The 230686-nt window shown below is 72.0% G+C and carries 201 protein-coding genes, 2 tRNA genes and 3 pseudogenes (2 of these 206 only partly in view); 108 read left to right on the plus strand and 98 right to left on the minus strand.

Annotation, left to right across the window (positions count from 1 at the left end; genetic code table 11):
- On the minus strand, positions 1-488 hold the 5' portion of the coding sequence (locus F5972_RS39420; RefSeq protein ID WP_404803066.1) for an ATP-binding protein. Its footprint begins 580 nt before the window's first position; only the first 488 of its 1068 coding nucleotides appear in the window; it begins with the start codon at positions 486-488; its stop codon lies beyond the left edge, outside the window.
- Here F5972_RS39420 and F5972_RS39425 point away from each other — a divergent pair.
- On the plus strand, positions 432-650 hold the full coding sequence (locus F5972_RS39425) for a hypothetical protein (RefSeq protein ID WP_225311681.1): 219 nt from the start codon (positions 432-434) through the stop codon (positions 648-650). The genes F5972_RS39420 and F5972_RS39425 overlap by 57 nt on opposite strands.
- A gap of 24 nt (positions 651-674) precedes the next feature.
- Here the strand turns inward: F5972_RS39425 and F5972_RS38240 are convergent, their stop codons facing one another.
- The 5 genes from F5972_RS38240 to F5972_RS20350 all read right to left on the minus strand — a co-directional run bounded on the left by F5972_RS38240 (position 675) and on the right by F5972_RS20350 (position 6650).
- Positions 675-866, minus strand: a complete 192-nt coding sequence (locus tag F5972_RS38240; protein WP_225311682.1) for a hypothetical protein — start codon at positions 864-866, stop codon at positions 675-677.
- Between the two features lie 267 nt (positions 867-1133).
- Positions 1134-1646 (minus strand): DUF6461 domain-containing protein, encoded by a 513-nt coding sequence (locus F5972_RS20335; RefSeq protein WP_150935179.1) that lies wholly within the window; start codon positions 1644-1646, stop codon positions 1134-1136.
- Between the two features lie 177 nt (positions 1647-1823).
- Positions 1824-3245, minus strand: coding sequence for an ATP-binding protein (locus F5972_RS20340; protein ID WP_150935180.1), 1422 nt, complete (start codon positions 3243-3245; stop codon positions 1824-1826).
- Positions 3246-4091: 846 nt separating this feature from the next.
- The gene (locus F5972_RS20345; RefSeq protein WP_150935181.1) at positions 4092-4673 is read right to left on the minus strand and encodes a hypothetical protein; all 582 of its coding nucleotides are present in this window, start codon (positions 4671-4673) and stop codon (positions 4092-4094) included.
- A gap of 90 nt (positions 4674-4763) precedes the next feature.
- The gene (locus tag F5972_RS20350; RefSeq protein WP_150935182.1) at positions 4764-6650 is read right to left on the minus strand and encodes a hypothetical protein; all 1887 of its coding nucleotides are present in this window, start codon (positions 6648-6650) and stop codon (positions 4764-4766) included.
- A 169-nt stretch (positions 6651-6819) separates the two neighbouring features.
- Between F5972_RS20350 and F5972_RS20355 the strand changes: the two genes are divergently transcribed.
- Positions 6820-8355: a hypothetical protein gene (locus tag F5972_RS20355; RefSeq protein WP_150935183.1), complete on the plus strand. Its 1536-nt coding sequence runs from the start codon at positions 6820-6822 to the stop codon at positions 8353-8355.
- On the opposite strand, the gene F5972_RS20360 is transcribed toward F5972_RS20355, so the two are convergent.
- The 4 genes from F5972_RS20360 to F5972_RS20375 all read right to left on the minus strand — a co-directional run bounded on the left by F5972_RS20360 (position 8305) and on the right by F5972_RS20375 (position 12223).
- Entirely contained in the window at positions 8305-9759 is a 1455-nt protein-coding gene (locus F5972_RS20360; RefSeq protein ID WP_150935184.1) for a hypothetical protein, read from the minus strand. The genes F5972_RS20355 and F5972_RS20360 overlap by 51 nt on opposite strands.
- A gap of 3 nt (positions 9760-9762) precedes the next feature.
- A complete protein-coding gene (locus F5972_RS20365) occupies positions 9763-10266 on the minus strand; it encodes a hypothetical protein (RefSeq protein WP_150935185.1) in 504 nt (167 codons plus the stop codon).
- An 11-nt stretch (positions 10267-10277) separates the two neighbouring features.
- Entirely contained in the window at positions 10278-11501 is a 1224-nt protein-coding gene (locus F5972_RS20370) for a CHAT domain-containing protein (RefSeq protein WP_150935186.1), read from the minus strand.
- Between the two features lie 170 nt (positions 11502-11671).
- A complete protein-coding gene (locus F5972_RS20375; protein WP_150935187.1) occupies positions 11672-12223 on the minus strand; it encodes a TetR/AcrR family transcriptional regulator in 552 nt (183 codons plus the stop codon).
- Positions 12224-12466: 243 nt separating this feature from the next.
- On the opposite strand from F5972_RS20375, the gene F5972_RS20380 reads away from it, so the two are divergent.
- Positions 12467-13399 (plus strand): oxidoreductase, encoded by a 933-nt coding sequence (locus F5972_RS20380; protein ID WP_150935188.1) that lies wholly within the window; start codon positions 12467-12469, stop codon positions 13397-13399.
- Here F5972_RS20380 and F5972_RS20385 read toward each other — a convergent pair.
- A complete protein-coding gene (locus tag F5972_RS20385) occupies positions 13335-13787 on the minus strand; it encodes a cupin domain-containing protein (protein ID WP_150935189.1) in 453 nt (150 codons plus the stop codon). The two genes, F5972_RS20380 and F5972_RS20385, sit on opposite strands and share 65 nt — an antisense overlap.
- Here F5972_RS20385 and F5972_RS20390 point away from each other — a divergent pair.
- Complete coding sequence (locus F5972_RS20390; protein ID WP_150935190.1) at positions 13780-14076, plus strand: hypothetical protein; 297 nt, start codon at positions 13780-13782, stop codon at positions 14074-14076. The two genes, F5972_RS20385 and F5972_RS20390, sit on opposite strands and share 8 nt — an antisense overlap.
- Before the next feature lie 40 nt (positions 14077-14116).
- Here F5972_RS20390 and F5972_RS20395 read toward each other — a convergent pair whose 3' ends face one another.
- Complete coding sequence (locus F5972_RS20395) at positions 14117-14935, minus strand: sugar nucleotide-binding protein (RefSeq protein WP_150935191.1); 819 nt, start codon at positions 14933-14935, stop codon at positions 14117-14119.
- A 146-nt stretch (positions 14936-15081) separates the two neighbouring features.
- Here F5972_RS20395 and F5972_RS20400 point away from each other — a divergent pair, with 146 nt between their 5' ends.
- The 4 genes from F5972_RS20400 to F5972_RS20415 are packed head-to-tail and all read left to right on the plus strand — an operon-like array spanning position 15082 to position 18662.
- Complete coding sequence (locus tag F5972_RS20400) at positions 15082-16047, plus strand: ABC transporter ATP-binding protein (RefSeq protein ID WP_150935192.1); 966 nt, start codon at positions 15082-15084, stop codon at positions 16045-16047.
- Positions 16044-16841, plus strand: a complete 798-nt coding sequence (locus F5972_RS20405) for an ABC transporter permease (RefSeq protein ID WP_150935193.1) — start codon at positions 16044-16046, stop codon at positions 16839-16841. The genes F5972_RS20400 and F5972_RS20405 overlap by 4 nt, the downstream gene beginning before the upstream one ends.
- A gap of 16 nt (positions 16842-16857) precedes the next feature.
- Positions 16858-18060 (plus strand): sensor histidine kinase, encoded by a 1203-nt coding sequence (locus F5972_RS20410; protein WP_150935194.1) that lies wholly within the window; start codon positions 16858-16860, stop codon positions 18058-18060.
- Between the two features lie 8 nt (positions 18061-18068).
- Positions 18069-18662 carry a response regulator transcription factor gene (locus F5972_RS20415; RefSeq protein ID WP_150935195.1) on the plus strand — a complete coding sequence of 198 codons (594 nt, stop codon included), beginning with the start codon at positions 18069-18071 and terminating at the stop codon, positions 18660-18662.
- Here F5972_RS20415 and F5972_RS20420 read toward each other — a convergent pair.
- The 12 genes from F5972_RS20420 to F5972_RS20475 form a co-directional block, all read right to left on the minus strand.
- Positions 18622-19581 (minus strand): DNA-3-methyladenine glycosylase family protein, encoded by a 960-nt coding sequence (locus F5972_RS20420; RefSeq protein ID WP_191910233.1) that lies wholly within the window; start codon positions 19579-19581, stop codon positions 18622-18624. The two genes, F5972_RS20415 and F5972_RS20420, sit on opposite strands and share 41 nt — an antisense overlap.
- A 111-nt stretch (positions 19582-19692) precedes the next feature.
- A complete protein-coding gene (locus tag F5972_RS20425) occupies positions 19693-21138 on the minus strand; it encodes an endo-1,4-beta-xylanase (protein WP_150935196.1) in 1446 nt (481 codons plus the stop codon).
- A 356-nt stretch (positions 21139-21494) separates the two neighbouring features.
- Positions 21495-22349, minus strand: coding sequence for a sulfotransferase family protein (locus F5972_RS20430; RefSeq protein WP_150935197.1), 855 nt, complete (start codon positions 22347-22349; stop codon positions 21495-21497).
- A gap of 171 nt (positions 22350-22520) precedes the next feature.
- On the minus strand, positions 22521-23057 hold the full coding sequence (locus tag F5972_RS20435; protein WP_150935198.1) for a hypothetical protein: 537 nt from the start codon (positions 23055-23057) through the stop codon (positions 22521-22523).
- Positions 23058-23182: 125 nt separating this feature from the next.
- On the minus strand, positions 23183-24064 hold the full coding sequence (locus tag F5972_RS20440) for an IclR family transcriptional regulator (RefSeq protein WP_191910234.1): 882 nt from the start codon (positions 24062-24064) through the stop codon (positions 23183-23185).
- Positions 24065-24188: 124 nt separating this feature from the next.
- Complete coding sequence (locus F5972_RS20445; RefSeq protein WP_150935200.1) at positions 24189-25541, minus strand: family 2B encapsulin nanocompartment shell protein; 1353 nt, start codon at positions 25539-25541, stop codon at positions 24189-24191.
- Positions 25538-27760, minus strand: coding sequence for a terpene synthase family protein (locus F5972_RS20450; RefSeq protein WP_225311683.1), 2223 nt, complete (start codon positions 27758-27760; stop codon positions 25538-25540). Before F5972_RS20450 ends, F5972_RS20445 begins: the two co-directional genes overlap by 4 nt.
- Entirely contained in the window at positions 27760-29160 is a 1401-nt protein-coding gene (locus tag F5972_RS20455) for a family 2B encapsulin nanocompartment shell protein (RefSeq protein ID WP_225311684.1), read from the minus strand. Before F5972_RS20455 ends, F5972_RS20450 begins: the two co-directional genes overlap by 1 nt.
- Positions 29161-29343: 183 nt before the next feature.
- Entirely contained in the window at positions 29344-30420 is a 1077-nt protein-coding gene (locus F5972_RS20460; protein ID WP_150935201.1) for a polyprenyl synthetase family protein, read from the minus strand.
- A gap of 195 nt (positions 30421-30615) precedes the next feature.
- Positions 30616-31617 (minus strand): pirin family protein, encoded by a 1002-nt coding sequence (locus F5972_RS20465; protein ID WP_225311685.1) that lies wholly within the window; start codon positions 31615-31617, stop codon positions 30616-30618.
- On the minus strand, positions 31614-31949 hold the full coding sequence (locus tag F5972_RS20470; RefSeq protein WP_150935202.1) for a GNAT family N-acetyltransferase: 336 nt from the start codon (positions 31947-31949) through the stop codon (positions 31614-31616). Before F5972_RS20470 ends, F5972_RS20465 begins: the two co-directional genes overlap by 4 nt.
- Positions 31950-31973: 24 nt before the next feature.
- Entirely contained in the window at positions 31974-32744 is a 771-nt protein-coding gene (locus F5972_RS20475; protein ID WP_150935203.1) for a pirin family protein, read from the minus strand.
- A gap of 96 nt (positions 32745-32840) precedes the next feature.
- Between F5972_RS20475 and F5972_RS20480 the strand changes: the two genes are divergently transcribed.
- A complete protein-coding gene (locus F5972_RS20480; RefSeq protein ID WP_150935204.1) occupies positions 32841-33344 on the plus strand; it encodes a MarR family winged helix-turn-helix transcriptional regulator in 504 nt (167 codons plus the stop codon).
- Here F5972_RS20480 and F5972_RS20485 read toward each other — a convergent pair.
- From F5972_RS20485 to F5972_RS20495, 3 genes are all read right to left on the minus strand, one after another.
- Positions 33337-33942: a CBS domain-containing protein gene (locus F5972_RS20485; RefSeq protein ID WP_191910235.1), complete on the minus strand. Its 606-nt coding sequence runs from the start codon at positions 33940-33942 to the stop codon at positions 33337-33339. The genes F5972_RS20480 and F5972_RS20485 overlap by 8 nt on opposite strands.
- 12 nt (positions 33943-33954) lie before the next feature.
- Positions 33955-35079: a CapA family protein gene (locus F5972_RS20490; protein WP_150935206.1), complete on the minus strand. Its 1125-nt coding sequence runs from the start codon at positions 35077-35079 to the stop codon at positions 33955-33957.
- Positions 35080-35197: 118 nt separating this feature from the next.
- Positions 35198-36010 carry a class I SAM-dependent methyltransferase gene (locus tag F5972_RS20495; protein ID WP_150935207.1) on the minus strand — a complete coding sequence of 271 codons (813 nt, stop codon included), beginning with the start codon at positions 36008-36010 and terminating at the stop codon, positions 35198-35200.
- Between the two features lie 117 nt (positions 36011-36127).
- On the opposite strand from F5972_RS20495, the gene F5972_RS20500 reads away from it, so the two are divergent.
- The 3 genes from F5972_RS20500 to F5972_RS20510 all read left to right on the plus strand — a co-directional run bounded on the left by F5972_RS20500 (position 36128) and on the right by F5972_RS20510 (position 39456).
- Positions 36128-37075 carry a DNA polymerase domain-containing protein gene (locus F5972_RS20500; protein ID WP_150935208.1) on the plus strand — a complete coding sequence of 316 codons (948 nt, stop codon included), beginning with the start codon at positions 36128-36130 and terminating at the stop codon, positions 37073-37075.
- 97 nt (positions 37076-37172) lie between these two features.
- Entirely contained in the window at positions 37173-38798 is a 1626-nt protein-coding gene (locus tag F5972_RS20505; protein WP_150935209.1) for an MFS transporter, read from the plus strand.
- Between the two features lie 16 nt (positions 38799-38814).
- Entirely contained in the window at positions 38815-39456 is a 642-nt protein-coding gene (locus tag F5972_RS20510; protein WP_150935210.1) for a TetR/AcrR family transcriptional regulator, read from the plus strand.
- 34 nt (positions 39457-39490) lie between these two features.
- Here the strand turns inward: F5972_RS20510 and F5972_RS20515 are convergent, their stop codons facing one another.
- Entirely contained in the window at positions 39491-40321 is an 831-nt protein-coding gene (locus tag F5972_RS20515; RefSeq protein ID WP_150935211.1) for an SAM-dependent methyltransferase, read from the minus strand.
- Between the two features lie 152 nt (positions 40322-40473).
- Here F5972_RS20515 and F5972_RS20520 point away from each other — a divergent pair, with 152 nt between their 5' ends.
- Positions 40474-40869, plus strand: coding sequence for a VOC family protein (locus F5972_RS20520; protein WP_150935212.1), 396 nt, complete (start codon positions 40474-40476; stop codon positions 40867-40869).
- Between the two features lie 100 nt (positions 40870-40969).
- Entirely contained in the window at positions 40970-41809 is an 840-nt protein-coding gene (locus F5972_RS20525; RefSeq protein WP_150935213.1) for an ACT domain-containing protein, read from the plus strand.
- 116 nt (positions 41810-41925) lie between these two features.
- Here F5972_RS20525 and F5972_RS20530 read toward each other — a convergent pair whose 3' ends face one another.
- Positions 41926-42789 (minus strand): aldo/keto reductase, encoded by an 864-nt coding sequence (locus F5972_RS20530; RefSeq protein ID WP_150935214.1) that lies wholly within the window; start codon positions 42787-42789, stop codon positions 41926-41928.
- 181 nt (positions 42790-42970) lie between these two features.
- Between F5972_RS20530 and F5972_RS37375 the strand changes: the two genes are divergently transcribed.
- Positions 42971-43111, plus strand: coding sequence for a hypothetical protein (locus tag F5972_RS37375; RefSeq protein ID WP_191910236.1), 141 nt, complete (start codon positions 42971-42973; stop codon positions 43109-43111).
- 19 nt (positions 43112-43130) lie between these two features.
- On the opposite strand, the gene F5972_RS20535 is transcribed toward F5972_RS37375, so the two are convergent.
- Together F5972_RS20535 and F5972_RS20540 are read right to left on the minus strand one after the other, a co-directional pair.
- Positions 43131-43772 (minus strand): protein-L-isoaspartate(D-aspartate) O-methyltransferase, encoded by a 642-nt coding sequence (locus F5972_RS20535; RefSeq protein WP_150935215.1) that lies wholly within the window; start codon positions 43770-43772, stop codon positions 43131-43133.
- Between the two features lie 165 nt (positions 43773-43937).
- Positions 43938-44498, minus strand: a complete 561-nt coding sequence (locus F5972_RS20540) for a cysteine hydrolase family protein (protein ID WP_150935216.1) — start codon at positions 44496-44498, stop codon at positions 43938-43940.
- Between the two features lie 134 nt (positions 44499-44632).
- Between F5972_RS20540 and F5972_RS20545 the strand changes: the two genes are divergently transcribed.
- Together F5972_RS20545 and F5972_RS20550 are read left to right on the plus strand one after the other, a co-directional pair.
- Positions 44633-45061, plus strand: coding sequence for an RrF2 family transcriptional regulator (locus F5972_RS20545; protein WP_150935217.1), 429 nt, complete (start codon positions 44633-44635; stop codon positions 45059-45061).
- A 74-nt stretch (positions 45062-45135) separates the two neighbouring features.
- The gene (locus F5972_RS20550; RefSeq protein ID WP_150935218.1) at positions 45136-46320 is read left to right on the plus strand and encodes a globin domain-containing protein; all 1185 of its coding nucleotides are present in this window, start codon (positions 45136-45138) and stop codon (positions 46318-46320) included.
- A 25-nt stretch (positions 46321-46345) separates the two neighbouring features.
- On the opposite strand, the gene F5972_RS20555 is transcribed toward F5972_RS20550, so the two are convergent.
- Together F5972_RS20555 and F5972_RS20560 are read right to left on the minus strand one after the other, a co-directional pair.
- A complete protein-coding gene (locus tag F5972_RS20555; RefSeq protein ID WP_150935219.1) occupies positions 46346-47152 on the minus strand; it encodes an SAM-dependent methyltransferase in 807 nt (268 codons plus the stop codon).
- 162 nt (positions 47153-47314) lie between these two features.
- Entirely contained in the window at positions 47315-48958 is a 1644-nt protein-coding gene (locus F5972_RS20560; RefSeq protein WP_150935220.1) for a GH1 family beta-glucosidase, read from the minus strand.
- A gap of 398 nt (positions 48959-49356) precedes the next feature.
- On the opposite strand from F5972_RS20560, the gene F5972_RS20565 reads away from it, so the two are divergent.
- Positions 49357-50370, plus strand: a complete 1014-nt coding sequence (locus F5972_RS20565) for a LacI family DNA-binding transcriptional regulator (RefSeq protein WP_204284566.1) — start codon at positions 49357-49359, stop codon at positions 50368-50370.
- A gap of 97 nt (positions 50371-50467) precedes the next feature.
- Entirely contained in the window at positions 50468-50773 is a 306-nt protein-coding gene (locus F5972_RS20570; RefSeq protein WP_111700919.1) for a DUF6401 family natural product biosynthesis protein, read from the plus strand.
- A 79-nt stretch (positions 50774-50852) separates the two neighbouring features.
- Here F5972_RS20570 and F5972_RS37380 read toward each other — a convergent pair whose 3' ends face one another.
- Positions 50853-51956, minus strand: a complete 1104-nt coding sequence (locus tag F5972_RS37380; protein WP_191910237.1) for a mechanosensitive ion channel family protein — start codon at positions 51954-51956, stop codon at positions 50853-50855.
- Positions 51957-52337: 381 nt separating this feature from the next.
- Between F5972_RS37380 and F5972_RS20580 the strand changes: the two genes are divergently transcribed.
- The 3 genes from F5972_RS20580 to F5972_RS20590 all read left to right on the plus strand — a co-directional run bounded on the left by F5972_RS20580 (position 52338) and on the right by F5972_RS20590 (position 57231).
- On the plus strand, positions 52338-55274 hold the full coding sequence (locus F5972_RS20580; RefSeq protein ID WP_150935222.1) for a beta-galactosidase: 2937 nt from the start codon (positions 52338-52340) through the stop codon (positions 55272-55274).
- 160 nt (positions 55275-55434) lie between these two features.
- Positions 55435-55899: a MarR family winged helix-turn-helix transcriptional regulator gene (locus F5972_RS20585; protein ID WP_191910238.1), complete on the plus strand. Its 465-nt coding sequence runs from the start codon at positions 55435-55437 to the stop codon at positions 55897-55899.
- 39 nt (positions 55900-55938) lie between these two features.
- On the plus strand, positions 55939-57231 hold the full coding sequence (locus F5972_RS20590) for an MFS transporter (RefSeq protein ID WP_225311686.1): 1293 nt from the start codon (positions 55939-55941) through the stop codon (positions 57229-57231).
- Positions 57232-57267: 36 nt separating this feature from the next.
- Here F5972_RS20590 and F5972_RS20595 read toward each other — a convergent pair whose 3' ends face one another.
- Positions 57268-58425, minus strand: coding sequence for a lactate 2-monooxygenase (locus tag F5972_RS20595; protein WP_318527612.1), 1158 nt, complete (start codon positions 58423-58425; stop codon positions 57268-57270).
- A 198-nt stretch (positions 58426-58623) separates the two neighbouring features.
- Between F5972_RS20595 and F5972_RS20600 the strand changes: the two genes are divergently transcribed.
- From F5972_RS20600 to F5972_RS20620, 5 genes are all read left to right on the plus strand, one after another.
- Entirely contained in the window at positions 58624-62688 is a 4065-nt protein-coding gene (locus F5972_RS20600; RefSeq protein ID WP_150935547.1) for a Pls/PosA family non-ribosomal peptide synthetase, read from the plus strand.
- A 39-nt stretch (positions 62689-62727) separates the two neighbouring features.
- A complete protein-coding gene (locus F5972_RS20605; RefSeq protein WP_150935224.1) occupies positions 62728-63459 on the plus strand; it encodes a BPL-N domain-containing protein in 732 nt (243 codons plus the stop codon).
- 71 nt (positions 63460-63530) lie between these two features.
- Positions 63531-64940 carry a M1 family metallopeptidase gene (locus tag F5972_RS20610; RefSeq protein ID WP_150935225.1) on the plus strand — a complete coding sequence of 470 codons (1410 nt, stop codon included), beginning with the start codon at positions 63531-63533 and terminating at the stop codon, positions 64938-64940.
- 55 nt (positions 64941-64995) lie between these two features.
- A complete protein-coding gene (locus F5972_RS20615) occupies positions 64996-65418 on the plus strand; it encodes a DUF6098 family protein (protein WP_225311687.1) in 423 nt (140 codons plus the stop codon).
- A gap of 145 nt (positions 65419-65563) precedes the next feature.
- Positions 65564-70246, plus strand: a complete 4683-nt coding sequence (locus F5972_RS20620; protein ID WP_191910239.1) for a HAMP domain-containing protein — start codon at positions 65564-65566, stop codon at positions 70244-70246.
- On the opposite strand, the gene F5972_RS20625 is transcribed toward F5972_RS20620, so the two are convergent.
- Positions 70237-71541: an NAD(P)/FAD-dependent oxidoreductase gene (locus F5972_RS20625; protein WP_150935227.1), complete on the minus strand. Its 1305-nt coding sequence runs from the start codon at positions 71539-71541 to the stop codon at positions 70237-70239. The genes F5972_RS20620 and F5972_RS20625 overlap by 10 nt on opposite strands.
- 453 nt (positions 71542-71994) lie before the next feature.
- On the opposite strand from F5972_RS20625, the gene F5972_RS20630 reads away from it, so the two are divergent.
- Positions 71995-74301, plus strand: coding sequence for a rhamnogalacturonan lyase family protein (locus F5972_RS20630; protein WP_150935228.1), 2307 nt, complete (start codon positions 71995-71997; stop codon positions 74299-74301).
- Positions 74302-74382: 81 nt separating this feature from the next.
- Here the strand turns inward: F5972_RS20630 and F5972_RS20635 are convergent, their stop codons facing one another.
- Entirely contained in the window at positions 74383-75855 is a 1473-nt protein-coding gene (locus F5972_RS20635; RefSeq protein WP_191910240.1) for an extracellular solute-binding protein, read from the minus strand.
- 332 nt (positions 75856-76187) lie between these two features.
- Between F5972_RS20635 and F5972_RS20640 the strand changes: the two genes are divergently transcribed.
- Together F5972_RS20640 and F5972_RS20645 are read left to right on the plus strand one after the other, a co-directional pair.
- On the plus strand, positions 76188-77462 hold the full coding sequence (locus tag F5972_RS20640) for a site-2 protease family protein (protein WP_150935230.1): 1275 nt from the start codon (positions 76188-76190) through the stop codon (positions 77460-77462).
- 182 nt (positions 77463-77644) lie between these two features.
- Positions 77645-78241, plus strand: a complete 597-nt coding sequence (locus tag F5972_RS20645; RefSeq protein WP_150935231.1) for a sigma-70 family RNA polymerase sigma factor — start codon at positions 77645-77647, stop codon at positions 78239-78241.
- Here the strand turns inward: F5972_RS20645 and F5972_RS20650 are convergent.
- Both F5972_RS20650 and F5972_RS20655 read right to left on the minus strand, forming a co-directional pair.
- A complete protein-coding gene (locus tag F5972_RS20650) occupies positions 78238-78633 on the minus strand; it encodes a hypothetical protein (RefSeq protein WP_150935232.1) in 396 nt (131 codons plus the stop codon). The two genes, F5972_RS20645 and F5972_RS20650, sit on opposite strands and share 4 nt — an antisense overlap.
- Positions 78634-78668: 35 nt before the next feature.
- Positions 78669-79673, minus strand: coding sequence for a DNA polymerase ligase N-terminal domain-containing protein (locus F5972_RS20655; RefSeq protein ID WP_150935233.1), 1005 nt, complete (start codon positions 79671-79673; stop codon positions 78669-78671).
- 121 nt (positions 79674-79794) lie between these two features.
- Between F5972_RS20655 and F5972_RS20660 the strand changes: the two genes are divergently transcribed.
- The 6 genes from F5972_RS20660 (at position 79795) to F5972_RS20685 (ending at position 87817) form a co-directional block, all read left to right on the plus strand.
- The gene (locus tag F5972_RS20660; RefSeq protein ID WP_150935234.1) at positions 79795-81558 is read left to right on the plus strand and encodes a bifunctional metallophosphatase/5'-nucleotidase; all 1764 of its coding nucleotides are present in this window, start codon (positions 79795-79797) and stop codon (positions 81556-81558) included.
- Positions 81559-81710: 152 nt separating this feature from the next.
- Complete coding sequence (locus F5972_RS20665; RefSeq protein WP_150935235.1) at positions 81711-82031, plus strand: hypothetical protein; 321 nt, start codon at positions 81711-81713, stop codon at positions 82029-82031.
- On the plus strand, positions 82007-82432 hold the full coding sequence (locus F5972_RS20670) for a hypothetical protein (protein ID WP_150935236.1): 426 nt from the start codon (positions 82007-82009) through the stop codon (positions 82430-82432). The genes F5972_RS20665 and F5972_RS20670 overlap by 25 nt, the downstream gene beginning before the upstream one ends.
- Positions 82433-82552: 120 nt before the next feature.
- Positions 82553-83647, plus strand: a complete 1095-nt coding sequence (locus F5972_RS20675) for a DUF559 domain-containing protein (protein ID WP_150935237.1) — start codon at positions 82553-82555, stop codon at positions 83645-83647.
- A gap of 43 nt (positions 83648-83690) precedes the next feature.
- Positions 83691-84350, plus strand: a complete 660-nt coding sequence (locus F5972_RS20680; RefSeq protein ID WP_225311688.1) for a hypothetical protein — start codon at positions 83691-83693, stop codon at positions 84348-84350.
- On the plus strand, positions 84347-87817 hold the full coding sequence (locus F5972_RS20685; protein ID WP_225311689.1) for a helicase HerA domain-containing protein: 3471 nt from the start codon (positions 84347-84349) through the stop codon (positions 87815-87817). Before F5972_RS20680 ends, F5972_RS20685 begins: the two co-directional genes overlap by 4 nt.
- Before the next feature lie 68 nt (positions 87818-87885).
- Here the strand turns inward: F5972_RS20685 and F5972_RS20690 are convergent, their stop codons facing one another.
- Positions 87886-88557, minus strand: a complete 672-nt coding sequence (locus F5972_RS20690) for a TetR/AcrR family transcriptional regulator (RefSeq protein WP_150935239.1) — start codon at positions 88555-88557, stop codon at positions 87886-87888.
- A gap of 74 nt (positions 88558-88631) precedes the next feature.
- Positions 88632-89279 carry a TetR/AcrR family transcriptional regulator gene (locus F5972_RS20695; RefSeq protein WP_150935240.1) on the minus strand — a complete coding sequence of 216 codons (648 nt, stop codon included), beginning with the start codon at positions 89277-89279 and terminating at the stop codon, positions 88632-88634.
- Positions 89280-89368: 89 nt separating this feature from the next.
- Between F5972_RS20695 and F5972_RS20700 the strand changes: the two genes are divergently transcribed.
- Complete coding sequence (locus tag F5972_RS20700; protein ID WP_150935241.1) at positions 89369-90844, plus strand: MDR family MFS transporter; 1476 nt, start codon at positions 89369-89371, stop codon at positions 90842-90844.
- A gap of 172 nt (positions 90845-91016) precedes the next feature.
- Positions 91017-92048 carry an aldo/keto reductase gene (locus F5972_RS20705; RefSeq protein WP_150935242.1) on the plus strand — a complete coding sequence of 344 codons (1032 nt, stop codon included), beginning with the start codon at positions 91017-91019 and terminating at the stop codon, positions 92046-92048.
- Positions 92049-92058: 10 nt separating this feature from the next.
- Here the strand turns inward: F5972_RS20705 and F5972_RS37385 are convergent, their stop codons facing one another.
- Both F5972_RS37385 and F5972_RS20720 read right to left on the minus strand, forming a co-directional pair.
- Complete coding sequence (locus tag F5972_RS37385; protein ID WP_191910241.1) at positions 92059-92778, minus strand: hypothetical protein; 720 nt, start codon at positions 92776-92778, stop codon at positions 92059-92061.
- Position 92779: 1 nt separating this feature from the next.
- Complete coding sequence (locus F5972_RS20720; RefSeq protein ID WP_150935245.1) at positions 92780-93547, minus strand: bestrophin-like domain; 768 nt, start codon at positions 93545-93547, stop codon at positions 92780-92782.
- A 291-nt stretch (positions 93548-93838) separates the two neighbouring features.
- On the opposite strand from F5972_RS20720, the gene F5972_RS20725 reads away from it, so the two are divergent.
- From F5972_RS20725 to F5972_RS20735, 3 genes are all read left to right on the plus strand, one after another.
- Positions 93839-96286 (plus strand): M14 family metallopeptidase, encoded by a 2448-nt coding sequence (locus tag F5972_RS20725; RefSeq protein WP_150935246.1) that lies wholly within the window; start codon positions 93839-93841, stop codon positions 96284-96286.
- Positions 96287-96497: 211 nt separating this feature from the next.
- A complete protein-coding gene (locus F5972_RS20730; RefSeq protein ID WP_111697282.1) occupies positions 96498-96842 on the plus strand; it encodes an SPW repeat domain-containing protein in 345 nt (114 codons plus the stop codon).
- Positions 96843-96960: 118 nt separating this feature from the next.
- Positions 96961-97671 (plus strand): Mut7-C RNAse domain-containing protein, encoded by a 711-nt coding sequence (locus F5972_RS20735; RefSeq protein WP_150935247.1) that lies wholly within the window; start codon positions 96961-96963, stop codon positions 97669-97671.
- Between the two features lie 32 nt (positions 97672-97703).
- On the opposite strand, the gene F5972_RS20740 is transcribed toward F5972_RS20735, so the two are convergent.
- The 11 genes from F5972_RS20740 to F5972_RS20790 all read right to left on the minus strand — a co-directional run bounded on the left by F5972_RS20740 (position 97704) and on the right by F5972_RS20790 (position 108910).
- Positions 97704-98357, minus strand: coding sequence for an HNH endonuclease family protein (locus tag F5972_RS20740; RefSeq protein WP_150935248.1), 654 nt, complete (start codon positions 98355-98357; stop codon positions 97704-97706).
- A 101-nt stretch (positions 98358-98458) separates the two neighbouring features.
- Positions 98459-99070, minus strand: a complete 612-nt coding sequence (locus F5972_RS20745) for a hypothetical protein (protein ID WP_150935249.1) — start codon at positions 99068-99070, stop codon at positions 98459-98461.
- 268 nt (positions 99071-99338) lie between these two features.
- Positions 99339-100301, minus strand: a complete 963-nt coding sequence (locus tag F5972_RS20750; RefSeq protein ID WP_150935250.1) for a UDP-glucuronic acid decarboxylase family protein — start codon at positions 100299-100301, stop codon at positions 99339-99341.
- Positions 100298-101245: a glycosyltransferase family 9 protein gene (locus tag F5972_RS20755; protein ID WP_150935251.1), complete on the minus strand. Its 948-nt coding sequence runs from the start codon at positions 101243-101245 to the stop codon at positions 100298-100300. The genes F5972_RS20750 and F5972_RS20755 overlap by 4 nt, the downstream gene beginning before the upstream one ends.
- A complete protein-coding gene (locus tag F5972_RS20760) occupies positions 101236-101928 on the minus strand; it encodes an SDR family oxidoreductase (protein ID WP_150935252.1) in 693 nt (230 codons plus the stop codon). The genes F5972_RS20755 and F5972_RS20760 overlap by 10 nt, the downstream gene beginning before the upstream one ends.
- A 44-nt stretch (positions 101929-101972) precedes the next feature.
- Positions 101973-103370: a D-glycero-beta-D-manno-heptose 1-phosphate adenylyltransferase gene (gene rfaE2 / locus F5972_RS20765; protein WP_150935253.1), complete on the minus strand. Its 1398-nt coding sequence runs from the start codon at positions 103368-103370 to the stop codon at positions 101973-101975.
- Positions 103367-103918 carry a D-sedoheptulose-7-phosphate isomerase gene (locus F5972_RS20770; protein WP_150935254.1) on the minus strand — a complete coding sequence of 184 codons (552 nt, stop codon included), beginning with the start codon at positions 103916-103918 and terminating at the stop codon, positions 103367-103369. Before F5972_RS20770 ends, rfaE2 begins: the two co-directional genes overlap by 4 nt.
- 3 nt (positions 103919-103921) lie before the next feature.
- Positions 103922-105115 carry a glycosyltransferase gene (locus F5972_RS20775; RefSeq protein ID WP_150935255.1) on the minus strand — a complete coding sequence of 398 codons (1194 nt, stop codon included), beginning with the start codon at positions 105113-105115 and terminating at the stop codon, positions 103922-103924.
- A complete protein-coding gene (locus tag F5972_RS20780) occupies positions 105112-106182 on the minus strand; it encodes a glycosyltransferase family 9 protein (RefSeq protein WP_150935256.1) in 1071 nt (356 codons plus the stop codon). The genes F5972_RS20775 and F5972_RS20780 overlap by 4 nt, the downstream gene beginning before the upstream one ends.
- Positions 106179-107273, minus strand: a complete 1095-nt coding sequence (locus F5972_RS20785) for a glycosyltransferase family 2 protein (RefSeq protein WP_150935257.1) — start codon at positions 107271-107273, stop codon at positions 106179-106181. The genes F5972_RS20780 and F5972_RS20785 overlap by 4 nt, the downstream gene beginning before the upstream one ends.
- Positions 107270-108910: a carbamoyltransferase family protein gene (locus F5972_RS20790; protein WP_150935258.1), complete on the minus strand. Its 1641-nt coding sequence runs from the start codon at positions 108908-108910 to the stop codon at positions 107270-107272. Before F5972_RS20790 ends, F5972_RS20785 begins: the two co-directional genes overlap by 4 nt.
- A gap of 292 nt (positions 108911-109202) precedes the next feature.
- On the opposite strand from F5972_RS20790, the gene F5972_RS20795 reads away from it, so the two are divergent.
- From F5972_RS20795 to F5972_RS20810, 4 genes are all read left to right on the plus strand, one after another.
- Positions 109203-109724, plus strand: coding sequence for a D-glycero-alpha-D-manno-heptose-1,7-bisphosphate 7-phosphatase (locus F5972_RS20795; RefSeq protein WP_150935259.1), 522 nt, complete (start codon positions 109203-109205; stop codon positions 109722-109724).
- Positions 109725-109825: 101 nt separating this feature from the next.
- Entirely contained in the window at positions 109826-110779 is a 954-nt protein-coding gene (locus tag F5972_RS20800) for a glycosyltransferase (protein ID WP_150935260.1), read from the plus strand.
- Positions 110780-110863: 84 nt separating this feature from the next.
- A complete protein-coding gene (locus tag F5972_RS20805; RefSeq protein ID WP_150935261.1) occupies positions 110864-111394 on the plus strand; it encodes a DUF1440 domain-containing protein in 531 nt (176 codons plus the stop codon).
- 104 nt (positions 111395-111498) lie between these two features.
- A complete protein-coding gene (locus tag F5972_RS20810; protein WP_150935262.1) occupies positions 111499-111897 on the plus strand; it encodes a PPOX class F420-dependent oxidoreductase in 399 nt (132 codons plus the stop codon).
- Positions 111898-111904: 7 nt separating this feature from the next.
- Here the strand turns inward: F5972_RS20810 and F5972_RS20815 are convergent, their stop codons facing one another.
- Both F5972_RS20815 and F5972_RS20820 read right to left on the minus strand, forming a co-directional pair.
- Positions 111905-112561 carry a response regulator gene (locus tag F5972_RS20815; RefSeq protein ID WP_191910242.1) on the minus strand — a complete coding sequence of 219 codons (657 nt, stop codon included), beginning with the start codon at positions 112559-112561 and terminating at the stop codon, positions 111905-111907.
- A 4-nt stretch (positions 112562-112565) separates the two neighbouring features.
- Positions 112566-113780: a sensor histidine kinase gene (locus F5972_RS20820; RefSeq protein ID WP_225311690.1), complete on the minus strand. Its 1215-nt coding sequence runs from the start codon at positions 113778-113780 to the stop codon at positions 112566-112568.
- A gap of 110 nt (positions 113781-113890) precedes the next feature.
- Here F5972_RS20820 and F5972_RS20825 point away from each other — a divergent pair, with 110 nt between their 5' ends.
- The 3 genes from F5972_RS20825 (at position 113891) to F5972_RS20835 (ending at position 117953) form a co-directional block, all read left to right on the plus strand.
- Positions 113891-114664, plus strand: a complete 774-nt coding sequence (locus tag F5972_RS20825; RefSeq protein ID WP_150935263.1) for an ABC transporter ATP-binding protein — start codon at positions 113891-113893, stop codon at positions 114662-114664.
- Positions 114658-116442: an ABC transporter permease gene (locus tag F5972_RS20830; RefSeq protein ID WP_225311691.1), complete on the plus strand. Its 1785-nt coding sequence runs from the start codon at positions 114658-114660 to the stop codon at positions 116440-116442. The genes F5972_RS20825 and F5972_RS20830 overlap by 7 nt, the downstream gene beginning before the upstream one ends.
- Positions 116443-116609: 167 nt before the next feature.
- Positions 116610-117953: a sensor histidine kinase gene (locus F5972_RS20835; RefSeq protein ID WP_191910243.1), complete on the plus strand. Its 1344-nt coding sequence runs from the start codon at positions 116610-116612 to the stop codon at positions 117951-117953.
- Here F5972_RS20835 and egtD read toward each other — a convergent pair.
- The 5 genes from egtD to F5972_RS20860 form a co-directional block, all read right to left on the minus strand.
- The gene (egtD, locus tag F5972_RS20840) at positions 117943-118911 is read right to left on the minus strand and encodes an L-histidine N(alpha)-methyltransferase (RefSeq protein ID WP_150935553.1); all 969 of its coding nucleotides are present in this window, start codon (positions 118909-118911) and stop codon (positions 117943-117945) included. The two genes, F5972_RS20835 and egtD, sit on opposite strands and share 11 nt — an antisense overlap.
- A gap of 46 nt (positions 118912-118957) precedes the next feature.
- Entirely contained in the window at positions 118958-119674 is a 717-nt protein-coding gene (egtC, locus tag F5972_RS20845) for an ergothioneine biosynthesis protein EgtC (RefSeq protein WP_150935265.1), read from the minus strand.
- 3 nt (positions 119675-119677) lie between these two features.
- Positions 119678-120955 (minus strand): ergothioneine biosynthesis protein EgtB, encoded by a 1278-nt coding sequence (egtB, locus tag F5972_RS20850; RefSeq protein ID WP_150935554.1) that lies wholly within the window; start codon positions 120953-120955, stop codon positions 119678-119680.
- 17 nt (positions 120956-120972) lie between these two features.
- Positions 120973-122109, minus strand: a complete 1137-nt coding sequence (gene egtA / locus F5972_RS20855; protein ID WP_150935266.1) for an ergothioneine biosynthesis glutamate--cysteine ligase EgtA — start codon at positions 122107-122109, stop codon at positions 120973-120975.
- Between the two features lie 114 nt (positions 122110-122223).
- A complete protein-coding gene (locus F5972_RS20860; RefSeq protein WP_150935267.1) occupies positions 122224-122880 on the minus strand; it encodes a hypothetical protein in 657 nt (218 codons plus the stop codon).
- A gap of 132 nt (positions 122881-123012) precedes the next feature.
- Here F5972_RS20860 and F5972_RS20865 point away from each other — a divergent pair, with 132 nt between their 5' ends.
- On the plus strand, positions 123013-124146 hold the full coding sequence (locus tag F5972_RS20865) for a sensor histidine kinase (RefSeq protein WP_150935268.1): 1134 nt from the start codon (positions 123013-123015) through the stop codon (positions 124144-124146).
- On the plus strand, positions 124143-124811 hold the full coding sequence (locus tag F5972_RS20870) for a response regulator (protein ID WP_225311693.1): 669 nt from the start codon (positions 124143-124145) through the stop codon (positions 124809-124811). Before F5972_RS20865 ends, F5972_RS20870 begins: the two co-directional genes overlap by 4 nt.
- Before the next feature lie 98 nt (positions 124812-124909).
- On the opposite strand, the pseudogene F5972_RS20875 reads toward F5972_RS20870, so the two are convergent.
- Positions 124910-125877: pseudogene (locus F5972_RS20875) on the minus strand (RNA-guided endonuclease InsQ/TnpB family protein).
- A 214-nt stretch (positions 125878-126091) separates the two neighbouring features.
- On the opposite strand from F5972_RS20875, the gene dapD reads away from it, so the two are divergent.
- Together dapD and F5972_RS37390 are read left to right on the plus strand one after the other, a co-directional pair.
- Positions 126092-127057: a 2,3,4,5-tetrahydropyridine-2,6-dicarboxylate N-succinyltransferase gene (gene dapD / locus F5972_RS20880; RefSeq protein ID WP_150935269.1), complete on the plus strand. Its 966-nt coding sequence runs from the start codon at positions 126092-126094 to the stop codon at positions 127055-127057.
- A gap of 113 nt (positions 127058-127170) precedes the next feature.
- Entirely contained in the window at positions 127171-127347 is a 177-nt protein-coding gene (locus F5972_RS37390) for a hypothetical protein (protein WP_191910244.1), read from the plus strand.
- A gap of 111 nt (positions 127348-127458) precedes the next feature.
- Here the strand turns inward: F5972_RS37390 and F5972_RS20885 are convergent, their stop codons facing one another.
- Entirely contained in the window at positions 127459-129330 is a 1872-nt protein-coding gene (locus F5972_RS20885; protein ID WP_150935270.1) for a glycoside hydrolase family 6 protein, read from the minus strand.
- Between the two features lie 366 nt (positions 129331-129696).
- Between F5972_RS20885 and F5972_RS20890 the strand changes: the two genes are divergently transcribed.
- The 3 genes from F5972_RS20890 (at position 129697) to F5972_RS20900 (ending at position 133275) form a co-directional block, all read left to right on the plus strand.
- Positions 129697-130674, plus strand: a complete 978-nt coding sequence (locus F5972_RS20890; RefSeq protein WP_150935271.1) for a malate dehydrogenase — start codon at positions 129697-129699, stop codon at positions 130672-130674.
- A 122-nt stretch (positions 130675-130796) separates the two neighbouring features.
- Positions 130797-132185 carry a dihydrolipoyl dehydrogenase family protein gene (locus F5972_RS20895; RefSeq protein WP_150935272.1) on the plus strand — a complete coding sequence of 463 codons (1389 nt, stop codon included), beginning with the start codon at positions 130797-130799 and terminating at the stop codon, positions 132183-132185.
- Positions 132186-132243: 58 nt separating this feature from the next.
- Positions 132244-133275: a hypothetical protein gene (locus F5972_RS20900; RefSeq protein WP_150935273.1), complete on the plus strand. Its 1032-nt coding sequence runs from the start codon at positions 132244-132246 to the stop codon at positions 133273-133275.
- A 78-nt stretch (positions 133276-133353) separates the two neighbouring features.
- On the opposite strand, the pseudogene F5972_RS39430 reads toward F5972_RS20900, so the two are convergent.
- The 5 genes and pseudogenes from F5972_RS39430 to F5972_RS20925 form a co-directional block, all read right to left on the minus strand.
- Positions 133354-133839 (minus strand): annotated as a pseudogene (locus F5972_RS39430) (DUF998 domain-containing protein); the annotation flags it as partial.
- A gap of 72 nt (positions 133840-133911) precedes the next feature.
- Positions 133912-135597, minus strand: coding sequence for an alpha-amylase family protein (locus F5972_RS20910; RefSeq protein ID WP_150935274.1), 1686 nt, complete (start codon positions 135595-135597; stop codon positions 133912-133914).
- Positions 135598-135721: 124 nt separating this feature from the next.
- Positions 135722-135925 carry a cold-shock protein gene (locus F5972_RS20915; protein WP_204284695.1) on the minus strand — a complete coding sequence of 68 codons (204 nt, stop codon included), beginning with the start codon at positions 135923-135925 and terminating at the stop codon, positions 135722-135724.
- A 212-nt stretch (positions 135926-136137) separates the two neighbouring features.
- Complete coding sequence (locus F5972_RS20920; RefSeq protein WP_225311694.1) at positions 136138-137121, minus strand: phosphotransferase enzyme family protein; 984 nt, start codon at positions 137119-137121, stop codon at positions 136138-136140.
- Positions 137122-137143: 22 nt separating this feature from the next.
- Positions 137144-138607, minus strand: coding sequence for an XRE family transcriptional regulator (locus tag F5972_RS20925; RefSeq protein ID WP_150935275.1), 1464 nt, complete (start codon positions 138605-138607; stop codon positions 137144-137146).
- Positions 138608-138845: 238 nt separating this feature from the next.
- On the opposite strand from F5972_RS20925, the gene F5972_RS20930 reads away from it, so the two are divergent.
- From F5972_RS20930 to F5972_RS20950, 5 genes are all read left to right on the plus strand, one after another.
- On the plus strand, positions 138846-139133 hold the full coding sequence (locus F5972_RS20930) for a hypothetical protein (protein ID WP_150935276.1): 288 nt from the start codon (positions 138846-138848) through the stop codon (positions 139131-139133).
- Positions 139134-139400: 267 nt separating this feature from the next.
- Positions 139401-139604 (plus strand): helix-turn-helix domain-containing protein, encoded by a 204-nt coding sequence (locus tag F5972_RS20935; RefSeq protein WP_150935277.1) that lies wholly within the window; start codon positions 139401-139403, stop codon positions 139602-139604.
- Positions 139605-139611: 7 nt separating this feature from the next.
- Positions 139612-140079, plus strand: a complete 468-nt coding sequence (locus tag F5972_RS20940; protein WP_150935278.1) for a Clp protease N-terminal domain-containing protein — start codon at positions 139612-139614, stop codon at positions 140077-140079.
- Positions 140080-140111: 32 nt separating this feature from the next.
- Positions 140112-140363 carry a type II toxin-antitoxin system Phd/YefM family antitoxin gene (locus F5972_RS20945; RefSeq protein WP_150935279.1) on the plus strand — a complete coding sequence of 84 codons (252 nt, stop codon included), beginning with the start codon at positions 140112-140114 and terminating at the stop codon, positions 140361-140363.
- On the plus strand, positions 140363-140785 hold the full coding sequence (locus tag F5972_RS20950; RefSeq protein WP_150935280.1) for a type II toxin-antitoxin system VapC family toxin: 423 nt from the start codon (positions 140363-140365) through the stop codon (positions 140783-140785). The genes F5972_RS20945 and F5972_RS20950 overlap by 1 nt, the downstream gene beginning before the upstream one ends.
- A gap of 26 nt (positions 140786-140811) precedes the next feature.
- Here the strand turns inward: F5972_RS20950 and F5972_RS20955 are convergent, their stop codons facing one another.
- Positions 140812-141504, minus strand: a complete 693-nt coding sequence (locus tag F5972_RS20955) for a DUF427 domain-containing protein (RefSeq protein WP_225311695.1) — start codon at positions 141502-141504, stop codon at positions 140812-140814.
- A 188-nt stretch (positions 141505-141692) separates the two neighbouring features.
- Between F5972_RS20955 and cysS the strand changes: the two genes are divergently transcribed.
- The 4 genes from cysS (at position 141693) to F5972_RS20975 (ending at position 146991) form a co-directional block, all read left to right on the plus strand.
- Positions 141693-143069 (plus strand): cysteine--tRNA ligase, encoded by a 1377-nt coding sequence (cysS, locus tag F5972_RS20960; protein ID WP_150935282.1) that lies wholly within the window; start codon positions 141693-141695, stop codon positions 143067-143069.
- Positions 143070-143265: 196 nt separating this feature from the next.
- Positions 143266-144873, plus strand: a complete 1608-nt coding sequence (locus F5972_RS20965) for an amino acid adenylation domain-containing protein (RefSeq protein WP_150935283.1) — start codon at positions 143266-143268, stop codon at positions 144871-144873.
- Entirely contained in the window at positions 144870-146204 is a 1335-nt protein-coding gene (locus tag F5972_RS20970; RefSeq protein ID WP_150935284.1) for a ferredoxin reductase domain-containing protein, read from the plus strand. The genes F5972_RS20965 and F5972_RS20970 overlap by 4 nt, the downstream gene beginning before the upstream one ends.
- Before the next feature lie 10 nt (positions 146205-146214).
- On the plus strand, positions 146215-146991 hold the full coding sequence (locus F5972_RS20975) for an enoyl-CoA hydratase-related protein (protein ID WP_150935285.1): 777 nt from the start codon (positions 146215-146217) through the stop codon (positions 146989-146991).
- A 245-nt stretch (positions 146992-147236) separates the two neighbouring features.
- Here F5972_RS20975 and F5972_RS20980 read toward each other — a convergent pair whose 3' ends face one another.
- Positions 147237-148337 carry a glycosyltransferase family 4 protein gene (locus tag F5972_RS20980; protein ID WP_150935286.1) on the minus strand — a complete coding sequence of 367 codons (1101 nt, stop codon included), beginning with the start codon at positions 148335-148337 and terminating at the stop codon, positions 147237-147239.
- A gap of 144 nt (positions 148338-148481) precedes the next feature.
- On the opposite strand from F5972_RS20980, the gene F5972_RS20985 reads away from it, so the two are divergent.
- From F5972_RS20985 to F5972_RS21005, 5 genes are all read left to right on the plus strand, one after another.
- The gene (locus F5972_RS20985) at positions 148482-149279 is read left to right on the plus strand and encodes a PIG-L deacetylase family protein (protein ID WP_150935287.1); all 798 of its coding nucleotides are present in this window, start codon (positions 148482-148484) and stop codon (positions 149277-149279) included.
- Positions 149280-149368: 89 nt separating this feature from the next.
- Positions 149369-150493, plus strand: coding sequence for a lysylphosphatidylglycerol synthase domain-containing protein (locus F5972_RS20990; protein WP_150935288.1), 1125 nt, complete (start codon positions 149369-149371; stop codon positions 150491-150493).
- Between the two features lie 261 nt (positions 150494-150754).
- A complete protein-coding gene (locus tag F5972_RS20995) occupies positions 150755-154114 on the plus strand; it encodes a BTAD domain-containing putative transcriptional regulator (protein WP_150935289.1) in 3360 nt (1119 codons plus the stop codon).
- Between the two features lie 205 nt (positions 154115-154319).
- On the plus strand, positions 154320-154844 hold the full coding sequence (locus tag F5972_RS21000) for a DedA family protein (protein WP_150935290.1): 525 nt from the start codon (positions 154320-154322) through the stop codon (positions 154842-154844).
- On the plus strand, positions 154837-155706 hold the full coding sequence (locus F5972_RS21005) for a D-alanyl-D-alanine carboxypeptidase family protein (RefSeq protein ID WP_150935291.1): 870 nt from the start codon (positions 154837-154839) through the stop codon (positions 155704-155706). The genes F5972_RS21000 and F5972_RS21005 overlap by 8 nt, the downstream gene beginning before the upstream one ends.
- Before the next feature lies 1 nt (position 155707).
- On the opposite strand, the gene F5972_RS21010 is transcribed toward F5972_RS21005, so the two are convergent.
- Positions 155708-156499 (minus strand): TrmH family RNA methyltransferase, encoded by a 792-nt coding sequence (locus tag F5972_RS21010; protein WP_150935558.1) that lies wholly within the window; start codon positions 156497-156499, stop codon positions 155708-155710.
- A gap of 185 nt (positions 156500-156684) precedes the next feature.
- On the opposite strand from F5972_RS21010, the gene F5972_RS21015 reads away from it, so the two are divergent.
- From F5972_RS21015 to F5972_RS21025, 3 genes are all read left to right on the plus strand, one after another.
- Positions 156685-158529 carry a substrate-binding domain-containing protein gene (locus F5972_RS21015; RefSeq protein ID WP_150935292.1) on the plus strand — a complete coding sequence of 615 codons (1845 nt, stop codon included), beginning with the start codon at positions 156685-156687 and terminating at the stop codon, positions 158527-158529.
- A 178-nt stretch (positions 158530-158707) separates the two neighbouring features.
- Positions 158708-160381: a sigma factor-like helix-turn-helix DNA-binding protein gene (locus F5972_RS21020; RefSeq protein ID WP_150935293.1), complete on the plus strand. Its 1674-nt coding sequence runs from the start codon at positions 158708-158710 to the stop codon at positions 160379-160381.
- A gap of 157 nt (positions 160382-160538) precedes the next feature.
- Positions 160539-161078 (plus strand): hypothetical protein, encoded by a 540-nt coding sequence (locus F5972_RS21025; protein WP_150935294.1) that lies wholly within the window; start codon positions 160539-160541, stop codon positions 161076-161078.
- Here the strand turns inward: F5972_RS21025 and pdxR are convergent.
- Positions 161056-162456 carry a MocR-like pyridoxine biosynthesis transcription factor PdxR gene (gene pdxR, locus F5972_RS21030; protein ID WP_225311697.1) on the minus strand — a complete coding sequence of 467 codons (1401 nt, stop codon included), beginning with the start codon at positions 162454-162456 and terminating at the stop codon, positions 161056-161058. The two genes, F5972_RS21025 and pdxR, sit on opposite strands and share 23 nt — an antisense overlap.
- A gap of 102 nt (positions 162457-162558) precedes the next feature.
- On the opposite strand from pdxR, the gene F5972_RS21035 reads away from it, so the two are divergent.
- The 12 genes from F5972_RS21035 (at position 162559) to F5972_RS39195 (ending at position 176888) form a co-directional block, all read left to right on the plus strand.
- Complete coding sequence (locus F5972_RS21035) at positions 162559-163197, plus strand: pyridoxamine 5'-phosphate oxidase family protein (protein WP_150935295.1); 639 nt, start codon at positions 162559-162561, stop codon at positions 163195-163197.
- 59 nt (positions 163198-163256) lie between these two features.
- Positions 163257-165500 carry a serine/threonine-protein kinase gene (locus tag F5972_RS21040; RefSeq protein ID WP_150935296.1) on the plus strand — a complete coding sequence of 748 codons (2244 nt, stop codon included), beginning with the start codon at positions 163257-163259 and terminating at the stop codon, positions 165498-165500.
- A gap of 120 nt (positions 165501-165620) precedes the next feature.
- Entirely contained in the window at positions 165621-167117 is a 1497-nt protein-coding gene (locus F5972_RS21045) for a serine/threonine-protein kinase (protein ID WP_150935297.1), read from the plus strand.
- A gap of 67 nt (positions 167118-167184) precedes the next feature.
- Complete coding sequence (locus F5972_RS21050) at positions 167185-168600, plus strand: protein kinase family protein (protein ID WP_150935298.1); 1416 nt, start codon at positions 167185-167187, stop codon at positions 168598-168600.
- Between the two features lie 19 nt (positions 168601-168619).
- Positions 168620-169822, plus strand: a complete 1203-nt coding sequence (locus F5972_RS39190; protein WP_150935299.1) for a DUF2510 domain-containing protein — start codon at positions 168620-168622, stop codon at positions 169820-169822.
- Positions 169823-169843: 21 nt separating this feature from the next.
- The gene (orn, locus tag F5972_RS21060; RefSeq protein ID WP_150935300.1) at positions 169844-170440 is read left to right on the plus strand and encodes an oligoribonuclease; all 597 of its coding nucleotides are present in this window, start codon (positions 169844-169846) and stop codon (positions 170438-170440) included.
- 76 nt (positions 170441-170516) lie between these two features.
- Positions 170517-170592, plus strand: a tRNA-His gene (locus F5972_RS21065).
- 91 nt (positions 170593-170683) lie between these two features.
- A complete protein-coding gene (locus tag F5972_RS21070; RefSeq protein ID WP_150935301.1) occupies positions 170684-171208 on the plus strand; it encodes a PadR family transcriptional regulator in 525 nt (174 codons plus the stop codon).
- Complete coding sequence (locus F5972_RS21075) at positions 171205-171885, plus strand: ABC transporter ATP-binding protein (protein ID WP_225311698.1); 681 nt, start codon at positions 171205-171207, stop codon at positions 171883-171885. The genes F5972_RS21070 and F5972_RS21075 overlap by 4 nt, the downstream gene beginning before the upstream one ends.
- Positions 171882-174113, plus strand: coding sequence for an FtsX-like permease family protein (locus F5972_RS21080; protein ID WP_150935302.1), 2232 nt, complete (start codon positions 171882-171884; stop codon positions 174111-174113). Before F5972_RS21075 ends, F5972_RS21080 begins: the two co-directional genes overlap by 4 nt.
- Before the next feature lie 7 nt (positions 174114-174120).
- Positions 174121-176451, plus strand: coding sequence for a penicillin acylase family protein (locus F5972_RS21085; RefSeq protein ID WP_150935303.1), 2331 nt, complete (start codon positions 174121-174123; stop codon positions 176449-176451).
- A 110-nt stretch (positions 176452-176561) separates the two neighbouring features.
- Positions 176562-176888 carry a helix-turn-helix domain-containing protein gene (locus F5972_RS39195; protein WP_150935304.1) on the plus strand — a complete coding sequence of 109 codons (327 nt, stop codon included), beginning with the start codon at positions 176562-176564 and terminating at the stop codon, positions 176886-176888.
- Here F5972_RS39195 and lat read toward each other — a convergent pair.
- Positions 176808-178082, minus strand: coding sequence for an L-lysine 6-transaminase (gene lat, locus F5972_RS21095; protein ID WP_150935305.1), 1275 nt, complete (start codon positions 178080-178082; stop codon positions 176808-176810). The two genes, F5972_RS39195 and lat, sit on opposite strands and share 81 nt — an antisense overlap.
- 210 nt (positions 178083-178292) lie before the next feature.
- Between lat and F5972_RS21100 the strand changes: the two genes are divergently transcribed.
- Both F5972_RS21100 and F5972_RS21105 read left to right on the plus strand, forming a co-directional pair.
- On the plus strand, positions 178293-179648 hold the full coding sequence (locus F5972_RS21100; protein WP_150935306.1) for a transaminase: 1356 nt from the start codon (positions 178293-178295) through the stop codon (positions 179646-179648).
- A complete protein-coding gene (locus tag F5972_RS21105; RefSeq protein WP_150935307.1) occupies positions 179645-180091 on the plus strand; it encodes an Lrp/AsnC family transcriptional regulator in 447 nt (148 codons plus the stop codon). The genes F5972_RS21100 and F5972_RS21105 overlap by 4 nt, the downstream gene beginning before the upstream one ends.
- 14 nt (positions 180092-180105) lie before the next feature.
- Here the strand turns inward: F5972_RS21105 and F5972_RS21110 are convergent, their stop codons facing one another.
- Complete coding sequence (locus F5972_RS21110; protein WP_150935308.1) at positions 180106-181740, minus strand: penicillin-binding transpeptidase domain-containing protein; 1635 nt, start codon at positions 181738-181740, stop codon at positions 180106-180108.
- 32 nt (positions 181741-181772) lie between these two features.
- On the opposite strand from F5972_RS21110, the gene F5972_RS21115 reads away from it, so the two are divergent.
- The gene (locus F5972_RS21115) at positions 181773-182615 is read left to right on the plus strand and encodes a spermidine synthase (protein ID WP_225311699.1); all 843 of its coding nucleotides are present in this window, start codon (positions 181773-181775) and stop codon (positions 182613-182615) included.
- Positions 182616-182656: 41 nt separating this feature from the next.
- Here the strand turns inward: F5972_RS21115 and F5972_RS21120 are convergent, their stop codons facing one another.
- The 4 genes from F5972_RS21120 to F5972_RS21135 form a co-directional block, all read right to left on the minus strand.
- The gene (locus F5972_RS21120; RefSeq protein WP_150935309.1) at positions 182657-185152 is read right to left on the minus strand and encodes an HNH endonuclease signature motif containing protein; all 2496 of its coding nucleotides are present in this window, start codon (positions 185150-185152) and stop codon (positions 182657-182659) included.
- Between the two features lie 346 nt (positions 185153-185498).
- Positions 185499-186248 carry a DUF6069 family protein gene (locus F5972_RS38260; RefSeq protein ID WP_150935310.1) on the minus strand — a complete coding sequence of 250 codons (750 nt, stop codon included), beginning with the start codon at positions 186246-186248 and terminating at the stop codon, positions 185499-185501.
- A gap of 5 nt (positions 186249-186253) precedes the next feature.
- The gene (locus F5972_RS21130) at positions 186254-187282 is read right to left on the minus strand and encodes an RNA polymerase subunit sigma-70 (protein WP_150935311.1); all 1029 of its coding nucleotides are present in this window, start codon (positions 187280-187282) and stop codon (positions 186254-186256) included.
- A 124-nt stretch (positions 187283-187406) separates the two neighbouring features.
- Entirely contained in the window at positions 187407-187679 is a 273-nt protein-coding gene (locus F5972_RS21135; protein WP_150935312.1) for a 4a-hydroxytetrahydrobiopterin dehydratase, read from the minus strand.
- A gap of 47 nt (positions 187680-187726) precedes the next feature.
- Here F5972_RS21135 and F5972_RS21140 point away from each other — a divergent pair, with 47 nt between their 5' ends.
- Positions 187727-188368: a class II aldolase/adducin family protein gene (locus F5972_RS21140; RefSeq protein WP_225311700.1), complete on the plus strand. Its 642-nt coding sequence runs from the start codon at positions 187727-187729 to the stop codon at positions 188366-188368.
- Positions 188369-188400: 32 nt separating this feature from the next.
- Here the strand turns inward: F5972_RS21140 and F5972_RS21145 are convergent, their stop codons facing one another.
- Entirely contained in the window at positions 188401-189975 is a 1575-nt protein-coding gene (locus F5972_RS21145) for a DUF885 domain-containing protein (protein ID WP_150935313.1), read from the minus strand.
- Positions 189976-190031: 56 nt separating this feature from the next.
- On the opposite strand from F5972_RS21145, the gene F5972_RS21150 reads away from it, so the two are divergent.
- Entirely contained in the window at positions 190032-191258 is a 1227-nt protein-coding gene (locus F5972_RS21150) for a DUF4032 domain-containing protein (RefSeq protein ID WP_191910245.1), read from the plus strand.
- On the opposite strand, the gene F5972_RS21155 is transcribed toward F5972_RS21150, so the two are convergent.
- On the minus strand, positions 191233-191742 hold the full coding sequence (locus F5972_RS21155) for a DUF523 domain-containing protein (RefSeq protein ID WP_150935314.1): 510 nt from the start codon (positions 191740-191742) through the stop codon (positions 191233-191235). The genes F5972_RS21150 and F5972_RS21155 overlap by 26 nt on opposite strands.
- Before the next feature lie 233 nt (positions 191743-191975).
- Between F5972_RS21155 and F5972_RS21160 the strand changes: the two genes are divergently transcribed.
- From F5972_RS21160 to F5972_RS21180, 5 genes are all read left to right on the plus strand, one after another.
- Complete coding sequence (locus tag F5972_RS21160; RefSeq protein WP_150935315.1) at positions 191976-192347, plus strand: roadblock/LC7 domain-containing protein; 372 nt, start codon at positions 191976-191978, stop codon at positions 192345-192347.
- A 14-nt stretch (positions 192348-192361) separates the two neighbouring features.
- Complete coding sequence (locus tag F5972_RS21165; RefSeq protein WP_150935316.1) at positions 192362-193201, plus strand: transcriptional regulator; 840 nt, start codon at positions 192362-192364, stop codon at positions 193199-193201.
- A 38-nt stretch (positions 193202-193239) separates the two neighbouring features.
- Positions 193240-193611, plus strand: coding sequence for a roadblock/LC7 domain-containing protein (locus tag F5972_RS21170; RefSeq protein WP_150935317.1), 372 nt, complete (start codon positions 193240-193242; stop codon positions 193609-193611).
- A gap of 46 nt (positions 193612-193657) precedes the next feature.
- Positions 193658-194029, plus strand: coding sequence for a hypothetical protein (locus F5972_RS21175; protein WP_150935318.1), 372 nt, complete (start codon positions 193658-193660; stop codon positions 194027-194029).
- Positions 194030-194140: 111 nt separating this feature from the next.
- Positions 194141-195556, plus strand: coding sequence for an MFS transporter (locus F5972_RS21180; protein ID WP_191910246.1), 1416 nt, complete (start codon positions 194141-194143; stop codon positions 195554-195556).
- Between the two features lie 9 nt (positions 195557-195565).
- Here F5972_RS21180 and F5972_RS21185 read toward each other — a convergent pair whose 3' ends face one another.
- The gene (locus tag F5972_RS21185; protein WP_191910247.1) at positions 195566-195976 is read right to left on the minus strand and encodes a hypothetical protein; all 411 of its coding nucleotides are present in this window, start codon (positions 195974-195976) and stop codon (positions 195566-195568) included.
- A gap of 127 nt (positions 195977-196103) precedes the next feature.
- Between F5972_RS21185 and F5972_RS21190 the strand changes: the two genes are divergently transcribed.
- The 3 genes from F5972_RS21190 (at position 196104) to F5972_RS21200 (ending at position 198399) form a co-directional block, all read left to right on the plus strand.
- Positions 196104-196688: a Dps family protein gene (locus tag F5972_RS21190; protein WP_150935319.1), complete on the plus strand. Its 585-nt coding sequence runs from the start codon at positions 196104-196106 to the stop codon at positions 196686-196688.
- Positions 196689-196771: 83 nt separating this feature from the next.
- Positions 196772-197947 (plus strand): winged helix DNA-binding domain-containing protein, encoded by a 1176-nt coding sequence (locus tag F5972_RS21195; RefSeq protein ID WP_225311701.1) that lies wholly within the window; start codon positions 196772-196774, stop codon positions 197945-197947.
- 8 nt (positions 197948-197955) lie between these two features.
- Positions 197956-198399 (plus strand): SRPBCC family protein, encoded by a 444-nt coding sequence (locus tag F5972_RS21200; RefSeq protein ID WP_150935320.1) that lies wholly within the window; start codon positions 197956-197958, stop codon positions 198397-198399.
- A 26-nt stretch (positions 198400-198425) separates the two neighbouring features.
- Here F5972_RS21200 and F5972_RS21205 read toward each other — a convergent pair whose 3' ends face one another.
- Complete coding sequence (locus F5972_RS21205; protein ID WP_150935321.1) at positions 198426-199064, minus strand: TenA family protein; 639 nt, start codon at positions 199062-199064, stop codon at positions 198426-198428.
- A gap of 238 nt (positions 199065-199302) precedes the next feature.
- Between F5972_RS21205 and F5972_RS38905 the strand changes: the two genes are divergently transcribed.
- The 3 genes from F5972_RS38905 (at position 199303) to F5972_RS21220 (ending at position 203362) form a co-directional block, all read left to right on the plus strand.
- A complete protein-coding gene (locus F5972_RS38905; RefSeq protein ID WP_263641846.1) occupies positions 199303-200829 on the plus strand; it encodes a pectate lyase family protein in 1527 nt (508 codons plus the stop codon).
- A 110-nt stretch (positions 200830-200939) separates the two neighbouring features.
- Positions 200940-202205, plus strand: coding sequence for a serine hydrolase domain-containing protein (locus tag F5972_RS21215; RefSeq protein WP_150935323.1), 1266 nt, complete (start codon positions 200940-200942; stop codon positions 202203-202205).
- 2 nt (positions 202206-202207) lie between these two features.
- Positions 202208-203362 (plus strand): NAD(P)/FAD-dependent oxidoreductase, encoded by a 1155-nt coding sequence (locus F5972_RS21220; protein ID WP_225311703.1) that lies wholly within the window; start codon positions 202208-202210, stop codon positions 203360-203362.
- A 10-nt stretch (positions 203363-203372) separates the two neighbouring features.
- On the opposite strand, the pseudogene F5972_RS21225 reads toward F5972_RS21220, so the two are convergent.
- The 4 genes and pseudogenes from F5972_RS21225 to F5972_RS21240 all read right to left on the minus strand — a co-directional run.
- Positions 203373-203732: pseudogene (locus F5972_RS21225) on the minus strand (SDR family oxidoreductase); the annotation flags it as partial.
- Positions 203733-203835: 103 nt separating this feature from the next.
- Entirely contained in the window at positions 203836-205110 is a 1275-nt protein-coding gene (locus F5972_RS21230; RefSeq protein WP_150935325.1) for a glycosyltransferase, read from the minus strand.
- Positions 205111-205115: 5 nt separating this feature from the next.
- On the minus strand, positions 205116-207254 hold the full coding sequence (locus F5972_RS21235) for an HAD-IIIC family phosphatase (protein ID WP_150935326.1): 2139 nt from the start codon (positions 207252-207254) through the stop codon (positions 205116-205118).
- An 89-nt stretch (positions 207255-207343) separates the two neighbouring features.
- Complete coding sequence (locus F5972_RS21240; protein ID WP_150935327.1) at positions 207344-208267, minus strand: TauD/TfdA family dioxygenase; 924 nt, start codon at positions 208265-208267, stop codon at positions 207344-207346.
- A gap of 500 nt (positions 208268-208767) precedes the next feature.
- Between F5972_RS21240 and F5972_RS21245 the strand changes: the two genes are divergently transcribed.
- Positions 208768-214302 (plus strand): non-ribosomal peptide synthetase/MFS transporter, encoded by a 5535-nt coding sequence (locus F5972_RS21245; protein ID WP_150935328.1) that lies wholly within the window; start codon positions 208768-208770, stop codon positions 214300-214302.
- A gap of 72 nt (positions 214303-214374) precedes the next feature.
- Here the strand turns inward: F5972_RS21245 and F5972_RS21250 are convergent, their stop codons facing one another.
- On the minus strand, positions 214375-215115 hold the full coding sequence (locus F5972_RS21250; protein WP_150935329.1) for a class I SAM-dependent methyltransferase: 741 nt from the start codon (positions 215113-215115) through the stop codon (positions 214375-214377).
- 31 nt (positions 215116-215146) lie between these two features.
- Positions 215147-216130 (minus strand): DUF2332 domain-containing protein, encoded by a 984-nt coding sequence (locus F5972_RS21255; protein WP_150935330.1) that lies wholly within the window; start codon positions 216128-216130, stop codon positions 215147-215149.
- A 100-nt stretch (positions 216131-216230) separates the two neighbouring features.
- Between F5972_RS21255 and F5972_RS21260 the strand changes: the two genes are divergently transcribed.
- The gene (locus F5972_RS21260) at positions 216231-217184 is read left to right on the plus strand and encodes an SMI1/KNR4 family protein (protein WP_150935331.1); all 954 of its coding nucleotides are present in this window, start codon (positions 216231-216233) and stop codon (positions 217182-217184) included.
- A 22-nt stretch (positions 217185-217206) separates the two neighbouring features.
- On the opposite strand, the gene F5972_RS21265 is transcribed toward F5972_RS21260, so the two are convergent.
- Together F5972_RS21265 and F5972_RS21270 are read right to left on the minus strand one after the other, a co-directional pair.
- Entirely contained in the window at positions 217207-218325 is a 1119-nt protein-coding gene (locus F5972_RS21265; RefSeq protein ID WP_191910248.1) for a LacI family DNA-binding transcriptional regulator, read from the minus strand.
- Positions 218326-218373: 48 nt separating this feature from the next.
- Positions 218374-219402 carry an SIS domain-containing protein gene (locus F5972_RS21270; RefSeq protein ID WP_150935333.1) on the minus strand — a complete coding sequence of 343 codons (1029 nt, stop codon included), beginning with the start codon at positions 219400-219402 and terminating at the stop codon, positions 218374-218376.
- A gap of 156 nt (positions 219403-219558) precedes the next feature.
- On the opposite strand from F5972_RS21270, the gene F5972_RS21275 reads away from it, so the two are divergent.
- The 3 genes from F5972_RS21275 (at position 219559) to F5972_RS37400 (ending at position 221648) form a co-directional block, all read left to right on the plus strand.
- On the plus strand, positions 219559-220809 hold the full coding sequence (locus tag F5972_RS21275; RefSeq protein ID WP_150935334.1) for an endonuclease Q family protein: 1251 nt from the start codon (positions 219559-219561) through the stop codon (positions 220807-220809).
- Between the two features lie 282 nt (positions 220810-221091).
- Entirely contained in the window at positions 221092-221499 is a 408-nt protein-coding gene (locus F5972_RS21280; RefSeq protein WP_150935335.1) for a hypothetical protein, read from the plus strand.
- Positions 221500-221507: 8 nt separating this feature from the next.
- Positions 221508-221648, plus strand: a complete 141-nt coding sequence (locus F5972_RS37400; protein WP_191910249.1) for a hypothetical protein — start codon at positions 221508-221510, stop codon at positions 221646-221648.
- A gap of 141 nt (positions 221649-221789) precedes the next feature.
- On the opposite strand, the gene F5972_RS21285 is transcribed toward F5972_RS37400, so the two are convergent.
- Genes F5972_RS21285 through F5972_RS21295 form a run of 3 tightly spaced genes read right to left on the minus strand, consistent with a single transcriptional unit; the run spans position 221790 to position 223387 of the window.
- A complete protein-coding gene (locus tag F5972_RS21285; RefSeq protein ID WP_150935336.1) occupies positions 221790-222098 on the minus strand; it encodes a helix-turn-helix domain-containing protein in 309 nt (102 codons plus the stop codon).
- On the minus strand, positions 222098-222457 hold the full coding sequence (locus F5972_RS21290) for a type II toxin-antitoxin system RelE/ParE family toxin (protein WP_225311739.1): 360 nt from the start codon (positions 222455-222457) through the stop codon (positions 222098-222100). Before F5972_RS21290 ends, F5972_RS21285 begins: the two co-directional genes overlap by 1 nt.
- A 9-nt stretch (positions 222458-222466) precedes the next feature.
- Entirely contained in the window at positions 222467-223387 is a 921-nt protein-coding gene (locus F5972_RS21295) for an oxidoreductase (protein WP_150935337.1), read from the minus strand.
- 101 nt (positions 223388-223488) lie between these two features.
- Here F5972_RS21295 and F5972_RS21300 point away from each other — a divergent pair, with 101 nt between their 5' ends.
- Together F5972_RS21300 and F5972_RS21305 are read left to right on the plus strand one after the other, a co-directional pair.
- The gene (locus F5972_RS21300; protein WP_150935338.1) at positions 223489-224418 is read left to right on the plus strand and encodes a helix-turn-helix transcriptional regulator; all 930 of its coding nucleotides are present in this window, start codon (positions 223489-223491) and stop codon (positions 224416-224418) included.
- A 431-nt stretch (positions 224419-224849) separates the two neighbouring features.
- Positions 224850-226115 (plus strand): RNA-guided endonuclease InsQ/TnpB family protein, encoded by a 1266-nt coding sequence (locus F5972_RS21305; RefSeq protein WP_225311704.1) that lies wholly within the window; start codon positions 224850-224852, stop codon positions 226113-226115.
- 45 nt (positions 226116-226160) lie between these two features.
- On the opposite strand, the gene F5972_RS21310 is transcribed toward F5972_RS21305, so the two are convergent.
- The 3 genes from F5972_RS21310 to F5972_RS21320 all read right to left on the minus strand — a co-directional run bounded on the left by F5972_RS21310 (position 226161) and on the right by F5972_RS21320 (position 228563).
- On the minus strand, positions 226161-227393 hold the full coding sequence (locus tag F5972_RS21310) for an alpha/beta hydrolase family protein (RefSeq protein ID WP_225311705.1): 1233 nt from the start codon (positions 227391-227393) through the stop codon (positions 226161-226163).
- Positions 227394-227660: 267 nt separating this feature from the next.
- A tRNA-Lys gene (locus tag F5972_RS21315) sits at positions 227661-227734 on the minus strand.
- A gap of 82 nt (positions 227735-227816) precedes the next feature.
- The gene (locus F5972_RS21320) at positions 227817-228563 is read right to left on the minus strand and encodes a nuclease-related domain-containing protein (RefSeq protein ID WP_225311706.1); all 747 of its coding nucleotides are present in this window, start codon (positions 228561-228563) and stop codon (positions 227817-227819) included.
- A 206-nt stretch (positions 228564-228769) separates the two neighbouring features.
- Between F5972_RS21320 and F5972_RS21325 the strand changes: the two genes are divergently transcribed.
- On the plus strand, positions 228770-229393 hold the full coding sequence (locus tag F5972_RS21325) for a TetR/AcrR family transcriptional regulator (protein ID WP_150935567.1): 624 nt from the start codon (positions 228770-228772) through the stop codon (positions 229391-229393).
- 13 nt (positions 229394-229406) lie between these two features.
- On the opposite strand, the gene F5972_RS21330 is transcribed toward F5972_RS21325, so the two are convergent.
- Both F5972_RS21330 and F5972_RS21335 read right to left on the minus strand, forming a co-directional pair.
- Positions 229407-230603: an acyl-CoA dehydrogenase family protein gene (locus tag F5972_RS21330; RefSeq protein ID WP_150935341.1), complete on the minus strand. Its 1197-nt coding sequence runs from the start codon at positions 230601-230603 to the stop codon at positions 229407-229409.
- Positions 230600-230686, minus strand: partial view of an acyl-CoA dehydrogenase family protein gene (locus F5972_RS21335; protein WP_150935342.1) — the final stretch only. Its footprint extends 1086 nt past the window's final position; 87 of the gene's 1173 nt are visible here — the last part of the coding sequence; the start codon falls outside the window, past its right edge; its stop codon occupies positions 230600-230602. Before F5972_RS21335 ends, F5972_RS21330 begins: the two co-directional genes overlap by 4 nt.

Genomic DNA, 230686 nt, shown 5'->3' on the forward strand with positions numbered 1-230686 from the left:
CGGGCGGCTGGTGTACCGCCTTGACGAGGAATACCGCAGGCGCACTCTTCCCGAGCCTCGTCCTTACCGACTGCTTCCCTGGCAGTTCGCCGCATGGTGGCACCAGCGCATGGCGGGTGACTGATTAGTGCAGGACAGGCCGAAGTGTCAACGGCCGGGTGCGCGTCACCGCTGGTGGCCAGGTTGAGGTCCCGGCGCCGTCGCGGTCGACCACGCTGACGGCGGTGCTGTGCTCGGGCAGGAAGCGGGCCCCACTGGTCGAAGGGCCAGTGCGAGCCGATGCCCAGCGCGCGGCGTTCGTAGGCGGCGGCGAACCGGAAAACCAGTGGGGCGCCGGTGTCGTCGAGCGAGGCGAAGCCTAGTTCGTCGATGATGACCAGGTCGTTGCGGAGCAGGTCGATGACGCGGCGGATCCCGGCCGAGCTGCGCCTGTGGGTGCGCAGAGACCAGGTGCGCGCCACCGAGCGGGCGCTGAAGGCGATCGACATCCTGCCAAGACGGCCGGGAGTACCTCCCTCAGCCGGGGCGACCCGATCGAGCGGGCCTGGCGGGACGCCCACGTGGGACGCGTCCACTGGCCAATGACGTCGATCGGGCCCTCGCGATGTACGGCAAGGGCGAGTTCGGCCTGGCCGTCGAGGACAACCTGATCCGACGCCGTGGCCGGTCGGTGGTCAGCGGCCGACGTTCCAGGTCTTATCCCGGCACAGGGGAGGGCCGTACGCGTAGGTCGTGCCGCTTTCCGTACGTGCGACCATCGCGTCGTCCGGACGCGGCCGATCGCACTGCTCGTCCAGCGGGTCGAAGCTCGTGACCGCGTTCGGAGTCAGCGTGGCGAATGGGCGCGGGTGTCCTTGCAGGGACACCGTGATCACCTCGCCCGTTCCGTTCACCACCTGGATGAATTCGCTGTCGCGGGGTGTGCACGAGCAGAGAAGGATCAGGGCCGGCCCCGCGAGACGGAGGGCCGCGCGGGAGGCCGCCATGCGTCGAGTGCCATGTTCTCTCATAACGGCCTCCCAGGGGGTGTCTGACAGATTCTGCCGGTCGCGAGCGGGGATCCAGGGGGACGCATCGCAAGGCCGAGGAGGAACCCACAGCCGGAGCTATGGGCGTAACAGAGCGGAAGTGGCTCAGTACTCGAAAACGCCGTGGGCGGCCACGAGGTCACTTGAAGCGTTCGGCCGCACCTTGGTGATGCGCTCGGCCAACAGCAGGGCAGCGGCGAGCCCGCCCTCCGAATTGTCGCCAACGAGCCCGAGCTCGACGCGGTCGGCCAGGTAGTCCTCCGAAATGCCATCCTCGTTGCCGGGAAACAGCGGATCGAAGGACAGGACCCTGCGGCCGTCGACGTAATGGACGAAGGACGCGACCATGTTCACATTGACGAAGACACTCGCCGTGACCGTCCCATTCGACAAGGGTCGCAGCACCTCGTCCAGGGTGCCGGCGAAGCCGTTCCACTCGCTCAGAATCGCCCCGCCCTCGGCCGATCGAGCAGAGATGAGGCCCTCATCGATCTCGCCTTCCTCGTCATCACCATCGAATACATCAATGCCAAGGCGGGCCAGCGCCTCGTGTGGAGTGAGGCCGCGGACTAAGGTCGCGCAGAACGCATCGTCATCGAGCCAGTCGTAGCCGCTCATGGGGATCCTGTTCTCTTCAGGGACAGATCGCGGAGATTCTGGCATGCGAGTCCGACAAGGTTTGAGGTCTGCGAGCCAGCAGGTGGACATGCTGCCGTTTCTCCCCCTCGCCGGGCTCCTAAGGAGCCGGGCGGTGACGATCAGTCCGGCCCCGGCGAGCAGTTCGGTGATGTCGGCTCACGCCCTACGCCATGCGCTGAGCAGTTCCTCGGGGCCGTATGCCGCCTGGAGCCCAGAACAGCTGGTCCCGTTCCGGGAGACCGCAACGAGCGGTACCGGCTCGTCGGTGATCGCCGCCCGGTGCTTCTGCAGCGCGGCCAGGTCGTGGTTGTCGAACGCGGAATTCTCCAGCCACTTGATCGAGCCGAGGAAGAGCAACTGCTTGGCCACCGGTTGCCTGTCGACACCCACCAAGTCGATTTCGACGTCATTGCTACGGGTCCAGTACCCGCCGATCGCCGGGGTGGCGGGCAGGAGCCCGTCCGGCAGGAGTCGGGCGAGGGATTCCCGGACGAGAGGCTCTATCGCGCGGCCGCGCCAGCTCGTCCACTGCTCCTTGATCCGGCTCAGCGTGAGATCTCCGCGCATCCGCTCGATCTCCGCCATGTGCGGATCCAGAAACGCGAGCCAGAACCGCAGGTAAGGATCGGCCACTCGGTAGCGGCGTTCCTTCGACGGCCTCAGCGAGAACGGCAGCTCGGCCGCCACCACCCGTTTCTCGGTCAGGACATCCGTAGCTCGAGTGAGAGTGGTGTGGGCGATGCCGCCGGCGGCGCGCGCGATGTTGGTAAAGGTGCGTTCCCCGGCTCCAATGGCCCGGAGGACTTCCCTGCTCATCGCCTGCGGTGGAAACTCCGCGGCCAGCGAGCGCTCGGCGGAGACCAGCAGCGCCGAGATGGGGTTGTCCAGCGAGGCGCGGAGGAATTCCCAGACATCCGCTCCAGCCTGCCACTCCGCGCAGATCAGCGGGAGACCTCCCGTGATCAGGGCGGCGTCGAAGGCGGCAGCCGGCGGAAGGCCGAGCATCTCGCCGATGTCAGCGGGGTTCAGCGGCCCCACGATCATTTCCCGGCCCCGTTGGTGGAAGGGGCGGTCGTAGCTGTTCAGCGCCTCCATCATCGACAGGTCGGATCCGACCAGGAGGAGAAGTACCGGCTTGCGGCTCAACGAGCGGTCCCATGCGCGCTGGAGCATGCCCTCGAAGGCGTCGACGCGGTCCATGAGGTACGGGACCTCATCGATGACGACCACGCTCGGTTTGTCAGTGGGCAGGATCTCTGCAAGCAGCCTGAATGCCGCATTCCACTGCCCCGGGGTCTCCTCTGCGAACACTTCTCGTTCCGGCAGCGTGGATCTCGCGACGGCGTCGAGCAACTCCGCCAGTTCGTTTTCCGCCGTGCCACCCGCCGCGGTGAAGAAGAGATTCGGCGTCTCTGTGCGCCGGAGGAACTCCTCGACGAGGCTCGACTTGCCGACCCGCCGCCTCCCCCGGATGAGGATGCATTGACCTGGCCTGGCCGACCCGGCGGCATCGCGAACTGCCTGAAAGGCGTTACGGAGCACGTTCAGCTCCCGGTCCCGCCCGATGAAACGGCGCATGGCACACCCTCAAGCGATGGTATCGATAGAGATACTATCGCTATCGATACCGACTTGCGCCTGAGCGTGCGTGACACTGCGGGGACGGGATCTCCCGACGCGCGATCCCGCTCTCCAGGTAGGCCGCGTACCGGCTTGATCGCTGAGGCTGTTTCAGGAACTCCCACGCGCCGCGCAGCCTGGTCGTGAGATGCCGCTGAGTGTGGCGGCAGTCCAACCGGACGTCGATCGGCCCCGTCTGATCATGTGATGCCAAGGAACGCGAGGTGCCGGGTGGCGTCTCGGCCGAGTCGGCGGAGGGCCTGGGCGATGTTGGTTTCGCCGGCCAGTCGTAGAGCGCTGATGGCCAGATAGCGCAGGGTGGCCATGGCCCGGGGTGCGTAGTGCGGGTCTGGGAGTGGTCCTCGCCGTAGGCGACATCACGGACGTAATGGATCTTGTTGTCGATGGTCCAGTGGCCGCGGATCCAGGCGGCCAGGTCGGCGGGACGGGCTTGGTGGGACGGAAGGCTGGTGATCGCATAGACGGTTACGGCACCGCCATTTCGCGCCCGCGCTGATACCGCGGACCTGGCGTTTGATCTCAGGGCCTGCACGGCGTAGGGGAACAGCAGTCCGGCGGCGACGCTGACCACCTTGACGGTGCGGCGTTCCTCGCGGCCGTGATCGCGGTCTTTGCTGCGGTGGCCGATCTCGACCGACGAGGACTTCGGCGTGGTCGCGCTGGGTATGTAAGGCGTCCGCGGTGACGGTCGCCGACACAAGGACGACCAGCCCTGAGAGACAGGGGAACGAGGGAACGAGGGAACGAGGGAACGACCACGGTCTCTCGTGACCGTCCCGACGCTCAGGTCAGCGCCTCTAACGGCCGTGATCCATGGCATCTCCAAGCTGACAGCGCGGACTCGCTTGCCGTCCGAATCAGATGGAGATGGGCAAGACCCACGCGACCTGCTCCGACATTACCGGGGGCAGGCGTTCTGCGGGGGGACCGTGTACTTCGGGGGGCGTCCATGTTCCTGCCGTACCCCTGACCCGTCCAGTAGACCCCTATTACAGCCTTCGGCGCGCCTGCCGACAGGACGATCGGGAAATCCGAAACGTACTTCTGACCATCGAGTGTTCTCCCCTGGACCACCAGCTGCCACGTCTCTTCATACGTGCCGGTGGCGGGTAGATGCACCGCGTTCTTCACGATGGGCTTGTCTCCGGGCAGGAGGCACTGCCCCAGGGCTATCTTCAGAAGAGCCTCACATGTCGCGATGCTGCGAGCGAACTTGGCGCAGAAATCGGCGACGCCGTTCTTGCCGACCCCGGCGACGACTTCCGCAAGGACTGACTCCGCCATCTCCGGCGTGAACGCGACCGCAGAAGGTGGTTTTGGTTGCTCCGGCTCAATTGTGCAGCCGGCTGCCAGCAGTGTGACCACTACCGTTACCGCGATTCAACGCACGATCGGGAGCATATGAGTCCTTCGACATTCCGTATGGGTCTGGTCGTACACCACTGGCCTCTTTCACTAACCGGCCTCAGCGAGGAGGGCGCGGAGTGCCGGGTACGTGATGGGCCGGGTCGGGCGGGTGCCCAGTTGGTCGAGGAGGACGCGGGAGCGGGAGAGCTCGGCCAGGTCGAAGATGGTGAGTGCCGCTGGGGCGGGGGCGGGAAGGGTGCGGAGCAGGAGGTCGGTCAGCGTTCGGGCGAGCTGTTCGGTGGTGCCGCCGGTGGCGAGGCGGAGGCCGGCGTCGGCCAGGCCCGCGCGCAGGCGCTGCTGGAGGTGAAGGGCCCGGGTGAGGGTCGCGTAGGCGGCGGCGGGGTCGGTGACGCGCTGGGCGGTGCCGAGTTCGAAGAGCACGGTGAACGCCTCCGCGTTGAAGCCGTCACGTCGCAGCAGGTCGGCGGCCTCGCTCAACAGGGCGGCGGCCTCGGTGGCCCGGCCGACCAACCACAGCCGCATCCCCGCCTCGGCTTGGGCACCCGCACGTCCACCGGGCAGGTTGGCCAGGATGATCCTCGGCGGGCGGGTGCCCTCGTCCACCGTGGGGCTGTGCCCTCGGGTACGGGCGTCCAGCATCTCCAGGCTGGCGAGGGTCATGCGGTACTGGCGGGCGGGGAAGGCGGGCATGCCGGCGGCACGCTGCTCACGGTTGAGAACGCGGAAGTCCGTCCGGCCGATGACGTACTGGTGCCGGAGGGTCCGCATCGACCCGGCGCTCTCGAAGTCGCCGGTCAGGGTGGCGTACTCGGCGGCCAGCAGGAGCAGTGAGCAGCGCACGTACGGCACCAGCCCCGGCCGGTCGAGATGCCGGCGCAGCTCGGCCAGGGCGTGTTCCGCCACCACCGGCCGGGTTCCCTCGGCGCGGGCGCCGATGAGCTCCACGCACAGGTTGTTGGCGCTGAGGTTGTGCAGTTCGTGCTTGGTCCACAGCTCACGGACCCTGCGATGGCTCGCCAGCGCCCGTTCCCGCTGACCGAGGCTTCCTTCGAGGTGGGCGCGGAACCTGATGAGGTGGGCCTCGGCGAGGTCCAGCTCACGCCGCTGGGCGGGCGTGGGGTCGGGGAGCGCGCGCCTCGCCTGCGCCAGCAGCTCCGACGCCGCATCCAACCAGGCCTTGGCCGCCTGCCCCGGCCGCTTCTCGGCTTTCAGGAAGCGGGCCATCTCGGGATGCGGATCCTTGTCCTGGGCCGCGACCATGGCCTCGTCGATGAGCGTGTGCACGAGGCCGAGACCGGGACACGTCTTCCCGCGCACATCCTCCTCGATCCACAGATCCGCCACCCTGCGCCGGTAGGCGGGCGTGCCGCCGAAATAGTGGTGCGCCTCGATCCTGCGGAAGCGCCAGAGTGGCGGGTGCTTGCTGACGAACAGGTGATGGAGCTGAGCGAGGAATTCGAAGAACACCAGCCAGGCGGCGAACTCCGCGATCCCGCGGTCCGCGGAGACGATCCCGACGAGAAACGCCGCCCACCCTTTGCGTACGACGAACCATTCGAAGACAGCATAGATCGGCCCCAGTATCGGGATTCGGGTGGCGGCGGCGACGGCGGGCAGGTAGCCGTGCCCGGCCAGGAACAGCGCCAATGGAATCTCATACCTGCCGAGCATTGAGTGCCGGTGCCAGAAGTCGACGACCAACGGCAGGAAACCGGCCGCGTAGACGTACCACACGAAGACGAGGGCGTAGACGATGCCCGTGCCGTCGCTCAGCAGTTTGCGGGCCCGTTCCCGCGGACTCAGCACATGCGCCGACCAGACGTCGAGCCGGATCATCAACCCGATCAGCAGCGCCGGGCCTATCAGGATCACGGTGGGGACGGCCGAGCCGCTTTCAGCCGCAAGGAACCCCAGGAGTACGGCAAGCCAGGCGAACCAGGGGTAGATCACGAGCGGCAGGCGTAAGAGACCCATGCGGGACATCATTGAGGAATGCCGGGCGAAATGAAGGAAAATTGGTCAATATGCTGTGGCTGTTTGCCTACTCGGCCAAACTGTGAGGGTGCTGTTGTCGCCGGGCCAATTGAGCCTCGGAATCGCCGTGCTCGGATTCACCTGCTTCCGGGTGGAGCGGCGCATCCGGATGCGTAGACGCGGAGGCTGGCGGGCGGTCTTCGAGGAGATCGCCGAGGTCCCCGGCGGCCTTGACGCGCGGTGGGCCCTCCTGTCCCTGCTGCACGCCCTCGCCGGGGCCGTGCTCGCGGTACTCGACCTGCCCGGCCCCACCCTGGCCGTCTTCGGTCTGGCCATGGGGCTGGCGGGCTGGCCGGAGGCGGCGTGCGGCGCGGCCGTCGCGGTCGTGCTCCTGAGGCTTGGGCACGAGCCGCTGGTCTCGGCCGCCCTGCCCATCCTGGCGGGGTACGGGACACGCCTGGCGCACTTCCTGCCGGAGCGGTGGCGGTCTCCGGAGAGGCGGCTCGCCCAGATCTCGCGGTTCGGCCCGTTCATCCGGCCGCCCCTGCCGATCGACCGGTTCTGGTCCATTGCCATGATGCTCACGACCGTGGCGCCGATGGTGGCGTCCACCGTTCAGACCTGGTGGGGCTGGGCGCTGCCGGCGTGCGCGTCGGCGCTCGCCGTGCAGATGATCCTGCTCGACAGGGCGGTACGGCACGAGCACCGCGTGAGCATCCGTGTCCACCGGTTCGTCATGGCGTCCGGCAACGCGGTGGCGATGCTGGTGGCGGCGGGACCGGTGGGCGGCTGGTTCGCCGCGCGGTGGTCGGAAGCCGGGTTCCTCACCGGCTGGCTCGGCGGCGCGTTGATCTGCGCGGTCGTGTTCGCGATCAGGTTCGTCTGGCCGGGGCGGCTGCGGGTGATGACCGCGCACTGGCTGTTCCCGTTCTGGACGGTCGCGGTGTTCCACCCCACGCCCGGCGCGGTGGCCGCGCTGGCGCCGCTGTTGCTCGCCGAGACGTGCGCCGCGGCCCTCGCCGACCGCCCGATGGCCGCGAGGCTGACCGACCGTTACGCGGCTTTCATGATCCAGCTGAAGCCGGAGAACCGGATGAATGTGCTCGGCCCGTGGCTGTACGACGGGTTCCTGCGCGAGCCCGGCACCGCCGACTTCGGGCTGGTCCGGCGATACCTGGGCATGGCCGTACACGCCTCGCGCGGCGGGTTCGTCACGGGTCAGAGCACGATCGTGAACAAGGATCCCGAGCTCAAGGAGCCGTTGGACGGCCTGCGCTGGATCGCGCTGGCCACGCAGGCGCTCTGGCTGGTGGACGAGGAGGTCACCCCGCGCGTCCCGGTGGACCTGCGGGAACCGCTGACCCGCGCCCGGTCGGAGATCGAGGCCGAACTGGTCCTCACGAAGGCCCTTGTGCTGACCTTCGACCTGACCTGGAACGACGCGTTGCGCGAGTGGCGTGAGGCCGCCGTCCGGTTCCGCTCGCTCGGCCTCCGCGCCGAGGAGGCCGCCTGCCGAGCCGGTACGGCCGACGTGCTGGACTGCCTGGGACGTGCCGAGGACGCCCGGCGGGAGCGGGCGCGCATCCCCTCCGACGCCCCGGAGCCCTGCTGGGACCTGCTGGACGAGAGGGTCCGCGACGGCCTCCCCGCGCTGTCAGCCGACCGGCAGGACCAGGCGGACCGGCCCCGCGTCGAGGCCGCGTGACAACGCGTCGAGACCGGCGGCGGGCACCGCGACGACGAGCCTGTCCCTGTCCGGGACGTCCAGCACGAGCAGGCCGCCGAACACCCCCTTCGCCGTACGAAGACTCACCGCCTGGCCACGCTGCACCCGTACGGCGTCGACCGGCACGGTCATCGCGACCCTTCCCGTCAGGGCCACGCCGAGCGGGGGGCCGAGGTCGGCCGGCGGCGCGCCCTTCGCCACCGGCCTCAGGGTGTAGCGCCCGCTGAGCCGGTCCGCCCCCTCGCCTTCCACGTCGGACGGCACCAGGACGTGGAACGCCGGCAGGTCGCGCGTCGCGCGGACCTCCCCGTCAGGTCCCAGCGCCGGTGCCGTGACGGCCGCGCCCACTCCGGCGAGCACGACCACGCCCGCGAGCGACGACCGAACCGGAAACGCCCGTCCCGTACGCACCGGGGCGGACGCGACGGGAACGGCCTTGACGGGCAGCAGGTCACCCGAGGTCACCAGCCTGGGCCTGGCCGGTTCGAGGGAAGGCGCGACGGACGCCGGGTAGCCGAGGGCCGGGATCCGGTCGTAGTCGGGAGCGCCCCGATACCAGAGCTTGCCGAGTTGCTCCCATTGAGAGCGTTCCTGGGCGGGGCTTTCCGGGAGGCGCAGCCGCATCGCCTCAAGCAGCAGGAACCGGTGCACGTCGAACGCCGAGCGGATCAGCTGCGCGTACGGGCGGGCGGCCCGGACCGCCCCGCGGTAGCCGAGGATCGCGACGAGAGCCCCGCCCCAGACGCAGCACACGGCCCCGGCGCCCGGCAGGACCAGCACGGCGAGTGTCCCGCCCACGACGGCGAACGCCCCACCCAGGAAGCTGATCATCACCGCCGTCTCCATGGCCGCGGCGGCCTGGGCGAACGACGCGAGGAACGGGTCCGGCAGGACGGTGTAGAGCCGGGGCCAGACGGTCGTCGCGTCCATCCCGTACCGGTCGCCGTGTTCCTCGGCGGCGCGCAGCACGTTGCCGAGCCGCGTCGGCAGGGTCCGCCGTGCCGTACGCGGATAGCCGAGGAAGAGGTCGGCGTCGGCCGCGCACCGCACACTCTGCGCGGCCAGATGCCGGGCCAGCAGCGCCCTCCGCAGCGGACGGAGCAGGCGCGGGTCCGGCCAGTGGCCCTCATACCAGCGGACCAGGCCCGGGCGGGCGACCGCGAGAAGTTGCCCGGCGAGCACGGTGGCCAGCACCGCTCCCAGCACGAGCAGGATCCGGGTCTCCCCGGCGAGGCCGTTCCACCAGGTCAGCGCCTTCCCCCAGCCCGTCCCCGACGCGGCCACCGTGACCAGCGCCGCGAGGAACGCCGTCAGCGGCATCCAGACCGAGGTGAGCTGCCGCCGGTCGAGGAAGGCGACGGCGCCGTCGAACAGCCCGCTCACCCGTCATTCCGTCCCGGAGTCGACGAGCCGATGCCCCTGGCCGCCGGGGCACGGAATCTCGGCTATCGGATACTCGTCCACTTCCGCCACGGTTCCGCAGACCTGGCACCTGACCCTGACCAGCCCTATCCGCGCCTCGGGCGCGCCGTACAGCTCCCAGTCGCCGTCCAGGACGGTGCCGATGGCGTCCCCGTCCTCCTCCAGGGCCCTGCGCAGTTCCGTCCTGATCAGCGCGGCGTCCAGCAGCCCGATCAGGCGGCCGTCCTCGACGACGAGCACGGCCGGCAGACCGTTGTTGATGAGTTCGAGTACGCCGGGCAGCGCCGAGAGCCCGCTGACCGGCGCGTCCGGACCGATCTCCACCGCGAGCCCGCGTCCGTCCGGGCCCACCACCCAACGGGGCCGTCCCGTGTCGTCGAGCACGACGATCGTGCCGTCGGCATGATCGGGCGCCTCCTCCACCGTGGTCGTGTAGCCGGTGGCCATGAGCTCAGCCGCCGTCCGCATGCCGCTCCTTCCTAGTACCAGTCGCCGATGAGCACGAAAGCCGCCCAATAGTACGGATGCGCGTAGACGGCGCGGCCCGGATTCGGTGGCTCCGAGCCCGCGTGCAGCAACGCCCGCTGCCTGATCGTCTGAGCACTTCTCCGTACAGCGGACTCACCGACCGTTTCGAGAGCCGCGTCGCAGGCCGCGACCGCCCTGCCGAAGTCGGCGGCCATCAGCCGGATCCGGGCCTCGGCGATCAGGAGCCGGGCCGCGGCCGGAGCCGGCAGCAGCGGCGCGACCGATTCGAGATAGGCCAGCACGTCACCCGCGGTCGTCACACGCAGCCGTTCCTGGGCAGCACGGAGCGCGTCGACAGCGCGCTCGCCCGCGACCAGCCGCTCGTAGAAATGCCGGAAGAGCATCGTGGTCGCCAGCTCGTCGACGATCCACAGGCTGACCAGCACGGCGGGCGCGCCCGCGTGCAGCACCGAGCGAACCAGGCCGAGCAGTTCGTCGCCAGGCCGGGCCGCGGCGACGCCGGTCCGGCACGCTGCCAGCACAACCAGCGTCCTGGACAGTTTGAGCTTGAGAAACCGCTCGGCGGTGAACAGGCCGTCGGCGAGTATGACGCCCGAACGCATCGGAGCCGCCGCGTCGAACACACCGTGCGCGCACACATGCAGGATGTCGGCCCCACCGACCCTACGAACCAGCTCGCCACTGACCGCGCCCTCGCCGGCAAGGGTCTCGGTCTTGAACAGGCCGGTGAGCAGTTCCGCCTGGGCAGGCCCCAACATCAGCTCGGCCCCTCCCGGCGAGTCGGCGACGACGAGGGCCCGCTGCCGGCGGCCACCCCTGTTGCCCCGGCAGTACCGCAACACCGACGCGCTCGGCGCGTAGGCGACGGAATGCCCTGCCAGCTCAGAGCCGACGGCGTGCAGCGGAACCCGGTGCAGCGCGTCATGCGGAATCAGCCACACCCGGTCACCCGGCCCCAGCCGGTTGGCGACCGGTTCGACCAGATCGGTGAGGAGCGGATCCGACAGCAGCTCGGTCACCCGGCCCAGTGCCTCCGGCCGCCGGGGCGCCGACTCCAGCGTCCCTGTCAACTGGGCCACATGCGCCCGTACGTCGCGCAGCGTGTGCGGCACCGCCACCAGCTCGGGCTCCGGGTCGTCCGGATTGGCGATCATGATGACCGCCTGGCTCTCGGTCAGGAAGTACTCCGCCAGAAGCATCCGGCCCTCGGTCACGCGCGTTCTCCCGGCTTGACGGAACGTACATCCTCATCTGCGGAGCCTTTCCATCATTCCGGCCCGTGGTCCGCGATGAAGGCGTTTCCACCACTCCGATACTGGTACGCGGGGGATGCCGGGGATATGCGGGGGGTGGGCGCCATCGCAATCAGCACCACCGCGCAGGGTCAGCGCGCCTGCGGGGTGCCGACGCCTCGCAGCAGCGTGTCGACCACGACGTCGGCGGCCTGCGCGGCGCTCAACTCGGACAGTTCCTCGGCGGCCTGTTCCAGCAGCGGCGGCAGGACCGCGGCCACCCAGCCGGGCGGCAGGCCGGAGCGCAGCAGACCCTCGTCGGCGGCGCGGCGCAGGAAGGCGTCGACCTCGTCGATCAGGCGGCGGCGACGCTCGCGAATCGTCACGTCGCGGAGCATGCGGCTCGTTTCCACGGGCCATTTGCGGTTGGCGGCGATGATGCCCTCGGCGTAGAGATGCAGTGCGACCGCGACCGGGGCCTCGCGTAGCCTGGCGGCCTCGATGGCCTTCTCGACCGCGTCGTAGCGTGCCCCGTAGACGGCGGCCATGAGGTCCTCACGGGAGGCGAAGCGGCGGTAGACGGTACGGCGGTCCACTCCTGCCGCGGCAGCGATGGCGGCGATGGTCGCCGACGGGTCGTCGGCGAGCATGCGGGCGCCCGTGCTCAGGACCCGTTCCAGGTTACGTGTCGCGTCTGCTCTCACCTGCCTAAGTGTTACATCTATGAGGCACTTAGAGTGCCGGACCGATGCCGCGTTCCTGATCGGCCGTACCCGAAGGGGAACCGTCCGCAGCTGTGCCGCAGGTCCTCTTCACCGACCCCGAGGCCACCGGTGCCGCCTGTGTCTCTGTAGCGCATGAAGAGGTTCATGTCTCATCAACGCGAACATTACTCCCATAAGTGCTACATTGTTGAGACACTTTGATCGACCGCGGAGGAGACACCCATGGCCAGGACATGGCTCATCACCGGCGCGTCACGCGGCCTCGGACGTCGCCTCACCGAGGCCGTCCTCGAAGCAGGCGACCAGGTCATCGCCACCGCACGCAGCCCCGAGCAACTCGACGACCTGGTGGCCCGCCACGGCGGCCGGATACGAGCGGTCGCACTCGACGTCACCGACGCCGCCGCGGCCTACCGGGCGGTCAAGGAAGCCACCGACACCTTCGGCAGCCTCGACGTGGTCGTCAACAACGCCGGCTACGGCAACAGCGCGCCGATCGAAGAGATGGCCGAAAACGACTTCCGCGCCCAGATCGAGACCAACCTTTTCGGCGTCGTGAACGTCACACGTGCCGCCCTGCCCGTCCTGCGCACCCAGCGATCAGGAGTCTTCGTACAGTTCTCCTCCATCGGAGGACGTGTCGGCGGCACCCCCGGAATGGGCGCCTACCAGACCGCGAAGTTCGCCGTCGAAGGCTTCTCCGAAGTCCTCGCCAGCGAAGTCGCACCCTTCGGCGTCAAGGTCATCATCGTCGAGCCGGGTGCGTTCCGCACCGACTGGCAAGGTTCCTCCATGGAGATCCGCCCCGTCGGGCCCGAGTACGAGCAGACCGTGGGTGCCATCCACCGCTACCGGCGTGACACCGACGGCACCCAGCCCGGCGACCCGGCTCGCGCCGCCAGGATCATCGCCGATGTCGTCCGCGACGACGACCCACCCCGACGGCTCCTCCTCGGCAGCGACGCCGTCGCCTCCGCCCGAAAAGCCGCCGAGATCCGCGCCGCGGAGACCGAGAAATGGGCCGACGTGAGCCGCTCGGCCGACTACCCCGCCGACGAACGTCAGCCATCACGCGCAGCCCCGATGGACATCAAGGCCTCGACCGGGTCCGCGGCGCGCGACGGTCTCGCCGCGCCTCCAGCTCTTCCGGGCTGACCACGGTCAGCATCGGCTGCCCGGGCGCGCAGAACATGGTCACCACGAACGCCGACTCCTCGTCCGCGAGATGGTTGCCGTCCTGGTAGTGGATCACGTCCCCACCGGGCTCCCAGAACGCCTCACCGGCCCTGACGACCCGTACAGGCTCTCCTTCAAGCTCGAAGTTGACGGCCCCCTTGACCACGTACCCGAACGCGGGCCCGGAGTGCCGGTGGGGTGGCGCACCGGGGCTGTTCGGCGGCAACGTGACCAGGATCGTCATCGCCTCGGCCCCCTCCGGCGCGGGCGGTGCCCCCGGCACGGTGGCGACCACGTCGAGCTTCGGCGGCGGCCCGCTCTTGTCGGGGTTCTCGAGGTGGTGAGCGTGAGCGTGATCGGTGCTCATCAGGCTTCCTTCGAACGGTGGCCGGCTCGATCCGGCCGAGTACCAGCTCAGACCGGGCAGCACCCGGATGCGTGACAACGTCCGGGACAGTTCGCCTGCCAGAGACCTGTTCACCGGCATGTGGGCTAGTCGCGGGCATCCGCCGGCTCTTTTGCACGCCGAACACCTGGAAGGCGTTGCCGCCAAGACGGTCGATGCCCTCCTCACCGTGCCCGGCGTCGAATGGCTGCTCGTCTCCGTCGCCGGCGACGAGCCTGCGCCCTGGCCGGAGCAGGAACGATTCCCGTGATTCTCGCTCTGTAGGCGCAGCCCACCGTTCGTTCGTACGGCTATTTCAGGAACTCCCGCGCGCCGCGCAGCCTGGTCGTGAGATACCGCTGAGTGTGGCGGCAGTCCAACCGGACGTCGATCGGCCCGGGCACGCCGGTGCCGGCGCGGCGGCCGGATGGGAGCCGATCCGGATCGAGTCCGTCCCGCCGTGCGATCAGGCGCCCGAGCTCGTATCGACTCATCGCGTCGGCCCCTGCCGCGTGATGTACTCCCACGCGATCAGATTTCGCGAGATCAAGAAGGGCCGCCGCCAGATCACTGACATGCACTGGGCAGCGCACATCGTCGGTGAACAAGACTCCTTCCGTGTCACCCGCGGCAAGCGCATGCACCCTGCTTTCGTGTACGGAGCCCCCGTCACCGATTATCAGAGAGGTTCGTACGATCACTGCTGTGGGATCGATCGCCTGCACGGCCACCTCCGCGGCGGCCTTGGCCGCTCCGTACGGGGTGACCGGATCGGGGACACTGTCTTCCGTGTAGGTGATCGCCTGTCCGGAAAACACGGCGTCGCTGGACACGTGCACCAAGCGCCCGCCTTTCCCGGAAGCCGCCACGGCCACGTGAGCGGCGCCCACGGCGGTCGTCTTCCAGTCCGGCTGGCGAAAGGCCGCGTTGACGACGACGTCGGGCTCAATCACGCCGATCAAGCCGAACACGGCCGAACGGTCCCGGACGTCGAGCGGCCGCCATTCGACTCCTGTCGCCGTGCCCGGCCGCGTCAGGTAGGTGGCGGCCACGGCATGCCCATCCGTCGTGGCCTGCCGTACGACTTCGCCACCGAGAAGGCCGCTGCCGCCCACGATGAGGATTCGCACGGCTGCGACGGTAGTGGACGATCAGATGGAGGACGCTCCGCCAGGCATCCTTTGACATTTGTCATCGAGGCGATCCGCGAGGTCCATGTCGATCTGGTGGCATCGGCGACTACGGCGGGAAGCGGCGGAGAACCCACCCTTGAGCCATGACGACGGACGTACGGGAAACGGCGGTCGGTCTGGACGTGGCGATCGCGGCGACCGAGCTCAGGCAGAGGTACGGCGAGTTTGAAGCCGTCAGGGGCGTCTCGCTGACCGTCCGCAGGGGTGAGCTGGTCGCCCTGCTCGGCACCAACGGCGCCGGGAAGACCACGACGGTGGAGGTCCTGGAGGGCTATCGCCCCGCGACCTCCGGCACCGTGGAGGTGCTGGGGATGGATCCGTACCGCAGGCGCCGGGCGCTCAGCCCGCGGGTCGGGATCATGCTGCAGGAGAACGGCCTCCTCTCCGACCTGACGGTGGCCGAGACCATCGGGCTGTGGCGTGACCTCCACGCGAACCCTCGATCACTGGACGAGTCGCTGGAGCTGGCCGGGCTGGCCGGCAAGGCGCGGGTCAGGGTACGGCAGTTGTCCGGCGGCCAGAAGCGCAGGCTCGACCTCGTGCTGTCGGTCATCGGCCGTCCCGAGGTGCTGTTCCTGGACGAGCCCACGACCGGGATGGACCCGGAGGCGCGCCGTACGACCTGGGGCCTGATCCGCGACCTGGTGACGGAGGGCACGACCATCCTGCTCACCACGCACTACCTGGAGGAGGCCGAGCACCTCGCGAGCCGGCTCGCCGTCATGCACGAGGGCGAGATCCGGGTCGAGGGGACGCTGGAAGAGGTCGTAGGCGGACACGGCGACCGCGTCTCCTTCCGGCTGCCGCCGGAGCTCCCCCTGGACACCCTTCCGCTGATCGGCGGCCACGCCCCCGGCGTCAGCCTGGCGGGCGGAACGCCCGTGGTCACCTACATCATCGCCGGTGGCGACCAGGCCACGCGGGCCCATGCGGCGCTGGTGCCGCTGTTCGCCTGGGCCGCGGAGCGCGGCGTCACGCTCGAACGGCTCGCCGTCCGGACCGCCTCGCTCGAGGACGTCTTCCACTCCGTGGTGAAGGAGAGCCGATGAACGACGTGGCACAGGCGGTGCGGCTGGCCCGCGTCGACCTCACCCTCGTCTTCCGCAACCGTACGGCCTTCGTGAACGCCGTCCTGCTGCCGCTGCTGATCGCAGGGGCACTGGCGTCCAACGGCGTCGGCGGGGGGACCGGCGGCATCCCGGCGACGCAGTACGTGATGACCGGGATGATGGCCTTCATCCTGATCTTCGCGACGTTCATGAACCTCGCCGGCTTCTACACCTCCCGTCGCGAGGAGATGGTGCTGAAGCGCCTGCTCGGCGGGCCGGCCACCAGGACGGCCATCCTCGGTGGCAGCGCCCTCGGCGCGACCGCCGTGTATCTCGGCCAGGTGCTGATCCTCTGCGCGCTCATGTCCGCCGTGATGGGCACCGGGGCCCCGGCGGACGTCCCGCTGTTGCTGCTCGCCGCGCTTCTCGGCGCCGCCTTCTTCTCCCTGCTCGCCATGGCCGTCTCCGGCCTGTCCTCCACGGGGGAGATGGCGCAGATCGCGACGCTGCCGGTCGTGCTGCTCCTGGTCGGCGGCTCGCCGGTGATGCTGCCGCCGGAGATGCTGCCCCAGGCGCTGCGTACGGTGATCGAGTTCCTGCCGATGACACCCATCGTGGAGATCATGCGGACCGCCTACCTCGGGCTGGACTACATCGGCGCCGGTCACGAGCCGCTCGGCGCCCTGGAGCGCTGGAGCGCCGCACTGCCCTCCCTGGGCCTTCTCGCCGTGTGGATCGCGGTCGCCGCCCTGATGGCCAGGGCGTTCTTCCGCTGGGATCCGCGCCGGGGCTGATAGATAAGGTTGGGTCATGAACGCCGGGATCAAGCGGGCGCGTCACATCACCTTCTGGACCTTGGCCCTCGAATTGGTGTTCGCGTGGCTCGGCCCGGTGATCCAGATCGTGGTGGAGATCAGGACGGAGGGCGGGGTCGGCTGGAGCCGTCTCGTCCTCGTGGCCGTCGGTCTCCCGGTCTTCAGCTGGCTGTTCCTCCGCGTCGTCCGCGCCGCCGTCGACGGCCGGCCCGCCGTACGCGAGGTCGTCGTCTCCGGCGCGCTCGCCCTGACGATGATGGTCCTCGGGGCGGTCCTCGTGGCGGATGTGCCCGGGGTCGCTTCCGCGATGTTGCCCTTCTCCTGGAGCACGCTGACCACGACGTGGACCGCGGTGGCGGTGCTCGGGGTGAGCGCGCGGACCGCCGTCGCGCTGACGGCGGGCGCCGCGGGTGTCTACGTCGCGCTCGACTTCCTGTTGCTTCCCGGCGTCGGCGATCAGCGCACCGACCTCTTCTTCTATCTGCCGATGCTGGCGCTGCTCCCCTACAGCAACCGGCTCTGGCTGTGGATCTACCGCATGATCATCCAGGTCGACGAGGGCAGGAAGGCGCAGGCCGAGCTCGCCGTGACCGAGGAACGCCTCCGGTTCGCCCGGGACCTGCACGATCTGGTCGGCCACAGCCTCTCCGCCATCGCGGTCAAGAGCGAGCTCGCGGTCAAGCTCGCCCGCGCCGCCCCCGACCAGGCGACCGAGGAGATGACGGCGGTGCGCGGGCTGGCCAAGGACGCCTTGAAGGAGATCCGGGAGGCCGTGCGGGGCTACCGCGCCATCGATCTTTCCGCCGAGCTGGGCAGCGTGCGGGCCGTGCTGGAGGCGGCGAACATCCGGTGCACTCTCGACCTGCCGGAGCGGACACCGCCGGGCGAGGCGGCCACGCTGCTCGCGTGGGTGGTCAGGGAGGGCGCCACCAACACGCTGCGGCACAGCGCCGCGACCCGGTCCCGCGTCACGCTGAGGCTGACCGGCGGGACGGCGGTGCTGGAGATGGTGAACGACGGGGTCGGCGAACAGAGCGCCGCCGACGGCGGCACCGGTCTCATCGGCCTGAGCGAGCGGCTCGCCGCGGCCGGCGGCAGCCTGACCGCCCGGCCGACCGGTTCGGGCGAGTTCGTCCTTCGGGCCGTCGTACCGGCGACCGACCGCGCGCACGTCCTCACCGAGGCGGTGGCCCGATGAGCGACCCGATGATCCGTATCCTCCTCGCCGACGACGAACATCTGATCCGCGGCGCGATCGCCACCCTGCTCGGGCTGGAGCCCGACCTGGAGGTCGTCGCCCAGGTGAGCCGGGGCGACGAGGTGGCCCCGGCCGTACGGGAGCACCGGCCCGACGTCGTGGTGCTGGACATCGAGATGCCCGGGATGGACGGTCTCACCGCCGCCGAGGGGCTCCCGGGCCAAGCGATGATCATCTTGAGCAGCTTCGGGCGGCCGGGATATCTGCGGCGGGCGCTGGCCGCCGGGGTGCGCGGCTTCATCCCCAAGGACGCCTCGGCCGACGAACTGGCCACGGCCATCCGCAAGGTGCACGCCGGAGGGCGCTACCTCGACCCGGAGATGGCGGCATCGGCGATGATGGCGGGCGACAACCCGCTGACCGACCGCGAGCGCGGCGCGCTGGCGCTGGCGGCCGAGGGCGCGTCGGTGCGGCAGATCGCCACGGCGCTGCACCTGACCGAGGGCACGGTGCGCAACTACCTGTCCAGCGCCATCGCCAAGCTCGGCGCGACCAACCGGATCACCGCGATCCGCGCCGCCCAGGAGAAAGGCTGGCTCTGACGTCCTTTCCCGCCTGGGCGGCCGCGGCACCCGCCCGCTGGTCTTCCCTGACTCCGTACGCCGACGACCGGAACAGGAACGAGGCCCACGAGCGGTAGGGCCGCCAGGCGTCGGCGACCTTCCGGTACGCGCTCGCCGGGGCGTCCGGCGGCAGTTCGTACGCCTCGCGGAGGATCGCGAACAGGCGCGGTTCGTCGCCCGGGAACGCGTCGGGCGCGCCCGCGCCCCTGATCAGGATCAGACCCGCGGAGAACGGCCCCACGCCGGGCAGGGCGCGAAGCTCGGCCAGCGCCTCAGGCGGGTCGAGCGCGCGCAGGTGCTCGGTGGTCAGCACGCCGTCGAGCGCCGCGCGGGCCAGGCCGCGCAGCCACTCCTCCTTCTGCTCGGGCAGGCCGAGCCCGTCGGCGTTCAGCAGCGACACGGGCGGCGGGAAGGCGGCGTACGCCCGGCCGTCCAGATCGACCGTGGCGCCGTACCGCTCCGCGATGCGCTGTTTGAGCCGGGAGGCGACGAGCATCGACGAGCGCTGCACGATCACCGCCCAGCAGGCGGCCTCCCACGGGCTCCAGAAGCACAGCGGCCGCAGGCCGGGACTGCGGCGCTGCAACTCACCGAGCACCGGGTCGGACTCGCCGATCTCGGCGAAGCCCGAGCCGTCCACGTCGAGGGACAGGATGCGGGCCACCTCACCCCGGACATCCGGCCCCGCGGCCCTGGTCGTCCGTACGGCGACCCCGCCCGGCGCGGCGGTGACCGTCACGCCGATCGGCAGCCAGTCGGCCTCGGCGCAGTAGGCGAAGCGCAGCGTCCGGCCGTCGGAGGGCAGCCCGCTGGTGGCCGGCCAGTCCTCGACGAAGCGGAGCGTCGCGCCGAAGTCGAACGGGCCGGTGGCGGTGAGCGTGAATTCATGCCCGGTCATGCGGGACATCGTACGGACGCTTACCGACAGTTCCGCACGCCGTACGCCGCCGTCTCGGCCATGTGCCGGGCCGGGGGTGCCGGCCCGGCACAGGTCTGTCCCGTGACAGGGTCAGGGGCTGGTGCAGGTGGCGGTGGGGGTGGCCGCGGCGCCGTTGGCGGTGAAGCCGAACGTCGTGGACGCGCCCGCCGCGACCGAGCCGTTGTAGGACTCGTTGCGGACGGTCACCGACGAGCCGGAACCGCTGGACACGCCGTTCCACAGGCTGCTGATGGACTGGCCGCCGGGCCAGGCCCACTTCACGGTCCAGCCGTTGACCGCCGAGCTGCCCGCCCGCACCGTCACCTCGGACTGGAACCCGCCGCCCCAGCTGTTGATCGTCTTGATCGTCGCTGAGCACGCCCCCGGAACCGGAGACGACGGCGAGGACGACGGGGAGGACAAGGGCGACTGTGACGGCGACTGCGAAGGCGACTGCGAAGGCGACGAGGTGCCGCTGTTGAGCGCGCTCAGGGCCGCCTGGTAGGCGGGCTTGGGCTGATAGCTGGAGTCCCACATCATGGGAGCGCCGTAGCCGGGGAACGTCCCGGGAATCCAGGTGTGGCCGTCGTCCACGCCCCACTGCGACACGCCCACGCAGCGGGGAACCGCCAGGCAGGCGTTCACGACCCTGCCGTAGTCGGTGCCCTGCTGCTGCAGCTCGGAACTGTCCGCCGGCATCTGGATGCGGTCGTCGAGCTCGGTGATGGCGACGTCCAGGCCCAGGGCGGCGAACCGCTCCATGTTCGCCTGCAGGGACGACGGCACCTGGCCGACGATGAAGTGGCTCTCCAACCCGATGCCGTGCAAGGGGACGCCCTGGGCCAGCAGCGACTGCGCGAGCGAGTAGAGCCCGTTGCTCTTGGCGTTGATGCCCTCGATGTTGTAGTCGTTGATGTACAGCTTGGCGTTCGGGTCGGCGGCGTGCGCGGCCCGCAGCGCGGCGGCGATGTAGCCGGAGCCCATCGCCTTGTAGAACACGTCCTGGCGCAGCGTGCCGTCCTCGTTGTACGGCTCGTTGACGACGTCCCAGGCGTAGACCTTTCCCCTGTAGTGGGTGGCCTCGGTGGTGATGTGGTTCTCCATCACACCCTGGACCTGGTTGAGCGGCACGCCGCCGACCCACGCGGGCAGCTGGGCGTGCCACACCAGGTTGTGCCCGCGCACCCGCATGCCGTGCGACTGGGCGAAGGAGACGATCTGGTCACCCGACCCGAAGTTGAACGAGCCCTTGGACGGCTCGGTGGCGTCCCACTTCATCTCGTTGCCGGGGGTCACCATGTCGAACTGGGCCGCGGCGAGGTTGACCTCGGCGCTGATACCGAGGTCTCCCCGTGTCAGCGCGGTGCCGAAGTACCTCCCCCTGGCCTCCGCCGCGGCCTTCAACGTCGAGGCCGCCTGAGCGGGGATCGCGAGGTTGAGCGCGACGGCGGTGGCGGCGGCGATGGCGGCCAGGGCCGTGGCCGGTCCCCGCGCGCGGGTCCGATGCCGTTCCGTCCCGGTATTGGGCGGTTTCATGTCAGCCCTCCAGAGAGATCCGATCCCGAACTGCGAACGTGCGCACGCGCCGGTCCAGCACAGAGCGTGGGGTTGTGAGCGTTAACAGCCTCGGGTCTCTCCGCTCCTGGGCCGATGGTGGTGCAGCAGCGGAGCCAATACGACGCGAAGCGGCGCGTCAAGGACGCGGCCGGGCCGCTCCCCGGATAGGTACGCCGCGAACGAGCCGTTTCACCACCTCATCCGGCATCGCACCCCATGCCGCGGGCGGAGCACCTCTTGCTGAAACATTCACTCCTGCTGACGCTCCCGGTCAGATCGGGTGCGCTCACGCTCCGGAGGCGTGAGGGGAGCCGCGCCATGCGTCCCGGTCCAGGTCAGAGGTAGCCCCAGGCCGCCGCGATCTCCCGCAGCGGCTCGGCCACCTCTTCGGGAGGGGGCAGCGGACGGCCGCGCTGCACCCGCCCGCTGCGAATCTTGTCGCGCCAGTCGCCGATGCCCTTCACGAACTCGCCGTGGTCCTTGTCGCCGTAGCGGATCATCTCGGGCTCGTACTCGACACCGAGCCAGGCGCAGACCCGGCGCAACTCGCCTTCCGTGTCGTCGACCAGGCTCTCGTACCGGACGACCAGCCCCTCGTGCCTGCGCCTCGACTCCTCCAGATAGCGCATGTACTGCAGCGTGTGCCGTACGGCCTCCTCGACGGGCCGCGCCTGCGGATCGGCTTCGTGCCAGGACCGGACGATCGAGGCGGGATGGCGCAGCAGGTAGACGAACCGGGCGTCCGGCCAGCACGTCGTGATGCGGCGGTGGGCGAACACGTTGCTGGGTGTCTTGTCGACGACGATCTCCTTGCCGCTTCTGACCAGCTCCCGGTGCAGCAGACGGTCCCACAGGATGTGCTCGATGTCGCTCGTACTGTGCCCGGCCGCCTCCATGGCCTGCCGTACGGGCTCGGTGGTGAGGGTCACGGCGATCCGCCGGACGTGCAGTTCGTGTGGCGCGTGGATTCTGGAATGGCTGTTCAGCAGCACCCGGAAGAGCGTGGAGCCGGACCTGACCGGGGAGAGCACGAACACCGGCGCGCGGAGGAGACGGTCGATCTCCGGGTCGGCGGGTGGTCTGGGCTCGTCCCGCGGCGGCTGGACCTGTGCGGGACGCGGGCGGGCCCGGGTGATGACGTAACCGGTCATCCCTTCGACGGCGGCGTTGACCTTGCTCTTCCATGGCATGGCCACGACCGTAAGGAGGCGGGGTGGCCTGCTGGTTAACGGAGGCTGGGGGTTTCCAAAGCCGCGCCGCCCTCCCTGGCACGGCTCTCCGGGCACGGGCAGGGCCGGGTGGGGGCCGTCGCGTGACCGCCCTCCGTGGCTGGCTCGGCGGCCGGCCCGGCGGAGGGCCCGCTAGGACGGCGAGATCGCCAGGACCGCCTCGTCGGGCCGCACGCTCGTCAGCCGGAGGTGGATGTCGCCGATGCGGGCGGGCCGGTCCATGGTCAGCGTCAGCGCTCCCCTGGTCCGGCAGCGGCCGTTGACGCAGTCCTGGCTGACCCCGACGTTCATGCCCTCGACCCGGTAGCCGCCGGAGGAGCCCTCGAAGCGCAGGCGCACCACGCCCTGGTCTAGGGCGGCCACCGTGAGCGCGTCCAGGCCGGTGGCGGCGTCGAGCCGCAGCCGGTCTCCCTGGCGGACCTCCACCTCGCAGTCGGCGTTCCGGCACGCCTCCGGATCGGCGGCGGCCGGAAGGGCCGCCGGGGCGGGGGTGGCCGACGGCACCGGGACCGTGGTGGACATGGTGGTGGACACGGCGGCGGGCGTGGCCTCGGGCCGTGAACGCGTCCCCGGCTCCGATGCTCCGCACGCCGTCGACAGCACGATCGCCGGCACGGCGACGAGGCCGATCCTCCCGGCGAGGACGAACGCCCCCGATGCACCCCGCATGACACCCGCTCCCTGTCGCGCCCCGAATGCGCCGGCGGCCGCGCCTCACGACTGTCTCCGCAGGTCACACCGGCATCGAAGACTCTCCCCCGGCACCGGTAAACGCAACCGGCCGCGTTCGCCGTCTACTGCCGTACGGCCGTCCTGCGGGCGTTCCCGGTGGGAGCCGGCACACGGCCGAACACGGGCCCGGTGCGCTCAGGTCCGGGCGCCAGGATCGTGCCCAGGACTTCGGTGATCTGGTGGGCGGTCCTGCGCACGGCCGGGCCCAGCCGCGGCAGCGCCGCGGCGCCCGCCGGGGCCGCGACGGAGACGGCCATGCACACCCGTCCGTCCGGCCCGAAGACGGGCGCGGCGGCGCAGCAGATCCCCTCGGCGAACTCCTCCCGCGCGTAGCTCACGCCCTCGACCCGTACGGCCGCGAGTTCGCGTTCCAGCGCGGCCGGGCCGGTCACCGTACGGCCCGTCATCCGCCGGGGTGCGGGACCGGCGTAGAAGGCCTTCCGCAGTGCGGCGTCATGCGCGAGCAACGCCTTGCCCGCGGCCGTGCAGTGGAGCGGGGCGCGGTCGAGGCCGTCCGAGGGTGACGTGACGCGGTTGTGCCCGTACAGCCGTTCGACGTACGCGACCTCGCCGCGGTCGGGCACGGCGAGATTGACCGTCTGGCGGGTGGCCTCGTACAGCTGGAGCAGGTATGGCAGGACCGCCCGGCGGCAGTCCGGCACCCGGCGGCCCTGCACGGGCCAGCCACGCGGCGTCAGCAGTTCGGCGAAGCGGCCGTCGACCGTGTAGTCGCCGCCCCTGCGGGTGACGAGGCCGCGTCCCTGCAGGACGCCGAGCAGGCGATGCGTGGTCGTCTTCGAGAACCCGGTCGAACGGTGCACCTGGGTGAGGTTCATCGGTCTCATGCCGACGGCCAGGCAGAAGAGAATCGCGATCCCGCGCTCCAGGCTGCCCAGAGCCGACGCCGTCTCCGCCCTGCCGGACCGTTCCATCAGCACGATCACAGACCTCCGCCGTCGCATTCAGAAGAGCAGTTCTTGATCGGCCAGCGGCCACCCTAGCCGGAGCGCCGCGCACGTGCGGCGGTTTCCGGCGAGGGCGGACGGCGGCCGTGGAGGGCGGCGGCGTTCAGCCGACCTCCACGCTTTCCAGGACGCCGAGAGCGTCGGGCACCAGCACGGCCGCGGAGTGATAGGTGGTCACGAGGTAGGAGATGACCGCCTTGTCGTCGATGCCGGTGAAGCGCACCGACAGCCCGGGCTCGTACTCGTCCGGCAGCCCGGTGCGGCGCAGCCCGACGACCCCCTGTTTCTCGGTTCCGGTGCGCATCACCAGGATCGAGGTGAGCCCGCGGTCGGTGACGGGGATCTTGTCGCAGGGCAGGATCGGAACCCCCCGCCACGCCATGACCTTCGCACCGCCGGCCTCGGTGACGTCCGGATACAGGCTCCGGGCGGTGCACTGGCGGCCGAAGGCGGCGATGGCACGGGGATGGGCCAGGAAGTAGTGCGAGCTGCGCCGGCGGGACAGCAGTTCGTCGAGGTCGTCGGGGGTGGGCGGGCCCGACCGGGTGTGGATGCGCTGCTTGAGATCGGCGTTGTGCAACAACCCGAAATCGCGGTTGTTGACCAGCTCGTGCTCCTGCCGCTCCCGCAACGCCTCGATCGTCAGCCGCAACTGCTGCTCGGTCTGGTTCATCGGCTCGTTGTACAGATCCGCCACCCGCGAATGCACCCGCAGAATCGTCTGCGCCACACTCAGCTCATACTCACGCGGCCCCAGCTCGTAGTCCACGAACGTCCCCGGCAGCGTCGCCTCACCCACATGCCCCGCCGCCAGCGCGATCTCCGCCTCCCCGTACCGGTTCACCGGGCGGCCGGCCGCGGGACGGTTCAGCTGCTCCCGCAGGCTGCCGGAGCGCTCGGTCAGCTCTTCGACCACCGGCCGTTCGAGCACGAGCACGATGCACCGGGTGAGCGCCTTCGCGGGGGCCGCCGCCGGGCCGGTGAGATCGCCGAGGTGATCCCCGTCGGCGACGACCCGGAGCAGCGTCTCACCGCCGTACTCGCCGACGCCGACACAGGCGATCTTGCCGTGGGCGACCAGGACCACCTGACCGGCGGGCACCGGTTCGTCCGGTTCCAGTTCGTGCTGCACGAACCGGTCCGCCAGGGCGGCCAGCACGTCCGCGTCGGCGTACCCGTGCAAAGACGGCAGTTCGCACAGCTCGGCCGGGATCACCCGCACCTCGGCCCCGGTCGAGACGAACGTCACCCGCCCGTCTCCCGGGGTGTAGGTCAGCCGCCGGTTGACCCGGTAGACCCCGCCCTGGACGTCGATCCACGGGAGCACCCGCAGCAGGTGGCGGGGGGTGATCTCGCGCATCTGCGGCGGGGTCTTGGTGGTGGTCGCCAGGGTGCGCGCGGCCCTGGTGCTCAGGGCCAGCCGCGACGCGCCATCGGGCCCGAGCGGCGCGCTCACGACGCACCCGCCGTGAGGTGGAGCACGGGCGCGGGCGCGACGCCGTCCCCGGCGGGCCCGCCGTACGCGGACGCGAGGGAGCCGATCCTCGCGGTGGCGGTGCCGAGGCCGGTCGGGCCCTGGGTCCACCGGGCCACCGGACCCGCGCGCAGTTCCTCGTCGAGATAGCGCCGGGACCGTTGGTGCCAGCGCAGGATGGCGGCCATCCAGTTGCGCAGATCGGTCACGTACGCCGCGACCGACTCCCGTACGGCCTCGCCCGCGTCGATCCGGTCGAGCAGCGCGGGCAGGTCGACGGTGGTGATGTGCTCGAACTGCCTCATCCGGCTCGTCATGAGCCCGTCCACCACCGTCACGCCCTCCTGCGGCGGGCAGTCCAGGAATGTGGACATCACCAGGACCGCGTTGTGCAGCTCGCCCTCGTACCGGATCTCCTTGCGGTAGGAGAACAGGTCGTTGAGCAGGCACGCGTAGTCCTGCGCGGCGTCGGTCATGCCGAGGAACTCCCGGGTCAGGATGATCTCCTCCGGGATGACCCGGCCCGGCGCGAGCCTGGCGAGACTCATCGTCATCCCCGAGCCGAAGGTCGCGCGCCGCATCTCCAGGTAGTCGACGGGGTCGGGCACCCGGTGCTGGGCCTCGTTGGCCAGCTCCCACACCCAGCTGTCGATCATCTCCTCCACCGACGTGCGGAAGATCTCGCGGGAGCCGGGCGGCAGTGGCCCGGCGGTGCGCGGCCACAGGTCGGCGAGCCCGCGTTCCAGCCCGGTCAGCGGGGTCAGCCGCGGGACGAGGTCCAGCGGCATGAGCTCCTTGAGCCGCCGGTTCAGGAGCTTCGCGCCGACCAGGTCACGCGCCGCGCCGAAGACCCGGGGATAGTAGTCGTCGCCGTACGTCCCCCAGGCCAGCCAGTTGGTGGCCAGGACGAGCTCGTCGGCGGTGGCGTCCGGGGTGATGCCGGACGCGCACAGGGCCAGGTCGAATCCGGCGAGCCGCCGTTCGTCCCACACGGCGGTCGCCGGGATGCCCGGAACCCCGTCGAAGAAGCCCATCGCCGCACACCACTCCAGGTCGGCCGCGCGCGCCGCGTCCAGGTGCGGGTTGTCGCGCACCTCGAACGGCATGTACGGCTCGGGCAGCCGCACGTCGGCCTCCGCGAAGGGCCGGTGGGTGTGGTTGCGCAGGCCGCCCGCACCCGTGACATGGGCGCGGGAGACGTTCATCCCGAAGATCCCCGCCTGTCCGCCGTTCTTGGTGTAGCGACTGGAGGCCGAGTGCCAGGCGTGGCCGCCCGCCTGCCAGTCCTGCAGCCCCTTGGCGTACCGGAGGACGAGCCCCTGCTCGGGCGGCGAGACCGCCTCGTCGGCGAAGAGCGCCGGCAGTTCGGTCAGGGCGGTGTGCTCGAACTGGTGCAGCCGCGACGTGAGCAGGTCGTTGGTGATCTCCACGGCCCGTTCGGTGTCGCAGCCGAAGAAGCGCTCGCAGACCAGCACGCAGTTGGACAGCTCACCCTCCTCCCGCACCTCCCGCTCGTAGGAGAACAGGTCGTTGCGCAGGTGCACGGAGTCGGCGAACGACTGCGTCAGCACCCGGATCGGCCGGGATCCGGCCAGCCGGGCCGGAAGCTCCGCGCCCGCCGCGTGCTCGACCAGCGCCGCCGACCACGGGGCGCCGCCGACCTTCCGGCGTTCCTCGATGTACTCGATGGGGTTGGAGACGGCGTCCCGCTCGATGTGGAACAACTCCCACATCGACTCCTGGAGCAGATCCCGGGTGACCCGGACGAACCGCCGCCGCCACGCCGCCGACATGGCGGGCACGGTCCGGGGCCACAGGTCGGCCAGCCCCCGCTCCACCGGGTTGGCCGCCTCGGGCGGGTCGTCCGACATGAACGCGTCGAGCCGGTCGAGGTACTCCTGGGCACCGCCGAGATCCCTGCCGCGCTTGAAGGTCTCCAGGAAGTGGTCGTCGAAGAAGAAGACCCAGACGTACCAGTCAGTGACCAGATCCAGCTCGGGGGCGGAGCAGTCGGGGTGGGTGTAGGCGCACATCAGGCCGTAGTCCATCGCGTCGAGCGACTCCTCGGTCCAGATGTCCGGGTCGTCCAGCATCCCCATCTGCCCCGCCCAGCCGCGGGTGTGCGTGCGGGCGGTCTCGACGTGCGGGTTCAGCCTCGGCGGATACGGGAGGTAGAAGTCCGGCAGCCGGTAGGAGGACATCACAGGACCTCGACGCTCTCCAGGATGCCGAGGGCGTCGGGGACCAGCACGGCCGCCGAGTAGTAGGTGGTGACGAGGTAGGAGATGATCGCCTTGTCGTCGATGCCCATGAAGCGCACCGACAGCCCGGGCTCGTACTCGTCCACGAGGCCCGTGCGGCGCAGCCCGACGACGCCCTGGTCCTTCTCCCCCAGGCGCATGACCATGATCGAGCTGACGCCCTGGCCGTTGACGGGGATCTTGTTGCACGGCAGCAGCGGGACCCCGCGCCAGGCGGGCGCCTTCTGGCCGTTGAACTCCACGGTCTGCGGATAGATGCCCCGGCTGTTGCACTGCCGGGCGAAGGCCGCGATCGCCTTGGGATGGGCGAACATGACGGTCGGGTTCTTCCAGACCGTGGTCAGCAGTTCGTCGAGGTCGTCGGGGGTGGGCGGGCCCGACCGGGTGTGGATGCGCTGCTTGAGATCGGCGTTGTGCAACAACCCGAAATCGCGGTTGTTGACCAGCTCGTGCTCCTGCCGCTCCCGCAACGCCTCGATCGTCAGCCGCAACTGCTGCTCGGTCTGGTTCATCGGCTCGTTGTACAGATCCGCCACCCGCGAATGCACCCGCAGAATCGTCTGCGCCACACTCAGCTCATACTCACGCGGCCCCAGCTCGTAGTCCACGAACGTCCCCGGCAGCGTCGCCTCACCCACATGCCCCGCCGCCAGCGCGATCTCCGCCTCCCCGTACCGGTTCACCGGGCCGTCCGGGTCCTCCCGGTACGCCGACACGTGCTCGCGCAGGCTCTCCGACAACGCCAGCAGGCGCTCGAAGGCGTCCCTGGTGAGGGCGAGCACCGTGCAGGGCGTCACCGTCCGCACCGTCCACTCCCACCGCGCGTCGGGATGCACCAGCATCTGCTCGCCGACGTACTCCCCGTCGGCCAGCACTCCCAGCAGAGTCTCGTTGCCGTACGCCCCCTCACCGATCTTGTCGACCTTGCCGTGCGCCAGCAGCACGACCTCCTCCATCGGAGCCCCCGCCGCCGCGATGACCTGCCCCGCCTCGTACTCCCGCTGCGTGAACAGGTCGCCCAGCGACGCCAGCACGTCGGCGTCGCCGAACCCCCGCAGTGCCGGCAGCTCGCACAGCTCGGCGGAGATGACCCGCACCTCCGCGCCGGTCGAGACGAACGTCACGCGCCCGTCGGCCACCTGGTAGGTCAGCCGGCGGTTGACCCGGTAGACGCCGCCTATGGCCTCGATCCAGGGCAGCACGCGCAGCAGGTGCCGGGAGGTGATCTCCTGCATCTGCGGCGGGGTCTTGGTCGTCGTGGCCAGGTTGCGTGCGGCCCTGGTGCTCAGGCTGAGCCTGCTGTCGTTCGGCGCGCTGGTCTGCGGGGTCGTTTCGGTCACAGCACATCACCCATCTTCTGATCGGCCGGCGGCCGGTTGTCCGCTAACAGGTCGTGCTCGTCGCCGAGCGGTGGAGGGGAAGGCGTCGGAAGGGCGCCCCCGGTGGGCCGCGAGCCGCCGGACCGGCCCCGGTGCGGGATGTGCGGGAAGCCGCTGACGACGCGGGTGTGCCGTTCGCGCGCCTCACCGGACGCGACGCGTGAGCCGCTCGGTGAGCACCGCGAGCGCCTCGGCCGCCTCCGGCGTGATCGGGCAGTCGCGCAGCGCCGCCAGCGCCTGGCCGGTCCGCTGGGTGATCAGCTCCTCGACCCGGTCGAGCGCGCCGGTGTCCACGATGATCCGCCGCAGCTCCGCCGCGCGCGCCTCGTCCAGGGCGGGATCGCCGTGCCAGGTGCGCAGCAGGTCCCGTTCCGGCCCGCGGGCCCGCGCGGAGGCGTACGCCATGAGCACGGTCCGTTTTCCCTCGCGCAGGTCGTCGAGGACGGGCTTGCCGGTGACCGAGGGGTCGCCGAAGACGCCGAGGACGTCGTCGCGCAGCTGGAACGCCTCCCCCAGCGGCAGGCCGAACCGGGAGTAGGCGTCCAGCAGGCTCGGCGGGGCCCCGGCGAGCGCCGCGCCGATCTGCAGCGGCCGCTCCACGGTGTAACGCGCCGTCTTGTACCGGATCACCGTGAGCGCCTGCTCGACCCCGTCGTCGCCCCGCGCGTGCGCCAGCAGGTCGAGGTACTGACCGGTGACGACCTCGGTGCGCATGCGGTTGAAGAGGTCGCGGGCCGCGCGGGCCCGCACGTCGGCGGGACCGGCGTCCGCGAGCAGTTCCTCGGCCCAGGCCTGGGCGAGCACGCCCAGGAGGATCGCCGCGGACTGGCCGAACTGCTCGGCCGCCCCGAACCGCCCCGGCCGCGCGAGCCCCCGGTGGATGGTCGGACGCCCCCGGCGCAGCTCGCTGCCGTCCATGAGGTCGTCGTGGATGAGGAGACCGGCGTGGTAGAGCTCCAGCGCCGCGCCGGTGGCAACAACCGCCGCCTCGCGAAGCTCTTCACCGCCGGCGCCCCGCCAGCCCCAGTAACACAGCAGAGGCCGGACCCGTTTGCCGCCCTTGACCACGAACTCACGCAGCAGGCGGTATCCCTCGGCCACGTCATGGTCGCCGACCGGAGGGCGCCGCGCGTCGAGGAAGTCGGACAGCAGTTCGTCGACACGTCTCCGGACCCGGCCGGTGATGCCGGTGATGGACGTGTCCACGATCTCCGCCGTCATGGTCGGCCTCCTCGTCGGCGCGCCGGTCTCCCCTGCGGAAAGTTACTTAATGAGCACGCAAAGTAGAACCATGCGTTCCGATAGTCGGAACTTCTCACCGGCCCGCGCCGTGATCCGTCACATCACGCGAAAAACCGGCTCCGCGAAGCGGCGCCGGTCCTCGCGGCCGATCCACCGGCCGGGTTGCGGGAGGGGTCAGGGCAGGCGGTGGCCGTGGCGGTCGCGGGCCTTCAGCCGTACGGTGGGCATCTCGGGCGCGGGCAGCGGCTCCTGGCCGCCCGGGACGACGCCGAAGCGGGCGCCGCGCGCCCAGTCGTCACGGGCCGCCGCGATCTCCTCGTGCGTACGGCCGACGAAGTTCCACCACATGACCAGGGGTTCCTCGAACGGCGTCCCGCCGAGGACGAACAGCCGCGCGGGCCCGGTGGTCTCCAGCGGCACGTCCGCACGGCCCTGCCCGAGGTAGAGCAGCGATCCGGGCGACAGCGCCGCCCCGGCCACCTCCGCCGTGCCGGACATGGCCAGCACCGCCGTCTCGAAGGCCGGGTCGACCGGCAGGCGGTGCCGGCCGGGGCCGCCGAACAGCACCTCGGCCCCGAGCAGCGGGGTGTGCGCCCGCGCGGGCGACCGGGCCGCTCCCACCTCTCCCACCACGACGGTGACCGTGACGTTCCCGTCGCGCAGCACGGGCAGCGCGGCATGGTGCTCGAACCGCGCCTCGCCGTGCCGGGCGTCCTCCGGCAGCGCGACCCACAGTTGCAGCCCGTGCATCTCCGGCGGGTGGTCCGGCGGCGACTGTTCGGAGTGGGCGATCCCGTGGGCCGCGGTCATCAGGTTGAGCTGCCCCGGCACGATCGGCTGGGTGTTGCCGAGGCTGTCGCGGTGCAGGATCTCGCCCTCGGCGAGCCAGGTGACCGTCTGCAGTCCGGTGTGCGGATGCGGCGGCACCCGCATGCCCGGCCGGCCGCGCACGTCGTCCGGGCCGAAGTGGTCCACGAAGCACCACGCCCCGACCATCCGGCGCGGGCGCTGCGGGAGCAGCCGGCGCACCGTCGTGTACCGGCCGAGCGGCACGTCGTGGCCGGGCAGGAGCACGCTCTCCGGCATCGCCTCGGCGGCGCCCGTGCTGCAATTGAGAACCGTACCGCCGTAGAGCGCGGGCTCCCCCTCCCCCCGGCTCAGCGGGCCGGCGGTCACCCGGCCGCCTCGTCGCCGTCCAGCGAGAACCGGGCCCGCCGGTCGGCCGGCACCAGATCGACGTACTCCCGGTGCCGCGCGATGTACCGCCGTACGAACGGGCAGTACGGCAGGACCGACAGCCCGGCGTCGCGCGCGGCGTCGAGCGCGGCGCGGACCAGCGTCGAGCCGAGGCCGCGGCCCTCGAACGCGGAGTCGATCTCGGTGTGGGTGAAGGAGATCGTCTGCCCGTCGAGCCCGTAGGCGGCGAAGCCGGCGAGGACGCCGTCAACGGTGATCTCGAAGCGGCGCGCCTCGGGGTTGTCGGCGACCTTCGGGTCTGTCTGCTCCATCAGGTGTCTGTCCTTCCCAGATAGTCACGCGGCGATGGTCGCGTGCATCTCCCACACGAGGATCTCGGCGGGCTCGGTCGCGGTGACCTTCTGCCCGCCGGTGGCGGTGAACCGTACGGCGTCGCCGGTCTCCAGCATGCCCGCACCCTCCAGGGCGACGGCGCCCCGGGGCACGAACAGGTGCAGGAACGGCGCCTCGGGCAGCTCCACCGACTGGCCGGTCTCCAGGCGGGCGGCGTACAGCGCGGCGTACCGGTTCTTGATCCGGATGGCCGCGGCGCCGTCGTGCTTGTCCATGCCGGAGGCCACCGGCACCAGGCCGCCGGCCAGCAGGTCGCCCTCGATCTCCAGCTGCTCGTACCCGGGGGTGATGCCAGGCTCGTCGGGGACCACCCACATCTGGACGAAGTGGACGGGCTCGTCATGGGCGCCGCCGCCGGTCAGCCGCCAGGAGTCGTTCTTCTCCGAGTGCAGGATGCCGGTGCCCGCGCTCATGCGCTGGGCGAGCCCCGGGTAGATGACCCCGGAGTGGCCCTCGGAGTCCTGGTGGACCAGGGAGCCCCGGAGCACCCAGGTGACGATCTCCATGTCCCGGTGCGGGTGCGTCTCGAACCCGGTGCCCGGGTGGACGGTGTCGTCGTTGTTCACCAGCAGCAGGCCGTGGTGGGTGTTGCCGGGGTCGTGGTGGCCGCCGAACGAGAACGAGTGCCTGGAATCCAGCCAGGAGATGCGGGTGGAGAAGCGCTCGGCCGCCCTGCGGACGTCCACACGGGGGGTCAGCCTGGTCGTGGTCATCGGAACCCTTTCCTCGTCGCCTTGTAGATGATGCATCATCTACTGGTGCCCCACAACATAGATGACGAGTCATTGATTCCGGCTAGCCTGGACGGCATGAACAGCCCACGCTGGCTCGACCCGGACGAACAGCGCGCCTGGCGGGCCTACCTGCGCATGCAGGGTCGTCTCACGGCCCGGCTCAACCGGGAGCTGCAGGCCGGTTCCGGCCTTTCCCTGGCCGACTACGAGGTCCTCGTGCACCTCACCGACCGCGCCGACGGGCGGTTGCGGCCGTTCGAGCTGGAGCGCGGCCTCCAGTGGGAGCAGAGCCGCCTGTCCCACCACCTGACCCGCATGCAGCGCCGGGGCCTCGTCCGCCGCGAGGAGTGCGCGGAGGACGGCCGGGGCGCGTTCGTCGTGATCAGCGAGCAGGGCCGCCGCGCCATCGCCGCCGCCGCCCCGGGGCACGTGGAGACCGTACGCCGCCTGTTCTTCGACGGGCTCACCCGCGAACAGGTCGCCGCGCTCGAAGGGCTGTCCGCCGACGTGCTCGCCCGCCTCGACGACGACAACACCGACGGCCACCCGGGCGACGACACTGACGACAGCCTCAGCTGACCAGTCCCTCGGGGAAGACGACGCCGGCGACGCCGGGGACGGTCCTGACGACCATCTCGGCGATGCGGGCCGCCCGCTCGTCGCCCGGGCCGTACAACTCGACGACGCCGCTCCGCACGGCCGCGCCGAAGGCCGCCGTGTCTGCGCAGTCGCGCAGCGCCGCGAGCACGTCGTCGCGGATCCGCTCGTCCCCCTGGACCAGCAGCCCCATCAGGTCGCGCCGGCTGACGATGCCGACGAGGTCGTCGTCGCGCACCACCGGGACGCTCTTCACCCCGGTGGTGATCATCAGGTCGAGGAGGTCCATGACGTCGGCCGCGTCGCCCACGGTGGCGACGCGCGGCGTCATGACCTCCTCGACGAGCGCGGGCGGCCTGCCGGTGGGCAGGGCCTCGGGGCGCAGGAAGGCCCGGGGATCGGTCTCGAACTCGCCGCGCAGCAGATCCATCTCGCTGACGATGCCGACCATCCGTCCCGGCCGTTCGACCACCGGCGCGGCCGTGATTTCCTGTTCGTACAGCAGGCGGACGGCCTGCCTGATCGTCGCCGTGCGGCGCACCGTCACCACCGGCGCCGTCATGATCTCGTGGACCAGCATCGTGATCACCTCCTACCCGGCCGGCGCGAGGACGAGTGTCCCGCCCGGCGCCGGTCCGGTCCGCGCGCCGAACCTCCGGCCGATCCGGTCGAGGGTCCCGCGCAGCCACTCGCGGTCCTCGTCGCCGGCGTGCCGCAGCCGCATGCGTACGGCCCGCATCGGCGCCATCCGCAGTTCGCGCAGCCGCCCCGACGCGGCCTCCACCGTCGCGAAATACAGCAGCCGCAGGTCGTCGCGGTACTCCTCATAGCCGGTGATGCCCTCGTAGTCGTCGATGAAGTCGCCGCAGCCGTAGAGGATCAGCCGGTCGCGGTACACCTCCGCCGGGCGGGGGTGGTGCGAGGAGTGGCCGTGGACGAGGTCGACGCCGCCGTCGACGAGCGCGTGCGCGAACCCGGCCTGGTCGTCGCCGACCTCGTAGCCCCAGTTCGACCCCCAGTGGACGGAGACGACCACGACGTCCCCCGGGCGCCTGGCCCGCCGTACGTGGTGGACGGTCTCGGCCGCGCAGCCGGGGGACGGCGCCGGGAGGAAGGCCACCCCGGGCCGGTCCCGGCGGGCCGCCCACCCGCCCGGGACGCCGCTGGACGGCATCGCGACCGCGAACACCAGCACGCGGCCGCCGCCGGGGAGCGGCACGACCGCGGGCCGCCACGCCTCGTCCTCGTCGCGGCCCGCCCCGGCCCGGCCGAGCCCCGCCTCCGCCAGGACGTCGAGCGTCTCGGCGAGCCCGCGTACGCCGAAGTCGAGCACGTGGTTGTTGGCCAGCACGCACACGTCCGGCCGGGCCACGGTCAGCGCGGGAAGGTTGGCTGGGTTCATCCGGTAGTGCACGGCCTTGTCCGGCGCGAAGTCGGCGGACCTGGTGACGCTCGTCTCCAGGTTGAGCACGCGGACGTCGGGAGCGGCCTCGTCCAGCACCTCCAGCGCGTCGCCCCAGGGCCAGGAGCAGGCGGCCGGGCGCGGGATCGGGCCGTTCGCCGCCTCCGCCAGATCGACGTACGCCCCGGCGTCCCGGACGTGCGGCTCCCGCAGGGCGGGATCGCCCGGGTGCGGGAGGATCTGGTCGACGCCGCGCCCGAGCATGACGTCCCCGCACAGGAACAGGGTGACCGGATCCCCCGCCGCCGACCGCATGCCAACCCCCCGATGGCCCCCTCACGACCCCCTGATGACCGGGCGGGCCCCGTCCTCCGCGGGTCACACCCCGATCCTTCCCCGTGACCGGCCACGCCACCACAGCGGGGAGGGGTGGTCAGCCCACCCGGCAGAGGATCTCGCCGTGCACGACGCTGAACCAGCCGTCCGCGCTCGCGCCCCACTCCCGCCAGCCGTCGGAGATCCGCCGCAGGTCGTCCTGGGTGGCGTGGCCGCCCTCGATCACCCGGCTCGCGTAGGAGGACTGGAGGGTGCGGTCGGCCCACAGGCCGCTCCACCACGCCCGGTCCTCCGGAGTGGCGAAACACCAGGTGGACGACGACGAGGTGATCTCGGCGAAGCCGGCCTCCCCGGCCCAGGAGCGCAGGCGCCGCCCGGCGTCGGGCTCGCCGCCGTTGGCCCGGGCGACCCGGTGATAGAGGTCCAGCCAGTCGTCCAGCGCGGGGACCAGCGGATACCAGATCATGCCGGCGTAGTCGGAGTCGCGTGCCGCGACGATGCCGCCCGGCTTCGTCACGCGCCGCATCTCGCGCAGCGCGCCCACCGGATCGCCGACGTGCTGGAGCACCTGGTGGGCGTGCACGACGCAGAAGGAGGCGTCGGGAGAGCCGAGCGCGTGCACGTCGCCGGTCGTGAAGCTCACGTTGCCGACGCCGCGCCGCGCCGCCTCCTCCCGGGCCTGCTCCACCACGGCGGGCGCGTTGTCGAGGCCGACCACCTCGCCCTCCGGCACGTACGCGGCCAGGTCGGCGGTGATCGTGCCGGGGCCGCAGCCGACGTCCAGGACGCGCATGTGGGGCTTCAGCGCGCCGAGCAGGTACGCCGCGGAGTTGGCGGCGGTGCGCCAGCGGTGGGAGCGCAGGACGGACTCGTGATGACCGTGTGTGTAGACGGCCGATTCGTGTGCCATGCCGCCACTATTCCACTCGTCTCGTTATTTGAGCAATTATGTCTCACATTGAGAGACGATGCCGAGAGGTGCCCGGCCGCGTTGATTTCCGCCGCCGGTCGCGGGCATGGTGATCGGATGACCAGCGATGAGGTTCGCGACGGAGTCACGCTGACCAACCTCGACCAGCCGTTGTTCGACGGCGCGGGCGCGGCCAAGCGCGACCTGGTCGACTACCTGGACGCCGTACGCGACCGGATCGTCCCGGTGCTGCGCGACCGGCCGCTGTCCGTCGTGCGGGTCCGGCAGGGCCAGGCGCCGTTCATGCAGAAGAACGTGCCGTCGTACGCCCCGGACTGGGTGCGGACGGTGACGGTGTGGGCCGAGTCCTCCCAGCGGCGGGTGTCGTACGCGTTGTGCGACGACCGGCGGACCCTGCTGTGGCTCGCCAACCAGCGGGCGGTGGAGTATCACCCCGCCCTCGTCCACGCGGGCCATTGGGACCGGCCCACCCACCTCGTGCTCGACATCGACCCGCCGTCCGCCGAGGCGTTCCCCCGGGCCGTCGGCGCCGCCCGCCTGGTCGCCCGGGCGCTCGCCGACGCCGGGCTGTCGGGCGCGGTGAAGACCAGCGGCGCGAAGGGCCTGCACGTGTTCGTGCCGCTGGAGGGCGAGACCACGGAGGACGTGGCCGCCGCCACCCGCGCGCTCGGCGTCCGGGCCGAACGCCTCGATCCCGCCCTCGCCACGACGGCGTTCATCCGGGAGGACCGGGGAGACAAGGTGTTCGTCGACTCGACCCGGTCCGGCGGGGCGACCGTCGTCGCGGCCTACAGCCCGCGCGTACGGCCCGGCGTCCCGGTCTCCTTCCCGGTCGCCTGGGACGACCTGGACCGGATCACGCCCGGCGACTTCACCGTGCGCACGGCGGCGCGCCTGCTGCGCGACGGCGATCCCTGGGCCGACCTGATGCCGGGGCCCCAGCGCCTTCCCCGCGACCTGGTCGAGGAGGGCCACACGATCCCGGTCGCCCGCGTGCAGGCCATGCACGAGGGCAAACGCCGCGCCCGCGCCCGCCGCGGATAGCCGTCCCGGAGGTTCACCGCCGGTCCGCCACCGGTCCCCGCCCGGCTTCCGGGCGGGGTTGACAGGTTGCCGACAGGGCGTTGCTATAGTTCGCGACATGACGTCGCCAACATCGGGCCCGACACGCCAAAGCTGGGTCCCTCTCATCGTGCTCGCCACGGGCGTGTCGATGGTCGTCATCGACGCCACGATCGTGAACGTGGCGGTGCCCGCGATCATCGCCGACCTGGGCCTCGGCGCCACGGACGTGGAGTGGGTCAACTCGATCTACTCGCTGATGTTCGCGGCACTGCTCATCCCGTTCGGCCAGGCCGGCGACCGGTACGGCAGGCGCCGCCTGTTCGCCCTCGGCGTCGCGGTCTTCCTGGTGGCGAGCGTGCTGGCGGCGATGTCGGGAAGCGGGCCTGTGCTCATCGGCGTGCGGGCCGTGCAGGGCGTGGGGGCGGCGATGGCCGTCCCGATGACCCTCGCGATCATCAACCGCGTGTACGTGGGCCGTCAGCGGGTGATCGCCTTCGCCGTGTGGGGCTCCATCATCGGCGGCATGGCCGCCGCCGGCCCGCTGGCGGGGGGCTGGCTGGTCACCGAGTACGGCTGGCGCGCCGCGTTCTGGGTCAACCTGCCCATCGGCGCGCTGCTCCTGCTCGGCTCGCTGCGGGTGCCCGAGTCCCGGGACGGCCACGCGACGGGCGGCGACCTGGCCGGGCTCGTCCTCGCCGTGCTCGGCACGACCGGCGTCGTCTTCGCGCTGATCGAGGGCCAGAAATACGGCTGGTTCGAGCCGCGGCGGACCGCGGACCTGTTCGGCCTGCGGTTCGAGAGCGTCTCCCCCGTGCCGTTCGCCTTCGGCGTCGGCGTCCTCGCGCTGGTCGCCCTGATCGTGCGCGAACGGCGGCGCGAGCGCGCCGGCCTGCCCGTGCTCGTCGACCTGACGCTGTTCGAGCTGCCGAGTTTCCGCTACGGCTCGATGACGGCGGTGATCGTGGCGCTCGGCGAGTTCGGCATGATCCTCGTGCTGCCGCTCTTCCTGCAGTCCGCGCTCGGCTACACCGCCTTCCGGGCCGGTCTCGTCATCGCCGCGCTGGCCCTCGGCACCTTCCTCGCGGGCGGGCTGGTCCCCCCGCTGTCGAAGACCTTGTCCCCGCGGTCCATCGTGCGGATCGGCCTGGCCCTGGAGGCGGCCGGCGCGGCCGGCATCGGCCTGTCCCTCGCGCCGGACATGGGCGCCTGGCGGCCGGTGCCGTGGCTGCTCCTCTACGGCGCGGGCATCGGCTTCGCCACGGCGCAGCTCACCGGCGTCCTCATGGCCGACGTGCCGGCGCGTCTGTCCGGCGGCGCGTCCGCGCTCCAGAGCACGGTCCGCCAACTCGGCGCGGCGCTGGGAGTCGCCATCCTCGGCGGGGTGCTGGTGTCCGGACTCGGCTCGGCCGTCGAGCGCGGGCTCTCCGACCGGCCCCAGCAGGTGCGCACGGGCGTGGCGCGCGCGGTCGAGGAGAGTGCCGGCGCCGCCATCCCCGCACTCCGGGACCCGGCGATCCACGCGGCGGCGGTCGTGGCCGCCGCCGAGGCGACCCGCAGGGTCACCTTCATCACGGCACTGGCGCTGCTCGCCGGGGTCGGCATCACCCTCCTGCTCCCCCGTACGCCGGTCGTGCGGGACGAGTCTCCGGAGCAGGTCGCTGCCGGAGGGCCGGATACTGGAGGTCGCGAGCCGGACATGTGACAGCCCTGGAGGGGAGATGCCGAGAATCAGCGCGGCGACCGTCGCGGACCACCGGGCCAACCAGCACGCCGCCCTGCTCGACGCGGCGCGGGAGATCCTGGCCGCCGAGGGCGTGCAGGCGCTCACTCCGGCGGCTGTCGGCGCCCGGATCGGCCTGGCCCGCTCCAGCGTCTACCGCTACTTCGCCTCCACCGCCGACATCCTCGCCCAGCTCGTGGAGGACGCCTTTCCCCGCTGGTCCGCGCGCCTGCGCGCCGCCGTCGCGCCCGCGGGCGGCCCGCTGCCGGACCGGATCCGCGCGTACGGCAGGGCGGCGCTCGACTTCGTCGGCAGCCCCGACTACGCGCTGATCCCGGCGCTGCAGACGATCGGGCTGCCGCCCGAGTGCCGGGCCAGGGTGGAGGAACTGCACGGCGAGCTGACCGCGCCGCTCGCGGACGCGCTGCGCGAGGCCGGGATGGACCACCCCGCGCTGCGGGCCGACCTGGCCTGGGGCGTGGTCCGCGCGGGGGCCCGCCATCTGGCGCCGGACATCGCCGGGCGCGAGACGGCGCCCCCCGAAGATCCCGCGGGAGATCCCGCCGAAGACCCTGGCGCGGAGTCTCCGGAAAGGATCGTCGAACTCACCCTCGACATGCTCACCCGGGCGCTGTGCTGACCCGCGGCCGCTGAACCCCGCGGCCGCTGCCCGGTCAGGGCATGCGGCCGACCGCCCCGAAGATGCCGGTCCTGTCCATGTCGACCGGCACGTCCCAGGGGACGTCAGGCCGCCACGCCTGCACGGGCACGAGGCCGGGCTCCAGGATCTCCAGGCCGTCGAAGAACGACTCGATCCGCTTGAACGGCCTGCCCACGAGCCCGCCGGAGGAGGTGGCGGCGTACACCTTCTTGCTCTCCACGACGGCCTCCTCGGCCACCTCGTCGTTCGTCCGGATGTGCGACAGCACCAGGTGGCACCCCGACACCACCATCCGCTCGCGGATCCGGGCCGTGATCCGGTCGGCGTCCTCGTCGTCGGTCACGAAGTGCAGCACCGAGACCAGCAGCACCGCGAACGGCCGGGTGAAGTCGATGTGGGCGCGCACCCCGGGGTCGTCGAAGACGGCGTCCGGGTCCCGCAGGTCCCCGGCCACCACGATCGTCTCGGGGTTGTCGGCCAGCAGCGCTCGCGCGTGCGTGAGGACCACCGGGTCGTTGTCGACGTAGACCACCCGCGCTCCGGGGGCGTGCCGCCGCGCGACCTGGTGGACGTTCTCCTGCGTCGGCAGGCCCGCGCCGATGTCGACGAACTGTGTGATCCCCGACTCGGCCAGGAGCCGCACCGCACGCCGCAGGAAGCCGCGGTTCTCCCTGGCGACCTCCCGGCCGTCGTTGCCCATCTGCCGCCCGATGGCGAGCATCTTCTCGGCGGCCTCCCGGTCGGCGGCGAAGTTGTCCTTGCCGCCCAGGTAGTAGTCGTACATCCGGGCGATGTTCGGGATGGTGGGATCGACGCCCTCCGGCGCCCGCCTCGAGTCGTCCAAGCGTCTGCCCCTCGCCTATGGAACCGCTTTCATCGCATTGTAGGCGAGGAGGCGGTCGAAGATCATCACCCTGGGGTCATCACTCCGCGATTGGAGAACGGTGCGGAGGGCAGCGGCACGACGACGATCCCGGGACGACCTCCGGAGGACGCATGACGCCACGACTCACCCTGTCGGCGACGGTGCTCGACGCACCGGACGCCCGGGAACTCGCGGCCTTCTACCAGCGGCTGCTGGGCTGGACGATCGACTCCGACGAGCCCGGCTGGGTGACGATGCACCCGCCCGGAGGCGGCGCCGGGTTGTCGTTCCAGACCGAGAAGGACTACATGCCGCCGGTCTGGCCCGCCGGGCCGGGGGACCAGCGGATGATGCTGCACCTGGACATCGAGGTGGACGACCTGGAGACGGCCGTGGCGCACGCGACCGGCGCCGGGGCGACGCTCGCCGGCCACCAGCCCCAGGACGACGTGCGGGTCCTGCTCGACCCCGCGGGCCATCCGTTCTGCCTTTGGATCAGGACGGACGGCTCCATACCGGAGCCGTGATGATCCGTTGATGCGCGCGGCGGCCCGGTGAGAGCGGATTAATGCGGACGACACCCCACGGACGGTGACCGCGTAACGGCGCCGGGTCAGACTTCCGGACATGAGCGAACCGAGAAACGACCATCCGGCTCCCGGCCCGCTTCACCGGCATCACGGCGCCCGGTCCTGGCGGCGGGAGATCGCGGAACTGGCCGCGCTCTTCCTCGCCGTCGGGCTCGCCCACGTGCTCGCCACCCTGCTCGGCCACCGCGACCCCGGCCCGGTGGTGCTCGTGGCCATCGGAATGGCCCTGATCGTCGGCTCGGCCGTGCACAAGAGGCTGTCGGTCCCGGGGGCCGTGCGCGGGCGCGTCCGCCCGGGGACCGGTCACGCGACCAGCCTGTGGCGGGTGCGGGCCAGGGTCGCCGAGCGTCCCGGCCGCCTCGCCGCGCTCGCCGGGGCCTTCGCCCGGCTGGACTGCAACATCCTCTCCCTGCAGATCGCCCCGGCCGGCAGTGCGGCGATGACGCGGGGAGGCTGCGACGCCCTGGACGAGTTCGTCGTCGAGGCCCCGGCCTCGCTCACCCCGCAGGACCTGTGGCGCGCCGTCGACCGGGCCGGCGGCGCGGACGCCGTCGTCGTCCCCGCCCAGGTCAAGGACCTCATCGACCCCGGCATCCAGGCGCTGCTGCTGGGTCAGCGCGTACGGGACGATCCGGGCGAGCTGCTCCCGGCCATGACGGAACTGCTGCGTACGGCGGACGTCCGGTGGCGGGAGCCCGGTGAGCCGGCCGCGGACAGGACGCCGGGCACCGTGATGACGGTTCCGGTGCATCCCGGCGCCGTCCTCGTGGTGACGAGACGGGACCTGCCGTTCACGCCGACGGAGGCGGCGCGGGCCGCCGCGCTCGCGGCGGCGGCCCGGCACCGTCAGTGGGCCGACGACTGGCCCACCGAATAAGACCCGCGAGCGAGACCCGATGAGCGGGCCAGGTGACCAGGTCGGTCGGCGGATGACATCCCGGCGAAATCTCGGGCGGAATCCCCCGGCAAGCCGGCTGGTGAGCGGGACGGCGCTCAGCCGGCGGCGTCGAGACGGCCCAGTTCCTCGGGAGTGAGCTCCAGGTCCACCGCCTTGACCGAGTCGAGAATCGTCTCCGGCCGCGACGATCCGGGGATCGGGATCACCACCGGCGCCTTGGCCAGCATCCAGGCCAGGCACACCTGCTGCGGGCTCACCTCGTGGTCCTTCGCGACCTCCGCGAACGGGGCGAAGCGCGACCCCAGCTCGCCGGCCTTGGAGATGCCGCCCAGTGGGCTCCAGGGCAGGAACGCGATGCCTATCCGCGCGCAGAGTTCGAGCTCGGCCTCGCTGGAGCGGAACGCGGGCGAGAACTGGTTCTGCACGCTCACCAGCCGGTCGCCGAGGATGTCGCCGGCCTGGCGGATCTGCTCGGAGTTCGCGTTCGAGACGCCGGCGTAGCGGATCTTGCCCGCGTCGAGCAGGTCGCGCAGGGCCCCGATCGACTCCTCGTACGGCACCTCCGGGTCGGGCCGGTGGAACTGGTAGAGGCCGATCGCCTCGACGCCCAGCCGCTTGAGGGAGGCGTCGCACGCCTCCTTAAGGTGCTCGGGCGAGCCGTCCTGGGTCCAGGAGCCGTCGCCCGGGCGCAGGTGGCCGCCCTTGGTGGCGACCAGCACGTCCGAGGTGTCGCCGTCGTAGCCGGCCAGGGCGCGGGCGATCAGCGATTCGTTGTGGCCGACCTCGTCCGCGTGCAGGTGGTAGGCGTCGGCCGTGTCGATCAGCGTCACCCCGGCGTCCAGTGCCGCGTGGATGGTCGCGATGGAGCGCTGCTCGTCGGGCCGCCCCTCGATCGACATCGGCATGCCGCCGAGACCGATCGCGCCGACCCCGAGTTCGCCGATGCGGCGGGTTCGCATAGAAGATCCTCCTTGCGAAAGGGACAGAGACGTATCTCCTATCCGGCCGGTCCCGTATCAAGCCCCTTGCCCGAAGACTCCTTAGCGTGATGATTCACCAATAAATCACCCTATATTGGGATAAAGCACCCAAGGGGTCTCGGGTTCGTTGCCGGGGATCGCCGACAGCAAGGGCAACACCATGAGCGTGCATGTTCACGTCCGTCTCGACGACGGCCTCGCCGTGACCGAGGACGGCCGGTTACTGGAGCTGACCCGCTGCCACTGCGGCGCCTCCTGGACCAAGGCCTACCACGCGCACGAGGGCGAACCGGAGGCCTGACGGCCCGCCTCCGCACCCCTCAGGAGGGGTAGCCGAAACGGCCGTGGAGGCGGACGAAGCTGGCCAGCGTGAGGACCTGCCGGGGTTCCAGGCCGATGACGGTGCGCTCGAAGAGCACGACCTCCTCCCGGCCGCCGGTGCCGATGGGCTGCACCAGCCGCCCGCCGGGCCGCAACTGCTCGACCAGCGGCGCGGGAACCGTGGGAAACGCCGCCGAGACGATCACGGCGTCGTAGGGAGCGTGCTCACGCACGCCCTGGCCGCCGTCGCCGACCCTGACCTCCGCGTTGCGGATGCCCTGCCGGGCGAGGTTGCGCCGCGCCGCCCGCACGAGGTCGGGCCACAGGTCGACGCCGACCACGTCGCGGGCCGTGCGGGCGAGCAGCGCGGTCTGGTATCCGAGGCCGGAGCCGACCTCCAGCACGTGTTCCACGCCGGTGAGCCGCAGTCCCTCGATCATCGTCGCCGACAGGGACGGCTGCGTCGTCACCTGCCCGTGCGCGATGGGGATCGGCACGTCCTCGTACGCGTGCGCGACGTGCGCGGCCGGGACGAAACCCGCCCGCGGAGTCGCGCGCACCGCGCGGAGCACGCGCTCGTCACGGACCCCCGCCGCCCGGACGGCCCGGACGAGGTCTTCGGGACTGGCGGCTGCGGTCACGTCCCCCACGCTCACGTTCGACAGCTCACGTTCGACAGCTCACGTTCGACGCCGAGCGCGCCTCCGCTCCGGCGGCCCGCTCTCCCCCCGTGATGCCCCCTGAGCGGCCATGGAACCCCAGCCCTGGAACACCGGCCCGGGAGCCCCGGCGACCGCCGCGCCGGCTCAGGCCGTGCCGAAGTCCACCTCCGCCGTGGGAACGGTCGCCGCACCGCGGCCGGGGGCGGTCTGGTACTGCCAGTAGAGGTTCGTGTGCGCGATCACCTGCTCGGGGGCCGGCGCGCCGTAGGCGGTGAGGTCCTCCGTGGTGTGCGCGTCGCCGACCAGCGTCACGTCGTATCCCCGGACGAAGGCCCCGTGGAGGGTCGAGCGGATGCACGCGTCGGTCTGGGCGCCCGTGACGACGAGCCGGCCCACCCCGCGCTCGGCGAGCCGCGCCTCCAGGTCGGTGTCCTCGAACGAGTCGCCGTAGATCTTGTGGACGAGCGGCTCGTCGTCGCGCCGCACCAGCTCCGGCACGTACTGCCAGGCCTCGCTGTCCCGCTGCAACTCGTGCCCGTCGGAGTGCTGCACCCAGATCACCGGAATGTCCTGCGCGCGGGCCTTGCCGATCAGGGTGTCGATGTTCGCGATCACGGCGTCACGGTCGTGCGCACCCGCCACCACCCCCTTCTGGACGTCGATGACGAGCAGCGCGGTGTTCGGGCGGTCGGCCAGGGTCGTCATGGATGTTCCCCGTCTCTCTTCGCGGATCCTGTCGCCGCCTCACCCTAGGTCCGGCCACCGACATTTTCGCCGGACCGGAACCTCCGGCCCACCCAAATTGGAGTGCGAAATACCGATTTGCTAGTGTTCAAGACGTGCGGTTGACGAAGTTCACGGACCTGGCCCTGCGGGTGACCATGCGCCTGGCGGTCCTTGATCCGGGGGCGTCGCTCACCACCCGCCAGGTGGCCGAGGCGATGGCGATCCCCTACAACCACACCGCCAAGGCCATCGCCCGGCTGCAGCACCTCGGCGTCGTGGAGGCGCGCCGGGGACGCGGGGGCGGCCTGGAGCTGACCGGGTTCGGCCGTACGGCGTCGATCGGCTGGCTGGTCCGCGAGCTGGAGGGAGAGGAGGAGGTCGTCACCTGCGAGGGGGAGATCCCCTGTCCGTTGCGGGCCGCCTGCCGCCTGCGCGGCGCGCTGCGCGCGGCACAGCAGGCCTTCTACGCCTCCCTCGATCCGATCACCGTCGACCAGCTGGTCTCCGCGCCCTCGGGACCGGTGCTGCTCGGTCTCTCCTGACCCGCACGCCCAGGAAGAACCCGGCAGATCCACGGCGTTAAATTTGCCTATCAGATACCAATTTGGAGGTTGCCATGCTCTCTCCGGAGTCGGCCACGACCGTCCGCGCCACCCTGCCCGTGATCGCGGGCGCGATCCAGGACATCACCGCCCGCTTCTACGACACGTTGTTCGCCGACAACCCCGAGCTGCTGCGCGACCTGTTCAACCGGGGCAACCAGGCCAACGGCGAGCAGCGGGTGGCGCTGGCGGGCTCGATCGCCGCGTTCGCGACCGCGCTGGTGGACCACCCGGGCGGGCTTCCCGGCACGATGCTGTCCAGGATCGCCAACAAGCACGCCTCCCTCGGTGTCACCGAGGAGCAGTACGCCGTGGTGCACAAGTATCTGTTCGGCGCCATCGGCGAGGTGCTGGGCGACGCCGTCACGCCCGAGGTCGCCCAGGCGTGGGACGAGGTCTACTGGCTCATGGCCGAGACGCTGATCGGCCTGGAGCGCGACCTCTACCGCGAGGCGGGCCGGGGCTGGACGCGGGCCACGGTGACCGAGCGGCGCGACGAGACGGCCGACGCCGCCTCCTTCCTCCTGCGCCCGGACGTCCCGCAGTCGTTCCTGCCGGGTCAGTACGTCAGCGTCCGGGTCACGCTGCCCGACGGCGCGCGGCAGATCCGGCAGTACAGCCTGTCGAACGCCCCGGGGCGCGGCGACTGGCGGATCACGGTGAAGCGGGTGCGCGGCGAGAGCGCGCCCGAGGGCGAGGTCTCCACCTGGCTCCACGAGCACGTCCGGGCCGGCGACGTGCTCGACGTCTCCGCGCCGTTCGGCGATCTGACCCTGCCGGAGGGCGACGGCCCGCTGCTGCTCGCCTCGGCGGGGATCGGGGTGACCCCCGTGCTGTCGATGCTCGACCATCTCGCCGTCACCGGGTCGGGCCGGCGGGTGGTGGTCGTCCACGCCGACCGCTCCCCCGGCGACCACGTCCACCGCGAGGAGCTGACGGATCTGGTCGCGGCCCTGCCCGGCGCCACCCTGCACCGGTGGTACGAGGACCTGCCGGCACAGGAGCTGAGCGGCCCGGCTCCGGCCGCCGGGCGGGCCGACCTGTCGGCGGTCGACCTGCCCGGGGACGTCACGGCCTGCCTGTGCGGGCCGCTGCCGTTCATGCGGGCCGTACGCGCGCAGTTGACGGCGCGCGGCGTGGCCGCCTCCGACATCCGCTACGAGGTGTTCGGCCCCGACCTGTGGATCGCCGGGGACTGATCGAGGTTCAGCGGAGGATCGGGGTTCAGCGGAGGAGGCCGACGCCCGCGTAGCCGTCCACGCCGGGAATCCTCGGCAGCCGGGGCTCGTCGGGCTCCGGACGCCAGTCCTCGGTCACCACCAGGCCCGGCTCCACCAGGTCGAACCCGTCGAAGAACCGCAGGAGCTCGGCGTGGGTGCGCGGGGTGACGCCGGCGGCGGAGGTGTTCTTGTACAGCTCGCGCCCCTCGCGGATCTTCTCCTCGTCGAGGTCGCCGTACGACAGGTGGCTGATGGCCATCGCGCTGCCGGGCGCGAGCCGGTCGCGCAGCGCGGCCACGACGCGCCCGGCGTCGGCGCCGGGGATGAAGTGCAGCACCGCGACCATGAGCAGCCCCACGGGCCGGCTCAAGTCGAGATGCTCGTTGATCCGGGGGTCGCCGAGGATGCTCTCGGGGTCACGCAGGTCGCCGTCCACCACGATCGTCGTGGTGTTGTCGGCGAGCAGGGCCCGGCCGTGGGTCAGCACGATCGGGTCGTTGTCGACGTACACCACCCGCGCGCCGGGCGCGGCACGCAGCGCGACCTGGTGGACGTTCTCCTGCGTCGGCAGCCCGGCGCCGATGTCGAGGAACTGGCGGATGCCCTGGCCGGCCATGAGGGTCACGGCGCGGCGGATGAAGCGCCGGTTGCTCTGCACCCCCTCACGGGCGTTCGGAGTCAGCTCGATCAGCTTCTCGGCCGCCGCCCGGTCGACGGCGAAGTTGTCCTTGCCGCCGAGGAGGTAGTCGTAGATCCGGGCGACGCTGGGGACCGTGACGTCGATCCCCGGCGGCCCCTGCTCCAAGTTCATCGTGCTGCCCCTGATGGCCGTGCCGTACGTTGATCACCAAGGTAGCCGACAAACCGGGATTCGGCGCACCAAAATGGGAATTGACCGACATGCTTGACCCATGTCGGGCGACATGACGCCCTCGATCCCGCCCTCGATCCCGCCCTTGATCCCGCCGCGGCCTCAGCCCAGCTCGCCTCGCGAGCGGTCGCCCCGGGGAGTGCCCGCGACCAGGACGTCGACGGGCGCACCGGCGACGACGGGATCGGCGACGTCGAAGTCGTCCAGGCCGTACGCACCCGTGTAGTCACCCGTGCCGTAGTGGGCCCTCCCGTAGCCGCCCGTGCCGTAGGCGACGACGCCGGGGTCGCCGATGACGGGCCCGGCGATCACCGGGTCGGTCATCACGGGATCGATGAACAGCTCCTCGCCGGCCGGCGGCTCGGCGAGCACCGGGTCGGCGATGAACTCGCGCATCCAGCGGTAGCTGGACTTCGGCGTGCGCTCCTGGGTCTCGTAGTCCACGTGCACGAGCCCGAACCTCGCGGAGTAGCCCCGGGCCCACTCGAAGTTGTCCATCAGCGACCAGGCGAAGTAGCCCCGCACGTCGGCGCCCGCCGTCATCGCGTCGTGGGTCGCGGCCAGGTGGTCGCGCAGGTAGTCGACGCGCCCGGTGTCCTCCAGCGCGCCGTCGTCGCCGTAGCCGTTCTCGGTGATGTAGACGGGCGGCAGGTCCGGATAGCGGGTGGTCAGGCCGACCAGCGTCTCGTACAGCCCTTCGGGCTCCACCACCCAGCCCAGCCCGCTGGTGCGCGCGTCCTCCGGCGTGACGGTGCGCACGCCGAGGTCGAACGCCGTACGGCGGCCGGGGTCGGCCTCCTCGTACGGCGCGGCCTCCACGTGCAGCCGGTAGTAGTAGTTCACCCCGAGGAAGTCCACCGGCGTCCCGATGGTCTCCAGGTCGCCGTCCCGCCGGAACGAGAAGTCGGTGATCCGGCCGAACGTCTCGGCCATGTCGGGCGCGTAGGAGCCGCCGAAGAGCGGGTCGGTGAACTGCCGGTTGACCAGCAGGTCCATCCGCCGCGCGGCCGCGGCGTCCTCCGGCGAGGTGGTCGCCGGCACCGTGGGCGACATGTTGAGCGTCACCCCGACGCGCTGGCCGGGCCGGGCCAGCGCGCGCAGGCGCGTGACGGCGAGGCCGTGACCGAGCAGCAGGTGGTGGGCGGCGGCCAGCGCGCCGTGCCCCTCGGTGGCGCCCGGTGCGTGCCGGCCCTCGCCGTACCCCACGATCGACGAGCAGTACGGCTCGTTCAGCGTGATCCAGTTCGACACCGAGTCGCCGAGCGCGTCGTACATCACCTCCGCGTAGTCGGCGAAACGTTCAGCCGTCTCGCGGACCCGCCAGCCCCCGCGGTCCTCGATCGCCTGGGGCAGATCCCAGTGGTACAGCGTGACGTACGGCTCGATGCCGCCCTCGCGCAGGGCGTCGACGAGGCGTCGGTAGAAGTCGAGGCCGCGCCGATTCACCGGCCCGCGCCCGTCCGGCAGGACGCGCGGCCAGGCCACGGAGAATCGGTAGGCGGCCGCCCCCAGCTCCTTCATGAGATCGACATCCTCTTGCCAGCGGTGATAGTGGTCGCAGGCGATCTCACCTGACTCGCCCCGCGCGACGGCGCCGGGCATCCTGCAGAAGGTGTCCCAAATCGAGCGCCCCCGGCCGTCGACGTCGACGGCCCCCTCGATCTGGTACGCCGCGGTGGCAGTGCCCCAGACGAAGCCGGCGGGGAAGACCCGCGGCCCGGAGGGGCGGTGTTCGATCGCCGTCATCCTGTGATCGCTCCAGACTCGGCGCCCGCGCACGAGTAATCGGCCCACCCGCCGAAACCGGCCGTGCGGGCGATGGATCCGTTCCTCCGTAAGCCGCGGGTATCGCCGTACGGGACGGCGACCGGACGCGCGGGCAGGCGGAGTTTCGCAGCGGACACCTGGACTCCTTCACAGGAGAAGGGATGCGGCTGCGAGATGGCGACAGCGGCCGAGCCCGTGGCAACGAAGCAGCGTCGGCCGATGCCCGACATCACACATAAGAAGAAGGGGACGTGTCAAGTCACAGAAACGTAACTGTGGGAAATTTCGATTACGGGTTGCGAGTTCCCCTGGAAGTACGTACTTTGTGAGAACGGTCCATGAAACCGGTTACAGCGAGATGCGATAGCGTTTGGTCCGTGGCAACGATCAGAGAGCTGGCGCGCCTGTGCGGCGTGTCCCCGGCGACCGTCTCCCGAGTGTTCAACAATCCCGAGGTAGTCAACGCGAAAACCAGGGAGCAGGTCCTGCGGACGGCCCGCCAGATCGGCTACCTGCCCAACGAGTCGGCGCGCACGCTGGCCACCAAGAAGTCCTTCATGGTCGGCCTGCTGTGGGACACCGACCACCGCCGCCCCGGCTGGCGCCACCCGTTCTTCCAGGAGATCCTGATCGGCCTGAAGACGGCGCTCAGCGGGCGCGGATACCACCTGCTCATGCTCGCCACCAGCGGTGAGCACACCGACGACGCGTACGTGCGGGCCGCCCGCAGGCACAACCTCGACGGCGTGGTGATGATCGACAGCGGCACCTCCGACCCGTCGCTGCGGCACCTCGCCGAGTCGGGGGTGCCCTGTGTCAGCCTCGACCGTCCCGTACAGGGTCCCCGGGCAACGTACGTGACCTCCGACAACGTGGGCGGCGCCCGCCAGGCCGTACGGCACCTGCACGAGCAGGGGCGGCAGGCCATCGCCACGATCACCGGGCCCGCGCACACCCGGCCGGGCGCGGAGCGCCTGCAGGGCTACCAGGAGGAGCTGGCCCTGCTGCGCCTGCCCTACCGGCCGGAGCACGTCGCCGAGGGCGACTTCTACGTCACCGGCGGGGAGGCCGCGATGCGGCGGCTGCTGGAGACGGACGAACGGCCCGACGCGGTGTTCGTCGCGGGCGACGAGATGGCCGTCGGCGCGCTGCGCGCGATCGCCGAGGCCGGCCTGAAGGTGCCCGAGGACATCGCGGTCGTCGGGTTCGACGACATAGAGGTCGCCGCGCTCGTGCCGCCCGGCCTGACGACCATCGCCCAGGACAAGGACGGTTTCGGCGCGGCCGCCGCGGAGGCCCTGGTCTCCATGATCAACGGCGCCGACGCCCCGCCGGCCCGGATCCTGCCGACCACACTCGTCGTGCGGGGCTCCAGCACGCCCTCGATCTGACACGGCTCCCCGGCGAAATGAGCAGTTTCGGGCGGCTTCCCCGCCGGAGCCGCTTATCGTGATGGGGCATCCATCTGCCTCACCCCCGGAGACACACGTGTCCGAGCACTCCTGGCCTGTCCGCATCCGCGCCGAGTTCGCGCAGCGTGTGCTGGACCTGCGGCACCAGCACCCGGGCGTCCTCGCCTCGCTGGACCAGCACATGGCCGCCGTACGGCAGGCCATCTCGGGCCTCGGTGAGCGGGTCGGGCCGTCCTCGCTGCTCGCCTATCTGATCGGTTTCTGGGACGGGGCCCAGGAGAAGGGCTGGCGGACGCCCGGGCCGGACCAGCCGCTCGACTTCGCCGTGTTGCGCATGACCGCGGTCTGCCTGCTGCTCGACACCGCCGCCGAACCCGCCTGACAACGCCCCACCCGGTACATACGGGTGCGGGGCGCCCCTGGACGGGACGCCCCGCGAAACACCGCGGAGGAGACGACGGTCAGCGGACCGGCGGCGGAGGCTCCTCCGGCGGCGTGGGCCACGAGGGGTCGGGACCCGGCTCACCGCGACCCACCTGACCGGGCGCCGGCTGTCCGGCCGGGCCGGCCGGACCGTCCGCGCGCCGCGCGTCCGGGGCCGCCGGGCTGATCGGGGTGGTCGCCGCGCCCGGAGTGGCCGGCGCGCCCTCCTGCGGGTACGCCGCGCCCTGCGGGTATCCCGTGGTCCCTGCCGGACCCTCCGGAGACATCGGCTGCGGAGACACCGGCGCCTGCGGGGCTCCGGCGGTCTGCGGGTACGCGGTGTGCGCCGGCTGCGCGAAGGCGCCGGCCGTCTGCCGCGGGTAGGCCTCCCGCGGCATGGCCTCCTGCCGCACGTGGACGGTCTCCATCGCGTCGGAGCGGCCCTGGCTGTAGGCGGCCGCCTGGGCGCGGATGGTCTCGGTCTCGGCCTCCGCACGGTTCAGCCAGTGCTCCCAGCGCTGCTGCATGGGCCGCACCAGGCCGCCGCCGACGCCCACGACGACGACTCCGGCGACGGCCGCCAGGAAGGCGATCAGCACCGGCGTGGTGACGGTGGTCGCGACCTCGATCTGGTTGAGCGCGGCGATGACGCCGAGGCCGATGATGAAGACCGAGGCGATCGTGGCGAGCGTCCTGCCGTACGACAGGGAGCCCAGCGCCGCGGTGACGATGTCCTTCACGGCCCTGGCGATGGCGGTGGCGACGACGATGATCACGATCGCCACGGCGGCCTTGGGCAGCCAGGCCACGACTCCGGCGAGCAGCGCGCTGACCGGGTTGGGGCCGAAGACGGAGAAGGCGATCTGCAGCGTCACCAGCAGGATCGCGTAGTAGACCAGTTTCGCCAGCAGGTCGGACGCGTCGTACTTGCTGCGCGCGAGCACCCGTCCGACGCCGCCGCGCTCGACCCAGCGGTCGAACCCGACGCGTTCGAGCACGGCGTCGACGACCTTGCGCAGGGCCTTGGCGACAAGCCAGCCCACCACCAGGACGACGACGAATGCGAGGAACTTGGGGACGAAGGTGGCGACCGACGACCAGGCGTCGGCCACTCCTCTTCCCCAGTCGACCGGAGCGGCCATAAGTCCTCCTGTTCAGAGCCTTCCACCGCCGGGGGCGGGGACCTACGAGGGCGGCAGCTACCCGGTGATCGGCGCCTCATGCGCGGCCGGTGTCCGCCCCCGCACGCACGGCGACCGCCTTCTCCGGCGATGACGCAGGTCACACCGGGCGGAAGACACCGCCGAAATTCCCCCGAATTCGTCCCGCGCGCTTCGTCCCGGCGCGCGGCACGATTGGGAGCGATGGGCGGCGATGGCGCAGGGCGGCTGGGGTCACGGCCTGCCACCCGCCAGACGCGGCTGACCCGGCCCGGCCGTTGACGTTTGTTGGGGCGGTAGTCAAACTAATCCGGAAAGATCGCACGAGGAGACACCCCCGCCCCGACGATCGGAAGGCCGGTAATGGTGCGCAAGGTCCTGGCCGTGCTCGCGGCACTGCTCGTCCTCCTGCCCGTGCCGCTCCAGGGCCCGGCGGCGGCCGCCCCGGCGGCGTCCCGGGTCACCTACGACCACCACTCGCTCATGATCGACGGCCGGAGGGTCGTCGTGCAGGCCGCCGAGATCCACTACTTCCGGCTGCCGAGCCCGGGCCTGTGGCGGGACGTGCTGGAGAAGATCAGGGCCGGCGGGTTCAACGCCGTCTCCGTCTACTTCGACTGGGCCTACCACTCCCCCAAGCCGGGCGTGTACGACTTCACCGGGGTGCGCGACGTCGACCGCTTCCTGCGTACGGCCGAGCGGGCGGGCCTGTACGTCGTCGCCCGCCCCGGGCCGTACATCAACGCGGAGACCACCGGCGGCGGGTTCCCCGGGTGGCTGAAGAACGTGCCCGGCCGGGGCCGCAGCAGCGACCCCGGGTTCACCGAGGCCTACCGCGACTGGCTCCACCACATCAACCCGATCATCGCCAGGCACCAGGTGGGCCGCGGCGGGTCGGTGATCCTCTACAACGCCGAGAACGAGTACGCCGCCAACACCGACGCGGCGTACATGCAGGACATCCAGGACCAGGCGCGGGCGGACGGCATCGACGTGCCGATCACCACGAACGACTGCTGCGACGCCGCCGACTGGACCTCTACCTGGGCCACCGGACCAGGAGCCGTCCAGATGCCCGGGGTGGACGACTACCCCCAGTCCTTCGACTGCCCGAACGCCGAGACGGTGTGGGGCCCGTGGGGCGAGGGGGTCACCGAGCGGCTGCGCGACGACGCGCCGGTCTTCGCCGCCGAGTACCAGGCCGGGTCCATCGACCTGAACAACGCGGGCTACGAGCGGTGCCGGGCGCTGACCGGCCCGGCGTACATGAAGTACTTCTACAAGTCCAACCTGATGGTGAGCGGCGCGACGCTGTTCAACTACTACATGGGCTTCGGCGGCACCAACTGGGGTTTCCTCGCCCAGCCCAATGACGTTTACACCTCCTACGACTACGGCGCGGCACTCACCGAGGCCAGGCAGCCGACCGCGAAGTACGACGAGTTCAAGCGGCAGGGCTACTTCCTGCAGTCCGTCGCCCCTCTGGCGAAGACCGACCCCGCGACGGCTCCCACGACGGACAACCCGGCCATCGGGGTCGTCGCCCGGGCGAACCCGGACACCGGCACCCGGTTCGCGCTCGTCCGGCACGCCGACCGCGCCGCCAGCACCACCGACGCGGCCACGCTCTCGTGGACCGTCCCGGACGGCACGTACACCCTGCCCGTACAGGTCAGGGGCCGCGACGCGCACGTCCTGGTCGGCGCGTACGACCTGGGCGGCCAGCGCCTGGCGGCGTCCAGTTCGGAGATCATGACCCACGCCTGCATCGGCGGCCGGGACGTCGCGGTGCTGTACGGCACGGCGGGCTCCCCGGGCGCGACGATCCTGCGTTACTCCGCGAAACCCCAGGTGAAGGTGCTGGAGGGCGATGTCCGCTGGGCGTTCGCGGGCGGCGACCTCCGCCTGGACTACACCCACCGGGGCCTCGCCCGCGTGCTGGTCTCGGGCGGCGGGCGCCGGCCGCTGCTGCTTCTGCTGGGCACCGACGAGACCGCCGCGACGTTCTGGCGGGCGGGCACCGACGCCGCCCCGGTGCTGGTGCGGGGCACGTCCCTCGTCCGGTCGGCCGCCGCCGAGGGCGGGGCCGTGCGGCTCACCGCCGACACCGCCCAGGCGGGCGAGGTGGAGGTCTTCGCCGACGCGCGGGCCTCCCGGCTGCGCCTCGCCGGCGGCGCGGGCGACAGGGAAACCACGGGTGACACGGACGTGCGCGTCACCCGGACGCCGAGCGGCTCGCTGCTCGGCCGGGTGCCCGGCCCGCGCGAGGCGGCGCGCCTGCCCGCGCTCACCGGGTGGCGCGTCCACGACGAGGCGCCGGAGGCCGTTCCCGGGTTCGACGACTCGTCCTGGCGGACGGCGGACAAGACCACGACCGAGAGCCCGATGAAGCCGAAGGCCGGGCCCGTGCTGTACGCCGACGACTACGGCTTCCACTACGGCGACGTCTGGTATCGCGGCCGCTTCACCGCGACGGGCGCGGAGACCGCCGTGGCGTTGAACGCGATCACCGGGAGACGCGGGCGTTACCTCGTCTGGCTCGACGGGCGCTACCTCGGCTCGGCCGCGGGCGGCACCCAGGCCGACGTCGACGCGGCGAACCCCGAGCCGGGGCCGGGCCGATTCACGGTCCCCGCGGGCCTGCTGAAGCCGGGGCGCACCGCCACGCTGGCGGTCCTCGTGCAGAACATGGGGCACAACGACGACTGGACGGCCGACGACAACCGGTTCAAGCAGCCGCGCGGCCTGGTCGCCGCCTCGGTGGAGGGGTCGCCCGCGACGGTCGCCTGGAAGATCCAGGGCGCCCGCGGCGGCGAGGACCTGACCGACCCGGTGCGCGGGCCGCTCAACACCGGCGGCCTGTACGGCGAGCGCTCCGGCTGGCACCTGCCCGGCTATCCCGACCGCTCCTGGAAGGAGGTGGCCGCCCCGGCCGCACGGCCGCTCGCGCCCGGCGTCACGTGGTATCGCACCGAGTTCGGGCTCGACCTCCCCGGGGGCCAGGACGTCTCCGTGGGCCTGCGTTTCGGCGGCGCCGTCCCGGCGGGCTCCCGGACGATGATCTACCTCAACGGCTGGAACATCGGCCAGTACGGCGGCGACATCGGGCCGCAGAAGGAGTTCGTGCTGCCCGCCGGGCTGCTGCGCGAGCACGGCCGCAACACCCTCGCCCTGGCCGTCACCTCGACCGCGGCCGCCACCGGCGGGCCCGGCCCGATCGGCCTGTTCGCGTACGGAGCCGTACGCGGCGGGGTGCCCGTCCCGGACGTTCCGGGGCCGTCCTACCCCCTCACCCGCTGAGCGCCACGGCGGCGCCGGGCCGCCCGCGTACCGGTTTCCGGCCGGTACGCGGGCGGCTCTCTTTCCGGACGGCCCCGGCGAGACCCCCAAGTGAGGGAGCATTCCGGGCAGTTGTATAAGCTCCCTATGTAATTTCCGGTCACCCGTCCGGAGGAACTCCGTGTCCACCGTCCCGAACGCCGATCCCGGCGAGGGCTCCCCCGCGGTCGCCGCCGTGCTGGACGACCTCGCGGTGCTCGCCGTACGGCGGCTGTCCGCGCAGGGCGACCTCAGCCTCACGGCCGCGGCCACCCTGTCGTACCTGGACCGCAACGGCCCCGAGCGGCTGAGCGTCCTCGCCTCGCGGCAGGCCGTCACCCAGCCGTCGATGACCCAGCTCGTGCGGCGCCTGGAGCGCGAGGGGCTGGTGGACCGGTCGGCCGACGACCTCGACGGCCGGGCGGTGCGGGTCGCCGTCACCGACGCCGGCCGCGCGCTGCTCGCCGAGCGGCGCCGTCTGCGCAGGGAGCGGCTCACCGAGCTGCTCGGCACGCTCTCCCCCGGCGAGCTGCGCGACCTGACGCGGATCGCCGGCGAGTTCCTCCCCCTGCTCCGCCGCCTGCTCCAGAGCGAGGCCGGCGAGTAGGGACCAGGGCGCTCCCCCTCGCTACTCCCAGGAGGTCCGGTGAGCTCTGCTCATTCCCCCGTCGCCCATGCCCCCGCCGCCAGCCCCTTCAGGCAGCCGAGGGCGGTCTGGGCCGTCGCCTTCGCCTGCGTGATCTCGTTCATGGGGATCGGGCTGGTGGACCCGATCCTGCCCGCGCTCAGCTCGAAGCTGCACGCCACGCCCAGCCAGGTCTCACTGCTGTTCACCAGCTATCTGGTGGTGACCGCGGTGGCCATGCTGGTCACCGGATGGGTCTCCAGCCGGATCGGCGCCAAGCGCACGCTCATCGCCGGTCTGGCCCTGATCGTGGTGTTCGCCGCGCTCGCCGGCGCGTCCGGGAGCATCGGCGGCATCGTCGGCTTCCGGGCCGGCTGGGGTCTCGGCAACGCACTGTTCATCGCCACCTCCCTCGCGGTCATCGTCGCCTCCGGCAGCGGCGGCTTCGCCGGGGCGATCATCCTGTACGAGACCGCGCTCGGCGTCGGCATCGCGGTCGGCCCTCTCCTCGGCGGGACCCTGGGCGGCATCAGCTGGCGCGGCCCGTTCTACGGCGTCGCGGTGCTGATGGCGATCGCCCTGGTCGCCACCGTGACCCTGGTGCGGCCCACCCCCGCCCCCGCGCGGAAGACCGGCGTGACCGAGCCGCTCAAGGCGCTGCGCCACCGCGGCCTGCTCATCCTGGGCCTGACCGCCCTCTGCTACAACTGGGGCTTCTTCACCGTTCTGGGCTACGCGCCGTACCCGATGGAACTGGACGAGCACCAGCTCGGCCTCGTCTTCACCGGCTGGGGAATCCTGGTCGCCGTCTTCTCCGTCTTCGGGGCGCCGCGCCTCCAGGCGCGGTTCGGCATCGCCCGCACGCTCTACGCCAACCTCGTGCTGTTCAGCCTCGACATCCTGGTGATCGCGCTGTTCACCTCGAACCGGGTCGTGGTGATCTGCGGAGTGATCGTCGCGGGTGTCTTCATCGGCGTCAACAACACGGTCACCACCCAGGCGGTCATGACCGTCTCGCCGGTGGAGCGGCCGGTCGCCTCGGCCTCCTACGGGTTCGTCCGCTTCATCGGCGGCGGCCTCGCGCCCTTCGTCGCGGGCAGGCTCGCCGAGCACTTCGACAGTCAGCACGCGCCGTTCTACCTGGGGGCCGCCGCCGTGCTCCTCGGCGTGGTGATCCTCACCGCCGCGCACCGGCAGCTCGGCGAGGCCGAGCGCGCCCAGGCGGCGGAGCTCGCAGCGGCCGGCCCCGTCACCGCCCGGCGGGAGAGGCTGGAGGAGTCGGCCCTGGCCGAGGACCTCGGCTCGGCCACCTGATCACTCCGCCGGGCGCGCAGGGTCGGAACCGTGCCGTCAGAAGCGGGCGACCATGGCCGGGGTGATCGCGGCGGGCCCGGCGCAGCCGGACAGGGCCAGGGTGAGCTCGGTCTCCGCCAGCACGCAGCGGAGCACGTGCTCCACCCCCGCCTGGCCGTCCAGGCCCAGCCCGTACGCGTACGGCCGGCCCAGCAGCACGGTCCTCGCGCCGAGCGCGAGGGCCTTGACGACGTCGTCCCCGCTGCGGATGCCGCCGTCGAACAGCACGGTGAGCCGGTCGGCGACCGCGTCGGCGACGGCCGGCAGCGCGTCGGCCGCCCCGATCGACCCGTTGACCTGCCGCCCTCCGTGGTTGGACACGACGACCCCGTCCATCCCGGCGTCGGCGGCCAGCCGGGCGTCGTCGGGATGGAGGATGCCCTTCAGCACGATCGGGCCGTCCCAGTGCTCGCGCAGCAGGGCGAGGTCCGGCCAGGTCTTGCCGGGGTCGCCGAACAGCCCGACGAAGTGCAGGACGGCGGCGTTCGGGTCCTCGTGCACCGGCCGCGCGAGCCCGGCCTGGAACGCCGGGTCGGTGAAGTAGTTGGCGGTGCCGACGCCGCGCAGGAACGGCAGGTACGCCTGGTCGAGGTCGCGGGGCCGCCAGGCCAGCAGCGGTGTGTCGAGGGTGACGACGAGCACGCTGAACCCCGACGCCCTGGCCCGGGCGAGGAAGCTGAGGGTGACCTCGCGGTCCCGGCCCCAGTAGAGCTGGAACCACCGCTCGCCGTCCCCCATGGCCGCGGCGACCTCCTCCATCGGCGTGCTGGAGGCCGACGACAGCACGATGGGCACGCCCAGCGCCGCGGCGGCGCGGGCGGCGGCCGGTTCGGCGTTGGGATGCATGATCGACAGCACGCCGATCGGCGCGAGCGCCAGCGGCGCGGGCAGCCTCCGTCCGAGCACGGTCACCGACAGGTCGCGCCCGCGCACGTCCCGCAGCATCCGCGGCACGATGCGCCAGCGGTCCAGCGCCTCGCGGTTGGCCCGCTCGGTGCGCCCGCCGCCCGCGCTGCCGGCCACGTAGCCGACCGGCCCGGGACCCAGGCGCCGCTCGGCCATCTCCTCCAGCCGGGTCAGATCCGTGGGCAGGCGCGGCACGACGCCCGACATGCCGTTGAGGTAGATCTCGTACTGGAAGTCCGCCCAGCTCACCGCGCCTCCATTCGATCACTGCCGTACGGCACGCTACCGGAACCGATGCGTCGATAGAGGGACGGAAGGGGTCACTGAGACCACACACGCCCCACAGAAGGCGGTTCTTTGCCGTGTTTGTGCGGGAGCCCTGCCAAGGAGCGGCCGCGGCAGGGGCACACCCTGGAGAGCGCGTACGCGATCGGCCAAAGGGTGATCATGGCGGGTTACTTAGCTCGAACAGCACAGGCCGACGCCTCGCGGGCCCTGCCCGGGAGGTCGCCCGGTCGCCTCCACCACGTCTTCGAATCCCGTTGCGACCTGACGCCGTCGGCGACGGCCCTGGAGTGCGGGCGGCTGCGCTGGACGTACGCCGCGCTCGACGCGCGGGCGAACCGGCTCGCGCACCTTCTGCGGGACCTGGGGGCCGGATGCGGTTCCCGGGTGGCGATCCTGCTGCCGAGGTCGCCGGACACCTACCTGGCGCTGCTCGCGGTGGGGAAGGCGGGCGCGGCGTTCGTGCCGCTCGACCCGCGGTCGCCTCCTGACCGGGCCGGCTACATCATCGGCGACGCCGGCGCCGACCTCGTGCTCACGACGTCCGCACGGGCTCCGGACCTCAGGGCGCCGGGCCGCCGCGTGCTCGCCCTCGACGCCTCCGCGGACCTGATCGCGAGGGCCCCCGCCACCCGCCCGGATCCCGGCCCGCTCGACGGCGCGGCGGACGACGACCCGGCCGCGTACGTCATGTACACCTCCGGGTCGAGCGGGCGCCCGAAGGGCGTCGAGGTGGCCCAGTCGAGCATCTGCAACTTCCTCGGCGTGGTGCCGGAGCTGTACGACGTGCGGCCGGACGACCGCGTCTACCAGGGAATGTCCATCTCCTTCGACTTCTCCGTCGAGGAGATCTGGCCGACCTGGTCGGCCGGCGCGGCCCTCGTCGCGGGCCCGGACGGCTCCCGGCAGCTCGGCGCGGATCTGGCCGACTTCCTGGACCAGCACAAGATCACGATCTTGTACTGCGTCCCGACGCTGTTGGCGACGATCCCGCGTGACGTGCCGTCCCTGCGCACCGTCCTCGTCGGGGGCGAGCCCTGCCCGGCGCCGCTGGTGGAGCGGTGGAGCCGGCCGGGGCGGCGGATGCTCAACACGTACGGGCCGACCGAGGCGACGGTCACCGCGACCTGCGCCGAACTGCTGCCGGGACGCCCGGTCACCATCGGCAGGCCGTTGCCCACCTACACCGTCGTGCTGCTCGACGAACGGCGCGACCCGGTGCCGGACGGCGAGGTCGGCGAGATCTGCATCGGAGGTCCCGGCGTCGCCCGCGGCTATGTCGGCCGTCCCGACCTGACCGCCGACCGCTTCGTCGAGCATCCGCTGGCGCCCCCCGGCGGCAGGTTGTACCGCACGGGGGACCTCGGCCGGGTGACCGCGACGGGGGAGCTCGAATATCTCGGCCGCTCCGACGCCGAGGTGAAGATCCGCGGGCACCGGGTGGACCTGGGCGAGATCGAGAACGTGCTGCTGGAGGACGCCGGCGTCGCCGAGGCCGTGGCCGCCCTGACGCCCGCGCCGGGCACGGGCGGACCGGACGGGGAACTGGCCGCCTACGTCGTGCCCGCGGACGGCGGGGCCGGCGACGAGGCGCTCATCGGACGGCTGCGCGATCGTCTGAGCCGCCGGCTGCCCGCCTACATGGTGCCGTCGTTCCTGGACGTCGTGGCCGCCCTGCCCACCATGCCGAGCGGCAAGGTGGACCGCGGGCGGCTGCCGCGGCCGACCGGCCGCCGCCTGGTCGGCTCCGGGCCGGTGGCGCCCGCCGAGGGCGCACTGGAGACACGACTGCGCGCCGTGTGGGCGGAGGAGTTCGGGCTCGACCCCGAGTCGCTCTCGGTCGAGGCGGACTTCTTCACCGACCTCGGCGGCCACTCCCTGCTGGCGGCGCGCATCGTGTCACTCCTGCGGACGAGCGAGATCGGCGCGGGGCTCGCGGTGCGCGACCTCTATGCGAACCCGACCGTACGCCGCCTCGCCGCGCACCTCTCCGCGCACGGGGGTCTCGGGAGCGTACGCGCACCGGCCTCCCGTACCCGCCCGGAGCCCCTGCGGCACGGCGGCCGGGCGGTCGCGGCGGCCGGGGCCGCGCAGAGCGCGGTCGTCTACCTGCTTCTCCTCATGGTCACGTTGCCGGTCTCCGTCACGCTGTACGCCTGGACCACGCCCCACGCGGGCCCGATCTCCGGCGGCCACGGGCCGCAGGAGGGATGGCTGCTCCTCCCGGGAACGGGGACCGGCCTGGTCGGCGCGCTGGCGCTGGCCGCGGCGACCGCGTACCTCTGGGTTCGCTGGCTGCTGCCGGTGCTGCTGGTGCGACCGCTGTCCGCCGGCGTCCGGCCGGGTCGTCACCGGCTGTGGGGCGCGACCTACCTGCGGCTGTGGACGACGAACCTGCTGCTGTCCCTCTCTCCGCTGCCGGCGCTGAGCGGTTCCCCCATGATGGCCGCCTATCTGCGGCTGCTCGGCGCCGATGTCGGGCCCGCCACCGCCATCGCGACCGCCGACGTCAACCTCCCGGCGATGCTGCGGATCGGCGAGGGGGCCTCGGTCGGCTACCGGGCCTCGCTGCACGCCTGGCTGGTGGAGGACGGGTGGGTGGTCGTCGCCCCGGTGGAGGTCGGGCCGCACGCGTTCGTCGGGAACGGCGCGGTGCTCGGGCCGGGCGCACGGGTCGCCGGCCACGCCGCGCTCGGCGACCAGTCGGCCCTGACGTACGGCGAGACGGTGCCGTGGGGAGGGCGCTGGGCCGGGTCGCCGGCGAACCCCGTGGAGTCCGTGGGGCCGGCCGTCGACGCGATGCTGCGCGCCCCCGCCGGCCCCCGGAGCTGGAAGGCACGCCACGTGGCCGCCGCCGTGGCCGGCCTCGTCTGCATCGAGGCGATCCTGCTCGCCACGATCATGCCGAGCGTCCTGGTCATCTGGACGATCGTGGCCGCCTGGGGCCCGCCGGCCGCTCCGGTCGCCGTCCTCCTGGCGGGCCCGCTGTTCGTGGCCGTCGTCTGCGCGGTGGTGGCGGCCGGCAAGCGTCTCGTGCTGCCGAAGGCGCCGGCCGGCATCCATCCGGCGCGTTCCTGGCTCGGCGTACGCAAGTGGGCCGCCGACAAGCTCCTGGAGTCCAGCCTGACGCTGACCAACTCGCTCTACGGCACGCTGTACACCTCGCCGTGGCTGCGGCTGCTCGGCGCGCGGGTCGGCCGCCGGGCCGAGGTGTCCACGGCCGCGCAGCTCGACCCCGACCTGCTCACGTTGCGCGAGGAGAGCTTCGTCGCCGACATGGCGGGGGTCGGCGCGGCCAGCTTCGCCCGTGGCCAGGTCGCTCTGCGTCCCACCGAGGTCGGCAGGCGCGCGTTCGTCGGCAACGCCGCGGTCGTCCCGGCCGGGACGCGGATGGGGCCGGGCTCCCTGGTGGGCGTCGGCACCGTCCCGCCGCCGGACGGCGTGCCGGAGGGCACCTCGTGGCTGGGCTCGCCCGCGATGCACCTTCCCGTGCGGCAGGACAGCGGCGCGTTTCCCGAGGACCGTACGTTCCGGCCGCCACGCCCGCTGGTGCTGCACCGCCTGGGCGTCGAGTTCTTCCGCGCCACGCTCCCGGCGACGCTGTTCGGCGCCGGGCTCTACCTCCACCTCCTGGGCGTGCACGCGCTCGCGCGCCTCCTGCCCCTGCCCGTGGTGGTGGCCGCGGCGCCGCTCGTCGCCTGCGCCGCGTCGCTGGGGGTGATCGGTTGCTGCGTCGCGTGCAAACGCTGCCTCATCGGGGCGTACCGGCCCAGAGTGGAGCCGTTGTGGAGCAGGTTCGTCCGGCGCACCGAGTTCGTCACCGGGCTGTGGGAGGCCGCCGCGGTGCCCGCCGGAGTCGCTCTCCTGGCCGGAACCCCGTTCCTGCCGGGCGTGCTGCGCTGGTTCGGGGCCCGCATCGGCAGGCGCGCCTGGATCGCGACCACTTATCTGACCGAGTTCGACCTGGTGGAGGTGGGCGACGACGTCGCGATCGGGCCGGGGGTGTCGCTGCAGACGCATCTGTTCGAGGACCGGGTCATGAAGATGTCGGCCGTAACGGTCCGGTCCGGCTCCACCGTCGGCGCCCGTTCCGTGGTGCTCTACGACTCGGTGGTGGGCGAGGACGTCTCGCTCGGTGCCCTGTCGTTGCTGATGAAGGGCGAACGGCTCACCCCGGGGACGAGCTGGCGCGGCATCCCGGCGCAGGTTCCCGTCCCGGACATGTGAGCGGCATGGGAGAGCGGCACAGGATCGGTGGAGGAACACATGAGATTCGACGGCATTCTCGGCGCCGTACGACGCGCCTTCCGCTCCGAGGCGGCCCCGCCGAGGCCTTCCGGCCGGCCGCTCGCGCTCGTCTACCGGGGCCCGGCCTCGGTTCCCGGATGCTCCGAGGCGGTCGCCGGGCTGCTGGAGGCGAGCCGCTGGGGCTTCGACGTGCGCTACACGGGCCCGAACGAGAAGGTGCCGCTCACGGCGGAGTCGCTGGCCGTGGCCGCGGTGTACGCCCAGCCGGGCGGCGGAGACCTGTCCCGGGGTTACCGTCACCTCAAGCGGCTCCGCGGCCCGCTGCGCGACTACGTCGCCGGAGGCGGCCGGTATCTCGGCTTCTGCCTGGGCGGCTATCTCGCCGGTGCGACCCCCGGTTTCGCGTTGCTGCCGGGCGACACCGACCAGTACATCGCCACGCCGGGCGCCACCGTGGACGACGAGGAGGACACCCTCGTCGACGTGCGATGGCGCGGCCGGGACCGCAGCGTCTTCTTCCAGGACGGCCCCTGCTTCCTGCTCGATCCCGGCAACCGGGCCACCGTTCTCGCCACCTATCCCAACGGCGCCGTCGCCGCCCTCGTCACCCCGTACGGCGGGGGCACCGTCGCCGTGGTCGGCCCGCACCCGGAGGCGACCGACGACTGGTTCGCCGACGCCGATCTGCCGGTCCGGCGGGCGCAGGACCTCGGCCTCGACCTGGTGGACGAGGTGATGGCCGGCACCTGAGGTGATTTCGAGATTGATGCGAAGAATGTGACGAATTACCGCTTTCTCCTGAAAATCCCCATTATGGGGACATGGTGCGTAAATTAGTCGCTCTGGCCGCGAGTGTCATGATGGTCACGTCTCCGGCCGTTCCCGCGCTCGCGGAGCCGGGGGCGTTCCTTCCCGGCGCGCCGGGGATCGGCGATCCGTACTATCCCCTTCAGGGCAACGGCGGCTACGACGTCGGCCACTACGATCTGCGGCTGCGGTTCGACCCCGCCGACCACACCGCGGACGCCACCGCGACGATCACCGCGACCGCCACCCACAACCTGTCCCGGTTCGACCTCGACTTCTCGGGACCGGAGATCAAGAGCGTGACGGTGGACGGCGCCCGCGCCGGCTACCGCCGCGACGGCCAGGAACTGGTGATCACCCCGGCCGCGGGACTGAGAGCCGGGACCACGTTCTCGGTCATGGTCTCCTACGCCGGGAAGCTCACGGCGGTCTCGGACGACACCGGGCAGCAGGGGTGGATCAACACCAAGGACGGCGCGTTCGTGGCGTCCCAGCCGGACGGCGCGCGTAGCTGGTTCCCCGCCAACGACACCCCGGCGGACAAGGCCACCTTCAGCTTCCGGGTGTCCGCGCCCGAGGAGCTGACCGTGCTGGCCAACGGCGAGCGCGCGGGCGCGGACGGCACAACCGGCTCTGACGGCTATCGGACCGCGCGGTGGGAGATGCGGCAGCCGATGGCGCCCTACCTCGCCATGCTCGCGATCGGCCGTTTCGTCGTCAGCGAGGGCACCGTCGACGGCATCCCGAACGTGACGGCGTACGACCCGGCGCTGGCGGAGAAGTCCAAGCGCCTGCACGATCTGACGGCGGAGGCGGTCAGGTGGGAGTCGTCGCTCTTCGGTCCCTACCCGTTCTCCTCCACCGGCGGGGTCGCGGACGGCCGGGGCTCGGTGACCGCGCTGGAGACGCAGGGCCGGCCCGTCTACAGCGGCGGCCCGACCGACGACTCCGAGATCGTGCACGAGCTCGCCCACCAGTGGTTCGGAAACAGCGTCGGGGTGCGGAGCTGGCGGGACATCTGGCTCAACGAGGGCTTCGCGAAATACGCGGAATGGCTCTACCAGGAGCAGCACGACGGGCCGTCCGCCAGGGACACCTTCGACCGGCTCTACCGGAAGGACGGCGACTTCTGGCACCTGAAGACCGGTGACCCCGGCCAGGCGCACATGTTCGACGACAACGCGGTCTACCTGCGAGGCGCGATGACGGTGCACGCCCTGCGGGAGAAGATCGGCGACAAGGTGTTCTTCACCCTGCTGAAGACCTGGGCGCAGGAGCACAAGTACGGCACGGTGACCACGTCCGACTTCGTCGATCTCGCGGAGAGGCTGAGCGGGCAGAACCTCGGCTCCTTCTTCGACGCGTGGCTCTACCGGTCGGAGAAGCCGCCACAGGCGGTGTTCCGCTCGACACCGGCGGAATGAGCGGTTTGCCCTGTTCATGCAGGGGGAGAAGACGCGACCACATGGGAGGAGCGAGGTGGGCGGACTGCCGACGATCAAGAGCCTGGACGAGCTGACCGAGCTGGTCGAACGCCGGCCCGGCCTCTACCTGCGGTATTCGAAGGGGCCGGACGCCGACGAGGGCAGGCCCAGCGTCGACTACGAGAGCGGCCTGGAACTGCCCGGCCTGTCGGTGACCGTGCTCGACGCCGAGCACTGGTGGACGAGATCGACCCACGACTGGCTGGCCCGCCAGATGTGCAAGTACACGCATCTGGCGGACCAGGACGAGGAGCGGCACGCCTGGGTGCTGACCGGCCGCGTGGCGGGGCGGGGTCCCGACCACGAGCCGCTCATCGACCACGTCGAGCCGGTGGCGTGGATCGACGACTCGGTGGTCGAGCAGGCCCGCGACCACTACGAGAAGGCGTTCGACGCCGGTCGCGACTCCACGGGCTGAGCCGGGTGCCGAGCCCTCCCCGGCCGCCCGGGGAGGGGCGCGTTCGCACCCGGCGAGATGTACCATTCGGGCGCCGCGGGAAGACGCGTCCAGCGGTGCTTTATATGCTTTCTTTCCCTGGTCAAACGGGATCGCGAGGGTGGACATGGTCGAGAGAGCGGGCACCGTCAAGCGCGCGAGAACCTCCCGCGCCGCCGGCGGCGATCCGGAACTGGATCTGCGGGAACTCCTGGCCGGCCTGACCGCCGTACGGGACGGCGACTTCGGCACCCGGCTGCCGGAGGACGGCGACGGGCTGCTGCAGGAGATAGCGACCGTCTTCAACGGGATGGTCGACCAGCTCTCCCTCTTCACCTCCGAGGTGACCCGGGTGGCGCGGGAGGTCGGCACCGAGGGCCAGCTCGGCGGCCAGGCCGAGGTGCCGGCGGTCTCCGGCACCTGGAAGGACCTCACCGACTCGGTGAACGCGATGGCGGGCAACCTCACCAGCCAGGTCCGCTCCATCGCCGAGGTCACCACCGCCGTCGCCAAGGGCGACCTCTCCCAGAAGATCACCGTCGACGCCCGCGGCGAGATCCTCGAACTCAAGAACACCGTCAACACCATGGTCGACCAGCTCTCGTCCTTCGCCGACGAGGTCACCCGCGTCGCCCGCGAGGTCGGCACCGAAGGCCAGCTCGGCGGCCAGGCGCAGGTCCCCGGCGTGGCCGGGACCTGGCGCGATCTCACCGACTCGGTGAACTTCATGGCCGGCAACCTCACCAGCCAGGTCCGCTCCATCGCCGAGGTCACCACCGCCGTCGCCAAGGGCGACCTCTCTCAAAAGATCACCGTCGACGCCCGCGGCGAGATCCTCGAACTCAAGAACACCGTCAACACCATGGTCGACCAGCTCTCGTCCTTCGCCGACGAGGTCACCCGCGTCGCCCGCGAGGTCGGCACCGAGGGCCAGCTCGGCGGCCAGGCCGACGTGAAGGGCGTCTCCGGCACCTGGCGCGACCTCACCGACTCCGTCAACTTCATGGCCGGCAACCTCACCAGCCAGGTCCGCAACATCTCCCAGGTCGCCACCGCCGTCGCCAAGGGCGACCTCTCCCAGAAGATCACCGTCGAGGCCAAGGGCGAGGTCGCCGCGCTCGCCCAGACCATCAACACCATGGTCGACACGCTCAGCGCCTTCGCCGACGAGGTCACCCGCGTCGCGCGGGAGGTCGGCACCGAAGGCCGCCTCGGCGGCCAGGCCGACGTGAAGGGCGTCTCCGGCACCTGGAAGGCGCTGACCGAGTCGGTGAACGTCATGGCCGACAACCTCACCGACCAGGTGCGCAGCATCGCCCAGGTCACGACGGCGGTCGCCCGCGGCGACCTGTCGCAGAAGATCCGCGTCGACGCCCGCGGCGAGATCCTGGAGCTGAAGGAGACCATCAACACGATGGTCGACCAGCTCTCGTCCTTCGCCGACGAGGTCACCCGGGTGTCCCGGGAGGTCGGTACGGAGGGCCGCCTGGGCGGCCAGGCGACCGTACGCGGGGTGTCGGGCACCTGGAAGGACCTCACCGACTCGGTGAACGTGATGGCGTCCAACCTCACCAGCCAGGTGCGGTCCATCGCGCAGGTCGCCACCGCCGTCGCCAAGGGCGACCTCTCCCAGAAGATCACCGTCGAGGCCAAGGGCGAGGTCGCCGCGCTCGCCCAGACCATCAACACCATGGTCGACACGCTCAGCGCCTTCGCCGACGAGGTCACCCGCGTCGCCCGCGAGGTCGGCACCGAGGGCCAGCTCGGCGGGCAGGCCCGGGTGCCCAACGTGGCCGGCACCTGGAAGGACCTCACCGACAACGTGAACTCGATGGCCGACAACCTGACCAACCAGGTGCGGTCCATCGCCCAGGTCACGACGGCGGTCGCCCAGGGCGACCTGACCAAGAAGATCGACGTCGACGCCCGCGGCGAGATCCTCGAACTCAAGACGACCATCAACACGATGGTCGACCAGCTCTCGTCGTTCGCCGCCGAGGTCACCCGCGTCGCCCGCGAGGTGGGCAGCGAGGGACGGCTGGGAGGCCAGGCCGAGGTCGAGGGCGTGTCGGGCACCTGGAAGCGGCTGACCGAGAACGTCAACGAGCTGGCCGGCAACCTCACCCGCCAGGTGCGCGCGATCGCCGAGGTGACCAGCGCCGTGACCTCCGGCGACCTCACCCGCTCCATCACGGTGGACGCGGAGGGCGAGCTCGCCGACCTCAAGGACAACGTCAACTCCATGGTGGAGTCGCTGCGCGAGTCGACCCGGGCCAACCAGGAGCAGGACTGGCTCAAGACCAACCTGGCCCGCATCTCCGGGCTCATGCAGGGCCATCGCGACCTGTCGGCGGTGGCCGAGCTGGTCATGAACGAGCTGGCGCCGCTGGTGAACGCCCAGCACGGCACCTTCCTGCTCGCCGAGGAGGCCCCGGCGGGCGCGGAGCTGCGGGTGGTCGGCTGCTACGGCCACCGGGAGGTCTCCCGCCGCCACGCGTTCGGGGAGTCCCTGGTCGGCCAGGCCGCGCAGGCCAGGCGGACCATCCTGGTGGAGGAGATCCCGCCGGGTTACCTGACGGTGTCGTCCAGCCTGGGGCAGGCGGGCCCGGTCAACCTCGTCGTGCTGCCGATCGTGGTGGAGGACCAGGTGCTCGGCGTGATCGAGCTGGCCAGCCTGGGCCGTTTCGCCAAGGCCCACCGCGACTTCCTGGAGCAGCTCGTCGAGACGATCGGCGTCAACGTCAACACGATCGTGGCCAACGCCCGCACCGACGCGCTGCTCGCCGAGTCGCAGCGGCTCGCCACCGAGCTGCAGGTGCGGCAGGAGGAGCTGCAGCGCTCGAACGCCGAGCTGGAGGAGAAGGCCGAGCTGCTGGCCCAGCAGAACCGCGACATCGAGACCAAGAACACCGAGATCGAGCAGGCCCGTCAGGAGCTGGAGGACCGCGCCCAGCAGCTCGCGCTGGCCTCGAAGTACAAGAGCGAGTTCCTCGCCAACATGAGCCACGAGCTGCGCACCCCGCTCAACTCGCTGCTCATCCTGGCCCAGCTCCTCGCGCAGAACCCCACCCGCAACCTCACGCCGAAGCAGGTGGAGTACGCCAACGTCATCCACTCGGCCGGCACCGACCTGCTGCAGCTCATCAACGACATCCTCGACCTGTCGAAGATCGAGGCCGGCAAGATGGACATCTCGCCGGAGCCGGTCAGCCTGCGTCAGCTCCTCGACTACGTGGAGGCCAACTTCCGGCCGCTGACCACCCAGAAGGGCCTGCGCTTCGGCGTCACCGTCGCCTCCGGCGTCCCGGCCCGCCTGATGACCGACGAGCAGCGGCTGCGGCAGGTGCTGCGCAACCTCCTGTCGAACGCGGTCAAGTTCACCGAGGCGGGCTCGGTGGAGCTGCGCATCGAACGCGCGCCCGGCGCGGACCTGCCGGGCGCCGCCGGGCAGGAGGTCCTCGCCTTCCACGTGGTGGACACCGGCATCGGCATCGCCCCGGAGAACCTCTCACAGATCTTCGACGCCTTCCAGCAGGCCGACGGCACCACCAGCCGCAAGTACGGCGGCACCGGCCTGGGCCTGTCGATCAGCCGGGAGATCGCCACCCTGCTCGGCGGCGAGATCCACGCGACGAGCACCCTGGGCGAGGGCAGCACGTTCACCCTCTATCTCCCGCTGGCCCACTTCACCGCCCAGAACCAGGCAGACCGGGACGAGCCCGAGGTCCGCGTGCCGCAGCCGGAGCGGGCGCCGGTCGCGCCGGCGCCGGTGGCCGGCGCCCTCGCGGCGGCTCCGGACGCGGCGCCCGACCGTGGGAACGGCGAGAGGGGCCGCGAGAAGAGGGGCGGAAAGGGCGGCCAGAAGGGGAACGGCAGGAGCGACGGCAGGGCGCGCCCCCGCCTGCTGGTCGTCGAGCCCAAGCCGGGCGGACTGCTGTCGATGCTGGCGCAGAGCGTCGCGGCGGACCTGCGCGACACCCACGGGCCCGTGGAGGTGTCGACGGCGAACGACCCGGACTCGGCGCTGTCGCTGCTGCTGCGGGAGAGCGTGCACTGCATCGTCCTCGACCTCGGCATGCCCCACGACGTCGTGGCCGACTTCCTGAGAGGCCTGGACCGCGACGCCGCCCTGCGGACGCTGCCGGTGCTCGCGCACCACTCGCGCAAGCTGTCACGTCCGCAGGAGGACCTGCTGCAGGTGCGCTCCCGCAACCAGCCGCTGGAGCGCCTGCCCAGCCTGGACGAGCTGCGTGAGCGGATCACCCTGCACCTGTCGGCGAACGAGCCCGGCGACGTGCTGCCGCTCGTGCAGCCGCCCGCCGAGGAGGGCGCGCACGAGACCGGGAAGGTGGACAGCGCGCTGGTCGGCCGCAAGGTGCTGGTCGTGGACGACGACGTGCGCAACGTCTTCGCCCTCACCACGATCCTCGAACTGCACGGCATGGAGGTGCTGTACGCGGAGAACGGCCGCAAGGGCATCGACGTCCTGATGAGCAACGACGACGTGGATCTGGTGCTGATGGACATCATGATGCCGGAGATGGACGGCTACGCCGCCACCGCCGCCATCCGGTCCATGCCGCGCTTCGCCAAGCTGCCGATCATCGCGGTGACCGCCAAGGCCATGCACGGCGACCGGGAGAAGACGCTGTCGTCCGGCGCGAGCGACTACGTCACCAAGCCCGTCGACGCCGAGGAGCTCATCGTCTGCATGCAGCACTGGCTGGACCTGCTCGGCGACGGCCCCCGCGCGAATCCCGGTGAGGAATCCGGCGAGGGCTCCGGCGGCGGTTCCGGCGCTCAGGCCTGACCGGCGCGGTCGCGGGCGGCCGGGCCCTCCCCGGCCGCCGCCGGGCGCGCGCGCAGGTCCTCCAGCACCGCCCGGGCGGCCCGCCGCCCGGAGACCAGCGCGCCCTGGATCGACCCGGTGTCACGGTGGTCGCCGCAGACGTAGCGCCGCGCGCCGGGGCCCTCCGCCGGGAGACGCACCGGGCGGCGCAGCGGCATCGGGGGCGGCATCGCGGGCAGGGCCGCCTCGATCGCGTAGGTGGCGACGTGCTCCCACGACGAGGTGTCGCCGTAGATCCGGGCGAGCCGGTCCCGCACCCGGGGCTCGTCCCGGTCGCCGTGCACGCCGAGGACCGAAGTGGAGATCAGCGCGCGGCCGTCGGAGGAGTACTCGGGCGCGGCGTCGGTGACCACGATCGTGTCGGTGATCACGCCCTCCGCGTCCACGATCTGCGTCGGCTCGCAGAGCGGCGACGCGGGAGCGGCGTGGTAGAAGGTCGTGACCGGCCGCATCGCGGGCACCGGCAGACCGGGCAGGAGCCGTCCCGCCGTGGCCGGGTCGGCCGCGACCACCACGGCGGACGCCTCCATCTCGCCGCCGCCGTCGAGGGCGACGCCGGTGGGGGTCAGCGCGCCGACGGCGGTCTCCAGACGGACCGCGTCCGGCGGGAGGCGGTCGGCGAGCTGCTCCGGGATCCGCCCCATGCCGAGGGCCGGCAGGCCGATGGTGCCCCGCACGAAGGACCGCCAGAACAGGTGGAAGATCCGGCCGGAGGTCTCCAGCTCCCGCTCCAGGACCACACCCGCCAGGAAGGGCCGGAACAGGTTCTCGACGACCTCCGGGGACGCGCCCCAGTGCCGCAGTTCCTCCTCGGTGGTGCGCTCGGCGCCGCCCCTCCTCCGTACGAGGGAGTCGGGCAGCAGCAGGTCGCGGGTGGTCAGCGCGGCGAGCACGGCCTTGTCCACCGGCGTGCCCACCCGGGCGAACAGGCCGCTGAGCGCCTGGCGCGGATGCCGCCACGGCAGCGTCACCCGCTCGTGCCGCCCGTCGCGGAAGACGATCACCCCCGAGGTGAACGGACGCAGGCGCAGCGCCGGGATGTCGAGGACCCGGGCGGCCTCCGGATAGCCGGTGTTGAAGACCTGATATCCGCGGTCGAGCCGGAAGCCGTCCACGAGGTCGGTGCGGATCCGGCCGCCGACGCCGTCGGAGGCCTCCAGAACCCGGACCGCCACCCCCGCCCTGTGCAGGTGGACGGCGCAGGCCAGACCCGCGAGTCCCGCGCCGACGACGATCACCGTGGCAGGCTGTGGCATGAACCGCTCCCCCTCTTGCCGTGACTTGCCCGTACGTCTTCGCATCGGTATTCGAGCCCGGCGGAGGCCGCGGATGCAGCCGCCCGCCGGGGAACCGGCTGTGAACGCTCCCAGGGCGGCGGTGCCCGGGAGGTGAAATTTTCAGTGATCACTGCTGGCCGGCAGGGGCGGGAACGCCCGGCGCGGGCCCGGCCGCGACCGCTCTCACCTGCTCGGGCCGCCGTCCGGGGACGCGCCGGGTGGCCGCGTCCACATGGGTGAATCGCGACCGTTTGACCACTGCGCCCGTTTCACGTTGTGATGACGCGGCACCCCGGCATGGCCCCGCCCGGGTCGCGTCCGGCCACCGGGTCCCCGGTTCTCGGAGGCCTCGCGTGGACCGGCCGGCGCGGTGCGTCCCGGACGCCGTCGCGGCCCTGCCGGCACCACCCGGCACCCTCGTCTGGAGTTTGGATGACCACACGACGAAGATTCGCGTCGATCGCCGCCGTGGCCTCGGCCGCCGCCCTCGCGGGAGCCGGGGCGCTGACCGCCCTCCCCGCGTCGGCGGCGGCCGGCTGCCGGGTCGACTACCAGGTGACGAACCAGTGGCAGGGCGGGTTCGGCACCTCCGTGACGATCACCAACCTCGGCGACGCGGTCAACGGCTGGACGCTCACCTGGTCCTACACCGCGGGGCAGACGGTGACGACAGCGTGGAACGCGACGGTCACCCAGAGCGGCGCGCAGGTGACCGCGAAGGACGCCGGCTACAACGGGTCGATCCCCACCGGCGGGACGGCGTCGTTCGGCTTCAACGGCTCGTGGAACGACTCCGCCAACCCCGTGCCCGCGAACTTCGCGCTCAACGGCACCGCCTGCACCGGCGGGGTCACGAGCAGCCCCAGTGCGTCACCCAGTGCCAGCCCGAGTGCGTCGCCCAGTGCCAGCGCGAGCCCGACGCGGTCGCCGAGCCCGTCGCCCAGCCCCTCCCCGAGCCCGTCGGCGACCCCCACGAGCATCCCGGCGGGCGCGCGGCAGATGGAGAACCTGGGCCGCGGCCTGATCAGCGTGCGGTCCGGCAACGGCAACCTGGTCTCCTGGCGGCTGCTCGGCACCGAGAACATCGGCACCGGGTTCAACGTCTACCGGGGATCGACGAAGCTGAACTCCTCGCCGATCACCAACTCCACGAACTACGTCGACTCCGGAGCCGCCGCCGACGCGTCGTACACGGTGCGGGCCGTGGTGGACGGCGCCGAGCAGGCGGCGTCGGCGTCGTCGCTGCGTTTCACCGGCGGCGACTATCTCGACGTGCCCATCCAGCCGCCGTCCGGCGGCACGACGCCCGACGGGGTCTCCTACACCTACAGCGCGAACGACGCGAGTGTGGGCGACCTCGACGGCGACGGCCAGTATGAGTTCGTGCTGAAGTGGGACCCGTCCAACGCCAAGGACAACTCCCAGTCCGGGTACACCGGCAACGTCTTCGTCGACGCCTACCGGCTGGGCGGCTCCCGCATGTGGCGGATCGACCTCGGCCGCAACATCCGCGCGGGCGCGCACTACACGCAGTTCCAGGTGTACGACTACGACGGCGACGGCAGGGCCGAGGTGGCGATGAAGACCGCCGACGGCACCAGGGACGGCACCGGCGTCGTCATCGGCAGTTCCTCCGCCGACTACCGCAACTCCTCCGGCTACGTGCTGTCCGGTCCTGAGTACCTGACCATGTTCAACGGACAGACCGGTAAGGCCATGTCCACCGTGAACTACGACCCGCCGCGCGGCACCGTCTCCTCCTGGGGCGACTCCTACGGCAACCGGGTGGACCGCTTCCTCGCCGCCACCGCCTACCTCGACGGCGCCCGCCCGTCGCTGGTCATGTCGCGCGGCTACTACACCCGTACGGTCATCGCGGCGTGGGACTTCCGCAACGGCTCGCTGACCAAGCGGTGGACCTTCGACTCCAACTCCAGCGGCAGCCAGTACACCGGCCAGGGCAACCACAACCTGGCGGTGGCCGACGTGGACGGCGACGGCAGGGATGAGATCGTCTTCGGCGCGATGGCGATCAACGACAACGGCGCGCCGCTGTGGAACACCGGCAACGGGCACGGCGACGCCCTGCACGTCGGCGACCTCGACCCGTCCCGGGCCGGGCTGGAGGTGTTCAAGGTCGACGAGGACACCAGCAAGCCCGCGGCGTGGATGGCCGACGCCCGCACCGGCTCCGTCATCTGGACCAACGGCTCCTGCGGTTGCGACAACGGGCGCGGTGTCTCCGGCGACATCTGGGCCGGGAGCCCGGGCGCCGAGTCGTGGTCGTCCGCGGTCTCCGGCGTCTACAACACCCGCGGGCAGAACGTCGGGCGCAAGCCGGGCTCGACGAACTTCCTCGTCTGGTGGGACGCCGACCCCGTGCGGGAACTGCTCGACGGCACCCACATCGACAAGTACGGCACCGGCGGCGACACCCGGCTGCTGACGGCGAACGGGGTCCACTCCAACAACGGCACCAAGTCGACCCCGTCGCTGTCGGCCGACCTGTTCGGCGACTGGCGCGAGGAGGTCGTCTGGCCGACGAGCGACAACACCGCCCTGCGGATCTACAGCACTGCCACGGCGACCACCCGCCAGATCCACACGCTCATGCACGACCCGACGTACCGGCTGGCGATCGCCTGGCAGAACACCGCCTACAACCAGCCGCCCCACCCGGGCTTCTTCCTCGGCGACGGCATGGCGACCCCCGCCAGGCCGAACATCTACCTCCGCTGAGCCGCCCGCTCTCGTGACCGCCCCCGGGCAGCCGTCCTGCCCGGGGGCCGTCACCGGGGCATGCCCGGATCAGTGGTCGCGTCAGTTGTCGTGCGACCCCGTCGCGACGACGCTGGCGAGCTTGCGCGGGAAGTCGGCCGGGTAGCGCCCCTTGTTGCTGATCGCGTACAGGACGCCCTCGCGGAACGTCGCGCTGAACTCGGTGTAGTGCGGGGTGACCGGGCGGAGACGCGCTCGCTTCACGGCGGCTCTGAGCTCGTCCCGGTAGGGGCGGGTGGCGTACATGTACGCGTACTCCCGGGTCGGGGCGAATCCCCCGACCTCGAACAGGATCAGCTCGCTGGACGGGCTGGTGAGGAACTCGATCAGCGCCTGGGCCGCCCGGGGCTTGTCCGTCCAGGCGGAGACGGCCAGGTTCTGCCCGCCGAGCACGCTCTCGTGCGGAAGCTGGGTGACCTTGAGAGAGGAAGAGCCGCCCGCGGTCGCGGCCAGTTTGTCGTAGGCCACCGGCCAGTTGCGCATGACGCCGGCCTTTCCGCCGCGGAACGCGTCGAGGGCCGCCGCCTCGGCGTCGACCGAGTCCTCCGGGTCCTTTCCCCGGTAGGAGCCGGCCAGGTCCCGCAGCGCCTCGCGCGCGTTCTGGTCGAAGTCGACGGCGCTCCTGTCCGGCGTCAGCACGAGCCCTCCGTCGTGGTTCACCACCTCGCCGTCGTGGGCCCAGATCGCCTCCAGGGCGGTGACCGTCAGGCTCTCCGAGCCGACCAGGTGGGCCGCGTTGGCGGAGCCGGGGAAGTAGTCCTTCCAGCTCGCCGGTTCCCGCGCCCCGGAGCTCCGGTAGAGCAGCCCCGCGTCGGTGTTGAAGGGCAGCGCCCATAACCCCTCGCGGTTCCCGCTCATGTCCTGGCAGGTGCTCAGGACGTTGTCGAGGAAGTCGTCGCTCTTCCCCTCGGGGGACCGCCTGGACTCGTCGAGCGCGCGTATGTAGCCGTTGGCGATGAACTCCGTCATGTAGACGACGTCGAGGACGTACACGTCCGCCTCGTGGGCGCCGCCCTTCCTCGCGTCGCTCACCATCCTCGTGTGCTGCTGGTCGGGCTCGGTGCCCACGTCGATGAACTTCACCTTGTTGTCCGGGTGGGCCTGGTTCCACTGCTGGACGAGGATCCTCCGGGCGTTGGCCGCCCCGCTCTCGTCCCGGGCGCTCATGATGAGCAGTTCGCCCGGCTCCAGCCCGTCGCTTGGGACCAGCCACGCGATCGGGGCGAGGACCATGAGCGCGACGAGGGTGGCGATGACCCTGGTCGGCTTCCTGAAGGCGGTGCCCACCCGGTTCAGCAATTCGAGAAAGCGGAGCTCGTCCTCGTTCTCCGGCCGCCGGAGAAGCACCCTGGCCATCCATCCGAGAAAGGTGAGGGCACAGGCCGCGAACACGAGCAGGGCCGCCCCGAGGAAGAGCTTTCCCCACTCCCACGCGTCGTCGGGGAAGCCCTCCTCCGCGTTCACCAGCACCGACCCGGCCGCGGTCGAGAGGACGACGGGGACGACCGCCGCCACGATCAGAAGAATGCGATAAGGCATTCTCAGCGGAGGGTTCCGGTCGTTCATCACCGTCTCCTCGTTCCGGTTTCGTTCCGGACTGGCGGGCCGCGCTTTCCCATTACGGCAATGTGTTGTCGCGAATGATGCTACCTCCGGCGCGCACACGAAGCGCTTCGTCGCGTGACGGAGCGGTTTCGGGAACAGCGAAAATCGGTTGTTATCCGGATATATCCATATTGCATTTCCGAGACCGGGCGGGCGACGGGTGCGTCGGCAGCCCGGCCGCCGCAGGCCGCGTGACCTGCGCCTTTGTGGGTAGGCCTGTCACGGGGACGAGGGGAGGCAGGATGCGATCGTCGATCAGTCTCGGCCGCATCGGCGGGGTCCCGGTCGGGCTCAACGTCAGCGTTCTCGTGATCGTCGTGATCCTGGTCGTCGGGCTGGCCTTCGGGCGGTTCCCGATCGCCTTCCCCGGCCTGCCGACCGCGGCGTACGTGCTGGCCGCGCTGGTGTCGGCCGTGCTCTTCCTGGCCTCGCTGCTCGCCCACGAACTCGCCCACGCGATCGTGGCGCGCCGGCACGGCGTGGAGGTCACCGGCATCACGCTCTGGCTGCTCGGCGGCGTGGCCCAGCTGCGCGGCGAGCCCCGCTCCCCCGCCGCGGACCTCAAGATCGCCGGTGTCGGCCCGCTCACCAGTGTCGTGCTGGGCGGCTTCTTCGCCCTCGTGACCTGGGGGGTCTCCGCCGTGGGCGGGCCCGCGCTGGTCAGCGGGATGTTCGGCTACCTCGCCGTGGTGAACATGCTGCTGGCGGTGTTCAACCTCATCCCCGCCGCGCCGCTGGACGGCGGCCGGGTGCTGCGCGCCTTCCTGTGGGCCCGCTGGGGCGACCGCCTGCGGGCCGCCGTGGCCGCCGCCCGGGCCGGGCGGGTCTTCGGCTACACGCTGATCATCCTCGGATTCCTCAACCTCGTCTCCGGCCTCGGCTTCCAGGGGCTCTGGCTGGCGCTCATCGGCCTGTTCCTGGTCAACGCCGCCAGCGCGGAGGAGCAGCAGACGCAGATCGACGCCGCGCTGCACGGGATCAAGGTGGCGGAGGTCATGTCCCGCCAGCCCATCACCGCCCAGCCGGACGAGACGGTGGCCGGGCTCATCGACCGGCTCGTGCTCCGCCACCACCTGTCCACCTATCCGCTCGTGGACGACGACGGCCGGTTCGCGGGGCTGGTGACCCTGGGCCGCATCCGGGCCGTCGACCCTGCCCGCAGGGAGGCCACGCCGCTCCGGGAGATCGCGTGCCCGCCGCCGGACGTGCCGTCGGCCCGGCCGGACGACCTCCTCACCGAGCTGCTCCAGCGGATGAGCGGCTCCACCGACGGCCGCGCGGTGGTGCTGGACGACGGCCGGATCGTCGGCCTGGTGACGCCCAGCGACATCAGCCGGACCATCCAGACCGTGGACCTGCGGGCGCGCGAGCCGTACCGGACCCCGCGCGGCGCCGATCTCGCCCCGCACCCTCCCGGCGGCCCGCCCGCCGGTGATCGCCGGCCCGGCGATCCCACCTCCGGCGGCCCCGCCTCCAGCGGCGCGGTCCGGTCCACCGGCCGCCGCGACGCGGCCTGAGAACCGGCCGCCCTCAGGCTGCCCGGCCGAGCGCCTCGAGGCGCGGGCCGGGGCCCCCGCCCGCCCGTACCGAAAACCGGTGGCAAGCCGTGTTGAAACGGAGACCATGGGTAGGCGACCCGTGCGACCGGATCGGACAAAGCGGTCGTAACTATAAAGCAGGCTCTCAAGGAGGTGGGGAAATGACGATCGTCGACGATACGGCGGTCGAACGGCGGCGGCTGCGGTTCGAGCGGGACGCACTGCCGTACATCGGCCAGATCTACGCCGGGGCCCTACGGCTCGCCCGCAACCCCACCGACGCCGAGGACCTCGTGCAGGACGTCTACATGCGGGCGTTCAGCAACTTCCACCAATTCCGCGAGGGCACGAACCTCCGGGCCTGGTTGTACCGCATCCTGACGAACACCTACATCAACACCTACCGGCGCCAGCAGCGCCAGCCGCAGCGGGCCGCGACGGAGGACGTGGAGGACTGGCAGCTCGCCGAGGCGGCCTCGCACACCTCGACGGGGCTGAAGTCCGCCGAGGTGGAGGCGCTGGAGAGCCTGCCGGACTCCCGGGTGAAGCAGGCGCTCCAGGAACTGCAGGAAGACTTCCGGATGGCCGTCTATCTCGCCGACGTGGAGGGCTTCGCGTACAAGGAGATCGCGGAGATCATGGGAGTGCCCATCGGCACGGTGATGTCGCGCCTCCACCGGGGACGCCGCCAGTTGCGGGCGAAGCTCGAGGACTACGCCGCCGAGCTCGGGTTCGTCCGCTCCGCGAGAAGCAACTAGGCGTCCTGCCTGCCGGGGTTCTCCAGGCGGAAGAAGTTGCTCGGGCTGCCGTCCTTGCGGTGCTCCTGGTAGACGAAGTCGAGCCCGCGCTCCTCGAACGTCCCGAACCACTCGTCCCAGGAGACGCGCTTCAGGTCCTCGCCGCCGTGGCCCGGGAAGTCGAAGCGGAGAACCCCCGGACGGCCCTCGCGCTCGGTGCCGGGAACGGTGGCGGGCGTGGCGTCCCGGTCCTCGGCCCAACGCCGGATCACCTCGTGGTCGGTCGTCACCAGGCTGCGTCCCGGCCGCTCCTCGTGCTCGTCCGCCGAGGTGATCTCCTGCTCGTACTTGTGCTCGCCGGTGACCGGGTGCCGCCGCCCGGCCGCTCCCCCGCTCTCACTGGCACCGCCCATGACCGCACCTCCCCCTGCCGGCACCTCCTCCGCACCTACCCGGCGCCGTCCCCCTTACCCGGCAGGCGCACCCAGGCCGCGGACTCCTCGCCCGGCGCGTACGCCGAGTCGAGCCGTTTGCCCACCACGCCCGGCAGGCCCTGCTCGGCCGCCGCCCGCCGCACCGCGTGGACCTCCCCCGGCCAGGACGGCGCGGTCTGCCAGCGCGGCCCGTTCAGCGCGAGCGCCTCCAGGCGCGTACGGCGGCGCTCGAACGGCTCGTCCAGCAACGACCGCCCGTCGTCGTGGAGGAGGTCGTAGCAGACGTAGACGGGGGTCGCCCCCAGGGCGGCCACCTCGCCGTCCAGGACCACGGCCCGGCTGCCGAGCGACTCGGCCAGCGGGCGCAGCCAGCGGTGCCCGGCGGTGACGTCGGCGCCGTCCGCGTCGCGCAGGGTGAGCCTGCCGCCCTCCACGTACGCCAGCGCCCGCCGCCCGCCCCACCAGAACTCCCAGGCGTACCGCTCGGGGTCGCGGGGGACGCGTGCCCTGCTCACCGGGGTCATGGGCGCCAGCGACGACGGCGGGGGCTCCCACCCGTCGCCGGGCGGGTCCATCCGGTGGATCATCCAGTCGCGGCCGCGGGTCCGGAAGAGCACGTAGCGTCCGGCCACCCGGGAGCCGCTCAGCACGATCTTCACCTCGCGGTCGCTCCACTTCTCGGTCGCGTAGTGGCCGCGGTCCCAGATCGTCATCGTCCCGCCGCCGTACTCACCCTTGGGGATCTCACCCTCGAAGCAGGCGTACTCCATGGGGTGGTCCTCGGTGTGGACGGCGAGGTGGTTGGTCGCGGGGTCGGGCGGCAGGCCCTTGGGGATCGCCCACGAGACCAGCACGCCACCGCGCTCCAGGCGCAGGTCCCAGTGCAGGGACCGGGCATGGTGCTCCTGGATCACGAACGTGTCGTCCTCACCCCGCGGCAGCGGGCCGTCGGCGGGGATGGGCTCGGCGGTGCGCGCGGGGTCGCGCTTCGCCCGGTACGTCTCGAGTTTGTCGGCCACCTCATCGGTCCTACCCCGGCCGCGGCGCGGCTTGAGTGACAAGCGTGTCACCTTGTAGCGACATGTCCGGTTAAGAACTTCGTGACCAGCTGGTAATTGCGCGGCGTTATCGTCACGCGTCATGAGTTCAGCGATCAGGCTGACCGCGGGCGCCACCACCGTGGCCCTCGGTCTCCTCCTGCCCGGCGCCGCCGCCTCGGCGGCACCCGCCAAGACGGTGAGAATCACGGTCATGGCCAGTTCCGACATCCACGGAAACGCGGTCAACTGGGACTACTACAAGAACGCGGAGTACGACGACAGCGCGCACAACGACGTGGGCCTGGCCAAGATCTCGACGATGGTCTCGCAGATCAGGGCCGACCGCGGCGCCGGCCACACCCTGCTCTTCGACTCCGGCGACACCCTCCAGGGCACCCCGCTGGACTACTACTACGCCAAGGTCGAGCCGATCACCTCGACCGGCGAGACCCACCCCATGGCGAAGGCCATGAACGCCATCGGGTACGACGCCGTGACGCTCGGCAACCACGAGTTCAACTACGGCCTGCCGCTGCTCGGCGCGTGGGTGAAGCAGATGAAGGCGCCGGTGCTCGGCGCGAACGCCGTCTCCGCCAGGACCGGCCTTCCGGCCTACCAGCCGTTCGTCATCAAGACGATGAAGGTCAAGGGCGAGAAGCCGATCAGGGTCGGAGTGCTCGGCCTCACCAACCCCGGTGTCGCGATCTGGGACAAGGCGAACGTCGACGGCAGGCTGAAGTTCCTCGACCTCGTCGCGACCGCCAAGAAGTGGGTGCCGGTCATCCGCGGCCTCGGCGCCGACGTCGTCCTGGTCACCGCGCACGCGGGCGACAACGGCCTGTCGTCGTACGGCTCCGACCTGCCGGTCGAGAACGCCGCCGCCATGGTCGCCGAGGAGGTGCCGGGCGTCGACGCCGTGCTGTTCGGGCACGCCCACAACGACGTGCCGCAGCGGTTCGTCACCAACAAGGCCACCGGGCGGCAGGTGCTCCTCACCGAGCCGAGCAAGTGGGGCCAGCGCCTCAGCGTCGTCGACTTCACCCTCGCCAAGGAGCGCGGGAAGTGGACGGTCACCGGCAAGTCGTCCACCACGCTCAACACCAACAGCGTGGCCGAGGACCCGAAGATCGTCGCGCTGATGAAGAAGCAGCACGACAAGACCGTCGGCTACGTCAACCAGGTGATCGCGCAGTCGAAGGAGCAGCTGTCCGCGGCCGAGTCGCCGTACAAGGACACGCCGATCCTCGACTACATCCAGAAGGTGCAGACCGACCTGGTCAGCAAGGGCATCGCGGGCACCGCCGACGCCTCGCTGCCCGTGCTGTCCATCGCCGCGCCGTTCAGCCGCACCGCCGTGTTCCCGGCCGGCCCGGTCAGCGTCCGCGACATGGCCGGGCTGTACGTCTACGACAACACGCTGCTCGGCGTCAGGATGACGGGCGCCCAAATCAAGGACTTCCTGGAGTATTCGGCGAAGTACTTCGCCCAGGTCGCCCCAGGCGCGCCGATCGACCTCGCGACGCTCACCAACGCCGGCGGCACGCCCGACTACAACTACGACCAGCTGTCCGGCGTCTCGTACGACATCGACATCGCGAAGCCGGTCGGCCAGCGCATCGTCGGCCTGTCGTACCAGGGCAAGCCGGTCACCGCCGACCAGCAGTTCATCGTGGCGATCAACAACTACCGCCAGTCGGGCGGCGGCGGGTTCCCGCACGTCAGCACGGCCCCGGTGGTCTACAACGCCCAGGTGGAGATCCGCCAGGCGCTGATCGAGTACGCCGCCGCGACCGGCACCATCGACCCGGCGACCTTCGCCGAGGCGAACTGGAAGCTCGTCCGCGACGGGGTCCCGGTCTTCTGATCCCTCCTTCCCGTCAGGGGGTGACCCGCGGCATTCCGGGCCACCCCCTCCTCATTGAGCCGTCCTACTCAGACGATCCGAGTGATCATGCTCATGCCGGTGCCGCGGTCCGGGTGCGACACTGGCGCCCGAATACCGAAGGAAGGGCAATTGTGAGCAGAAGCGGAATCGTCTTCTTGACGATCATTTCGACTATCGCCGGGATCGTCCTGGTCTACGTGGTGGACGTCCCGTTGCCGGTGGTCGTCTCCCTCGGATTCGGGGCGCTGTGCCTGATCTGGCTGATCGTGCTCCTGACGCTTCCGTGGAACGTCTACTTCCAGGCCCACGCGCTGATCCACGAGATCCGGGTCAGCCGGGAGCGCGGGATGACGATCTCACCGGAACGGGAGGCCGAGGCCCGCCGCATCGCGGTCCGCAGCGCCGGGCCGCCATCGCCGCCCACCTGGTGTCGGCCGCCCTCCTCGCGGTGATCACGTACTTCTCCGGTGAGACGGTCGGCTACTACTTCGCGGTCTTCTACCTGCTCGCCACGTTCCTCCGGCCCGCGGGCGCGTGGTTCGCCCACCTGCGCGGCCGGATGACCACGATGCTGGAGGAGGTCCGCTATCCCCGCGAGGACGCCGTCGCGCTGGCCGAGCGCGTCGCGGCGCTGGAGGCCCGGGCCACCGAACTGGCCGAGCGCCTCGACGTCCTCGTCCCGGAGACACGCGCCGGGTTGGACGCGGCCACGGCGCGCGCCGACGAACTCGACCGCCGCCTCGACGCGGTGGGCAGGAAGTTCGAGGACTCTCTCAGCCGTCTCACCGACAACCAGGAAGTCCTGTCGGGCATCAAGGCGTTCCTCCGCCTGATCAGATCCGAGACCGCCTGATCCGCCGTACCGGCCTCGTCCTTTATCAGGAAATTCCGGATTGCATGCACGAGCCTGCCGCCGCCGGATAACCTCTGCCGGGTCGAGATTGCTGGATCTTCAACGACAGGCGGGAACGGCGTGGCGCGGTCCTGGAAGGAGCTTCCCACCGGCCGGGTCGTGCGACTGCACGACGACGCCGAGGCGGTGGCCCTCGCGCTCGAACCTCTCCCCGAGGACGCGCCCGCGCTGATCGCGTACAGGCCCCGCCCGGCGCGAACCCCCGCGGACCTCGTAGCCGACGTGCTGGGCGAGCTGGAGACCGCGGTGCTGGCGATGTTCCCCGCCTGGCTGCCGGAGGCCGGCGGCATCACCGGGCCCGGCGGCGCGGCCGTCCCCGCCGTACGGGCGCTCGCCCTGCGTACGGCCTCGGCCACCCGGCACTTCGCGCCGTACCTCGCCCACCTCGCGGAGCGCGCCCTGCGTGAGCGGGCCGGCGCGAGCGGGGTCACGGCCGATGACCGTACGGCGGGCCGGGCCAGGGCTTTCCCGCCCGAGGTCCGCGCCGCGGGGCTGGCCCGGGTGCTCCGTGACGGCTACCGGCGTCCGGAGGCGGCGATCCTCGTCCAGGTGAGCGGCGATCTCTCCTCGGACGGGGAGGAGGTGCTGGTCGCCGCGCTCGAATGGCTCGCCCATCACGGCGGGTTCGGCGTCTGGCTCACCGGGCCGCCCCTGCGGACGGTCGATCGCGTCGCGAGCATGACCGCCCCGATCCCGGATGATGTGGCGGCCCTCGTCCGTGAACTGGCCGGCTCCCGCGGTCCGGCTGACGACCAACCGCGGCCGGTGCTCGCCTATCCGCCCATCGCCGGGTTGCCGCACCCCGGCAGCGCCGCCGAGAAACGTCTGGAGACCGCTCTGACGTCCTGCGCATGGGCGGCGGGACGAGCCTGGAACCAGACGTACCAGTCGGGCCCGCTCAGCACCCCCATCCGGGTGGACCTGCTCTGGCGGGCCGAACGGTGCGTCGTCGAGATCGACGGGCCCGAACACCTCCGCCCGATCCGCCGCGCCACCGACCTGCGCCGCGATCAGCGCCTCCAGCGGGAGGGCTACGCCGTACGCCGCTTCACCAACGACCAGGTCCTCGGCCACATCGGCACCGTCCTGGCCGAGATCGAGCACTTCCTCCACACCCGCCGCAATGGAACGTTCGAAGGGTCCCCCCATGCCTGACAAACCCCTGTCCTTCGCCGCGACCTGCGCGCTCCTGATCCTGATGGCCGAGGATCGGGAGATCTCCAATCCCGAGCTCAAGGAGAAGTACGGCATCACCATCACCGGCAAGGAGCGGGTCGCCCTGACCGAGGGCAAACTCATGGAGAGCCGGCGACAGGGCCGCTCCTTCAGTCACGTGCTGACCGACAAGGGCTGGCACCACGCGAGGGAAATTTTCCACAACGGCATCGACGCACCGAGCACCGGTTTCGCCGCCGCTACGCTGAAGGCTTTCGTCAGTGGCCTGCAGCGGCACATGGAGCGGACCGACATCCGTCTCGCGGAGATTTTCGGGCGCGGACCTGACCTCACCCCTACGGCCACCGAGGCGCCGGTCGAGGACCCGCCGGTCACCGAAGCGGCGGAACCTAGCGCGAGCGTAGAGGCCGCTCCCTCATCCGACGACATTGAGACGATGATCCGGAAGGCGTACGCGCAGCTCGCCGACAAGCCGAACGCCTGGGTCAGCCTGACCCTGCTGCGCCCGCGCCTGGGCGACGCCCCGAGAGACAGAGTCGATGCCGCCCTCCGCCAGATGATCGCCCAGCCCGACGTGCGCATCGTCCCCTGGGAGAACCAGAAGACCCTCACTCAGGCAGACCGCGACGCGGCGGTGCTCATCGGCGACCAGCCCAAGCACCGCATCCTGATCGGAGCATGATGACCGGCAGGGAACTGGACGCTCTGGCGGCGCTGAGGTTCAACTACGCCAAGGTCCCAGACGACGTGTGGCGACCACTGCCGTTCCATGTCGGGGCTCTGCACCAGCAGACCGCCAAGGGCATCATCGATGGTTTCATCGAGGCCGAGGAGAGCGCCGACGCGAGCCCCATCGGCCTCGTGATCCAGGGCCAACGAGGCGCGGGCAAGACACATCTGCTCGGCTGGGCCCGGCAGGCGGTGCACGAGGAGGACGGCTACTTCTTCCTGGTCAGTCTGCTCGACGCCAGGAGTTTCTGGGAGAGCGTGCTGCTCTCCATGCTTGACAGCCTCTCCCGGCCCATGCCGGGGGCGGGGACCCAGCTCAAGGAACTCCTGTGGCGGCTCTGCCTGCTGACCGAGGTGCCGTCCGACGCCCGGCAGTCCGTGATCGGTGAGGCGTCGCTCTCACGGCAGGAACTGGACGTCTTCGTGCACGCCCTTCGCCGATACGACCGGCACGTCGGTCGTGACGCTCAGGACGTCGCGAGGGCGCTCGTCCTGCGCGCTTCGAGCGACCTGTCCGCGCAGGACGTCGGAGACGCCTACCTCGCGTGCGCGGCGGAAGGGGACCCGGGCGAGCGGGCAGGTTGGGGTTTCACCACGATCGGAAAGTCCCCACAGGAGATCGTCAGTGACATATCCCATCTGGTGGCGCTGACCGGCCCTTCTGTCGTCGCGATCGACCAGATCGATGTCATGCTCGCGCAGTCGTCCATGTCTCTTGCGAATGACCGCAGCGAGTCCTGGCAACAGGCATTGGTCCTCGAACGCGTCGCGGGCGGCCTCCTGATGCTCCGCGAGGTGACCCGCCGCACACTGACCGTGCTCTCGTGCCTGCCTGCTACGTGGGATCTCATTCAGACGAAGGCCACTGACACGGTGCAGGATCGCTTCCGGGAGACGAGCCCCCTGAGGACGATCCCGGACGCGGAGACCGGGCGGAAGCTGATCGAGAAGCGATTCGCGACACAGTACGAGAGTGCGGGGTTCACACCGCCGTACCCGACGTGGCCGGTGAGGCCGGAGGCATTCGAGGAAGCACACCAGTACACCCCTCGCCAGTTGCTCATCCGGATAGACGCGCACGTGCGGGCCTGCCTGGCGAGCGGGCAGGTCACGGAGCTGGAACAGCTCACCGACTCGCCGCCGATCCCGGTCGTGGGGGTCTCGCCTCTGCCGCTGGACGACCTCACGGGGCTCGACAGGCGGTTCGCGGAGTTGCGGGAGCGGGCGGACGTGGCGGGGGCGCTGGACCCGGTCACGGAGGACGCCGTGATGCCCTGGCTGCTGTCGGCCGGGCTGAAGGCATGGATCGCCGAGCAGGATGAGACGGGACGGGTGTTCAGCCAGGACCCGCCGCCGAGTTCCAAGCCGCCCCTGCACGCCCGCCTGCGGCGCACGCTCGACGAGGCGACGGAGAACGAGGCGCACTGGTGCTTCCGGGCCATCTCGGCGACCCATCATTCCGCCGCACTCACGCGTCTGAAGAACGCGTCGATGGCGGCCGGGCTCAACGACCAGATTCCCAGGCGGAAGCTGTTCGTGCTCAGGAACCAGAGCTGGGCGAAGGGACCGGCCACGCAGGAGGCGCTGGCCGCGTTCGAGCAGGCGGGCGGCCGGGTGCTCCAGATCGAGGAGGACGACCTCAGGATCTTCGCCGCTCTCCGGAACCTTCTCGCCGACAACCCGCCCGGTCTCCAGGCCTGGCTCGTCTCCCGGAGACCGACGAGCGAGGTCAAGCTGTTCGCCGAGGCGTTGAGCGACGCCGCCGTTCCCAGGGTGTCCGATCCAGGAGTCAGGACGTCCTCGCGGGCGACCCGGTCGCCGGACCAGCCCCGGCGCACCGCAAATCCCGATCGGCGCGTGCTGCAGCCGGAGCCCGTGCCGCACCTCAAGCCACCGACGGCCGCGACTCCGCCCCCCGCCTTCGGCGATGCGCCTGACCCGACTGGTGTGAGCGTGGCGCATGCCGAGGGCACGCGCCTTCATGCGGCCGGCCCCGATCCCCAGGTCTGGCCGCTGCAGCCTTTGCCCGGGGTGGCGCCGATCGAGACGCCGGCCGTCAACGCGCCGTTAGCGGAGACCGCGGCCAGGGTGGTTGCGCCGGTCCCTGAAGCGTCTGCGACGGCAACAGTCGCGGAGGCGCAGGCCGTTCCTCGCCCGCGCAAGCCGCTGTCGTCAGACGAGGCCCAGACGGCTTCGTACCTGACGATCGGGGCGGCGAGCTCGGACGACCGGCCGGTGCGGATCGCGCTGGACGCCCTGCGCAAGCACGTGGCGGTCTTCGCCGGTTCGGGGTCGGGGAAGACCGTCCTGATCCGGCGACTGGTGGAGGAGTGCGCCCTGCGGGGGGTCTCGTCGGTCGTCCTCGATCCGAACAACGACCTGGCGCGGCTCGGCGACGCGTGGCCCGAGCCGCCCGGCGAGTGGGGCGAGGGCGACGCGGACAGGGCGGCCGAATACCTGGCCCGCACCGACGTGGTCGTCTGGACACCCCGGAAGGAACAGGGACGCCCGCTGAGCTTCCAGCCGCTGCCCGACTTCGCGAGCGTGCTCGACGACCCCGACGAGTTCGGCGAGGCGGTGGACGCCGCCCTCGCCGCCCTCGTGCCGCGGGCCAAGGTCGACGGGAGGCCGGCCAGGGCACACCTGGGCCGGGCGGTGCTGCGCGAGGCCGTCGTCCACTACGGACGGCAGGGCGGCACGGCGCTCAACGGGCTGGTCGCCCTGCTCGACGACCTGCCGGACGGCGTGAGCCGCCTGGAGGGCGCGGCCAGGCTCGCGACCGAGATGGCCCAGCACCTGCGGGCCGAGATGATCAGCGATCCGCTGTTCGCGGGGAAGGGCGTCCCGGTCGATCCCGAGGTCCTGCTGACGCCGGCGGCGGGGAAGCGGGCCCGCGTGTCGGTCATCAGCCTCACCGGTCTCACCTCCGACGCACAGCGGCAGAGCTTCGTGAATCAGTTGCAGATGGCGCTGTTCTCCTGGATCAAACGGCACCCCGCCGGAGACCGGCCGCTCGGCGGGCTGTTCGTGATGGACGAGGCGCAGACCTTCGCGCCGTCCGGGGCGACGACCGCCTGCACCCAGAGCACGCTCGCCCTCGCCGCCCAGGCGCGCAAGTACGGCCTCGGGCTGGTGTTCGCCACCCAGGCGCCGAAGGGCCTGCACAACCAGATCACGGGCAACGCGGCCACGCAGTTCTTCGGCCTGCTCAACGCACCCGCGCAGATCACGGCGGCGCGTGAGCTCGCCCGGGCCAAGGGCGGCGACGTCCCCGACGTGTCGCGGCTGCGGTCCGGTCAGTTCTACACGGCGGTCGAGGGCGGGTCCTTCACGAAGGTGCGTACGCCCCTGTGCCTGAGCCACCACCCGAGCGGCCCCCTGACGAGCGAGGAGGTCGTGGCCCGGGCCAACCGGTCCTGAGCGGAAGCCCGCGGAGCCGGTGCCGCCGCTCGGGCGGGGCACCGGCTCCCGCGTGTCCGGGGAGGCGGTCAGTCCGCGGGGCCGTAGCGGACCGCCGGCGGCGGGGCGCCCGGCGGGCCGTAGAGCATCGACGTCCAGGCGTGGGTGAGGACGTCGACGAGGACCTCCTCGTCGTCGAACGGGGGGACGCCGGCCGCGGCCAGGTAGTAGAGCCGTTCGCCCATCCAGGTCAGCGACGCGGCGACGGCGCGCACGTCCAGGTCCCCGAGCCGTGCGCGGGCCTGCGGGTCGGCCTCGATACGGGCCGCGGCCGCGGCCGTGAACAGGTCCATCTGCTCGTGCCAGAGGGCACGCAGCCCTTCGTCCGAGCCCTGGCTCTCCACGATCGCCTTAAGAACCCCGGCGTTGTCGCGCCACAGCCGGGCGCCGTCCCGCACCCCCGCGCGCAGCGCGGCGACGGGATCCTCCGTCCCGCCGGTCCAGGGCCGCGCGGCCCGCCGCCCGCCGGTGACGGCCTCGCGCACCAGCTCGCCCAGCACGGCCTGTCTGCTCGGGAAGTAGAAGTAGAAGCTCGCCCTGGAGACCCCGGCGGCGGTCAGGATGTCGGCGACGCTGAGGGTCTCGAAGCGGCGCTCCCGGAGCAGGTCGCGCGTCGCGGACAGGATGCGCTCCCGCAGCCCGGTCGACGCCGGCTCCGCGACCGATCTGCGGGCCGGCTGCGCGCCGCGCTTCGAAGGCATGCCCCTCAGAATACGACGAGCTGTAGGGACGCCACGGGCGGCGACAGGAGCGCGCCGGATCGGCTCCACGGCGCTCAGGCCGGCGCGGGTGGGACGGTTCCCGCCGGCCCCGGCCCGTCGTGATAGCTGTGGACGAGGGGGAGGAAGATCTCGTCGACGATCGACGTCACGCGTGCGGGCTTCAGGGGCTTGAGGTCCATGAGCAGGTCGTGGCGCACCAGGTCGAACGGCATGGCGAGCACCGCGGGAGGGATCCGTTTCAGATCGATCTCGCCGCGGTCATGGGCGCGCTGGTAGATGACCCGGACGCGCGAGAGCGGCTGGTCCCCCAGGATCCGCTCGCGTACCTGGGCGGGGGTGAGCCCGGTATCGGCCAGCAGCCCCGAGAAGGCCGCGGCCGCGGCGATGGCGGAGAAGGCGGCGCGGGCCTCGCCCATGCCGGTGAGCGCGGCGAGGAGGTCGCCGCGCAGAGTGCCGGTGTCGGGGAGTTCGACCGGGTGGGTGTTCCGGTAGTGCTCGAGCGCGGCGAGCACGAGCTGGTTCTTGTTGGCCCAGCGGCGATACAGCACGGCGATGCCGGTGCCGGCGCGGGAGGCCACGGACTCCATGGTCAGCTTCGCGAAGCCGGTCTCGAGCAGCTCGTCCCAGGCCGCGTCCAGCAGCGCGGCCTCGAGCTCGGACCCGCGTCGGCGTTGACGAGAGGGCGCGGCGGCAGATGTCACGATTCCACCATAAGAGAGGTTTACATTCCTTAGCAACACGCCCTAGCCTCATAAGAGATGGATTCCACTCTTATCTCAGGGGCGAGACGATGACGGAGACCACCGAGGCGAAGCTGTCGCCGCAGGTGAAGAAGGCGCTGATCGCGCTGGTCGTGGGCGGGATCGCGGCGATCCTCGACTCGACGATGGTGACGCTGGCGATCCACACGCTGGTCGTGAAGCTGCACTCGACCGCCGGAACGATGCAGTGGGTCACCACCGGCTTCCTGCTGGCGATGGCCGTCGCGATCCCGGTCACCGGGTGGGCGGAGCGCCGCTGGGGCGGCAAGCGGGTCTGGATGGCCGCACTGGTGCTGTTCGTGCTCGCCTCGGTGCTGTGCGCGACGGCGTGGAACGACGCGAGCCTGATCGGCTTCCGGGTACTGCAGGGCCTCGCCGCCGGGCTGATCTTCCCGCTGATGCAGACGCTCGCGGTGAGAGCCGCGGGTGGGCGGGTCAGCAGCAGGCTTATGGCGGCCGTCAGCCTGCCGGTCGCGCTCGGTCCGATCCTCGGCCCGGTGATCGGCGGCGTGATCCTCAACTGGCTGAGCTGGCGCTGGCTGTTCCTCGTCAACGTGCCCGTGATCGCCGCCGGATTGCTGCTGGCGTGGCGCTTCCTGCCCGCCGGCCACCCCGGCTCCCCGGCGGGGCGCGGGCGCCTGGACTGGATCGGCCTGGTGCTGCTCGCGCCGGCGCTGGCGGGAATCCTGCTCGGGCTCTCGCAACTGTCCGAGAACGGCGGGATCGGCCATGCCGGAGTGCTGGTGCCACTGGCGGCCGGCCTCGTCCTGCTGGCCGCGTTCGTCTCCTGGGCGTCGCGGCTGCCCGGCGAGCGGGAACCGATCGTCGACGTACGGCTGCTGCGCGTACGCTCGCTCGGCAGCGCCTCCGCGGCCCTGTTCACCGCAGGCGCGGCGATGTACGCCGGAATGTTCCTGCTCCCGCTCTACTACCAGCAGCTACGGGGTGACAGCGTGCTGGACGCTGGACTGCTGATGATCCCGCAGGGTGTCGGGGCGCTCGTCTCGCGCTTCGTGATCGGCGATCTGGTCGGCCGGTTCGGGGCGCGCGCCGTGACGATCGCCGCCTTCCTGCTCACCGCCGTGGCCACCGTCCCGTTCGCGCTCGCCGGGCCGGACACAAGCCTGTGGTGGCTGGGAGCCGTGCTGCTGGTTCGCGGTCTGGGGATCGGGGCGGTGCTGATCCCGCCGATGTCCATCGCCTACCGGGACATCCAACCGGCGGGCATCCCGCACGCCACCATGAACACCCGCATCGTCCAGCAGGTGGGCGCCTCGTTCGGCACCGCGATCGTGGCCGTCGCGTTGCAGTCGCTCCTCGGCCACAGCGCCACCGGCGCCTTCCAGGGCGCGTTCTGGTGGGCGATCGGCATCACCGCCGCCGCGGTCGTCCCCGCCATCACTCTGCCGGCCGACAGGCCGGCGCGCCACGAACCGGCCGCGACGCCGGTGCCCGACCAGGAGACCTCGAACGACCGAACGGCCAGCGGCGTCACCACGGTGTGAGGGCTCGTCCCGGCCGGAATCGCGGTACGGCCTCCAGCTACAGACACGTTGTCCATACACTGTGTATAGTCCTTTCCATGACACAGTTATCCGGCCACCTGGTGGTCGCCGATCCTGGTCCGTGCGGGCACTGCTGGGCACCGGACCAGCGCGTCCGGGGATCGGCCACGGCATGAGATACCGCACCCTGGGCACGAGCGGCCTGCGCGTGTCCGATCTGATCCTCGGCGCGATGACCTTCGGCGAGCAGGGCGGGGTCGGCGCGCCGCCGCAGGAGTGCCGCCGGATGCTCGACCTGTACGCCGAGGCGGGCGGCAACACGATCGACACTGCTGTCAACTACCGCGACGGAGCCAGCGAGGAGATCCTCGGCGAGTTGCTCGAAGGCCGGCGCGAGTCGTTCGTCCTCGGCACGAAGTACACCGTCTCGCGCGATCGCGCCGACCCGAACGCCGCGGGGAACCACCGCAAGAACCTGAGGGCCTCGCTGGAGACCAGCCTGCGCCGGTTGCGTACGGACTACCTCGATATCTACTGGGTGCACATGTGGGACCGCGACACCCCGATCGAGGAGACGATGCGCGCCCTGGACGACGCCGTCCAGGCCGGCAAGGTGCTGTACGTGGGGATCTCCGACGCCCCCGCCTGGGTGGTGGCCCGGGCCAACACGCTCGCCGAGTGGCGCGGGTGGAGTCCCTTCATCGGCCTCCAGGTGCCGTACAGCCTGCTGCAGCGCGACATCGAGAGGGAACTGCTGCCCATGGCCGAGTCCCTCGGGCTCGGCGTCACGGCGTGGAGCCCGCTCGGGGGCGGCGTGCTGTCCGGCAAGTACACCCGCGCGGACGGGACCGCGCCCGCCGGGCGGCTGGCCGCGCAGTCCCTTTCGGACCGCGACCACGCCGTGGCCCGGGCCGTGGAGGACGCCGCCGTCGAGCTCGGGGCGACCCCGTCCCAGGTGGCGATCGCGTGGACGATGAGCCGCTCCCCCTCCGTCCACCCGATCGTCGGGGCGCGTTCCGCCGACCAGCTCCGGGACAATCTCGCCTCCGCCGGTCTCACCCTCCCTCCCGAGATCCGCGAGCGACTGGAAGAGGCCACCGGGTTCACCCTCGGATTCCCGGGGGACTTCATCGCCCAGACCTCGTCGTGGGTGTTCGGCGCCGCCGCGCTCGCCGATCCCTCTCCCGGCGTGGCCCGGCGCTGACGGCGTACGGCTACCGCACCCGGAACGCGGCGGCCGCGGCGGCGGCGATCGCCACGCAGAGGACCACGACGACCGTGAGCGACCCCATGGGGTTGCGGCGCCGTACGGGCGTAGCGGCATGCCTGGCCGGCACCCGGTAGACGGGGGACGCCGACGGCGTGGCGACAGGCCGCGGGGCCGGGTGAGGACGGGTCGCGTGCGGACGAGGTGACGGCGCCACGACGACCGGCGGCCGGGGCGCGGCCGGACGCGGGGAGGGGCGCGGCGCCGGCGGCGGGGCCGGCGCGGGCTTCGCGGGCACCGGCGACGCGGGAGGCGGGGGCGGAGGTTGCGGGGCGGGCGGAGGCGGCGGCGGCACAGGGGTCGGCGGCGTGCAGCGCGCCGGGCCTCCGACGCCCACCTCCGCGTGCAGGCCGACGATCACGTCCACGTCGACGCAGACGCCGATCCGCACCCCCGGCCGGTGCGGATCGGCGACCACGTGGGACGCACCCGCCACGCCGCGCACGACTCCTCCCACGACTCCGGCGCCCCGGAGGGCGGCCGACGCCGTGATCTCCGCTGCCGCCGTCCCATCCGCCGTGAGCGCGCCTCGCGGGGCGAGGGCGGTCGCACGGGCGCCGCCGCCGGTCGCGCGCGCCCCCGCGGGGAACGCGGCGGTCAGCGCGGCGCAGGCGGAGACGGCCACGGCGACCGTGACGGCCATGCGCGGGCCCGCCGTCCGGCCCATGTCAGCGGCCCTCGGGGATCCGCTGGAACTCGTGCAGGGCGCTCACGAAGGCGTCCGGCTTGACCGCCAGCCCCCCGCTGAACGGATGCGCGATGTTCCAGGCCAGGTAGACGCCGACGCCGAGCAGGACCGCCATGGCCGTGACCGGGATGAGCGCGAAGCCCCGGGGCCTCGCTCCGGCCAGGAACGGGAAGACGATGACGAGGACGCCCGTGACGACCGTCAGGAGGAGGACCCCCGGCGGCGGCGCCGTCCCCGCGTCCGCGGCGCGCTGGCGCCGGGCGGCGAACAGGTCGGCCATCCGGTCCAGCACGGTGCTCTTGGCGTCGCGGGCCTCATCCGTCGTCACCGGCAGTTCCGCCACGTAGGCGCGCAGGGACTCCAGCCGGTCCGTCCCCTCCGGGCCGAGCCGCCCGGCGGCCATCAACGGCCACTCGTCGTCGACGACGTACCGCGCGTACTCCCGCAGCCCCTCGCGTAACTGGTCGGCGTCGGGGACGGGCAGGGGCGCCGCGGCCCAGTAGGTCTCGACGAGGGCCTGCGTCTCCATGTAGGTGTTCTGCCGCGCCGCGTCGGCCGAGGTCCACGGCACGACGATCGCGATGGCGAACACGAGCAGGAACAGCGAGGAGAGCATCGACCCGGCGTGACCGGCGGAGGCGCCGCCCGGATCGCGGTCGTCGGTGCCCCGGCCGAGCGTGCGGAAGAGGACGACGGCCAGGGCCACCAGGCCGACGGCCGCCACGGCGGCGAGTACGCCAGCGAGCATGACACCTCCAATTTGACGATTACTTTAGGTCACATGACTAGCACATGAAGTAACCGCAGACCAGCGGTTCCGGATAGAGTCCCGGCCATTGGCCGGGGCCTTAACAGAAGAGGAACGTGAGCCAAAACCCCTAAACAGGCACTGAAGCGTCTCGTTACGGAAAAATCCCGAAATCGGATAGTTGGGGCTTCTTGACGAATTTTCTGCACCGACAAAGACTTCGTTCGACCTGCGTGCCCCGCCCCGGCTGACCCCCCTGCCTGGAAGGGCACGCCAGATGGAGGAAACCCGATGAGGAGCTCCCCCCGCCGAACGCGGCGTTACGCGGCCGTGCTCGCGCTCCCCCTGGCGCTCACCCTGAACGCCCTCCCGGTGCTCGCCGATCCCTCGCCCCAGCCGGTGCCCCCCGACCGGGCGTCCAGCACCGCGCAGGACGGCGTCGCGCTGCTGCGGGTCGTCGTCCCCGACCATGCGGCGGTGGACAGGCTGGTCGCCCTGGGCGTCGACCTGGCCGAATACACCAAGCCGGTCGACGGCGGCATCGAGGTGCACGCCGTGCTCAGCCCCGGCGAGGCGCAGGGTCTGCGCGACCAGGGCTTCGACGTCCGCGACGCGATCTCCGACCAGGGCGACTACGCCGCGAACATCGCAGAGCGGCGGCAGGCCCTGGCCTCCGCCGCCGCCGACGCCGCGGAGACCGACACGCTCACCCCGCTGCGCGCCGAGTGGTTCACCAGTCTGGACGACCAGCGCTTCCTGTCGGTCGAGGTGAAGTCGAGCGCGACCGACGCGCAGACCGTGCTGACCGCCACCTGGGACAGCGGCCCCGGCACGGCCCCCGACTCCGGCGGAACGGCGACCATGTCCCGCTTCACCGACGCCGGGCAGTACATGTACCACCGGTTCAGCGCGCCCATCCCCGTGACGCAGGCTCCCACGAAGGTCACGGTGACCAGCAGCCGGGGCGGCTCGGTCACGGTGCCGGTGACGAAGTGGCTCGGCGAGAAGCGCAAGCCCCCGAGCAGGCACTACGTGTCGGACTTCATCGACCACTACATGGACCCGACCGAGATCACCGGCCGTATCACCGCGCTCGCCAGGCAGTTCCCGAAGGTCGCGGAGATCGTCGACCTGCCGTACAGGACGAACGGCTACCGGCGCGCGGCCCAGGCGCAGTTCGGCACGGGGACCGGCGCAGCCGCCGCGAGCACGTTCTACGTGAGCTCCCGGGCGTACGGCAGCGAGGGCGGCAACGACGTGAGCCTCGCGCTGGTGAAGCCCGGCGCCGCCGGAACTCCGCTGTCGGTCGCCGTCAGCGGCAAGAACGTGGCGGTCACCCTCGCCACCGACGCCTCCGGGGCGATCGGCAGCACGGCCGTGCAGGTGGTGGCCGCCCTCAACGGCGACGCCGCCGCCTCGGCGCTGCTCACCGCCGCCACCTACCGGGGCAACGCCGGGAACGGCGTGGTGGCGGAGGCCCCCGCGACCCGGCTGACCGACGGCCTGCTGGCTCCGGCGACGGTCTCGCGTCAGCCGTTCCAGATGAAGGCGCTGCGGATCGGCAAGCACCGGGACGGCTCGAAGGTCGGGGTCTTCCTCTACTGCCAGGAGCACGCCCGCGAGTGGGTCACCCCGGTGACCTGCGTGGAGACCGCCGAGCGGCTGCTGCGCAACTACGCGCAGGACGCGGCCACCCGCAAGATCGTGGACAACCTCGACATCTTCGTGATGCCGACGGCCAACCCCGACGGCGGCCACTACTCGATGTACGACTACAACATGCAGCGGCGCAACATGACCAACCACTGCCCGGTCACCAACGGAGACCCGGGGCGCCGCAACTCGTGGGGTGTCGACCTCAACCGCAACTTCACCGTCGGCTCGGTCTTCGACGGGTACAACGGAGCCACCACGACCTGCACCAACGACACGTTCGCCGGGCCGTCGGAGCTGTCTGAGCCCGAGACGCGCAACCAGGTGTGGCTCGTCGACACGTTCCCGAACATCAGGTTCGCCATGAACACCCACTCCTACGGCGGTTACTTCATGTGGCCTCCGGGGGCGTACAAGACCGCCGGGCGTGAGACGCTGCCGCGGGCCGACTTCGGCACGGAGAGCTTCTTCTGGAACGCCTCCAGCCACATCCTGTCGGCCGTGCAGGGCCGGCGCGGCACGGCGATCTGGCCCGGGCGAACCGGCCCGGTGGTCGACGTGCTCTACTCGGCGGCGGGCAACAGCGCCGACGAGCACTGGTACAACCGCGGCATCATCGGCTGGGACTTCGAGGTCGGCGCGGACGTCTACGACCAGGCGGCCAAGCAGTACCGCGCGGTCGGCTTCCAGCCGCCGTTCGAGGAGGGCCACGAGGAGGCGATGGAGTTCTCGAACGGCCAGATCGCCATCCTGGAGGTGGCGCGGGCGTACGGGGAGGACACCCACAAGCCCGACTCCCGGCTCAAGGAGCTCGCGAAGGACGACACCTCGGCGACGTTCACGTTCACGACCGACGAGCCGGCGAACGTCTACTACACGATCGACGGCAGCCGTCCGACGCTGAGCTCGCCCAAGCTGGCCGCGGCCGGCATGCGCGAGGGCGCGCAGAGGATCACGGTGAACCAGACCACCGAGGTCCACTGGTTCGCCGTGGACATCGCGGGCAACGTCGAGAAGAACTACAAGCCGGACGGCGACGGCGACAACTACAACAAGGAGACCGTCAAGGTCAGGGGCAGGCGCTGACCGGTCAGTGAAGGCGGCCACCGGCCCGGGACTCCCCCGGGCCGGTGGCCGCCGCCGTACGGCGGGAGGTTTCCGCGCGGAGTCCGCGACCCTCACGTTCAGGGCGTTGTCACTCAGGGTTAGGAAATCCTGACGTAACGGGTTGTTGACCGGGCGGTCAATCAGACGGAGTGTCGGAGCACAGCCAATCTCTCCCCGTACGGAGGCACGGATGGATCTCACGAGATCGTTGTCCGACGTCGTCGCCCTCCTCGCCGGTCTGGTCGCGGTGGTCGCGCCGTTCTTCTGGGCCGACGCCCAGGCCGCGACGCAACCGCTGCTCGTCCTCGGCGCGCTCCTCGTCGTCTCCGCCCTGTGGTCCATCCTGGGCGCGGGCGGCGCGAGTTCCTGGGTGACCGCGGCGTTCGGCGCCCTGCTGTTCGTCTCCCCCTGGGCGTTCGGTTTCGACGGCGACGCCGCCTCGGCGTGGACCGCCTGGATCACCGGCGCCGTCACCGTCGTCGTCGGCCTGCTGACCGTTCTCCAGGTCCGCGGCCGGACCACCGTCGCCGCCTGAGCCCCTGCCCGCCCTCTGCCCACCCCTGTACGGCCCCGCTGCCGCCCTCCCCGGCGGACGGCAGCGGGGCCCTTCGTATGCCGCCCGCCGGCGGCGTGCTGAGGGGCATGCTGGGGGCATGGAGTTGTCCGTACGCTTCTCGCCTGATCTGTGGCTCTTCCTCGCGCCGCGCAACCGGCGGCCGGAGGTGTGCCTGCCGTACGACGGGACCTCCTCGCTCGGGCACGTGATCGAGTCGGCCGGGGTGCCGCTGACGGAGATCGGTGAGCTGACAACGGCGGACCGGCCGGTCGACCCGTCGTACCGGCCCAGCGCAGGCGAGGTCGTGGAGGTCCGGCCGGTGCGCAGGCCGCAGGTGGTCCCGAGGATCCGGTTCCTGCTCGACGTCCACCTCGGCACGCTGGCCCGGCGTCTGCGGCTGGTCGGCCTGGACACCGCCTATCACAACGACATGGACGACGACGCCCTGATCGAGCAGGCGGGCGCCGAGGAGCGGGTGCTGCTCACGCAGGACCGCGGCATCCTGCGCCGCCGGTCGCTGCGGCGCGGCGCGTACGTGCGCGGAGCCCGGCCGGACGACCAGTTTCTCGACGTGCTCGACCGGTTCCGGCCGCCGCTGGTCCCGTGGACCCGCTGCACCGCCTGCAACGGGTCGCTCGCGCCCGTCGGCAAGGCCGAGGTGGAGGACGCGCTGGAGCCGGGCACCCGGCGCAGCTACGACGCGTTCGCCCGGTGCCTCTCCTGCGGCCGCGTCTACTGGCACGGCGCGCACGGCGACAGCCTGGCGGCCCTCGTCGGCCGCGCCCTGCACGCCGTCTCCCGGCCGTAAGCCGTCTCCCGGCCATAAGGGCGGGCGGAGGGTCAGCGCCGGCAGGTGCGGAGCATGTTGAGCAGGGCCGTCCTCTCCTTCCTGGTCACGGAGAGCCGGTGGTGGTGCTTGACGGCGATCCACGCACTGGCGTAGCGGCACCAGTGGCTCCGGCGCGGCGGACGCCAGCTCTGCGGGCCCTGGCCTCCCTTGGCCATGTTCACCTTGTGGCTCACCACGACCAGTTCGGGGCGGGTGAGGTCGTTGGCGAACGCCCGGCGTCGTGCCTGGCTCCACTTGGCGGCGCCGGAGCGCCAGGCGTACGCCAGGGGCACCAGGTGATCGACGTCGACCTGCTTCACGCTCCTCAGCACCCTGCCGTCGTACGGGCTGTGCCAGGTGCCCTTGACGGGACGGCAGTGCGCGTCCCTGCGCACCCCCCGCCCCTGGCGGGCGAGGACCATCTCCCGCGCGTCGCACGTGCCCTTGTGGTGCGCCCATCGGGGCAGGAACCGCCGGTGGCTGTACCCGCGGAGCGGCAGCGGCCTGGCCACCTTCAGATGGGCCAGCAGGCGGCGGGCCGACGCCGCGGCGTGGGTCGCGCTCCCGGCGTCGGCCGCCGCCTGGGGAGCGGCGGCGACCGTGGTTATCGGGACGACCAGAAGGGTGGCTACGGCGGTGCTGAACGCCCTCGCGGGAAAAATCATGACTACAGCCTTACCAAACTCACGGGCGCGCCGCATCCGGGAGACACGTGGCGCCGGGCCGGCCGGCGGAACCGGCCCCGCCTCCGCTCACCTGGCCGGCGTCATCGCGATTCCCAGGAGCCGTCGGGGACGCGATAAAGGGTGCGCGTCGCCGTCCACCAATCCCGGTCGATGAAGCGTCCCGTGATGCGGCCCACCATGCTCGCCACGAAATGCACGTCCCGCGTGAAGCTCCCTGTCGCGCCGAACTCCGGTCCAGGCGCGTATGGCAGGTACTCGGCGAGATGCATATCCCCTCCTTCGTCGTACGGCGGGGTGACGTCTCCCAGTTTTCGTCCGTCGTAGTAGACGTTCAGAGGTTCGAGCACGCCCAGTTCCTCACGGCAGAACATCTCGAGGACAAGGCGCCGTCCAAGGTTCCGGACGGCGGGATGGCACGGATGCAGGCCGAAGGCGAGGACATGCGTCCAGCCGGGGGCGTGCGGGCCGATCCACACGGCGGCGCGCTCCCACATGCGTCCGTACACCTTGACGGCGGTTTCGAGATCGCACTCCAGACGCGAGTCCGGATCCGCCCGGAGCAGCCGGGACAGTTCCTCGGGATCGTCGCCCTCCGCCCAGAGACCGTGGAATCCGTTCTGAATGCCGTGCCCGTGCTCGACCATGAGATCCCATTGGTTCTCCGCTTGGAGCACCTGTTCGGATTGCTTCATTTACGCGTCATTTCTACGTCCTCACAGCACCGAAGCCCGGGATTTCCGGGATTTCCACCACGGCGACTCCGGCATTCGGCGCGCGCTTCTCTTTCCGTCCGCACCGCTGACGGAATTTCCGCACCCGAATTCAGCGCCTGACGTCAGTGTGCCCGAGATCCCGGGAGCGCGTCTTGACGTTTTCTGCACACCACATGCTGATTTGTGCACACGGTTTCCACCCGCCGAGGCGTCTCCCGGGACGACGGCGATCAGGAGGCGACGGCGATCAGGAGGCGACGGAGTACGGCGAGCTCAGCTCCTTCTCGAACCAGTCGATGGTGCGGCGCAGGCCGGTGAGGGGGTCGACCCGGGGACGCCACCCGAGCCGCTCCTCGGCGAGCGAGGTGTCCGGGCGGCGCACGGCGGGGTCGTCCACCGGGCGCTCGATGAACCGGACCGGCGAGGCGGAGCCCGCGAGGTCCCGGATCGTCTCCGCCAGTTCCGACATCGACATCTCCGCCGGGTTGCCGATGTTCACCGGCCCGGCGAAGTCGCTCGCGGCGAGCGCGAGCACGCCGTCGACCGTGTCGTCCACGTAGCAGATCGACCGCGTCTGGCTCCCGTCGCCGGTCACTGTGATCGGCTCGCCCAGCAGCGCCTGCCGGATGAACGTCGGAATCGCCCGGCCGTCGTGCGGCCGCATCCGCGGGCCGTACGTGTTGAAGATCCGGGCGATGGCGGTGTCGACGCCCCGCGAGTCGCGGTAGGCCGTGGTCAGCGCCTCGGCGAAGCGCTTGGCCTCGTCGTACACGCTGCGCGGCCCGACCGGGTTGACGTTGCCCCAGTAGGTCTCCTTCTGCGGGTGCTCCAGCGGGTCGCCGTACACCTCGCTGGTGGACGCGAGGACCAGCCGGGCGTCCTTCTCGGCGGCGAGCCCGAGCGCGTGCAGCGTGCCCATGCTGCCGACCTTCAGCGTCTCGATCGGATGACGCAGGTAGTCGGCGGGCGACGCCGCCGAGGCGAAGTGGAGCACCAGGTCCACCTGGCCGGGCACGTGGACGAACCCGGTGAGGTCGCACTCCACCAGCCGGAACGCCGGGCGGCCGATCAGGTGCTCGACGTTGCGCGGGGACCCGGTCAGGAAGTTGTCCAGGCAGACGACCGCCGCGCCCCCTTCGAGTAAGCGTTCGCACAGATAGGAGCCGAGGAACCCGGCTCCTCCGGTGACCACGACACGGGATCCCTTCATCGCGCCCCCACTCCTCGCAACCTTCTGACCGCGTCAAGCACCTCGGGCACTCCGATCTCCAGCAGGCCTTCCGACGGCGTGTCGCCGTGCGGGTCTCCCCGGCGTCCCGCCCACAGCGCGATGTGCGGACGGCCCGGCGGCGGGCCCCACAACGCGGGCGGAATCGGGCCGTACAGGATGACCGAGGGCGTGCCGACCGCGGTGGCCAGGTGCGCCATGCCGGTGTCGCCGCACACCACAAGTGACGCGTGCGCCGTCAGCGCGGCCAGCTCGGGCAGGTTCGTACGGCCGGCCAGCACCGACTCCTCCGGCAGCCCGGCGAGGGCCGCGACGTGCCGGGCGAGCGCGATCTCGGTCACCCCGCCCGTGACGACGACCCGGTGGCCCTCCCGGACGAGCTCGGCGGCCACCTGGGCGAAGCGGTCCGGCGGCCACTGCCGGGCCGGGAACGCCGCGCCCGGATGGATGACCACCTCGCCGCCGGGCAGCGGGCCCGGACCCGGGTCGCCGAGCGCGAGGTCGTCGGGGTCGGCCGCGATGCCGTACCAGTCCAGCAGCGAGCACCACCGCTCACGCTCGTGCGTCTCCGCGTTCCACGCGGGGCCGTCCGAGCCGGGCACGGCGGGGTGCGTGTGGGTGAGGAGGCGGCCCGGCCGCGTGCGGCGCAGCGCCTGGATGCTCTCCGGGCCGCTGCCGTGCAGGTTCACCGCGACGTCCGGCGACGCGTACGGCACCGGTCCCGGGCCGGACACGTCGATCAGCTCGTCGACGCCGCCGATCAGCGGGAGCAGCCCGCCGAGGTAGGCGGGGGTGGCGAGCACGAAGTGGTGCCCGGGATGCGCCCGCCGCAGCGCCCGCAGCGCGGGCACCGAGGCGAGCAGGTCGCCGAGCCCCAGCCCGCGCAGGGCGAGCAGGACCGGTCTTCCCGGTTCCTCTAGGGCCATGACGTCTCCGTCGAGGCGGCCACGACCAGCTCCCTGACCTCGCAGCCCCGCGGCTGCCCAAGGGCGAACAGGATCGCCGCGGCGACGTCCTCCGGCTGGTTCAGCCGGGCGTCGGGGCCGGGCTTGTACTGCTCGGGCCGGTCGTCGAAGAAGCTGGTGTGCATGCCGCCGGGGATCAGCAGGGTGACCCCGACCTGGCCCGCCAGCTCGGCCGCGAGGGCCCGCGTGAAGCCCACCACGCCGAACTTCGAGGCGCAGTAGGCCGTGGCGTCGCTGAGCGCCCGCACGCCGAGCGTGGAGGCGACGGTGACGACCCTGCCCCCCGACGCACCCTCCGACGCGCGCAGGAACGGCAGGGCCGCCCGGACCACCGCGGCGGTGCCGAGGAGGTTGACCGCGATCACCCGCTCCCACGTGTCGGCGGCCACGTCCTCCAGCCGTCCGCAGGCGTCGACGCCCGCCGCCGTGACCACGCCGTCGAGGCCGCCCGCCCGCTCGGCGAGCTCGCGTACGGCCCGCTCGGCCTGCTCGCGGTCGGCGAGGTCGGCGCGCACGTGGTCGAACCCGCCGTCCGGCTCGTTGAGGTCGACGACCAGCGGCCGGCCGCCGGCCTTGGCGACCGCCGCCGCGGTGGCCCGGCCGAGGCCGGACGCGCCACCGGTGATCAGTACGTTTCCCACCATTGAGGTTTCCCTTCCGACTGGAGGACCGCTACCCGCGACGGAGATCACGATGCGGCCCGGGCGGCGGCGATCAGGCCCGTGGTGGAATATCCGGGCACGGTCGGCAGGATGACGACCTCCCCACCGGCCCGGCGCACGGCCTCGGCCTCGGGCATCGACCGCTCGTCGTAGTCGCCCCCCTTCACCCACACGTCCGGGCCCAGCCGCTCGATGACCTGGGACGGCGTGTCCTCGTCGAAGACCGTCACGGCGTCCACGCAGCCCAGCGCGCGCAGCACCTCGACGCGGTCGCGCTCGCTCACCAGCGGCCTGCTCGGGCCCTTGAGCCGCCGGATCGAGTCGTCGGAGTTGACGCAGACGACGAGGGCGTCGCCGAGCGCCCTGGCCCGCCGCAGCAGGCTCACGTGCCCGGCGTGCAGGAGGTCGAAGCATCCGCCGGTCGCGATGAGCCGGCCTCCGGCGGCCCGTACGGCGGCGGCCACCTCGAAGGCGGAGGCGCCGGACGGGAACGGCACGGGCGCCTCGGCGGCCGGGCGCGGCAGGCGCAGGGCGGCGGCCCCGCCCTCCGCCACGAACCTGGTGGCCTCGCCGACCGCGCGGGCGACGGCGTCCTCGGTGGACGCTCCGTCCGCCAGGGCGAGGGCCGCCGCCGCGGCGAAGCGGTCGCCCGCGCCGCAGGCGTCGGCGCCGGTGGCGACGTGCGGGGCGGGGACCGGCCCGAACCTGCCGCCGCGCCGGGCCAGCATCGCGCCGCGCTCGCCCAGCGTGATCGCGACGGCCTCGGCGTCGAGGTCGCGGACGAGCCTGCGGGCCGTTCGCTCCGGCGAGACGTACGGCTCGCCGCACATGCCCCGGGCCTCCGCCTCGCTGGGCGTGACGAGCGCGCATCCGGGCACGGGCAGCGACCCGCGCGGGTGGGGGTCCCAGACGACCGGCACGTCGAGGCCGTGCAGCAGCTCACGAAGCAGGTCGGCCACGCCGCGCCCGTAGTCGGCCACCAGCACCGCGCCCGCCGAGGCGAGGGCGTCCGCGGCGCGGGCGAAGGCCGAGGCTCCCGCCGGTTCCCTCTGGGCCACCTGGCCCGGCCGCCCCATCGCCCGGCCGTCCCCGGTGTCGATCCTGACCAGCGTCTGCCCCCGGGCCCGGACCCGGGTCTTGCGCACGGTCGTGCCGCGCAGCGGGAGCCGTACGATCTCGACGGTGGGCGACAGCAGGTCCTCCAGGCAGCGGCCGGAGGGGTCGTCTCCGACGGCGGTGACCAGCGTCACCGGCGTGCCGTCACGGGCGGCGAGCAGCGCCGCGAGGCCGGCGCCGCCCGGCCGGTGGTGCTCCGCCTGCCCCTCGACCACGGGGACGGGCGCGTCGGGGCACAGCCGGTCGGCCGTGCCCTCGACGTCGACGTCGAGCAGGGAGTCTCCGACGATGACGAGTGGTGCGCTCACGCCACTGCCTTCTCGATCACGTCACACAGCATGTGGATCACCGTGAGATGCACCTCCTGGATGGTCGCGGTGTCGTCGGCGGGCACGGTCAGGGCCTCGTCGCACAGGTCGGCGAGCGGGTTCGGCCCGGGGCCGGTCAGCGCCCAGGTGGTCAGGCCGCACTCGCGGCCGGCCTCGGCCGCCTCGGTCACGTTGGCGCTCGTCCCGCTGGTGGACAGGCAGATGAGCACGTCGCCGGGGCGGCCGTGCGCCCGCACCTGCCGCGCGTACAGCTCGGTCAGGCCGAAGTCGTTGCCGATGGCGGTCAGCGACGAGGTGTCGCCGTGCAGCGGGATCGCGGCGTACGGCCGCCGGTCGGCGCGGTAGCGCCCGACCAGCTCGGCGGTCAGGTGCTGCGCCTCGGCGGCCGAGCCGCCGTTGCCGCAGGCGAGCAGTCGTCCACCGCCGCTCAGCACGGCGGCGAGCTTGTAACCCCAGGCGTGGATCTTGGGTGTCTCCGGGTCGACCGCCGTCAGCGCGGTGCTCAGCCGGGCCAGGTGAGGATGCATCGCTCAGCCTCCCGCGGCGGCGAGGGCGCCGAGACGCCCGCCGGCCAGGTTTCGGTACACGGACTCGGTCTGCTCGGCGATCCTGGACCAGCCGTAGCGGGCACGGGCCCGCCTCGCCCCCGCGGCCGACAGCGCCGACCGCAGGGCGGGCCGGGCGAGCAGGTCGCCGAGCGCACGGGACAGCGCGCGGGGCCGCCGGGGCGGCACGAGCACACCGCATCCCGCGACGGTGTCGAGGTGGCCGCCGACCGCCGAGGCGATCACCGGCACCCCGCAGGCCAGGGCCTCCAGTGGCACCATGCCGAACGGCTCGTACCACGGGACGGTCACCAGCACGTCGGCGGAGCGCATGAGGGCGGGCACCTCGGCCCGGCCCACGCTGCCGATCAGCCGGACCCGGTCGCCGAGGCCGAGGCCGTCCGCCAGCGTGCGCAGCCGCGTGCTCTCCTCGTCGCCCGGTTCGCCGCCCGCGATGACGAGTTCGGCGCCGGGCACCTGCCGCAGGGCGCGAACGACGGTGTCCACCCCCTTGCGCGGCACCATGCGCCCGATGCTCAGCACCCGGGGCCGGTCGCCGCGCGGGGCGGCCGGGCCGCCGGGGCGGAACACGCCGAGGTCGACGCCGCACGGCACGACCGCGATCCGGTCGCGCGGCACGCCCAGCGCGACCAGTTCCCGCACCTCGTCGGAGCAGGTGGCGATCACGGCGACGGCCCGGCGGCCGATCTCGCGCTCGGCGGAGATCCGGGCCGCCGGGCTCGTGTCGGCCTCGCCCTGCCAGCGCCGCTTCACCGTGCCGAGCGCGTGGTAGGTCTGCACGACCGGGACGCCGAGCGGCTCGGCCGCCGTCAGGGCGGCCAGGCCGCTCATCCAGAAGTGGGCGTGCGCCACGTCGGGCCGCTCGCCCTTCCACCCGCGGGCCAGGTGCGCGCCGAACTCCGCCATGTATGGCAGCAGTTCGTCCTTGGGCAGCGGCTCGGGCGGCCCGGCCGGCACGTGCTCGACGGTGACACCGGGCGCCATGGGCACGGTGTCCGGCTGCTCCGGCGAGGTGCGCCGCGTGTGGACGACGACCTCGTTGCCCCGCTCCGCCAGGGCCAGGGCCAGCGCCGCCACGTGCACGTTCTGCCCGCCCGCGTCCACGCCGCCGAGGGTCGCGAGCGGGCTCGCGTGCTCCGAGACCAGGGCGATCCTCATGACACCCCCTCCTTGACCGCCTCGACCACCTCGACCGCCTCGCCGAGCGGCTCCCTCGCCGCGATCAGGCTGCGGACGGCGTCCACGACCTGGTCGCCGCTGACGGCGGACAGGCACGGATGGCCGGGGACGGGGCAGATCCTCGCCCTGCTCCCCCGGCAGGGGGCGTCCTGGTCGCCGAGGAGCACCGAGGGCACTCCGTACGGCGCCCAGCGGGCGGCGGGCACGACCGGCGCGAACAGGCTGACCACCGGCGTGCCGACCGCCGCCGCGAGATGGGCCGGGCCGGTGTTGGCCGCCACGACCGCCGACGCCCCGGCCAGCACGGCGGCCAGCTCGGCGAACGTGGTCGCCCCGCCGAGGTCCGCCGCGGGACCGGAGACGATCGCGGTGAGGGCCCGCTCCCCGGGGCTGCCGGTGACGACGACCCGCTCGCCCGCGGCCAGCAGCACCCCGACGGCCTCCGCCCAGCGCTCGGCGGGCCACGCCCTCGCCTGCGCGGTCGTGCCGGGATGCACCACCACATAGCCCGGCGGCCCGGTGAGGTGCTCCACGTCCGGCAGCGGGCCGCGTACGGCGAGCCGCCCGTCGTCGCCCGGCGGCAGGGCGAAGCCGGCCGCGCGGGCGAGGCCGAGCATCCGCTCCGGCTCGGGGACGTCCACGCGCTCGTCCACGATGTGCCGCACGTCGAGCAGCGAGCCGGGGTAGTCCTCGCTGATCGCGGCGATGCGCGGCACCCCGGCGAGCCGCAGCAGCAGGGCCGTCGGCAGCGCCGACTGGTGGAAGGACGTGAAGATCACGGCCAGGTCGGGCCCCACGGCGCGGACCTGCTCGACCAGGCGGGCCGCGTGCTCGGAGGTCACCGGCATCCGGTCGGGGTCGATCCAGGGGGCGCGCCACTCCAGCACGCGGTCGACGCCGGGCAGCAGTCCGGCCGCCGCCCTGCCGTTCGGGCCGGCGAGCATGACGACCTCCCGCGCTCCGGCGGCGACGGCGCGCACGGCGGGCCCAGCGAGCAGCACGTCACCCGCGTTGTCGGGCCGCACCACCAGTGCGGTCCCGATCACGGACGCCTCCCCGTCCGCACCGCGAGCTCGCCTCTGAGCCGGTGGGCGCACGCGACCGGCGGGATCACCACGCTGGTCACGACCATGCGCCAGATCTCCTCGGGCGTACGCGGTCCGGGGGCGATCCGCGCCCAGGCGAACTCGGCGGTGAGGCCGAGCCAGGCGAGCCCGGCGGCGCCCGCGGCGAGACGCGTCCGGCGGCCGTTCCGCACTCCGGCGGCGGCCAGCGTGAGCGCGAGCAGGCCCGCGCCGGTGGTGAGGGCGTGCCGCCTGAGCCTGCCCGGGTGGCCGCCGACGAACAGACGCCAGTCGCGGCCGTACGCCTGGCGCATGAGCGCGTCGGAGGCGTTGCCGCGCTGGAAGCGCACGCTGGACCAGAAGCCGTCGGCGCGCACCGGGTGCCGCGTCAGCCGCTCCCCCTTCGCCAGGCAGAACCCGGCCCGCTCCACGCGAATCGCGAGGTCGGCGTCCTCCCGGTACGCGCCGGGAAAGCGTTCGTCGAACCCGCCGGTCGCCTCCAGGGCCGTCCTGCGGTAGGCCATGTCGGCGGTGATCCAGTCGGCTCCGGCCAGGCCGGCGGTGTTGCGCTCGGCGTCGGTCGGGCGGCGGCCCTCGGCGGACCCGGGCAGCGGCACCTCCAGCCGTCCCTGGCTGCCGCCCACGTGCGCGGGCAGGCGGGCGAGGTCGGCCGCCAGCGCCCGCGCCCAGCCGGGCCCCGGCACCACGTCGTCGTCCAGGAACACCACCCAGGGGGTCGTCGCCGCCCGCCAGCCCACGTTGCGCGCGGCGGCCGGGCCGCGCCCGCCCGACCTCAGCATCCGTACGCGAGCGGGGACCTGCAGGGCTTCGGCGCCGTCCCCCGGCCGGTCGTCCACCACGATGACCTCGGAACCGTCCTGGAGATCGATGGCGGCGAGCGTGGCGGCGAGGCTCGTCCGCCCGATGGTCGGGATCACGACCGTGACGGCCGGCCCCTGCGGGACGGCCTCGGTGGGGGCGGCCTTCCGTTTCCGGCCGGTCCGCTGTGCCGTCTGCTGTGCCGTCTGCTGTGTCGTCTTTTGTGTCGTCTGCCGGGTCGTCTCCGATGTCATCCCGCGAACACCGCCCCCCTGCGCACGACGTACGGGCCGAGAACGAGCACGTCCACGGGCGCCGAGCCGAAGCACTCCAGCGCGTCGCGCGGGTCGTCCACCATCGGACGGCCGGCGGTGTTGAGGCTCGTGTTGACCACCACGGGGACCCCGGTGCGGGCCTCGAACTCCTCGAGTAACCGGGCGAGCAGCGGGTCGCGCCCGCGCTCGATCGTCTGGATGCGGGCCGTGCCGTCCACGTGGACGACGGCCGGGATGCGGTCGCGCCACTCGGGCCTCACGTCGTGGACGAACAACATGTACGGGCTCGACATCGGGCCCCTGCCGAAGATCGTGGAGGCGCGTTCCGCGAGGACCATCGGGGCGATGGGGCGGAACTGCTCGCGGCCCTTCACGTCGTTGAGCCGCTCGGTGTTGCGGGGGTTCCCGGGGTTGGCGAGCAGGGAACGGCGGCCGAGGGCGCGGGGGCCGTACTCCGCGCGGCCCTGGAACCAGGCCACCACGCGGTCGGCGGCGAGGTCGGCGGCGACGGCCGCGGCGAGGTCGGCGGGCCGCTCGTACGGCACCTTCGCCACGTCGAGCCAGGCGCCGAGCTCCTCGTCGGTCCAGCCGCGGCCGAGGTCGGCGCCGGGCATCGGGGCGACCCGGTCGCCCCCGGCCCGCGCGAGGTGCAGCGCCCCGCCGAGCGCGGTGCCGGAGTCGCCCGCCGCGGGCTGCACCCAGATGTCCTCGAACGGGCCCTCGGCGAACAGCCGGGTGTTGGCCACGCAGTTCAGCGCCACTCCCCCGGCCATCGTGAGATGACGGGCGCCGGTCCGCTCGTGCAGCCACGTCGCGAGGTCGAGCAGGACCTCCTCCAGCCGCGTCTGCACGCTCGCCGCGAGGTCGGCGTGGTCGGAGGTCCACTTCTCGCCCTTGCCGAGGGCCTTGGCGTAGACGCTCCAGTCGATCTGCTCGACCCGGAAACCGCCGTCGCCCGTCGGGTAGATCAGCTCGCGCATCTCCCGCAGGAACCGCGGCTCGCCGTAGGAGGCGAGGGCCATCACCTTGTACTCGTCGCTCGACCGCAGGAAGCCGAGGTGCGCGGTGAGGTCCTCGTACATCAGTCCGAGGGAGTGCGGCAGGGCCTGGCTCGCCAGGACGGTGAGCTCGCCGTCCCGGTAGTGCCCGGCGAGGTGCGACACGGCCTCGCCCCGGCCGTCGCAGACCAGCACCGCCGACTCGCCGTACGGCGCGGCCAGCCCGGCCGACGCGGCGTGCGCGATGTGGTGGGGGACGAAGCGCACCTGGGCGGCGTCCAGCCCGGGCAGCGCGGTCGCCAGGAAGTTGGGGGCCCGGCGCGCGTAGGTGGTGCGCATGTCCTCCCAGCGCGCGTCCTGCCCCTCCCCTCCGGGCAGCACCAGCTCCGGATCGTAGGAGTAGGCGACTCCGTCGAGGTCCTCGGGCCGCAGGCCGGCCTGTTCCAGGCACCACGCCGCGGCCTGCTCGGGGAGCTCCCAGGCCGAGAACGGCACCGGCCGCTTGCCGTGCTTGCGCCGGCTGAAGCGCTCTTCCTCCGCTGCGGCCACCACTTCGCCATCCACGACCAGCGCAGCGGCCGGATCATGGAATATCGCGTTTATGCCCAAGAACCGCATCGGTTTCCCTCCGTTGCGCAGTGCCGGTCTGGTTACCGAGAGAAGTGGCGCTAAACACTCCTTTGTAGAGAAGTCGACGTGAGTGGGGGATGTGCTCAATAACCGCTACTCTGCGTAGTCACATGCCCTGGCCTGGAGGGGGTCAGCAGGTGGTCAGGGCGCGGTCACAGCGCGTTTGCCCCTGAGCCCTCCGGGTAGCCCGGCGGGCGATTCCCGCAGAAGGCCGCTCAAGAGGCCGCTCAGGAGGCCCGTTCGTGTCCCTGCCAGCCCGCCCGCCCGCTCGCCCGCCGCGGTGCTCTTCGACCGTGACGGAACACTCGTCCACGATGTTCCGTACAACAGCGACCCCGATCGCGTGGCGCCGGTCGACGGAGCGCGGGAGGCGCTGGACCGGCTCCGCGCGGCCGGCGTCCCGATCGGGGTGGTCACCAACCAGTCGGGGGTGGCGAAGGGGCTGATCGCGCCGGAGGCCCTGCGGGCCGTGAACGCCCGGGTGGAGGCCCTGCTGGGCCCGTTCGACGTCTGGGAGATCTGCCCGCACGACGACGGCGACCTCTGCGCCTGCCGCAAGCCCGCCCCCGGCCTCGTGCTGAGCGCCGCCCGCCGGCTCGGCGTCTCGCCCGTCGACTGCGTGGTGATCGGCGACATCGGCCGGGACGTGGAGGCGGCCCGCGCGGCGGGCGCGCGGGGGGTCCTCGTGCCGACCCCGGTGACGCTGCCGGAGGAGGTGGCCGCGGCGCTCGAGGTGGTGCCCGACCTCGCGGCGGCGGTCGATCTGGTGCTGCCGAGGATTCCGCTGACAGCGGAGCCTTAAGCGGGGCCGGGCGGGGCAGGGGGGTGGCGCGCCCAGGGGGGAGGCGCGACAGGAGGCACGGTGTTCCAGGGTCTGCAGAAGGACGGACGGGGAGCGACGCGATGAAGATCATGGTCTGGCATGTCCACGGTTCGTGGACCACCTCCTTCGTGCACGGGGGGCACGAATACCTGGTGCCGCTCACGCCTCACCGCGGCCCCGACGGGCGGGGCCGGGCGGAGACCTATCCCTGGCCGGACACCGTGCGGGAGGTGCCCCACGACCGGCTGGCCGCCGAGGACGTCGACCTGGTCGTCTACCAGCGCCCGCACGAGATCGAACTCGCCCGCGAATGGCTGGGCCGCGACGTGCCGGGCGTCTACGTCGAGCACAACACCCCCGCCGGGGACGTGCCGAAGACCCGCCACCCGCTGGCGGACCGGAACGACATCCCCCTCGTCCACGTCACCCACTTCAACGACCTCTTCTGGGACTCCGGCCGCGCGCCCACCCACGTCATCGAGCACGGCGTGGTGGACCCCGGCCACCTCTACAGCGGTGAACTGGCCCGCGCGGGGGTCGTCGTCAACGAGCCGATCAGGCGCTGGCGGGTGGCGGGCACCGACCTGCTGCCCACCTTCGCCACGGGCGCCCCGATCGACGTGTTCGGCATGCAGGTCGCGAACCTGCCCGCCAAACTCGGCCTCGACGGGGCGATGGAGGCCTTCGAGGACCTGCCGCAGAGCGCCATGCACGCCGAACTGGCCAGGCGCCGGGTCTACCTGCACCCCTACCGCTGGACCTCGCTCGGCCTGTCGCTGATCGAGGCCATGATGATCGGCATGCCGGTCGTCGCCCTCGCCACCACCGAGGCCGTGGAGGCCGTGCCGCCGGAGGCGGGGGTCGTCTCGACCAAGATCCCCTCACTGCTGCGGGCCCTCGACCGGTTCGCCAACGAACCGGAGCTCGCCGCCCAGGCCGGCAAGGCCGCCCGCGCCGCCGCGCTCGCCCGCTACAACCTCGACCGCTTCCACGCCGACTGGGACCGCCTCCTCGGCTCCATCGCCCCGAGCTGATCCGGCCGGGGTGGGCTTGATTGTTTACCGAGAACGGGGCACCGCGAGGGCGGGTGATCCGGCCGGGGTGGGAAAAGGCTCCTCATGATGCGCAACCTGGTGAACGGCGCCGTCGGCGGCGCGCTCGCGACGGCGGTGTACAGCGCGATGCTGATGGCGGCGGACAGGGCCGGCCTGCTGGAGGAGCCGCCGCCCCGGCGGTTCGCCCGGGTTGCCCTGCCGGGCCGTGGGAGCCGTCCCCGACCGGGTGAGAGCGTGCTCTCGACCATCGCGCACTACGCCTTCGGGTCGAGCTGCGGCACCGTGCTGGGCCTGCTGTCGGCGGGTCAGCGGGTGCCCGTCCCGATCGGCACGGCGTACGGGCTGCTGGTGTGGCACTTCGGCTGCCGGGGCCTCGCGCCGGCCATCGGCGCGTACCCGCCCCTGCCGAAGGACCGCCCGGGACGCCAGGCCACGCTGCTGGCGGGACACCTGCTGTGGGGCACCGCGCTCGTGCTCGCGCTCAACCGGCTGCGGGCCGAGAGGGCGCAGCTGACCACCGAACTCGCGCCCCGGCTGCGGGAGGAGGTCCGGCGCCCCGTCATCCCCGCCCCCGAGCCCGTCTCCGTACGCTGATCCGGGGGCGGCGATCACGTCCCCCGTCCTCGGGAAGAGAATGTCGTCGTGCGCTGTCATGTTTGTCGATCTGGATCAGCGCCGACGAACCGAGGAGAAACCGGATGAGCAAGCTGGACGAGAACGCCGTGGCGTTACTGCGGGAACCGATCCACGCCTGGGTGACGACCGTCAGGCCGGACGGATCGCTGCACAACACCGTGGTGTGGGTCACCGTCGACGGTGACGACGTCGTCTTCAACACCGCCGTGGGCCGGGCGAAGGAGCGGCACCTGCGCGGCAACCCCCAGGTGTCGGTCAGCGTGCTCGACCCCAACGACGCCTTCCGCTTCCTCAGCGTCTCCGGCACCGCCACGCTGGAGCTCGACGGCGCGGACACGGTCATCGACGGCCTGGCGAAGAAGTACCTCGGGGTGGACACCTATCCCTACCGCCAGCCGGGAGAGCAGCGCGTCACCGTACGCGTCGTTCCCGAGAAGGTCATCTCCAGCGCGGGCCGCTGACGGGGCGTCACCCGCCGGCGCGCAGGTAGGCGAGCACGGCGAGCACCCGGCGGTGGTCGTCCGCGTCCGGAGGCAGGTCGAGCTTGGCGAGGATGCTCGCGATGTGCTTGGCGACGGCCGCCTCGGAGACGAACAGCGCGCGGGCGATCGCGGCGTTGGACCGGCCCTCCGCGACGAGCGCGAGCACCTCGCGCTCGCGCGGGGAGAGCCGGGCCACCGGGTCACGGCGCCCGCGCAGCAACTGCCGGACGACCTCGGCGTCGATGACCGTGCCGCCGCCCGCGACCGTCGCCACCGCGCCGGCGAACTGGGTGACGTCGCCGACGCGGTCCTTCAGCAGGTAGCCCACGCCACCCCCGCCCGGGCGCTGGGTCTGGTCGAGCAGTTCGGCGGCGTAGGTCTGCTCGACGTACTGGCTGAGCACCAGCACGGCGAGGGACGGCCGCGCCGCCCGCAGTTCCAGCACCGCCCGCAGTCCCTCGTCGCTGAAGCCGGGCGGCATGCGCACGTCGGCGACGACGACGTCCGGGTCCTGCTCGGCGACCGCCGCGATCAGCGCGGGACCGTCGCCGACGGCCGCGACGACGTCGTGCCCGAACCGTTCGAGCAGGCCCGCGAGTCCCTCCCGGAGCAGCACCGAGTCTTCGGCGATCACCACGCGCATGGGATCACCACTCGCACGGGATCTCGGCCCGCACCGTGGTCGGGCCGCCGTACGGGCTCTCGACGGTGAGCGTGCCCCCGACGGCCGCCACCCGGTCGGCGAGCCCGGTCAGGCCGGTGCCGCGCGCCGGGTCCGCTCCCCCGTGCCCGTCGTCGGCGACCTCCAGCACGAGCCGCGCGCCGCGCAGCCGGCCGCGCACCGTGCAGGAGCCGGCCCCGCTGTGCTTGGCCACGTTCGCCAGCGCCTCGCAGGCGACGTAGTAGGCCGCCGCCTCCACCCGCTCGGGCAGCCGCCGGTCCAGCGCGACGTCCGCCCGCGCGGGCACCGGCGACCTCCCGGCGACGTCGCGTACGGCGGCGGGCAGGCCGCGATCGGCGAGCACCTGCGGATGGACTCCGCGGATCAGCTCGCGCAGTTCCCCGAGCGCCTGCCCGGCCAGCTCGCGCGCCTCGTCGAGCCGCAGGGCCGCGGGCGAGCCCGGCGGGAGGTCGAGCCCCGCCAGGCCCAGCTTCATCGACAGCGCGACCAGCCGTTGCTGCGCGCCGTCGTGCAGGTCGCGCTCGATGCGGCGGCGCTCGGCCTCGAAGGCGTCCACCAGCCGCGCCCGGGACCGCGCGATCTCCCGCGTCTCGGCCTCCTGCGGCAGCAGCATCGCCCGCGCCATCGCGGCCCGCGCGCCCGCCCACGCGCTGACCGTGTACGCCGCGACCGGCACCAGCAGCAGCCCGACGGCCGAGCCGGCGAAGGTCTCCGCCAGCGTCGCCTCCCCCTCGGGAGCGGTCGGCTGCACGACCGGAGAGAGGATCAGCACCACGGGCCCTCCGATCGCGGCCGCCGCCACCAGCAGGTCGACCCACCAGAGCGCGAACAGTCCCACGAGGGTGTGCCCCGCCTCCCGCCATCCCGGCCACCACCCGCCCGGCAGCCCGCGTAGGGGCTGCCGGTCCGCGTACCTCAGCCGCCACCGCTCGAACCGGGCCACCGGCGTGAGCAGCACGGCCGCCACCGCGAGGGACACCGGTACGGCCGCCGGACCACCCATCACCCGGACGGGCGTGAGGACGGCGGCGAAGGCGGAGCCGGGGACGAGCCCGGCCAGCAGGTACGCCAGGGACCTCCACGGCCAGGCCGAGGCGAGGAACCGCTGGGGCGGCCCGGCGAGCGCCTCCAACGCGGTCTGGGGCGCGAGAGCGGCGACGGCGGGGAAGGGGGCGGTCACGGCATCGACGCTAGCCGCCGGGCCCGCCGATGTCGGTAGTGCTGGGGATACCTCCGGTTCTCGTCCCAGCGCCAGTGCCTCGCGGGCTCGCCCCCGGTTGGCTCGGCTCCATGAGACGAACCGGCACGACACGAACCGGAACGACACAGACGACCGGGCAGGCGGTCCTGCTCGACTCGGTCCGCATGGTCCACGGCACCGGGCCGGGGGCGGTGACCGCTCTCGACGGCGTGAGCCTCGGCTTCGCCCAGGGGACCTTCACGGCCGTGATGGGGCCCTCGGGCTCGGGCAAGTCGACGCTGCTGCACTGCGCCGCCGGGCTCGACCGGCCGACGGACGGCATCGTCCTAATCGGCGGCGTCGACCTCGGCCCGCTCGGCGAGAAGGCGCTCACCCTGTTGCGCCGGGAACGGGTCGGCTTCGTGTTCCAGGAGCACAACCTCGTCGACGCGCTCACCGCCGAGGAGAACGTGGCGCTCCCCCTCCGCCTGGCCGGGCGCCGTCCCGGCCGGGACGAGGTGCGCGCGGCGCTCGCCGAGGTCGGCCTGGACCGGCGGGCCGGGCACCGGCCCGCCGAGCTCTCCGGCGGCGAGCGGCAGCGGGTGGCGATCGCCCGCACGCTGATCACCCGGCCCGCCGTGCTCTTCGCCGACGAACCGACGGGCGCGCTCGACCGCGCCGCGTCCCGCGTGGTCATGGAACTCCTGCGCGCGCTCGTGGACGCCCACGGGCAGACCGTCGTCATGGTCACGCACGACCCCGCCGCGGCGGCGTACGGCGACCGGGTCGTGCTGCTCGCCGACGGGCGGCTCGCCGGGGAACTGGACCGGTCGAGCGCCACCGAGATCGCCGCCCGTGTGGCGCTGCTGGAGGAGACGTGCTGAACCGTCCCCTCAACCGGCCCCTGAACCGGCCCCTGAACCGGCCGTTGAGTGTCTCCCTGCTCCGCGGCCGGTGGACCGGCCTCGCGGGCACGTTCGCCGCGCTCTGCCTCGGCGCCGCGATCCTCACCGCGAGCGCGCTGCTGCTGACGTCCGCGGGCCCGCGAGTGCCCGCGCGGTACGCCGCAGTGCCCCTTCTCGTGCGCGGCCCCGGCGTGCCCGGGGAGGAGAACGGCTTCGCCGAGAACCCGCCCTGGTCTCCCGGAACGACGGAGGCGCTGGTCCGCGCCCTGGCGTCGGTGCCCGGCGTCGCGGCGGTCCTCCCCTACCGCAGCGCCCCCGGGCCGTACGGCGCGGACGGGGTCCGCGTCATCGGGCTGCGCACCGAACCAGGAGCCGATCTTTCCGCCGTACGGGCGGCGGCCGGGCGTGCGGTGCGCGACGCCGGGGCCGGCGCGGCGCGGGTGCTCGCCGGGGAGGACAGGGCGGAGGCCGAGCCGGCCGCCGACGCGCGGACCCGGTGGATCGGCATGCAGGTGCTGACCGCGATGGCGCTGCTCGGCGGCTTCGTGTCGGTGTTCGTGGTCGCCTCCACGTTCGCGTTCCGGGTCGTCCAGCGCCGCCGGGAGTTCGGCCTGCTGCGGGTGGCCGGCGCGACCTCCCGTCAGGTGCGGCTGATCGTGTACGGCGAGGCGCTCACCGTGGGCGTCGTCGCGGCGGTGGCCGGGGCCCTGCTGGGCGCCGCCGTCGCGCCGGCCGTGGGCGGGGTGCTCGTCACGGCGGGCTTCGAGCCCGCGTCGTTCGACGTGCGCATCACCCCCCTGCCCCTGGCCGGCGCGGTCGCGGCCGGGATCGCGGCGGGCCTGCTCGGCGCGTGGTCCGCCTCGGGCCGGGCCGCCCGGGTCCGCCCGCTGGAGGCCCTGCGCGACCACACGGCGGGCGGCACGCCGATGACGCGCCTGCGGTGGATCACCGGCGTCGCGTCGGTCGCCGGCGGCCTGGCCCTGGCGGCGGCGAGCGCCTCCGCCCGGGAGGACGCCCTGGTGAACGACGTCCTGGTCGCCGCGATGGCGCTCATCATCGGGCTCACCCTGCTCTCACCGGTCACCCTCCCGCCGCTCGTGCGCGCCTTCGCGTGGCCGGTCTCGCGATCGGCCGTGGGCATGCTGGCCGGGCGGAACGCGCTGGCGGCCGTGCGGCGCACCGCCGCCACGGCGGCCCCGGTGCTGCTGACGGTGGGCTTCACCGTGCTCGTCACCGGGATGGTGCGCACGACCGCCGCGGCGTACGCCATGGGGAGCGCGGCCGCCGGCCAGGCGGAGGAGGACCGGCTCGTCTGGCTGTTCACGCTCCTGCTGGTGGGGGTCTCGGCCGGCTACTCCGGCCTGGCGATCGTCAACACGCAGGTGATGGCGGCGTCGGCACGCGTACGCGAGTTCGCCGTCCTGCGCCTGTCCGGAGCGACGCGGCGGCAGGTGATCGCGGCTACCGCGGCCGAGGCGGTGCTCGTCACCGGGATCGGCACCACGCTCGGGTTCGCGGTGGCCGTGCCCGCGCTGCTCGGGATGCGCGCCGGGCTGTCCCAGAAGGCCGGAGCGGCCGTCCCCCTGGTCATTCCCTGGCCGGCGGTCGCAGGGGTGGTGATCGCCTGTCTCGTCCTCGCGGCCGGCGCCGCCACCCTTTTCACATACGGCGCGATTTCCCCTCCGCGACCCCGATTCCCACGGTCCGGAAAAGCGGCGCGGGGCGCGGGCAAAGGAATGGCCAAGCATCGGCCCTGAGCTGGTAAGACTTGTGATCCTTTTTGTCCTGAGGCTCCCGATCTCGGATATGCCCCATACCCTTTTTGTACGGGCATTGCATTACGGGGAATCGGGGAGGGGTCATGGCTGGCAGGCGCATGCCTTTCCTTTTACGCCCGCGTTCGATCCAGGCGCGCATCGCCCTGATGAGCGCGGTCCTCTCCCTCACGGTTCTCACGGTGATCGGGGTGGGCCTGGACCTCGCGGTCCGGAACCGGATCCACTCGAACCTGTTCATCGACACCCAGCGGGTGGCCACCGAATGGATCGCCTCGATGGGCCCCGACGGCATCCCGAAGCCGCCCGCCGCGCCCGAGAACCTGGTGCAGCTCGTCGACTCGCGGAACCGGGTGATCACCGCCAGCCGGGGGGCGACCGGCAGACCGCCGCTGACCTCTCACATGCCCGGCGACCAGGACCGCCTGCAGTACCGGATCGAGTGCCGGGACGGGGAGCGGTGCGTCGTGGTCACCGCCGTACGGGTGCTGCCGGTGCAGACCCGGCTCTTCTGGAACGGCGAGCCGCACGCCGTCTACTCCGGGAAGGCCGAGCCGGCCCTCCTGGCGACGCGGCGGCTGGAACTGTTCATCGCGATCGGGGTGTTGCTCATGACGGCCGGCTGGACGTGGGCGAGCTGGCGTGCGGCGGGGCGCACACTGCGTCCCGTCCGGGAGATCCGCGAGAAGGTCGAAGAGATCACCGTGTGCGACCTCAGCCTGCGGGTGCCGCAGCCGCGCGGCCGCGACGAGATCGCCGAGCTGGCCCGGGCCTCCAACAACCTGCTCGAACACCTCGACTCCTCGGTGCGCCAGCAGCGGCACTTCGCCTCGATGGTCTCCCACGAGCTGCGGACCCCCCTGGCCGGGCTGCGGACGCAGCTGGAGGAGGCCCTGCTCTACCGCGACGACACCGATCCGTACGAGACCCTGCGCACGGCGGTGCGCACCACGGAGCGCTGCCAGGCGATCATCAACGAGATGCTCGCGGTGGCCCGCGTCCGCACGGCCGCGGCGGCCGAGCCCGAGCCGGTCGACCTCGGGACGCTCGCGCGGGAGGAGGCCGCCGCCCGTACGGACGGGGTGCCCGTGCGCGCCGAGATCAGGGACGACGTGACCGTCCTCGGCAACCGGGTCCAGCTGTGCGGCGTGCTGACCAACCTGCTGGTCAACGCCCAGCGGCACGCGCACAGCGAGGTGGAGGTCAGCGTCGAGCGGGCCGGGGACGAGGCGGTCGTGACCGTGCTCGACGACGGCGACGGCATCGCGCCGGAGGACCGCGAGCGGGTCTTCGAGCCGTTCGTCCGGCTGAAGGACGGGCGCCGCCGCGACCCCAAGGGCACCGGGCTGGGCCTCGCCCTCTGCCGCGTCACGGCGGACGCACACCACGGCACGCTCCGCGTCGAGGACTCCCCGCGCGGCGCCCGCTTCGTCCTGCGCCTGCCGCTGTCCGCGGCAGTCCCGGCCGCCGCGGGTCGCCGGCTCAACTGTTGACGATCGGCACGGCGGCGAGGGTCAGCGCGAAGTCGCCTCCGCTGTCGGTGTACCAGCGGGCGACCGCGAACCCGGCCCGGGACAGCTCGCCGAGCAGGCCCTCCCTGCGGAACTTGGCGCTGATCTCCGTACGCAGCTCCTCCCCCGCGCCGAAGGCGGCGGTCAGGCCGAGCGCCCTGATCGGGACCTCCATCGGCCGGGCCGCCCGCAGCCGCATCTCGATCCACTCGTCGTCCTCGTCGTAGAGCGCGACGTGCTCGAACGCCTCCGGCTCGAAGGCGGCGTCCAGCTCCCGGTTGATCACGCGGAGCACGTTGCGGTTGAACGCGGCCGTGACGCCCCGCGGGTCGTCGTACGCCGCGACCAGCCGGGCGGGGTCCTTCACCAGGTCGGCGCCGAGGAGCAGGGTGTCCCCCGGCCGCATCGTGGCGCGCAGCTCCTTGAGGAACACCTCCCGGGCGACGGGCGTGAGGTTGCCGATCGTGCCGCCGAGGAACGCGACCAGCCGCCTGCCCGTCCTCGGCAGCAGGGCGAGGTGCCGCTCGAAGTCGGCGCGCACCGGCCGCACGTCCAGGCCGCGATAGCGTACGGCGAGCCGCTCCGCCGCGGCCTCCAGCGTGACGGCGTCCACGTCGACCGGGACGTAGGCCCGGAGCGTCCCAGCGGCGGCCAGCGCGTCGAGCAGGAGCACGGTCTTCTCGCTGGTGCCCGAGCCCAGTTCGACGAGTGTGTCGGCGCGGCTGAGCGCCGCGACGTCGACGGCCCGGCGGCGCAGGATCTCCAGCTCGCACCGGGTGGGATAGTACTCGGCCAGCCGGGTGATCCGGGCGAACAGCTCGCTTCCGGCCGCGTCGTAGAACCACTTGGGCGGCAGCCACTTGGGTGTGGAGGTGAACCCGGCGCGCACGTCGCTCTCCAGAGCCTGGCGCAGGTAGTCGCCGCCGAGGTGATCGATCATGCTCATGACATGGGCCGCCTCTCAGTCAGTGGCCGTCGGATGGGTGTCAGATGGGTGTCACCGCCACGCCGTCGGGGGAGGCGAGCAGCAGGCTGCGGTCGGGCACGGCCCGCCATCCGGGCCGGTCGTCCAGCGGCTCGCTGGACACGAGCACTCCCTCCTCCAGATGGGTGAACAGGGTGTCGCCCCAGGTGACGGCCGCCACCTCCGCGCCGCCGGTGACGAGCAGGTTGAGCCGCGCGTGCCGGTCCCCCTCCGCTGCCTCGCGCACGACGAGGGACAGCGCGTCGGCGAGCGGCACGCCGTCGCGGAGGCGGGCGAACACCGCCGAGGCGAGCCACGCCGAGTCGCACGCGCTCTCCGGGTCGGCGTCCAGGCCGGTCACGAGGGGCCGGACGGCCTCCCGCCGGACCCTGCCGTTGTGGCTGAGCAGCCAGCGCCCGTCGGCGAACGGCGCGGTCGCCGTCTCCTCGACCGGCATGCCGGTCGTGGCCGACCGGACCGCCGCGAGCAGGCACGACGAGCGCGCCGCCGCGGCGAGACCGGGCATGTTGGCGTCCGCCCAGATCGGCACCGCCCGGCGGTAGCGGACCGGCCCCGGCAGAGCCGCGTCGTACCACCCGAACCCGAACCCGTCGGCGTTCACGGTGCCGTACCTCTGCAGGCGCGGCGCGTACGACTGGCGCAGCAGGCCGTGCTCGGGGTCGCTGACGAGCGAGGCCAGGGACCGCGGCGGCCCCAGCCACGCCGCGTGGCGGCACACCGGCTAGTCCTCGGATCGCGCGCAGCGGAACCCGGCGAAGATCTGCCTGCGGATCGGGAGGTCCCAGTTGCGGAAGGTCGTCCGCACCGCCGAGGGATGGGTCGCCCACGAGCCGCCGCGCAGCACCCGGTAGGTCTCCCCGAAGAAGACCTCGCTGTACTCCTTGTATGGGAAGCTCCGGAAGCCCGGGTAGGGCTGGAACCAGGAGTCCGTCCACTCCCAGACGTCGCCGACGAGCTGTTCGACGCCGTACGGGCTCGCTCCCTTGGGGTACGCCCCGACCGGCGCGGGCCGCGCGGCCCGGTGTCCCAGGTTCGCCCGGTAAGCGAGGTCGGCGGGCCCGGCGTCGCCCCAGGGATACTCGCGGCCCCCGCACGCCTTCTCCCACTCGGCCTCGGTCGGCAGCCGCCTGCCCGCCCACCGGGCGTACGCGTCGGCCTCGTACCACGAGACGTGCTGGACCGGCTCGTCCGGCGGCACCGGCTCCTCCCGGCCGAAGCGGAGACGCCACCAGGTGTCGCCGTCCCTCGTCCAGAACAGCGGGGCGTCCACGCCGGTCCGCTCGACCCACTCCCAGCCCTGCGGCAGCCACCAGCGCGGGTCGCGGTAGCCGCCGTCCTCGACGAACCGCAGGTACGCCCCGCAGGTGACGGGGTGACGGTCGATCCAGAAGCCCGGCAGGTGCCGCCGGTGCGCCGGGCGTTCGTTGTCGTACGCCCAGGCCACCGTGTCCGTGCCCATGCTGAAGATCCCGGCGGGGATGTGGACCTCGGGATCGGCGGCCGGAGCGCCGCCGGGCGGCAGCTCGCCGTCGCGCACCAGCCCCGGCCGCCGGGACAGCTGCAGCGTGGCCAGCATCGTCTCGTCGTGCTGGTGCTCGTGCTGCAGGACCAGCCCGAAGACGAAGCCGCCGGCCCGCAGCGGGTCGGGGTCGGCCGGGTCCAGCCGGTCGAGGACGTCGAGCACCCGGCCGCGTACGCCCGAGATGTACTTCCTGGCCTCGGCGGGGGTGAGCAGCGGCAGCGAGGGCCGGTCCGCGCGCGGATATTTGAACGCGTCGTAGAGGTGGTCGATCTCCGGGCGCAGCGGCTCGATGCCGCCGACCTCCCGGAGCACCCACAGCTCCTCGTAGTTGCCGACGTGGGCGAGGTCCCAGACCAGCGGCGACATGAGCGACGAGTGCTGACGCGTCAGCACGTCGTCGTCGGCGTCGGTGCAGGCGAGGGACCGCTCCCGCACGGCGGCGAGCTCGGCCGCGATCCTGTCCTTCAGACCGGTCATGCCGATGTCGAGTTCGGTCACGCGAACATCTCCTCCATCCGGTCGGCGGCCGGCGGGCGGCCGGATTCGATGTGCCGGGAGGCGAACGCGCGGACCCGGGCGACCAGCCGGGGCCCGGCCCCGAGCCGGGGCAGGGCCTCGGCGGCGGCGCGGAAGCAGACGGAGGCGCAGCGGCGCAGGGCGGAGTCGGTGAGCCCCAGGCGAGCGGCGTCCGTCCAGCGGCCGGCGAGCGGCCGGGCGGCCTCCAGGGCGGTCGCCGCGGCCTGGTCGTCGGTCACGAGCGCGTGGACGACGGCCACGCACACGGGCCATCCGGCGGGCCCCTGCGCGTCGAGGTAGCGCACCTCCAGCCAGCCGCGGGGACGCACCGGCGGGAAGAGCGTGGTGGCGTGATAGGCGATGTCGGCCTCACCCGCGGGCCGCCCGGCCACCCGGGCGAAGTCGCGGAACGGCGAGCCGTCAAGGACGGGCCGGCAGGCGTCGCCCTCCCGGACCATCATGAGACGCGCGTCGAGGAGGTAGCGCGCCCAGTCGTCCGCCGGGTCGCCGCCGCCGTCCAGGCGTTGTGCGACCGGGGCGGTCCTGGTCGGATCGAGACGGCTCCACACCGCCTGGCGCCCGGAGGCCCACCCACCGGCGGGCGAGTTGGCGAAGGCGGCCACGAGCACCGGGCCGAGCACGTGGGCGCGTTCCCAGCGAGCCCGCGGATCGTCGCCGAAGTCGAGGTTGACCTGGATCGAGGCCGTCGAGCACATCATCGCCGGTCCGTGCGGGCGGCCCAGGAAGGCGTCCATCGCCTCGTACCTCGGCTCGGTCAGCTGCCGGACGGGCGGGCGGAGCACGTCGAGGCCGCGGTTGCCCAGCCGCAGCCCGGCCCGGGCGAGCGCGAGCCGTACGGCCTCGACGTCGGCGGTGAGCTGGGTGATCGCGGCGGGCAGGACGTCCGGCGGGGCGGACAGTTCGAGCTGACCGCCCGGCTCGAAGGTCACCTTGCTGCCGCCCGGGAGCGGCGGGAGCGCGTCCTCGATCCTGGCGACGGGGACCGGCCTCGCCCGGTCCATCGCGTCGAACACCAGGAACTCCAGCTCGACGCCCAACCGGCTCGACGTGGCTCCGCGGAAGCAGTCCCGAGCGTACCCCTGCACGTCGGTCATCCGCCCCCCTCGCCTCACACGACCCGCCTCACACGACTCGGTGGTGCCGAGTCAACTTTCCCCGTAAATGCCTCTTTCAACCTGAGAACCGGCCAAACAGGGAGTCGACCGGGGTCACGCGGAGGTCGTGGCCCACTCCTCGTCCCGCATCCGGATCATCGAGACGCCCACGACGCCGAAGACCACGAGCAGGATGACCGGGCCGCCGAGCCCCAGGACGAGGTTCCAGGCGCTCGCGCCGAACAGCCAGACGACGATCCCGGCCAGCACTCCGGCGGGGAACCACCATCCCGCCCGGCCCGCCCGGGCGTACGCGACGGCGACGAGGACGAGCCCGAGGAAGCTTCCGATCAGGCCGGGCATCTGCCAGGCGGCGATCATCGCGGGCTGCGCCGCGTCCTGCATGAGCTTCTCCGCCTGCGCCGGCGGCAGCATCTGGTACGCCACGATGTCGAAGAAGTCGGAGATCATGAGCGCCGAGAAGTTGATCAGGCCGAGGACCGCGATCACCCCGGCGATGTGGGCGAGCACCACGCCCTTCCGGCGGACGAGGTGGACGAGGCCGATCACACCGGGGACCCACAGGATCCACGCGTAGTGCAGGAGGGTCGCGCTGACGCCCACGGCGCCCGGGTTGTGCGCGTACACCAGGGGGTCCTCGACCCCCGGCTCGGACGGGTCGGCGGCCATGCCGAGGAGCAGGCAGAGCGGCGCGAGGACGAGGCTGGCGCCCGCCGCGACGCGGCGGAAGGAGTTCGCGTTGGTAAGCATGCGGAGGACCGTACGGAGCGCACCCGGGACCCGTCGTCAAAGCACTCTTTGACCCTCTGTCCCCCTATAGGGGGATTTTCGGCGAGCTTCAGGCGGACGTGGAACGGTACACGGCGGGGTTACCCTCTGCTCATGCTCCACCGCCGTCCCCCCACAACCGTCGACTGGCTCGTCGCGGTGGTCGTGGGCCTGTTCGCGGTCGCCGAGGAGGTCAGCGGGCGCACGGCAGCCCCCTCGCGCGGCCATCTGTCCCTCTGGATCGCCGCCGGGCTCATCGCCGCCGCAGGCGTGCTGTTCCGGCGTCACGCCCCCTTCGCGATCCTCGCCGTCTACTCCGCCGCCAACGTCGCGCTGCTCGTCCTGACCCCCCAGATGGCGGCGGCCTGGCAGTTCTACACCCAGCTCGTGCTGTTGTTCACGCTCCTGTCGGAGGTCCGGCCGCGCGGCGTCAAGGCCGTGTGCGGCCTCGGCGCGACCGCTGCGTTCGTGGCCGCCATGCTGGCCGCCTCGTCCCCGCCGTCCGGCCCGGGCGACGTCGCCGTCGCGCTGGTCATGTGCGCGATCGCGGCCGGCGCGGGCCTCGCCGTACGCCGGCACCGCGCGCTCGCCGAGCAGGCCGCCGAGCGCGGCGAACTGCTGGCCCGTGAGGCGGTGGCGGAGGAGCGCGCCCGCATAGCGCGCGAGCTGCACGACATCGTCGCCCACAGCGTCAGCGTGATGACCATGCAGACCGGTGGCGTACGGCTCATGCTGCGCGAGGACCAGGAACGCGAGCGGCAGGTGCTCACCTCCGTCGAGGAGACCGGCCGGGGCGCCGTGGACGAGCTGCGCCGGATGCTCGGCCTGCTGCGCGGATCGCCGGCCGAGGTCCCGGGGCCGCGGGCCGGCCTCGACGGGCTGCGGGACCTGCTGGACCAGGTCCGGGCCGCCGGGCTCGACGTGACCCTGGAGGTGCGGGGCGATCCGGTGCCGCTGCCCGCGGGTCTCGACCTGTCGGCCTACCGCATCGTGCAGGAGGCGCTGACCAACACGCTCAAGCACGCCGGCGCGACCCGGGCGGAGGTGACCGTCGCCTACACCCCGCGGGAGCTGCGCCTCGACGTCGTGGACCACGGCCCCCGCGAGGGGCGTGCCCGGCCTGCCACGCGCGGGAGCGGGCACGGGCTCATCGGCATGCGGGAGCGGGCCGCGCTGTTCCGCGGCACACTCACCGCGGCGCCGCTCCCCTCGGGCGGCTTCGGCGTCCGGGCGGTGCTGCCGCTGTGAGCGGGGGTTTGGTCGGGATCCTGATCGCCGACGACCAGGCGATGGTCCGGGCCGGGCTGCGCCTGGTCATCGGAACACAGCCGGACCTCGCCGTGCTGGACGAGGCGTCCGACGGCGAGCGCGCCGTCGAGCTGGCCCGGAGCCTGCGGCCCGACGTGGTGCTGCTCGACATCGCCATGCCGCGCCTTGACGGCCTGGAGGCGGCCCGGCGGATCCTCGCCTTCCCGGAGCCGCCACGGGTGATCATGCTGACGACGTACGACACCGACGAGAACCTCGACCACGCCCTGCGCTCGGGGGTGAGCGGCTTCCTGCTCAAGGTCTCGCCGCCCGAGCACCTGTTCGCCGCGATCCGCAGCGCGGCGCGCGGAGAGGTCCTGCTCGACCCCGCCGTGACCGAGCGGGTCGTCGACGCCTACCGGCGCGCGGGGCCCGCCCCGGCGCCCGGCGACTCGGGGCTGACGGCCCGGGAGGAGCAGGTGCTGCGCCTGGTCGCGCGGGGGCTGTCGAACGGCGAGATCGCGGCCACGCTGTCGATCGCCGAGGCCACGGTGAGCACGCACATCAACCGGCTGCTCGCCAAGCTGGGCCTGCGCGACCGCGCCCAGGCCGTACGGCACGCCTACGAGTCGGGTCTGGTCCGCCCAGGGGACACCGGTGCCTGAGCCGTTGACGCGCTCCCCAGCCTGAAGGCCGGGGATTCAACCCGTGCCGCGCGTGCGGCACCTCTGTGGCTTCCTGTTTCATCAGGTCCTGCCCTCCGCTAAGCGGCTGGTCTTACGGTCCCTCCGCAGGCGTTTAGCCTGTCCGCCCGTCCGGCGGCCAGGATGTTGCGGGCCGCGTTGACGTCCCGGTCGTTGATCGCCCCGCATGGGCACTCCCACGAGCGGACGTTCAACGGCATCGACTCGGTCAGTGCCCCACACTCCGAGCACAACTTCGAACTGGGGAACCACCGGTCGATCTTGGCGAAGTGGCGCGTGTCGGCCACACGAGCATGCGCCTTGGCAACCTTCACGACGGCTTTCTTGCGGTTGTTCGATCCCTTGGCCTTCCGGTTGAGATCCTGCTGTGCCTTACGCAGACGTCGCTCGGCTCTGCGCAGGAAACGCGGATTGTCCACCTTGCGGCCGTCGGAGGTGACTGCGAAGTGGGACAGGCCCAGATCGATCCCCACGTCGGCGGCCGACTCCGGGAGCGGGACATCGCTGGTGGCGACGACGAACGAGGCGAAGTACCTACCGGCTGCGTCCTTGACCACCGTCACACTGGACGGTTCAGCGGGCAGGCCCCGTGACCAGCGGACCGGATCTTCGGCAGGCGCAGCTTCCCTCAGGGAGTGATGGAGAAGCGGGCGTTGCGAGTGAAGCGGATCGCCTGCCGGTTGTCTTTGCGGGATCGGAAGCGGGGCGGAGCGACTTTGGGTCCCTTCCGCTCACCGGTGACCGAGGCGAAGAAGTTCCGGTAGGCGGTGTTGAGGTCCGCCAGCGCCTGCTGTAAGACCACGGCGGACACCTCACCCAACCAGGCGCGATCGGGGGTCTTCTTAGCCTGCGTGATGACCCGCTTGGACAACTCCCCGTCGGAGATGTACGGCACGCCTTGTTCCCTGGCTTCCTGCCGTGCGTGCAGCCCGTCGTTGAACACCACCCGCGCGCACCCGAACGCCCGTGCCAGCGCGGCACGTTGACCAGGCGTCGGGTAGAGGCGGAAGTTGTACCTGAGCTGCACCCCATGATCTTACATTGAGTGAGTGATCGATCACAGTGAGGCGTCAGAACCAGTGGGCGCTATGTTGTCGTCCTGCATCTCACGTGGATCTGGACACCGATCCACCTTGACGGCGAATCAGCTATCCCTACCCCGCTACGCGGGAGAGTCCGCTTCACCCCCGGCCAGAAGTGAGGGCCGGGCACCGCGGACGAATTGGGTAGCGTAGGTGCCCATGACAGCTATCGACTCCACCTCTGGTGCGTACGGCATCGGCCTGGCCACGATCGCCGCGGACGGCACCGTGCTCGACACCTGGTTCCCCTTCCCGGCGCTGGGCGAGCCCCCGGCCGTGGGCACCGAGCCGATCTCCCACGAGGACCTGGGCGAGGGCATGGCGGAGCTCGTCGGCCCCGACCCCGCCCGCGGCGTCGAGGTCGAGGCCGTGCGCACCGGCATCGCCGACCTGTCGGCCCCGCCGTCCGACGCGCACGACGCGTACCTGCGCCTGCACCTGCTGTCCCACCGCCTGGTCCGGCCGCGCGCGCTCAACCTCGACGGGATCTTCGGGCTGCTGGCCAACGTCGTGTGGACCAACCACGGCCCGTGCCGGGTTGAGGGCTTCGAGGAGGTGCGGCTGCGCCTGCGGGCCCGCGGCCCGGTGACGGTGTACGGCGTGGACAAGTTCCCCCGGATGGTCGACTACGTGCTGCCCGCGGGAGTGCGCATCGCCGACGCCGACCGCGTACGGCTCGGCGCGCACCTGGCGAGCGGCACCACCGTCATGCACGAGGGCTTCGTCAACTACAACGCGGGCACGCTCGGCGCCTCGATGGTGGAGGGCCGGATCTCCGCCGGGGTCGTCGTGGGCGACGGCTCCGACGTGGGCGGCGGCGCCTCGATCATGGGGACGCTGTCCGGCGGCGGCAAGGAGGTCATCTCGATCGGCGAGCGGTGCCTGCTCGGGGCCAACTCCGGCGTCGGCATCTCGCTGGGCGACGACTGCGTGGTGGAGGCCGGGCTGTACGTCACGGCGGGCACCAAGGTCGCCCTCCCGGACGGGCAGGTCGTGAAGGCCAGGGAGCTGTCGGGCAAGTCGGGCCTGCTGCTGCGCCGCAACTCGACGACCGGGGCCGTCGAGGCGGTGGCCAGGGACAGCAGGGGCATCGAGCTCAACGCCGCGCTGCACGCCAACGACTGATCTCTCCTGCCGAGCCCGCCCTACTGAGCCGCACCCTGAGATGACCCTGAGTTGGCCCTGAACTTGGCCTTCGGCCCTGTGAGCGGGGGGAGTGCGGCCCGTACCGTGAAGGCATGGGACGCATTCTCCTCATCGCAGCAGCCGTCGTCGTCGGGTTCTTCCTTCTCGGCTCCGTGATCGGGCTCATCTTCGGCGCGCTGAAGTGGGTCCTGATCATCGGCGCGATCGCCCTGATCGTGTCGGTCGTGTTCAAGCTCACCCGGAGCAGCGGGTCGAGCCACTACACCTGACCGAGCCCGGTACGCACAAGCAGGACACACAAGCAGGACAAGCAAAAGGGGCGGGCCCCGTCGCGATCGCGACGGGGCCCGCCTTCTTGTGCGCCTACGCGGTTCCTCGGGTTACGAGAGCGGCGGGTAGGCGTTCTGCATGAGCTGCTGGAACTGGGCGGAGAACCAGTGGCCCGAGACCGGGGCGCCGCCGAGGGCACCGGACATGTTGTTGCCGTTCAGCGAGTTACCCGTGTAGGTCGGGTCACACATCCGGTCGAAGCCCTTGCCCTCGTTGTTGTCGATGGCGGAGCTGGAGCCGTCGGACTCACCCGGGGGCTTGATCCAGACGTAGGCGTCGAGACCGGCGACGGGGTTCGCCCTCGGCCGCTCACCCATGCCGGCGCCGGACTGGTTGCACCAGTTGCCGGCGTGGATCCGGCGGTCGACGCGGGACTCGTTGACGAAGGTGTCCACGTTGGTGGACGTGCTCGGGCCCGTCGGACGGGCCGAGCCGCCCCAGCCGTTGCGGGAGGTGTCGATCAGCATGCCCAGCGTGTTCGGGAAGCCCTTCGCCACCAGGGCGTTGCGGAGACCGACCGCGAAGGACTGCTCGTCCACGTAGTAGTTCCAGTCGACCCACTTGGACTGACGCACCGACTGGCCGTTCACCGAGGTGTTGATGGTGAAGTACGGCTCGACCGTCGCGCCGAAGTTGGCGGTGTTCACGATGAAGCCGTCGACGCTGTTCACGCCCGCGGTGGTCCCGGACGCGACCTGGTGGAAGAGGTTCACCACCGGGCCGAAGTTGGTGTCCCATCCGAGCCAGGCGTGGTGCGCCGCGTCGACGTAGGTGTAGACGTTCCGGATCGCGTGCAGCTTGTTCAGCGCGTACTGCACACCCTGGACGTAGGCGCCGGAGGACTGGGCCTCCTGGCACGCCTGGAAGTTGCTGACGTTGGTGATCAGGTTCGGCAGCGAGTCGGGCTCGACGACCGTCACGATGCGGAGGTTGGAGTACTTCGAGTCCGCCATGATCCCGGCGATCACGTCGATGTACTCGGTCTTGTACCGCGCGAGACCGTTGTTCGCGATCTTCAGCTCACCGTTGGAGGAGAGCGCCGAGCAGTCACGGTTCGGCAGGTCGTAGATGACGACCTGGATCGTGAGAGGCGCGCTGCCGTTGGCCGCGTCCTGCTTGACCGCCTCGTCGAGGTGGTCACGCAGGCCCATGCTGTTGTTGCCGGCCGAGCCGGAGCTGATCGCGGCGATACGGTCAAGCCAGACCGCCGTGGAGAGGTTGGCCACCCGCGAGCCGCCCGGCTCGGACTTCGCGCTGGCCGACCAGTCCGGGTTCACGTAACCCGTGGCGCCGGCGTACGGGTTGTCCACGTGGGTCCCGGGCGGCGGCGGCGAGTACGACGGCGACTGGGACGGGGACTGCGAAGGCGACTGGGAGGGCGACTGAGACGGGGACTGAGACGGCGACTGCGAAGGCGACTGGGAGGGCGACTGCGAAGGCGACCGCGACGGCGACTGAGACGGGGACTGAGACGGCGACTGCGGGGTGCCGTTGCAGCTCACGCCGTTGATCTTGAAGTCGGTCGGCGACGGGTTGCTGCTGGTCCAGGTGCCGTTGAAGCCGAGGCTCGTGGAGGCGCCGGTCGCGAGCGACTTGTTCCAGTCGAGCGCGGTCGCCGTCACGTTGCTGCCCGACTGGCTCCAGTTGGCCGACCAGCCCTGGGCGACCTTCTGGCCGCTGTTCGGGAAGGTGAACGTGAGCGTCCAGTTGCTGAGCGCGTCGCCCAGGTTCTGGACGGTCAGGTTGGCGGACATGCCGCCCTGCCACTGACTGGCGGAGTAGGTGACTTTGCAGGAGACCGCGGCACTCGCCGAAGTGGCGGTGGCCACGGCCGCCGTGGAGCCGATCGCGAGCACGGCCGCCGCGACCAGGCCGCGGCGCACCGTGGAGCTCACGGCTCCCGGTCGGGGGGTGGATCTCATTGGGAAGGTCCTCCTGGCGGTGGTTGCTGCGCTTGGGAGCGCTCCCACGAACCATAGGCACCACCCCCGGCGGCGTACAGAGACCCGTCAAGACCCACACCGCCACGAATAGGCCACCCGGCGTGTACCGGCCGCCCGAACAGGGCATCCATGGTGACGTTACGCCCGAAGACGCCTGCGTGTTACGTGAAAGTTTCACCCATTCATCCGCGAAACACGTGGCCAGGGCCCTGCGGCGCGTCAACCGGGACCCCTCGGCGTTCCGCCGGGCCGGACGCCGCCGGACGCGAACCTGACCTGGTCACGAGGGGACGGGGTCCGGCGGGTAGCATCCGTGAGTCACACATATCGCGAATGGGGATCGTCATGACCGTCAAAGTGACCGTCACCGGTGCGGCCGGCCAGATCGGTTACGCGCTGCTGTTCCGCGTCGCCTCGGGCCAGCTTCTCGGGGCCGACACCCCGGTGAAGCTCAGCCTCCTGGAGATCCCGCAGGCCGTGAAGGCGGCCGAGGGCACGGCGATGGAGCTCGACGACTGCGCGTTCCCGCTGCTGCGCGGCATCGAGATCTCCGACGACCCGGCCAAGGCCTTCGACGGCGCCAACGTCGCGCTGCTCGTCGGCGCCCGGCCCCGTACGAAGGGCATGGAGCGCGGCGACCTGCTGGAGGCCAACGGCGGGATCTTCGGCCCGCAGGGCAGGGCCATCAACGACAACGCCGCCGACGACATCCGCGTGCTCGTCGTGGGCAACCCGGCCAACACCAACGCGCTGATCGCACGGTCCGCCGCTCCCGACGTGCCGGCCGAGCGGTTCACCGCGATGACCCGCCTCGACCACAACCGCGCGCTGTCGCAGCTCGCCGGCAAGCTGAGCGTGCCGGTGACCGAGATCAGCAAGATGACGATCTGGGGCAACCACAGCGCGACGCAGTACCCGGACCTCTTCCACACCGAGGTCGGCGGCAAGGTCGCGGCCGAGCTCGTCGAGGAGGAGTGGCTGCGCGACACCTTTATCCCGACCGTCGCCAAGCGCGGCGCGGCGATCATCGAGGCGCGCGGTGCGTCCTCGGCCGCGTCCGCCGCCAACGCGGCGATCGACCACGTGCACGACTGGGTGAACGGCACGCCCGAGGGCGACTGGACCTCCGCCGCGGTGCCGTCCGACGGCTCGTACGGCGTGCCGGAGGGCCTCATCTCGTCCTTCCCCGTCGTGTCCAGGAACGGCCGCTGGGAGATCGTCCAGGGCCTGGAGATCGACGCGTTCTCCCGGGAGCGGATCGACGCCTCGGTCGGCGAGCTGGTGGAGGAGCGCGACGCCGTCAAGGCGCTCGGCCTCATCTGACAGACCTCATCTGACACACCGCGTGAGGCGGGGGCGGGCCGGTCACGGCCCGCCCCCGCACGTTTTTCCCGGCATTACCGTGCATCGGGTGCGCTGTGGCCTTCCGCGGGCAGTGGACGGGCATGACTGCAGACGGCGCCTACGACGTTGTGGTGCTCGGCATGGGACCCGGCGGCGAGGGCGTCGCGGGACGGCTGGCGGAGGCCGGGCTCGGCGTGGCCGCCGTGGAGGCCGGTCTGATCGGGGGCGAGTGCGCCTACTGGGGCTGTGTCCCCTCGAAGATGATGGTGCGCGCGGCCGGCCTGCTGGCCGAGGCCCGTCGCGTGCCCGGCGTGGCCGGGTCGGTCCGGGTGACCCCGGCGTGGGCCCCGGTGATCGACCGGATCACCGGTGAGGGCACCGACGACTGGAGCGACGCCGACAAGGCCGAGCACTTCGAGAGCGCCGGGGTCGAGGTCGTCCGCGGCCGCGGCCGGATCACCGGCCCGCGCGAGGTGACCGTGAACGGCCGCCGGCTGCGCGCCCGCCGGGGGATCGTCGTCGCCACCGGCACCACTCCCGCCGTTCCGCCGATCGACGGCCTGGAGGGCACGCCGTACTGGACCAACCGGGACGCCGTCGTGGCGCGGCGGGTGCCCGAGTCGCTGATCGTGCTCGGCGGCGGACCGGTCGGCTGCGAGCTCGCCCAGGTCTTCGCCCGGTTCGGCGCCCGGGTCACGATCGTGGAGGGCGCCGGCCGCCTGCTGCCCCGCGAGGAGCCGGAGGCGGGCGCGCTGCTGGCCCGCGTGTTCGCCGGGGAACGCGTCGAGACGCGCATCGGGGTCGCCGTCGAGCGGGTGCGGCACGACGGCGACGGCTTCACACTGACGCTCGGCGACGGCCGGACCCTGCGCGCCGAGCACCTGCTGGTGGCCACCGGGCGCGACATCGACCTCGCGGCGATCGGCGCCGGGAACGCCGGCCTGGACGAGAAGGCCCGCTTCGTCGAGGTGGACGAGCGGATGCGGGCCGCCGACGGCGTCTGGGCGGTGGGCGACGTGACCGGCCGCGGAGCCTACACGCACGTCGCCGTCTACCAGGGCAGGATCGCCGCCCGCGACATCCTCGGCGAGGGCGGGCCCGCCGCCGACTACCGCGCGGTGCCGCGCGTCACGTTCACCGACCCGGAGGTGGGCGCGGTCGGCCTGACCGAGCGGGAGGCCCGGGAGGCCGGCGTCGAGGTGCGGGTGGGGTTCGCCGCCCTCGGCGACTCGGCCCGGGGCTGGATCCACGGGCCCGGGCACGAGGGCCTGGTCAAGCTGGTCGAGGACGCGCGGCGCGGGGTGCTCGTCGGCGCCACCAGCAGCGGGCCGGCGGGCGGCGAGGTCCTCGGCGCGCTCGTGGTGGCGGTGCAGAACGAGATCCCCACCGCGCGGCTGCGGCACATGATGTACGCGTATCCGACCTTCCACCGTGCCGTCGAGGACGCGCTGGAGACCCTCGACCACCGGCAGGCCGATATCAACACGTGACAGAACCGGCCGGGTCCAGGGCGGATCCAATGCATGACATCCCAGAGAGGAGATGATCATGCAGCACCCCACCCGGCCGATCACACGGGGACTGACCGGCCTCGCCCTGACCACGCTGACGATGCTGACCGTGCTGGCCGTTCCGGCACTGACCGTCCCGGCGGCCGCGCACGCACGGGCCTCCCACCACATGATCCGCTACGCGTCGGTGGACTCCTGCCCGCGCAGGGACGGCACCACCACGCCCTGCCACACCTGGCGGCTGGACCTGCTCGACGGCAGGCGGGTCGCGCTCAAGGACGCCATGCTGTGGCCGCTGACCGCCAAGGGCAGGCCCGACAGGACCAACAGCGCCCCGCTCACCGTGAGCGGCGACGGCGAGTCGGTGTCCTACTTCCGCAGGTCCGACCACCGGCTCGTCGTACGCGAGTTCCACGGGGATCGGAGCGCGGTCCGCGTGATGCCGCGGAATCCGCTGCCGCGCGGCGTCGGCATGAACGAGGCCTGGCTGAAGCTCTCCCAGGACGGCGACCGCCTGGCCCTCGGCTACACCACGAAGGACGGCCGCACCCGGGTGCGCCTGTTCGACGTGGCGCGGGCGAGCGCGACCGGCACCACCCCGGAGACGGACGCGTTCTCCGGCTTCAGCGGGGACGGCTCGGCCGTCCTCCTGCAGCGGGCCGGCGACGCGAACACCATCGGGCTGTCCGTCCACGACGACACGGGCGCCGAGCTGGCCGCCGCCGTCCCGCCCCAGATCGTGGCCAACAACGGCCCGTGGGCGTTGTCCGCCGACGACCGCACGGTCGCCTTCGTCACCGGCCTCGGCAAGAAGGCGAGGCTGCGCTTCTACGACGTCGCGACCGACCAGCCGACGGGCTCGGTCGGCTTCTCGCTGCCGGAGGACGCCGCGCTCGACATGATCGACTGGACCGGCGGGCACGAGGTGACCCTGCACCTCGTCCGGGCGCGGGGATCCCGCGACGTGGTGACCGTCCTGAGGGTCGACACCGAGACGGGCCGGACCCGGGTGCGCGACTCCTACAAGGTCCGGTCCGGCGCCTTCGCGTACCTGAGCTGCGGCGGCTGACACCGCGGAGGCGGCCGAGGCCGCCATCACCAGCAGCGCCACCACCTCGGAGACGACGGTCAGGCGCTGCGTGAGACCGGCGGGCACCATGCCGGGGTCGAGGCCGAGTGCGCGGAGGGCGTACGGCACGAGCACCAGGACGAGCGACCCGAGCGCGGCCGCGCACAGCAGCCGGACCGGCCGCGAGCGGGTGGCCCTCGCGACGAGCAGCCCGGCCAGCGGAAGACTGACGAACGCGGCGAACGCCGCGTAGCGGTGGATGCCCCCGGACACCGACAGCGACAGCCCGGGCCGGTCGGTCGGGAACCCGGCGACCAGCAGCAGGCAGCCGCTCCACGCGCCGACCAGCAGGGCCGCGCGCCGGTCCAGCCGCGCCAGCCGTACGGCGAGCACGGCGGAGCCGGCCGCGAGCAGCGTCAGCGAGACGGGCAGCAGCAGGCCGTGCGGCGCGAACGCGTACTCACTGATCATGTCCGTCAGCGGGTCGAGCCCGGCCGTCAGATGAAGCACGAACATCACGGCGGAGCCGGCGGCGACCAGCACGTATCCCAAGACCATCCCCATGGCTCCCCACTGTGGCCATGGGGATGGCGGCGGCCCATCGGAGATCCACCGGAGCCGCCCCTGAGGCGTCCCCTAGGAAGGGTCGGAGGAGTCTGCGGGGGCGGTCTCGGGGGTGGAGGCCCGGAACCAGCGGCAGCCGTACCGGCCCATGGGGAAGCTGACCCGGCCCGAGTCGCCGATCTCGATCCGGCCGTCCACGAGCAGGTCGGTCAGCACCTTCGACGAGTCGAGCCCCTCCAGCGCGAGCTCCACCTCGGTCTCGGCGTCGCCGAGGTTGTGCACGGCGACGACCGTCTCGCCGTCGCAGTCCGCGCGGTGCGCGAACACCGCGTCCACGCCCGTGTCGAGCACGGTGTACTTCCCCCAGGCGAACTCCGGGCAGTCGCGGTAGTGCCGGATCAGGCGGGTGATCCACGCCAGGAGCGAGTCGGGGTCGCGTTCCTGCGCGCTGACGTTCACCTTCTCGGGGCCGAAGTCACCCTTCGTGATGGGCAGGCCGACCTTCGCGGGGTCGGCCTCACTGAAGCCGCCGTTGCGATGGGGGGTCCACTGCATGGGCGTCCGTACGGCGAGACGGCCCTCCAGCTCAAGGTTCTCCCCCATGCCGATCTCCTCGCCGTAGAAGAGCACAGGGGTGCCCGGCAGGGAGAACAGCAGGCTGTAGACCATTTTGATCCGCTCCAGGTCGCCGCCGAGCATCGTCGGCAGGCGGCGCCGCAGACCACGCCCGAACACCTGCATGTCCTTGTCCGGGCCGAACTCCGCGAAGATCTCCTCGCGCTCGGAGTCGCTGAGCTTGTCGAGCGTGAGCTCGTCGTGGTTGCGCATGAACGTCGCCCACTGGCTGTCCCTGGGCGGGTTGGGCCGCTCCCGCAGCGCGGCGGCGAGCGGCCGGGCGTCCTTGCGCGCGAGCGACAGGTACGTCCGCTGCATGCTGATGAAGTCGAAGCACATGGTGAGCTCGTCGCCGAGGTCGTTGCCGAAGTACTTCACCAGGTCCGGGTACGGCAGGTTGACCTCGCCGAGCAGGATCGCGCTGCCGTCGCGACGGCTGAGGAACGCCCGCAGGCAGGCGAAGAACTCGTGCGGGTCGGGCAGGTCGTCACCGCTGTCGGTGACCTGCTCGATGAGGAACGGCACGGCGTCCACCCGGAACCCCGACAGGCCGAGCTCCATCCAGAAGCCGAGGATGCGGGAGATCTCGTCCTGCACCTCGGGGTTGGCGGTGTTGAGGTCGGGCTGGAACCGGTAGAACCGGTGGTAGTAATACTGCTCGGTCTTCTCGTCGTACTCCCAGAGACTGTCCTCCTTGTCGGGGAACACCACGCCCTCGGGGTCGTCCGGCTCCGGCTTGTCCGACCAGATGTACCAGTCGCGGTAGCGGGAGTTCCGGCTCGAACGCGCCTCCTTGAACCAGGGATGCTGGTCGGAGGTGTGGTTGACCACGAGGTCGGCGATGACCCTGATGCCGCGGTCCCTGGCCACCCGCATGAACTCGACGAAGTCGCCGAGCGTCCCCAGGCGCGGGTCGACGCTGTAGAAGTCGGTGATGTCGTACCCGTCGTCCTTGTCAGGCGTCGGGAAGAACGGCATCAGCCAGATGCACGTGACACCCATCCTGTCGAGGTGGTCGATGCGCTGGATCGCGCCCCGGAAGTCGCCGATCCCGTCGCCGTTGCCGTCGGCGAAGGTCTCGATGTCGAGGCAGTACACGACCGCGTTCTTCCACCAGAGGTCGGAGGTCATGCTGAGTCTCATGACCGTTCCCGCTTCCCGGCAAAGGAACGGCAAAACATCGGGCCCGCGCCGCCGGAACGGCGCGGGCCGACGCGGTACCGCACGTGCGGCCGATCACAGCCGCACCGTCACCGAGGGTCACGATCTACAGCGGCGTGACCTGTTCGGCCTGCGGTCCCTTGGTGCCCTGAACGGTCACGTAACTGACCCGCTGATTCTGGTCCAGCGTACGGTAACCGTTCGACGTTATCGCCGAATAATGAACGAACACGTCAGGGGTGCCGTCGTCCGGGGCGATGAAACCGAAGCCCTTTTCGGAGTTGAACCACTTGACAGTGCCTTCAGACAACTGCTTCTCCTTCTTGGAAGCCGCACCATGTTCCCAGGTCGGGAGCATGAGGCTGCGTAGCGGAATCGTCGCCCATCCGCGTGGGACGCTGGAATGGCACGCACGCCCGCCGCCGGGAGCAACCCGGGTGCGCTTTTCACAGACCACGTTTTTGGAAATCGTCCACTGCGACACTCACAGCCTGTACGGACAGTACCCGCGATTACCTGAGGCTATGCCGGTGCCGCCATGTACCAGCGGGCGTGGCCGTCACCGCGCGTGAGCGAGTCGAGCCGGCGGGGCAGTTCCTGCCGGGAGAACGGGTCTCCCGCGGCGTTGCGGATGTGGATGCCCACGGCGTACATGTCCCGCACCTCCATGAGCGTGCCGTAGCCCGGCCACTGCCGCAGGTCGGAGCCGTACGCGTGGGCGAAGCCGTCCACGTCGTCCGTCGACAGCCCGAACCGGCGCTGCCCGTGATAGGTGTGCACCAGATCCCACTCGCGCGGCCCGACGGCCACGCCGTCCCAGTCGCACAGCACCACGTGCCCGTCCTGGCAGCGCAGCAGGTTGTCGATCCAGGCGTCTCCGTGCAGCAGCACCGGCGCGCCGGTGTCCAGGTCGCGCCAGCGCCCGGTGAGCTCCTCGATGCGGTCGCTCAGCCAGGACCGCTGCCCGGGTGTGAGCACCTCGGCCCGCTGCTCCACCGCGTGCCGCACCTCGGCCAGCGGGTCGGTGAGCGTCCGCAGCCCCATCTGCGGCACCGGCTCGCGGTGGAGGCTGCGCAGCACCCGGCCGAGTTGCCGGGTCGTCGGACGGCCCCGGGAGGGGACGTACCGCCAGAAGGTCACCGCCCGCCCCTCGTGGACGATGGGCTGGCCGGGGATCTCGTCGACCGGCCGCACGGTCGGGAAGCCCCGGTCGGCGAGCCAGCGGGCGACCGCCAGGACCACCGGCAGGCGGGTCAGCGCGTCCGGCGCCGTCGCGATCCGCACCACCATCTCGCCGCTCGCCCTGTCACCGCCTGCCGTGTCACCGCCTGCCCTGCCACCGCCTGCCCTGTCCCAGCCCGGCGCGGTCGCGCGCAGCTTGAAGACGGCGTTGCTGCGCAGCCGCATGAGCTGCGCGCCACGCGCGTCGACCCCGATCCGCGCGCAGACCTCGCGCAGGACCTCGAACGCCTCCTCGGCCAGCGACGGGCGTTCCATGATCCTCATGCCGGAGGTCCTCACGACGGCGTCAGGCGTTCTCTGCGGACGGGAACAGCCCGCTCAGCACGAGCGCGGGCGACGACTCGGCCAGCACCTGCCGCAGGCGCCGTACGGCGGGCAGGGAGGGGTCGGCGTCCGCGAGCAGGGCCCTGGCGCGGGTGACCACGATCGAGGTGCGGTGCTCGGCCGGCACCTGCCGCAGCGCCTCGGCCGCGATCCGGCACGCCTCCTCGTGGTCGCCGCTCCTCGCGAGGTGGCTCGCCTGGTCGAGCAGGATCAGCGCCGGGTCGATCGTCTGGAACCCCGGCGGGAACGTGTCCATCCCCTGGATCTTCTGGGCGTCCCCCAGCTCGATCAGGGTGCCGGTGCGGTAGAACGTCATCCGCTTCTCGGTGAAGACGAAGGCCAGGTCGTCCTGGCTCATGCCGCGCATCCGGGCGAAGATCTGCTCGGCCTCGGCGAGCGCGATCCTGGCCGCCTTGCCGTCTCCCATCCTGGCCAGCGCGCGGGCCTCGGCCGCCGCCGCGAGCGCCGCCGGGGAGCTGGGGGCCGAGCCGGCCAGCATCCGCGCCTCGCGGGCGAGGCGGACGGTCTCGTTCAGGTCGCCGTAGTAGTACAGGAGCATCGTCTGCTGGGCGCGGACGAGCGCGCGCAGCCGCAGGTCGCCCACGTCGTCGGAGGCGGCCCGGGCGGTGCCGTACCACGTGTGGGCCTGGCGCGTGTCGCCCAGCTTCATCAGCGCGTCGGCGGCGAGCAGCGTGAGCATCGTGGTCGCGGTGAGCAGGCGGCGCTGCACCGAGGACGGCTGGCGGGCGGCGCTGAGCCGGCGCACGTCGGAGATCTCCAGCATGACCCGGCAGAGCATCGGCATCGGCGGGGTCGTCATGTACTCACGGCGGTAGCGCAGGACCTGCTCGTCCAGCCGGTCGAGCTGGTCCTCGTTCACCGTGCCCATGGCGAGGGTGCGGTCGAGCTCGTGGCGGATGCCCTCGACCTCGGCGAAGAACCGGCCGTTCGGCGTGCCCAGCAGCATCGCCTGGTGGAACAGCGCCCGGCGCTCGGCGTCGTCGGCGGTCAGGTCCTCCGTGCGGGCCTGCTCGCCGGTCTGGCCCGGCCCCACCACGACGATCCGCTGCCCGCCCGTGTCCTCGCAGTAGTCGGCGGCGAGACCGAGCCGTACGGCGTTGGCACGATACAAGCGGGCCAGCAGGTCGATCGTCTGCGGGCGGGGGCGGGCGCGGTTGTTCTCCCAGGCGTTCAGCAGGTCGATGCTCGCGTGCGGGTGCCCGAGGTCCTGCTGGTCACACAGGTGCTCCAGCTCCTCGATGGCCTGCCGGGCCGACCAGCCGCGCCCGAGGCGGTGGGCCTTCAGCAGGCTGACGCCGCAGCACCCGTGGATCGCCTGGACGGTCTGCCACAGCGTCCACTGCCGAATCTGCGCCTGTTCGCGCCAGCGTCGCGCGCAAGCGGGTGAGTGCTCTCCGCGGGCCATGGACACGCCCTCCGTTTGTGCAGAGTCCCCGTTTACGGTTGTTTCCCCAACGTAAAGGAGCAGGCACCCAACCCCCGGCGACTGTTATGCGTTCGTGGCCGGGAACCCGCGTCTGTTCCACGGAATCGGGGCGAGTTCCCTGGTTATTGCGCGGTTTCGCGGGATCCGGACGATTGCCGGTGTGTCGTAGCGGGTTCACCCTTTCCGGTGATAGGTCCAACGTTCCCCGGAGGCGACGATGACGACGGTAGACCGTAGTGCGGCGATGGACCACCTGGAGCGGCTCGCGGCGCAACTGGAGGCCCACTCGTTCCAGGTACGCATGACTGCGCCCGCGGGCCTCTACCCGCGTCTGCGTGTCATCAACCCCATGGAGCCCACGATGGCCGAGGACGTGCTGGCGTCCAACGCCAGCGACGGCGAGTGGTGGTACTGGCTGTCCTGGGCGGGCCGCATCGGCCACGCCTCGGACGTCGTCACCGCCGCCGAACGCATCGCCAGCGTCCTGCACGTCATCCGCCGCTGACCGGACGCTTCGAACGCCGGCCGGACGGCGCCGCGGGGACGAACCAGTGGGACGGCGCGCCGGCCGGGCCGGCCCCCGGCGCAGCGGTCCCCCGCCCGCCCGACGGTCCCGTCCGGCCGGACCAGCCACGCCTCACCCGTCCCGCTCCTCGCCCGTCCGCATGACGGGGAGCCTCCGTCCGCTTCCGCCGGGAGCTCGCGGCACCAGACCGATCGCTCTGTCAGTCTGGGTTGACACAACGCTCGTTGTCAGCCCAGACTGACAGGCATGGATCCCGAAGTTCTCTCGCAGCGGGTCGCCGACGCGGACCCGGCCGTGGCCCTGCGCGCCGTCACCGCCCTGCGCAGGCTGGCCGAGCAGGTCGAGGCGGCGTCCGTCGCCCGGGCCCGCGAACAGGGCTGGACATGGGAGCAGATCGGGGACGCCCTCGGGATGTCCCGGCAGTCGGTGCACGCGAAGTACGGGAAGTGAGGATGCGATGCTCGGACGATTCACGAAGAAGAGCCCGTTCGCCAGGGTGGTGACCGCCGCCCAGGAAGAGGCCAGGCGGCGGGGAGACCGGCGCGTCGGCACCGAACACCTGCTGCTCGGCCTGCTCGCCGAGCCCGCGGCCGAGCCCGCCCGCGCCCTCGGCGCGGGCCTCGACGACGCCCGCGCCGCCCTCGACGGCATGGACCGCGAGGCACTGGAGGCCATCGGCGTCCGCGTCGCGGACCTCCCGCCGTCGGCGGCCCCCCGCCGGCACCCGGCCCTGTCCGTGGGCACGCTCACCACCGGGGCCCGTGCCACCGTCCACCGGGCCGTCGACGCCAGTCCGACCGGGAGCCGCGACCTGGCCCCCCGTCACCTGCTGACCGCCCTGCTCGAACTCGAACGCCCCGACCCGGCCGCCGAACTGATCGAACGCCTCCACATCGACCGCGCCGCCGTCCGCCGGCTCCTATAATCCAGTCTGGACAGACTAGACAGGAGCACGCCATGACCGCCTGGCAGGTGCAGGAGGCGAAACAACGATTCAGCGAAGTGGTGCGCCGCGCGCTGGACGAGGGCCCCCAGGTGGTCACCAGGCACGGTGAGGAGGTCGCGGTTGTCATCGACATCGTCGAATATCGCCGCCTGCATGGGGACCCTCCCGACTTTGCTCACTTCCTCCTCGCGGATCCCGACTGGAACGACGACATCGAGTTCCCTCGCAACAAGGACCTGCCGCGAGAGGTGGATCTCGGCTGATGGCAGCCGGTTATCTGCTGGACACCAACGTGGTGTCAGAGGTGCGCAAGCGCAACGGAAGCGTCGCCGTCAGGGACTGGATCGGTGCCGCACACGGTCCCACGCTGTATCTGAGCAGCCTCACTGTCGGCGAGATTCGCTGCGGGGTCGAACTCCGCAGGCGCAACGACCCTGCCCAGGCGGCCGTGCTCGAAGGCTGGTTGCACGCCCTGCTCCGTCGGTTCGGCGACCGGATCGTCCCCGTCACTCCTGAGGTGGCCGAGGAGTGGGGACGGCTCAACGCCGTACGGACACTGCCGACCGCGGACGGCCTGATCGCGGCCACAGCGAGAGTGAACGGCTGGACCCTGGTCAGCCGGAACGTCAAGGATTTCGAGGGCACCGGAGTTTCCGTGCTCAATCCGTTCAGCCTGCACGGCTGACCGGCGGGGTCAGGCGAACCCGGTCGCTAGGCGAACTTGGTCTTCGGGCGGGACTGGAGCACGCCGTCGATGTAGACGTCCACCTTCTCGTCGTAGAAGGCGACCAGGCCGGCGATCTTCTGTGACTCCGGGAGCGGAGTGGGATACGACCAGACGAGGTCCCTGCCCGGCTCGTCCTCGCCGACCGACCAGTACTCCGCCCGTCCCTTGTACGGGCAACGTGTCACGGTCTCCGACGGGCGGAGCAGATCCAGCCGCACGTCTGTCTTGGGCAGGTAGTAGCGCGGGGGCAGGCCGGTCTCGAACAGGATGCGCGGACTGCGCGAGTCGGCGACGGTGACGCCGCCCACCTCGACGCGGACGTGGCGCGAACTGGCCAGGACGTCCACGCGGGTGTAGGGGTCGCGGGCGTGCACGAAGACCTCTTCGTCCTCCTCGAACCAGTTGTCCATCGCGTCCCAGTCGAAGCGGACGTGCCCGCGGATCTCCTCCAGCGGCGCGTCGTCGCCGTGAACCAGGGCGGCGCCCGGCCTGCCCGCCACGTCGTGGACCGGCGCGTCGCCCCGGCTCGGCGAGTGCCGCGTCTCGCCGGTGGCCTTGAGCGCGTCCATGCGGACGTCCTCCACCGGGAAGTAGTACGTCGGGTAGTAGGGACCCTCCCAGACCAGCAGGGCGCGAGTGGTGTCGGCCACCGGCAGTCCCTCGACATAGACGCGCACGCGCTTGGCCGTCGGTTCCACCCGGACACGGCCCCGTTTCGTCGGCTCCATGGCAGCGGCAACGAGCGGGCGAGACGTCCTTATTCCCCCACCCGCACACACCCTCACAATCGACATTTCCCGGTGTGCGAACCCCGGTCGGCCCGCACTATCGACAGCGAGCGGATTAGTCGCTTACCCTCGGCTAGGTGGGTCTTCGCCTTTACGATACGCATCGCCGCGCCGTCCGCGATTTCGTCCCCCGAATTCCCGGAAAGGTGTCGATTTATCTCTGCGGTCCCACCGTCGTCGTTCCGCCGCACGTGGGACAGCTCAGGTCGCAGGTGAACTTCGATATTCTGCACCGCTGGCTGAAAAACAGCGGATATGAGGTCCTGCTCTGCCGGAACGTCACCGACATCGAGGACAAGATAATCGGCAGGTCGCTTACCGAAGGAATTCCATGGTGGCGGATCACCGATCCCGTGCACCGCGCCTTCGTACGCGCCTACGCCGCCCTCGGCTGCCTTCCCCCCAGCGTGGAGCCCCGGGCGACCGGGCACATCCCCGAGATGATCGAGATGATCGAGGAACTCGTGGCGGCCGGGCACGCCTACGAGGCCGACGGCAACGTCTATTTCTCGGTCGACTCCTATCCGCACTACGGGTCCCTTTCCCGGCAGCAGGCCCGGCATCTGCGGGGGGCCGAGGAAAACGAACGCGGGAAACGCGACCCGCGCGATTTCGCGTTGTGGAAGAGCGCCAAGCCCGGCGAGCCGGTGTGGCACTCACCCTGGGGCGAGGGGCGCCCGGGGTGGCATCTGGAATGCTCCGCGATGGCCCGCCGATATCTCGGCACGGAATTCGACATCCACGGCGGCGGGGTCAACCTGATATTTCCGCACCACGAGAACGAAATGGCCCAGTCACGCGCCGCCGGGGACGCGTTCGCGCGATTCTGGCTGCACAACGGCCCGGTCACCCAGGGCGGCGAGAAAGTGCGTAAACACCTGCGCAACCCGCTGGCCCTCCCGGCCCTGCTCGACCGCGTACGGCCGGCCGAACTCCGCTATTACCTGGCGGCGGCCCATTACCGGTCTCCGGTCGAATTCAGCCTCGACGCCCTGGACGAGGCGGCCGCGGCCTACCGGCGCGTCGAGAGGTTCGTGGTGCGGGCGGGCCCCGACGCCGCTCCCCCGTCCGGCCCTCTTCCCGCCCCCCTTCCCACGCAGTTCAGCGCGGCGATGGACAGCGACCTGAACGTGCCGCAGGCCCTGGCCGCCGTCCACGCGGCGGTGGCGGACGGCAACGCCGCCCTGGCCGCCGGGGACCGTGAGAGGGCGGCGCGGGAATGCCGCTCGGCCCGGGCCATGCTGAATGTCCTCGGTCTCGACCCGCTCAGCGCGAACTGGCACCGGGAAACGCATCTGCAGGAAGTCGCGGGAGCGGTGCTGCGGGTGGTTCGCAATCTCGCCTCCGCCAGCGCCCGGCAGGGTGATCACGATCGGGCGCGGGCCATGGAACAGCACATCGAGACGACGCTCGCTAATCGCTCCCAAATCGAGCACCCCGTGCTTATCAGATAGATCATTCATGCCGGCGCGGTCCGCCGCACCATGTCTCCCTCCGCGTCTCCTCCGGGGGCCGGGCCGGCGCGGGCCGGTCGGAGTCCGCGCTCTCAGGCCTCTGCGACGGAGGAGTTCCGTAAGCAAATCGAAAGTGTTTGAAGATCAGTCCTCTGGTCTCATGGCGATCTCTGTTTCCCGATGTGAAGGCTGGGATATGAGTGATCCGAGTCACCGGCCAGAAGACCGTGCCACAGCTCACCCGCAGGCCGGCGAGCGACCCTGGTCCACGCCGCTGCTGAACCTGCTGTCAGCTGAGGACCGCCGTCTCTTCCAGCGATTCGGGCAGGGCCCGAGCTGGGCGGTCCCCCATTCGCACATCCATCACGCGTTCGAGCGATGGGCCGCGGCGACGCCGCACGTGGTCGCCGCGACCCACCTCGGCGAAACCATCACCTACGGCGAGCTCGACCGCCAGGCCAACCGGCTGGCGGCGCTGCTGGCCCGGCACGGCGTCCTCCCGGGGGACAACGTCGGGCTCTTCGCCCGGCGCGGGATCCCCATGGTCGCCGGGCTGCTGGCCGCGCTCAAGGCGGGCGCGGCGTACGTGCCGCAGGACGTGGGCATCGCGCCCGTAGCCCACCTGCGGCAGGTCATCGCGACGGCGGACACGCGCGTGATCCTCACGCTGTCGGACGTCGCGGCCACCATCCCGGCGACAGGCGGGCAGGTGTGCATCCCCGTCGACACCGTCATGGACCAGCCCCTCGGAGACGGCCACGACGCGTTCGACGCCGAGGGCATCGATCCGGACGGCGGCTGCTACGTGCTGTTCACCTCGGGCACCACGGGCACGCCCAACGGGGTCGTGGTCACGCACCGCAACGTCTGCAACATCCTGCTCACCGAGCCCGGCGACCTTGGCATGCGCCCGGGCCTGCTCGTCGGGCAGATCCTCAATATCGGGTTCGACATGGCGGCCTGGGAGATCCTCGGCGCCCTCAGCCACGGCGCCACGCTCGTCATCCGCGGCAAGGACATCGCGGAGACCGTGGAGAGCGTCGACGTGGTGATCGCCACCCCCACCATCCTGGCCTCGGTGGACCCCGGGCGCTGCCGCCGGGTGGAGGTCGTGGCCGTGGCAGGGGAGCCCTGCCCGCGTGCGCTCGCCGACCGGTGGGCCGGCGTCGGCGCCTTCTACAACGCGTGCGGCCCGACCGAGACGACCATCGTCAACACGATGCAGCGCCACGATCCGGCAGCGATCCGGCTCACCATCGGCCGGCCCACCCCCAACAACACGGTGTACGTACTCGACGAGGACCGCCACCCGTGCGCGATCGGCGAGGCCGGCGAGATGTGGGCAGGGGGCGAGTGCGTGTCGGCCGGATACCTGCGGAATCCCGAGCTGACCCGCGAACGCTACGCGCCCGACCCGTTCCTGGGCGGGGGCCGGATGATGTTCAGGACCCGGGATCTGGGGCGTTGGACACCCGACGGGGAACTGGAACACCTGGGGCGAAGCGACGACCAGGTCAAGATCCGAGGTTTCCGGGTCGAGCTGGATTCGGTCTCGGCCGTGCTGGAGTCCGTGCCCGGATGCAGCCGCGCGGCGACGCTCAAGCTTGACGACAGGACATTGGTGTCGTTCGTCGCCCCGGCCCATCTGGATCAAGCAGCGGCCAGGAAGGCCGTGGCCGACGCCCTTCCCTATTACTGCGTTCCGGCCGCTGTCCATCCGATGGTCGCGCTGCCGATGACCAGTCGTGGCAAGGTCGACAAGGACGCCCTGCTCAGGCTGGCCCTGGCGGAGGTGGCGTCATGACGATCGACGCCGCGCGTCGAGCGCACGAGATCGAACTGCCCGAGCTGATCTCGCCGCCACGGCGCCTCCTCAAACATCCGCGCCTCATGCACTACAACCGGCTGGCGGTCCTCGTGCTCGTGGCGAACCTGGTCGTGCTCGCGCACGGCCTGGGTCCGGGAGGCTGGTGGACGAGCGGCGGCGTCGACTTGCGCGCCCTTTCCCACGCCGCGCTGGGCAACTTCGCACTGGGCATCGTCATCCGCCAGCAGTACGTCATCAACCTGCTGTTCAGGCTCGCCACTCTGGCGCCCACCACCTGGCCGCTACGGGTCCGGTGGACGCTGGCCAAGGTCTACCACTTCGGCGGGCTGCACGTCGGCGGCGTCCTGGCCGGGACGCTCTGGTTCCTCGCCCTGGTCGGCGGGCTCACCTACCACGCCGTGAACGGTCTGGGCGGCGGCGCGTCGGCCGGAACCGTCGCGGTCTCTTACACGCTGGTGGCGCTGCTGGCGGGCATGGTCGTCACGGCGTCGCCACCACTGCGATCCAGATTCCACGACCTCTTCGAGCGCGTGCACCGCTTCGGCGGCTGGACCGCGCTGGCGCTCTTCTGGATCCAGGCGATGCTCTTCGCAGGGGCCACGGGGGAGGACCCGGCGACGGCGCCGAGCGTCTGGATCCTGGCCGTGATCACGTTCAGCATCGCACTGCCGTGGCTGCGGCTGCGCCGGGTGCCGGTGGTCGTCGAACGACCCTCCTCGCATGTGGCGCTGGTCCACTTCGACCACGGCGTCACCCCGTTCGCGGGCTCGTCCACCGCGGTCAGCCGCAGTCCGCTGCTGGAGTGGCATTCCTTCGCCAACGTCCCGGCCCCCGGCCGGTCGGGGTTCAGACTCACGATCTCTCGTGCCGGCGACTGGACAGGATCCTTCATCGACGACCTGCCGTCGCACGTGTGGGTCAAGGGCATCACCACCGCGGGCGTGGCCAATGTCGAAAGCCTGTTCACCAAGGTGGTGTACGTCGCGACCGGCAGCGGGATCGGGCCCTGCCTGCCCCACCTCCTGGCGGCCGCCGTCCCCTCGCGGCTGGTGTGGTCTGCGCGCCGGCACCGGGACACCTACGGCGACACGCTCGTCGACGAGATCCTTGCCGTCCAGCCCGACGCGGTCCTGTGGGACACCGCCGAGCACGGCAAGCCCGACATGGTCCGGCTGGCCTACGAAGCGTATGCCGACTTCGGCGCCGAGGCCGTCATCTGTATCTCGAACAAGCAGCTCACGTGGCAGGTCGTGCACGGCTTGGAGCGCCGTGGGATCCCCGCCTACGGCGCGATCTGGGACTCCTGAGAGGGCAACGATGAACGTGAAGATCGAGCGCGTGGACCGCGTCGTCATCGCGCGCCTGCACCGCCCCGAGGTGCTGAACGCGCTGAGCACCGAGCTGATGACGGACCTGATGGACGCGCTGCGACCGCTGGACCGCGACCCGGGGGTCGGCTGTTTCGTGATCACCGGCTCCGGCCGGTCGTTCGCAGCCGGGGCCGACATCCGGGAGATGGCGGCCAGGACCGCCGCCGACATGGCCGAGGAGGACTTCTTCGCCGGCTGGGAGGAATTCGCCGCGCTGCGCACCCCGAAGGTCGCCGCGGTCGCCGGGCACGCGCTCGGCGGCGGCTGCGAGCTGGCGATGATGTGCGACATCATCATCGCCGCCGACACGGCCACCTTCGGCCAGCCAGAGATCCGGCTGGGCGTGATCCCCGGCATCGGCGGTACCCAGCGCCTCACCCGGCTGATCGGCCGGGCCAAGGCGATGGACCTCATCCTCACCGGGCGCACGCTCGGCTCCGACGAGGCCGAGCGCGCCGGCCTGGTCTCCCGGGTGGTCCCCGGCGACCGCCTGATGGAGGAGGCGGTGGAGATCGCCGGCACCATCGCCTCGTTCAGCAAGCCGGCGGTCGTCGCCGCCCGTGAAGCGGTGAACCGGGCGGACGAGACCTCTCTCCGGGAGGGCGTGCTCTTCGAACGGCGCGTCTTCCATGCGCTGTTCGGCGGCCCGGATCAGTCGGAGGGCATGCGCGCCTTCCTCGAGAAGCGCGCCCCGTCCTTCAACGCCCCGTCTCCCGGACAGTAAGCGGCGGCGGGAGACGCCGGGGTGACCGGACGGCGCATGTTACAAGAACAAGAACTGACGCACGGAGGGTAATCCTGGCCAAATCATGGGAATCATGACGGCACCAGCCGAGCGGACACCGCCGAAAGGAGGGCCGGATGAAGAAGGTGCAGATCGTGCAGCGACCGCGGCCGCCGAGAACGCCAGCCCCGGTCGACCTGCGCACCCCTTCGGGAAGGGTCCTCCCGTTCTGAGCACGGCCCTGGTCAGCCCCTGGCCAGCTCGTAGCAGCGGGCGAAGCCCTCCAGCACCGCGGGCCAGGAACACCTGACCGGTTCGGTCTCCCGGTTGTGCTCGGCGATCGACTGCCGCAGGGCGGAGTCACGGGTCAACCGGACGACCGAGGCGACCAGGTCGTCGAACGTACGGCCCAGCAGGCCCTCCTTGCCGGGCCTGACGAAGTCGGCCACCCCGCTCTGCGCCCGTGCCACGACCGGCACCCCCGCCGCGCGGGCCTCCAGCGCGGCCAGCCCGAACGACTCGCGCGGGGCCGGGGCGACGAACACGTCGGCCACCGCCAGCAGCGCCCTGATCTGCTCCCGGGTGTACCTGCCCGGCAGCGAGACCCAGCCCATCCGCCGCTCCCGCAGATAACGCTCCATCCGCCCGCGGGCGGGGCCGTCCCCCACGATCGTCGCGCGCATCGCGATGTCCCCCGGCACCCGCGAGCGCGCCGCCTCCAGCAGCTTGAGCAGCCGCAGCGGCTGCTTGCGCGGCGCGAGCCTGCCCACCGCCACCACGTGCACGGCCCTGTCCACCGGCCCATCCACAGGCCCGTGCGGGCCGGGCCGCCAGGAGGTGACGTCGAGCCCGTTGGAGACGACCTGCACCGGCACACGCGGGCCCGCCACCTCGCGGATGGGCCGGGCGGCGGCCTCGCTGACCGCGCTGACGACCAGCCCCCAGCGCCGCCAGCCGAAGGCGCCCTGCAGCGCCCGGTACATCCCCCGGGTGACCGGGTCCCACATGCTGTGCACGGTCGCGACCACCGGGAGCCCGGCCCGCACCGCCGCGCGCACCCCCATCCACGCGAACGGCGACACGGCCCCGGTGTGGACGTGCGCGACGTCGTACCGCCCGCTCGCCATGATCCGCAGCAGGTGGGCGGTCCCGCGCGGGTGCACCGGCAGGTCGAACGGGAGGTTCGCGACCACCCGGTGCACGCCGGGCAGCGGCTCCCCCGGCGTCGCCGTCACCACCTCGACCAGGTGACCCGCCTCACGTTGCGCCCTGACGAGATCGGCGACCTGCACCTCGATGCCTCCGAGCCGCGGCAGGTAGCAGTCGCTGACGTGGAGAATCCTCACCGGGTCAGCCTGACAGAGCGCGCGATGCCCATCAAACCGGCCGCTCCCCGGCAGGGGTGGCGTCGCGGGACGCGGACCACGTGGGATCATGGCACGAGGACGACACGTGGTGGAGCACACTATGACAACGTTCCGTGGGGCGCGATGAGCACAGCGGTGTTCTTCCACGCCCATCCCGACGACGAGGCGCTGCTGACCGCCGGAACCATGGCGATGCTGGCCGACGAGGGACACCGGGTGGTGCTCGTCGTCGCGACCGCAGGAGAGCGCGGGCTCGCCGAGCTGCCCAGGGGCGAGGAGCTGGGCAGGACCAGAATGGACGAGTTGTACCGGTCGGCCGCGGCCCTCGGCTGCGCCCGGGTCGTGCTGCTCGGCTACGGCGACTCCGGCCTCGCGATCGACGGCGGCGTGGCCGACGACCGGCCCGACAACGCGTTCATCGACGCCGACGTCGAGGACGCGGCGCAGCGGCTGGCCTCGGTCCTCAAGGAGGAGGCGGCCGACCTGCTCACGATCTACGACCCGGCCGGGGGCTACGGCCACCCCGACCACGTGCAGGTCTACCGGGTCGGCAGCCGCGCCGCCGAGATCGCCGGCACGTCCATCGTGCTGGAGGCGACGGTCGACCGCGACCTGCTGCTCAGGGGCGTACGGCTGGCCGCCCGGTTCTACCCGGCGATCGACGTGCGGAGCTTCGAGCGGGCGTACTCGCCGCGCGAGGCGATCACCCACCGGGTCAGCGTACGCAGGTACGCCAAGGCGAAGCGGGCGTCGATGGCGGCCCACGCCAGCCAGGCGACCGGCGGCGACGGCGACCGCACGCTGGGGGCCATGCTGAGAATCCCCGGCCCCGCCTACCGCTTCGTCTTCGGCACCGAGTGGTACGTCCGCCGGGGGCTGCCCAGAGGCACCCGCCTCCGGCATCCGTTCGACTCCCCCTAAGGGACGTGATCCTCCGTCAGGAGGAGCCGGGCGCTCTCGCGGACCGGCAGACTGGAGGCGACCGGAGACCGGACTGGGGGCATTCGCGGGTGAACAGGAAGTGGCTGCAGATAGCGCTGTCCGCGGTGTCGCTCGGGCTGGCCGTGGCCCTGGTGGTCTACCTGCCGCAGATCGTGCACACGCTCACCGGCGCCACCGTGAGCTGGCACGAGATCGGCCGCCGGTTCGGCGGCCTCGGCTGGCAGACCATCGCGCTGATGACCCTGCTCTGGCTGGCCAGCCTGTGGGCGTACACGTACGTGATGACCTCCGCCCTGCCCGGCCTCACCCACCCGCAGGCGCTCACGCTCAACGCGGCCGGCAGCGCGGTCAGCAACCTGCTGCCGTTCGGCGGCGCGGCCGGGGTGGCCCTGACGTTCGGCATGACCCGCGGCTGGGGCTTCGCGAACCGGCCGATCGTCGTCTACACACTGGTCACCGGCATCTGGAACTCGCTGTTCCGGTTCATCCTGCCGGCCGTGGGGATCGCCTGCCTGCTGATCGCGGGCAAGGCCACCAACCCCACCGTCGCCAAGGCGGGCTGGGTGGGCGCGGTCTCGATCCTCGCGCTGGTGGCCGTGGTGGCGGCCGCGCTCTACTGGGACCGCGCCGCCGCCGTGCTCGGCCGCGCGCTCGACCGGCTCGTACGGCTCGCGCCCCGGCGGTTCCGCCCGGCCGAGCACGCGGTGTCGGCGGCGATCGAACGGCTGCGCAGGGACACGGCCGGCATCATCCACACCCGGTGGGCCGGGCTGTCGCTGGGGATGGTCGCGTTCCTGGCGCTGCAGTGCCTGATCATGGCCGCCTGCATGGTCGCCACCGACTCCTATCCGGGGCCGGCCGAGACCGTCGCCGTGTTCGCGCTGAGCCGCGTCCTCACCACCGCCCTCGTCACGCCGAGCGGGGCGGGGATCATGGAGGGCGGCGTCGCCACCCTGCTGATCGGGGCGTTCGGCCAGCCCGCGGGCGGGGCCACCGCCGCGGCCGTGCTCTTCGGCTTCTGGACGTACACGATCGAGATCCCCTGGGGCGGTCTCGCGCTCGGCGGCTGGGCGCTGCTGCGCAGGCGGGAGGCGCGGGCCGCGGGCCCGGGCACGAACTCTGACACCGGCCCGGACACCGGCCCCGACGCCGGTCCGGGCACGGCCGCCGCGCGGCGCTCCCGCGCCCTCTGAGTCTCACGCGAGACTCACCCGGATATCGCCCGTGATCACCCGGTTGATCGCCTAATATCGCAGGGCGAGAAGGTGAGGGCGCACGGCTTGGGGAAAGTCTTGTGCCCGCTTCGGGGCGCGCATACGGTGACGCCTGAAAGACGCCCGTAACAACCACCCGAAAGAACCACCCGAAAGACCGCCCGGCAGAGGCCCGGCAACCCAGCACGTCCCCGGCACAGGCCGGACATCCGGCACCCGACAGCAGCAGAGGAGCGCCCCATGACTCCCCCGACGAGCCCGGTGACGTTCCGGGTCCTCGGGCCGGTGGGGGCGCACGACGGCGCCGCCGAGCTCGACCTCGGCGGGCTGCGGCAGCGGGCGGTGCTGGCCCGCCTCCTCGCCGCGCGCGGCCAGGTCGTGCCGGTGGACACCCTGCTGTTCGACCTGTGGGACGACGACGCCGCCAAGGGCGCGCAGTCGGGCCTCCAGGTGTACATCTCCCGGCTGCGCCGGGTGCTGGAGCCCAACCGCCCGCGCGGCGGGCCGAACCGGCTGCTCGTGACCGTCGCGTCCGGCTACGCCCTGCGCGCCGCGCCCGAACAGGTCGACGCGCTGCGCTTCGAGGCCACGGTCCGGTCGGCCGGAGAGCGGCTGGAGGAGAGCCCGCAGTCCGCCCGGGCCCGGCTGGAGTCGGCACTCGCGCTGTGGCAGGGCACGCCCTACTCGGACTTCGCGGACCAGTCGTGGGCCGAGGCGGAGGTGGCGCGGCTCAGCGAGCTGCGCCTGGTGGCCAGGGAACGGCACGCCGACGCCGGGCTGCGGATGGGCCTGCACGCCGAGACCGTGCCCGACCTGGAGGCGCTGACCACCGAGCACGCCCTGCGCGAGGAGGGCTGGCGGCTGCTCGCGCTCGGCCTCTACCGGTGCGGGCGCCAGGGCGACGCGCTGGCCGCCCTGCGCCGGGCCCGCACGATCCTGGACGACGAGCTGGGCATCGACCCCGGCCCCGCGCTGCGGAAGCTGGAGTCGGACATCCTCGCCCAGGATCCCGGGCTCGACCTCGTGCTGCCCGCGCCCCGCAGGCCTGTCGAGATCACCGCGACCTGGCCGCCGCGCCCGGTCGCGACCGGGGACGCGCCGCCGCTGGAGCCCGAGCCGTTCGTCGGCCGCGACGCCGAACTGGCCGCGCTCGCCTCCGCCGTGCCCCGCGCCCAGGCGGGCCGGTTCACCGTCGCCGTCGTCAGCGGCGACCCCGGCGCGGGCAAGACCACACTCGTACGGCGGCTGTTCGAGCGGCTGGAGCACGAGGGCTGGATCGGGGCGACCGGCGGCTGCCCCGACAGCACGGCGACCCCGCCGGGCTGGGCCTGGGTGGAGGTGCTGCGCACGCTCATCTCCCGCAGGGGCGCGGGCGAGTACGCCGCGCTGCTCGCGCCGCTGCTGGACGACGCCGCCCCGGACACGGGCGACGACGAGACGTCGGGGGGCTTCCGGCTGCACCGGGCGGTCGGCGGCTACCTCTCCGCGGTCGCCAGGGAGGCCCCGCTGCTGATCCTCCTGGAGGACCTGCACTGGGCCGACGACCAGACGCTCGCGCTGCTGCGCGCGCTGCCGAGCCTGCTCGCCGCCAGCCGGGTGCTGGTCGTGGTGACCTGCCGCGACGGCGAGCTGAACGACCAGCAGCAGGACGTGCTGGCCGCGCTCGCGCGGCTCGACCCGGTGCGGGTCGGCCTCGGCGGCCTCGACGACGCGGCGGTGGCGGAACTGGTCCGGGCGACCTGCGTGCACGAGGTGGACGAGGAGGTCGTCAGCACGATCGTCGAGCGGGCCGGGGGCAACCCGTTCTTCGTGAAGGAGACGGCCCGCCTGTTCGAGGCCGAGTCGGACATCTCCGTGGTGCCCTCGGGTGTGCGCGACGTGTTGCGGCGGCGGATCGCCCGGCTCCCCGAGCGGGCCCAGCAGGTGCTGCTCCAGGCCGCGGTGATCGGCCGCGACGTGGACGTGGACGTGCTCGTCGACGTCTCCGGCGACGAGGACGCGGTGGTGGACGCCGTCGAGGCGGCGCTGCTCGCCGGTCTCGTGACCGAGCCCGGCCCCGGGAAGCTCAGGTTCGACCACGACCTGGTCAGGGACACGATCTACTCCGACGCCTCCCGGCTGCGCCGGTCGCGGCTGCACGCGGCCGTCGCCTCCGTCATCGAGCAGCGCAGCCCGAACGACGTCGCCGCGCTGGCCCACCACTACGACGCGGCGGGCACGGTGGAGACCGCCGCCAAGGCCGTGCGGTACGCCGGCCTCGCGGCCGAGCAGGCCGAGCGGAGGTTCGCCCACCGCGAGGCGGCCACGCTGTGGCAGCAGGCCATCGCCGCCTTCGACCGTGCTCACACAAGCCGTGCGCAAGCGGGCCGGGAACCCGTACGGAACCGGCTGGAGTTACAGCTGCGGCTGATCAGGGCGCTGGCGCTGTGCGGGGACATGACCGCCGCCCGCGCGCACCGCGGAGAGGCGATGGCGGTCGCGCTGCCGTTCGGCGACCTGGAGCTGACCGCCCGCGTCGCGGCGGCCCTCGCGGTGCCGCACAAGGGCATCGCCCGCGACTTCACCCGTACGGCCTGGGAGATCGTCGACGTCACCGAGAAGGCCCTGGTCGAACTGCCCGCGGGAGAGCAGTCGCTGCGGGCCAGCCTGCTCGCCACGCTCGCCCTCGAACTGGAGGGGTCGGCGACCGAGCGCGGCTACCAGGCGTCGCTGGAGGCCGAGGAGCTGGCCAGGTCGAGCGGCGACCCCGCGCTGCTCGCCATGGCGCTGAGCGGCCGGCTGCGGCAGTCGTACACGCTGACGCAGGTCGACGAGCGGGAGACGATCGGCCGCGAGCTGCTGCGGGTCGGCGCGGAGTCGGGCCAGATCGCCGTGCAGACGCTGGCGCACCTCGTGCTGCTGGAGTGCGCGGCGGCGCGGGGCGCCTTCGCCGAGGCCGACGAGCACCTCGCGCAGGCCGAGCGGCTCGGGCGGCGCTACGACCTGCCCGCCCCCGCCGCCGTCGGCGCGTGGTACGCCGGGCAGCGGCTGATGATCACCGGCGACTACGCGGGGGCCGAGCGCGCCTACCGGAACGCGGCGCGGCTGACCGCGCGGGCGGGCATGCTCGAAGGCCGCCAGGACCTCCCGCTGATCGCCACGTTCTGCCTGCACCTGGTGGACGGACGGGCCGCGGAGATGGTCGATCCGCTGAGCGAGGCCCACCAGCGCGGCGCAAAGTGGACGCTCGACGCCTACGCCGTGGCGCTCGCCGCCGCCGGCCACGACAGGGACGCCCGGGTGGTCGCCGGGAGCCGGGAGCCGGTCCGCACCGACTTCCTCTACGAGCTGACGCTCATCTGGCGCGCCCTCGCCGGGATGCTGCTCGACGACGAGGGCAGGATGCGCGAGGCGTACGAGAAGCTCACCCCCTTCCACGACCGCATCGCCGGGGCGGGCACGGGGGTGGTCGCCCTCTGGCCGGTGGCCAGGACCCTCGGGGACCTCGCCGTACGGCTCGGCCTGCCGGCCCGGGAGCACTACGAGAAGGCGCTGGCCGTGGCCGAACGGGTGGGCGTGCCGCGCTGGGTCGCCGAGGCCGGCGCGGCGCTCGGCCGATGAGCCCCGGTCGTGATCCGGAGTGAGGGAGGCGAGTTCGCGAAGGCCCCTGTCGGTGGTGGGCGCGTCCCCCGATCGCGCCACACCGCACTACTTCGCGAACCCCTCGCCTCGTGTTTCGTCACTCTCAGGTGTACGGAGGGTGGATTGACCGTGAGTTGCCATCTGCTTGCAAACGTGGCGTTCGGTGACGCTAAGGTGAGGCCACGTGCGAATCCCTGACCCTGCGGCGGCCTCGGTGTTCGGCCTGCCCCTGTGGCTGGTCGTCGCGGTCGGCGCGGTCGCCCTGTTCGGCGCGTTCCAGGTGTACTACTGGATCGGCCGCAGGCTCGGCGACGCCCTCTACCGCTCCCGGATGGGCCGCAGGATCGGCCGGGAGCGGATCGAGCGCGTGGAGGGCGTGGTGCGCCGGTGGGGCGCGCTCGCCGTGTACGGCTGCTTCTGGGTGCCGGGGCTCCGGCACACCCTGCCGTGGGTGGCCGGCGCGCTGCGGGTGGACTACCGCTGGTATCTGGTGGCGAGCGCCCTCGGCTGCCTGACATGGGTGCCGGTGACCTCCTTCGGTCTCTACTCGCTCCTTTGGGCCTGGCTGTCGCTCGCGGCCCGGTCCCCGGTGCTGGCCGCCGCGGCCGTGCTGGCGGCGGCCGTGGGGGTCGCCCTGCTCCTGCGGCGCCGGAGGAACCGGCGCGGTGCCCCCGCCCCCGAAGCCGTGCGATCATGTCGGGATGCGTAACGGGGTACTCATCGCGCTGACCGCCGCCGCCCTCGTCACGGCAGGGGCCGCCGCTCCGCACGCGGACGCCCGCCCGGTGTCGGCCACGGTGTCCACGGCACAGGCCGCCGCGCCGTCGGTGACGGCCACTGAGGCCTATCTGGTCGACGTGACGACGGGAACGATCCAGTTCGCCAAGCGGGAGACGCGGCGGGTGCCGGTCGCGAGCCTCACCAAGGTCATGACCGCGTACGTGGTCCGCCGCCGGGCCCGGCTGGACGACGTGGTGACGATCACCAAGGCCGACGTGAAGCACGCCCTGGCCGGCGGGGCCTCGGCGGCGGGGCTGCGGGCAGGCGAGCGGCTCACCGTGCGCGACCTGCTCTACGCGCTCATGCTGCCCTCCGGCGCCGACGCCGCACACGCCCTGGCCGAGCGGTACGGCCCGGGAACGGCGAAGTTCGTGGCGCAGATGAACGACACGGCGAAGCGTCTCGGGCTGCGCGACACCCGTTACGCCAACCCCGACGGGCTGCCTTCCAAGGGCTACTCCACCGCCCGCGACCAGGCGACGCTGGCCGTGGCCGCGCTGCGGGACCCGGTGATCGCGTCCGTCGCCAGGAGCCCCAAGCGCGCGGTGACGAAGTCGCGCCTCCACCGGGCGCACGTGTGGCGCAACACCAACGAACTGCTGAAGGACGGCGCGGTGGGGCTGAAGACCGGCTACACGCGCCAGGCCGGATACTGCCTGTCGTTCGCCGTCACCCGCGACGACCGCACGTACGTCGGGGTGCTGCTGGGCGAGCGCAGCGACAAGGCGCGCTACACCACCGCGCGCAAGCTCCTCGACTGGATCGACGAGGAGGGGCTCGCGCTTCCCTGATTCACCCCGTGACCCGGTTTGGGACCTGGTTCCTGAGCAGGCCGTGGCAGGCGACGGCCGCTGCGGCGACCACGTTGAGCGAGTCGACGCCGAGGTCCATCGCGCGCGGGCTCATCGGGATGCAGACGGGCTGGTCGGCCTCGCGCAGCCAGTGGGACGACAGCCCGTCGCCCTCGGAGCCGAGCATGAGGGCGACCCGGCCGGACAGCGGGACCTCGTCGAGCGGCACGGCCGACTGGTCCGGCGTGAGCGCCAGCAGGCGGAACCCGGCCGCCCTGACCTCCGCCAGCCCGCCGTGCCAGTCGGTCATCCGGGCGTACGGGATGGCGAACACGGCGCCCATCGACACCTTGACGGCCCTGCGGTAGAGAGGGTCGGCGCAGCGCGGCGACAGCACGATCGCGCCGACGCCGAGCGCCGCCGCGCAGCGGAAGATCGCCCCCACGTTGCCGTGGTCGACCAGGTCCTCCAGGACGAGGATCCTCTCCGCGCCGGTCAGGAGGGCGCCGACGGAGGGCAGCTCGGTCCGTTCCATGGCGGCGAGCGCGCCCCGGTGCACAGGGAAGCCGGTGACCCCCTCCATCACCTCGTCGGAGACGAGATAGACGGTGGTCTCCCCAGCGGCGCCCTCGACGACGTCGGCCAGCGCGTCGAGCCGCTTGGCCGTGGTGAGCACCGAGCGCACCGGATGTCCGGCCCCGATCGCGCGCCTGATCACCTTCTCGCCCTCGGCGACGAACAGCCCGCGCTCGCTCTCCACGCTCCTGCGCAGGTCGACGTCGCGCAACCGCATGTAGTCCGCCAGACGGGCGTCGGCGGCGTCCTCGACCGGGATGACCACCGGCCCAGGGTACGCCGTCCGCCGGCCCTGCCCGGACCCATGCCTGACAGAACCATGCCCAGACGGAGAAACGGCCGTATCACCGTGCTTCGCCCTGCCAGTATCTTCCCGTTAGCAATACGGAGAAAGAGGGCACCGTGGGCGGACGGCACCGTACAGACGAGCTCGATGGCGGCTTCGAACCACCGCACGAGCCCCCGTACGAGCCCCCATATGGGCCTGCGTATGGGCCCGCGTATGAGCAGCCGTACGAGCCGTCGCCGCGGCGGCGGGCCGGGCGGGGCTCGGTGCTGGTCCCCCTGGCCGGCGCGGTCGCCCTGGCCGTGCTCCTCGGCGTCGCGGCGTACGTGGTGGTGAACAAGAGCCCCGGCTGCGCCGGTGAGAAGGTGTCGCTGTCCGTCGTGGCCTCACCCGACATCCAGCCGGCCATCAAGAAGATCGCCTCAAGGTTCGGCCAGGCGGGCAAGTCCGTGGACGGCAGGTGCGTCGCGGTGACGGTCAAGGCCGCCCAGTCCGCCGACGTCGCCAACGGGCTGGCCGGCACCGGGCCCACCAGCGGCAAGCTCGACCCCGACCTGTGGATCCCCGACTCCAGCCTCTGGCTGTCCGGCCTGAAGAGCGCACCCAAGCCCGCGGCGAACGCCGCCAGCACCCCCGTCGTGCTGGCCGCGTCCAGGGCCGGCGCGGACAAGCTGCAGTCGGCCTTCAGCCCGAGCTGGACCGGCCTGATGAGCGCCGCGAACGCCGCCAACCCCGACGGCCTGGCGAAGAAGGTGCGCGTGCTCGCGCTCGACCCCACCCAGAACGCCGCGGGTCTCGGCGCGCTGCTGGCCGGGGCCGCCGTGCTCAACCAGGGAGGCGGGAGCGAGGAGACCCTCGTGGGCGTGCTGCGGCGGCTCTCGGAGTCGACCGTGCCGTCGCCGGAGAGCCTGTTCGCCACGCTGACCAAGGCCACGGCCCGCATTCCCGTCGGCGTGACCTCCGAGCAGGCCGTCTGGTCGTACAACACGACGACGACCCCCTCGAACCCGGCGGTCGCGCTCTACCCCGCCGAGGGCACGGTCAGCCTCGACTACCCGATGGTCGTCACGGCCGGGGACACCGCGGCGCGCAGGGCGGCGCAGGCCTTCGCGACCGAGGTCTCCTCGCCCAGCGGGAGGAAGACCGTCCAGGACTACGGGTTCCGCACGCCGGACGGCAAGGGCGGCAGCCTGCTCAAGCCGGACAACGGCGTCAGCGCCAAGAAGCCGGCCACGATCCCGTTGCCGGACGCGGCGGCCGTCGCCCGCCTCTCCCAGGCCTGGCACCAGATCAAGCTCGGCACCAAGCTGCTCGCGCTGATGGACATCTCCGGCACCATGGCGCTGCCCGCCGACAAGAGCGGCATCACCCGGATGCGCGCGATCACCGACATCAGCGTCGAGGGCCTGAAGCTGTTCCCCGACAAGGCCGAGATCGGCATCTGGGCCTTCTCCGACAACCTGCGGGGAGAGGGCGTCGACTGGAAGCCCATCGTGCACATCGGGCCGCTGGCCCAGCAGATCAACGGCGTGACCCGCCGTGACGTGATCACGCAGGCGCTGCGGAACTCGCGGGCCATCCCCACCGGGAACACCGGCCTGAACGACACGCTGTGGGCCGCCTACCAGAAGATGACCAAGGAGTACGAGCCCGACAAGGTCAACACGATCCTGCTGTTCACCGACGGCGTCGGCAACGACGACCCGAACGGCGGCATCTCCAACACCGAGATCCTGCGGAAGCTGAAGGGCGCCTTCGATCCCAAGCGGCCGGTCAGCCTCCTGATCATCTCCTACAACACCCAGAAGGACGAGGACCGGACGCAGATGACCTCCATCGCCAAGGCCACGGGCGGCGCCGCGTTCTTCCCGCAGACGGTGCTGGAGATCCGCAACATCTTCCTCAAGGGCATCGCGCGCCGCCTCTGCGCGCCCGACTGCGGGGACGGCGGGCAGCAGTGATCTCCCGGTGACCTCCTGATTCACAAGAGCCGCAGGAGTCACTGTTTTCGCAGGTCATGCCGGTTGGGCATGGCTTCGGGCACGGCCGCGCGACCCGTAAACGGCGCCCGTCAGGGCGGCGTCCCACTCGTGTGGGGATCGGCGATATCCGGTTCCGTCACACGGGGAGGAACATCCGTTGCCCGAATGGCCCGGCGTCGGGCGAGCCGACGACCATCGACTGCTGGAGGCGCTGCGGCGCGGCGACGCCGAGGCGGCGCCCGCCCTGTACGACGCGTACGCCGACCGGCTGAGCGACTACGCCTACACCCTGCTTCGCGACCTGGAGGCCGCGGCGCGCGCCATGCACGACGCGCTGGTCGCCGGGTCCTGCCACGCGGAGCGGCTGACCGAGCCCGCCCGGCTGCGGGCGTGGCTGTACGCGCTGACCCGGTCCGAGTGCGCCGCGCCCGACACCACGGGAGGCCACACCGGACCGGTGATCGCTCTCGACGAGTCGGCCGATCCCCCGCTCGCGGCGCTCGTGCAGGAGGTGCTGGGAGAACTCGGCGCCGCCGAGCGCGAGGTGCTCACCCTCGCCGTACGGCACGGCCTGACGCCCGCCGAGGCCGGATCGGTCCTCGGGCTCTCCTCCCGGCAGGTGTCGGCGCGGCTCACCCGTGCCCGGGACCACCTGGAGAACGGCGCGGCGGCTCTCGTGCTGGCCCGGGTGGGCCGGGCCCATTGTCCGGGCCTGTCGGCGCTGGTGGACAACGGCGTGGGCGCCGACTGGCGCGACGGGCCGCTGAGCGACACACTGCGCAAGCGGCTGAGCAGGCACGTCGCCGGCTGCGAGATCTGCAGGGAGGGCCGGGGCAGGCACGTGTCGGCCGAGCGGCTGCTGGACATGATCCCCGTCGCGTATCCGCCGCTGTCCGCCCGCCGCCAGGTGATCGACTCGATCCTGCGCGCCGGCCCCCCGGGTGACGCCACCGCTCCCCTCGACGACCGCGGCTTCCCGGCCGCCGTGTCGCCGGGCCGGGCACAGGGGCGCGCCGGGCGCAGGCGCCGCGGTGAGCATGGGGGTGGGCGCGTGCGCAGACGACCCCGTCCGCTCAAAGTCGCCCCGGTGCTGCTCGCCGCCGCCTGCGTCTTCGCCACCGCGGGCGGGCTCGCGCTGGTCTCCGGGGAGTCCCCCGCCGATCGCCTGGAGGCGGTGCGCGTGCCTCCCACCACCTCTCCTGCGGCCTCTCCCGTGCCGGACCCCGCACTGGACCCCACGCTGGATCTGGACGAGGGCGAGCCACCGGCCGACGAGGACCCGCTGGACGAGCAGGCCGACGAGCCCTCCGCCCCTCCGGACGATTCCCCCGGTTCCCCCGATTCCCCCCAGTCGTCCCCCCACCCGGCCGCGACCGCCCCGCCCCACACCCTCCCACCGCCGGGGCGGTCGCGGCCGACATCCACCCGTACGACCCGCGCGCCGAAGCCGTCGCTGACCGCCCTGTGCCCGGGCGACCTCGGCGCGGCCACCGGCGCGACGATCACGCTGGCCGCGCGCGGCTCGGCGATCGAGTGGTCGGCCGGCGCGTCGGGCGGCATCACCGTCTCCCCGCGGCAGGGCAGGCTGCGCGCGGGAGCGAGCGGCCGGATCACGCTCGCCGTCGCCGATCCGGCGGTCCCGGGCAGCGGTGTGGTGACCTTCCAGTCGGCCGCGGGCCGGCCGTCCTGCCGGCTCTCCTGGGACGGGCAGGAAGGCGACGACGGGCCTGGGCCGACCACCCGGCCGGACGACCCCGACGACGGTCACGGCGACGGGGCCACGACCGGCCCGTCTCCCGCCGGCGATCCGGCACCCTCTCCCTCCCCGTGAGGAGATCCGCACCCGGCGGTAACAATCACGCGTCCTGAGGTGTCGATGAAAGTTTGAAAGGGGAAAAACGACGCGACCGAGGATTTGAGGGGGCATTGTGGCCCAAGCATGGCTGCCCGGCGCAAGCCGACTTCCCTCCCCCGGGGACTCCGGATCGATGCTCGGAGGAGCCCCGAGGACCGTCTGGTTCATCTGGCCCGCCGATCCCCACGGGGTCTCGGCCAGATCCGTCGCCCAGCGGCTGCTCCAACTCCGCCGGCCCTCCCACCTGGTGTGGAACCCGGTGACCGGGGAGATCGTCCAGTTGCTCCCGCCCACCCGGGCGGGCGGCGCGCTGGCCGCGGACCGGGGCAGGAACGGACGGGTCTGCGTGCAGATCCACGTCATCGGTTCGGCGAGGGAACCGTTCACCGACACCAAGCTCGACGGCCTGGACGACATCCTGGCCTGGCTCGACTCCTGGGGGGTGCCGCGCCGCTGGCCGGCCGGCCCCCCGCTGCCCTATCCCCATTCCCTGGCGGCGGAGCGCAGCAGGCGCCTGTGGGCACGGGGCGGGCACTTCGGCCACTCCCAGGTGCCCGGCACCCGGGAGGGCGACCCGGGGTCGATCGACATCGGCCGCATCATCGGAGAGGACGCGCCCGGCCTGGAGGACTCCCTCCCCCGGGGCGGGCTCAGGCTTCTCCAGGAGGTATGAGCGCCCCGATCACCGCGCATCCGCGCCGCACACCGGCGAGGGAGGCGGAGCCGTACCCCAGCACGAGGCCGTGCACCCGGGGCGGCCCGTGGTGGTGGCGTTCGGTCGTGTCCAGGAGCACGCCGTTTTCCCCGGCCCGCCGTACGAGGCCGGGGACGACGGCGGCGGGCAGCGCGACCATCACGTGGAGCCCGGCCGTGTCGCCCCGCACGTACGGCCCGAGCGCCTCGACGATGGCGGCCCTGCGGCGGGCGTACTCCAGCCGCATCCTGCGCAGGTGCCGGTCGAGGTCGCCGCGTTCCAGCAGGGTCGTCACGGCCCGCTGGACCGGCCCCGACGTGCGGTCGGCGACCCGTGCCCGGCGCTCGGCGACCCTGGCGAGCAGGCCCGCCGGGGCGACCAGCCAGCCGAGTCCCACGTCGGGGCCGAGCGACTTCGACAGCGTGCCGAGCAGCACCACCCGCGCGGGGTCGAGCCCGTAGAGCGCGGGCAGCGGCGCGACGTCGTAGCGGAACTCGGCGTCGTAGTCGTCCTCCACGACGATCGCGCCGGTCCTGCGGGCCCAGGCGAGCAGCCGCTCCCTGCGGGGGATCGGCAGCCTGCCGCCCAGCGGGAACTGGTGCGCGGGGGTGGTGTAGAGCACCCGCAGGTCGTCGGGGAGCGCCTCGACGATCACGCCCTGCTCGTCCACCGGGCAGGGCACGACCTCGGCCCCCCGCGAGGCGAACACGCGCCGGGCCGCCCCCCAGCCCGGCTCCTCGACCCCGGCCCGGGTCCCCGGGCCCAGCAGCGTGGCGGCGACCAGGTCGAGGCCGTTGCCGGTGCCCCGGGTCACCATGACGTTCCCCGCGTCCACCGGCACCGCCCGCGCCCTGCGCAGGTGCCCGGCCAGCAGTTCGCGCAGCTCCGAGTGGCCGTAGGGGTCGGGGAAGGCGTTCAGCGGCAGGTCGCCGGCGGATCGCCAGGCCCGCCGCCAGGCCGCCGTGTCATAGCCGAACACCCACGGCCGCCCCGGCCGAAGGTCCACCACGTCGCCGATCACCGGGTTGCTGATCACCGGGTCCCAGGGAGCGGCCGGCGCCGGGGAGGCGTGGTCCGGGGACGGGTACTCGTACGGCAGCGCGTCCTCGGCGACGTAGGTGCCAGAGCCGTGCCGCCCCTCCAGCCACCCCTCCGCGTACAGCTGCTGGTAGGCGTCGGTCACGACGGTCCTGCTCACCCCCAGGAGGACCGCGAGCCTCCGGGTGGACGGCAACCGCTCCCCCGCCTTGAGCCCGCCCGTGCGCATGGCCTCCCGCAGTTGGGCGGCGACCTGGACGGCGAGCGGCACAGGACCGGCGCGGTCCACCGTCACCGGCACGTCGATGGTCAGGCGCACAGTGTTCTCCGCAAAAACAGTGTTCTCCGCAAAAGTGGTCTCCCCCCGGCGGCCAGAAGTGGACATGTTCCACCAGTCCACCCTGGACATAACGTAACGGACATGCTCTCCGCGACCACCCGCACCACCCTGAACCGCGCGAAGGACCGCGCCCGCACCGACCGCGCCGACCTGTACGCCATCCTGGACGCCGGTCTCGTCTGTCACCTCGGCGTACTGGCCGGCGGCTCCCCCATGGTGATCCCCACCGGCTACGGGCGGATCGGCGACACCCTCTACCTGCACGGCTCCACCGGGGCCACCTCGCTCCGGGCCGGCTCCGGCGGCCAGGTCTGCGTCACCGTGACCCACCTCGACGGCGTCGTGCTGGCCCGCTCCGCGTTCCACCACTCGGTGAACTACCGCTGCGCCATGGTCTACGGCACGGCCCGGCTCGTGGACGACCCCGAGGAGCGGCTCGCGGGGCTGCGGGCGATCACCGAGCAGCTCGCGCCCGGCCAGTGGGACGTCGTCCGCCCGCCCGACCGCAAGGAGATGGCCGCCACGGCCGTGCTCGCGCTGTCGCTGGAGGAGGCGTCGGTGAAGGTGCGGCAGGGACCGCCGAAGGACGACGAGGAAGACTACGACCTGCCCGTCTGGGCGGGCGTGCTGCCGCTCGCCGTCTCCTGGGGCGTCCCCGAGCCCGACCCGCGCCTCACCCCCGGCATCCCGGTCCCCGCGCACGTCAGAGACCGCTGTTAAGCGCTTTGCAAGCGGTTTCATCGACACTGCGGCCAACCTGTCAGACCTGGGGAGGCCTCATGAGTTCCGCCGAGCACTGGGACGTGCCCGGTTACACGGTGACCCGCGAACTGGGCGCGGGGGGCGGCGGCCGCGTCGTCCTCGCCGTCCACGAGCGGTCCGGCGCCCCGGTGGCGATCAAGTACCTCTCGGAGGAGCTGCGCCGGGAAGTGGGCTTCGTCGCCCGGTTCCGGCGGGAGGCCCGTCTGCTCGTGGAGCTCGACAACTCCCACGTCGTACGGCTCTACGAGTACCTGGAGACCGCGCGGGGCGCCGCCATCGTCATGGAGCTCGTCGACGGCCCCACGCTGCGGGCACTGCTGCGCGAGCAGGGCGCGACCGGCCCCGAGGCCGCGCTCGCCGTGCTGAAGGGCTCGCTGCTCGGCCTGGCCGCGGCGCACGCGACCGGCCTCGTGCACCGTGACTACAAGCCCGAGAACGTGCTGGTCACGGCCGACGGGACGAGCAAGCTCGCCGACTTCGGCATCGCCGTACGGGCCGGGGAGGGGGGCGAAGCGGCCGGCACGCCGCCGTACATGGCGCCGGAGCAGTGGGCGGGCGTGCCCGCCTCGCCCGCCTCCGACGTGTACGCCGCGACCGCGGTCTTCTTCGAGTGCCTGACCGGACACCGGCCGTACCGGGCGACCGAGCACGCCGTGCTGCGCCACCTGCACCAGACGGCGCCGGTGCCGGTCGAGGAGGTCCCCGAGCCGTTGCGGCGTCTCGTCGAGCGGGGGATGGCGAAGGACCCGGTGTCGCGGCCCTCCGGCGCCGCCGGATTCGTCGCCGAACTGGAGGAGGCCGCGACCGCCGCGTACGGCCCGGCCTGGGAGGAGCGGGGCCGTCGCAGGCTCGCCGCCCTCGCCGCGGCCCTCGCGGCGACGTTCCCGCTGAACCGGGTGCGTCCCCTGGAGGCCGGCACCTCGCTGTTCACGACGGCGCTGCGCTCACTGCGCTCGGTGCGGAGCAAGGGATTCCTGCTCACCGCCGGAGCGGTGCTGCTGGTGCTCACCGGCGGCGGCATCGGCGCGTACGCCCTGGGCTCGGCCGGGTACGGGACCCCGATCGGGGACCCGGTCGTGGCGGCCACGGGGCCGGGGACGCCGGTCGTTCCCGAGACGGCCCCCGAGGGGACACCCGAGACGACACCGGAGGAGACGCCCGCCGAGAGCCCTTCCGCGGCACCATCACAAACACCGTCACACACACCGTCGCATACGCCGTCACCCGCGTCGCCGTCGGGGCGGCCCTCGGCGACGCCGTCGCACACGCGCACCGCGCGGCCGTCCGCGTCGGCGCCCGGCTCGACCGGGCACCCCACCCCGAGGCCGTCACGCACGCCGTCGCCGACACCCTCCACGGCCGCGTTGAAAGTCGCCGATCTGGGGGTGAGCGGGTTGACGTACAAGGCCGGGGCGGGCAGCGGAACGGTCACCGTCAAGACCAACGGCCCCGGCACGGTGCGGCTCGCCGTGCGCTTCACCGCGGACGGCACGGTGAAGGCCACCCGCACGCTCACGCTCAGCGGCGCGACGACCTACACCCGTACGGTGTCCGCGGACCTCGGCCGCCTCTGCTCGGGCACCTGGGGCATGAGCGTGTCCACCAGCCCGGCCGCGGCGGGCGGCGCCGGCGAGGCCACGGCGAAGGTGCCGGCCTGCCCGACGACCGTCACCGCGATCAAGGTCGGCACGCTGACGGTGTCCTCCACCGGAGCGGCGGCGGCCTCGGTGACGGTGACCACCGACGGCACCGGCCCGGTGACCCTGACCGGCCGGTTCGCCGCGGCTTCGGCGACCGGCGGCACGCGGACGGTAAACCTGTCCGGGGCCACGTCCTACACGCGGACGCTGTCGTACACCTTCTCCAGCCGCCCCTGTGGGACCGTCACGATCACGGCCTCGACCAGCCCGGCCGCCTCCGGCGGCTCGGCGGCGCGGTCGGTCACGGCGAGCTGCCCCGCCTCGGTCAGCCGGGTGAGCGTGCAGAACCTGTCGATTACGGGCACGACCGCGACCGCCACGATCGCCGTCACCGCGGGCAACACCTCCGCCGTACGGCTGAACCTCACCTGGCTGTCCGGCGGGGAGCGGGTGTCCACCCAGACCTACAACCTGTCGGGCAAGACCAGCTACACGGTCACGGCCTCGTACACCTACTCCCGATGGCCCTGCGACTCTTATGCGGTGACCGCGTCGACCTCCCCGGCCGCGGCGGGCGGTGCCTCCACGATCACCCGGCAGACGGATTCGTGCATCAAATAACCTCAGGTGATTATTGACAACCAAGTCTGACTAAATCGTGACTTTTCATCGTAATGGCTGGGTCGTCACTAAGCTACGGTCTCGGATTCGGCGGGGGCCCCGGGCGATGAGGAGACCGTTATGTACGGCCATACGGACGCCTGGCGCGTCCCCGGCTACACCGAGATCAGGGAACTCGGCGTAGGGGGCGGCGGGCGGGTGGTGCTCGCCCGGCACGACGCCGACGACATCCCTGTGGCGATCAAGTATCTGTCCGACCAGCTGATGACGGACCTCCACTTCGTCGCCCGGTTCCGGCACGAGGCCCGGCTGCTCGCGGCGATGGATCCCAACCCGCACGCGGCCCGCTTCTACGAGTACGCCGAGACCTCCCGCGGCGCGGCCATCGTGATGGAACTGGTCGACGGCGTCTCGCTGCGCGCGATGCTGCGCTCGGAGGGGCCCACCGGCCCCGAGGCCGCGCTCACCGTGCTGAAGGGCTCGCTGCTCGGCCTGGCCGCGGCGCACGAGATCGGGGTCGTTCACCGGGACTACAAGCCGGAGAACGTCATGGTCGAGGCCGACGGCAACAGCAAGCTCGTCGACTTCGGCATCGCCGTCCAGGCCGGGGAGGGCGTGAGCGCCTCCGGCACCCCGCCGTACATGGCGCCGGAGCAGTGGTCGGGCGGCAGGGCGGGCCCGGCCGGCGACGTCTACGCGGCCACCGTCGTGTTCTTCGAGTGTCTCACCGGCAGCCGGCCGTTCCGCGCCCAGAACATCGCCGCGCTGGCCCGCCAGCACCAGGCCACCCCTCCGCCGGTCGACGAGGTGCCGCCGCCGCTGCGCGGGCTCGTGGAGCGCGGCATGGCCAAGCGGCCCCAGGACCGGTACGGCTCCGCCGAGGAGTTCCTGCGGGAGCTGGAGACGGTCGCCGCCGGCGCGTACGGCCCGGCCTGGGAGGAGAGGGGACGGCGGCGGCTCGCGGCGCTCGCCGGGCTGCTGGTGCCGTTCTTCCCTCTCAAGAAGGACGTTCCCGAGGCGGGCACGGCCCTGGCCGAGACCCGGCTGGGCGGCCTGCTGGGCCAGGCCCGGATGAAGATCGGCCTGACTCTGGCCGGCATGGTCGTGATCGCGGCCGGAACCGTGGCGCTGGTGCAGACGGTCAGCGGGACCACCCTGCAGGCGGGCACGTCGATCGAGACGCCGAGCCCCCTCGCACTCGATCCGTCGTCGGCCGGCGACGCCCCGACAGAGGAGCCGGAGGACTCGGAGCCTTCTCCCGAGCCCTCCCCGGTTTCCACCAGCCCGAAGCCGGCCGCCTCGCCGACGCCGGTCGTGCGGCCCACCGCGAAACCGACCCTCAGGCCGACGCGCAGGCCGACCGCGAAACCGACGGTCAAGCCCACCGTGCGGCCCACGGTCAAACCCACTGTGCGGCCCACGACGCGGCCGAAGCCCTCGGCGAAGCCCACCTCGCAGCCCGACCCCACGGTCACCGCGACGATAGACCCGCAGCCCACGACGCGGCCCACCTCCCGGCCGACCGCCACCCGCACCACCGCGCCGCCCACGACGCGGCCCACCCCGACCGTGAGCGAGCCCGGCGGCAGTTCACCGCCGCAGGATGTTCCCCGGTGACGACCGGCCTCGTTCCCGCCACACTTGCCATGGAGCTTAGGCGCGGACGGCACCGGAGGCGGCGCAGATGCGAGAAGGCGTGACGGTCGCGGGGCACCGGCTCACCGGCCGCACCCGGGCCGGCGAGGCGGGCGTCTGGACGGACGCGGTCTCCCCCGGCGGCAGGCCGTCCGGCGTGCTGCGGTTCGATCCCGCGGCGGCGGCCCGGGCGAGGGAACGGCTGGTCGCGACGGTCGCCGACGACCTGCGCCTCCAGCGCGGCGGGGCCGCGGGGCTGCTGCCCGTCGTCGACCTGGTGGCCGCGCGCGACGAGGTGTGGCTGATCACCGGCCGGGCGATGCCGGCCCTCGACGAACTGCTGCGGCGGAACGGCGGGCATCTCGACGCGGGCAGCGTGGCGGCCGTCCTCCTGGAGACGGCGCAGACGCTCGCCTCCGTTCACGCCGCCGGGCTGACGCACGGCGCGTTCGGCGCCGGAACGGTCGTCGTCACCGAGGACGGCGCGGCGCTGCTGGCGGAGCGCGGCCTGGTGGCGGCGCTCCGCGGCGAGCACGTGCCGCCGGAGCGCGACGTCACCGCCTGGGTGACGCTCGCCCGGCAACTCGCCGCCGGACAGATGAACGGGCCCGAGGCGGATCTGCTGCACCGGGCGATCACCGCCGCCACCGTCCACGGACTGGCCGCCGCCCGCGACACCCTGCTCGCCGGGCGCGAGGGGCTGCCGCCCGGGTTCATGACGCGGGACCGGCTCGCCCGGGCCTCGCGCGACTTCCTCGGCCCTGTTCCAGGCCCCGTGCCTGTCTCTGGTCCCGGCTCTGCGCCTGTCTCTGCGGCTGCCTCTGTGCCGGTCGTGCCCGCCGCGGGTGAGGCGGTGACCCTGCTCGACTTTCCCTCCGATCTGCCCTCCGACGTGCCCTCCGATCTGCCCCCCGGCGCGGACGACGACGTGATGATGCGGTTCGGGCCGGGCGTGCCGACCGAGACCCCGAGCAGGACCACGGCGGCGCAGATCTGGCGGTCGGGCCGGACCTCCGCCGTCACCCAGGCCCGCCCGCCGGCCGCCCCGCCCCGGCGCCGCCGGCGTACGACGGCCTGGGCGGGCACCGTGCTGCTCGCGATCCTGGTCGCGGCGGTGATCCTTTGGCTGCGTCAACCGCCCGCCGTGGAGGTTGCGGTGAGTGGCGTGGACGTCAAGGTGGCCAAGAAGACGGTGCGCTGCGACGGCACGGCCGACTTCGTCGGGGTGGTCACGACCAACGGCGGGGCCGGGACGATCCGCTACCTCTGGATCCGCAGCGACGTCCGCACACGGCAGGAGAAGGAGCAGCGGGTATCCTCCGGGGACACGTCGGTACATCTCCCCCTGCACTGGAATGTGACCGGCCCCGGATCGTTCAAGGGATCGGCGACGCTCCGTGTCCTGTCTCCCACGACGACCGGAAAACCGATTCAGGACACGGCAAGTTTTACCTACAAATGCTGACTTCATTAGTGTGGCGCGCATGACGACGACCCCTGCCGGCTGGTATCCGGACCCGTACGGCTCCCCCCTCCTGCGATGGTGGGACGGCAACCAGTGGACCGACGCCACCCACTCCCCGGGACAGCCGGGGCAGGAGGCCGCGGCCGCGCCCGACCAGACAGCGCCGGCCCAGCCGGCCCAGCCGGCCCAGACTGTGCCGTCCCAGGCGGCGCCGACGCAGCAGTGGACCCAGCCCTCGGGCGGTCCCGGAGGCTACGGCCCTGGAGGCTACGGCCCCGGCGGCCCGGGTCCTGGGGGCCCTGGAGGTCCTGGAGGTCCTGGAGGTCCTGGAGGTCCTGGAGGTCCTGGGGGCTACGGTCCCGGAGGCCAGGCGCCGTGGGGCCGGCCGGGCTATCCGGGAGGGCAGGGGGCGCCCACAGCCCAGCTTCCCGTGCCCGAGTTCGGCACGCAGCAGCGGAGCACGGCGGTGTGGCCCTGGATCGTCGGGGGCATCGCGGCGGTGGTCGTGCTGGCGCTCCTCGTCGGCGGCGCGTTCGTCCTCCTGCGCGACCGCGCCGGAACGGTGACCGCCCGGCCGGAGCCGGTGACGACGGCCCCGCCGCCGCTGGACCAGACCGTGCCGCCCGAGCCGAGTCCGGAGCAGTCCACCCGGCCGCTGCCCACGCTGCCGGAGCCGACCGGCGGCCGGATCAACGACTCGGTGACCGGGCTGTCCTACGCCTTCCCGGGCGGCAAGTGGGTGGTGCCGAAGTCGCAGGAGATCAACAACCCGTCCAACGACCAGTTCCCCCTGTGGACGAGCGGCTACCAGGCGATGTCCCAGCAGAACTACGACGGCAAGGGCGCGAGCTGGGTGGGCAGCGTCTTCGCCGCCGAGCTGCCCAAGGTCATCCCCTACACCGGCCCCCAGGACTTCGAGCGGCTGTCCCAAGCGATGCTCGTCGCGTACGAACCCGCCTTCTACGGCCTCCCGCACAAGCGCAGGGTCCTGCGCAGCGAGTCCCTGAAGGTGAGCGGCAAGCAGGGCTGGATCATCGAGTTCGAGATGGACTTCTCCCAGGCGGCCACGGCGCAGAAGCTCGACTGGAAGACGGAGCGGGGCGCGTTCGTCCTCGTGGACCGCGGCCAGGGCGTCCAACCGGCGATGCTGTACGTCTCCGTGCCCGACAACCTGGACCAGTCGGTCGTCAAGCGGGTGCTGAACTCGCTCCAAGCCCAGTGACGTCCCTATTACGCTTGAGGCATGACTGACCCGCTGGTTTGGATCGACTGTGAGATGACCGGGCTCGACCTGGGCCGTGACGCGCTGGTCGAGGTGGCCTGCATCGTCACGGACGGCGAGCTGAACCAGCTGGACGAGGGCGTTGACGTCGTCATCAAGCCGCCCGCCGAGACCCTGGAACAGATGTCGGACGTCGTGCGGGAGATGCACACGGCCTCGGGACTGCTGCGGGCCCTCTCGACGGGGGTCACGCTGGCCGAGGCCGAGGCGGTCGTGCTCGACTACATCCGGTCCCACATCCCCGAGGCCAAGCGGGCGCCGCTGTGCGGCAACTCCATCGCGACCGACCGTGCCTTCATCGCCCGGGACATGCCCCTGGTGGACGGCCACCTGCACTACCGGATGATCGACGTCTCGTCGATCAAGGAACTGGCCCGCCGCTGGTATCCCCGGGTCTACTTCGCCTCCCCCGAGAAGCAGGGCGGGCACCGCGCGCTGGCCGACATCACCGAGAGCATCCGGGAGCTGCGCTATTACCGTGCCGCGGTCTTCGTTCCGCAGCCGGGCCCCGACTCGGCCACCGCCCGCGAGGTCGCCGAGGCCGTCTCCGGATCGTAGGCAGACAGGTATCGCGGGCGCGGAGGACTCGAAAATACCGCTACACTTTCTTCGTACGCCGCGAGCGGCGGACATGGTGGGTGTAGCTCAGCTGGCAGAGCGCCAGGTTGTGGTCCTGGATGTCGTGGGTTCAAGTCCCATCACTCACCCCAGTAGCGAACGGCCGGTCCTCACGGACCGGCCGTTCGTTTTTCATCGGCATTTATCCCCCGCGTATATACACTCAAGGTATACAGTGCGGGCATGACCGTTCCCCTCGCGTTGCTCGGCCTGCTGGAGCGGGAGCCGAGCCACGGATACGACCTGAAACGCGACTACGACGCCTTCTTCGGCCGGGGCAGGCCGCTGCCCTTCGGGCAGGTGTACTCCACGCTCGGCCGCCTGGCCAGGGACGGCAAGGTCACCGGGCAGAGCGAACCGGGCGACGGGCCCGACCGCAAGCGCTACGCCATCACCCCCCTGGGCAGGCAGGAGGTCGGCACGTGGCTGGCCGAGCCGGTCGCGGCCGAGCCCTACCTGCAGACGGTGCTGTTCACCAAGGTCGTGCTGGCGCTGATGCTGGGCCGTGACGCGGCCGGCTACCTGGACGCGCAGCGCGCCACGCACATGCGGCGCATGCGGGAACTGACGGAGGTCAGGCGCGGCGGCTCCCTGACCGACGCCCTGCTGGCCGACCACGCCATGTTCCACCTGGAGGCGGACCTGCGGTGGATCGACGTCACCCAGGCCCGGCTGGGGGCCCTGGCCGAGATGGTGCGCGCATCGTGATCATCGAGGCCCGGGGGGTCAGCCGCTCCTACGGCAGCACGCCCGCACTGCGGGAGGCGAACCTGTCGGTGGCCGCGGGCGAGATCGTTGCGATCATGGGTCCCAGCGGTTCCGGGAAGTCGACGCTGCTGCACTGCCTGGCCGGCATCTTCACGCCCGACAGCGGCGAGGTCCGGTTCGACGGACGCCGCCTCGACACCCTGGACGACGGCCGTCGCAGCGAGCTGCGGCGCACCGCCTTCGGCTTCGTCTTCCAGTTCGGCCAGCTCGTGCCGGAGCTGACCGCGGCCGACAACGTCATGCTGCCGCTGCTGCTGGGCCGTACCAGGAGAAAGCACGCCGAGCGGCGGGCGGCCGAATGGCTGGAGCGGCTGGAGCTGGCCGACCTGGGCGGCCGGCGCACCGGGGAGCTGTCCGGCGGGCAGGCGCAGCGCGTCGCGATCGCCAGGGCGCTGGTCACCCGGCCGCGGGTCGTGTTCGCCGACGAACCGACCGGCGCGCTGGACACGCTCACCGGCGAGCACGTGATGGACCTGCTGGTGGGCCTGGCCCGCGAGGAGGGCGCCACCGTGGTCGTGGTGACCCACGACGCCCGGGTGGCCGCCTGCGCCGACCGGGAGGTCGTGGTGCGCGACGGCCGTGTCTCCGACCCGCACACGACCGGGGCCGCCCGATGATCCGGCTGGGCCTGCGGCTGTCGCTGAGCAGCGGCAGGGAGGCGGCGGCCAGGCTGGCGCTGATCGTCGTCGGGGTGGCGGCCGGCGTCGCGGTGCTGCTGGCCACGCTGTCGCTGTTCAACGCCTTCCAGGCCACCGACGGCCGTCCCTGCTGGGAGTGCACGACCGGCTCGGCGCCCAGCGGCTGGGCCCTCGACGCGACGGCCGACGGCGCGCTGTGGAACTACCACGAGGACTTCTACGCGGGCCGGACGATCAAGAGACTCGACGCCGCCGCGCTCGGCACGCGGGCGCCGGTCGTCCCCGGCCTGTCCCGCATGCCGGGCCCGGGGCAGTACTATGCCTCGCCCGCGCTCGCCGCGCTGCTGGACTCGGCGCCGCGTGAGGAGCTGGCCGCCCGCTTCCCCGGCACGCGCGCCGGGCTGATCGGCGACGTGGCGCTGTCCGGGCCCGACGAGCTGGTCATCGTGGTGGGGCAGACGCCGGATCAGGTCGCCGCCATGCCCGGTGCCAGGCAGGTCGACACGGTTTCCGCGGTCTCCACCATGCAGGCGGTCGACGACAGCGCGGACGTCTACCGGTTCGGCTTCGGCGTCGCCGCCGTCGGGCTGATCGTCCCGTTGCTGGTGCTCGTGGGCACCGCCACCCGGCTGGCCGCGGCTCGCCGCGAGACCCGCTTCGCCGCGATCCGCCTGGTCGGAGCCACCGCACGGCAGATCAACGTGCTCGCGACGGTGGACGCCGCGCTGGGCGGGCTGGCGGGCGCGCTGGCCGGCCTCGCGATCTTCCAGCTCGTCCGGCCGGCCGTGGCCGGGGTGCGGATCACCGGTGCCCGGTTCTTCCCCGAACTGGTCGCCCCGCACGCCTGGCAGTACGCGGCCGTGCTCGGCGGCGTGCCGGTCGTGGCGGCCTGCGCCGCCCTGTGGTCGCTGCGCCGGGTGCGGATCTCGCCGCTCGGCGTGGCGCGGAAGACCGCCGCGTCCCCGCCGCGGGCGTGGCGGGTGATCCCGCTGCTGGCGGGGCTGGGGATGTTCACAGGTCCGGTGTACCGGAACGGCAAGCCCGACGATCTACTGGCCGTCGTCGCGCTCGCGCTGGTCATGGCCGGGCTGATGCTGGCCGGTCCCTGGCTGACCATGGCCGCCGCACGGCTGGCCGCCCGGCTGACCCGGGGCGGAGCGACGCTGCTGGCCGCGCGCCGCCTGGCCGCCGATCCGAAGACCGCCTTCAGGTCGGTGAGCGGGCTGGTGCTGGCGGTGTTCATCGGGACGACGATCGCGGCCCTCGTGCCGACGGTGGTCGCCGGTCAGCAGAAGGTGGCCGGGGGCACGCTCAACGACGTTCTGGGCGCCAGGTTCGACCGGCCGGGCGTCTCCGGCCTCTCACCGCGGGCGGGGACGGAGCTCCTCGACCGGCTGCACGCCCGCCCGGGCGTGGACGTGCTGCCGATCTACGCTCTGCCGATCGATGCCGGCCCGCGGCCCGACGGATCGCCGCCCGCGCCGTACGCCGTCGAGTGCGCCGACCTGGCCCGCTTCCCCGCGCTCGGCCGCTGCCCTGTGAACATCGACGGCAGGAACGCCCGGGCGGTGGCGGGCAACTTCGCCCGCATCGTCGGCGCCGACAACCCTCTCACCGTCGACAGACTCCTTCCGCTGGCGGGCCCGGCCAGCCCGACCGCCTCCACCGACGGGCTCGGCCTGGCGGCCGTCATGATCACCACACGCGATCCCGCGACGCTGGAGCGGCTGCGCACCCTGCTGTCCGGCCACACCGTCGAAGCGCCGATGACCTTCGCCGAGGTCGCCGAGGTCAGGGCGGACCTATACGTCCGGGCGGAGAACGTCGCGCTGGCCATGGTCGGGCTCACCCTGGTCGCCGGTGCCTGCGGCCTCGTGGTGGCGGCCGCCGGCGGGCTGGTGGAGCGCAGGCAGCCGTTCACCCTGCTGCGGCTGGCGGGCACGCCCACGCGCACCCTGGCCGCGGTGGTGCTGCTGGAGTCGGCGCTGCCGCTCGTGCTGGCCGCCGCGCTCGCCGCCGGCTCCGGCTTCGGCGTGGCCGAGCCGCTCATCGACGCCCTCGCGATGAGGAGCGCGTCGATCGCGATGCCGGGACCCGTCTACTTCGCCTCCTTGGGCGGTGGCCTGGCCGCCTCCCTCCTGGTGATCCTCACGACGCTGCCGCTGCTGCGGCGCATGACCACGCCCGGCAACGCGCGTTTCGAATAGGAGATCGATGAAGCTCAGACCTATCGTGATCGTGCTGGCCTTACTCGCCCCCGCCGTCGCGGCCGCGCCCGCGACGGCGGCCGGCGGGAGTTACTCGGCCACGATCCGGCGCACCGAGTACGGCATCCCGCACATCACCGCCAAGGACTACGACGGCCTCGGATTCGGGTACGGCTACGCCTTCGCGCAGGACAACCTGTGCACGCTCGCCTCCTGGGTGGTGACGCTGCGCGGCGAACGCTCCCGCTACTTCGGCCCGAAGGCCGAGTCCGACGACCCGGTCCGCCCGGTCTCCAACCTCGCCAGCGACGTCTACCACAAGAGCGTCGCCGGCTCCGGCGTCGTACGGCGGCTGCTGGCCCGGCCCGCGCCGGTCGGCCCGAGCGACGAGCTGCGCCGCCTGGTCGACGGTTACGTCGCCGGATACAACCGCTACCTCGAGGACACCGGCGTGGCGAACCTGCCCGACCCCACCTGCCGGGGCAGGGCGTGGGTCGGCCCGATCACCGCCACCGACATGTGGAACAACCTGCTCGACCTCGACCGCATGACGTCGAGCTCCTCGTTCAAGGACGCCATCACCGGGATCGCGGAGCCCGAGGACGAGGCCGGGGGGCCACCGGAAGACAAGAGAGCACAGCCCAAGCCGGCGGCGGGCAGCAACGCCTGGGCGCTCGGCCGTCAGGCCACACGCGGGGGCGGCGGGATGGTGCTGGCCGACCCGCACTTCCCCTGGCAGGGGATCCGCCGCTTCTACCAGGTCCAGCTCACCATCCCGGGCGTGCTCGACGTCTCCGGAGGCAGCCTGTACGGCACCCCGGTCGTCCAGATCGGCCACAACGCCAAGGTCGCCTGGACCCACACCGTCTCCCACGCCCAGCACTTCACCGTCTACCGGCTGGAACTCGCGGGCGGCCACAGCTACCTGGTGGACGGCCGGGCGGAGCCGATGGGCGAGCAGGAGGTGGAGGTCACCCTGCCGGACGGCACCGTCTCCGGCCACACGCTCCTCACCTCCCGCTACGGCCCGGTGCTCGCCGTCGGCCAGACGGACGAGGCCGCGTACGCGCTGGCCGACGCGAACGCCGCCAACCTGCGGGCGGCGGACGAGTGGCTGGCGATGGCCAGGGCGGACAGCCTCGACGAGCTGCGCGCGGCCCAGCGGACCTACCAGGGGATGCCGTTCGTCCACACCCTCGCCACCGACGTGAGCGGGACCGCCTACTTCGCCGACACCTCGCTCGTCCCCCACGTCAGCGACGCCCAGGCGAAGCGCTGCGCAGCGTCCTCTCCCGGGCCCTCGCCCGTTCCGGGGCTGGACGCGTACGTCCTGGACGGCTCGACGTCCGCGTGCCTGTGGGGCAGGGACGGCGACGCCGTCGTGCCGGGCGTCTTCGGGCCGGGCAACCAGCCGAGGCTGGCCCGCGCCGACTATGTGGCCAACTCCAACAACACCTACTGGATGACGAACCCGGCGAAGCCGCTCACCGGCTACCCCAAGGCGTACGGCGAGACGGGCACCGACCTGGAGCCGCGCCCCCGGGTCGGCCTCGACATGATCGCCCAGCGGCTGTCCGGCGCCGACGGGCTCGGCGCGCCCGGCTTCACCCTGGAGACGCTACAGGCCACGGTGCGCGGCAAGCGCAACCTGACCTTCGAGCTCATGCGCGACGACCTGCTGAGACTGTGCCGCACCCACCGCTCTTCCTCTGGCTCTGGGGCGGACGTGCGCGACGCCTGCCGGACGCTGGGGAAGTGGGACGGGCGGGCCACCCTCGACGGTGCGGGCGCCGTCCTGTGGCGCGAGTTCTTCACGCGGCTCGGCCGTCCCGCCAAGCCGGGAGATCCGGTCTTCAGCCCGTGGCGAGTGCCGTTCGACCCCGCGCGCCCGCTGACCACCCCGAGGGGGCTGAAGATCGACGACCCGGGCGTACGGCAGGCCCTCGCCGACGCCGCGCTCTTCTTCCGGTCCAACCGGATCCCGCTGACGCTCACCCCCGGGCAGGCGCAGAGCTACTCCTCGATCCCGATTCCCGGCTGCACGGAAGGGGAGGGCTGCTTCGACCGGGTGCGCACGGGCGGGCCGCTGGGCACGGACGGACGCTATCCGGAGGTGAACACCGGCTCCAGCTTCATGATGGCCGTCGAGCTCACCGAGGACGGCCCCCGCACGCGGACCGTCCTCACCTACTCCCTGTCCGCCAACCCCGCGTCGCCGCATCACACCGACCAGACGGCGCTGTTCTCGCGCGGCGGGTGGGTGACCGAGCGCTTCACCCCGGCCGAGATCGCCGCGGATCCGCATCTCGGAACCGTCACGGTTCACGGGAGGAGTTGACCCGGGCAAGTCAGTGCATTTTTCCCAAAAGGTGAACGTAGCGGGTTATGCTGCCTGACAACCGCCGCGCGGGGGCCCCGGCGATCTCTGACGTCTTCGACGGAGGCCGGATGAGAGGCGACGACCACACCGCCCTTGGGTTGAGTAAGCGGGAAAGCGAGGTCATGGAGCTGATCGCCACAGGTCACTCCAATGGCGAGATCGCCCAGCGGCTGTTCCTGAGCGAGAAGACCGTGAAGAACCACGTGAACCGCATCTACGCCAAGCTGGGCGTGGAGTCGCGGGTCAGGGCCATCTGCCGTTGGCGCGGCGAGGCGGACCCGTCCGGAGACACCGCGTGCTCAGACACCGCCTGCTCAGACGGCGGCGAGGCAGGCGCGGAGACCGGCGAGGCCGTGCTCAAGCTCGTCGGGCTGGACGGACAGGGCAGGGCGTAGCCGCACCGACCGCTCGCCGCAGCGCAGGACCAGGATCGCCCGCTCCTCCCGCAGCCGGGTGACCAGCCCGCCGGGGTCGGGGACGTCGAAGGCGCACATGAGCCCGCGGCCCCGCGCGTTGGCGACCAGTCCGTCGGACTCCAGGCCCCGCAGGGCGCCCAGCAGTTTCTCGCCCAGGATGGCCGCCCTCGGGATCAGCCCGTCCCGCTCGATGATCTCCAGCATCCGGCGGGACCGCACCATGTCGACCAGTCCGCCACCCCAGGTGGAGTTGATCCTGCCGCTCACCCGGAACACGTTGTCCGGCACCAGGTCCACCCTGCGGCCCGCCATGATGCCGCCGACCTGGACCTTCTTCGCGAAAGCCACGATGTCAGGGGCCAGCCCGAGCTGCTGGTACGCCCAGGGCGTGCCGGTGAGACCCACCCCGGTCTGCACCTCGTCCAGCACGAACAGCGCCTCGTACTCGTGGCACAGGTCCTGCATCGCCCGCAGGAACTCCGGGCGCATGTGGTTGTCGCCCCCTTCGCCCTGGATCGGCTCGGCGACGAAGCAGGCGATGTCGTGGCGGAACCTCTCGAACGCCTCCCTCGCCTGCGCCAGCGCCCGTTCCTCGGCGCGTTCGACGTCCCCGAGGTGGATCGCCGGGACGTCGACACGCGGCCAGTAGAACCGGGGGAACCGGTCGGTCTTGACGGCGTCGGTGTTGGTGAGCGACAGCGCGTAGCCGCCGCGGCCGTGGAAGGCCCGGGTCAGGTGGAGGACCCGGGTGCCGAGGCCCGGATGGCGGCCGTTGGCTTCATTCCAGCGGCTCTTCCAGTCGAAGGCGCACTTGAGCGCGTTCTCCACCGCCGCGGAGCCGCCCTCGACGAAGAACAGGTGCGGCAGTTCCGGGTCGCCGAGCACCCGCCGGAACGTCTCGACGAACTCGGCGAGGTGCACGGTGTAGATGTCGGAGTTGGCGGGCTTGTTGGCCGCCACCCGGCCGAGCAGTGCGACGAACTCGGGCTCGCCGGCGAAGGGGTTGAGCCCGAGTGGCGACGAGGCGAAGAACGTGTAGAAGTCCAGGTACCTCCGCCCGTCACGGGCGTCGACCAGCCAGGAGCCCGCGCTCCGGTCCAGGTCGAGCACCAGCCGGAAACCGTCGACGAGCAGGTGCCGTGCGAGGGCGTCGTGCACAGCGCTGGGGTCCATGTCGCCTCCGCGTCAGGCCGGGAGACGAGATGATTCCCTCACAGGTGGTCATCTATGTGAATGGTTTCCGCCTTAATACCATCCAGGAAGGATATTGTCCGACCACAGACGCACCCACCCCAGTGCTGACGAAACGGACGTGGTTGTGTACGTTTGCTTCAGATTCGGTGGCTGAAACCGAGTTCGGCAAGCTTTTCTGAGGCAGGGAACATGATCGACCGTACTCGCCTGGCCCGGCTGCTCGACCGCGAGCGGGACCTCTTCCGGGAGCGGAACCCGCGCTCGGCCGCCGCGTACGAGCAGGCGAGGGGGCATCTCTTCGGCGGCGTGCCGATGACGTGGATGAACAAGACAGCTGCGGGCTTCCCGTTGTACCTGGCCGAGGCCCACGGCGCCCGCGTCACCGACCTCGACGGCCACGAGTACGTCGATCTCTGCCTCGGCGACACGGGTGCGATGGCCGGGCACTCCCCGCAGGCCACCGTGGAGGCGGTCACCGACCGGTTCGGCCGCCGGGGCGGCGCCACGGTGATGATGCCGACCGAGGACGCCGCCTGGGTCGGCGCCGAGCTCGGCCGCCGGTTCGGCCTGCCGTACTGGAGCTTCTCGCTGACCGCCACCGACGCCAACCGGTGGGCGATCCGGCTGGCCCGGGCGATCACCGGCAGGCCGAAGATCCTGGTGAACAGCTACTGCTACCACGGCAGCGTGGACGAGGTGCTGATCGTGGTCGGCCCGGACGGCCGGCAGGTGTCCCGTGAGGGCAACGTCGGCGCGCCGGTCGACCCCGCTGTCACCTCCCGCGTCGTGGAGTTCAACGACCTGCCCGCGCTGGAGCGCGAGCTGGCGTACGGCGACGTCGCGGCGGTCCTGATGGAGCCCGCCCTGACCAACATCGGGATCGTGCTGCCCGAGCCGGGCTACCTGGAGGGCGTGCGCGAGCTGACCCGGCGGTACGGCAGCCTGCTGATCAACGACGAGACCCACACCTTCTCGGCCGGGCCCGGCGGCTGCACGAAGGCCTGGAACCTGCGTCCCGACATCGTGACGATCGGCAAGGCCGTCGGCGGCGGCATCCCGAGCGGCGGGTACGGCCTGTCGGCCGAGGTCGCCGCCCAGATCGAGGCCATGGACGGGCTCGACCTGGTCGACATGGGCGGGGTCGGCGGCACACTGGCGGGCAACCCCCTGTCCGTCGCCGCCATGCGGGCCACGCTGGAGCACGTGCTGACCGATGACGCGTTCGCCGCCATGACCGAGCTGGCGACCCGCTTCACCAAAGGGGTTCAGGAGATCATCGACGCGCACGGCCTGCCGTGGTCGGTCACCCAGCTGGGCGCGCGCGCCGAGTATCGCTTCACCAGCCCGGCCCCACGCGACGGCGGTGAGTCGAACGCCGCCGGAGATCCCGAGCTGGACGACTACCTGCACGTCCACCTGGCCAACCGGGGAGTGTTGCTCACGCCGTTCCACAACATGGCGCTGATGTCCCCGGCCACGACCGAGGCCGACGTGGACCGGCACCACGAGGTGTTCGCGGCGGCGGTCGCCGAGCTGGTCGCATGATCCCCGACGAGATCGACCGGGTCCTGCTGCGCGAGCTGCAGCGGGACGGCCGGGCCTCCTACACCGCGCTCGCCGAGGCGACCGGCCTGTCCGCCCCCGCCGTACGGCAGCGGGTGCAGCGGCTGCGCGACGAGGGCGTCGTGCAGATCGTCGGGGTCACCGACCCGATGGCGCTGGGCCTTCCGGTCATGGCGCTGATCGGCGTACGCGTCGACAGCGACGTGCACGAGGTCGCCGACCGGATCAGCGAGCTGCCGGGCGTGATCTACGTGGTGCTCACGGCGGGCTCGTTCGACCTGTTCGCCGAGGTGGTGTGCCGGGAGCCCGCCGAACTGCTCGCGGTGCTCAACGACCACGTCAAACGCGTTCCCGGCGTGACCAGGGCCGAGGCGTTCACCTACTTCGGGATCCACACCCACCGGTTCGCCTGGCCCGGCGTCTGAGGGGTCTGGAGGGGCTAGAGAGCCTGCAGGAAGCGGGCGGCGATGGGCACGGCGGCGCTGCGCCCGGTGCCGCCGTGCTCGACGAACACGGCGAAGGCGAGGTCACCCTGATAGCCGATGAACCAGGCGTGGTCCTGGCCGCCCTGCCAGTCCTCCGCCGTACCGGTCTTGCCGGCCACCCCCTCCGGCAGGTGCGCCTCGGCGGCGGTCCCGTCGACGGTGACCGCGCTCATCAGGTCGCGCAGCCCCTCCGCCACGTTCGACGGCAGGGGCACGCTCTGCGGCAGCTCGCCCTGGGACGCCTCCTCCGCCAGCGGGCGGGCAGGCCGCCACTCACCGCTCTTCACCGCCGCCGCGACCAGCGCCATGCACAGCGGGGTCGCCTCGACCGTGCCCTGGCCGAAGGAGTCCTCGGCGAGCGCGTCGGGGTTCTCCGGCCGTTTCAGGCTGCCGCACGTGTAGCCGCCGCCCTGTCCACTCCCCTGGCCGCCGCCGTTCTCCCCCTGCACGCCGAAGCCGAACGCCCTCGCCTGCTCGACCAGCCTGTCGGCGTTCAGCCGCTCGATCGTCAGCCGGGCGAAGGTGGTGTTGCACGACAGGGCGAAGGCGTGGCGCAGTGTGACCGCTCCGTGGTCCTCGTCGTGGTAGTTCGGGATCGCCCGGTGGAAGGGGATCTGGTAGACCGACGGGCACTCCACCGTGGTGTCGGGGGCCAGCCCTCCGCCGAGCAGGGCGGCGGCCGTGACCGTCTTGAACGTCGAACCGGGGGCGTACTTGCGCTCGAACGCGCCACGTCCGCCCAGGCGGTCGGCGACCGCGAGGATCTCCCCGGTGGTCGGCCGTACGGCGACGATGGCGGCCCGCTGCGGCACGCCGTCGAGCGCCCGCGCCGCCGCGGCCTGAACCGACCACTCGATGGTCGTCCGTACGCCGGTCGATTCCCGCTTGGGCGTGTAGGCGAGGACGGCCTTCGACGGCGACCCGGGGTTATCGACCCGCAGCTCCCACCCCACCTCGACACCGTTCGTCGGCACCACTGCATGGCCGGTGAGCCCGTCGAGATACGCGTCGGCGTCCGAGTCCTGGGGGAACTCCTCCCCTTCCCGGGTCACCGGCCGCAGCGGCCCGGTCATCGGCGTGGTCCTGACGAGACGGCCGCCGGCCTCGATCTCGGGGAACATGACGGCCGGCGTCCACAGCACCTTCCAGGTCGCGTCCCGCACGGCCAGGCGCAGGACCGAGTCGAAACGCCAGGGCCCCTTGTCCGGCTCGTCCCGCTCCTGCGTGAAGGGCACCTCGGCCGTCTCGTCCCCGTCGCGTTTGACGGCCCCGGGCGTGATCCGCATCGAGTTCGACAGGGCGGCGTCCTCGAACTCGCGATGCTGGTCGGCGAAGTCGGCCGGCGGCTCGTCGACGAGATCGCGCATCGCCTCGTAGTCGCCCTTGGCCCAGGCGTCGAAGTAGGCGGCGGCCGTCTCGTCCGGCGAGCCGTCGGGACGCAGTGCGAGCGTCCGCGGGATGGTGGGGGACGCGACCGGCGTGGCGACCATCACCGGCTCCTGCCTGCCCGAGACCACGAGTCCGACCACGCCGAAGACGAATATGGCCGCGGCGACCGTGACGAGGGCGAGCAGGGCCCTGTTCCGCATACGGTTCTCATATCACGCGAAAGGAGTCAAAGGTGGCAAGGAGCAAAGAACCGTTGCCAGGCCGCTATCAAGTGACCTTCGGCGAGGTGGAGCTCCTGCGTGACCTCGACCGGCCCGACGGATGGATGCTGATCAGGGACGGCGTGCCCCAGTCGTACGTGGACCTGACCGATCCCACCTATCTGGACTTCTCCTACGTGCAGCTCATCGCCGCCGTGATCGACTGCCTGCCGGAGGGCCCGCTCGACGCCGTGCACGTCGGCGGCGGGGCCTGCACGATCCCGCGCTACGTCTCCGCCCGCCGGCCCGGGTCCCGGCACATCGTCGTCGAACCGGACGCCGGGCTGGTCCAGCTCGTACGCGACCAGCTGAGTCTCAAGTCCGTGCCCCGGCTGAAGGTCCGGGTGGCCGACGGCCGCGCGGCCACCGCCGCCCTGCCGGACGCCTCGGCCGACCTGTTCGTGCTCGACGCGTTCACGGGCGCGACCATGCCGGTCGAGCTCGCGACCATGGAATACATGACGGAGATCGCCCGCGTGCTGCGGCCCTCCGGAACCGCCCTGATCAACGTGGCGGACGGCAAGGGCCTGCCCTTCGTCAAACGGGTCGTCTCCACGGTTGCCCGCGTGTTCCCGCACACCGCGCTGATCGCCGAGCCCGGCATTCTGCGCGGCCGCAGGTTCGGCAACGTCATCCTGACGGCGGCCCCCGGGCAGCTGCCCGTCGAGGCACTGACCCGCCGGGCCGCGGGCGGCCTCACCCAGGCCCGATGCGTCGCGGGTGAGGACCTGACCCGGCTGGTCGCCGGAGCCGCCCCCATCAACGACGGCGACGCCGTCCTCGCTCCCGTGCCCCCGGCCGACCTGTTCGGCTGACCTGTTCGGCTGACCGGCCAGAGGTGTCAACAGACCCGCCGTCATCGGCGTCTCCCGGTGCGGGGGTTGCGGTAGGTGAAGGCCCAGCGGTCGTCTGCGATCTTTCGGCGGGTGTAGCGGGTGGGGTGGCGGTAGCGGTCTCGGTTGTGGAACTGGCACGCCGGCCCGAGCAGCTTGAGGTCGGTCAGCCCGCCGCTGCACCAGTCGTCGGCGTGGTCGATCTGGCACAGGGTGGCGGGCAGCGGGCAGCCGTCGACCCAGCAGGTGGCGTACCGGGCGAAGACCGCCCGGCGCTGGGCGGGCGTGGCCAGGCGGACCTTACGGCCCATGTCCAGCACCTGCCCGGCGGCGTCCATGACGATCCTCACCAGAGTGCTGGTGCGAGCCAGCCGGTGCACGCTGGAGACGGGCAGCAGATGCCCGGTCGCCAGGATCAGCCCCGGCAACCCCCGCAACCACACCCCCGGCGGACCATTCACCCCCACCCCCGGCGGACTGCCTCCCCTCGGAGCATCCGCTCCCACACCCGCCCAGCCCTCACCGCCAAGCCAGGCGCGGCCTCCCGCCCCCGGCGGAGCGTCGGGGTCCGTGCCCGAAGGGGCATCGGCTTCCGCCCCCGCCCAGGCGTTACCTCCCGGCCAGGCATCGTCTACCGGCCAGGCATCGTCGCCGGGTGGTTCCGCGCCCGGCGGAGCGTCGTGCTCCGGTGGAGGATCAGGGGCATGCGCCTGCTGCGGGGGTGCCTGCTGCGACCGCCGCGCTCGGTTTCTGCGGTGTCCCCGCTCGATCCCCTCTTCTTGAGAGCCGGGGTCGGCGTCGGGGTCGTCGGGGCCGTTGGCGTGGCCCTGCTGGATGTCATCGCCGTCGCGCAGGTCGCCGCGCTCGTCGCTTTGGGTTGGGTCGACGTGCGGCCAGGCGACAGCCGGACCGTCCGTGGGCGAGCTACCGGCGGCTGCGCGACCGGTAGCAGGCTCCTGCCCGGCAGCGCCCAGACCCGCGGCGGCAGAGGACGCGGCAGGGAAGGCGCCAGGGAAGGTGGCAGGCGAGGCGTCGTCTCCTGCGGAGGGCGCAACGGCCGAGCACCCATCATCGTCGGCAGAGCGATCACCGCCCGCCGGGGGCACTGTGGCCGTGTGTTCGGGGCTGACGGTCGATGGCCGAGCGCCAGGCTCCGCACCCTCTGACTCTTCGCCATCGGACTCCTCAACGGTGGGCTCGCCCTCGTCCGAGGGAAAGCCGCTCAGGGGGCCGGTGTCTTTGGGATGGCCCCCCGAGAAATCCCTGCCTGACGCGGCCGTGCGGGCGAGGTTGTCTGCGGGATGCCCGGCTGCAGGGTCCTCGGTTGCGCAGTCCTCGGCTGGAGGGTCGTCGGGGAGGGATTCGGCGTTGACCAGTACCAGAAGCTCAGTCGCGATCTTGTTCTCCAGGAACGCGATCAGCGCATCGGCATTCCGCACACTCAACGTCCGGTTATCACCCTCAGCCTTCGGCTTGGCATAGGCGTCCAGCATCTGCTGCAACCGCGCGGCGGCCTCCACCGGCAGGTAGAACTCCCCCTCCACACCGCCGTTCCTGCGCCGGCGCACCCGGAGGAACCGGCGGTCGAAGTCCGCCTGCTCGTCCTTCTCGTGCCCGTCGGGGTCCAGCACCGCGCGCAGATACCGCCCGGCCTTGGCCACCTCCGCCGCACCCGCCGAGTTCGCCAACTCCAGCAGGATCCGCTCAGCCGTGGTCGCCTGGTCGTCGGTCAGCCCGGCGGTGGCGGTGCAGATCGCCTCCACGATCCCCTCGGGCAAGGTGCCCTCGGCGAACCGCTCGCGCACCTCCGGGAGGCGGTGCAGTTCCATGCTCATCGTCACCAACCGGGCGGCTCCCGCAGGGGTCATCCCCCCAGCAGAGCGCAACCACAACTTGGTGGAGGCATGCCCGTGGTTCTTCGCCTCCCCGGCCCGATGGACACGCCCGACCCGGGCGGCCAACGCCGAAGTGATCCGGTCCCGGGCCGACAACAACTCCTCGGCCTCGACCAGGCACACCGCCGCCGCCTCGGGCACCGGTACCAGCGCCACCGCCCGTGCCGCCTCACAGACCGCCGCCACCGCCACCCATGACGACGACCCCGCGCCGGAAGCACCACCGCCGGAGGCGCCATCAGACGCACCACCAGGCGCACCACCGGGAGTATCAGCGGAAGCGCTGCCGGACGCGTCGCCGAGAGTGCCAGCGGGATCACCGCTGCCGGCACCCCCAGCGCCATCAGGAGAAGCATCACGCGTGGTCTCGTCGTGGGTGGATTCGGCATCGGACGCCGTACCACCACGAGTCGTGAATGAACGGGCAGGTCCGGGCGATTCCGCCGAGTTATCGAGCCGGCTCGTGCGCTTTGCCGTCCCAGGGTCGGCAATCGGCACATATTCGCGGGCGAGCGGGTCTTCGGGTGACCACAGGGGCGAGCCGGTGGTGAGCTGATCCCACCAATCGTCGCCGATATTATTAGAACGCTGGAGGTGGCCAGGATCAGAATCAAACAGATCCATCGCACCTCCCCGAGGGAATCGAAACTATGTATGAATTCTCTCATGCTGCCGCATCGTGAACACCCCTGAGCGGCAAGTTGTTGGGATCACAGGCACACAGAAATTCTGCCCACCGGGAGGGGGTCGCGATACTTTTCATCGGCCGACACAGCGTCAGCGAATTAGACAATTCGGCGTATGTAACCACACGGACAGGAATTGTCGTCAACTTCCGAGCCAGCCCAACAGGTATGTGCCGATTCCTTCCCACCTCCCACGCCGCACAGAGCGCTCCCTGCCCCATCGGCTACGGGGGTGGCAGCCTTGCGCGCGCCCTTGCGCCGCGCAATGTCCTGTCGCGGGATCGTCAATCGGTCCGGGTGCGGAGTGCCCGGGCCAGGGTGGGGATCATCACCGTCGCCGGGACGAGGTGTAGCCCGAGGAGGGCGATGGTGGTGGCGGTGTTCGCCCCGGAGAGGAGGGGCGGGACCAACGAGATCGCGGTCAGCGACACCGCCGTCCACACGAATCGCTCGGTGGGGCGAGCGCTCCAACGGAGAAGGGCGACCGCGATGACGATGCCCACGGCCGAGAAGAAACCGGTCACCACGGCGAACCCGGGCAACGGGATCGTCTCGCCACCATCGGGGATCGCGAAGTCGACGCCGACGGCCTGGGCGACCGCAGCGGCGATGGTGGCGGCCGTCATCGCTGCGAGCGTGGCGATGAGGCCGGTGCCGGCGAGCCCGCGGAGTCGGTGGGTGCGGCCGGTCCGGCCCGATGCCGGGCCTGCGCCGACCCTGGTGTCGTTCATGCTGTTCATGTGGTTCCTCTGTTGTCCGGTAGCCGGCGTACGGGGTGCGTTGACTGGTGGGTGACGGTCCTGGCCTCTGAGGGTGACGACGCGGACCCTCGCCGTACGACGGCCGGGGTTGCGCAGGGCGCGGACGCCGGTGCCGCGGAGCCAGAACCCGGCGTCGCGTCCGAGGACCGGCCCGGGCTCGCCGTCGCGCAGCTCCAGCTGCACCCGCCCGCGGGTGACGACGCCGAACGCGTCGTGCCACTCGGCCGCGACCACCGCGACACGCGCGCCGCCGCGCAGCGCGAGCGTCCGCACCGGGACTACTCCGTGCCGTACGCCGGCAGGCGCTCCGGCAGCCCGAGCTGCGGGAACCGGTCGTCGTGGAAGGTGACGATCTCGGTGATCGCCCCGCCGGTGACGCGCAGGACGTCGATCGCCAGCGGCAGGTACGCGCCCTCTCGCTTCCGCCAGAGGTAGAAGGCGACGGCGGGCTGCCGGTTCACGCAGGTGAGGACGGCACGCATGGGCTTCATGTCCTCGAAGCCGCCCGCGACCCAGCCGTTCACCACCGTGTCGCGGCCGACGTACAGGCCCGGCGTGGGCGGCATCGAGAAGCGGACGTCGTCCCGCAGCAGTGCGGCGAGCCGGTCGACGTCCGTGGCCACGCTGGCGTCGGTGTAGCGGCGCACCAGCGCGCGCGTCCCGGCGTCCTCGTCGCCGCCGGTCCAGTCCTGACGCTCGGCGGGCAGGTGCTCCCGCATGCCGGCGCGGGCCCGCTGCAGCGCGCTGTTCACCGAGTTGACGGAGTCGCCGAGGAGCTCCGCGACGTCCTTCGCCGGCCAGCCGAGCACGTCCCGCAGGATCAGTACGGCCCGCGGGCGCGGCGCGAGGTGCTGGACGGCGACCAGGTAGGCCAGCTCGATCGTCTCCCGCGCGACGGCGACGGTCTCCGGCTCGTCGGCGTCGCCCGCGGGCAGCTCGTCGAGCAGCCGGTCCGGGTAGGGCTGCAGCCACAGCACCTCGCCGCCGCTCGCGGGCTCCGGGCGGCACTTGGCGAGCAGGTCCAGGCAGGCGTTGGTGGCGATCCGGTACAGCCAGGCCCGGAACGTCGACCGCCCCTCGAAGGTCTCCCGCCGCCGCCAGGCGCGGAGGAACGTCTCCTGCACCGTGTCCTCGGCGTCCTCGAACGACCCGAGCATCCGGTAGCAGTGCACGTGCAGCTCCCGCCGGTGCCGCTCCGCCAGCCCCGAGAACGCCGGCTCGTCGACCTCGCCCAGACCGCTCACGCCCAGCCCGCTCACGCCCAGCCCGCTCACGCCCAGCTCCTCCAGCCGCGTGTCCGCACTCATCACGTCGCGTCCTTCCGCCTCGTCGTGTCCCTTCGTAGGTGTGACGGGTGCGGGCGCCACAACTCATCACCGTGACGACTCATCACCGTGACGACTCATCACCAGGCCGGTCGGCCGGGCTGGTTCAGGGCTGGGGGGACTCCGCCTCGTGGTCGGCGACTATGGCGTCGATGCGGGCGGCGAGTTTGTAGTCGAGGTCGGTGAGACCGCCCGCGTCGTGGGTGGTCAGCGCCAGATGCAGGGTGCGCCACCGGATGTCGATGTCGGGATGGTGGTTCAGCGCCTCGGCCTGCTCCGCGATGTCGTTGACGATCGCGATGGCCGTACGGAAGTCGCGGGCGGCGACGGTCCTGCGGATCGTGTCACCCTCGCGGCGCCACTCGGAAGCCTCGTACATAGGTTCAGGACATCACGAAAACCGGCCGATTGTGTAGATTCGCCGACGTGGACGAGCAGGTGAATGAGCAGATGGACGAGTTGCGGCGTGAGCTGTGCGAGTACGGCCGCAGGGCGGCGGATCTCGGCCTGGTCATCGGGACCTCGGGCAACCTGAGCGCCCGGAAGGGTGACCTCGTCGTCGTCACTCCGTCGGGGGTCGCGCTCGACCGGCTCCGGCCCGAGGACTGCCCGGTCCTCGACCTCACCGGCCGGGTCGTCGACGGCGGGACCAGGCCCTCCTCGGAGACGCCGACGCATCTCGCGTTGTACGAGGCGACCTCCGCGGGGGCCGTGGTCCACACGCACTCGGTCTTCGCGACCGTCGTGGCCTCCACCATGACCGAACTGCCGCCGATCCACTACAACACGCTGCTGCTCGGCGGCACGGTCCGGGTCGCCCCGTACGCGACGTACGGCACGCCGGAACTGGCGCGGGGCGTCCTCGCCGCGATCGAGGGCAGGCAGGCGGCCCTGATGGCCAGTCACGGCGCGGTGACGATCGGGAACGGCCTGGAGCAGGCGTTCGAGGCGACCCGCCTGCTCGAATGGCTGTGCGAGGTCTACGTCCGCGCCCTGGGGGTGGGCCGGCCCGCGGTTCTCACCGAGGACCAGCTCACCGCCGTGATCGAACGCGCGCTCGCCGGCTGACCCCGCGCCCAGAACCTAAGCAGCCACAGGGCTCAGCCCAGCACGGCCTTCCGGGCGAGGCCGAGCGGCAGGCCGCCCGACCCGGCGATCGTGTCGTGGAAGGTCCGCAGGTCGCCCGCGTAGCCGGCCCTGATGCGCTCGATCTCCAGCGCGCCGGTGAGGTACGAGGGAGCCTGGGTGGGCCAGGCGCAGTAGCGGCTGACCTCCCCCGCGGCGGTCCCCGGCGACAGGGACGCCTTCGTGGTGAGGAACTCCTCCGCCTGCTCCGGCGTCATGTCGTCGCAGTGCAGCGCGGTGTCCACCACGATGCGGGCGGCCCGCCAGATGCGGCAGTCGAGGTGGGCGAGCTCGGTCTCCGGGGTGTCGAAGTAGCCCTGCTCGTGCATCACCTTCTCGACGTAGAGCGCCCAGCCCTCCACGAAGTACGGCGTACGGAAGATCTTGCGGGCCCGGCGCGGATTGCCGGCCATCCACCCGAGGTGCCAGTGGTGGCCGGGGTAGGCCTCGTGGACGCTGATCGAGGGCATCTGGGCCCGCGAGTTGGTCCGCAGCCGCTGCCGCACCTGCTCCTCGGTGAAGCCGTCGGGGGTGTACGGCACGAAGAAGATCCCGTCCCGGGAGGCCGACAGCGGCGGCGGGGCGAGGTAGCTGGCCACGGCGATGATGGGCCGCTGGAACTCCGGAGACGGCTCGACCCGGCACTCCTCCCCCTCCGGGAAGGTCACCAGTCCCCGCTCGCGGACGAAGTCGCGGGCCCGCAGCGTCTCGGCCTCGTACTCCGCCCGCATGGCTTCCAGGGTCGGCGGGTGGTCGTCCATGAGCGACTCCATCACCTCCCGCCAGGTGCCCGGCCCGAGGCGGGACGCGACCTCGGTCATCCGCCCGTCGATCTCGGCCCAGGCCTGCCTGCCCTTCTCGTGCAGTTCGGGGGCGCCGTAGCCGAGCATCTCCCGCTCGCGCAGCAGGGCCGAGTAGAGCTCCTCGCCCATCCGCCAGCTGCCCCGGGGCCGGAAGTCCTCCAGGAAGCCGACCAGCCCGTCGAACGCGTCGGCGGCGGGCTCGGCGGCCCGGGCGAGGCGCGCCCGCAGCTCCGTGTCGCCGACCTGGGCGGGCAGCGTCTCGGTCAGGAACCGGCGTCCCGTACGCGCCTGGTCGAGGCCGCGTCGGACCAGCAGGTCGGCGGCGATGTCGGGGTCCAGGTTCGCCCGGCAGGCGGCGAGCACGGCCGGCACCTCGGCGAGGCGCGCGACGGCGGCGTCGACCAGCTCGGCCTCCGGCTTGAGGCGCTGCTGGAACGGCGTGAACATCGAGGCGAAGACCAGTCCGAGGTAGGCGGCCGGGTCCCGCCGCCACTCCGGCCAGCGGGCCAGCGCCACGGCCCCGCGGAGATGGGCGGCGACCAGGTCGCGGTCGATCTCGTCCTCCGGGTCGCCGGGAGCCGCCTCCGACAGCTTTCGCAGCCATTCGTCGGCCGCCCGCTCCCGTCCCGTGAAGGCGGCCTCGCTGAAGTCGCCCAGCGTGCGGTCGTACCCGTCGGCCCCCAGCAGAGCGGCCATGACCGGGTTCTCGGCCAGGTACCAATCGATGAACTCGTCCACCAGCGTCATAGCGCCCGACTCTATCCGCGACACTTGTGTGGAAGCCCCCAGATAAGGAGCAATCGGTGCCCCTGCAGATCACCGGAGCCCCCAGCGACCCCGACCTGATCCGCCTGCCCTGGGACGTCCCCCTCGAAGAATGGCCCGTCCACCACCTGGTGACGCTGCCGCGCGGCATCTCCCGGCACGTCGTGCGCTTCGCCCGGCTGTCCGGCCGGGTCTACGCGATCAAGGAGATCAGCACCCGGTACGCCAAGCGGGAGTATCGCCTGCTGTGGGATCTGGCCCGGCACGACGCGCCCGCGGTCGAGCCGGTGGCCGTCGTGACCGGGCGCACCGCCGCGGACGGCTCGGAGCTCGACTCCGCTCTGATCACCCGGCACCTGCAGTTCTCCCTGCCGTACCGCGCCGTGCTGTCGGGCTCGGTGCGGCCCGACACGCTGACCCGCCTGCTCGACGCGCTCGCCGTCCTGCTCGTACGGCTCCACCTGAGCGGCTTCTACTGGGGCGACTGCTCGCTGTCGAACACCTTGTTCCGCCGGGACGCCGGCGCGTTCGCCGCCTATCTCGTGGACGCCGAGACGGGCGACCTCCACCCCGCGATCAGCGAGGGCCAGCGGGCCCACGACATCGACGTGGCGCACGTGAACATCTACGGCGAAATGCTCGACCTGGAGGCCGGCGGGCTGCTCCACCCGACCATCGACCCCCTGGTCTTCGCCGACCAGCTGGTCGAGCGTTATCACCGGCTGTGGGACGAGCTGACCGAGGACGAGATCATCGAGGAGGTCGACTGGCACCGGGTCGACCAGCGGGTCCGCCGGCTCAACTCCCTCGGTTTCGACGTCGCCGAGATGATGGTGCGCCGCAAGGCCGGCACGTCCCGGCTGATCGTACGGCCGAAGGTCGTGGACGCCGGGCACCACCAGCGCCGGCTGCTCCGCCTGACCGGCCTCGACGTGGAGGAGAACCAGGCCAGGCGGCTGCTCAACGACCTCGACGCGTTCCGCGTGTCGAACGGGCTGCGGCACGAGGACGAGGCGATCGTGGCCCACCGGTGGCTGGCCGAGGTGTTCCAGGCGGTGGTGACCGCGGTCCCGGCCGCCCTGCGGCGCAAGCTGGAGCCCGCCCAGCTCTTCCACGAGGTGCTCGACCACCGCTGGTACATGTCGGAGGCGGCCGGCAAGGACGTCGGCCTCGACGCGGCGGTGCGGTCCTACGTGGACAACGTCCTGGTGTACAAGCCGGACGAGAAGGCTGTCATCGTCACCGCGGATCCCCTGTCCCCCTGAGGCCTTCGAGGTAGCGGGCGGCGTCGGGGACGCTGTCCTCGCCGAAGACGCGGACGCCGTTCAGCTCCAGCAGCGCGGTCGTCACGCCCTGCCCCGGGACGGTCCTGCCGCGGTGGGCGCCGTCGTAGATCCGCAGCGACCCGCACGACGGGCTGCCCTCCTTGAGGACCGCTACCCGTACGCCGGAGGAGCGCGCGGCGGCGAGGGCCTGCCGCGCGCCGGACAGGAACGCCTCGGTCACGTCGGCGCCGTCCGGCGTCAGGATCCGGGCCTCCCCGGCCAGCACCGCCGCGCCGCCCGCCCCGCCCTCGATCTCGGCCGGTGGGCGGGGTACGGGCAGCCCGCCCTCGACCTCGGGGCAGAACGGCACGAGCCGCCCCTCCGCGCGCCACCGGGCGAGCAGGTCGTCGTCGCTCGTCTTGGCGCCGCCGTCGTACCGCACCCGGCGGCCGAGCAGGCAGGCGCTGACCAGAATGCGCTCCACGCCTCCCATTCTGGCCGCCGTACGGCACCACCCCGCACCCGCCCCTCGATACGAGGAAATTTCACGAAAACCGGGATTACCATTCCGGGGAGAACAATTCTTATTCTTCTGGACTAATCAATTCATCCCAGCCCGTTTCCGGCTCGGGGGACCCGTCCACCTGCTCCTCTAGTGTTGGCCGCGCTGTACCGGCGAGGCGACAGAAGCGACGATGAGCGACGGGGAGTGACGGGTTGATCGGGATAGAGGACTGCCTCTCGGAGGCCATGTCGATTCCTGGCGCGATCGGCGCGATTCTGGTCGACCACACCAGCGGCATGGCCGTGGCGGCGAAGGGGATCGCCGATCCCGGCCGGGCCGCCGCCGGGCTCAGCGGGGCCTACCGCGCCACGCTCGACGGCGTCGCGACGGCGTCCGAGGAGACCGGCCTCCGGGTCGAGGACGTGATCGTGACCACCGGCACGTCGTACCACCTCGTACGGCCGATGGAGATGATGTTCGACGGCCCGCTGCTGCTGTGCGTACGGCTGGACGTGGAGCGGGCGAACCTCGCCCTGGCCCGGCTGCGGCTGCGCGCCATCACGGACGAGCTGGTCGCCTCCTGATGGGAACCCGGCCCGTGTCGGCTCCGGCTCTGGACACCGTGCTCACCGGCCTCGCCCAGGACGAGGCCACCGGCTCGCTGCGGGTGGGCAAGGAGGGCACGGTCTACCTCGTACGCGGCCGGGTGTCGTACGTGGACTGCGCGGCCACGCCCGGGGTGGAGGAGCTGCTCTGCGGGTCGGGCCGAATCGGCGCCGCCGGGATCCGGCACGCGCGGCAGGAGGCCGGGCCGGGCGGGGACGGCGGCGCACTGCTCGTGAGCAGGGGCGTGCTCAGCCGGGGCGAGCTGGAGTTCTGCGTGCTTTCGGCCACGCTGGACGCGGCGTTCTTCCTGCTCACCCCGAGGACGCTCCGCACCAGGTTCAGGGCGGGCGACGCCCACTGGCTCGGGGTCCACTGGTTCTTCGACGTGCCGGGGCTGCTGCGCGAGTGCGCCAGGCGCCGGGCGCGGCTGGAGCGGGCGTGGCCGTCGGCCGAGCTGGACGCGCGGCCGGTGACGCCCCTGCGGCGGATTCCCGGCACGCACGCGCTGCTCACCCGGTTGCAGTGGGAGCTGCTGCTGGCCGCCGACTCGGCCGCCACGCCGGTCGAGCTGGCCCGCCGCCTCGGGCACCCGGCCTACTCCACGCTGCTGGCCGTACGGGAGCTCGCGGCGGCGGGCCTGCTGGCGACGGCACCCGCGGCGGCACAGACGGCACCGGACGAACAGCCGCACGAGCAGCCGGACGAACAGCCCGGCGAACCTCCGGACGCGCTGCCCAGGCGCACGCCCCGGCCGCCGGCGGCGCCGGTCGCCGACGCGGTGACCGACGTGAAGCTGCTGCTCAGAGTGCGTGACGCGCTGGAGGCGCTGTAGTGATCGGGTGGCTCAGGCGGGCCGGGAGGGATGTTTCGGTGGATCTACGCCACGACATTCATCGGGAGCTGGTGGTCCTGCGCGAGCGGGCGCCCGAGATCACCGGTGCGCTCACGTGCACGGTCGACGGCCTGCTCGTGACGACGGACCTCGCTGTCAGCAGCACCGAGCAGACGGCGGCGCTCACGTCGGCGCTGCTGTCGCTGAGCCGCCAGATGACCGATCTCGCCTGGATCGGCCGGCTGGAGGAGACGCTGATCTCCGCGGCCCAGGGGCACACCGCGTGCTACGCCGCGGGACCCACGCTCGTCCTCACCGTTCTCGCAGGCCCGGGGGCGAACCTCGGCCTGCTCCGGATCGAGGGACGCAGGGCGGCGGACAGGATCGCCGCCATCGCCGGACGCGGATAGCGCCGACCGGCGCCCGCGTACACGACAGGAACCAGGAGAGGAACGCATGGCGAACATGGATGTCTCCCTCAAGGAGATGCTGACCATCGACGGCGCGGTCGGCGCGGTGGTGGCCGACTACGGAAGCGGGATGGCGCTGGGCGCGCTCGGCGGGTCCAAGGACCTCGACCTCCAGGTCGCCGCGGCGGCCAACACCGAGGTGGTCAGGGCCAAGCTGCGGGCGATCGAGGCGCTCCAGCTGAACGAGACGATCGAGGACATCCTCATCACGCTGGGCTCGCAGTATCACCTCATCCGGCCGCTCACCGGCCGCGGCGGCAAGGGCCTCTTCCTCTACCTCGCCCTGGACCGCGGCCGGGCCAACCTCGCGCTGGCCCGGCACCAGCTCCGCTCGATCGAGGACAGACTGGAGATCTGACCTCGCGAGAATCGCCGGTGATGTCGCGAGGAGGCCGCCGGGGGCGGCCTCCCGACCCACCTCAGCCCGCTTTTGACCGCTTCTGTACGGTTGCGTGGTGGGGTGTCGTAAATGACCCGCCGAAGGCGGATTCTTGTTCTCCTGATCTGCTGCATGAGCCTGCTGATCGTGTCGCTGGACAACACGATCGTGAACGTCGCGCTGCCCGCCCTCGGGCGGGACCTGCACGCGCCGATCTCCGGCCTGCAGTGGACGGTCGACGCCTACACGCTGACGCTCGCCGGGCTGCTCATGCTGGCGGGCTCCACGGCGGACCGCGTGGGCCGCCGGCGCACCTTCCAGACCGGGCTGGTGATCTTCTCGGCCGGGTCGCTGCTGTGCAGCCTCGCACCGAGTCTCGCCTGGCTGGTCGCCTCCCGGGTCCTCCAGGCCGTCGGCGGGTCGATGATGAACCCGGTCGCCATGTCGATCATCACGAACACGTTCACCGACCGCAGGGAGCGTGCCCAGGCGATCGGCGTGTGGGGCGGGGTCGTGGGGATCAGCATGGCGCTCGGCCCGGTGGTCGGCGGCCTGCTCACCGACAGCGTGGGCTGGCGCGCGATCTTCTGGATCAACGTGCCCATCGGCCTGCTCGCGGTGTTCCTGACCTGGCGGTACGTACCCGAGTCGAAGGCGCCCGCGGCACGCCGGATCGACCCGGTCGGGCAGGTGCTGGTCGTCGTCCTGCTCGGCACGCTCACGTACGGGATCATCGAGGGCCCGGCGGCGGGCGCCGCGCTCAGCGCCGTCTGCTTCGCGGTCGCGGTCGCGGCCCTGGCCGGGCTGGTCGCCTACGAACTGCGCCGGCCCGAACCACTCATCGACATGCGGTTCTTCGGCAGCGCGCCGTTCTCCGGAGCGGCCCTCATGGCGGTCTCCGGCTTCGCCGCCCTGGGCGCGTTCCTCTTCCTCAACACGCTCTATCTGCAGGGGCACCGCGGCCTTTCCGCGCTCGACGCCGGGCTGTGCACGCTGCCCGTGGCGGTGAGCACGATGATCGTCGGCCCGCTGTCCGGCCGGCTCGTGGGCACGCGCGGCCCGCGCGCGCCGCTGGTCGCCGGGGGCGTCTGCCTGGCCGCCGCCGGGGCGCTGCTCGCCCAGGTGACACTCACCACGCCCCTCCCCCTGCTGCTCGGGATCTACGTCGTCTTCGGCGTGGGGTTCGGCATGCTGAACCCGCCGATCACGAACACCGCGGTCTCCGGGATGCCACTGGAGCAGGCGGGAGTGGCCTCCGCGGTCGCCTCGACCAGCCGCCAGGTCGGCCAGTCGCTGGGCGTGGCCATCGCCGGAGCCGTCGTGGCCGCCGCCTCCGGCGCGCGCTTCGTGCCGGCCGCGCGCACCGGGCACTGGATCACCGCCGCGTACGGCCTGCTCGTCCTGTGTCTCGCCATTCTGACCACCGGCCGCTGGGCCCGGCGTACGGCGGAGCGCACGGCTGCCCGGCTGTCGGAGGGCCGGGAGGAGGCCCTGCAGGCCGGATAGCGCCCGGGCTCATCCGGGGCTCTTGACCCTGTGGTCCTTGAGGTGGAGGTCGCCGCCGATCCTCAGCCTGAGCCGGTCGAGGACGCTCCGGGGCGCGAGGGCGGTCCAGATGTCGCCGACGAGGTGGGGGCTGTACTCCGGCGCCTGGTCCATCCACTCGTCCTTGCCCCGCTGGGTGGCGAACGTGGTGAGGAAGAAGTCGCCGATCGGCGTGTGGCAGTGCCCCTGGCGGAGTTCCGCCGCGTCGATCTGGATCTTCGGGGTGCAACCCGCCCGCGCGGCGAGTTGCTCGACCGTGGGCGGCGGGCCGTACGCGGGAGTCGCGTCCGGGCCGGCGCAGGCGGACGTCAGAGCGGACGACAGGGCGGCCGCCGCGACGGCGACGACCGCGAGAGCGTGGTGATGCGGAAGTCTCGACACCTCCGAGGTACGCAGACGCGGGCCCGGAGGGTTCACCTTGGGCAAATCGCCATATAAGGCGTTTAAGGGACATAGAAGGCGAAAGACTCACTGTTGGATACAAACCGATTGAGTGAGGAGTGACGTCTTGGCTGTCAACCCTTCCTCCGGAGTCCGTGCGAGCAGCCAGCCCTGGCTGCACCAGAGGGGCGTGGAGATCCAGTCGTTCGGCACGGTCCGGGACTTCCCCGTCGGCCTGCCGAGGGAGACCCGGGAATACTCCTGCCAGCGGCTCAACCAGATCCTGGCCGACACGCAGATCCTGTACAGCCTGTACAAGAAACACCACTGGCTCATGCGGGGGCCGACCTTCTACCAGTTGCACCTGCTGCTCGACAAGCACGCGGGCGAGCAGCTGCCGATCATCGACGCCATCGCCGAACGCATCCAGACGCTCGGCGGGGTCGCGGTCGGCGATCCGCGCCAGGTGGCGGAGATGACCGTGATCCCACGGCCGCCGGACGGCGTGGAGGAGGTGCCCGCGATGCTCTCCCGGCTCCTCGAAGCCCATGAGACGATCCTGGTCGCCGCGCACGACGCCGCCTCCCGCGCGGCCGACATGGGCGACGACGGCACCGACGACCTGCTCGTCTCCGAGGTCGTCCGTACGGGTGAGCTGCAGGCCTGGTTCCTCGCCGAGCACCTCGTCGACACGCCGCTCGTGCGCACCTGATCCCTGGGACGGTGGTTCCGGTAGCAGGGCACGGCGGGAACGCAGGTCCGGAGAATGTCGGTCCGGGACGCTAGTTTGACGGCGTGCCCACCCGACTGACCCCCGCCCTGACCACACGTGCGCTCAACCGCGCCCTGCTCGACCGCCAGATGCTGCTGCGCCGCCACGACATGAAGGCGCTGGCCGCGATCGAGCATCTTGTGGGCATGCAGTCCCAGGCGCCTCTGTCTCCGTACGTCGGCCTGTGGACACGGCTGCTCGGATTCCGGCACGAGGACCTGGCCGAGCTGCTCACCGGCCGGTCCGCCGTGCGGATCGCGCTGATGCGTAGCACGATCCACCTGGTCAGCGCCGACGACTGCCTCGCCCTGCGCCCGGTCGTGCAGCCCGTCATCGACCGCTGGCTCCGCACGTCGGGCGCGGGACGCCTGGCGGAGGCCGACCTCCGGGAGGTCGAGGCCGCCGCCCGCGCCCTGATGGAGGAGCGGCCCCTCACGTTCGCCGAGCTCGCCGTACGGCTGGGCGAGAAGCTGGGCGAGCGGTGGCCGGACGGCGAGGCCCTGGCGAGGGCCGTACGCGCGATCGTGCCGCTGGTGCAGGTGCCGCCGAGAGGTGTGTGGGGCGCCTCGTCGCAGGCCCGCCACGTGCCGGCCGAGTCGTGGCTGGGCCGCCCGCTCGGCGACGGTCCGGCCGCCGGTGACGCGCCGGGTGACGCCGCCGGTGACGCGACCGGTGACATGGTGCTGCGGTATCTCGGCGCCTTCGGGCCGGCGTCGGTCGCGGACATGCGGGTCTGGTCCGGCCTGACCGGGCTGCGCTCGGTGGTGAAGCGCCTCGACCTGGTGGCGTACCGGGACGAGAACGGCGTGGAGCTTCTCGACGTGCCGGGCGCGGCGCCGCCGGAGCCGGACGCCGAGGCGCCGGTGCGGTTCCTGCCCGAGTTCGACAACCTGCTGCTCTCGCACGCCGACCGGAGGCGGATCATCGCCGACGAGCACCGGCGGCGGGTCTTCACGGTCAACGGGATCATCCGGGCGACGATCCTGGTCGACGGTTTCGTGGCCGGGCTGTGGCGGATCGAGCGGGCCGGAGAGACGGCGACCCTGGAGATCGAGCCGTTCGCACCGCTGGCCCCGGCGGTCCGCGACGCGCTGGCCGACGAGGGCGAGCGCCTGCTCGGGTTCGCCGCCGACCGCGCCACGTCGCACGCGGTCCGCTTCCTGGACGGGAGGCGTCCGGCGGCGGCGACCGGAACGTAGGGACAGGCATGGAGACTCTCACGGTGACGGTGGACGCGCAGGCGAGCCCGGAGCGCGTCTTCGCCGTGCTGACCGACTGGCCCCGGCACCGCGAGTGGATGCTGCTGACCCGGGCGTGGGTCGTCGAGGGCGACGGCCACAGCAGGGGCAGCAGGCTCGCGGCGGCGACCGGGATCGGCCCGCTGTCGTTCCTGGACACGATGGACGTCACCGGCTGGCGGCCCCCGGACGAGGTGGAGGTCCGCCACACCGGCCGGGTCGTCCGCGGGACGGGGAGGTTCCAGGTGCTGCCCCGCCCCGGCGGCGGGAGCAGGATCCTGTGGGAGGAGCACCTGCACCTGCCCTTCGGGGTGGCCGGCCGGATCGGCTGGCGGGTCGCCGGGCCGCTGAGCGCCGTCTTCCTCCGGCTGTCCCTGCGCCGCCTCGCCGCGCTGGCCCTGCGCGCTCCCTGACAGAGCCCCGAGGATCAGCCCTGTGCTCAGCCGGCCGCCATGTCGAAGAAGCGGCGCTCCAGGGTGGTCGCGTGGCGGAAGACGTCCAGCACGCGGGCCCGGCCGCCCTCGTCAAGCTCCGGGCCGAGCCGGTCGAGCTCGCGGCGCAGGAAGCCGACCCACGCCTCGAACTCCGGCCCGCTGTGCAGGTCGACCCACTCGCGGTGGACGAAGCTCTCGCCCACGACGGGGATCCGGGTGGCCCAGCCGAGGTAGGTCCACTCAGCCACGCACAGCACGGCCAGGATCAGCGGATAGTCCTGGCTGAGCCGCACCTCGTCCATCAGCGCGCGGAACTCGATCGTCACCGGCTCCAGCGTGGGCGGGGCAGGATCGCCGCCGACCGCGGCGAGCGCGCGGTGGAAGTAGCCGCGCTCGGTGTCGGCCACCGTCTGCCCAAGGAAGCGGCCCACGGCCACCCGCGCCTCGAAGGAGTCGGCGGCGGCGACCGCGGCGCCGAGCAGCGCCGTGAAGGCGTCCACGAACTGGAAGTCCTGCTCCAGATAACGCCGCATGGCGGCGGTGCCGCGGCTGATCTCGGCGGCGAAGGGATGCGTGACCACCGCCGTCCAGTCGGGCTCGCTGCGGGCCCGCAGCCACGCGCTGAACACCTGCTCCTCGGTCATCCGTCGATCATCCGCCATTCCTCTCCGGCACGTCCGGCGTGAACGTTTCACGATGATCTCCTATGACGCGCTGCGTACGCACGAGACCCCGGCGGTGACCGTTGACCACCGATGTGCGGGTCCGTACGTTGAGCCCGAATGTTCTCAATCATGAATGCTGTTCACATTCATGAATCACTCACAGGACCAGGATTCACCCCCTCGGTCAGGGGTCCTGCACGACACGCAAGGAGCTCGGGTGAGAACCAGAACCAGAACCGCAGCCGCGGTGGCCGGCGCCGTGGCGGGGGTCGTCGCCCTGGTCGGCGGCGTCTCCACCGGCGTCTCCACTGCCGCGCCCACCACCGGCGCGCCCACCACCGGCGCCTACCGGATCGTCAACGGCGCCAGCGGCCTGTGCCTGACCGTCCCCGGCGCCAGCGGCTCCGACGGCGTACAACTCACCGTCTCCGCCTGCACCGGCGCGAGCAACCAGACCTGGACCCTCGCCGCCCAGAGCAGCGGCGTCCGCCTCACCGCCGGCAACAGCGGCAAATGCGCCGGCGTCACCGGCGCCTCCACCTCCGCCGGCAAAGCCGTCCAACAGGAAACCTGCACCGGCGCCACCTCCCAGACCTGGCAACTCACCGCCTCCGGAGCCAACTACCAGGTCGTCAACGCGGGCAGCGACAAGTGCCTCAACACCAAGGACAACAGCACCTCCTCCGGCGCCCTCGTCCAGCAGAACTCCTGCGACTCCGTCGCCACCAAACAGTGGACCCTCCAGCCCACCGGCTCCACCGGCACGCCCACCTCCACCCCCACGAGGACCCCCACCAGCACCCCGACCTCCACTCCGACGGGCGGCCCGACCACTCCGCCCACCACCGGGCTGGTCGGCTGGGCGACGCAGGGCGGCGGCACCAGCGGCGGCGCGGGCGGCCCGGCGACGACGGTCACCTCCCTGAGCGCGCTCACCGCCGCCGTGAAGGGCGACACCGCGAAGACCGTGCAGATCAACGGCAACTTCACCTGCTCCGACGACGTACGGGTGGGCGGCAACACCACCCTCGTCGGGGTCGGCGCGAACTCCGGGCTGACCGGTTGCGGCGTCAACATCCGTGACGTCTCCAACGTCATCGTGCGCAACCTGAAGATCTCCAAGGTCCCGGCCGGCAACGGCAACGGCGACGCGATCCACCTCGACAACGCCAAGCGGGTGTGGCTCGACCACAACGACCTGTCGAGCGACACCGGTCACGGCACGGACTACTACGACGGCCTGCTCGACATCACGCACGGCTCCGACTACGTCACCGTGTCCTGGAACAAGCTCCACGACCACGTCAAGTGCTCGCTCGTCGGCCACAGCGACAACAACGGCTCCGAGGACACCGGGCACCTGCGGGTGACGTACCACCACAACGCGTTCCAGACCTGCGCCCAGCGCAACCCGAGGGTGCGCTTCGGCAACCCGGTCCACGTGTTCAGCAACTACTACTACAAGAACCCGTCGTACACCGACTACAGCTACGGCATCGCCTCCACCTGCGGCGCCGGGGTGCTCGTCGAGGGCAACTACTTCGAGAACGTCGCCGAGCCCACACACACCTCCGAGGGCTCCTCGCCGGGCGGCTCGATCGTCGCCCGCAACAACTACCTCGTGAACTCCGGCACGCCGCAGACCTCCGGCAGCGTCGCCTCCATCCCGTACTCGTACACGGTCGACAACCCGAGCGGCGTGAAGGCGAACGTCCTCGCGAACGCGGGCACCGGCAAGATCTAGTCTCCGGACGCCCAGGAGGCCGCGGCCACCCGCCGCGGCCTCCCTCGCGGTCAGGGCCACGGTCAGGGTCGCGGCCATGGCCGGTCATGCCTCCTCTAAGATCAACCGTCATGATTTCGGACAGCTTTTCCGTTTCCCGGAGGAACGCCCTGCGCCTGCTGGCGGGCGGCGCCGCGTCGGGGCTGGCCGCCGGGCTGCCCGCGTCGCCGGCGAGCGCGGCGGCCCGCGTGTGGAGCGTCACCGGCCGCGCCGCGACATCGCTGAAGCCCTTCGACGACACGCTGAAGCGCTTCATGCAGGCGCGGACGATCCCGCACGCGTCCCTCGCCGTGGTCCGCAAGGGCAAGCTGGTACTCGCGCGGGGCTACAACTGGACCGCGGACACCTCGTTCGCGGCCGGCCCCACCTCGCTGTTCCGCGTCGCGAGCCTGAGCAAGCCGGTCACCGCCGCCGCGGTGCTGAAGCTGGCGCAGGACGGCAAGCTCAGTCTCTCGGCCAAGGTCGCGCCGCTGCTGGGGCTGAGCACGACCGCCGATCCGCGCCTCGCCGCCGTCACCGTGACCCACCTGCTCCAGCACCTCGGCGGGTGGGACTCCGAGGTCTCGGGCGACCCGATGTTCAGGGACCGGGTCATCGCGGCGGCGCTCGGCGTGCCGCTGCCGATCACGCAGGCGCAGATCATCACGCACACGTCCGGCCTCAGGCTCGACCACGCCCCCGGCACGACGTACGCGTACTCGAACTACGGATATCTCCTCCTCCAGAAGATCATCGAGAAGGCGAGCGGCGTCTCGTACGCGAGCTACGTCCAGAGCAAGGTGCTGACACCCCTCAAGATCAAGCGGATGACGCTCGGCAGCACCGCGAAGAGCCTCCGCAAATCGGGTGAGACGCCCTATTTCTCGCAGTACACCGGCAAGAGCGTGATCGACACCTCGGACTCCGTGGTGCCCTTCCCCTACGGCGGGTTCAACCTCGAGAACATGGCCGCCCACGGCGGCTGGCTCGCCACGGCCGCCGACCTGGCCAAGTTCACCACCCTGTTCGACGCGGCCGGCGTGCTGACCTCGGCGTCGATCTCCAAGGCGTTCGCCAAGCCGTCGATCGGGGTCAACTCCGACGGCTGGTACTACGGCCTCGGCTGGCAGGTCCGCCCGGTCACCGGGGGCCGCAACACCTGGCACACGGGGTCGCTGGCCGGCACCTCCACGCTCATGGTCCGGCGCTACGACGGGCTGAGCTGGGTGGTGCTGTTCGACCAGCGCGACGACGCCTCGGGGCTGAACTACGGGGACATCGACGCCCAGCTCCACACCGCCGCGAACTCGGTGAAGTCGTGGCCCACCACGAACCTCTTCTCCACGTACGGTCTGTAGATGTGGACGACGTCTGGGACCTGGTGGTGGTCGGCGCGGGACCGGCGGGCTCCGCCGCCGCGCTGCGGGCCAGGCAGCTCGACCCCGGCGGCCGGGTGCTGCTGCTCGACCGGGCGGCCTTCCCACGGGACAAGGCCTGCGGCGACGGCATCGCGGCGCACGCGCGGCAGGAGCTCGCGTTGCTCGGGCTGCCCGGCCTGCTCGACGACCACCGGCCGACGCCGCGCCTGTCGGTGACGTCGCCCGGCGGGATCGAGGTCTCGGCCGCGGTCGCGCGGCCCAACCACGTGGTCCCCCGCATGGTCTTCGATGCCCGGCTGGTCGAGGCCGCCGCGGCGCGCGGCGTGGAGGTGCGCCGCCACCGGGTGCGCACGCTGACCGCCCGCGACGGGCTCGTCGTGCTCGACGGCGAGGTGGCCGCCCGGGTGGTCGTCGCCGCCGACGGCGCCAACTCGGCCGTACGGCGGCTGATCGGCGTCCCGCCGAGCCCGGACCGGCATACCGCCATCGCGGTTCGCGGGTACGCCGACGTGCCGCCGGACGACGACGTGCAGGTCATCGTCATGCGGAGCGAGGGCTGGCCGGCCTACGCCTGGTCGTTCCCGGTGGGCGACGGCACGGCCAACGTCGGCTACGGCCTGCTGCTGCCGATGCTGCGACAGACCGGCCGGCCCGGGCGCGAGATCCTGCACGGGCGGCTGGCCCGGCTGCTGCCCCTGCTCGGTGAGATCAGGTCGCCGGTCCGCGACCTGCGGGCCCACCACCTGCCGCTGTCGAGCGGACGGCCGGTGCCCGGGGCGGGCCGGGTGCTGCTGGCGGGCGACGCGGCGAGCCTGATCAACCCGCTGACCGGCGAGGGCATCTACTACGCGCTGCTGTCGGGGCGGCTCGCCGCCGAGGCCGCGATCGGCTCGCCGGCGGACCCGCTGCGGGCCTACCGGCGGGCCCTGCGCCGGGCGCTCGGGCGGCACCTGCGCACCACCGACGCGCTCTCCCTGGCCGCCCGCTCCCCCGGCTTCATCGACGCGGCGATCTCCGTGGCCGCCCGGCGCACCGAGGTCTTCGACCTGCTCGTGGACGTCGGGCTCGGCGCGGGCACGGTGCCGCCCCGCCTGGCCGGCACGGTCGCCCTCCGCTGGCTCCGCGACCGCGCCTGAGCCGGTTCGCTCAGGCGGACGCCCAGAGGTCCTTGTCCGCGTCACCGGCGGCCTGGGGACCCATCAGGCCGAGCCCGCCGTCCACGAAGACCGACGCGCCGGTGACGTACGACGAGGCGGGGCCGGCCAGGAAGGCGATCACCTGGGCGACCTCGCGGGCGTCGCCGGGACGGCCCAGCGGGTAGCCGGGCCGGGTGCCGGGACGGGGCGGCCGGTCCTCCTGGCCGGTCATCGGAGTAGCGATCTCTCCTGGGGCCACGGTGTTGACCGTGATGCCGTGCCTGGCCAGTTCCAGCGCGAGCGTGCGGCTGAGCATCCGCAGGCCGCCCTTCGCCGCGCAGTACGGCCCCGCTCCCAGGCGGGGATACTCCTCGGCGCGAGATCGGCGCCGTCACCTCGCTCATGAGCCTCCCCCCTCGTGGCCATACGGTGGGCGTACGGCGTACCCGGGAGGCCCTCCGTCAACCGTCCCGTCAGCCGCCCCTGCGGGCGCGGGCCAGGGCGGCCAGGCGCACCTTCTGCTCGGGGGTGAGCCGGGCCAGTCTCTCGCGCGGGACCGGCCGCCGCAGGATCTCGTCGGCGCCGATCAAAGCCTCGGCGTGGTCGGCGGCGATCCGTACGCCGTCCTCCGAGGCGGCGTCGGCGGCGAGCGGGGCGATCCGCTCGTGGTACCCGTCGTCGGCAAGGGTGCGGGCGAGCAGCGCGGCGGCCCGTTCCTCGTCCCAGTGCGACACGGGGAGCCATTCCGCGACGCCCGCGCGGTCGAGCCGCTCGGCGTTGTCGGGACGGTCGACGCCGTGGGCGAGCAGCACCTGCCGGGTCGACGACGACAGTGCCCGGGCGAGCGTGCCGATCCCCCCGTGGTGGACGACCGCGGCGACCCGAGGCATGAACGAGGCGAACGGCGCCGAGGGCAGCCACTCCACCCCGTCGGGCAGCGACTCCGGCTGGAACGCCGGGTGCCGGTTCACCAGCAGGGCCCGCCTCCCGATCCTCTGGCACGCGGCGGCCGCCACCTCGTAGAACCGGTCGTGCAGCACCTGGCCGGTGCCTCCGGTGATCAGGACGGGCGGCTCGGCCCAGTCGGGGACCGGCCCCTCCGCCGTGTCGCCGAGCACGAACCCGCAGCGCACGGCGTTCGCGGGCGCCCGCTGGCCCGCGGCGTCGAACCACTCCGGCCACAGCACCAGCTGCACCGGGGCGTTGTTCAGGTAGGCGGCCCAGTCGCGGACCGGGCGCAGGCCGAACGACCGGTAGACCTCGTCGTACCCCTCCCCGAGCACGCGCCGGAAGAGGTCGGCGAGGACCGGCAGCGAGACGTACTGGTGGGGTGTGACGGACGCCAGCGCCACGGGGACCCCGTGCATCTCGGCGGCCATCAGCGCGGCGATGCCCGAGGTGTGCCGGGCGACCACCACCGTCTCCCCTGGCCGGTAGTGCGCCTCGATCATGCGCACCTCCTCGGCCAGCAGCTCGAACAGGCCGTTGCGCCGGTAGAGCCGGAGCACGCCGTCCGGGTCCTTCAGCGGGTCGAGCATGTAGCGCCGCGCGTCGTCCAGGTGCCGGTCGTAGCCCTCGTCGGTGTCGATCGGCAGGTGCCGCAGGCCCGCGGCCGCTATCCGGTCGGCGAACCAGGAGTGCGTGAGCACGGTGACCTCGTGGCCGCGCTCCGCCAGCTCGCGCCCGATCCGTATGAACGGGAGCACGTCGCCGTTCGTGCCGTGGGTGCTCAGCAGCATCGTGGCCATGCGGATCAGCCGTTCCCTGATTCAGACCCTGATTCGAGCCCTGATTCGAGCAGGGCGTCGATCTCCTCGTCCGACAGGCCCGCGAGCTCGTCGAGCAGCCCGGCCAGCTCCTCGTCGCCGGTCTCGGCGAGCTGCCGCTCCTCGATCACCTTGGCGACCTCGGCGATGGTGAACGAGGTGGTGTAGAGGGTGTCGAAGGGCAGCTCGACCCCGAACTCGGCACGCACCCGCGCCATGAACTGCACCAGCCGCAGCGAGTGGCCGCCCAGCTCGAAGAACCCGTCGTTCACCGAGGTGGGCGGCTTGTCGAGCAGCTCCGCCCACCACCGCATGACGGTCGCCTCGACGGGGGTCGCCCCGGCCACCTCGGCGGCCATCACCGTCGCCGGGCGGGCGGCCCGCATCGCGTCCAGGATCGCCTCGGGGCCGGTGAGCCGGGTCGCGATCCGCTCGACGGCCGCCCATCCGGCGGGCGCGGCCGCCGAACCGATCCGGGCGGGCCCCGCTGCCCTCTCCTCAGCAGGGCCCGATGAGTGGACGGGTGTGTGGGCGGGTGAGTGGACGACGGCCGCGGCGTCGGCGGCGGTGAGGACGTACCACGCCGTCTCCGCCGCCTCCTCGCCGTACGGCTCGATGGTGGCGGGCAGGGTGGACAGGAAGTCCCTGGCGGGCTGGTTGCGCTCGGTCGGCCGGAAGGACAGCGCGACCCGGGCCAGCCCGCGGTCGCGCGCGAGCGCGCCCAGGTGGGCGAGCATGCGGTGCTCGACCCCGCGCCCGAGCGCGCGGCAGCTCAGCAGGAACGCGCCGGCGCGCAGCGTGTCCCCGTCCGTCCGCACGTCGGTGAGGCCGACCACGCCGTAGTCGCCGAACCGGTCGCGCACGTCCACCACGAACGTCTCGTCGCCGTCCAGGCGCCGCGTCCCCGACAGGTTGAACTGGTTGGTCCGCTCGGCGAGCTGGGCCGCCCGCGCCTCGTGCCCGGGGCCCGCCGGGGTGATCGTCACCCGCAGGTCGAGCGTGGCGTAGAAGTCGGCGAGGGACATCTCGCCCCTCGCCTGCTCGCGCCGCCGTTCCTCCTGGTAGCGCCGGGTGCGCTCGCGGTCGGCGTCGGTGACGGCGGCGAGGTCGAGCGGCCAGCAGTGCCGCAGGAACGCCGCCGCGTCCGCGGCGCCGGGCGGCATCTGGAGGGTCAGCACCTCGGGGCAGCCGGCCCGGACCTCGGCGCACTCGACCGGGCTGTCGTCGAGGAAGACGAAGGAGTCGAGCCCGAGGTTCAGCTCGTCGGCCAGCGAGCGCAGAGCCTGCGACTTGGCCTCCCAGCCGACGCGCATCGCCGTGACGTCGTCCAGGCCGAACGGCAGCCCGGGATGCCGGGCGAAGACCTCGCGGACGTCCTTCTCCTCGTTCTTGCTGCACAGGCACAGCAACCGCCCCGCCGCGACCTGCCGGGCCAGCTCCCGCCAGATCTCCTCGCGCTCGGGGCCGATCACGACGCCGTCCGGGCCGTCCTCGCCGACCACGCCGTCCCACAGTGTGCCGTCGCAGTCGGCGACGACGACCTTGGGACGCGGGGTGGTCACGGCCTGGAGGCGGCGTACGACCGCCGCGGCGAGCGCGGCGAAGTAGTGGTCGGTGTACGGGACGTTGCCGGTCCGGTCGGCGAACGCGTCGTGGACGGCCTCCGGGTCCGCCGGCTCGTACGGCTCGGCGGAGGTGAGAACGTGGACCGAGCGGTCGTCCTTCAGCGCCTCGACCAGCCCGGCGGTCAGGCGCGCGTGGGCGCCGGGCGAGCCGTGCCCGGGCGAGGCGGGGCAGACGGCGACGAGATGGGGGGTGCCCGCCGCGGCCGCCGACGTCCGGAGCGCGGTGGCGAGGTCGTCCGCGGCGGCGTCGAGAGCGGCCGTATCCGCGTCGGCGGAGCCGGCCGTGACGTGTCCGGCGAGGTCTTCGGCGCGGACGAGGACGACCACGGCGCCGGCCCGGCCGAGCACGCTGCCCGGGTCGAGCAGCGAGGGGAAGACCTGGTCGTACGGAGCGAAGGCGACGTCCCCCTCGATCCCCAGCTCGGCGAGCCAGAATCTCAGGGCGTCCCCGAGCGGCTCGGCGGTGAAGGTCGCGGCGACCCCCAAAGCGATCTTGCTCACTGCGGATCCCCTTTCAGCCGGAGACGGCTTGGAAGTCGGAGACGGCGTTCAGTCGGGCGAGGCTTGCGTGCTTGTGGTCGGACGTGCGCTCAGTCGGACATCGCGACGAGGACGCGGCGGGAGCCGGTGAAGGGCCGGCGGCCGTGACCGACGAGCACGTTGTCGATCAGCAGCAGGTCGCCGCTCCGCCAGTCGACGTCCACCGCGTTGTCCAGGCCGCGGTCGCGCGCCTGGATGACGTAGTCGCCGGGGATCGGCGCGCCGTCCGGGAACGTCACGGACTGCGGCAGCTCCTCCGGCGGCATGAGCTCGGCGAGCATCGCGGCGGTCTCGTCGCCGAGCGAGGCGGGGTGCCACTGGTCGGCCTGGTTGAACCACACCTCGGCCCCGGTCACCGGGTGCCGGGTGGTGGACGGCCTGATCTGCGAGACCCGCACGCCGCCGTCGGGCCGCCACTGCCAGTCGGCCCCGATGCCGTCGAGGAACTCGGCCACCTGGTCGCGGTCCTCGGTCTCGAACGTCTCCTGCCAGCTCTTGCCCAGTCCCCGGCCGGCGTGCAGGTTCTGGGTGTAGCGCACGCCCTTGGCGAAGGCCTCCCTGACCTCGTCGTCGAGCGACTCCAGCCAGCGCACACCGTCCACCACCGGGGTGGCCCCGCCGGTCTCGGCCGCCTTCTCGCAGAAGAACAGCAGCCGGGAGGGCCAGGCGGCGGAGTACGACAGCTCGTTGTGCATCGAGATCGTGTACTCGGGCGGGTACTCGGTGGAGGTGTAGACGTTGCCGCCGACCTTGGTGCGGGGCGAGTTGCCGTGGACGTACGCCAGCCGGTTGGGCAGGAGCATGTCCATGACCGGGTCCAGCGTCTCGGGCGTGACGCCGAACCCCCGGAAGACGAGGGCCTTCTCCCGCACGAGCAGATCGCCCACGTCGAGCCCGCGCAGACGCTCGACCAGCCCTTCCGGAGTGGCGGGGCCGTCCGGGGTTATCTCCAGGGGCGTCCAGCCGTCGTTCATGCGTCCTCCTGCTGAGCGATATCCGGCCGTATTCGGCCACGACGACGAGTCGAATTGAGGAGGCAGGCGGGCCCTCGAATAGGCGGCGCCCCTGCGGAAATTCATTCCGGCGGCCAACATAGAACCCGGATAGGGTGCCGCGCAAGAAACAAGTTCCACCCCTTCTCCGACCACGTCAGTCAGCCGATTCGACACCTTGCTGTAACACCCGGCAATGCCTGTGCGGCCGAACCTTGCCTCGTCTGCGCATGATCACGGAAGGTCGATTTCCTCTTACCGAATGTGGCTGAGGGCAGGTCAATGTAAGGCTTGCGTTACCAGGGTGTATCACGTATCGTAATAATCCTTTCGTGGGAGCGCTCCCATGCGTCCCGTCGCCAAAAGCGGCGAGATACGCGGCGACCCCTGCGGAATTCAACGTTCAAGCGTTTCTCGATCAACCACTTTTCCGTCTGGTCAGTTGGCGCCTGCGCATTAGTGCGCAGAGAGGAGAACGCTCGGTGACGATAACGCCGACGACTGACAACGAGCATCTAATAGCGTCGCTTTCCCCACGCAGGCAGGAGGCGCTGCGCCGGCTGCTCGCCGCCCGGGCGGCCGCCGCGGACGCGATCACCCCGCGCGGCGCGGGGCCCGCCCCCTGCTCCTACGAGCAGGCCCAGATGTGGCTCGGCGCCCGTTTCGCCGAAGGCGCCCCGGCGCCGAACGCCACGATCGGCCTGCGGCTCACCGGCCCGCTCGACGTCCGGGCGCTGACCGTCGCCCTGGACACCCTGGTCGAACGCCACGAGATCCTGCGCACGGTCTACGAGGGCGACGGGCCCGAGCCCCGGCAGGTCGTCCTCGACCCCGGGCCCGCGCCTCTCGACGTCGTCGACCTGCGCGACCTGCCCGAGTCCGAACGGGAGGAGCGGGCCCGGGAGCTCACGTCACGGGCCGCGGTCGAGCGCTTCGACCTGGAGACCGGGCCGGTCCACCGTACGACGCTCGTCCGGCTGGGCGACGAGGACCACGTGCTGATGTTCGTCTGCCACCACATCGCCTGTGACGGGTGGTCGGTCGGCATCATCGTGGACGAGCTCACCACCGTGTACGCCGCCGCCCACGAGGGCCGCCCCGCCGGGGTCACCCCTCCCCCGCTCCAGTACGCCGACTACGCGGCCTGGTCGCGGCGTGAGCTGACCGGCGAGCGGCGGGAGCGGCGGCTCGCCTACTGGCGCGACCGGCTCGACGGCGCCGCCTCGGTCGAACTGCCGATCGCCAGGAACGACCAGCCGGTGCCCGAGGGCAGGCGGAGCGACTGCCACCTGTTCACGCTGCCGGAGGATGTCCTGCGGGCGCTGCGGGAGGCGGGCGGCCCCGGGACCACGCCGTTCGTGGCCCTGCTCACGGTCTTCTCGATGGCGCTGGCGCGCTACACCGGGCAGGACGACCTGACGATCGCCACGGTCGACGGCGGGCGCCGCCGGGTGGAGCTGGAGCCCGTGCTCGGCTGCTTCGTCAACGCCCTGCCGCTGCGCGCCGACCTTTCGGGCAACCCCTCGTTCCGCGAGGCCGCGGCGGGGGTGCGGCGGCGGCTCGGTGAAGCGCTCACCAACCACCTGCCGTTCTCCGAGCTGGCGGGGGCGCTGCGCGACCGGGACGCCCGCAACTTCTCGCTGTCGACGGTGGGCTTCTCGCTGCGGGTCTTCCGCGACCAGCGCGGACGCTGGCCGGGGCTGGAGGCGTCGGTCTGGGCGCACGAGGTCGACGACTTCACCTACGACCTCGCGCTGCTGGTGCACCTGAACGGCGGCGGCGACCCCGAGCTCTACCTGACCTACCAGAAGGACCGGTTCGACGCGGACGCGGTCGCCCGGCTCGCCGGGCACTACCGCGCGCTGGCCGAGCGGATCGCCGCCGCCCCGGACACCCCGCTCGCCGACCTGGACCTGCTGACCGACGCCGAACGCGACCTCGCGCTGGGCGCCTGGAACGACTCGGCCCGGCCGTACCCGGACGTGGCCCTGCCCGAGCTGCTGGAACGGCACGCGGACTCCGACGCGGTCGCGGTCGCCTTCGAGGGCCGCACCACGACGTACGCCGAGCTGCACGCCCGCGCCAACCAGGTCGCGCACCTGCTGCGCGAGCGGGGCATCGGGCCCGAGGACACGGTGGGCGTGCTGCTCGACCGGAGCCCGGAGCTGATCGCCTGCCTGCTCGGCGTGTGGAAGGCCGGCGCGGCGTACCTCCCGATGGATCCCAAGTTTCCCGCGCAGCGCGTCTCGGACATGCTGTCGATCGCCGCGACCCCGCTGGTCCTGACCTCGGCGGGGTACGCGCACCTGTTCGACGGCGTCGGCGTGCCGGGCGACCCGGTCGATGTGGTCGACGTGGGGAGCGGCGTGCTCGACGGCCGGCCCGCCGAGCCGATGGGCGTGCCGTACGACATCGACCGGCTGGCCTACGTGATCTTCACCTCGGGGTCGACCGGGAAGCCGAAGGGCGTGCAGGTCACCCACCGCGGCCTGGTGAACCACGTGTGGTGGGCCGTGGAGGACCTGGCGAGCCAGGGCGACGGCGGAGCGCCGCTGTTCGGCTCGGTGGCCTTCGACCTCGTGGTCCCGAACCTCTGGGCGCCGCTCGTCACCGGGCAGCGGGTCACGGTGCTGGAGCAGGACTTCGACATGGGTGAGCTGGGCGCGCTGCTCGTCGCGGGCGGGCCGTACAGCTTCATCAAGTGCACCCCCGGGCACCTGGAGGTGCTCGGCCACCAGATCGACGCCCGGCAGGCCGAGGCGCTCGCCGGCGTGATCGTCGTGGCGGGCGAGGCGCTGCCCGGATCGATGGCCAACCGGTGGATGGAGATGCTCGGCCCGGGGCGGCTCGTCAACGAGTACGGCCCCACCGAGGCGTCGGTCGGCACGTGCATCTACCCGGTGCGGGACGCCCAGCTCGTGGAGGTCGTGCCGATCGGCCGTCCGCTGCCCAACATGCGGATGTACGTCCTCGACGCGAACCGGCGGCTGCAGCCGGTCGGCGTGCCGGGCGAGCTCTACGTCGGCGGCGTGGGCGTCACCCGCGGCTACCTGAACCGGCCCGACCTCACCGAGGAGCGGTTCCTGGCCGATCCGTTCGTGCCGGGCGGGCGGATGTACCGCACCGGCGACCGGGTGGCCTGGGCCCGCGACGGGAACGTGGTCTTCCTCGGCCGCTTCGACGACCAGGTCAAGATCCGCGGCTACCGCATCGAGCTGGACGAGGTCAGGGCGGCCGTGCTCGACCACCCGGGCGTACGCGACGCGGTCGTCGTCGTGCACGCGTTCACGCCCGAGGACAAGCGGCTCGTCGCCTACTACGTGCCCGAGGCGCAGGAGCCCGCGGGACCGGCGTCCCGTGATTTGGCGGACCACTGCGCGGCGCGGCTGCCGGAGTACATGGTCCCGTCGATGTTCGTGCCGCTGGAGAGCATCCCGCTCAACGCCAACGGCAAGGTGGACCGCAAGGCGCTGCCCGACCCGGTCGTCCGGGCGACCGAGGACCTGGCGGAGCCGGAGACCGAGACCGAGATCGTGGTGGCCGGGGTCTGGCGGGAGGTCCTCGGCATCGAGGCGATCTCGATCGACAGCGACTTCAACGCGCTGGGCGGCCACTCGCTGCTGCTCATCCGCATGGTCGCCAAGCTGCGCCAGGCGCTGCCGTCCGACGGCTACCAGGTGACCGTGCTCGACGCGATCGCCAACCGCACCGTACGGGACCTGGCCGCGCTGATCGACAGGGCCAACGGCGCCCCGGAGGGCGCCGCGGACGAGGGCGCGCGTGGCCTGCTGGTCGAGCTGACCCGGCCGGTGAAGACGCCGACGCTGTCGCTGGTCTGCATCCCGTACGGCGGGGCCAGCGCGATGGTCTACCAGCCGCTGGCCGACGCGCTGCCGGCCGGGCACTCGCTGTTCTCGGTCGCCCTGCCGGGCCACGAGCTCGGGGTCGAGGAGAGCACGATCCCGTTCCACGAGGCCGCCCAGCGGGTCTGCGACGAGGTCATCGAGCGCGTGCGCGGCCCGGTCGCGCTCTACGGCCACTGCGTCGGCAGCGCGCTCACCGCCGAGATCGCCCGCAGGCTGGAGGCGGCGGGGCGGCGCGTCGAGGCCGTCTACACGGGCGGCAGCTTCCCGTTCGCCACCCCCACGAAGGGCCTGAACGGCCTGCTCGGCCGGATCTTCCGCAGCAAGGCGCTGGACAACGCCAACGCGCACGCCAACTGGCTGCGCGCGATGGGCGCCGACCTGCAGGACCTCGACCCCGAGCAGGTCGACCACATCATCAGCACGATGCGGGTGGACGCGCGGGCCGGTGAGGACTACTTCAGCGAGCTGGTCGAGCAGCAGAGCCCGCAGCTGCGCGCCCCGGTGATCTCCATCGTGGGCGACCGCGACGCGCTGACCGACTTCTACGAGGAGCGCTACCGCGACTGGCACTGCGTCTCCGAGACCACCGCGCTGGTGGTGATGGCCGAGGCCGGGCACTACTTCCTCCGGTACCGCACCGAGGAGCTGGCCGCGATCGTCACCACCGCGCACACCTCCGTGGACCGTCCCGAGGAGTGGCACGTCCCGGCGCCCGGCGACACGGCCACCTGGTGGCGGGAGGCCGTCTCGTCCGACCGGAAGGCCGACACGGACGGGCCGCAGCCCAGCCTCGGCCGGTTCTTCACGGTGGCGACGGGCCAGATCGTCTCCATGATCGGCGCGGTGATGACCGAGTTCGCCGTGCCGATCTGGGCGTACCTGAAGAGCGGCTCACTGGTGCAGTTCGGCCTGTTCGCCATCGTCGGGCTGGTGCCGGGGCTGATCCTCGCGCCGCTGATCGGCGCGCTGGTCGACCGGTACGACCGCAAACGGGCGATGCTGGTGGCCGACGGGATGTCCCTAGGCGTCCAGGCCGGGCTGCTCGCGCTGATGGTCTCCGACTCCCTGAACATGCCGCTGCTCTACGCCCTGCTGGTGCTGCTCTCGCTGTCGGTGACCCTGCAACGGGTGGCCTGGCAGTCGGCCGGTCCACAACTGGCGCCCAAGGCCTACCTGCACCACGTCGGCGGGGTCGTCCAGCTCGGCAACGCCGTGGCCCAGCTGATGGTGCCGCTGTTCTCCGTCGCCGTGCTGGCGCTGATCGGCATCGAGGGCATCCTGACCGCCAACGTGGTCTGCTACGCGGTCGCGTTCACGGTGACCCTGCTGGTCCGCTTCCCCGCCACGATGGCCTGGCGGCGCCGGGAGACCGTCTCCGCCGAGATCCGCAACGGCTTCCGCTACCTGCTCCGGCGGCGGGGCCTGCGGGCGATGGCCTTCACGATGTTCATCGTGAACTTCTTCCTGTTCACCGGGTTCATTATGATCCCGCCGCTGGTGCTGTCGGTCGGCGAGCTGGCCGACACCGGGCGGGTCGCGGTGCTCGCGGGCATCGGGGCGGTCTGCGGCGGCCTGATCATCACGCTGTGGGGCGGCCCCCGCGACCGCCGGATGTTCGGCATGCTGGCGGCCGCCGGAGTGCTCGGGATCTTCTGCGCCATCGCCGGTCTGCGGCCGTCGCTCATCCTGATCACGCTCGGCGCGTTCGGCATGTCGCTGATGATGACGATCAGCGACAGCATCTGGCTGACGATCATCCACTCGAAGGTGCCGCAGCGCTACCACGCCCGCGTCATCTCGATCAACCGGATGCTCGCGCTGTCGACCCAGCCGGTCGGGCTGGCCGTACAGGCCTGGCTGGTGGGGCTGGTCTTCGAGCCGCTGATGCGGCCGGACGGCGCGCTGGCCGGCTCGGTCGGCAAGGTCCTCGGAGTCGGCGAGGGGCGCGGGATCGGCCTGCTGTACGTGGTCTGCGGGCTGGCCATCGCCCTCACGATCACGATCGCCCTGCGTCACCCGGCGCTGGCGCGGTTCGACGAGGAGACCCCGGACGCCGAGGCCGACGACCTGGTCGGCCTGGAGACGCTGCGCAGCCGCGGCGAGGCGCCGGAGGCCGTCGAAGCGGTCGAGGCGGTCAAGGTCAAGGCCTGACGAGTAGGACAAAGGGCTCGCCGGCCGCCGTTCGCGGCGGCCGGCGGCTCACAGGTCCGCTCACAGGTCCGCTCACAGATCCGCGACGAGCAGCCGGTAGCCGGCGTCGTACTCCTCCAGGCCGAGCAGGTCGCGGTGCCGCTCCTGCCAGCGGCCCGACTCCAGGTCGGCCGCGAGCCGGTCGAGGGCCGGCCGTACGACCTCCGGGCCGAGCTGGGTGATCACGGACATGCCCGACTGAGCGACGGGGTCGAGATAGACCTCCGGGCGGCACCAGTAGGCGGCGCCGAACCCGTCGGCGCAGTCGTGCGGGATCGGCACGGCCTCCACCCTGGCGCCACCGAGCATCCGGCCGAGATCGGCGAGCGAGGGTGCGCGGCCCTCGTCCAGCGCCGCGCCCTCGGGCAGGTACTCGGCGAGGAACCAGTAGTCCCTGGTGACCTCCTGGTCCCAGGTGAGGATCACCACCCGGCGCCGCGCGACCCGGCGCATCTCGGCGATCCCGGCCGCGAGGTCCGACCAGTGGTGCACGGTCAGGATCGCCATCGCGGCGTCGGCCACGCCGTCGGCGAGGGGCAGGGCCTCGGCCCGGGCCCGCACCACAGGGGCCGCCCCCGGCGGCCGCTGCGCGATCATCACCGCGCTCGGCTCGACCGCGAGCAGGGTCCACGGCGGCTCGTACGACCCCGCGCCCGCCCCCACGTTGACGACCGTGGCGGCGTCCCCGATCGCGGCGGTGATCCGGGCCGCCACCCTCGGGTCCGGCCGGCGGACCGCGCTGTACGTCGTGCCGATCTCGTCGTAAAGCGTCATGATCCCAGTATCGGCATCCCCGGGCACCTGGTCAGGCGAGCCAGTCCAGCCACTCGCCGTGCGGGCCGGTCATGGCGAGCGGGCGGCCGTCGAGCGCGGTCAGGAACGTCAGCCGGCCCTCCGGCAGGCCGGTCGTCAGCCCCGCGAGCACCGAGGGCAGCCGGGGCGCGCCCTCGTTGGAGATCCACCGCACCGGAAGGCCGTGGGCCCGCAGACCGCGTACCAGCGCCACGAACCGGTTCCGCGCGCCGGCGTCCAGGTACGGCATCACCGCGCTGTGGAAGACGACGACCGTCGCCCCGGCGGGCGCGGCGGCGACGAGGCCGGGCAGGGCGGCCGAGGCGTCCCCGCGCACCAGGCGCGGCGGGTCGGCCCTCGCCATCCGCACCGCCCCGCGCAACCGCGCCAGCCGGTCGTCCTGTCCCGGCCAGACCAGGCACTCCAGCCAGCGCACCGCCTCGTCGTCGCGTACGTCGACGGGGTCGAGGTCGATCCCGGCCCGCCACACGATCTCCGGCGGGTGGTCCGGCACCGGCACCCTGCCGTTCGTCCGGCAGGTGAGCAGGACCGGGCTCGCCTCCGGTCCGATCTCCCGCCCACGGCCGGCAGGGTCGTCGTAGCGGTAGCGGTAGCGGTCCGGGTAGAGGCACAGCCCCGCCGACGCGCCCACCTCGATCAGGGCCAGCGGCCGCGGCAGCGACGCCAGCACGGGCAGCAGGCTCGCGCACCGGCCCGTCTCGTTGGTCTGCGTCCGCCGGGCGAGCACGGTCTCCCGCACCCGGTCCCAGTGCCGTACGGTCCAGGCGCGGAAGCGGCCGAAGTCGTCGTACGGCCCGCCGAGGAAGCGCACGGCGGCGAGCAGCAGGTTGGGCTGCCGCTTCGGCTCCGGCAGGCCGTCGATCAGTTCGAGCAGCCCGGGGTCGGCGGCGACGGCGAGGCCCAGCGCCTCGTAGGCCGGGCTGTGTCCCCTGGCCTCGCGCTCCGCGAAGTACCGGTACCACTCCGCCGTCTCCATGTCCTCATCAAATCAACCCGGATCACTGTGTGGCACGACCGACCGCACATGCATGCGAATTTCCCGGTATGGCAGGGCGCAAGATCGATAAGGTGCGCGGGTGATCGCATCCCGGTGGACACGCGCCGCGGGGCCGGCTCTCGTGACCGTGCTCCTGATGGCCGGCCTCGCGGGCGAGCCGGATTCCGGTGGGGAGTCGGTGACGTGCTCCTACGCTTTCGCCGGCCTGGTGTCGCTGTCCTGCGGCGATCCCGAGCTTGAAGCGAGGATCAGGGCCAACGCGCTCACGCCGGAGGAGGCGAAGGCCATCGACTGCCCGCCGGTCCTGTGGGACGGCGACCAGGGCGCGGCCGAGATCCTTGCGGCGCAGAACCCGGGCTCCGTGGACGACCAGCCCACATACGTCCCTCGCTCGCCCGATCCGGCGGTCGCCACGCGGGTGAACCAGGCGTGGGACCGGATCGAAGGGTGGCTGGGCGCACACGCCTCGGCCACGCTGCGGCAGCTCAAGTCCGGCGCCGGCCCGCAGGACCTCGCCCGCTGGGAGGACACGCACGGCCGCCGCCTGCCCGACGACCTGTACGCCTCCTACCTGCGGCATGACGGCACCGAGGACGACCAGGCAGCGGGCTTCCGGCTCCCGCCGTCGTACGATCTGCTCGGCCTGCTGGACATCGACGTCAGGAACGACGCCAACTGCCGCTTCCTGGTGATGTGGGGGGATCGGGAGGGAGCCGACCCCGAGCACGGGAAGTGGCACGGCAGCCTCCTGACGATCGGCAGCGACGGCTACAGCCGGGACCTGTTCGTCGAGCCGCGTACGGGCCGTGTGGGTGAGGCCTCGTGGCAGGAGAGGCCGGCGTACGACGGCCCGATGGGCTGGCCGTCGCACGTCGCGATGCTGGAGGCGCTGGCCGGCGCGCTGGAGAGCGGTCAGGCCCTGCGACGCTGGTATCCGGTCGTCACGGCGGGGTGCGCGCTGCGCTGGGCCGAGAAGCCCGCCCCCCTGCGGCCGGGCTGCGCCGGCGGCTCCCGGCCGTCTCCCAGCCCGTGACCGAACCAGGACCGGACGTCCGTCAGGGCGGTGTCGCCGGGGTCCGTCCGCCGACCGGGGCGACGGACTCCCGCTCGATCAGGGCGACGTCCATGAACAGGGTGGCGGGCGGCTCCGGCTGCGGGTCACGCAGGCGCCGGATCAGCCGCCGGGCGGCCTCCGCGCCCATCTCGTAGACGGGCTGCGCGATGACGGTCAGCGCCGGGGAGACCAGCACGGTCCAGTCCAGGTCGTCGAACGCCACCACCGAGAGCCGGTCGGGCACGGCGATGCCCAGCTCGCGGATCGCGCGGTAGGCGCCGACCGTCATCAGGTTGTCCACGGTGAAGATCGCCGTCGGTGGGTTCTTCAGCCCGAGGACCCGCCGCGTCTGCTGGTAGGCGGCGTCGGCGGCGTAGGTGCCGGTGCGCCGCACCAGTTCGCGGCGCACCGGCACCCCGGCGTCCCAGTGGGCCCGGAGATAGCCGAGGAGCCGGGCCTCGCTCGGGCTGAGCTCGCCCGGCGACACCGCGATCTCCGGGTCGAGCAGCCGCGCCCAGTCCTGCTCCCGCGGCTGGCGCAGCTCCGTGACGATCGCGACGCGCCGGTGACCGAGGTCGAGGAGGCGCCGTACGGCCTGGTAGGCGGCCTTCATGCCGTCCACGACGACGGCGTCGGCCTCCAGGCGGTCGCTCACGCGGTCGAACAGGACGACGGGTGTGCCGTCGCTCTGCGCCCGGGCCAGATGGTCGACCCGCGTGACGTCGGCGGGCGCGCAGATGATCCCGTCCACCTGCTTGTGTAGGAGCACCTGGACCGCCTCACGCTCGCTGGCGAGGTCCTCGTCGCTGTTGGTGACGAGGGTGCTGAAGCCCTTCTCGCGCGCGACGTCGGAGATCCCCCGCAGCGCGCGGGCGAAGAAAGGGCTCTCGATGTCGGCGCACACGACCCCGATGGTGTCGGTCCGGCCGGTGCGGACGCTGGCGGCGAGGCGGTTGGCGCGGTAGTCGAGCCGCCGCGCCGCCTCCGCCACCCGCCGCCGCACGTCCTCGCTGACGCTTCCGTACCCTCCCAGCGCGCGCCCGGCGGCGGCCGTGGAGACGCCGGCCAGCGCCGCCACGTCCGGGAGCGTCGCCCGGCGCGGCCTGCCGGATGGGGTCACCGATCCTCCCTCCCTCGCCACCGGTCGCCGGTGGCGGACAAGAGCATGTCAGTACGCCATCTTGTGCATGTAGCGCCGCTCGTCGAGCGAGTGGCCGGTGACGGACTCGAAGTGGTCGGCCAGGCGGGTGGCGAGGTTGGCCAGCACCGGGGCCGACAGCTCCGGCCGGGCCGCCGCGGGCACGCCCGGCAGTTCGAGGGCGGCCGAGTCGAGTGTGTACAGCCGGGAGGTCGCCTTGGGGGCGAACGCGGCGACCCGGTCGGCCATCGCCCGCGTGCCGTCCTCACTCCGCAGCAGGATCAGCGGCGCGTCGCCGACCACCATCTCGAACGCGCCATGGAAGAAGTCGCCGGACGCCACGCACACCGACTTCTTCCACTGCATCTCCATCAGGTAGCAGACCGAGAGCAGGAAGGCGACGCCGTACGCGTTGCCGCCGCCGACCACGAAGGTCAGGTCGGCGTCCGCGGTCTCCCGCGCGATCGTCGCGGAGACCTCCTCGTGGGCCTCGGTGGCGGCGGCGAGCGCGTCCGGCAGGGCCTCGTAGCCACGGGTCAGCGTGTCGTGGTCGAGGTCCGCGCCACCGGCCCTGAGCAGCTCCTGGACGAGCTGGCCGAGCAGGACGTGCTTGGCCGCCGTGATCGTCTTCTCGCTGTGGTAGGTGAAGGCGGCGTCGCCCAGCTCGCCGAGGGGGTTGTCGGCGTCGGTCGCCACCGACACGACGTACGCGCCCGCCTCCTTGGCGAGGCGCGCGGCGGCCACCGTCTCCGGGGTCGCGCCCGAGTGGGACGAGGCCACGACCAGCGCGCGCTCCGACAGCCGGGGCGGCGGCGCGGCCAGGAACTCCGCGGCGTTGACGTTGTGGCCGACCAGGCCCGCCGCCGAGGCGGACAGCGAGGCATGCGCCGGCACCGAGGAGGCCCAGGAACCGCCGCAGCCGACGAAGAACACATCCGTCACCCCGCGCGCGGCCGCCTCCGCCGCCACCTTGGCCGCGATGCCACGCTGGTCGACCGCTCCCCCGATGACCTCCCTGAGCTGGGGGTCGATGGGTCGCAGGACGGGGTTCGCAGTCATGGGCACTCCGCAGGTAGAACGTTCTCACCGGAATGATGAGAAGGTTCTCAACCCCCCCGGGGAGCGGTCAAGGGGAGGGCGGAGCTTTTTGCCGTGTTTCGACCTGGCGGCGTCGGCAACGTGGTAGATCGTTGGTCAAGCGAGGGGAGGTTCGCCGTGCGTTTCCACGCCGACCTGCACATGCACTCCAGGTACGCCTACGCGTGCAGCAAGAACAGCGACCTGGAGCAGCTGACCTGGTGGGCGCGGCGCAAGGGCGTCACGCTGATGGGCACCGGCGACTTCACCCATCCGGCCTGGCTGGACCGGCTGCGCACCGCGCTCGTACCGGCCGAGCCGGGGCTGTTCCGGCTCCGCGACGACCTCGACCGGGAGGTCTCCCGCGCCCTCCCCGGAAGCGTCGCGAACGCGCCCGTACGGTACATGCTGACCGTGGAAATCTCCACGGTCTACTCCCAGGGCGGCCGGTCCCGCAAGATCCATCATCTCGTCCACCTGCCCGGCTTCGCGCAGGTGGAGGCGTTCAACCGGGTCCTGGCCGGGATCGCCGACCTCGGCGTGGACGGGCGGCCCACCGTGCGCATGAGCGCACGCGACCTGCTGGAGACGACGCTGGCCCAGGGCGAGGGCGCCTTCCTCGTGCCGGCGCACGTCTGGACGCCCTGGTTCGGCGTCTTCGGCTCGAAGTCGGGGTTCGACACTCTGGAGGAGTGCTTCGGCGACCTCACCGAGCACGTGTTCGCGCTGGAGACGGGGCTGTCGGCCGATCCCGGCATGATGTGGCAGGTCTCCGGGCTGGACGGCTATCGGCTGGTGAGCTACTCCGACGCGCACTCGCCGCCCATCGTCGGCCGCGAGACGACGGTGTTCGACACCGACCTCGACTACTTCGCCGTACTGCGGGCTCTGCGCAGCGGGGACGGGCTGGCCGGCACGACCGAGTTCTTCCCCGAGGCGGGCAAGTACCACGTCGACGGTCACCGCAAGTGCGGCGTGCGACTCGACCCCGAGGAGACCCGCAAGCTCGGCGGCGTCTGCCCGGTGTGCGGCCGTACGCTCACGGTCGGCGTGCAGAGCAGGGTCGAGGACCTCGCCGACCGCCCGGCGGGCAGGAGCCCGCGCGGCGCGGCGGGCTTCCGCAACCTCCTCCCGCTGCCGGACGTCGTGGCGGAGATCCTCGGCGTGGGCCCGAAGAGCAAGAAGGTGACCGCCGAGACCGACCGGCTCGTGGCCACGCTCGGCCCGGAACTCGCGATCCTGGGCGATCTCCCCCTCGCCGACATCGCCGCCTGCTCGCCGCGCCTCGCCGAGGCCGTCGGCCGCCTGCGGAACGGCGACGTGACCAAGGACCCCGGCTACGACGGAGAGTTCGGCCGCATCCACACCCTCCCCCCGATGCGTCCGTAGCCCGCCGTACGACTGACGGGAAACTCACAGGCTGGTGTACGAGCCGTCTCGGCCAGGTGGGCCTTGTCAGGCTCTTACTTCCGTCAAAAGACGGGCAGCGACAGTCTTCGCGAAGAGCGCGCCCTGGGTGTCAGGACCAACTGCTTGTCCTCCGGCCGAGGTCCCCAGTCCACTCACCACTCAAGCCAGGCCGAGTCGACACCTGAGACGGATCTCAGTTTGCTCTTTTTGCTTGATTTTCTCCAAACACTGCATTAACCTCTGTTCTGAGAGAGGAGAGGTATGACCGAGACCGTAGAAGTGGACGAGCAGACGTACCGGTCACTGGAGTTCGCGGCCCGCATGAGCGGCTGCACCGCGGGTGAGGTAGTTGCTCGACTGGTCGCCGCGGCGAGTATGCCGCCGCCGAAAAAGGAGGAATCAGAGCAAATGGAGGTGACCAGCGGCGTGGCGGTTTACGTCGACTACGAGGGACACCGCACGCAGGGCATATACGACAGGGCGACCACACGCATAGACATCATTTCGGGACCGCTCGCGGGGCGGAGCTTCAAGACGCCGACCGGTGCGGCCCGAGCCGTGGTGGCGCACTACAAGCCCGGCGTCAGCCCGAACCGCAACGGCTGGGCTTTCTGGATGCTCGACGACGGCTCCGGTAGGTTCCTCCAGAGCATCCGGGAGACGTCCTGACCAACGAGGTGGAGCCGCAGTTCTACCGCTACACGGCGCTCGGTGCCGAACGTCCTGATCAGGAAGTCGGGTACAACGCCACGCGCCGCCCGCAGATGAGCGTCAAGCATGACAGTGCGGAGGCGACCCTGCACCTCGTCACGGGGTGAGACGTGTAGAACGGCTGCAGTTGACGACCACGCCGTGCGCGTTGCGTGCGCCATCGCGCCGGTGTGGGCGGCTTGTCGACAGCTTCGAACGAGCACCGGCGGTCCGGTGACGTGGAAGGCGGCGGCGCACCGGCGCGTGAGCTACGCGGCGTGCGCCTCGAACCACAGGGAACCCACATCATGGCCGGGGGTCAGGCGGACGTCGGCGTCGAGAGCGGCGGCCAGAAGCCGGAGTAGCGGTACCGTCGGCGCCGTACCGCCTTCCTCGATGCACTCGATGTCGTCCTCGGTCATCCCCGCGCGGTCGGCCAGTTGCGCCACGCTCAGACCAAGTGCGGTGCGCCGGTCATACAGGGCCTTGCCGAATGCCAGCGCCTCGCGGATGGCGACACGCTCAGGATCCTCAGCCGACGCCTCCGGTCGCACCCAGCGGGTGTGGTAGCCGACCATCACACCTGCCTCTCATAGGTCTCGGACACCGGTCCCCGGTGATCGCGTTCGCAGACCTTCTGCGCCCGGACCGCCCGATCGATCTGCCGCTGATCGTGCTGCCTCGTCTTGTGAAAGACAGTGAGCAACACGATGGTCCTTCGTGGAGTACACCAGTACGTTACCCGTGCCGCAACATCCCGAAGCCGGACGCGCAGTTCCCAGACAGGACCTTCCAGGTGATCCGACCAGGGCCCGCCGAGTTCGGTGCCCTTCTCCGCAAGAAGGCCGGCCACCTCGAAAGTCCTCTTGTTTCTCGACGGCGTAGCGCGCCCATTCGCTGCAGCCCGCCGAGTCGATCGACCACCTGCGGCGAGCAGCGGGTCGGGTCAGAGGTAGGTGACGCCGGTCAGGTCTTGGGCGGCGGTCCAGAGGCGGCGCCCGACGGTGGGGTCGGCCGCGTGCGCGCTGGGGCTGACCTCCACGACCCGGCCGCGCATCTCGAAGAGGCCGGACGGCCCGAAGAACTGGCCGCCGCGCACGCCGGGCGCGGTCGCGGCGAAGAGCTGGGGCAGCGCCCCCCGTTCCGCGGGCTGCGTCACCAGCAGCCCGCCTCGGGCGAAGATCTGCCCGATCCGGCCGCGGTGCTCCCAGGCCCGGGGGGTGAGGTTGCTTCTGGACACCCCGGGATGGGCGACGACGCTGATGATCGGTGATCCGGTGGCGCGCAGGCGACGGTCGAGTTCGAGGCCGAAAGCGGTGGTGGCGAGCTTGGAGCGGCCGTACGCGCGACTGGCGTTGAAGTCGCGCCGCGACATCAGGTCGTCGAAGTCGAGGCGGGCGTTCTTGTGGGTGATCGAGCTGAGGCTGACCACCCGTGCGGCGTCCGCCCGGCCGAGGCAGTCCAGCAGCAGACCGGTGAGGGCGAAGTGGCCCAGCATGTTGGTGCCGAGCTGGAGCTCGAACCCGTCGGCCGTCGTGCGGGCCGGGCCGAGGAGGACCAGCCCGGCGTTGTTGACCAGAAGATCGATCGCCGGGAAGTCGCCGGTCATGCTCTTCGCGAAGGCGCGCACCGAGGCGAGCGAGGCCAGGTCGAGCTCACGCACCTCGACCTCGGCCCGTGGCACGGAGCCTCGGATCGCTTCGGCCGCCCGCTCGCCCGCGCCGGTGTCGCGTACGGCCATCACGACGCGTGCCCCGTGCCGGGCGAGCTCGGTCGCGGTGACCAGGCCGAGTCCCGAGTTCGCGCCGGTGACGACGGCGACCCGGCCGTGCTGGCCGGGGATGTGGCTGGCGTTCCATTCGGTCATGGCGACGACGCTAGGCCGGGAGCTCCGGATTTCGGTCGTACGCCTTTGCCTGGGAACGCCAGACCTACCTTCGGCGCGGACCGCGGCGGCAGACTGAGGTCATGGCTTTCGACCACCCGTACGCCCGTGAGCTCGGCGATTTCCTGCGTGCCCGGCGCGGCCGGTTGCGCCCGCGAGACGTCGGCCTGGAGCCGGGGCCCCGGCGCAAGGTGGCCGGCCTGCGGCGCGAGGAGGTCGCGTTGCTGGCCGGGCTGAGCACCGACTACTACCAGCGCATGGAGCAGGGCCGTGAGGTGCGGCCCTCCGACGAGGTGCTCGACGCCCTCGCCTCCGCGCTCGACCTCGACGACGAGGAACGGCGGCACCTGTTCACCCTTGCCCGGGCGGCACGGCGGCCGGCGGCCGTCCGCGCGCGCCGCGCCCCGGAACGCGTGCCGGACAGCACGAGGCGGCTGCTGCACGTCATGGGCGCTCCCGCCGTCGTGCTCGGCCGGCACCTCGACGTGCTCGCGTGGAACACGCTCGCCGAGGCGCTGCTCGGCGATCCGGCCACCCTGCCGCCGGGGCGGCGGAACCTGCTCATGGCGCTGTTCGAGGACTCAGGGGCCCGGGCGCGCTGCCCCGACTGGGAGGCGACCGCCCTGCAGTACATCGGCATGTTGCGGGCCGCCGTCGCGACCGATCCGACCCATCCGCGCGCCACCACGATCATCGGTGAGCTGAGCATCCGCAGCGCGGACTTCCGCCGGCTCTGGGCCCGGCACGAGGTGCGTGAGACGGTCCACGGGACGAAGCTGTTCCGGCATCCCCAGGTGGGCGAGATCACCCTCACCTGGGACGTCTATCCCCTGCCCGGCAACCCCGGGCCGGTCCTGCTCGTCTACACGGCCGAGCCCGGCACCGCGGACGCCGAACGCATCCAGCTGCTGGCGTCCCTGCACGCCACCCGCGAATCGTGGAGAGCCCCGGCCCACGAGCCTGGGCTCTCCGAAGCGGCGCGTGGCCAGGGACGCGAACCTCGGACCTTGTGACCCCAGCCATCGAACCTCTCTACCGACCTGTGGGCCAGTGCTCCGGCGTTCACGCCGGGGGTGAAGGCCCACGCGGGAGTGTCCGCCAGGACGCGAGCGTGCCCTGGCCCTCCACCCGTTAACAGGTCAGCTCATGGGTCAAGCCCTGGCGGGAGAGATGCTCACACTGTCCGCTCACATGGGTCGTTTCTGCTGGTCGATGTAGTGCTTGAGGACCGTGAGCGGTGGGTTGCCCACGCTTCCGGCAAGGTGGCAGCCGCACCCAGAAGTGCCCGCTCCACGGGGTACCAGCGGACGGAAGCGCTGTATATCTCGCTGGGATCCGCTCCGAGACGCCCTTCAGTGCGGGTGGCGCCCGCGCCGCAGATCGAGGGGTGACTCACGGTGTGGATTCCGTCACGGTGGCGTAAACCCGGGGGTACGATCAGGGCGTGGAGGTGGCCAGGCAGGCGCGGGCGCACGTGGCGCGACTCGACCTCACCGCCGCCCACATGGCGGTGCTGGACGATCAGGCCCACACCGCCCGCGCGCTGTGGAACCTGCTGCACGAGTACTGCACCTTCCGGCAGGGCCGGTTGGCCTCGGTCAAGGACTGCGACACCGCGATCCGGCAGACCCGCCGCGAGATCGACTGGATGGGGCGACTGCCCGCCCAGGCGGCCCAAGCGGTACTGAGAACCTACCGGCAGGCGTGGGCCAACTTCTTCGACCCCGCCCATCCCGCCGGGCGGCCCGGCTTCAAGAGCCGGTCCCGGTCCCGGTTGGCGGTGGATGTCCCCCAGGGGCGGGACCTGAACATCGCGCGGCTGAATCGGCGGTGGGGCGCGGTCAACCTGCCCAAGGTCGGGCGGGTGCGGTTCCGGTGGACCAGGGACCTTCCCGGCGTCACCAGGGGCGGCCCGGCCGGGCGCATCACCGGAGCCCGGCTGGTCAAGGACGCCCACGGGTGGCAGATCGTGTTCCGGACCGAACGCCAGGTGCCTGCCCCGGTCGCCCGCCCCGGCCCTGTGGTGGGGATCGACCGGGGGATCACCGTCGCTCTGGCGTTGTCGGACGGCACCACGCGTGAACATGGGGAATGGCTCACCAGCGGTGAGAAGGAACACCTTCGCCGCTTGGAGAAGAAGTCCGCCCGCCAGCGCGCCGCCCGTCCCCCCGGGCAGCGGGCCTCGCGTCGGCTGGCCCGCACCTACGACCGGATCGCCCGGCTTCGCGCGACAGCCAAGCGCCGGGCCGTCGACTGGCAGCACCAGACCACCACCGAACTCGCGCGCACCTTCGGCGTGGTCGTGGTGGAGGACCTGAGAATTACGAACATGGTCCGCTCCGCTACCGGCACGGTCGAGCGCCCCGGACGGAACGTGCGGCAGAAGGCGGGGCTGAACCGCGCCATCACCGGGCAGGCGTGGGGCCGCACCGTCATCCTGCTGGGGTACAAGACCCGTGATCGCGGCGGGCTGGTGGTGAAGGTGCCCGCCCCGGGCACGTCGCAGACCTGCCACCGGTGCGGGCACCGCGACCCGGCGGCCCGGAACGGGATCAGGTACGCCTGCGGCAACCCCGCGTGCGGGTGGGCCGGGCACGCCGACACCAACGCCGCGATCAACATACGCAACGCCGCAGGAACTGCGGTGTCAGGACGTGGAGACCTCGGGGCTGCCCGGTCCGCGAAGCGTCAACCCCCGCACGCCGCCTGACCGCGACACGACGGGAGAATCTCCGGCCTCAGGCCAGGGAGGAGTTCAAGTGCAGGTCTTCCGTTCCGGCGAGCAGAACCGGACCTCGGGGTAGCGCGCCGACGGCCTGTCCAGCAGGGGCTGTGGCCTACCGCGCAGGTGCAGGTCGAGGAAGGCCCGGACGTACCTGCGGGTGATGTCCACGGAGCGGCTTCCGCGAAGCTCGCTGCCGAGGTCGACGCCGATCTGCTGGGCCAGCAGGTCGTAGTCGCTGAAGGACGGGTGCACGGCTCCGGCCACCACGAGCCAGCGCTTCCAGCCGGTCAGGTGTGCCCAGTCGCGGTCCCAGGTGGTGTCCTCGCCACCCGGGCTGTGCAACGGCTGGCCCAGGAACAGGAACGGGCGCGCCACCCCGCTCGCGGGGATCGGGGCGAACATGAGGCCGTCCATGTTGATTCCGGCGCGCACCCGGGAGTCCTTCAGCATCGTCTCGGCGGCGCTCGCGCCTCCGAGGGACGTGCCCGCCATCGCGATCCGGGACGCGTCGATCAGTGGGGCGCCCGTCCAGCCGGCATGCGGACCGGTCAGTTGATCGATCACGAAGGAGACGTCGACCGCCCGGTTCTTCACCGCTTTCTCACCGAAGTCGTCGACGCCTTCGAGTTCGCACGCGGCGCAGGTGGTCAGCCGTCCGCCGGGGAACGTGGTGGCGAAGGTCTCGTACGTGTGGTCAATGCCGGCCACCACGTAGCCCCTGCTCGCCAGTTCCTCGGCCAGGGCGGTGAGCGAGCTGCGGGGGTCGGTGAAGCCGGGAGAGAGCACGACGAGGGGCAGGGTGTGCCCGCGTCCCGCCGGTTCCGCGCCGCGGAACGCGTGGGTCCGCGTTCTGCTCAGCACGTCGGGCGGCACACCCGTCACCCCTTTGCCCTTCAAGATGAGCTCCGACTCCCTGGGCGTCACGTAGGGCGCCCGCCGTCCGTTCCGGGACTTCGCCGGATACCAGAGGGAGACCATGAGCTCCCTCGACCCGGCCGCGGGGACCCAGGGATCGGGGCGCGAGGTGTCCTCCAGACGCAGGGACGTCGTGCCGACCGGATGGGGACCGGTCGGTTCGGGCAGATACGGCGTATTGCTCGACGTGACGGCAGAGCCGCCGGAGGTGTGTACGGACGAGGCGGACGCCGGCGTCCAGGAGGCGGGGATCACCAGGGTGAGCAGTCCCGCGACCGCGGCCAGGCCGGCCCGCAGGATCGGGGTCCGGAGCGTCGGGTCTCCGCCGCCCGGCCGACGCTCGGTCACAGCCAGACGAGTCTTCTCATCCCTGGTGGGGCCCCCGGCGCTCAGCGCCGCATACGGATCTTTGGAATGCATGGCCTGAGCCTGCGGGGCCCGAACCCGGCGCGGTATCGGCCGAAGGCATGACCGGCGCCGTTCGAGTAGCACTTCAGGCCGATCCCGGGTGCGCACCGGGACAGGCCCACGCCCTCCTCGCCCCACCGGCACCGGCCACGATGCTCGGTGAACGACGAAAGCCCAGGCCGATAACGACCTGGGCTTTCGAATGGGTGCGCCGCCAGGGACTCGAACCCCGGACCCGCTGATTAAGAGTCAGCTGCTCTAACCAACTGAGCTAGCGGCGCAGAGCTCTTAGAGGTTATCGCACCCCTCGGAGCAGTCAAAATCGGACTGTAGCGACGGCCCGGCCGGCTCAGGCGGCTTCGATCAGCTCATGCGGCGCAGGATGCGGGCGGCCGTGCGCGCCAGCAGGTCGATCTGCTCCTCCGTGTACGCCGTCGTGCCGTTGGCGCGGATCCAGCCCGCGACCCGGCGGGGATAGGCGACGGTCAGCCCCTCGCCGGTCAGGACGCCGCCCCAGGACTTGATCTTGCCGCCGTGTACGGCGAGCACCGGGACGATCGTCACCGCGATCCCGGTCTCCTTGGTCAGCAGCGCGGCCATCGACTCGGCGGCGGAGATCAGGCCCTTGGCGACCGAGGTGCCGAACTTCTCGTCGAAGAACAGCCGCTCGCCGTACCGCGCGATGAGGGTGTCGGGCGACCATGCCTCGTTGTCCACGATCCACACGCCGCCGGGGCCGATGACGAGGTGGTCGATCGACGCCTCTCCGGGGACGGCCCGGCCGTCCATGACCCGGTAGCCGTGCCGGCGCAGCATGAGGCGCAGCAGCCGCCCGGTGCGCACCTCGCCGCGGCGCTTGCCCCGCCACACCGCCGTGCGCTCGTACAGGCGCCAGGCGACGAACCAGTCGACGCCACCCGCCAGGGCGCCCAGCACGACCCCCGCGACGAACGGGTTCAGCCCGAGCCGCGAGCCCAGCATGTTGCCCGCGACGAAGCCCGCGACCGCGATGGCGGCCCGAATCCGGAGCCGGTTCTTGCGCCCGGCGAACCAGAACGTCACGTACAGGTTCTGCGGCGACGCACCGGTGAACTTCTCGTCTTTCGGCACATAGATGGAACCGTTTGGCACGCCAACCCCCACAGTCTGCATGCGGCTTTCTCCCGGGATACCCGAGCGGGAATCCCAACCCTCCTAAGGTGAGGGAAGTAATGCGATTCCGCCAGTCCTTGGACAACGCATTACCCGGGCAGCGCGGTCCCCAGCCGGCGACCGACCAGTCGGTATGCTTGGGCCGGATGACGAAGGAGGTCGGGATGTCCCGGCGTGCATCGAATCTCCCCGCCCCCGCCGATCGCGGCGCGCCCGCGGAGGAGCCCGTACGGCGGCGCCTGCTCGCCGAGGCGACCCGGCTGTTCGCCGAGCGGGGCTTCGAGAGCACCTCGGTCCAGGAGATCGTCGCGGCGGCCGGGGTCACCAAGGGCGCGATGTACCACTACTTCGGGTCCAAGGACGACCTGCTGCACGAGATCTACGCCCGGGTGCTGCGCCTGCAGATGGAGCGGCTCAACCGCTTCGCCGACGCCGGGGGCCCGGTGGCCGAGCGACTCCACGCGGCGGCGACGGACGTCGTCGTGACCACGGTCGACAACCTGGACGACTCCAAGATCTTCTTCAGGTCGATGCACCAACTGGCCCCCGAGACCTACCGGAGCGTGCGGGCCGAGCGGCGCCGCTACCACGAGCGGTTCCGCGGCCTCGTCGCCGAGGGACAGCGCGACGGCGTCTTCCGCGACGACATCCCGGCCGAGATGGTGGTCGACTTCTTCTTCGGCTCGGTCCACCACCTCGGCACCTGGTATCACCCGGACGGCCCGCTGACCGGCAAGGAGGTCGGCCGCCACTTCGCCGACCTCCTGCTCGGCTCACTGCGCCCCTGAAGAGCACTTGTGATCAGACGGGCGCGGGGAGGTCCGCCGGGCCGGCGAGGGCCTCGCGGTGGTCGCCGGGGGTGCCGAGCGCGATCTGGTCGGCCTTGGCCCGCTTGAGATACAGGTGCGCGGGGTGCTCCCAGGTCATCCCGATGCCGCCGTGAAGCTGCACGCACTCTTCGGCGGCGTGGACGGCGACCGCTCCGCAGTGCGCCTGCGCCACGGCGACGGCCACTGCGACGGTGGCATCCCCCGCGACCGGCGTCTCCGCCAGCCGGGCGGCCGCGTTCCGGGCCGCCGCCCTGGCTCCCGCGATCTCCAGCCACAGGTCGGCCAGCCGGTGCTTGACCGCCTGGAACGACCCCACCGGCCGGGCGAACTGCCTGCGCTCCCTGACGTACGCGACCGTGGTGGCGAGGCACCACTCGGCGATCCCGAGCTGCTCGGAGGCGAGTAGCCCCGCGCCGCGCAGCAGGGCCTCCCGCACCCACGGCGTCTCCGGGCCGTCGGCGGTGGCGACGACGCGCGCGGGGGCCGCGGCGAACGACACCGTCGCGATCGGCCGGGTCAGGTCGAGCGAGGTGACCGGGGCCACCCATACGGCCCCCTGAACGGTGCCGGCCGGGGTCGCCTCCACCGCGCACAGGGCGGTGCCCCGCGTCAGCCGTACCGGGACGAGCAGGACGTCGGCGATCTCCGCGCCGATCAGGCCGCCGACGCTGCCGGTCACCGTGCCGTCCTCACTGAGGGCAACCGCGGGGGTCGGCGGAGCGTACGGCGAGGCCGCGAACGGCACCGCGAGCGCGGCGGTCGCCTCCCCGGACGCCAGGCGGCCCAGCAGCTCGCCGGCCACCTCTCCCCCCGTCGCTCCCCACGCTGCAAGGAGCGCCTGGGTCGCGAGGACGGCGCTGGAGAGGTACGGCACCGGCGCCACGGCGCGGCCCAGCTCCTCCAGCACGACGGCGGCCTCGCGGGCCGACGCCCCGCCCGCACCGGAAGCGGCGCCCCCGAGTTCCTCGGGCACCAGCAGCCCGGCCACGCCGATGTCGCGGGCCAGCGTCTTCCACAGCTCCGCGTCGTACGGCGTGCCTGGCTCCGCACCGGACTCGACACCGGATTCGATGCGGCCCAGCACGGCGGACGGAGAGCACCTGTCGGCGAGCAGGTCGCGCACGGCGGCCCGCAGCTCCTCCTCCACCTCCGTGTAGAGCAGAGTCATCGGGGGAGGTCCTTCCACGCGACGTCCTTGTCGGCACGCGGCTCGGCGGGCAGCCCGAGCACGCGTTCGGCGATGATGTTCCG

Source organism: Microbispora cellulosiformans (assembly GCF_008728085.1).
Taxonomy (GTDB): Bacteria; Actinomycetota; Actinomycetes; order Streptosporangiales; family Streptosporangiaceae; genus Microbispora; species Microbispora amethystogenes.

Bases quoted from the DNA above. Each gene is read 5' to 3' on its own strand.
- F5972_RS20705 (WP_150935242.1), top strand. From the start codon at position 91,017: ATGAGATACCGCACCCTGGGCACGAGCGGCCTGCGCGTGTCCGATCTG.
- F5972_RS21010 (WP_150935558.1), bottom strand. From the start codon at position 156,499: ATGCGGTTGCGCGACGTCGACCTGCGCAGGAGCGTGGAGAGCGAGCGC.
- F5972_RS20995 (WP_150935289.1), top strand. From the start codon at position 150,755: ATGACTCCCCCGACGAGCCCGGTGACGTTCCGGGTCCTCGGGCCGGTG.
- F5972_RS20945 (WP_150935279.1), top strand. From the start codon at position 140,112: ATGACCGCCTGGCAGGTGCAGGAGGCGAAACAACGATTCAGCGAAGTG.
- F5972_RS20790 (WP_150935258.1), bottom strand. From the start codon at position 108,910: ATGCGGTTCTTGGGCATAAACGCGATATTCCATGATCCGGCCGCTGCG.
- F5972_RS20690 (WP_150935239.1), bottom strand. From the start codon at position 88,557: ATGCCTTCGAAGCGCGGCGCGCAGCCGGCCCGCAGATCGGTCGCGGAG.
- egtD (WP_150935553.1), bottom strand. From the start codon at position 118,911: ATGATCGATCACCTCGGCGGCGACTACCTGCGCCAGGCTCTGGAGAGC.
- F5972_RS20420 (WP_191910233.1), bottom strand. From the start codon at position 19,581: ATGACCGGGCATGAATTCACGCTCACCGCCACCGGCCCGTTCGACTTC.
- F5972_RS20985 (WP_150935287.1), top strand. From the start codon at position 148,482: ATGAGCACAGCGGTGTTCTTCCACGCCCATCCCGACGACGAGGCGCTG.
- F5972_RS21215 (WP_150935323.1), top strand. From the start codon at position 200,940: ATGATTTCGGACAGCTTTTCCGTTTCCCGGAGGAACGCCCTGCGCCTG.
- F5972_RS20525 (WP_150935213.1), top strand. From the start codon at position 40,970: ATGAGCGAACCGAGAAACGACCATCCGGCTCCCGGCCCGCTTCACCGG.
- F5972_RS20550 (WP_150935218.1), top strand. From the start codon at position 45,136: ATGCTCTCTCCGGAGTCGGCCACGACCGTCCGCGCCACCCTGCCCGTG.
- F5972_RS20620 (WP_191910239.1), top strand. From the start codon at position 65,564: ATGGTCGAGAGAGCGGGCACCGTCAAGCGCGCGAGAACCTCCCGCGCC.
- egtB (WP_150935554.1), bottom strand. From the start codon at position 120,955: ATGACCGGTCTGAAGGACAGGATCGCGGCCGAGCTCGCCGCCGTGCGG.
- F5972_RS20560 (WP_150935220.1), bottom strand. From the start codon at position 48,958: ATGACGGCGATCGAACACCGCCCCTCCGGGCCGCGGGTCTTCCCCGCC.
- F5972_RS20430 (WP_150935197.1), bottom strand. From the start codon at position 22,349: ATGCCATGGAAGAGCAAGGTCAACGCCGCCGTCGAAGGGATGACCGGT.
- F5972_RS20350 (WP_150935182.1), bottom strand. From the start codon at position 6,650: ATGGGTCTCTTACGCCTGCCGCTCGTGATCTACCCCTGGTTCGCCTGG.
- F5972_RS21040 (WP_150935296.1), top strand. From the start codon at position 163,257: ATGAGTTCCGCCGAGCACTGGGACGTGCCCGGTTACACGGTGACCCGC.
- F5972_RS21085 (WP_150935303.1), top strand. From the start codon at position 174,121: ATGAAGCTCAGACCTATCGTGATCGTGCTGGCCTTACTCGCCCCCGCC.
- F5972_RS39195 (WP_150935304.1), top strand. From the start codon at position 176,562: ATGAGAGGCGACGACCACACCGCCCTTGGGTTGAGTAAGCGGGAAAGC.
- F5972_RS20775 (WP_150935255.1), bottom strand. From the start codon at position 105,115: ATGAGGATCGCCCTGGTCTCGGAGCACGCGAGCCCGCTCGCGACCCTC.
- F5972_RS20600 (WP_150935547.1), top strand. From the start codon at position 58,624: ATGGCGGGTTACTTAGCTCGAACAGCACAGGCCGACGCCTCGCGGGCC.
- F5972_RS20940 (WP_150935278.1), top strand. From the start codon at position 139,612: ATGCTCGGACGATTCACGAAGAAGAGCCCGTTCGCCAGGGTGGTGACC.
- F5972_RS37385 (WP_191910241.1), bottom strand. From the start codon at position 92,778: ATGGGCCGGACGGCGGGCCCGCGCATGGCCGTCACGGTCGCCGTGGCC.
- F5972_RS21035 (WP_150935295.1), top strand. From the start codon at position 162,559: ATGCTCTCCGCGACCACCCGCACCACCCTGAACCGCGCGAAGGACCGC.
- F5972_RS21100 (WP_150935306.1), top strand. From the start codon at position 178,293: ATGATCGACCGTACTCGCCTGGCCCGGCTGCTCGACCGCGAGCGGGAC.
- F5972_RS21280 (WP_150935335.1), top strand. From the start codon at position 221,092: ATGACCGAGACCGTAGAAGTGGACGAGCAGACGTACCGGTCACTGGAG.
- F5972_RS20355 (WP_150935183.1), top strand. From the start codon at position 6,820: ATGCGTAGACGCGGAGGCTGGCGGGCGGTCTTCGAGGAGATCGCCGAG.
- F5972_RS20500 (WP_150935208.1), top strand. From the start codon at position 36,128: ATGACCAGCGATGAGGTTCGCGACGGAGTCACGCTGACCAACCTCGAC.
- F5972_RS20415 (WP_150935195.1), top strand. From the start codon at position 18,069: ATGATCCGTATCCTCCTCGCCGACGACGAACATCTGATCCGCGGCGCG.
- F5972_RS21300 (WP_150935338.1), top strand. From the start codon at position 223,489: ATGGCTTTCGACCACCCGTACGCCCGTGAGCTCGGCGATTTCCTGCGT.
- F5972_RS20885 (WP_150935270.1), bottom strand. From the start codon at position 129,330: ATGAGATCCACCCCCCGACCGGGAGCCGTGAGCTCCACGGTGCGCCGC.
- F5972_RS20480 (WP_150935204.1), top strand. From the start codon at position 32,841: ATGAACAGCCCACGCTGGCTCGACCCGGACGAACAGCGCGCCTGGCGG.
- F5972_RS20720 (WP_150935245.1), bottom strand. From the start codon at position 93,547: ATGCTCGCTGGCGTACTCGCCGCCGTGGCGGCCGTCGGCCTGGTGGCC.
- F5972_RS20730 (WP_111697282.1), top strand. From the start codon at position 96,498: ATGGATCTCACGAGATCGTTGTCCGACGTCGTCGCCCTCCTCGCCGGT.
- F5972_RS39190 (WP_150935299.1), top strand. From the start codon at position 168,620: ATGACGACGACCCCTGCCGGCTGGTATCCGGACCCGTACGGCTCCCCC.
- F5972_RS20650 (WP_150935232.1), bottom strand. From the start codon at position 78,633: ATGGGCGGTGCCAGTGAGAGCGGGGGAGCGGCCGGGCGGCGGCACCCG.
- F5972_RS20810 (WP_150935262.1), top strand. From the start codon at position 111,499: ATGAGCAAGCTGGACGAGAACGCCGTGGCGTTACTGCGGGAACCGATC.
- F5972_RS20930 (WP_150935276.1), top strand. From the start codon at position 138,846: ATGACGACGGTAGACCGTAGTGCGGCGATGGACCACCTGGAGCGGCTC.
- F5972_RS21230 (WP_150935325.1), bottom strand. From the start codon at position 205,110: ATGGCCACGATGCTGCTGAGCACCCACGGCACGAACGGCGACGTGCTC.
- F5972_RS20785 (WP_150935257.1), bottom strand. From the start codon at position 107,273: ATGACATCGGAGACGACCCGGCAGACGACACAAAAGACGACACAGCAG.
- F5972_RS20895 (WP_150935272.1), top strand. From the start codon at position 130,797: ATGACTGCAGACGGCGCCTACGACGTTGTGGTGCTCGGCATGGGACCC.
- F5972_RS20700 (WP_150935241.1), top strand. From the start codon at position 89,369: ATGACGGAGACCACCGAGGCGAAGCTGTCGCCGCAGGTGAAGAAGGCG.
- F5972_RS21080 (WP_150935302.1), top strand. From the start codon at position 171,882: ATGATCCGGCTGGGCCTGCGGCTGTCGCTGAGCAGCGGCAGGGAGGCG.
- F5972_RS20725 (WP_150935246.1), top strand. From the start codon at position 93,839: ATGAGGAGCTCCCCCCGCCGAACGCGGCGTTACGCGGCCGTGCTCGCG.
- F5972_RS20900 (WP_150935273.1), top strand. From the start codon at position 132,244: ATGCAGCACCCCACCCGGCCGATCACACGGGGACTGACCGGCCTCGCC.
- F5972_RS21045 (WP_150935297.1), top strand. From the start codon at position 165,621: ATGTACGGCCATACGGACGCCTGGCGCGTCCCCGGCTACACCGAGATC.
- F5972_RS20580 (WP_150935222.1), top strand. From the start codon at position 52,338: ATGGTGCGCAAGGTCCTGGCCGTGCTCGCGGCACTGCTCGTCCTCCTG.
- F5972_RS20680 (WP_225311688.1), top strand. From the start codon at position 83,691: ATGGCCGAGGATCGGGAGATCTCCAATCCCGAGCTCAAGGAGAAGTAC.
- F5972_RS20950 (WP_150935280.1), top strand. From the start codon at position 140,363: ATGGCAGCCGGTTATCTGCTGGACACCAACGTGGTGTCAGAGGTGCGC.
- F5972_RS20745 (WP_150935249.1), bottom strand. From the start codon at position 99,070: ATGAAGCAATCCGAACAGGTGCTCCAAGCGGAGAACCAATGGGATCTC.
- F5972_RS20520 (WP_150935212.1), top strand. From the start codon at position 40,474: ATGACGCCACGACTCACCCTGTCGGCGACGGTGCTCGACGCACCGGAC.
- F5972_RS20890 (WP_150935271.1), top strand. From the start codon at position 129,697: ATGACCGTCAAAGTGACCGTCACCGGTGCGGCCGGCCAGATCGGTTAC.
- F5972_RS20825 (WP_150935263.1), top strand. From the start codon at position 113,891: ATGAGACGAACCGGCACGACACGAACCGGAACGACACAGACGACCGGG.
- F5972_RS21110 (WP_150935308.1), bottom strand. From the start codon at position 181,740: ATGCGGAACAGGGCCCTGCTCGCCCTCGTCACGGTCGCCGCGGCCATA.
- F5972_RS21330 (WP_150935341.1), bottom strand. From the start codon at position 230,603: ATGACTCTGCTCTACACGGAGGTGGAGGAGGAGCTGCGGGCCGCCGTG.
- orn (WP_150935300.1), top strand. From the start codon at position 169,844: ATGACTGACCCGCTGGTTTGGATCGACTGTGAGATGACCGGGCTCGAC.
- F5972_RS20965 (WP_150935283.1), top strand. From the start codon at position 143,266: ATGAGTGATCCGAGTCACCGGCCAGAAGACCGTGCCACAGCTCACCCG.
- F5972_RS20760 (WP_150935252.1), bottom strand. From the start codon at position 101,928: ATGGTGGGAAACGTACTGATCACCGGTGGCGCGTCCGGCCTCGGCCGG.
- F5972_RS20450 (WP_225311683.1), bottom strand. From the start codon at position 27,760: ATGTCCTCCTACCGGCTGCCGGACTTCTACCTCCCGTATCCGCCGAGG.
- F5972_RS20505 (WP_150935209.1), top strand. From the start codon at position 37,173: ATGACGTCGCCAACATCGGGCCCGACACGCCAAAGCTGGGTCCCTCTC.
- F5972_RS21205 (WP_150935321.1), bottom strand. From the start codon at position 199,064: ATGACCGAGGAGCAGGTGTTCAGCGCGTGGCTGCGGGCCCGCAGCGAG.
- F5972_RS20495 (WP_150935207.1), bottom strand. From the start codon at position 36,010: ATGGCACACGAATCGGCCGTCTACACACACGGTCATCACGAGTCCGTC.
- F5972_RS20800 (WP_150935260.1), top strand. From the start codon at position 109,826: ATGAAGATCATGGTCTGGCATGTCCACGGTTCGTGGACCACCTCCTTC.
- F5972_RS20935 (WP_150935277.1), top strand. From the start codon at position 139,401: ATGGATCCCGAAGTTCTCTCGCAGCGGGTCGCCGACGCGGACCCGGCC.
- F5972_RS20920 (WP_225311694.1), bottom strand. From the start codon at position 137,121: ATGAGGATCATGGAACGCCCGTCGCTGGCCGAGGAGGCGTTCGAGGTC.
- F5972_RS20425 (WP_150935196.1), bottom strand. From the start codon at position 21,138: ATGAAACCGCCCAATACCGGGACGGAACGGCATCGGACCCGCGCGCGG.
- F5972_RS20640 (WP_150935230.1), top strand. From the start codon at position 76,188: ATGCGATCGTCGATCAGTCTCGGCCGCATCGGCGGGGTCCCGGTCGGG.
- F5972_RS20510 (WP_150935210.1), top strand. From the start codon at position 38,815: ATGCCGAGAATCAGCGCGGCGACCGTCGCGGACCACCGGGCCAACCAG.
- F5972_RS20740 (WP_150935248.1), bottom strand. From the start codon at position 98,357: ATGATTTTTCCCGCGAGGGCGTTCAGCACCGCCGTAGCCACCCTTCTG.
- F5972_RS20340 (WP_150935180.1), bottom strand. From the start codon at position 3,245: ATGCGCCGTTTCATCGGGCGGGACCGGGAGCTGAACGTGCTCCGTAAC.
- F5972_RS20865 (WP_150935268.1), top strand. From the start codon at position 123,013: ATGCTCCACCGCCGTCCCCCCACAACCGTCGACTGGCTCGTCGCGGTG.
- F5972_RS20460 (WP_150935201.1), bottom strand. From the start codon at position 30,420: ATGACGGCGGAGATCGTGGACACGTCCATCACCGGCATCACCGGCCGG.
- F5972_RS21175 (WP_150935318.1), top strand. From the start codon at position 193,658: ATGGCGAACATGGATGTCTCCCTCAAGGAGATGCTGACCATCGACGGC.
- F5972_RS20860 (WP_150935267.1), bottom strand. From the start codon at position 122,880: ATGCTTACCAACGCGAACTCCTTCCGCCGCGTCGCGGCGGGCGCCAGC.
- F5972_RS21070 (WP_150935301.1), top strand. From the start codon at position 170,684: ATGACCGTTCCCCTCGCGTTGCTCGGCCTGCTGGAGCGGGAGCCGAGC.
- F5972_RS20380 (WP_150935188.1), top strand. From the start codon at position 12,467: ATGGCCAGGACATGGCTCATCACCGGCGCGTCACGCGGCCTCGGACGT.
- F5972_RS20530 (WP_150935214.1), bottom strand. From the start codon at position 42,789: ATGCGAACCCGCCGCATCGGCGAACTCGGGGTCGGCGCGATCGGTCTC.
- F5972_RS20625 (WP_150935227.1), bottom strand. From the start codon at position 71,541: ATGCCACAGCCTGCCACGGTGATCGTCGTCGGCGCGGGACTCGCGGGT.
- F5972_RS21240 (WP_150935327.1), bottom strand. From the start codon at position 208,267: ATGAACGACGGCTGGACGCCCCTGGAGATAACCCCGGACGGCCCCGCC.
- F5972_RS21130 (WP_150935311.1), bottom strand. From the start codon at position 187,282: ATGAGTGCGGACACGCGGCTGGAGGAGCTGGGCGTGAGCGGGCTGGGC.
- F5972_RS21295 (WP_150935337.1), bottom strand. From the start codon at position 223,387: ATGACCGAATGGAACGCCAGCCACATCCCCGGCCAGCACGGCCGGGTC.
- F5972_RS21105 (WP_150935307.1), top strand. From the start codon at position 179,645: ATGATCCCCGACGAGATCGACCGGGTCCTGCTGCGCGAGCTGCAGCGG.
- F5972_RS20470 (WP_150935202.1), bottom strand. From the start codon at position 31,949: ATGGAGCAGACAGACCCGAAGGTCGCCGACAACCCCGAGGCGCGCCGC.
- F5972_RS20735 (WP_150935247.1), top strand. From the start codon at position 96,961: ATGGAGTTGTCCGTACGCTTCTCGCCTGATCTGTGGCTCTTCCTCGCG.
- egtA (WP_150935266.1), bottom strand. From the start codon at position 122,109: ATGACCGACGTGCAGGGGTACGCTCGGGACTGCTTCCGCGGAGCCACG.
- F5972_RS20910 (WP_150935274.1), bottom strand. From the start codon at position 135,597: ATGAGACTCAGCATGACCTCCGACCTCTGGTGGAAGAACGCGGTCGTG.
- F5972_RS21180 (WP_191910246.1), top strand. From the start codon at position 194,141: ATGACCCGCCGAAGGCGGATTCTTGTTCTCCTGATCTGCTGCATGAGC.
- F5972_RS20630 (WP_150935228.1), top strand. From the start codon at position 71,995: ATGACCACACGACGAAGATTCGCGTCGATCGCCGCCGTGGCCTCGGCC.
- F5972_RS21255 (WP_150935330.1), bottom strand. From the start codon at position 216,130: ATGGAGACGGCGGAGTGGTACCGGTACTTCGCGGAGCGCGAGGCCAGG.
- F5972_RS21120 (WP_150935309.1), bottom strand. From the start codon at position 185,152: ATGGATCTGTTTGATTCTGATCCTGGCCACCTCCAGCGTTCTAATAAT.
- F5972_RS20490 (WP_150935206.1), bottom strand. From the start codon at position 35,079: ATGCGGTCGGCGGCGGGGGATCCGGTCACCCTGTTCCTGTGCGGGGAC.
- F5972_RS20925 (WP_150935275.1), bottom strand. From the start codon at position 138,607: ATGGCCCGCGGAGAGCACTCACCCGCTTGCGCGCGACGCTGGCGCGAA.
- F5972_RS37380 (WP_191910237.1), bottom strand. From the start codon at position 51,956: ATGGCCGCTCCGGTCGACTGGGGAAGAGGAGTGGCCGACGCCTGGTCG.
- F5972_RS20540 (WP_150935216.1), bottom strand. From the start codon at position 44,498: ATGACGACCCTGGCCGACCGCCCGAACACCGCGCTGCTCGTCATCGAC.
- F5972_RS20335 (WP_150935179.1), bottom strand. From the start codon at position 1,646: ATGAGCGGCTACGACTGGCTCGATGACGATGCGTTCTGCGCGACCTTA.
- F5972_RS20970 (WP_150935284.1), top strand. From the start codon at position 144,870: ATGACGATCGACGCCGCGCGTCGAGCGCACGAGATCGAACTGCCCGAG.
- F5972_RS20755 (WP_150935251.1), bottom strand. From the start codon at position 101,245: ATGGCCCTAGAGGAACCGGGAAGACCGGTCCTGCTCGCCCTGCGCGGG.
- lat (WP_150935305.1), bottom strand. From the start codon at position 178,082: ATGGACCCCAGCGCTGTGCACGACGCCCTCGCACGGCACCTGCTCGTC.
- F5972_RS20435 (WP_150935198.1), bottom strand. From the start codon at position 23,057: ATGCGGGGTGCATCGGGGGCGTTCGTCCTCGCCGGGAGGATCGGCCTC.
- F5972_RS20610 (WP_150935225.1), top strand. From the start codon at position 63,531: ATGGTGCGTAAATTAGTCGCTCTGGCCGCGAGTGTCATGATGGTCACG.
- F5972_RS20660 (WP_150935234.1), top strand. From the start codon at position 79,795: ATGAGTTCAGCGATCAGGCTGACCGCGGGCGCCACCACCGTGGCCCTC.
- F5972_RS21250 (WP_150935329.1), bottom strand. From the start codon at position 215,115: ATGACGCTTTACGACGAGATCGGCACGACGTACAGCGCGGTCCGCCGG.
- F5972_RS21200 (WP_150935320.1), top strand. From the start codon at position 197,956: ATGGAGACTCTCACGGTGACGGTGGACGCGCAGGCGAGCCCGGAGCGC.
- F5972_RS20385 (WP_150935189.1), bottom strand. From the start codon at position 13,787: ATGAGCACCGATCACGCTCACGCTCACCACCTCGAGAACCCCGACAAG.
- F5972_RS37375 (WP_191910236.1), top strand. From the start codon at position 42,971: ATGAGCGTGCATGTTCACGTCCGTCTCGACGACGGCCTCGCCGTGACC.
- dapD (WP_150935269.1), top strand. From the start codon at position 126,092: ATGACAGCTATCGACTCCACCTCTGGTGCGTACGGCATCGGCCTGGCC.
- F5972_RS21270 (WP_150935333.1), bottom strand. From the start codon at position 219,402: ATGACTGCGAACCCCGTCCTGCGACCCATCGACCCCCAGCTCAGGGAG.
- F5972_RS20555 (WP_150935219.1), bottom strand. From the start codon at position 47,152: ATGAACTTGGAGCAGGGGCCGCCGGGGATCGACGTCACGGTCCCCAGC.
- F5972_RS20400 (WP_150935192.1), top strand. From the start codon at position 15,082: ATGACGACGGACGTACGGGAAACGGCGGTCGGTCTGGACGTGGCGATC.
- F5972_RS20975 (WP_150935285.1), top strand. From the start codon at position 146,215: ATGAACGTGAAGATCGAGCGCGTGGACCGCGTCGTCATCGCGCGCCTG.
- F5972_RS21050 (WP_150935298.1), top strand. From the start codon at position 167,185: ATGCGAGAAGGCGTGACGGTCGCGGGGCACCGGCTCACCGGCCGCACC.
- F5972_RS20835 (WP_191910243.1), top strand. From the start codon at position 116,610: ATGAGCGCGGTCCTCTCCCTCACGGTTCTCACGGTGATCGGGGTGGGC.
- F5972_RS21285 (WP_150935336.1), bottom strand. From the start codon at position 222,098: ATGGTCGGCTACCACACCCGCTGGGTGCGACCGGAGGCGTCGGCTGAG.
- F5972_RS20605 (WP_150935224.1), top strand. From the start codon at position 62,728: ATGAGATTCGACGGCATTCTCGGCGCCGTACGACGCGCCTTCCGCTCC.
- F5972_RS21325 (WP_150935567.1), top strand. From the start codon at position 228,770: ATGTCCCGGCGTGCATCGAATCTCCCCGCCCCCGCCGATCGCGGCGCG.
- F5972_RS20365 (WP_150935185.1), bottom strand. From the start codon at position 10,266: ATGCGGACGGCGGCTGAGCTCATGGCCACCGGCTACACGACCACGGTG.
- F5972_RS21145 (WP_150935313.1), bottom strand. From the start codon at position 189,975: ATGACGCTGGTGGACGAGTTCATCGATTGGTACCTGGCCGAGAACCCG.
- F5972_RS21025 (WP_150935294.1), top strand. From the start codon at position 160,539: ATGCTCGGAGGAGCCCCGAGGACCGTCTGGTTCATCTGGCCCGCCGAT.
- F5972_RS20805 (WP_150935261.1), top strand. From the start codon at position 110,864: ATGATGCGCAACCTGGTGAACGGCGCCGTCGGCGGCGCGCTCGCGACG.
- F5972_RS21005 (WP_150935291.1), top strand. From the start codon at position 154,837: ATGCGTAACGGGGTACTCATCGCGCTGACCGCCGCCGCCCTCGTCACG.
- F5972_RS20750 (WP_150935250.1), bottom strand. From the start codon at position 100,301: ATGAAGGGATCCCGTGTCGTGGTCACCGGAGGAGCCGGGTTCCTCGGC.
- F5972_RS20410 (WP_150935194.1), top strand. From the start codon at position 16,858: ATGAACGCCGGGATCAAGCGGGCGCGTCACATCACCTTCTGGACCTTG.
- F5972_RS20645 (WP_150935231.1), top strand. From the start codon at position 77,645: ATGACGATCGTCGACGATACGGCGGTCGAACGGCGGCGGCTGCGGTTC.
- F5972_RS21135 (WP_150935312.1), bottom strand. From the start codon at position 187,679: ATGTACGAGGCTTCCGAGTGGCGCCGCGAGGGTGACACGATCCGCAGG.
- F5972_RS20815 (WP_191910242.1), bottom strand. From the start codon at position 112,561: ATGCGCGTGGTGATCGCCGAAGACTCGGTGCTGCTCCGGGAGGGACTC.
- F5972_RS20475 (WP_150935203.1), bottom strand. From the start codon at position 32,744: ATGACCACGACCAGGCTGACCCCCCGTGTGGACGTCCGCAGGGCGGCC.
- F5972_RS20485 (WP_191910235.1), bottom strand. From the start codon at position 33,942: ATGCTGGTCCACGAGATCATGACGGCGCCGGTGGTGACGGTGCGCCGC.
- F5972_RS37390 (WP_191910244.1), top strand. From the start codon at position 127,171: ATGGGACGCATTCTCCTCATCGCAGCAGCCGTCGTCGTCGGGTTCTTC.
- F5972_RS20685 (WP_225311689.1), top strand. From the start codon at position 84,347: ATGATGACCGGCAGGGAACTGGACGCTCTGGCGGCGCTGAGGTTCAAC.
- F5972_RS20770 (WP_150935254.1), bottom strand. From the start codon at position 103,918: ATGCATCCTCACCTGGCCCGGCTGAGCACCGCGCTGACGGCGGTCGAC.
- F5972_RS20405 (WP_150935193.1), top strand. From the start codon at position 16,044: ATGAACGACGTGGCACAGGCGGTGCGGCTGGCCCGCGTCGACCTCACC.